The following is a 226,496-nucleotide window of genomic DNA, read 5'->3' as shown; positions in this document are numbered from 1 at the left end:
TCAAGGAGATGGGTGTCGAAGCCTACCGGTTCTCGATTGCCTGGCCGCGCATTATCCCGGACGGCACGGGTCCGGTGAACGAGGCCGGCCTCGATTTCTACGACCGGCTGGTCGACGGCTGCAAGGCGCGCGGTATCAAGACCTTCGCGACGCTCTACCACTGGGATCTGCCTCTGTTGCTCGCCGGCGAGGGCGGGTGGACCGCGCGCTCGACCGCCTATGCGTTTCAGCGCTATGCCAAGACGGTGATGAACCGCCTTGGCGATCGCCTCGACCGGGTCGCGACCTTCAACGAACCCTGGTGCATCGTCTGGCTCAGCCACCTCTACGGCATCCATGCTCCGGGCGAGCGCAACATGCAGGCTGCCCTTCACGCCATGCATTACATGAACCTTGCCCACGGCCTCGGCGTCGAGGCGATCCGCTCGGAAGCGCCCAATGTGCCGGTCGGCCTCGTGCTCAATGCCGCCTCGATCATTCCCGGCTCCGACAGCCCGGCCGACCTTGCCGCGGGCGAGCGGGCGCATCAGTTCCACAACGGCGCTTTCTTCGATCCCGTCTTCAAGGGTGAATATCCGAAGGAATTCGTCGCGGCGCTCGGCGACCGCATGCCTGTCATCGAGGATGGCGACCTGAAGCTCATCAGCCAGAAACTCGATTGGTGGGGCCTGAACTATTATAAGCCCGAACGCGTCACCGACGATGCCGAACGCAAAGGCGATTTCCCCTGGACGGTGGAGGCGCCGCCGGCAAGCGACGTCAAGACCGATATCGGCTGGGAAATCTATGCGCCGGGCCTGAAGCTCTCGATCGAGGATCTCTACCGCCGCTACGAACTGCCGGAATGCTACATCACCGAGAACGGCGCCTGCGACAACACCGATGTCATCGACGGCGAGGTCGACGATACGATGCGCCTCGACTATGTCGGAGATCACCTCGAAATCGTTGCCGGCCTCATCAAGGACGGCTATCCCCTACGCGGCTATTTCGCCTGGAGCCTGATGGATAATTTCGAATGGGCGGAAGGCTACCGCATGCGCTTCGGCCTGGTCCATGTCGATTATGAAACCCAGCTGCGCACGGTGAAGAAGAGCGGCAAGTGGTATCGCCAACTCGCGGCGCAATTCCCGAAGGGCAATCACAAGGCGGTTTAGCGCAGTTGCCTCGCGGGCACTTGAGAGAGGCACCTGTCTGACGCTTATCGCGAGCATCTGGGGGCGCGGACTTCCGGCCGGCATGGCAAGCTGACGTTGCTTGCCAGCATTTTCGCGACGACCGGAGGCAGGCAGAAAAATAGATCGCGAGAGGCCTGCAACAGGCGGTTGCTTAAACGTTTTTGAACCCTTGACTGGCAAAGTCCAACGGTCAGGGAGTCGTAATGCAGACAGCCGGAAAGTCGCAGAGCAAGGGATCGGGAATAGGCCGTCACATCACCGTCACCGGCGTGCTTTTCTCCTTCGCAGTCATCGTCGCCGTCGTCACCATCATGGTGCTGACGGCGCTGGAACGCGTGGCCGAAAATTCCAATGTTCTCGATGACGAGCGCTCGCGCGAAACGACGGTCGGTGCATTGAAGACCTTCGAGGATCAGCTCGGCGCGACGCTCGACGATTACGCCGCCTGGGATGACGCTGCCGTCAACGTCTACGCGGCCGACGGTATGGCCTGGACGGTGAGCAACTACGGCGAGATGTCGGTCAACAGCTCGCTGTTCGACATGGCGATCGTCATCGATGGCGAGAAGAAGGCGATCATGGCCTATCGCGACGGCAAACCGATGGAGGAGCCGCTCACAGATTTCTTCGCGCCTTCGCTCTGGACCCTCTTCGACACGGTAAAGGCGGCCGGCCCGGCCGATCGTCCTCAGGCGATCGGTTTCGTCACCACCAAGCGGGGCATTGCCGCCGTCGGTGTGGCATTGGTGCGGAAAAAGTCCGGTGCGCTGGATGTGCCCGCCGGCCAGCAGCGCTATCTCGTTTTCGCCCGCCATCTCGATGACGACAGGGTGACCGCTCTCGGCCAGACCTATGTCATCGGCGGGCTGAGGCTGGCGCCGCCGAGTTTTGCGGCCGACTATCTTGTGCCGATCGTCGATCCGACGGGGGCAACGCTCGGCAAGCTGGTTTGGATCTCGCGTTCACCCGGCGATATCGGCTATGCACAGGTGCGGCCGATGGTCATCCAGGCGCTCGGCCTCGTCGGGTTGTTCTTCGTCGTGCTGCTGGTCATCGGCTGGCTTGCCGGCCGCCGCCTGAAGGCGGAGGAAAACAGCGCTCGCGAGGAGGCGCTGCGCGACAGGCTGAGCGGGCTTTCCAATCGTGATGGCCTCGGGCTGGCCGTCGATCGTTTTGTCGTCGAGGCACGCCAGACCAAGCGCAACGTGCTCCTCCTCTATCTCGACCTCGATGGCTTCAAGGAAGTCAATGACAGCTATGGCCATGGCACCGGCGACCAGTTGATCCGTGCGGTCGCGGCCGGGCTCGCTGTGCTCATTCCGCAGGGTGCCGTTCTCGCCCGCATCGGCGGCGATGAATTTGCCATCGCCTTTCTCTCCGACAGTGAGAATGCCGCCGCACTACAGCTTGCCGAGCAGATTCTCGATTTTCTTGTCGAGCCGCTGGAGATCGGTCGCCGTGTCGTTGTCGTCGGGGCAAGCATCGGCATTGCCATGTCGCCTTCCGGGACGATCGGGCGTGAGGAGCTGGTGCGCCGTTCCGACCTTGCCATGTACAAGGCGAAGGAAGCCGGCCGCGCGCGCATGACCCTCTACGATCCGTCGATGGACACCGATCGAGAGCAGCGCAACGCGCTGGAGCTCGATCTCCGGATCGCCATCGAAAGCGGCGACCTGACGCTGGCCTACCAGCCGCTGATCGATGCGGCGACGCATGCGATGACCGGCGTCGAAGCACTGGTGCGCTGGAACCGTCCGGGCCATGGCCCTGTTTCGCCCGAGCTGTTCATCCCGATCGCCGAGACCAGCGGCCTCATCGAATCGCTCGGTCTGTTCGTACTGCGCAAGGCCTGTGAGACGGCCAAACAATGGCCGGAACTCAACGTCTCGGTTAACGTCTCGCCCGGCCAGTTCCGCAATCCTGCCTTTACCGACTATGTGCGCTACGTACTGAAACAGACGGAGATCGAGGCCGGCCGCATCACGCTTGAGATCACCGAAGGCTACATGATTCAGAATCCGCAGCGCACCCGCCAGTCGATCGAACGGCTGAAGGGGCTGGGGGTCAAGGTGGCGCTCGACGATTTCGGTTCCGGCTTCTCGTCGATCGGTTATCTCAGGCAGTTCGGCTTCGACCGCATCAAGATCGACCGCTCGCTGGTCATGGGCGTCAACGACAAACGCCAGCGCGAGATGCTGCAGGCGACGGTGGCGCTCGCCCGCTCGCTCGACATTCCGGTGACGGCCGAAGGCATCGAGACCGAGGAGCAGGCGATAGCCATGCGCCTCTTCGGCTGCGACTGCCTGCAGGGCTATTTGTTCGGCAAGCCCGTGATATCAGAGCTTATCACCGAGATGCTGCACGAGCGACGTGAAGCGGAGCCGGCAGCCCGGCGTCGCATCGACGCAGCCTGATCTACAGAAAGCAAAGTTGATCCACACAGAAATCTGGCTCAGCTACCGATATGTCGTTGGCCGCGCCTTCTTGCGAGCGCGATCTGGTGCTGACGCTGACGGTAACGCAGCCGGTCTTCTTCCGTGCGGGTGTGGTAGCAGTGGCTGCAGGAAACGCCTTCCTCGTAGAGCGGCGAGATCATTTCCTCGGCGGTGATCGGGTTGCGGCAAGCGTGGCAGAGCCGGTGTTCGCCTTGCTTCAGCCCGTGCTCGACGGATACACGCTCGTCGAAGACGAAGCAGGCGCCATCCCAGAGACTCTCCTCCTGCGGCACTTCCTCCAGATATTTCAGGATGCCGCCCTTCAGATGATAGACCTCGTCGAAGCCCTCAGCCTTCATGAAGGCGGTGGCCTTCTCGCAGCGTATGCCGCCGGTGCAGTACATGGCGACCTTCGGCTTGTTGTGCAGACCGGGATTTGCGCGCACCCAATCGGGAAATTCGCGGAACGTCTTGGTCTTTGGGTCGAGCGCGCCGCGAAAAGTGCCGATTGCTGTCTCGTAGTCATTGCGGGTGTCGATGACGATCGTATCGGGATCGGAAATCAGCGCGTTCCAGTCCTTGGCCGCCACATAGGTGCCGACCACCTTGTTGGGGTCGATATCTTCGACGCCCATGGTGACGATTTCCTTCTTCAGCTTCACCTTCATGCGCAGGAAGGGCATTTTCGAGGCGTGGCTTTCCTTGTGCTCGAGGCCCGAAAATTCCGGCTGGGCGCGCAGGAAGGCAAGCACGGCGTGAATGCCGGCATCCGGGCCCGCGATCGTGCCGTTGATGCCTTCATGCGCCAGAAGCAGCGTTCCCTTGACGCCGTTCTCCTCGCAAAGCGTCTGCAACGGCGCCTGCAGGTCGGCAAAGCGCGGCACAGAAACGAAATGATAGAGTGCGGCCACGAGGAACGGGCTGGTGTGTGTCGGGCTGTCGGTCATGGGGCGGAAATACAGAAAATCGGCGGGCCGCGCAATTGCCTTCGCCGGCGGCGGCCTTCTCTCAGTTTCCGGCCATCAGCCAGAGAAGCTCGATGCGCTGGGCTTCCTCGTCGGCATCATCGGCGAAGACGGCTTCGGCTTTGATCAGCGCTTGCCGCCGGTCCTCCTGCTGGCGGAAGATGATGATGTCGAGCAGATGCGCCAGGTCGTCATTGCGGGTGAAGAGCTGTGGTTCGGCCTCGACCAGTTCGGAGAGTACGGTCAGATCGTGAATGTGGCCGAGATCCTCGACGAGTTCCTTGGCCGCATCGCGCTTGGCCTTCATCGCGCCCGGCCAGACGTCGCGCAGAAGGGCATGGTAGAGCCGATAGTCGTAGGTGCGTTTGCGCAGATCGTGGAAATCGTCGGCCGATGCCCCGCCGTGGCAGGCCGCAAGCGCCGCCTTGGCCTTCCGTGCGGTGCGGCGCCAGCTTTTTGCCAGCATGCGGGCATTCTTGCGGTGTCCGCCATCAAAGGAGACGGCGTCCAAGGCGGCGATCGCCTGCTTCAGAACGCCGGAGGTTTCCGCCAGCCGCTGTTCCAGGCCGCTTTCGGCTTCCGCCATCCAGTCACGGCGCCCTTCGAGAATGGTGACGATGCGGCCGAGCGCCTCGCTCTCCTCGTTCTCGCGGGCTGCATGCTGCAGATATTGGGCGGTGCCGATAAGGGCGGCAGCGTCGCGGATCGCCGAAAGCGAGCGTGCGGCATCGCGCAGCCTTGCGTTTTCGCGGCGCTGGAAATCCGGCACGTCGCGGGCCACGAGACGGTAGAGCGAGCGTAGTCGTTTCAGATTCTTGCGGAATGAATGGATCGCCTCATGCGCGCCATCCGGGCGTTCATCGAGGATGGTGACGGCGTGTTCCAGCTGCTTGGTCGCGACGCTACGGAACGCCTCGGTGAAATCGGCGTCAGGCCGAATGCGATAGGCCATGCCTGTCGTGCCCGTATTCTGTGGCAAGGGCCTGGTTAGAGTAACGGAAATCTCCGGTCACTTCGCGTCCGAGCCAGGTGGGCAGGGCGGGATCATCGGTTTCCGACGTCATTTCCACCTCGGCGATCACCAGTCCCCGATGCTCGCCGGTAAACACGTCGACTTCCCAAACGAAGTCCTCATGCGGAACGCGGTAGCGCGTTTTCTCGATGACGACGCCGATCGCGTTGCGCAACAGCTCTTCGGCATCGGCGATCGGGATGTCGTATTCGAATTCGTCACGGGTGATGGTGCTGCGGCCGATCTTGATCGTCAGTCTCGCCTTCCTGCCGTCGAGTATGCGCACTCGCACGGAACGGTCGTCCATCGAGGCGATGTAACCCTGCCGGAGGACGGACTTCGTCTCGACAGCGGCACGCCATCCATCGCTGCGTACAAGGAACTTCCGCTCGATCTCTTTCGCCATACCAGTGAACCTTTTGTGACGATTGCGGCACGGTAGCCCAATTTCCACCCATTTCATACCCTTCTCGGCATGTGGTCCGGTTTTATCTCGACAAGGTTCCGCGAGGGCGTTATTCGGGGTCCGAATTCAATCGTTTTAAGGAGGTCGCGCGACCATGGGCGAGAAAACAGAGAAGCTCCTTTCCATCCTGAAACTCCAGCCTGTCGTTCCGGTCTTGATCGTCGACGATGCGAAATCGGCGGTTCTGCTGGCCCGGGCGCTCGTCGCGGGCGGCCTGAAGGCGATCGAGATCACCATGCGCACGCCGGCGGCACTCGAGGCCGTGCGTGCCGTCGCCGCCGAGGTCGAAGGAGCCGAAGTCGGCGCCGGCACGATCCTCAATGTCGCCCATTGGGAAGCCGCCGTCGAGGCTGGGTCGAAGTTCATCGTCAGCCCGGGCACGACGCAGGAACTGCTCGATGCCGCCGCCGATTCCGACGTGCCGCTGCTTCCGGGGGCCGCGACCGCCAGTGAAGTCATGGCGTTGCGCGAGGAAGGCTACCAGGTGCTGAAATTCTTCCCGGCGGAGCAGGCCGGCGGCGCCGCTTATCTCAAGGCGCTGTCCTCGCCGCTTGCTGGCACCTTGTTCTGCCCGACCGGCGGCATCTCGCTGAAGAACGCCAATGATTATCTCTCGCTGCCGAACGTCATCTGCGTCGGCGGTTCGTGGGTGGCGCCGAAGGAACTGGTCGCGGCCGGCGACTGGGCTGGCATCACCAGGCTCGCGGCAGAGGCTGCCGCATTGAAGGCCTGAGTTTCGGCAGGGGCGGGTGAGCCTGACGGCTCAATCCCGCTCCCCATATTTGTATTTCAGCCGTCGCAAACCTATGTTCCCTCCAGCTTCAACAGGGAGATGACGAGGAATGTTCGACGCAAAAAAGCTTCTCGACCAGTTCTTGGGTTCGCAGGTGCCAGGTCTCGGCGGTTCGGTCCGCGACAGGGCGGGCGATGCCGTGCAGACGGCCAGGAATAATCCGATGAAGACCGGCGCGATTGCCGCCGCGCTGCTCGGCACCAAGACCGGTCGTGGTATTGCCGGTAATGCACTGGCGATCGGCGGTCTTGCCGCGATTGCCGGCCTCGGCTACCAGGCCTACAAGAATTATCAGGCCGGGCAGGCGCCCGCTGCCCCTTCCGATGCACCGTCCGCCAATAATCCGGTGCTCCTGCCGCCGCCCGTCGAATCCGGTTTCGGACCAGCGTCGCCCGCCGGCAGCAATGAATTCGTGCTGGTGCTGATCCGCGCGATGATCGCCGCCGCCAAGGCCGACGGCCACATCGACGATGCCGAACGCGCCCTCATCATGGATAAGGTCAAGGCCGCCGATGTCAGCGGCGAGGCCGCGGCCTTCATCGAGCATGAACTCGCTTCGCCGACGGATATCGATGCGTTCGTTGCCGCCGCGACGACGGAAGAACAACGCGTCGAGCTTTACACCGCCTCGCGGCTCACCATCGACCCGGATTCGCGCGCCGAGCGCGGTTATCTCGATCTGCTTGCCGGCCGCCTCGGCCTTGCCGACCAGCTGGTCGACCATATCGAGGCGACGGTGTCCTCCGCCAAGGTGACCTTGTCACAGTGACATCTAAAGCATGTCGCGCAAAAGTGTGCAGCGGTTTTGCGACAACGACATGCGTGGAAATAAGGGCCTAAAGCGCGATGCGCTTTAGGCCGGTTGCCTTTGTCGGGCGGCTGGCCTATCCACTCTTCCGAAAAGGGGAGTGACCATGCGCGATCTTGCAAATTTCAAGGGCTGCCCGGCGCCGAAGCCGGTCACGCTGAAGGGCCGTTTCGTTACCGTAGAGCCCTATCGGCGCGCCGAACATCTCGAGGCGCTGTGGGACGGGCTCGGCGGCATGGGCATCAATCCCCTGCTTCTCTATTTCGCCCAGGACGATTTCTCCGGTATCGACGATTTCGCCAACTGGCTGGAAACCGTCTACACCAAGTCCGGCTGGCTTACCCACATCTTTCGCGACAACGCCACCGGCAAGATTGTCGGCATGGCGAATTACATGCGCGCCGACCCGGCAAACGGCGTCGTCGAGATCGGCGGGGTGGCGCACGGGGCCGAGATGAAGCGGTCGCCGCTGTCGACCGAGGTGCACTACCTGATGGCCAAGCATGTCTTCGAGGATCTCGGCTACCGCCGCTACGAATGGAAATGCGACAATAACAACGAGGCAAGCAAGACGACGGCTGCGCGTTACGGCTTCAGCTTCGAAGGGGTCTTCCGCCAGCACATGATCTCCAAGCATCGCAACCGCGATACCGCCTGGTTCTCGATGATCGATGCCGAATGGCCGATGATCAACGATGCCTTCGAAGCCTGGCTTTCGCCGGAGAATTTCGACGCCGAGGGCAACCAGATCCGCCGCCTGCAGGACATCCGCACCGATCTTGAAAAGGAAAGACTCGCGTGAGCCCGGAAAGCCGCTCGCAGGCGACCGCCGCCGGCATCATCCTGCTTAGCGCCGCCCTCGTCATCTATTTCCTGCCGACCATCGTGCTGTGGATCGGCAATTTCTCGCCGACGCTGGCGATTGTCGTCGGCGTCTGCCTGATCATGGCGTTTTTCGCAGTCTTCTGGCTGCGGGCGCGCTACCAGCGCCGCCGGGGAAAATAATTTTATCCCTGCAGCGAGGCCCCGAGCAGCAGGGCGCCCATCAGCATGACGAGCACGGCGCCGAGGATTTCGATGGCGTTGCCGACCCAGATCGAGGTGGTCGAGCCGCGTCCGGAGAGGCGGACGGCCGCGCTCTTGGCAGTAACGGCAAGTGTGGCAAGCAGGGAAACGGTGATCGCCGTGCCGAGCGACATGGCGGCGACCGAAAGCACGCCGCCGAGATAGAGCCCGTTCAGCAGTGAGAAGGTCATGACCAGCAATGCGCCGGAACAGGGGCGCAGACCGACGGCTACGATCGCCGACCAGGCCTCGCTGGCGCTGAACCTGTCGCCGCCGAGCAAGGCCGGATCGGGCACATGGGCATTGCCGCAGGTCTCGCAGACCATGCCGGGAACGAAGGTATGGCCGGCTTCGACAGGCTGCGCCTTGCCGTTGAAGGCATAGGCTTGGCGTTCGGCCGCATTGTCCTTCCAGTCGAGCATCATGCTGACCGGACCGGCAGGCGTCGCCATCAGCCGGCGGCGCGGCATGTTGCCCACCAGCGAGCGCAGTTTGCGGAACAGCAGCCAGCCGCCGAAAAGGATGACCATGACGAAGCTTGCGATCTCCATTGCGTGGGTCGCCGCCGTCAGCGTAATGCCGGTGCCGCGCAGCACCAGCCAGGCGCCGCCGACCAGCGCCACCGCCACCACGCCCTGAACGAAGGCAGAAATGAAGGAAATCACCACGCCGCGCTTCAGCTCGACCTCGTTGGCGATCATGTAGGAGGAGATGACCGCCTTGCCGTGTCCGGGGCCGGCGGCATGGAAGACGCCATAGGCGAAGGAGAGGCCGATCAGCGAAGCCAGCTGCCAGGGGTCTTGGCGCATCGCCTTCAAGGCGCCGGTCAGCGCCCGATAGAAAGCCTGCTGCTCGTAATTGACGTAGAGAAATAGCGGCGCAAACGGCCCGCCGGTCGGCTGGAAGCTTGGTTCCGCCGTGCCGATGCCGAGCGGCGATTGCGCATGGGCGAGGCTTGCCGCCGTCACCAGCGCGAGGACGGCGGCGGAAAAGATGAGGGGAAGGCGTTTCGTCAGCATGTGACCTCCAGCCGGGTGGCGAAGAGTTTGGACATGTTGGTGCCGGTGGGATCGTTGAAGAAGGCGTCCGTCAGCGACTGTTTGTTTTGCGAGATCACCTCGTCGGCATCCGGCCGCACCACCTGATGTTTGCAGGCCTTGAAGCCGTCTCCGACGATCGCCAGCTCGTTGTCGGTGGGAAAATCGATCGAGGTGTAGAGCGTCGGGTCGTAGACGCCGAAGGTGAGCCTGCCCTTCAGCGGCATCTTCTCCACCGGCTTCACCGCGAAGAACATCAGCAGCTGGCCATCCTTGTAGTCGACATGGATGATGTCGGGCTTCTGGACGGTGATGTTCTTCCCGTTGATCGTCAGGTTCATGTAGTAGTCGTAGTCAGCAAGAGACTTCTTGACCGTGTTGCCGACGTCGGTCAGCTCGTTCGGTTCCAGCTTCAGGTCGGTGTTCTTGTCGAAATCCATGACCACGGAGGAGGAAAAGACCTCGTCGAAGCGCCAGACATTGCGCAGTTCCTCGACACTGCCGTCCTTGCCGGCCACGACTTCGAGGCGGGCCTCGATGAAGATGTGCGGATGGGCAAAGGCGGCGGCCGGCGCCAGCGAAAGAAGCGCGGCCATCAGTATCGTTGAATGTTTCATCTATCCCGCTGCCCTGTTCGCTGCCCCAGACTTCTTGCCAGAAATTGGGACGGAATTGGGACCGGACTCCGTATCGGATTCGTGGGGCCACACGTTGAAGCGGGGCGGAATGTCGCATCGCTGCGCAGGTGCGCCGCCCTACGGATGCTTCTTGAACCAGTTGTGCAGGTAATCGACGAAGATCCTTACCTTGGCCGGCAGGTAGCGCCGGTGCGGGTAGACGGCATAGATGCCGCGGTCGGTCGGGGTGTAATCGTTGAACAGGGTCACCAGTTCGCCGCTCTCGATCGGCTTGCGGGCGATGAAATCCGGGATGAAGGCTACGCCGATGCCGGCAAGTGCCGCGCGTAATGTCGCATGCGGGCTGTTGACCTCTATCGGTCCGGAAACGGCGACGGCAAACGAGGTGTTGTCGGGATTGTGGAAGCGGATGCTCGCCTGGGTGCGCGCATTGGTATCGACGATGAAGGGGACGCTGGAAAGGGCCGTTGGGTGATCGAGATCGGGATAACGCTCGAGAAATTCAGGGGTGGCGCAGATATGGATGCGGAAATCCGAGATCTTGCGGGCGATCATGCCGGAATCTTCGAGCTTGGTGATGCGGATCGCCACGTCGAAACCTTCTTCGATCAGGTCGACGAACCGGTCGTCGGCGGCGATCTCCAGCGAAAGGTCCGGGTTCTCCTTGGCGAAATCGATCAGCGACTGGCCGACATCGGCATCGACGAAGGTGCGCGGCACGGAAATGCGAAGCCGTCCTTTGAGCTGTGCATTGTTCTCACGCACGAGATCGGCGAGGTTGTCGATCTCCTTCAGGATATCGGAGGCGGTGCGGTAATAGGTGTGGCCGGCTTCGGTCATGGAGAACTGCCGGGTGGTGCGGTTGAGCAGCAGCGCGCCGAGCTCATCCTCCAGTTCACGCACATATTTAGAGAGCAGCGCCTTTGAGCGGCCGGTGCGCCGTGCCGCGGCGGAGAAGCCTTCGGCCTCGACGACATCGATGAAGGCGCGTATGCGGGTCAAGGTATCCATGGCACCCCTCAGCTGTTTCGGAATATTGAACAAATTGCTTCCTATTGTTCAATTATTTTTTTGGCCCGAGATCAAAAAATCGCTTGATTATGAAGGCGAATATTCTTATTTCCCACTCAGCCCAAAGTCGCACGTGCCCATGGGTGTCCGCCGAACCCTCGAATTGGTGAGGAAATCGGTAAGGTACCTGGAATTAACCCCTCCAGTCGCTATTCCGGCCAACCGGAAAATGCGAGGACGCCTGAAGCAACGACGGTGCGGGCCTTTTTGTTCTCTCCCTGCTTTCCATCAGCGGGGGTTACTGAAGAGGCACACCATCATTGCCGGAAGTGCGGTTGGGATTCTCCCTCCAATCCATGGCAGACAAAGCCGAACTTACACCGCACCGCGGCGTTGGTTCACGATCTGCGCATCGAGCGCTTGCTATGGTTCCGGGGTCTCCACCGGCTGGTTCCAATGCGAGCTATCGTATGCCCTTTGTCCTCCGGTTCAAACCGGAGCTCTGGAATTGGAAGAGGGAATCGATATGACCACCCAGCGCATCCGCGACTTTCTCGCAACCCGACGTCCCGATGGTCCCTGCCTCGTGGTTGACCTCGACGTCGTTCGCGACAATTTCCACGCCTTCCGTCACGCCATGCCGGACAGCGCCATCTACTACGCCGTCAAGGCCAACCCGGCCCCGGAAGTGCTGAAGCTGCTTGCAGGCCTCGGCTCCAATTTCGATTGCGCGTCCGTTGCCGAAATCGAAATGGCGCTCGAAGCCGGTGCAACCGCCGCCCGCATCTCCTACGGCAACACGATCAAGAAGGAACGTGACGTTGCCCGCGCGCATGCGCTCGGCGTCAGCCTCTTTGCGGTCGACAGCCACGAGGAAGTCGAGAAGATCTCGCGCGCCGCTCCCGGCGCCCGTGTCTTCTGCCGCGTGCTGACCGATGGTGAAGGCGCTGAATGGCCGCTGTCGCGCAAGTTCGGCTGCGTTCCCCAGATGGCTGTCGACGTTCTCGTCTACGCCCATCAGCTTGGCCTGCAGTCCTATGGCGTCTCGTTCCATGTCGGTTCGCAGATGACCAAGGTCGATGCCTGGGATTCGGCACTCGCCGATGCCAAGCGCGTCTTCGTATCGCTTGCCAAGCAGGGCATCCACCTGCAGATGGTCAACATGGGCGGCGGCTTCCCGACCAAGTACCTGCGTGACGTTCCGTCCGCAGAAGCTTACGGCAAGTCGATCTACCAGGCGCTGCGCACGCATTTCGGCAACCAGATCCCGCAGACGATCATCGAGCCGGGCCGCGGCATGGTCGGCAATGCCGGTGTCATCAAGGCGGAAGTCGTTCTGATTTCGAAGAAGTCGGACAATGACGATGCCCGCTGGGTCTTCCTCGACATCGGCAAGTTCGGCGGTCTCGCCGAGACGATGGACGAAGCCATCCGCTATCCGATCCGCACGGAACACGATGGTGACGAGATGGAGCCCTGCGTCATTGCCGGTCCGACCTGCGATTCGGCCGACGTGCTCTACGAGAAGAACCTCTATCCGCTGCCGATCTCCCTTTCGATCGGCGACGAGGTCCTGATCGAAGGCACCGGCGCCTATACGACGACCTATTCGGCGGTCGCTTTCAACGGTTTCGACCCGTTGAAGGCCTACGTCATCTAAGGTCGTTTCCGCCGGCCCCGTAACCAGCCGGGGCGGCAACTTCACAATTTTCCTTCATCGCCGCTGATAACGGTATTGGGTACGGGAGGCCAAGATGGCCGCTGTTCTTGATTCTGTCCGCGCATTCTTTGCGCCTACCACTTTCGCCATCGACGCCGAAAATCCTTCGGATGTCGTTGCGCGTGAAAACCTGCTCGACCGCGTCATGGGACCAGATCGCCGCAAGAAGTCGTCGGAGAAGATCCGCCGCAGCCGCGTTCCGGCCGAGGGCCTTGCGCTCGTCGCGCGCGATCGCGACGGCCATGTCATCGGCACGGTGCGGCTTTGGAACATCGAGGCCGGCGTCAATGACGAAGGCACGCCGATCAATGCGCTGCTGCTCGGACCGCTCGCCATTGCGCCGCATCACGGCGGCAAGGGCATCGGCTCGGCGCTGATGCGCGCGGCGATCCTCGAAGCGAAGAAGCGTAGGCACGGTGCCGTCCTGCTCGTCGGCGATGCTGCCTATTACGAGCGCTTCGGCTTCTTTGCCGAAAAGGCTCGCCATCTTGTCATGCCGGGTCCGTTCGAACGCTCGCGCTTTCTGGCGCTCGAATTGACGGAAGGCTGGCTCGACGGCGCGGCCGGCATGATCGTCGCCTCGGGACGCATGCTGGCCGGTGCCCCGGTTCGCCGCGCAGCCTAGCGCATCGATTCTGAAAGAAGCGCGGCGCTGTAAGGCTGCGCCGACCGGCCGGCCAGGTTGGGAACTTTTCCCCCGGCTGGTAATATCCGCACCGTTTGACCACCCAGGCAGGCGGGCTTGGTGTGGTTGCGGCGCGGATTGTATTTCTGGCATCAAGTTTCGAGAAGGCGCCGGCGCACGCGGAAACACAATCGCGTGAAAAGTGGCGCCGGCATGCGAACATATCGCGGCGATATCCTATCTTGCGCCACATGATCCGCATTCTCTCCCTTCTGCTTCTCCTCTGCCTGCCGCTTGACGCAACGGGGCCGGCTGCTGCCCAGAGCACGGCTTCCGCCGTCGGCGGGCTTGGTCCGCGTCTCGATCGCGTGGCGAGCGACCCCGCGATGCGGCCTTTGAAGACGGTCATTGTCGCTCGCGACGGACGCGTGCTCAGCGAACGTGGGTTTCGTGGTCATTCGCCCTCGGAATCGACCAATATCAAATCCGCTTCGAAGTCGATCATCTCGGCGCTGGTCGGTATCGCTATCGACAAAGGCCTGCTCATTGGGCCGGATCAGAAGATCGCGCCGATCCTGAAGGCCGATCTCCCTGTAACGCCCGACCCGCGCATCAACGACATCACCATCGGCAATCTTCTCTCGATGCAGGCTGGGCTCGATCGCATGTCGGGGCCGAACTACGGCCGCTGGGTCTCCTCGCGCAACTGGGTGCGCTTTGCGCTGTCGCAGCCTTTCGTCGATCAGCCCGGTGGTGAGATGCTCTATTCCACCGCATCCACGCATCTGCTGTCTGCCATTCTCACCAAGGTCGGCCGGCGGCCGACGCTGGTGTTGGCGCGCGAATGGCTGGGTCCTGTCGACGGTTTCCGCATTGGCGCATGGGAGCGCGATCCGCAGGGCATCTATCTCGGCGGCAATCAGATGGCGATGAGCGCCCGGTCGCTGCTTGCTTTCGGCGAACTCTACCGTAGCGGCGGCAAGACCGCCGACGGCCGCCAGATCGTCCCCGCCGACTGGATCGCCCAGTCGTGGCAGCAGCGCACCAACTCGCGCTTCTCAGGCGATGAATATGGCTATGGCTGGTTCACGCGGCAGATCGGCGGCGAGCAGGTGCATTTCGCCTGGGGTTATGGCGGGCAGATGCTCTACATCGTGCCGTCGCTCGATCTCACCGTCGTCATGACCTCGGAAGAGAGCGGTCCGTCTGCCCGAAACGGCTACAGGGACTTGCTGCACGGTCTGTTGGCGGACATCATCGGCTCGGTGCGGGCCGCTTGACGACAGCGCCGCGCGTCTTTGAGTTGCGCAAAGGGTCTGTCGCATTTTGAACTATGCAGCAGGGAAAAACCGGCGATCGTTAAATTCTTAGCGAAGGCTCCAATCAAACCGCAAAACGCTTCCTGTAAGTTCCGCGAGAATTTCGGGAAAGCGCCATGCTGCTGGATCTCAGGACAATCTATTTCATTGTTGCCGTGAGCTGTTTCGTGCTGGGCATTCTCCAGCTTGCAGCCTATGCGACCGGTCGCTTCGAGAGGTGGCCGCTCTGGTGGGGCTTGAGCAACCTTCTTGTCGGCGTCGGTTCGTTTCTCGTCGCGCTACGCAATCTCGTTCCCACCTCTGTCTCGATCGACGGCGGCAATATCGTCACCATCGCCGGCTACATGCTGATGTTCTTTGCCATACGGGTGTTTTCGGGACGAGCGCTCGACCAGCGCACTTTCTGGCTTGCCATCTTCGTCGTCAGCGTTCCTGTCGCGCTTATTGTCCGCGATCCCTCGGCAGTCTCGGCGAGGCTCCTCTACGTCTCCGTCATCTGCTGCCTCTGCGATCTTGCCGTCGCAAGGGAGGCAATCATCATTGCCCGGTGCGAGAAGCTGTATTCGGCAGCGCTGCTTGTCGGCCTCTACGCCTGCACTGCCGCGATTTTTGCGGTTCGCAGCATTCTCGCGGCGACCGGTGAGATTGGCGGGCCGGATCCTTTCGGCGGCAGTGCAGTTCACAGCTGGATGGCGGTATCGGCGGTCGCGTTCATCATGCTGCGCAGCATGGCGATGGTGCTGATGGCCGCCGAGCGCAGCCGAAATCAGCTGACGGAACTCGCTCACCACGATCCGCTGACCGGCGCCCTCAATCGCGGCGGCCTTGCCCAGCATCTGCCGGCGCTCGGCTTCCAGCCGGTATCGCTGCTGATCATCGATATCGACCATTTCAAGCAGCTGAACGACAGGCATGGCCATGCCGCCGGCGACGATATCCTGCGGCTTTTCGCCAGTGTTTCGAGAAGCATCATGCGCTCCGACGACCTGCTCGCCCGTCAAGGTGGGGATGAGTTCCTGGCGGTGCTGAAAAATGCTTCCCGGCAGGATGCGGTGATTATTGCCGAACGCATCCGTCTCGCCTTCGCCGCTGCCGTCCTGCAGCGACCGGATCTGGCGATCTTTCCGACGCTGAGCATCGGCGTTGCCGCGCGCGCGGAAAGCGGCGGAGATTTCGAACGGCTGATGCAGAAGGCGGACGAGGCGCTCTATCGTTCGAAGCGTGAAGGCCGCAACCGCGTCGAGGCCTTCAGCGAAAATCAGCAAGCCGCCTAGGATCGGGCGAATTCCCTATTCAGGACAGCTCTAGATATTCTGATCCATCGTCTCGGCCGGGATTTCGTCGACGCGGTGGACGCGCACGAGCGTCGCCGGCACGCCGGCGACCGTGCAATGCGTGGGAACCGACTTGAGCACGACGCTGCCGGCGGCGACTTTGCTGAAGGCGCCGATTTCGATATTGCCGAGGATCTTGGCGCCCGCGCCGATCATCACGCCGTGGCGGATCTTCGGGTGGCGGTCGCCGGTCTCCTTGCCGGTGCCGCCGAGCGTGACGTTCTGCAGGATCGACACTTCATCCTCGATGACCGCTGTTTCGCCGATGACGATGCCCGAACCGTGGTCGAGCATGATGGACGCGCCGATCCGCGCCGCCGGATGGATATCCGGGCCAAAGACCAGCGAAACGAGATTGGCGAGCCAACTGGCGATCTCCGGACGGCCGGCGGTCCAGAGCGCATGGGCGATGCGATGCGTCTGCAGCGCATGAAAGCCCTTGAGATTGAGAAGCGCGTGCAGAAATGTCGTGCAGGCCGGATCGCGCTCGCGCACGGCGATGAGATCGGCCTCGACCTTTCGCATGATATCGCCATCAAGTGTGGACAGGATGAGATCGAACAGATCACCCGTTTCCACCTGCGCCACGGAGAGCCGCGCGGCCAGCACGCGGGCGATGATCTCATCGTTGCCAGCGGTGTCCGTTACCTGAGCGGCAAGCAGCCGCCGCAATATCGGCTCGCGTGCGGCAAGCTCAACGGCCTCGGCGCGGATCACGGTCCAGACGGATGCGTCGCCCAAAGCCTGCGGCTGTTGTTCGGTCAAACCGAGGCCGGTCGATTTCGACATTCTCGTTTCCTCTATCAGCCAAGGTGGCGCGCAAAGCGCTTCCTGCTCGTGCTTCATGTTTCGCCCGGGCAAGGCGTTTGGCAAGCCCCGATATCCTATGGCCTTGGGTCCGATAGCATATTCTAGCCGGATGGCTGCAGGCGAGCAGTCAGCTCCGGAAGCAGGCGCCAATGATAGAGTACATCAGGCTCCCGTTCTTCGTTGTCGGCGCCATCGGTCTCCTCCTCGGCGATAAAACCGTGCCGTTCGTAGAAAGCGCGAGCGCCCGCATTGCGCTGAAACGTCCAGAGCCTGATCTCGTTCATCTCCTCCTTGGCGCAGCCAAGGAGGGAGGAGCCGATGCCCATGCCCTGGAACCCGGGGAGAACGTAAAGCTGCTCTATCCAGTTGTCGCCATAGGCGATGACACCTACGAGCCGGTTGCCCATGGCAGCGCCGAGGATCGAGCAATTCGGTAGCAGATGCATGCGCCAATACTGCTCCTCTTCCTCGGGCGTATGGACATCCGGCAGCCAGGGCAGCCGCTGCCACAGGGCGACACGTCTGATTTCGGCCGCGGCTTGCATGTGATTGGCCGTGAGCGCCACGATTTCGGATTCCGTCAAGGCGTCGTCCATCGCCGGCAACGGGCCTCAAGCCGAAATATCGACGACGCCGCAGTCGCCGGCTTCGGAGCCGAAGGCGAGCAGCTTGCCGTTTTTGCTCCAACTCATCGCCGTGATCGCGCCCTTGCCGGGTCGGCGCAGGAGCGCTTCCTTGCTGTCGGTGATGCGCACAGCCAGGATCATGCCGTCGATGAAGCCGATGGCGAGGATGTCTTCGAGCGGATGGAACTTCACCGCGGTCGCCATGATATTGGCGCGGGTGCCGAGCTCCATCGGCGCCTTGCCCATCGGCCCGTCCTTGCCCTGGAAGGGCCAGACGATTGCCGCAGGCGCGCCTGAAGACGCGAGCCACTTGCCCTTGACCGACCAGGAGAGCGATTTCACCTTGGCGGGGTAGCCGGTCATGCGCATGTGGCGAGCTTCGGTACCGGGCTTGATGTCGAGCTTCCAGCCGTGCAGTGCGTTTTCCTGCATCGAGGTGACGAGGAAATTGCCATCAGGCGAGAAGGTGACGCCGGTATGCGCACCCTTCCATTCCAGGTCGACCGGCTTGGCGTTCATACCGATCCAGTGCAGCGACACACCGTTGTAGCGCGCCGCCGCGATGCGTAGGCCCTTCGGCGCAAAGGCAAGGCCTTCGACCGTGCGCTCTTCGGCGAATTCCTTGGTCGTGCCGTCGGCAAGGCGCACCAGTGAACTCTTGCCGTAGGAATAGGCAACGGCACCCTGCGGGCCGGCTGCGACCTGCGAAATCCACTTGCGCGGCGCGGTCGCGATCTCGCTGACGCTGCCGTCGGCGGCAATGCGCAGCACCTTGCCGTCCTCGCCGCCCGAGATCAGGCTCTCGCTATAGGGATCGCGGATCGCGGTGAGCATGCCCTGGTGGGCTTCGGAAACCCTGTCGCCGCCGTCCAGCCGGTGGAATGTACCGTTTGCGCTTGCGAAGAAGGGAACATCACCTAAAAATTCGACGGCCAGAACGTGGCCGTCGAGATCAAGCGGTGCAACTGTCGGCATCAGGCGGCTGCCTCGCAGGCCTTGAAGGAGGCTTCGAGCTTCTCGCGGTCAAGTTCGCGGCCGATGAAGACGAGACGGCTCTCGTGCTTTTCGCCTTCCTTCCACGGCCGCTGGTGGTCGCCCTCGATGATCATGTGCACGCCCTGAACGACGTAACGCTCGGGATCGTCTTTGAAGGCGATGATGCCCTTAAGACGCAGGATATTTGGCCCCTGCGTCTGGGTGACCTTCTGGATCCAGGGGAAGAAGCGCTCCGGGTTCATCTCTGCGCCGCGCAGCGACACCGACTGCACCGTCACATCGTGGATCGCCGACATCGCGCCATGTTGATGGGCGCCATGGTGATGATGGTCGTGGCCGTGGTCACCATGCTGATGATCATGGTCATGATGGTGGTGGTCGTGATCGCAATCGGGGCCGCAGACATGGTCGTCATGGCCGTGCTCGAGGAAATGCGGATCGTTTTCGAGCGCGCGCTCCAGGTTGAAGGCGCCCTGATCGAGCACGCGGGCGAGGTCGACGCCGGAGCGGCTGGTCTTGTAAACTCGGGCGGCCGGGTTGATGGCGCGGACGATATCCTCGATCACATCAAGTTCTTCCGGGGTCACCAGGTCGCTCTTGTTGATGATGACGACGTCGGCGAAGGCGATCTGGTCCTCGGCCTCGCGGCTGTCCTTCAGGCGCAGCCGCAGGTGCTTGGCATCGACGAGGGCGACGACGGCGTCGAGCTCGGTCTTGGCGCGCACATCGTCATCCATGAAGAAGGTCTGGGCGACTGGCACCGGATCGGCAAGGCCCGTCGTCTCGACGATGATGCCGTCGAAGCGGCCTGGGCGGCGCATCAGGCCTTCGACAACGCGGATCAAGTCGCCGCGCACCGTGCAGCAGACACAGCCATTGTTCATCTCGTAGATTTCTTCGTCCGACTCGACGATCAGGTCGTTGTCGATGCCGATTTCGCCGAATTCATTGACGATGACCGCATATTTCTTGCCGTGATTTTCGGAGAGAATGCGGTTGAGCAATGTCGTCTTGCCGGCGCCGAGATAACCGGTGAGCACGGTAACGGGAATGGGCTTCAGGGTGGAGATCGCGTCGGTCATGAGAACCTCTAGGATTTAGGCGTGCGGCCGAGCGGCTTGGGATCGGCTGCTTGAACGGTTGGTCTCATATAATGGCTTGAGCGTGGCAGTTCAAAGGGTTTTATAATGTTATAAGATCACGTCGTCTGGCCGGTGCAGATGCCCCCATAGTCACCGCAGTTGCGCGACATCGAATGCATCGACGTCACTCAGCAATTCCACCAGTCCTTTTACCGCATGGGCAATCAGCGCCTCGCCTTTCTCTACTGTGGCGGCGGCGGCGTTTCCCGCCACGCCTTCAGCATTGAGGTCCGACATCTTCCAGCCGAAGGCGTGCGGCCCGTAGGCGCGCAGATGCTTGAAACGCTCGGCGAATTCCGTCTGCCGCGAGGAAAAGTTCGCCGCCTTCGCCATATTAACCTTGTCGGGATGAAGCGCCAGCATCACCGATGTCTCGATATCGCCGCCATGGATGCCGATCGCCTTTTCCTCCGGCGTGACCACGCCATCCGGCAGGCCGAAACGGGTCCAGCTCGTTGCCACGGCCAGCATGGCGAAGCGGAGCCGCGCCTCGGTCGCGACAATGGTCACGATGGGCGAATTGCCGCCATGGGCGTTCAGCATCACCAATTTGCGGATGCCCTGCTTTGCCAGCCCCTCGGCGATGCCGAGCCAGCGGTTTACCGCTTCGTCGAAGGCAAGCGTCTTCGTTCCTTCAACATCCATATGCTCTATGGAATAGCCGACAGATTCGGCGGGCAGGAAGGTGACCGGCAGGCCGGCAGGCAAGGCTATCTTCAATCGTCCGGCGATGCCTTCGGCAATCAGGGTGTCGGTTTCGAAGGGCAGGTGAGGGCCGTGCTGTTCATGGGCGCCGAGCGGCAGCACGGCGATCAGATGGCGCCCGTCAGGTGTAGAGGCCGGGTTGCTGTCCTCGAAGCGCGGCGAAGGTGTCATCATCCGGTCGTTGCCTCTTGTTTATGACGAGATCCTGAGCAATGTCATATCGCAGCGGCGCCGGGGCTTAAAGATCAAAGGGATGGCTATGGGAAAGAAGCACAAGGACGGCAAAAAGAACAAGTCCAAGAAGAAGGATCAGACCGAGTATACGCTCGTCGATCTCTCTCCGGCTCTGACCCAGGCGGCACGTTCCATGCGGACAGTGCTCTCGCGCAACCTGCTCGAAAGCGGCCTCTATGCCGGCCAGGATGGCGTCATCCTCTCGCTTGCCGAGAGCGACGGCATGACGGCCGGCGGCCTTGCCCAGAAGCTCGGCGTCAAAGCGCCGACGATGACGCGCACCATCGGCCGCATGGAAGCGCAGGGCTTTCTCGAGCGTAAGCCCGATGCGGAGGATGCGCGCCTCACCAAGGTCTATCTCACCGAACTCGGCCGCGGCAGCGTGCAAGGGATCGAGATGGCGGCCTCGGCCTGCGACAAGTTGGCGACGCAGGAGTTCTCCGAGAAGGAAATTCGCAATCTCGTCCGATTGCTGAAGGCGATCGATGCCAATCTGCAGGCCGAAGCCATTCATATCGAAGAACCGGACGAAGACTGAAATTTCCCCGAAAGACGAATTGCTTCCATCGATTAAATCTTTTAATTAAACATTTTAAGGGCCGCGCCGGTTTGACGGCGGGGTCTTGACTGCCTTGCGTGCTGCCTGGAGGAGGACACGTGGTTCAGAAGATCAAGCTTTCGACAATCGCCGAAACGCTCGGCATTTCTACGGCGACCGTATCGCTTGCCTTACGCGACAGTCCGCTCGTCGCCGGCAATACCCGGGAGAAGATCAAGGAACAGGCGCGCGCGCTCGGCTATATCTACAATCGCCGTGCCGCCAGCCTTCGGACCTCGCGCTCCGGCATCATCGGCGTCGTCGTGCACGACATCATGAACCCGTTCTATGGCGAGATCCTGAAGGCGATCGAAAGCGAGCTTGATCGCAGCCGCCACACCTTCATCCTTTCCAACCATTACGACAATGTCGAGAAGCAGCGCACCTTCATCGAGACGCTGCTGCAGCTCGGTGGCGACGGCGTCATCATGTCGCCGGCGATCGGTACTCCGCCTGAAGACGTGCAGCTGGCAGAAGACAACGGCATGCCGGCGATCCTCGTCGCCCGCTCGATGGAAGGGCAGGACCTGCCGACCTATCGCGGTGACGACAGCTACGGCATCTCGCTTGCCACCAACCACCTGATCGGCCTTGGTCATCGCTCGATCGCCATGATCGGCGGCACGGACCAGACATCCACCGGCCGCGACCGTTACCAGGGCTATGTCAATTCGCTGCGCAAGGCCGGCATCGAGGTCGATCCGAACTTGCGCATTCCCGGTCCGCGCTCGAAACAGGGCGGTTTCGAGGCGGCCGTGCATTTCCTTTCGCTGCCGCAGAAGCCGACCGCGGCCGTCTGCTGGAACGATCTCGTAGCGATCGGCCTGATGAACGGCATTGCGCGCGCGGGCCTGGTGCCGGGACGCGATATTTCCGTCACCGGCTACGACGATCTCGAGGAGGCCTCGATCGCTACGCCTGCGCTAACGACCGTCTGGAACGGTCAGGCCGAGGTCGGGCGCCTGGCCGCTCGGGCGCTGCTCGATCGCCTTGCCGGCAGCCATGAGGCTGATGGCATGCATCTGATCAAACCGGAAATGCGCATTCGCCAGTCCACCAGTCCCCATCGGCCGCGCGCCTGAACCGACCGCCATATCCAAGAGGAAAAGCCATGTCCCGCATCGCCATTCTCGTTCCTGGGAAGATACACGAGCGTGTTCTCGAAAGGTTGAAGGATCGGTTTGAGATTATCGCCGTCCCACGCGAGGAGAAGCTTGCGCTGGACGGCGAGACTGCCGGCCGTATCCGCGGCGTCGCCGTGTCCGGCTCCTTCCCAGGCGCCTGGATAGACCAGCTGCCGCATGCCGAAGTGATCGCCAATTTCGGTGTCGGTTATGACGGCGTCGATGTGAAACATGCCGCCGAAAAAGGCATTGTCGTCACCAATACGCCTGATGTGCTGAACGACGAGGTCGCCGATACGGCGATCGGCCTGCTGCTGAACACGGTTCGCGAGTTGCCGCGGGCCGAAGCGTGGCTGCGTGCCGGCAACTGGAAGCCGGGAACGGCCTATCCGCTGTCGCGCTTCTCGCTCAAGGGCCGCCATATCGGGCTTTACGGCCTTGGCCGCATCGGGCTCGAAATCGCCAAGCGGCTGGAGCCGTTCAAGGTGAAGATCAGTTATCACACACGTTCGCGCCACGCCGATGTGTCCTACGATTATCACCCGACGTTGAAGGGGCTGGCGGAAGCGGTGGATACGCTGATCGCCATCGTTCCGAAGACGCCGCAGACACACAAGACGATCGATGCGGATATTCTGGCAGCACTCGGCCCAAACGGCATTCTCGTCAACGTCGGCCGTGGCTGGACGGTGGACGAGGCGGCGCTGAGTGCCGCTCTTACCTCCGGCGCGCTCGGTGCTGCCGGCCTCGACGTTTTCTATGAAGAGCCGACCGTGCCGGCCGACCTGCTGGGGCCGACCAACGCCGTGCTGCTGCCGCACGTCGCCTCCGCGTCCGTGCCGACACGCAATGCAATGGCCGATCTCGTTGCCGACAATCTCATCGCCTGGTTCGATAAGGGTGCGGCGCTGACGCCGGTGCCGGAGACGCCGCAGAAGGCCTAGGCGCGTCGGATAGAATTCTGCGCCTGGCTCAACCACGAACGCGACGACGATCACCGTTGATTGATGTTTCCACGCCCGGTGGGTCTGGTGGTCACGCGATCGCCTGCGCCGGGATGACCGGCCGCTTGGCGGCGGCATAGGCGCGGACGGCGTCGCCGAAAGCAGCGAACAGCTGGTTCGAAGACTTGTCGGTTTCAGCCCAATATTCCGGATGCCATTGCACGCCGACGGCGAAAGCCTTGGCGTCGATAACGGAAACGGCCTCCACCGTGCCGTCCTCGGCGATCGCTTCCACCTGCAGGCGTGGGGCGGTTCTGGCGATTGCCTGGCGATGCAGGGAATTCACGCGGATCTCGCCCGGACCGAGAATGCCTGCGATGCAGGAACCTTCCTTGACGTGGACGGTCTGGCGAATGGCGTACATGCCGTCCTGGTCGACGCCTTCTGGCCGGCGATGGTCCCAGATGCCGGGCTGCTCCTGAATCTCGCTTGCCAGCGAGCCGCCGAGGGCGACATTCAGCTCCTGGATGCCGCGGCAGATGGCAAGTAGCGGGATGGCGCGGTCGATGGCGCGGCGGATGAGCGGCAGGCTGGTGGCGTCGCGGGCGGGGTCGAAGGGGCCGTCCTTGTCATTCGTCTCGGCACCGTAGAGCGAGGGATGAACATTGCTGGCCGAACCGGAGACCAGCAGACCATCGACACGGTCGAGGATCGCATCGGTATCGTAGCCCTCCTCGAAAGCGGGGATGATGAAGGCCATGACACCGGATGCGTTCAATGCGGCGCGCAGATATTGATGCTGCACTGCATGCCAGGTCGCGCCGTCGAAGCTGCGGATATCGGCAGGAATGGCAATGATCGGTTTCGTCATATCAGCCCCGGTGAAATCTTTGTGCTCGCCGTTTCTGCCGCCAGAACGGCCGTCGAGTCAACGCTTGGCTGCACCGGGTGGCCAAATTGCGGCGGAAGCGGCGCCCTGTACCGCTAAGCCGCTGATTCTGATGGATACGTGCGGGCTGCCTTATTGCCGTCTTGATGCCAAAGGCTAATAGACTAAAGCTTGAATCGCGGCCCCCGCCATGCTTAGGTTTGCCCTTGCTGCGGGTGGGGGTGAAGATCGCCGCGCAGTACCATCTATACGGGAGGTTTTTGATGGATCGTCGTTCGTTTTTCAAGAAGGCGGGAACCGCCGGCGCCGGTGCGGTTGCCGCAACGGCATTGGCTGCGCCTGCGATCGCGCAGGAGAATCCGAAGATCGCGTGGCGCATGACGTCGTCGTTTCCGAAGAGCTTGGATACGATCTATGGCGGCGCCGAGGATATCGCCAAGCATGTTGCCGCGGCGACGGATGGCAATTTCACGATCCAGCCCTTTGCGGCCGGTGAAATCGTGCCGGGCCTGCAGGCCGTCGATGCCGTTGCCGCCGGCACGGTCGAGGCAGCCCATACCACCTCCTATTATTTCGTCGGCAAGGACCCGACCTATGCCATCGGGACGGCCATTCCGTTCGGGCTGAACAGCCGTCTGACCAATGCCTGGTACTATGAAGGCAACGGCAACAAGCTGATGAACGAGTTTTATGCCACACAGGGAATGTATGCGCTGCCGGCCGGCAATACCGGTGCGCAGATGGGCGGCTGGTTCCGCAAGGAAATCAACACGCTCGATGACCTTAAGGGCGTCAAGATGCGCATTGCCGGCCTTGCCGGTCGCGTCATGGAGAAGGTCGGCGTCATCCCGCAGCAGATCGCCGGCGGCGATATCTATCCGGCGTTGGAAAAAGGCACGATCGATGCGGCGGAATTCGTCGGCCCCTATGACGACCTGAAGCTCGGCTTCCACAAGGTGGCGAAGTACTACTATTATCCGGGCTGGTGGGAAGGTGGCCCGACGGTGCATGGGTTCTTCAATCTCGAAAAATGGAGCAGCCTGCCCAAGCATTATCAGGCAGCGCTGACCGACGCCTGCGCCTTCGCCAATACCAACATGCTGGCGAAGTACGACACGAAGAACCCGACGGCGCTGAAGCAGCTCGTGGCGGAAGGCGCGACGCTGCGCCCGTTCAGCCAGGAGATCATGGAAGCCTGCTTCCAGGCGGCGACGGGCATCTACAGCGAAATTTCGGGCACGAACCAGTATTTCAAGAAGATCTATGACGACCAGACCGCCTTCAAGCGGGATGCCTATCTGTGGATGCAGCTGTCGGAATACACCTTCGATACGTTCATGATGATTCAGCAGCGGGCCGGAAAGCTTTAAGCTTTCCGCCGTCGACGCTTCAGACGAGCGCAATAACAAAACCCCGGATCTCCATCCGGGGTTTTGCTTTTTGCTGGACTAGAGCCTTTCCGGGTTAGATTGCAGCATTCTGTTGGCTCAAACGGAGTCGGCCGGTCGATCAGCCGGCCCGTTTCAGCCAACCCCCCGCAGATTTGCCTCGCAAATGGGCCGGGCATCTTTCCGCCAGGGCAAAGGCGATCAGCTCGGACGTACCTTGGGGTATGCCCGTCGCCAATCGCCTTTGCCCTGACGAAAACCTGCTCCGGCAGAATGCTGCAATCTAATCCGGAAAGGCTCTATTTGGCCGGTGGCGGCGGTGCTCCCGGCAGGCCGTTCAGTGGCGGCAGGGTCAGGCCGGGGATCTGCGGTGAGCCATTGCCGCCGCCGCCCAGCGGTGGCAGGCCGAGCTGGCCGCCGAAGCCCGGGACTTCGATCTTGATCGAGTTCGGGTCGACCTTCGGGCCGTGATCCAGCCAATAGGTTACCGATTGCGGCCAGAAGATCACGATCGCCACCAGGATCAGCTGCATGCCGACCCAGGGGAGCGCGCCCATGTAGATATCCGAGGTCTTGACGTCCTTGCTGGCGATTGAGCGCAGATAGAAGAGCGCGAAGCCGAAGGGCGGATGCATGAAGCTCGTCTGCATGTTGACGCAGATCAGGACGCCGAACCAGATCAGGTCGATGCCGAGACTGGAGGCGACGGGTGCGAGCATCGGGATGACGATGAAGGCGATCTCGAAGAAATCGAGGAAGAAGGCGAGCACGAAGATGAAGATGTTGACGAAGATCAGGAAACCGACCGGCCCGCCGGGAATGCCCGACAGCATGTGCTCGATCCAGCGCGAGCCGTCCATGCCCTGGAAGACCAGGCTGAAACAGGTGGAGCCGATCAGGATCATCACCACCATGGATGTAATGTGTGTGGTCGATGCCATTGCTTCGCGGATCAGCGGCCAGGTGAGGCGGCGATTCATGGCGGCAAGCACAATGGCGCCGACGACGCCGAGCGCGCCTGCTTCCGTCGGCGTTGCAAGACCCATGAAGATCGTGCCGAGCACGAGGAAGATCAGCACGATCGAGGGCACCATGCCCATCAGCACCTTCACGAGCAGAGCCCAATTGAAATCGCCGCGCACCTCTTTCGGCAGCGGCGGCATCGATTTCGGCCGAATAATCGACATCACCAGGATGAAGAGCACGAAGATCGTCACCTGCAGGATCGAGGGGCCGATCGCGCCGAGATACATGTCGCCGACCGACCTGCCGAGCTGATCGGCGAGAACGACGAGCACGAGCGAGGGCGGGATGACCTGGGTGATCGTGCCCGAGGCGGCGATGACGCCGGTGGCAAGGCGCGGATTGTAGCCATAGCGCAGCATGATCGGCAGCGAGATCATCCCCATGGTGATCACGGAAGCGGCCACCGTGCCGGTGATCGCTCCGAGCACGGCGCCGACGAGGATGACGGCATAGGCAAGCCCGCCGGGTATACCACCGAAGAGTTTGCCGGTGCCCTCGAGCAGGTCCTCGGCCAACCCGCAGCGCTCCAGCACCGCACCCATGAAGGTGAAGAAGGGAATGGCGAGCAGAAGGTCGTTGGAAAGGATGCCGAAGAAGCGCAGCGGCAGAGCCTGCAGAAAGACCTCGCCGAAATGGCCGGTGACGATGCCGATGATGGCGAAAAACAAGCCGACGGCGGCGAGCGAAAAGGCGACCGGAAAGCCGTAGAGCATGAAGATGATCATGCCCAGGAACATGGCCGGCGGGATGATGCCGAAATCAAACAAGTCCGTTTCTCCCAGCCCGCGTTACTGCAGCGGCTTTTCGTATTTCGTATCGATGCTGATATGGCCGGTGAGGGCTGCGATCCGCTTGACCAGCTCGGAAACGCCCTGAAGGGAAAGCAGTGCGAAGCCGGCGACGAGGATCAGCTTGACGGGCCAACGGATCAGTCCGCCGGCGTTGCCCGATATTTCCCCCTGATGGTAGGAGAGCGTGAAGAAAGGCCAGCACAGCCAGGTGAGATAGAGGCATGCGGGAAGGAGGAAGACAATGAGGCCGACGATGTCGATCCAGATCTTCGCCCTGTCGGAAACCGAACCATAGATCAGGTCGACGCGGACATGCTCATTGTTGCGCAGCGCATGCGAGGCGCCGAGCATGACGACGAAGGCGAAGAGATACCACTGAATCTCCAGCCAGCCGTTCGAACTGTAGTTGAAGGCGTAGCGGACGATGGCGTTTCCGGCGCTGATCAGGCAGCAGAACAGCACCATATATTCGGAAAGTTTGCCCATGAACTGACTGATCGAGTCAATCAGCCGGCTTGCGGCCAGAAGTACCGACATTCGCCTCCCCTTGTTCTTGTCCCACCGGTTTTCCGGCAGTTTTTCCTCTTGCAATCGATGTAGACCACGGCCTTTGAAATTGGAAGGATAAATGCCTCGCGTTGGAGTATAGTCTTAGACGCATCGGCCCCGCCGTAGGGCCGTCAAATATTTCAACAACCCAGGCGTGGATAAATTATTTCGGTAATCTCGCCGGTAGGCTGCATTAACTCGCGTAAGCTGTGCGGTTCACCCTGTGGTTTTAGAAAATTTGACCAAATGTTTGATTCCATTGAAATCAATTTTTAAAAGGTTGGGCCTAGAATTCCCGCGCACAGGGAAAGTGTGGATGAAGCCAGATAACCCGAACAGGGTCCCTATAGATGTGTATCTGTCGTTTGTGAGTTCCCTTTCCGGGAACCGCATGACGCTGCTTGCTGGCGTGATCGTGCATGTCGCGACATGCCTTGCCGTTGCTGCCAAGACCCAGTCCTTCGTCTATATCCTGCTGGCGGCCGCCTTCCTCCTGGTCTTCTGCGTTCGCATGGTCATCTTCCGGCAGTTCGACCGCGTTGACAAGGAGAGCCTGTCGCACGCCGGAATCGAGCGTTGGGAGCGGATCCTGGTTGCCGGTGCTGCCTGCACCACCACCCTGCTTGGCATCGCCAGCGGCTACGCCATCTTCGTCGTCCATGATTCCTTTGCGGAACTTGCCTGCATTGCGGTTACCATGGCGACCATGGTTTCCGTTGTCGGCCGCAATTATGGTTCGCGCCTGGCGGTTGACCTCCAGACCTTTTCCTGCTGTCTGCCGATGATTGTCTGCAGCCTGTTGGCGCTCGATTTTTATCGTGGCTTGTTGTCGATCTTCCTCATTCCCTTCTGGCTGACGACGCGTGCCATGGCGAACGGCGTGCGCGAGTTCCTCTATGAGAATGTCATCGCGCGCCGGGAAATCACCATCATCGCCGACCGCTTCGATACGGCGCTCAACAACATGCCGCATGGCCTAGTCATGGTCGATGCCGAAAACCGCATCCAGGTCGTCAATCGCAAGGCCTGCGAGCTTTTGAAGATCGGTGCGCCGGATCGGTTGAAGGACCGCGATCTCGGCGCCGTGCTACGCTACGGCGCGCGCTACAGCTTCATGGACGCCTCGCAGCCGGAGCTCATCCTGCGCCAGCTCACCCAAGTCGCCGAAGGCAACCTGTCGCGCACGCTCATCCATTTCCCCGAGGGCCTGTCGCTCGAATTCTCCGCCAGCCGCAGGGCCGACGGCGGCGCCGTGCTGATCTTCGAGGACGTGTCGAGCCGGGTGAAGGCGGAGCAGAAGATCATGCACATGGTCCGCTTCGATGCGCTGACCGGCCTGCCGAACCGAGAATATTTCGGGCAGCTGGTGCAGGATTATCTCGCCAAACATCAAAGGAAGTCCGGGCCACTCGGCTTCATGGTTCTCGATATCGACGAGTTCAAACATGTCAACGACATGCGCGGCCACGTTACAGGCGACCACCTGCTTTGCGCCATCGCCGCCCGCATCAAGCAGGCGTCCGGCAACGCCATCCTCGGCCGGTTGATGGGAGACCAGTTCATCCTGTTCTTCCCGCATGCGAAGGAACAGGCCTCGCTCGACGTCGAGATCCGCCGCGTGCACGCCGCAATCCAGGGCAACTACGCAGTCGACGAGCTGACCTTCCTGGTTTCGCTCAGCGCCGGCTACGCGATCCTCGAGAGTGCTGCGTTTGCGATGGACGAATGGAGCGTCAAGGCGGATCTGGCGCTGTTCGAAAGCAAGTCGCGCTTCAAGGGCGGCATTTCCGGCTTCGAGCGGGAGATGGATGGCCGCTATATCGAGCAGCAGAAGCTGAAAGCGGATTTGCGCGACGCGGTCTCGGCGCAGGCGCTGCATCTTGCCTTCCAGCCGATGTTCCGGTCCGACGGCTCGCGGATCGAATGCGCCGAAGCGTTGGCGCGCTGGGTGCATCCGGAGAAGGGCTCGATCCCGCCCGACGTCTTCATCCGGCTCGCCGAAGATATGGGCATCATCTCCGACATCACCCGTTTCGTGTTGTTCAAGGCGTGCAGCGAATGCATGAACTGGCCGGAACATATCGCCGTCTCGGTGAACCTTTCGGCGCGGGATCTGCGCGATGCCGATATTCTCGCGGTGGTCGCCGAAGCGCTTGCCCATTCCGGTCTCGACGCGGCGCGGCTGCATCTCGAAGTCACCGAAAGCTGCCTGATCGACGAGCCGGCGGCTGTGCGCGCCATCCTGGCCGAGCTCAGGGCTCGCGGCATCACCATCGCCATCGACGATTTCGGTACCGGCTTCTCCAGCCTCAGCTACCTCGACACACTGCCGCTCGATATCGTCAAGATCGATCGCTCCTTCGTGCGCAACATCGTCGAAGATAACCGCCGCTTGAAGCTGCTGCGCGGCACGGTCCATCTCGCCCGTGAACTGGGCCTGAAGATCGTCATTGAAGGTGTCGAAACCGAGGAGCAGCTCGCACTGCTCAACAAGCACCGCAGCGCCGATCTTGTTCAGGGTTACGTTTTCTCGCCGCCGGTGCCTTCCCAGAATATCCCGCTGTTGCAGCAGGGCATCGGCCGCCGCGTCGTACAACGCCGCCGCAACAAGGTCGCCTGAGCGGTCTCAACAGACAGTTTCCCCCGTGAAAAGCGCGTGCCGCGTTAACCTTAACGATTTAAAAACAAGGGAAATTATCGGATTTCCTTGCCTAAATTTCGCTGGCGTATGATTAATGATCCGTTAACGAGCGGATCGAGAAATGTCAGAGACACTGTTCAAGCGTAGCGATTTCAGCACAAAAATTTTGGAAGTTTTGGATCATGTCGAGTATCGCCGCGTCGAAAGCAGCGAAGACATGGAGCAGGTGGAACGGTTGCGCTACAAGGCCTACAAGGCCCATGACGTGCTGGCGCTTGCCCCGAAAGGGCTGCTTGATGACAGCGATTTCGACAGCCACGCCTATATCTTCGGTCTGTATTATTATGGGGAACTGGTCAGTACGATCCGGGTTCATTATGTGACACCGGAACATCGCCTCAGTCAGTCCGGTGGCGCCTTTCCCGAGGCGATGGATGACCTTCTGGATGCGGGGCTGACCCTGATCGATCCGGCGCGTTTCGCGGCCGACCCCGAGCTCACCGCCGATCTGCCGTGGGTTCCCTATCTGACGCTGAGGCCGACCATCGTGGCGGCGGCGTATTTCCGTGCGGACCGCGTTCTTCAATTCGTTCGGCCGCCGCATGCGGCCTTCTACAAGCGGGTCTTCTATGCCGATACGGTCGTGCCCGGCCGGCTGGCGAAGAATTACGGGATCGACATGACGCTGATGGCGACGAATGTGATCGAGGTCGGGCGAAAGCTGTTGACGCGCTATCCCTTCTTCATCTCGAGCGCCAGCGAGCAGCGCATGATGTTTTCGCGCAATCCCAACGACACCCTGCCGCCGCTCACCATCATTCCGACGGCGCGTTTCGTGCCGCAAGGCGAACTCGGCACCGACCTGCCGCTGTAATTTACCCTGTTCCCGACGGAGAGACGATCTCCGCCGGGCAGAGGAGGGCGATGGACGGCAGGCGATATCAGCCGTCCTTCAGGTCCGTCCAGGCCTCTGACATCGCGGTTGCCACGCGCGCCTGCGGCATTCTCATGCATTGCGCTTTCGCCTGTCATTGTGTAATCCCTGCAAGAAGGGATTTCCCTCGCTCAGGCTAGGGAATCGAGCAGCGCAGAGGCATTTCAGGGAGACGATATTTATGGCCGAACATCATACCGGACCGGTCGAGACCGGCGCGCCGATGGATTATAAAGAACATGAAAAGACCTACGACATGTTCATCGCCAGCGCGAAATACGGCTCGATGCTGCTCATCGTCCTCCTGCTTGCGATGACCGCTGGTTTCTTCGGCGGCGCCGGCCTTCTCGGTGGCCTCTTCGTCTTCATCATTCTTCTCGCAGCCGGCATCTTCCTGTTCCGCTGATCGCGTAGATTCAGAGGGTCAGAGCGGTCCTTTGTGCGTCCGAAAGGACGCACGGCACTCTGAGGGAAGGAGAGCTTCTCCGAAGCTTTTTGAATGAGGTGCTTGGCCTGCGCAGGGAAACCTGCGGCGGTCTGGCTGACCCGGAGGAGGGGGCAGTTGGGCAATATCGTTTTCGTTGCAAGGGAAGTCACGGGCGAGGAGACACGCGTCGCCGCCTCCGCCGAGACCGTGAAGAAGATGAAGAGTTTCGGCTTCGACGTCGTCGTTGAAGCCGGTGCCGGTGCGGCTTCGCGGATTCCGGATGGGGATTTCGAGGCCGCCGGTGCCAGGATCGGCAGTTTTGCGGATGCAGCCTTGGCCGATGTCGTGCTGAAGGTGCGTCGGCCCAGCGGATCGGAAATCTCCGGCTATAAAAGCGGTGCCGTGATCATTGCCATCATGGACCCCTACGGCAATGACGAAGCGATCGCGGCACTGGCAAGTGCCGGGCTTTCGGCTTTCGCGATGGAGTTGATGCCGCGCATTACCCGCGCCCAGTCCATGGACGTGCTGTCGTCCCAGGCCAATCTTGCCGGTTACCAGGCCGTCATCGAGGCGGCGGCGGTTTATGACCGCGCCATGCCGATGATGATGACGGCGGCTGGCACCGTCCCGGCCGCCAAAGTCTTCGTCATGGGCGCCGGCGTCGCCGGTCTTCAGGCGATCGCGACCGCGCGCCGTCTCGGCGCCGCGGTCTCGGCCACCGACGTTCGCCCCGCTGCCAAGGAGCAGGTCGCCTCGCTCGGCGCCAAGTTCATCGCCGTCGAGGACGAAGAGTTCAAGGCGGCGGAAACGGCCGGCGGCTATGCCAAGGAAATGTCTGCCGACTATCAGGCGAAACAGGCGGCTCTGGTTGCCGAACACATCGCCAAGCAGGATATCGTCATCACCACCGCGCTGATCCCCGGTCGTGCGGCGCCGCGGCTCGTTTCGCGCGCCATGCTTGCCTCGATGAAGTCGGGTGCGGTCGCCGTCGACCTCGCGGTCGAGCGCGGCGGCAATATCGAGGGCGTCGTCCCCGGCGAGGTCGCCGATGTCGAAGGCGTCAGCGTGATCGGTTTCGCCAACATGCCGGGCCGGGTTGCGGCCAGCGCCTCGGCGCTCTACGCCAAGAACCTCGTGACCTTCCTCGAGACCATGGTCAACAAGGAAACGCGGAGCGTCGTCGTCAATCTTGACGACGAACTCGTCAAGGCGACGATGCTGACCTATGCCGGGGACGTGGTTCATCCCGCCTTCGGCGGCGCGAAGAAGGGAGACATCTGATGGCCAGTGAAGCAATGGACAGGGCGCTGGAGCAGCTCGACCATGCGGTGACCGCCGTGATCACGGCGGCTGCCCAGGCACCGGAAGCGGCAAGTGCTGCGACTGGCGGGGCGATCGATCCCTTCGTCTTCCAGCTCGCCATCTTCGTCTTGTCGATCTTCGTCGGTTATTACGTCGTATGGTCGGTGACGCCGGCGCTGCATACGCCGCTGATGGCCGTCACCAATGCGATCTCCTCCGTCATCGTCGTCGGCGCGCTTCTGGCGGTCGGCATCTCGACCAGCGGCCTTGCGACCGGTTTCGGTTTCGTCGCCCTGGTGCTCGTCTCGGTGAACATCTTCGGCGGTTTCCTCGTCACGCAGCGGATGCTTTCGATGTACCGCAAGAAGGATCGGTGAGGGACTGATGACCAATATCGCAGCCTTCCTCTACCTCGTCTCCGGCGTGCTCTTCATCCTGGCGCTGCGCGGCCTGTCGCATCCGGCTACCAGCCGCAAGGGCAATCTCTACGGCATGATCGGCATGGGCATCGCGATCCTGACGACGCTGGTGCTGGCGACGCCTGACTTCGGCGGCTTCGTGCTGATCATCCTTGGGCTTGCCATCGGTGGCAGTGTCGGCGCCTATGTCGCCCGCACCATACCCATGACCTCGATGCCGCAGCTCGTCGCGGGTTTCCATTCGCTGGTCGGCCTTGCCGCGGTGCTGGTCGCGGCCTCCGCGCTCTACACGCCGGCTTCCTTCGGCATCGGTGAGATCGGTCACATCCACACCGAGGCGCGCGTCGAGATGGCGCTCGGCGTGGCGATCGGCGCGCTGACTTTCACCGGTTCGATCATTGCCTTTCTGAAGCTCGACGGGCGCATGTCCGGTAAGCCGATTCTGTTGCCCTACCGGCATGTGATCAATGCGAGCCTGCTGCTGCTGATCGTGCTCTTCATCATCGGGCTGGCCGCCACCGAGAGCCATTTCGACTTCTGGGCCGTCGTCGCGCTGTCGCTGGCGCTCGGCGTTCTGCTGATCGTGCCGATCGGCGGGGCCGATATGCCGGTCGTCGTGTCGATGCTGAACTCTTATTCAGGCTGGGCGGCGGCCGGCATCGGCTTCACGCTCGGAAATCTGGCGCTGATCATCACGGGCGCGCTCGTCGGCTCGTCCGGCGCGATCCTCTCCTACATCATGTGCAAGGGTATGAACCGTTCCTTCGTCTCCGTCATCCTCGGCGGTTTCGGCGGTGAGACGGCGTCCGGCGGACCAGACACGTCAGACAGGACGGTCAAGCTCGGCTCGGCCGAGGATGCGGCCTATCTGATGGCCAATGCATCGAAGGTTATCATCGTGCCGGGATATGGCATGGCGGTCGCCCAGGCCCAGCATGCGCTGCGCGAGCTCGCGGACAATCTCAAGAAGAACGGCGTCGAGGTAAAATATGCGATCCACCCGGTCGCAGGACGTATGCCTGGGCACATGAACGTGTTGCTCGCCGAAGCGAATGTTCCCTATGACGAGGTTTTCGAGCTCGAGGACATCAATTCGGAATTCGCCCAGGCCGACGTTGCCTATGTCATCGGTGCCAATGACGTGACCAATCCGGCGGCGCGCGACGACAAGACCTCGCCGATCTACGGCATGCCGATTCTCGACGTCGACCGGGCAAAGACCTGCCTCTTCGCCAAGCGCTCGCTCGGCTCGGGTTATGCCGGCATCGACAATACGCTGTTCTATAAGGACGGCACGATGATGCTGCTCGGTGATGCGAAGAAGATGACCGAGGATATCAACAAGGCGCTCGCGCACTGATCGCTGCAGCCGCCCTTCGGGCGGCTGTTTGATTCACGTAAGCAGGCAACTGCTGTCTACCTTGGCTGACGTGGCTGCTGTCGTCAGGTCTCGCCCGGCACGAGCGTCATCTTCTCGACGCCGATCGCCAGGTTCAAACCTTCCTGCGCCTGGACGTTCAACGGCTGCAGCATGAAGGCCTTGTCGGTGCCGCCGGCGATGACCTTGGCGCCGGCGCCCGCACCGATGCTCGCATCGGCGCCGATCCCGTAATATTCGCCGGCAAGGGCGAATTGCGGGATATCCGTGCCGGTCTTTGCCAGCACCTGCCAGATCATGACGCTCTTGCCGGTCTGGCCGATATCAAGGCCGAATTTCTCGATTTTGCCGGCATAGACTGCCTTGGCGCCGCCGGCCGCCGACGTATAAGTGCAGATGAGGCTCTTCTGCGAGGTGACGATCAGACCTTGGCCGCCATCCGATCCGCAGACCAGCCGGCCAAGCGTGACATAGTTTTCCGCGCCCGCCGGGCTCGCCCAGGCAACGGCCGTCAGTGCCGCGGCTGCGATCATCGTTTGCTTGAACATGGTCTTTCTCCTTTGGAACGACCTGTCCGAAACGGGTGGAGATAGCGATTGTTCCGGGCGCAGTTTCAAAGTGATAGAGCGTCCTTAGCGCGTCTTAAGAGACGCGCCGCGCTCTATTCCCGCTCCAGCGTGGCGCGCTGCGCCGTCAGTACCCATAACAGGCCTTCGGGCCGGAAATCGATCTCAACCGTGCCGCGGAAGGCGGAGGCGGCATGAGCCTTGATAACGGTCGTGCCGAAGCCCGAGCGCGATGGCTGGGTGACAGGCGGGCCGCCGCGTTCCTCCCAGGTGAAGCGGAGCAGGGCATCCGGTTTGTCTTCCTCGCTGACGTCGCGCCACTCGAAGCGGACACGGCCTTGCGGTACGGAGAGCGCCCCGTATTTCACCGAATTGGTGGCGAGTTCATGCAAGGCGAGGCCGAGATTCTGCACTGCATCCGGCTTCAGCACGAAGTTTTTGCCGCTGATGTCGATCTGTTCGCGCGATTGCGGGAATGCGTGCAAATGGATGTCGACGACCCGCCGCAGCGATACGCCTCCCCATTGTTCGCTGGTCAGGAGCTCGATCGAGCGCACCAACCCCTCAAGGCGGTCGGCGACGGCGGCGCGGAAGGTCTCGACGCTGTCCGACTGCTTGGCCAGCTGGCGCATCATTGCCTGAGCAAGCGTCAGAAGATTCTTGGTGCGGTGGACGAGCTCGTGCATGACGAAACGCAGCCGGTCTTCGGTCTGGCTGCGGTCGAAAGAGGCATTCGAAAGGGCAATCGCCACCTGGTTCGCCTCGATGACGCTGGTCTCGACCGGTGAGACGATATGACCTTCGCCCATGCGGTTTGCCATGTCGGCGATATCGCGGATGGTGGTGCGCACCTGTCTTGCGACGGCATAGGCGCCCAGCACGGCGACCAGCACCAGTGCCACGCCGCCGATGATGAGGAAACGCCAGGTGCTGAGGATCGAAGCCTGGGCAATCGGTCCCCAGATCACTGTCTTCCACGACCAACCGGGAATCTGGGCATAACCGAGGAGCATGTGCGGCAGGATCGTCTCGTCCTCGAAGACGCCGCGGGACACGGTGAGCGCCGGCAGAATGCGCGGATCGAAGGGCGTACCGGGTTCAAGATTAGCGGGGCCGCTGGCTGCGACGACGTGGCCGCTCTCGTCGATGACGGCGGCCGACCAGCCAGAGGCAAGACCTTCGGTGGTCACGAGCTTGCCCAGATCCTTCGCGTTTTGCGTGATGATAAGGGCTGCGACCGGATCATTCTTCCGTGGCAGGGTGACGTTATAGACCCATTCGCCGCTGGTCCGGCCGCGAAAGACGTCGGAGGCCTCGATGCGACCGGAAGCCATGACCGCTTCGAGGGCAGGGATGTTCGCCGTCTTGCCAAGCGGCGTGCCGAATGCCCGACGCGTGTTCAGTAGTTGCTGGCCGCTGCTGTCGACGGCGATGACGAAAAGCGTATTGTCTCTGAGGGCCGTTTCCGTGCGCTCATGGAAGGAAGCGAGATTGCCGTTTTCAAGCTCCGGCGAACTCGAAAGCAGCCGCAGTGTCGTCGCCATGTCCTGAAGCTGGCGGTCGATGATCCGTGAAAGGGCAAGCGCATCCTGGGCCGTCTCGCGCTTCAGCGTCGAACGCTGATTGTCCTCCAGCTGCAGCAGAAGCAGCGCCACGAAGGCGAAGATCGGCAGTGCGATCGCCACGGCCATGGCGACGAGGTAGGTGCCGATCGAAGCCTTGGGAAAGAACAGCGTGACGATTTTCATCTGCTACGCCACATCGGATAATTCCTTAAATCGGAATCGATTTAAGGATAAAGTCATGCAGCAACTCAAAGGGCTATAGCGTTCTTTGCGCGTCTGAAAGGACGCGCGGCGCTGCAATGCGCGTGGCCCGCAACGGTTTTCGCCTGCGGCCAGGAAAGCAAAGATCCGCATCTTTCGCAAACCGCCCTCAACACGTGTTCGAACATCCGATAGCGGACTATCGAAGCAGGTCCATGTTAGGGGGAGCAAGAGCAGGTTGCAACACACTATGACAGGCCATCGACGATGATGGACGCTTTTTCGGCTTCTCTTTGCAAGGCGGTGCGGTCGGCTTTGCGGCAGCGTCGCTTCCTCCGCCCAGGTTAGCACGCTATCACCTCGATAATATCGGGCGGCCGGAAGATTCGCTTGAATCATCAATGCTTTGGCCGACATCTCCGATGGGCGGCGCGACCGGCAAGAGGCCGTTGCGGGCCGCCCGATGATGTCCTTAGCCGGCTGGGGCGACGCCGACGCGAGCAAGGCCGTCACGGGCCGGCTGGTACTTCGGATCGAGGCCGATCGCGTGACGATAGGAGCGGGCAGCCTTCGCCTTGTCGCCGCGGCGTTCGTAGACGAGCGCCTGGTTGGCCCAGGATTCGGCGATGTTGCCGTTAAGCTCGATCGCATGGTTGAAATCGGCAAAGGCGTTGTCGTCGTCGTTCAGCGCGATATAGGAAATGCCGCGGCCATTATAGGGCTCGGCCGAATTCGGGGCGAGCGAGATCGCTTTCGAGAAATCGTCGATCGCCTTGTCCTGCTGATTGCGCTTCTGATAGATCAGGCCACGATTGTGATAGGCGCGGCCATCGGTAGTGCCGAGTTGGATCGCCTTGTCGAAATCGTTGAAAGCCTGATCATCCTGGCCGGCCATGCGATAGACATTGCCGCGGCCGATATAGGCGACGTCGTAGCTCGGATTGATCTGCAGGGCGGCATTGTAATCGGAAATCGCCTGGGCCTGCTGGCCCATGTTGCGATAAACGAGAGCGCGGTTGGCGTAAGCCTGGAAAAACCGCGGATTGATCTGTAATGCCGTGTTGAAATCGTTCAGCGCCGGGCGGAACTGGCCGGCGCGGCCATAGGCGGAACCACGGACGTTGTAACCTTCGGGATCCCTCGGATTGGCGTTGATGACCGCCGTCAGCGACGCGATGTTCTCTTCCGAGCCCTGCGCCTTGTCGATGCGGATCACGGCATCCGTGGTATTGGTCGTCTCACAGCCGGCGAGGCCGAACATTGCCGCCAGCGCCAGAGCGGGCAGGAATGCCGTTTTCTGCAAACGCAGAGCGCGGGACGGATTAAAGGTATTGACAGCCATTCGGGCTCGCTTTCCCCATACGGCATATCCGGTGCGCGGATATGCGATCTCTCAGCGGCAAACTAAAAAAGGCGGCGGCGAACCGATCGCCCCCGCCACAATGCATCTGAAAACGTCGAAATAACGACGGAAACGCTCAGCGTGCTGCGACCACACCTTCGCGTTGGGCGCGCTTGCGGGCCAGCTTGCGAACGCGACGAACAGCCTCGGCCTTTTCGCGAGCACGCTTCTGCGACGGCTTCTCGTAATAGTCGCGCATCTTCATTTCGCGGAAAATGCCTTCGCGCTGCATCTTTTTCTTGAGAGCGCGGAGAGCCTGATCAACATTGTTATCGCGGACAAGTACCTGCACGAGAATCACGTTCCTTTGGTTGGTTGATGCCGGAGGCGGCGCAGCGGCCTGAGGCAAAATAATTACGTTCGCGCGGCAGGAGCCTTGCGATTGGTGACGCGAAATAGCAGATTGGGTAGGGGAAGTCCAGATGGGGATGGGAGGCGGGCGGAAAAATCATGCTTCGCCTAATCCAGTCATGATCCGGCCGGTTCGGGCGCAGCTTCGTCCAGCGCGGCGATTGCCTCCTTGAGAGCCGTCCTGACCCTTGGGCGATCGGCGTGCTCCGGCGTCGACGATTTCGTTCACTAGCGCATAGGTTTCGTAGCTCAGGATGCTGAAAAGACAGCGCCCGGGATGCATCTGCGAATGGCGTTTGGACCGAAAGCGGCGTAGCCTGTCTGCCAGCAGGTGCGGGCCGTTCTGTCGGCCGTCGGAGGGACAGCCGGTGAGATCATGACGCGCGTGCAGCAAATCGGTGTCGTTATCGGCCTGGCGATCGTGGCTATGCTGACGCTCCTCCGGGCAGGCGATCCTGGGATTTTCAAGCTGATCCGCGGCGTGACGTTCGACGAGTATCAGCGACTGGTTCCCAGGACCTTCGAGCCGATGCCGGTCCGCGTGATCGACATCGACGAGACGTCGTTGCGCGAATTCGGCCAGTGGCCGTGGCCGCGGGACCGGATGGCTCTGCTGGTAGACCGGCTTTCGGAGATGGGTGCCTCGGCCATCGCCTTCGATGTTCTCTTCGCCGAGCCGGACCGGCTGTCGCCGCGCAATGTTGTGCGCGACGTTGCCGGTGTGGATCCGTCCTTGGCCGAGAAGCTGCCCGACAATGACGAGATATTCGCCCGTTCAATTGCCGGAAAACCCGTCGTGCTCGGCTTCGGTCTTTCCAACGAGGGCAACTATCGGCCGCCGGTCAAGGCGGGCTTCGCCTTCACCGGCGAAAGCCCCGTCTCGGCTCCGCCCTATCTCGGCGCCTCGACGCCGCTCAGACCGCAATTGGAGGCCAATGCGGCGGGGCTCGGCCATATCAGCCTCAATCCCGGCAACCCCTCGCCGGTGGTGCGGGCGGTGCCACTGTTCCTGACAGACGGCGAGCAGCTCTATCCTAATCTCGCAATCGAGGCCCTGCGCGTCGCACAGGGGGCATCGACCTATGTGCTATCGGGAGCGCCCGATCGCGTCGGCATCATGACATCGGCAAAGATCGGCGATTTCGTCGTGCCGCTGACGGCAGCAGGCGAACTCTGGCTCTATGTCAGCCCCGACCGAGCGGAACGTTATATATCCGCCCGTCAGGTGCTCGCGGCCGAAGGGGCCTCTCCCGAGGTCGCGGCCGCCATCGACGGCAGCATCGTCTTCGTCGGCACATCGGCAGCCGGCCTGCAGGACATCCGCGTCACTGCGCTTGGCGAGAACGTTCCCGGCGTTTCGCTGCATGCGCAGGCCGTCGAGCAGATCCTCTCCGGCCATTTCCTGTCGCGGCCCGACTGGGCCGACGGGCTGGAAATCCTGACGATCGCGGTGGTCGGATGCCTGCTCGTCGTGGTGACGACCTTCGTCAGCCCCGCCGTCGCTCTAATCTGTGGCCTGCTGATCACGGCCATGGCGCTGGTGGCGTCCTGGCTGTCGTTTCTTTATGCAGGACTTCTCTTCGATCCGCTGGCTCCGATCGTCAGCGGATCGATCATTCATTTTGCCGCGACCTCGTTCCGGATCCTGGTGATCGACAGGGAGCGGCGCGCGGTGCGGCGCGCCTTCGGGCATTATCTTTCTCCATCGCTGCTCCACCGCATCGAGCATACCCCCGATGCTTTGCGCCTCGGCGGCGACGATCGCGAACTGACGGTGATGTTTGTCGACGTCAGGAGCTTTACGGAGATCAGCGAGCGGCTGGCGCCGACAGATGTCGTCGCGTTCCTGAACACGTTGCTCGATGCGCTGAGCCGCCATGTGGTGGCCCATGAAGGCACGCTCGACAAGTTCATCGGCGATTCGATCATGGCGTTCTGGAATGCGCCTGTCGATGTGGCCGATCATGAAACCAAGGCCGTTCGCGCAGCACTTGCCATGCGCGAAACGCTGGCCGAATTGAACGCCGGCGACGCCTTCGGCTTCGGGCCAGGACAAGAGGTCGGGATCGGCATCGGCATCCATACCGGCCTTGCCTGCGTCGGCAATATGGGCGCCAAGACGCGCTTCAACTATTCGGCGGTTGGTGATGCCGTCAACGTCGCGGCGCGGCTGGAATCATGCTGCAAAGAGGTCGGCTTCGATATTCTGATATCCGACAGCACGGCAAGGTCGGTGCGGGGAATGGCGCTGATCGAGGCCGGTGCCATCCCGCTCAAGGGCAAGAGCAGCCGAACGCAGATCCTCGCCGTCGTCGGCGCCGAGCGCGTTGCAGCATCTGCCGAGTTTGCAGCGCTTGTTGTCGTTCACCAGCAACTGATGCAGGCCCTGCTTTCGCATTCAAAGAACACCCGCAAGCTTATCGGCACGGCAAAGCTCCGGGCGGCGCAGGTGATCGGCGGTTTGGCGGAATTCTATCAGCGGATCTCCGGCAGGACCGATCATTTTCGCGAGGTGGCTGATCGCTTCGAGAAGAGCGCGGCCGACTGAAGGCGTCAGCGGTTCCGATTGAAACTCCGGCCCTTGTCGTGGTTGCGATCCCTGCCGTGATCTCGATCACGATCCTTATCGTGATCACGATCTCCGCCATGGTCGCGGTCGTGTCCTCGATGATCCCGGTCATTCCCGTGATTCTGGCTGTGATTTCCCGGCCTGTCGTTTCCATCATGCTTGTCGGGCCTATCCGGCCTGTCGTGATGTGGCCTATCATGGTGCGGTTTGTCGTGATGCGGCTTATCGGGCTTGTGTGGCCGTTCCTTTTGCGGCTCGGCCTGTTTCGGCGGCGGATCTTGTTTCTGTGGATCGGGCGAAGCCGGAGGCGGGGGCCGGTTCCTGTCCCTTCTTTCCGGCGCGGCTGACGCCATATTGCAGCCGCCGAGCATGCCGATGCCGCCTGCAAGCCGCTGATTGCCGGAGAGGAAGGGCAGGGCGTGCTGATTTCCGAGTGTCGCGAGGATGCTGGGATCGACCCGGCGTGCCGCCGACATATCGCCGTTCGGCTTGGCCACCACACAATCGCAGCGCTGCTGCAATTGCCGGCAGCCGCCCGGGCCGCAGAAACGGGCAGCGCCATTCAACAGCACGACGGCGGTCGTGCCATCCGGGCCGACGTAGAAATCGAAAGCGGTGCCGCGCACGCCGATCGTGCCGGCCGGCGTCAGGATCTGGTAGGCCGAGGAGTTGGAATTGCCGCTGACCCAGCGGAATGTGCCCTTTGCTGCCCTGATCGTCAGTTTCTTGACCGATTGGGAATCATCGAAGACATATTTGTCGATCACGACCGACGAACCCCAGCCCACCGCGAGCTTCGTGCCGTCACGAAACACGAATTGGCCAAGCCCCGACGGTGATGTCTTGATGCGCTCGTTGCGATGGACGCTGGTGTCGACCTCGATCGGCCCGCTCTGTCCCGTCACCTGCGTCTTGATGACGACGGCCTGGCCAACCGGCTCGGCGGCGAGCGCCGGCCATGCGCCGCTTAACGCGATGCAAAGCATCGCGATTGATACTGAGCGCCAACCCCACATGATACACGTACCCCGGGAACGTGCGATTGTTAACATTTTAGCAATTGCTTGTCTTCTCACCCTCTTGGGTTAGGGGCGGTCCGGCGGCTCAGCGGAAATGCAGACGCTTGCGTCATCCGCCTGGAACGGCATTCTCGTCAGCGTGTCGAAAGCAAAGCTCTCGCGCGTCGCAAAAGAACCGTTGTGCCGCATTTGGATTTGCGATTTGTATGAGCGCGGAGAACAAGCCCTTTCCCGAAGGAGAAGAAGGCGGATGCGGAAATATTCGGTTTTTGCCGTGGCACGGGAGGCCCTTCGCGGCCACAAGGGCTGGGAGAAGCAGTGGACTTCGCCTGAGCCGCGCGCCGAATACGACGTCGTCATCATTGGCGGCGGCGGCCACGGGCTGGGCGCTGCCTACTATCTCGCCAAGGAGCACGGCATCACCAATGTGGCGGTGATCGAGAAGGGCTGGCTCGGCGGCGGCAATACCGGGCGCAACACCACCATCATCCGCTCGAACTATCTCTACGAAGAGAGCATGCACATTTACGAGCATTCGATGAAGCTCTGGGAAGGGCTTTCCCAGGAGCTCAACTACAATGTGATGTATTCGCCGCGCGGCGTGATGATGCTTTCGCACAATATTCACGACCAGCAGTCCTTCAAGCGGCATATCCATGCCAACCGGCTCTACGGCATCGACAATGAATGGCTGACGCCGGAGCAGGCGAGGGCCTATTGTCCGCCGCTCGATATCTCGGCCAGCGCGCGCTACCCGATCAACGGCGCAGCACTGCAGCGGCGCGGCGGCACGGCCAGGCACGACGCGGTCGCCTGGGGTTATGCGCGGGCGGCCTCAGACCGCGGGGTGCACATCATCCAGAATTGTGAAGTGACCGGCATCCGGCGCGGTCCGGACGGACAGGTGACCGGGGTCGAGACCTCGCGTGGCTTCATCGGCGCCAGAAAGATCGCCGTCTCGGCGGCCGGCCATACGACAACAATCATGCAGATGGCTGGTGTGCGCGTGCCGCTGCAATCGAGCCCTCTGCAGGCGCTGGTCTCCGAGCCGCTGAAGCCGATCTTTCCCTGCGTCGTCATGTCGAACACGGTGCATGCCTATATCTCCCAGTCCGACAAGGGAGAGCTGGTCATCGGCGCCGGCACCGACCAGTATAATTCCTATTCCCAGACCGGCGGGCTGCAGATCATCACGCACACGCTCGACGCTATCTGCGAGCTCTTCCCGATGTTCCGGCGCGTCAAGATGATGCGGCAATGGGGCGGCATCGTCGACAATACGCCGGATCGTTCGGCGATCCAGTCGAAGACGCCGGTTCCCGGGCTTTACGTCAATTGCGGCTGGGGCACCGGCGGCTTCAAGGCGACGCCGGGCTCGGCCAATCTCTTCGCGCATCTGATTGCCCGCGACGAGCCGCACAAATTCAATGCCGGGCTGACGCTGGATCGTTTCCGCAGTGGCCGGCTGATCGACGAGGCGGCGGCGGCGGCGGTGGCACACTGATGTGGACGGCGGCTCTCCTGACGATCGGGATCAGTGGCGCGGCAATGCCGGCCGGTGACGTCTTTCCCGGCGTCGGAGATTTCCGCCTGCAGAAGATCCACAGGGTTGCCGGCGAAAGCGAATGGCCCTTCGTTGCCGAGAGCGGCACGCTGCTTTGCGCGATGATCCTGCGCCAACCAGCCGTTTATTTCGTGCCTGAGGTCGGCGGAACGCCGGGACGTGCCTTCGTGATCGACAACGATATCGCCAAGATGGCTTTTGCGAATATCGGCATGACCGATGTGCTGGAGCCCTATGACAATTTCGAACAGCTTCTCAAGCGCCTCATTCCCTATGTGACGATGGGAAAGCGTCTCTGCAATCAACCTCCGGGAACCAATGTTTCCGGGTCGGAACTCTAAGACGGGTAACACATGCTGCTGATCTATTGCCCCTACTGTCAGGAAGAGCGCTCCGAGCTCGAATTCCGTGGCGCAGGTGACGCGCATATCGCGCGGCCCGCCGATATCGCCTCGATTTCGGACGAGGAATTCGAGTCTTATTTCTTTATCCGCGACAATCCGAAGGGGCTGATCTTCGAGCGCTGGCGGCATATTCACGGCTGCGGGCGCTTCTTCAACGCGGCGCGCGATACGGTGAGCGACAAGTTCATCATGACCTACAAGGCGGGGGAGCCAAAGCCTGAGATCGGTGCGGCGGCCAAGCAGCATGGGCCTGTCGAGACATATGAAGCCGTGGAAGGAGAGGCGCAATGAGCGGCGTGAACCGTATCGCAGGCAAGGGGCGCCTGACACCGGCCAGGACCGCGCGCTTCAGCTTCGACGGCAAGAGTTATACGGCGCTCGAAGGTGATACCGTCGCCTCGGCGCTGATCGCCAACGGCGTGCATCTCATCGGCCGTTCGTTCAAATATCACCGGGCCCGCGGTATTCTGTCGGCAGGGGCCGAAGAGCCGAACGCGCTGATCGACGTTTCCCGCGATACGGCGCGCAAGCAGCCGAACGTGCGCGCCACCGTGCAGGAAGTCTTCGACGGCATGATCGTCAGCTCGCAAAACCGCTGGCCCTCGCTTGCCTTCGACGTCGGTGCGGTCAACAACCTGATGTCGCCGTTCTTTGCCGCTGGTTTCTACTACAAGACCTTCATGTGGCCGCGCGCCGCCTGGAAACACGTCTACGAACCGCTCATCCGTCGTGCCGCCGGCCTCGGCGTCGCACCGACGGAGGAGGATCCGGACCATTATGCCAGCCGCTATGCCCATTGCGACGTGCTGGTGGTCGGCGCCGGTGTTGCCGGGCTTTCGGCGGCGCTGGCTGCGGCCGAGACCGGCGCCCGCGTGATCCTTTGCGACGAGCAGGCGGAAGCGGGCGGGGCATTGCGCTACGATGCCGGCGTGAGGATCGACGGACAGGACGGCAATAGCTGGGCACAGAAGGCCGTGGCGCGACTGAAGGCGATGGATAATGTCGAAGTGCTCACCCGCACGACCGCCTTCGGCTACTACAACCACAATTTCGTCGGTCTTGCCGAGCGCGTCACCGATCATATTGCCAAGCCTTCCCGCGATCTGCCGCGCGAGCGGCTTTGGCAGGTCCGGGCCAAGCGGGTGATCCTTGCCACCGGCGCGATCGAGCGGCACATGGTGTTTCCGAACAACGACCGGCCGGGCATCATGCTCGCCTCGGCGGGGCGGATGTATCTCAATCATTACGGCGTTGCGGTCGGGGCCAAAGTCGGCATCTACACGGCGCACGACTCGGCCTATGAGGCGGCTTTCGACCTGAAACGATCCGGTGTTTCGATCGCCGCCATCGTCGATTGCAGGCAGACGCCGGGAGCGGCGGTGCTGGAGGAGGCGCGTACGCTCGGCATCGATGTTCTGGCCGGCCAATCGGTCGTCAACACCTCGGGACGGCTGCGCATCTCGTCGATGACGGTGGCGCGCAACGGCGGCGGTTCGCCGCGCAAGATCGCGGTCGATGCGCTGCTGGTTTCGGCCGGCTGGACGCCGTCCGTCCATCTGTTCTCGCAGTCGCGCGGCAAAGTGGCCTTCGATGCCGAAAGCCAGCGTTTCCTGCCCGGCTCCTATGCGCAGGACTGCCTCTCGGTCGGCGCGTGCAACGGCACCGACGACCTGCAGCGGACGATCGAGGAGTCGCTTGCCGCCGGCGAACTGATGGCGCAGGCCACCGGCAGAAGCAGTGGCGAGAAGATCGCAATTTCGGCCGAACAGGCCTATGACTGGACGGGCGGCATGATTGGTGCTGCCGAAGGCGCCGGGCCGAAGACCAACGCCAAGGCCTTTATCGATTTCCAGCATGACGTCTGCGCCAAGGATATCCGCCTTGCCGTGCGCGAGGGCATGCATTCGATCGAGCATATCAAGCGCTTCACGACCAACGGCATGGCCTCGGACCAGGGCAAGCTCTCCAACATGCATGGCCTGGCGATTGCCGCTGAAATGCTCGGCAAGGAAATCCCGCAGGTCGGCCTCACCACCTTCCGTGCGCCCTATACGCCGGTTACCTACGGTACGCTGATCGGTCATTCGCGCGGAGAGCTGTTCGATCCGACGCGCAAGACGCCGCTGCATGCCTGGGAAGAAGCCCATGGCGCGGTCTTCGAGGATGTCGGCAACTGGAAGCGTGCCTGGTTCTATCCGCAGGCCGGCGAGACCATGCATCAGGCGGTGGCTCGCGAATGCCGGACGGCACGCGAGGCGGCCGGTATCTTCGACGCCTCGACGCTCGGCAAGATCGAGGTGGTGGGGCCGGATGCGGCGGAATTTCTCAACCTCATCTACACCAATGCCTGGGACACGCTGAAGCCCGGCAAGGCCCGCTACGGTATCATGACCCGCGAGGACGGTTTCGTTTATGACGACGGCGTTGTCGGACGCCTGGCGGACGACCGTTTCCATGTGACGACGACCACCGGCGGCGCGCCGCGTGTTCTCCATCACATGGAAGATTACCTGCAGACGGAATTCCCGCATCTGAAGGTATGGCTGACTTCGGTGACCGAACAATGGGCTGTCATCGCCGTGCAGGGACCGAAGGCGCGCGAGATCGTCGCGCCGCTGGTCGAAGGGCTCGATCTTTCGAACGAGGCCTTCCCGCATATGAGCGTTGCCGAGTGCACGGTTTGCGGCGTGCCGGCGCGGCTCTTCCGCGTCTCTTTCACCGGTGAAACCGGCTTCGAAATCAATGTGCCGGCCGATTACGGCCAGTCGGTTCTCGAAGCGGTCTGGGCCAATGCTGAGCCGCTCGGCGCCTGCGTCTACGGCACGGAGACGATGCACGTTCTTCGCGCCGAGAAGGGTTACATCATCGTCGGGCAGGATACCGATGGGACGGTGACCCCCGATGACGCCGGACTTTCCTGGGCGGTTTCGAAGAAAAAGACGGATTTCGTCGGCATCCGCGGGTTGAAGCGGCCGGATCTCGTCAAGGACGGGCGCAAACAGCTCGTCGGCCTCGTCACCAAGGACCCGAAGCTGGTGCTCGAAGAAGGCGCGCAGATCGTCGCGAGCCCGAACGAGCCGAAGCCGATGACCATGCTCGGCCACGTCACATCAGCCTATTGGTCGGACAATTGCGGCAGGTCGATTGCCTTCGCGCTCGTCGCCGGCGGCCGGGCGCGGATGGGCGAAACGCTCTATGTGCCGATGCCGGACCGGACGATCGCCGTAGACGTGACGGATCTGGTATTCTTTGACAAGGAAGGGGGGCGCATCCATGGCTGATGTCGCAATTCGCAAACCGGCGCTGGCCGGACGTCTCGGCGGCTCCGCAGCGGTGCGGTTGACGACCGCACCCACGGCCAGCCGGGTGGCGCTACGCGCGCCGGCGGAATCGCTCTCGGCACTTTCTTCTGCTCTCGGCCTGACGCTGCCGGATGCTCCGAAGACATCCGGCCGGGCCGGCGCCCGATCGGCGCTCTGGATTGGCCCGGACGAGTGGCTGGTGATCGATGAGGCCGGCGCCGGTCTGATGGCTGCACTTTCCGCCGCCGGTACGCTGCATTCGGCGACCGACGTTTCCCACCGCAATGTCGCGATCATCGTTTCGGGACCGGGTGCCGAGGCGACGCTTTCGGGCGGCTGCCCACAGGATCTGTCGCTTTCTTCCTTTCCGGTCGGCGCCGCATCGCGCACGGTCTTCGGCAAGGCGGAAATCGTGCTTTTCCGTACGGAAGAAGACACGTTCCGGGTGGAGTGCTGGCGGTCGTTTTCGGATTATGTCTTCGGGCTGCTGAACGAGGCGGCTGAAGACGCTGGGCACTGAGTCTCAGCAAATCGCGGGCGTGCGCTCATTCAAGGGGTAAGCGAATGCTGCACCATGTCTCCCTCGGTGTTTCCGATATCGAGCGGTCGGCGGCATTTTACGATGCCGCCCTTGCCGCGCTCGGCTATATCAGGGTCTGGGACGATATCAGGCCAGGGCAAACAGGGGAGGCAATCGGCTACGGCCTTCCCGGCGGCGGGGACAAGCTGGCGATCAAGCATCGCCCGGACGGCCAGCGTGCGCCCGGCCCGGGTTTTCATCTGGCGTTTGCCGCGCCGAACCGCCAGGCAGTCGATCAGTTTTATGCGGCGGCAATCGCGCATGGCGGCAGCGACAATGGCCGTCCCGGCCTGCGGTCTCATTACGGTGAGCACTATTATGCGGCGTTCGTCATGGATCCCGACGGACATGCTCTCGAAGCCGTGTTCAATTCGGCCGAATAACAAAGCGATTTTGCTCAGATGTCCGCGGGACGGTCCTTCGGGTCGAATTGGATGATGGTGATCCATTTTGCCGTCAGTGCCGGCTTCTTCTCGTTTTCGATCTCGATCGTAACGTCATAGGTGGTCATCAGCATGCCGGCGCCGCGGAAGCGGGCTTCGGAAAGCAGGAAGCGACCGCGAACGCGGGCGCCGCTTTTCACCGGCGTCATGAAGCGGACGCGATCGAAGCCGTAATTGATGCCAAGAGTCTGCTCGCGCACTTTCGGCAGGCAGTTGTAGTTCATCGTCGACAGCAGAGACAGGGTCAGGAAGCCATGGGCGATGGTGCCGCCGAAGGGGCTTTCGGCCGCCGCGCGTGCGGGATCAACGTGGATGAACTGATGGTCGTCAGTCGCCGACGCGAAGGCGTCGATCATCGTCTGGTCGACGGTGACCCAATCCGAAAGGCCCGTTTCCATGCCGATCAATCCCCGCACGTCGGAGAGTGAAATTTCCGTGACCATGAATTCCTCGTGAAATAAGCCGCCGCGGCAAAGCCTTATCGTGCATTTGTGACGATTGCGACAAGGATTTGCGTGCGGGACGGGAGGCGGTCAATTTTCTACGAAAAAGGCAATCGAGCGTGGCTCGACGGTTGCACGGCCACCGGTTTTCTTCGCTCCATCCGGGGTCAACTGGCGCCAGCCCGGTTCGCTCTGAGAAGGCAGCGTGAAAAATTGGCGGCTCCCCGAGCGATTGAAAAGCACACCAAGCCTGGTCTGCCTGCCGCGAGAGGAGCGGTCACCGGTCGATAACAGCATGCCGAGGGTGGAGAGCGACGGCGTCTCCCATTCGGCAACGCTCATCGGTTCGCCGGAAAGCGAAATCCATTCGACATCGCCATTTCCCGCCAGGAAGCCCGTTTCGGAGAAAACGGTGAAACGGCGACGTAACCCTGCAACGAAGGCGGTATGGGCGATGAGACCCTCGTCCAACGCCTTCCAGTCCAGCCAGGTGATCTCGTTGTCCTGGCAATAGGCGTTGTTGTTGCCGTGCTGGCTGCGGCCGCCCTCGTCGCCCGCCGTCAGCATGATGCTGCCGCGGGTGGCAAAAAGCGTTGAGATCAGCGCCATCACATCGTCCCGGCGACGCTTGCGGATCGTCGGATAGACGGTTTCCCCCTCGACGCCGTTGTTCCAGGAATGATTCTCGTTATGGCCGTCGCGATTGTGTTCGCCGTTGGCGTCGTTGTGCTTTGCGGCATAGGAGACGAGATCGATCAGCGTGAAGCCGTCATGGGCGGCGAGAAAATTGACGCTGCGCGTCTCGTTGCCGTCGTTGCGGGAGAAGATGTCGGAGGAGCCGGCAAGTGCGGTTGCCAGCGCGCCGGTCTTCCAATCGTCGCCGCGCCAGTAGCAGCGCAGATCATCGCGAACCCGGTCGTTCCATTCAAGGAAGGGCGGCGGGAAATTGCCGAGCTGGTAACCGCCCGGGCCGATATCCCAGGGTTCGGCGATCATGATCCGGTCGGCAAGCACATCGTCGGAGAGGATCGAGGCCAGTGTTCCGTCGCGTTCGAAGCCCGTCGCGGTGCGGCCGAGTACCGGGGCGAGATCGAAGCGAAAACCGTCGACGCCGGCGTTGAGCACGAAATGGCGTAGGCTGTCGATGACGAGGCGGCGAACCTCAGGATGATCGCAGGCGAGCGTGTTGCCGGTGCCTGTGTCGTTGACGAGTTCGCCCGGGCAATTCTGGGCGTGGCGATAATAATGCAGGTTGTCGAGGCCGCGCAGCGACAGCGTCGCGCCGTAACGGTCGCTCTCGCCGGTATGGTTGAAGACGAGGTCGAGGATGACGGCGATGCCTTCGGCATGGAGGGCCGCGACCGTCTGGCGCAACTCGGTCATGCCGCCAGGCACGAGCCGCGGGTCGAGCGCCATGAAGGCGACGGGATTGTAGCCCCAGCCGTTGGTGAGGCCGAGCGGCGGAAGGTGGCGTTCGTCGATCCAGGCGGTGATCGGCATCAGTTCGACGGCATCGACACCGATCCGCTTCAGATGTGCGACGACGGAGGGATGGGCAAGCGCTGCGACCGTGCCGCGCTCAGCCTCCGGCACGTCGGGATGGAGAATGGTGAAGGGCCGTACCGCCACCTCATAGATAAAGCCGCCCGGTTTGAAGAGCGGCTTGCTGATCGCGGCTCGGGTATCGGTGGTGACAATCGCCTTCGGCATCAGATCCTGGCTGTCCTCGCCATAGATGCCGAGGCGGGGATCGTAGCGGAACGGCCTATCGATCTCCTTGGCGTAGGGATCGATCAGCAGTTTGGAGGGATCGAACCAGAGGCCGTTATCGGGCGCATAAATACCGTCGGCGCGATAGCCGTAGCGCGCGCCCGCCTTCAATCCGTCGACAAACAGTCGATGGATGTGGTTGCTGTCGCGCGCCATCGGCAGGCGCGCGAATTCCCTGTTGCCGTCATCCTCGAAGAGGCAGAGTTCGATCTGTGCGGCATGATGCGACCATACGGCAAATTCGACGCCGGTCTCGAAGACGATCGCGCCGGCTTGCGCCGAACTGTTCCCCCGCATGTTCCCCCCGGATCAGGTGATCACGGTTGGCGCATCGCGTCCCGTGCGTTCACGAATGCTGGCTATGCTTTCGGCGGCGGCGATCAGATCGGCGAGCGCTTCTTGCGTTTCGATGTTGTGACGAGTCGAATCCGGCTCGTAGCGCTCGATATAGACGCGCAAGGTTGCGCCAGACGTGCCGGTGCCGGACAGGCGGAAGACGACGCGGGAGCCGCCTTCGAAGAGCACGCGGATGCCTTGATGCTCGCTCACCGATTTGTCGATCGGATCGTGATAGGCGAAGTCGTCGGCCTTCTCGACCTTCAGGTTGCCGAAGCTCTTGCCGGGCAGGGTGGGAAGCTGGCTGCGCAGATTGTCCACCAAGCCGTTCGCCGCATCGGTGTCGAGGCCTTCATAATCATGGCGCGAATAATAGTTGCGGCCGTAGGTCTGCCAATGCTGGGTGACGATATCGGCGACGCTCTCGCCGCGCACTGCAAGAATGTTCAGCCACAGCAGCACGGCCCAGAGGCCATCCTTTTCGCGGACGTGGCTGGAGCCGGTGCCGGAGCTTTCCTCACCACAGATCGTCGCCATGCCGGCGTCGAGTAGGTTGCCGAAGAACTTCCAGCCGGTCGGCGTTTCGTACATGCCGATGCCGCGCTTTTCGGCGACGCGGTCGGCAGCACCCGATGTCGGCATCGAGCGGGCGATGCCGGCGAGCCCGCCGGAATAGCCGGGGGCGAGATTGGCGTTGGCGGCAAGGATCGCCAGGCTGTCGGACGGCGTGACGAAGATGCCGCGGCCGATGATCAGATTGCGGTCGCCGTCGCCGTCGGAAGCTGCGCCGAAATCGGGCGCGTCATCGCCCATCATTTCATCGAAGAGTTCCTTGCAGTGCACCGGGTTCGGGTCCGGATGATGGCCGCCGAAATCCGGCAGCGGCATGAAGTTGCGCACCGAGCCCGAGGGAGCGCCGAGACGATTTTCGAAGATTTCCTTGGCATAGGGGCCAGTGACGGCGCTCATCCCATCGAAGGCAATGCGGAAGCCGAGGCTGATCAGATTGCGGATGGCGCCGAAATCGAACAGCTCTTCCATCAGCGCGGCATAGTCCTCGACCGGATCGATAATCGAGAGGATCGTGCCGCCGGGAAGCTCGTCCTTGCCGATGCGGTCGAGATTGACGTCGGCGAAATCGGCGATCTTGTAGCTGTCGATCGTCTTGGAGCGCGCATAGATAGCGTCGGTGATCTTTTCCGGCGCCGGGCCGCCATTGTTGATGTTGTATTTGATGCCGAAGTCTTCGGTCGGGCCGCCGGGGTTGTGGCTTGCGGAGAGGATGATGCCACCGAAAGCCTTGTATTTGCGGATGATGTGGGAAGCGGCCGGCGTCGACAGGATGCCGCCCTTGCCGACCATGACCTTGCCGAAGCCATTGGCCGCGGCCATCTTGACCGCCTTCTGGATGACCTCGCGATTGTAGTAGCGTCCGTCGCCGCCGATGACGAGGCACTTGCCCTGATAGCCTTCCAGCGAATCGAAGATCGACTGGATGAAGTTCTCTGCATAGTTCGGCTGCTGGAAGACCGGAACCTTCTTGCGCAGGCCCGACGTGCCGGGTTTCTGGTCCAGATAGGGCGTGGTGGAGACGGACTTGATCATTTTAGGTCACATGCCTTTCGAGACGAGGCTTGAATAGAGGGCAGCGTAGCGTTCGGCGCTCTTCTCCCAGGAGACATCCGATTTCATGCCCTGCTTTTGCAATTGGGTCCAGAGTTTTCGGTCCTGATAAAAATGCATCGCACGGCGGATTGCCTGTAGCATGCCTGTTTCTGTCACGGGGGCAAATTGTATGCCGGTTGCGACTTTCGCTGCAAGTGCGGCGTGATTGGCGTCGATCACGGTGTCATTCAACCCGCCGGTGCGGGCCACGATCGGCACGCAGCCGTAACGCAGGCCGTAAAGCTGGGTCAGGCCGCAGGGTTCGAATCGCGAGGGGATGACGATCGCATCGCAGCCGGCCTGCATCAGGTGCGACATCGGCTCGTTGTAGCCGATCGAAACGCCGATGCGGCCGGGATGGCGGCTGGCGGAGGCGAGCAGAGCGCCTTCAAGGGCGGCTTCGCCGGAGCCGAGCACGACGAGCTTGCCGCCCATGGCGACGATCTCATCGGCGATGTTGGCGACGACATCCATGCCCTTCTGCCAGGTGAGACGGCTGATGACGCAGAAGATCGGGGCGTCGTCATTGTCGAGGTGGAAGAATTCGGCGATCGAGCGACGGTTCTCCTCGCGGTTCTTCAGCGTCGTCGAGCCGTAGTGGGTGTGGACGACAGGATCGGTCGCCGGGTTCCAGATATCGGTGTCGATGCCGTTGACGATGCCGTGCAGATCGTCGATGCGGCTGGCGATGACGCCCTCGAGCCCCATGCCGAATTCCGACGTCAGAATCTCATCGGCATAGGTCGGGCTGACTGTCGTGATCGCATGGGCGGTCTTAAGGCCGCCCTTGAGAAAGCCGATAGTGCCGTAATATTCGATGCTTTCGGTGGCGAAGGCATGGGCAGGCAGGCGCAGGCCGGCAAAGATCTCGGAACCGAACTGGCCCTGGAAGGCGATGTTGTGGATGGTCAGAACGCTCGGCAGTTCCGGCGTCGGATAATAACGCATATAGACGGACGTCAGCGCCGCCTGCCAGTCGTGAGTGTGGACGAGATCCGGCTTCCAGCCGGGCAGCAGACCGGCGGCGATCTCGGAGGCGGCGAGCGACAGGGCGGCAAAACGACGCCAGTTGTCGGGATAGTCCTTGCCGAGCGGATCGAGATAGGGTCCGCCCGGCCTGTCGTAATAGGCCGGGGCATCGAGGATGAGCAGATCGAGGCCCTCGTGCTGGACCTCGAGTACGGTCGCCCGTTCACCGAGCAGGTCGGGGAATTCGAGCCTGACGACCGCGTCGCGAATGACCTTCATGACGGCGGGATAGCCGGGTAGAAGGGTCTTGGTCTCGACCCCGAAGGCTTTCAGAGCAATCGGCAGGGCGCCGGACACATCGGCCAGACCCCCTGTCTTGATCAAAGGGAAGACTTCGGACGAAACCGAAAGAACTTTCATAAGTCAGATATCCAGCTTGTCGATCATCGGTTGCGTGATCAGGCAGATGCCGCTTTCCGTCCGCCGGAAGCGCTTGGCATCGAGCTCGGGATCCTCGCCGACGACCAGACCTTCCGGAATGACGACACCATGGTCGATCACCACATTCTTGAGCTGCGCGCGCCGTCCGACCTTCACGTTCGGCAGGACGACCGCTCCTTCCAACTTGGAGAAGGAGTTGGCCCTGACGCCCGTGAAGAGCAGGCTGTTGTTGAGCATGGCGCCTGAAATGATGCAATCGCCTGACACAACTGAGGAGGTGGCCGAGCCGCGGCGATCCTCGTCGTCATGGACGAATTTCGCCGGCGGGGTAATCTCGGCATAGGTCCAGATCGGCCAGGACTTGTCGTAGATATCGAGCTCCGGAACGATCGCTGTCAGGTCGATATTGGCCTGCCAATAGGCGTCGATCGTGCCGACGTCGCGCCAGTAGGGCTCGTGCTCGAAATCCGAACGGACGCAGGACTTGGCGAAGCGGTGGGCGACCGCCTTACCGTTCTTGACGATATAGGGGATGATGTCCTTGCCGAAGTCGCGGCTCGAGGTCGGATCGGCGGCGTCGCGGCGCAGCGCATCGAGCAGGAACTTGGTGTGGAAGACGTAGATGCCCATCGAGGCGAGGGCGAAATCCGGCTTGTCGGGAATGGGCGGCGGATCGGCCGGTTTCTCGACGAAGGCGATGATCTCGTCCTTCTCGTTGACATGCATGACGCCGAAGCCGACCGCTTCCATGCGCGGCACTTCCAAGCAGCCGATGGTGACGTCGGCGCCGGAATCGACGTGCTGCTGCAGCATCCATTCATAGTCCATCTTATAGACGTGGTCGCCGGCAAGAATGACCATGTATTCGACGCCGTAATCCTGGATGATGTCGATGTTCTGATAGACGGCATCGGCCGTGCCTTCATACCATTGCGTCTCGGAGACGCGCTGGCTGGCCGGCAGGATATCGAAGCTTTCGTTGCGCTCGGGGCGGAAGAAGTTCCAGCCGCGTTGCATGTGGCGGATCAGCGAATGCGCCTTGTATTGCGTGGCAACGCCGATACGGCGAATGCCGGAATTCAGGGCATTCGACAGGGCGAAATCGATGATGCGGGCCTTGCCGCCGAAATAGACGGCCGGCTTGGCACGCCGGTCGGTGAGTTCCTTGAGACGGCTTCCTCTACCGCCCGCCAGAACATAAGCCATTGCATCGCGGGCAAGTGGCTGAACGCGCTTTTCTACCATTTTCTCCTCCCACCAGTCACTAATTTTCAGGTTCAAGCATGATTGTCGCCAAGGGCGGCAAGGTAATCGAGCAGGTGATGTTGCCGCCGGCATCGACGGCCTGCACGCGCCCGCCATTGCCCTTGCCGCTGCCGCCGTAGATGTCGGCATCGGTGTTCAGGATTTCCCGCCAGCGACCTGCGGACGGCAGGCGGATCGAGTAATTCTCGCGATAGACAGGGGTGAAATTGGTGATGACGGCGACCGGCTTCTGGCCCGGCGCCTTGCGCAGCCAGGCAAAGACGGAATTCTGGTGGTCGTCGGCGACCAGCCATTCGAAACCTTCGCCCTCGCAGTCACGCTCATGCAGCGCCGGCTTGCTGCGATAGGTGAAATTGAGGTCACGCACCAGGCGCCGGATGCCCTCGTGCATGCGATACTGAAGCAGGTTCCAGTCGAGTGCCTTCTCTTCGCTCCACTCGCTCCACTGGGCGAATTCCTGGCCCATGAACAGCAGCTTCTTGCCGGGATAGCCCCACATATAGGCGTAGTAGGCACGCAGATTGGCGAATTTCTGCCAGTCGTCGCCCGGCATCTTGGCGATCAGCGAGCCTTTTCCATGGACAACCTCGTCATGCGAGAGCGGCAGGACGAAATTTTCCGAATAGGCGTAGAGCAGGCCGAAGGTGAGTTCGTTGTGATGGTGGCCGCGATAGATAGGATCGCGGCTCATGTAGCTCAGCGTGTCGTGCATGAAGCCCATGTTCCACTTGAAGCCAAAACCGAGGCCGCCTTCATGCACGGGCTGCGAGACTTTCGGCCAGGAGGTCGATTCCTCGGCGATGGTCATGACGTTGGAATTTTTGCCATAGATGCGGATGTTGAGATCCTGCAGAAAACGGACCGCTTCGAGGTTCTCGTTGCCGCCATATTCGTTCGGGATCCACTCGCCGTGCTTGCGCGAATAATCGAGGTAGAGCATCGAAGCGACGGCATCGACACGCAGACCGTCGAGGTGGAATTTTTCGGCCCAGTAGAGCGCGTTGTTAACGAGATAGGAAACGACCTCGGTGCGGCCGAAATTGTAGATCGCCGTGCTCCAGTCCGGGTGGAAGCCCTTGCGCGGATCTTCGTGCTCGTAGAGCGCCGTGCCGTCGAACCAGCCGAGACCGTGTTCGTCGGTCGGAAAATGCGCCGGCACCCAGTCGAGGATGACGCCGATGCCGACCTTGTGGCAGCCGTTGACGAAACGGGCAAAACCCTCCGGCTCGCCGAAACGAGCGGTCGGCGCATAGAGGCCGGTCGTCTGGTAACCCCAAGAGGGGTCGTAGGGATACTCGGTGATCGGCAGGAATTCGATATGGGTGAAGCCCATGTCGGCGCAATAGGGGATGAGGCTGGAGGCGAGCTCGTCCCAGGACAGCATCGTGCCGTCCTGCCGGCGTTGCCAGGAGGCGGCATGCACCTCGTAGATCGAGATCGGCTGGCGGCGCTTGTCGGTCTCGCGCCAGTGCTTCAGATGGGCCTCGTCTTCCCACTCCTGCTCCAGCTCGGCGGCGGTGATCGAGGCGGTCTTCGGTCGGAGCTCGCTGCGCCGCGCAAAGGGATCTGCCTTTAGCGGCAGCAATACGCCGTCCTGGCCGCGGATCTCGAACTTGTAGGCAACGCCGATCGGTACGTCAGGGGCAAAGATTTCCCAGATGCCGCTGTCGGCACGGAAGCGCATCACGTGGCGGCGGCCGTCCCAATTGTTGAAATCACCGACGACGGAGACGCGCTGTGCGTTCGGCGCCCAGACGGCAAAATGGATGCCCTGGGCGCCGTCGTGCTTGATGAGGTGGGCGCCCATCTTGTCGAACAGGCGCAGATGCGAACCCTGGCGGGCGAAATAATCGTCCATCGGTCCGAGCACCGGACCGAAGCTGTAGGGATCGGTGACTGCCCATTCGGCATCGCCGCGCCGGGCGCGGTAACGCACCGGCTGGAGCTTTGTGAGGGAAACCGGGCCGGCAAAGACGCCGTCGGCATGGAGCTGCTTCAGTTCGCCGATGACGCCGCCATCGAGCGTCATGGCGGTCACCTCTTCGGCGCCCTGGATGAAGCACCGGGCGACGAAGGTGTCGCCGGCCTGGTGCAAACCGAGGACGGCAAACGGATTGGAATGCGAGCCGGCAAGGATTGCCGTGATTTCATCTGCCGAAATTTCCCAGGAAAGCTTTACTTCAGGGACGGTCTTCGGCGTTTTCATCCGGCTCTCCAGATTTCGTCTGCATATTGCCTGATGGTACGGTCGGAAGAGAACCAGCCCATCCGCGCCGTATTGTTGATCGTCTTGGTGTACCAGGCGGACTGGTTGGTCCAGATCTGGTCGACCTCGCGCTGGGCCTGGGCGTAGGCGTCGAAATCGGCTGCGACCATGAACCAATCGTGCGAATAGATGCCATCGATCAGCGATGTATAGCGATTGCGGTCATCGGGCGAGAAGACGCCGGAGCCGATGGCGGCAAGCGCCTGGGCGAGTTCGCGCGATCCCTCGATGATGGCGCGCGGATTGTGGCCATCGCTGCGGACTTTCGACACCTCGTCGGCCTTGAGACCGAAGATGACGATGTTGTCCTCGCCAACATTGTCGCGCATCTCGACATTGGCGCCATCGAGCGTGCCGATCGTCAGCGCGCCATTGAGGCCGAATTTCATGTTGCCGGTGCCGGATGCTTCCATGCCGGCGGTCGAGATCTGCTCCGAGAGGTCGGCGGCCGGAACCATGACTTCGGCAAGCGAGACATTGTAGTTCGGGACGAAGACGATCTTCAGCAGGCCGCGCACCGACGGGTCGTTGTTGATCGTGCGGGAGACGTCGTTGATCAGCTTGATGATGAGCTTGGCATTGTAATAACTCGGCGCCGCCTTGCCGGCGAAGAGTTTCACGCGCGGCACCCAGTCGAGCTCGGGATGCGAGCGGATCTGGTCGTAGAGCGCGACGGCCTCGATGATATTAAGCAGCTGGCGCTTGTATTCATGGATGCGCTTGATCTGGATGTCGAACATCGCCGACGGATCGAGCTTCACGCCCATGCGGCTGGCGACGAGGTTGGAGAGTGCCACCTTGTTGGCGCGCTTTACCGCTGCAAACTTCTGCTGGAAAGCCGGATCGGAAGAATGCACGTCGAGCGCACGCAGCTTTTCGGCATCATCGAGGAATTCGTCGCCGATGGCCTCGCGGATCAGGCCGGTGAGACCGGGATTGCACTGCTGCAGCCAGCGGCGCGGCGTGATGCCGTTGGTCTTGTTGTTGATGCGGTTAGGATAGAGCTTGTGCAGGTCGGCGAAGACCGTGACCTTCATCAGGTCGGTGTGCAGGGCCGAAACGCCGTTGATCGAATGCGAGCCGACGAAAGCGAGGTTGCCCATGCGCACGCGGCGGTCGCCGCTTTCATCGATCAGCGAGATCGAGCGGATTTCCCCATCGGAGAAGTTCTTGCCCTTGCGGGCGTCGATCAGGATCTTGGCATTGATCGCATAGATGATCTGCATGTGGCGCGGCAGCAGACGCTCGAACAGTGGCACCGCCCAGCTTTCCAACGCTTCGGGCAGAAGCGTGTGGTTGGTGTAGGAGAAGGTTTGGCGGGTAATTTCCCAGGCCTGGTCGAAATCCATCCCGTGTACGTCACAGAGTAGACGCACGAGTTCGGCGACCGAGACGGCGGGGTGAGTGTCGTTCAGCTGGATCGCCACCTTGTCCGGCAGCGAGGTGAAATCGTCGTATTGCTGCAGATGGCGGCGCAGGATGTCCTGCAGCGAGGCCGACGAGAAGAAGAATTCCTGGCGCAGACGCAGTTCCTGGCCGGCCGGGGTGGCGTCGGCAGGATAGAGAACCCGGGTCAGGCTTTCGGCCTTGTTGCTTTCGCGCAGAGCGCCGATGTGGTCGCCGGCGTTGAAGGCATCGAGCAGGATCGGATCGATCGGTTGCGCCGACCAGAGGCGCAGCGTGTTGACGCGCTTGCCGCGCCAGCCGACGGCCGGCGTGTCGAAGGCGGCGGCGATGACGCGCTCGGCCGGTTTCCAGACGTAGCGCGGCTGGTCGTCATGGGTGGTGATGAATTCGACGGCGCCGCCGAAGCCGATTTCATAGGCGCTTTCGCGGCGTTCGAATTCCCAAGGATTGCCGTGGGCGAGCCAGTTTTCCGGCAGTTCCACCTGCCAGCCGTCGGCCAACTGCTGGCGGAAGAGGCCGTGGACATAGCGGATGCCGTAGCCGTAGGCCGGGACGTCGACCGTTGCCATGCTCTCCATGAAACAGGCAGCCAGACGGCCGAGGCCGCCGTTACCGAGTGCGGCGTCCGGCTCCAGGCCGGCGATGACGTTGACGTCGACGCCGAGCGAGGCGAGTGCATCGCGCACCTCCTCCATCAGGCCGAGGTTCGAAACGGCGTCGCGCATCAGCCGGCCGATCAGGAATTCGAGAGAAAGATAATAGACGCGCTTAGCGCCGGTCGCATAAACCTCGCGGGTGGAAGCCATCCACCTGTCGATGATGCGGTCGCGCACCACCAGGATCGTCGCGGTCAGCCAGTCATGCGGCTTTGCCACCTTGGCATCCTTGCCGATGCGGTAGGTCAGACGTTCGATAATTTCTTCAGCGAGAATTTCCGGCCTTGAACTGCGAGGGGCGGGGGAGGGGATGATCGGCTTGGAAACAGTGTTCATCGTCAGGTCTCGCCAATTTTAATTTTGTTTCAGGATGTTATGCCTGATTCAATCAATTTGTCGCTTGCGCAGCCGACAGTTTATGCATCGTTACTAAGCACTTGCAACAAAGGATTTGGACAAACGAAAAATTTGCGAAACCTTCATATTCACGCGGGTCGAGGGGCTTGATTTCAATCGCTTTTCCCGATCTGATGCGCCGAACGAGCACAACGAAAAGCCGCACCGGTTTGTTCCGGCGCGGCTTTTCGTTTCCCATTTCTCTGGGCGTTGTATCAGTTCGTCAGACGCGTGACCTGATTGGATGCTTTCATGCCGATTTCCTTGAATGCCTTCAGGAGCGCCGTCATGTCGCCAGCGGGAAAATAGTTGCCCGGCGCTGTCGCGCAATAGCTCAGCAGAGCCTGGCCACGCGCCGGCGCCATAAAGGCAATCGTATAGACCTGCATCTTGGCGTCGCGCGCCTTGTCGCACCACGTCTTCGTTTCGGTGTCGGCGGAGGTATAGTTGTTGTCTCCGTCCGTCATGAAGACGATGTATTTTGTCGGAACCTGTCCCGTCTTGTCCACGTGCGCCTTGTCTTCGGCCGCGTCGGCAAGCTTATTATAGGCCGTCTTGAATGCCTCGCCAGAGTCCGTACCGTCGGTCGTCGTCAGCTTGTTGACATATTTGGTGACGTGGGCCGTTCCCCAATCCAGCGCTTTCGCTTTCTGCATCTCGATATTGTAGGAAACGGCACCCGTGCGGACATATTCCTTTTCGGGATCGACTGCGTCGAGTTCGCCCGTCAGCGAGCCGACGGCAAGCTTTAGGGCTTCGATTTTGGTGTAGTAGTGAGGACGCGTATCGGTGCAGGTCTTCTTCTTGGTTACGTTGCCGTATCTGTCTTTTTCGCTGCAGTCGTAATTGTATTCTTCCGTAGGATCTGACGCGTTGACCGTCGCGGTATCCTCGCCCATTGAGCCGGATCTGTCGAGGACGAGGAACATCGAGACGGAGCCTTGGGTTTGCGAATTGCCGCTGGTCGTCGTGCTCGACGTTGAAATGTTCTGCGTCGTGAACCCGATCGTCTGCATCAGCGGATTGACCGCGATGTTGTAGTCGGGCGAAACCGTCACTTGATAGGATGTCGACTTGCCCGATGTCGTTGTCCGGACATCGACGCCCGTCGTGCTCTTGATATCGATGCCGCTCTGCAGGTAATTCGCCATTTGTCCGGCGACGAAATCCCGCGCGAAGGCCTCGGCCTGCGAGGTTTGGATCGTGCCGTTTGCCAGGGCGGTCGCGGTTGCCAGCGCGGCAGAATCGGCGGCTTCCTGCAATTGCTGTTTCGAGAGCAATAGGTCGCCCACCTGGATCGCCATGCCGGCAGCACCAAAGAGGACGGGCAATACGATCGCCGTCATTATACCGAAATTACCGCCACGGTCGCCAAGCATGCGACGCAGGCAGGGATGCAAAAAGGAGGTGCTCATCATGTTCACCCGTGTAGGAGGCCCTGTGCGGTGATATTAGGCACGCTCCTCCTTTCCGCTGTCCTTACGGCGTCAATACAATTTTAACGAATCGTCGGATTTTTCCAGTTTTGGGATTATTTCAGTGGGATCACGTCGACCGCCTGGACGGCGCGTTGGCCGCCATAACTTTTCAATACGCCGATGACGGGAACGACGTCGGAATAGTCCCGGCCATAGGCGACCACGATGTGGTCTGTGCCGGCGGGGATGTCGTTGGTCGGGTCGAGCTCGATCCAGCCGTTCGTCTCGCCGCACCAGATCCTGACCCAGGCATGCATGGCGTCCGCCCCTTCCAGCCGTTCCTTGCCGGGCGGCGGGATGGTGCGCAGGAAGCCGGAGACGTAGCCGGCCGGAATGCCGAGGCTTCTAAGCGCCAGGATCATGATGTGGGTGAAATCCTGGCAGACGCCGCGCTTCAATCTGAACGCCTCGAGCGGCGTCGTGTCCACCGTTGTCGCGTCAGGATCGTAGGTGAAATCCTTGTTGATCCGGCTACAGAGCGCATGGGCGATCTGCATCGCCGTCAGATCAGGCACGGCCCAGCTTTGCGCATAGTCGGCGATCTCGCGGGCTTGGGTCAGGCGCGGGCTGTCGCCAAGGAAATGGTGCGGCGAATCCGGCGCCAGCGACCAGATTCCGGCGACCTCCTCCGGCAGGTCGGCAAGCAGCGGCGAGAAATCGGCGGCGATCGGCTGGCTTTCCACCTGCACGCGGGCCTGCATGCGAATGTCGAGCGTCTCGTGCGGCGCGCGCAGCATGAAGGAGGTGGTGGGATGATGGAAGAAATCGACGAAATGCGACTGCTCGTCCGGCGTCGGCGAGATGGTGATCGAGCCGGCGACCAGGCGCTGTCGATTGGTCAGCGACAGCGGCATCAGGCGCATGACGTGGCGAGCGCCGGAGGCCGGCACGTCGTAGATGTAACCCATGCGGAGGGAGAGATCGTAGAGCATCGCCGTCACCCGAGATAGGTTTGGGCGAGCAGATCGGAAAGCTGCTCCAATTCGCGTTCTAGCCGTTGATAGACCTCGGCCCCCATACCCTCCGGCGTCATCACCGCCAGGCCGGAATGGAGCCGCATCGCTTCGCGGTAGAAGGGCGACATCTGGCCGTTGATCAGGGCATTCGGCAACTGCTCGACTTCATGGTGGATCTCGTTCACCTGGAAAAGGACCGAGCGGGGATTGAGAGGGTCGAGCGCCAGCAGGTCGGTGACGGTCAGCCGCGCCGTGTTGACGTTGTAGCGGCGGCGATGGGTCATGACGCTGTCGCCGATTTCGAGCAGCATGTCGAGCGCGCCGTCGGGCGCTTCCGGGCCGGACATGTGGCCGAGCAGGCGCGTCATGTGCAGGCCGCGCTCGATATAGCGGCCGAGCGAGAGGAAGCGCCAGCCGGTGAAGCGGTACATGTTCTCGTGCACGAGACCGGCGAAGCCCGCGAGCTTGCGCAGAAGGATCGTCATCGCATGGCTGGCGTCGTCGCCGGCAGCGACGGTGACGTGAAAGCGGCGGGCGGTTTTGGCGAGATCGTTGAGTGCCAGCCAGCCGTCCGGGGAGAAACGGTCGCGGATGTTGCTCGCCGAATAAACGGCGCTGTCGATGTTGCGCAAGAGCGTTTCCGGCACGGGTTCGGCGGTATCGATATCGACGGCCGTGAGATACTCGGAGACATCGGCGAGCAGCGGCTGGCTCGGATCGGCAGCTTCGGCGTAACGCGCATGCCAGGCGCGCAGGATGCGCAGCGCCCCTTCGGCACGTTCGATGTAACGGCCGAGCCAGAACAAATTGTCGGCTGCCCGGCTTGGCAGGCTGCCCGGCATGTTGCGGGTAAAGCTGCCCTCGGCCGGCAGCAGCGTGTGGCGCTCGACCGGCTTGTCGCTGACGATCCAGACGTCGGCGGCCGCTCCGCCCGACTGCATGGCGATCGCCGCGACATCGGCGCCGGAGCCGATACGGGCAAAGCCGCCGGGCATGATCTGCCAGCCGTTTGCCGTGCGGGCGGCAAAGACGCGCAGCGACATCGGCCGCGGCACGAGCTTGCCGTCCACCCAGGCGGGCGTCGTCGACAGCGTGACGACCTCCTGGCCGACCAGTTTCGGGCCGTCCGAACTCAGCCAGTCGGTGATGGAATCCTTGGCGGTCGCACGCAGCGACGAGCCGAGCACGGACTCGCCGTTGTCGTCGAAGAAGGGTGCTCGGGAATAGGCCGGGCCGATCACCATCTTCTCGATGTTCTTTGCGACGTGCTCGCGCTCTTCCTTCTGGCCACACCACCAGGTAGCGATCGAGGGCAATTGCAGATCTTCCCCCAGCAGACGGTGGCAGATGGTCGGCATGAAGGCCAGAAGCGCCCGGGTTTCGAGAACGCCGGTGCCGAGCGCATTGACGATGGTGAGGCTTTCGGCGCGCAGCGCTTCCACCAGGCCGGGCGTGCCGATATGCGAATTCTGGTTCAGCTCCAGCGGGTCGGCAAAGGCCGAATCGAGACGGCGCCAGAGCACCCCGATCGGCTTCAGGCCGGCAACGGTGCGCACCATGACGCGGCCCTTCACGACAGTGAGGTCCTCGCCTTCGAGCAGCATGAGACCGAGATAGCGGGCGATGTAGGCGTGCTCGTAATAGGTCTCGTTGGCCGGGCCGGGCGTCAGCACGGCGATGCGGTCGTCGCCCGAATGTTTCATACCCTGTAGTGCGTCGCGGAAGGCGCCGAAGAAGGAGGCGAGGCGGTGGACCGGGGTTTCGGCGTAGATATCCGAGAAGGCCCGGGTCGTCGCGACGCGGCTTTCCAGCGCGAAACCGGCGCCAGACGGTGCCTGCGTCCTGTCGGCCAGCACCCACCAGTTGCCGTCAGGTCCGCGGCCGATCTCGAAGGCGCAGAAATGCAGATAATGGCCGGAGCCCGGCCGGATACCGGCGAGCGGGCGCTGGAATTCGGGATTGGCGGCCATCAGCGCCGGCGGCAGGACCCCTTCCTCCACCAGCCGGTTGTCGCCGTAAATATCGGCAACGATCGCCTCCAGCAGGTCGGCGCGCTGGACGAGCCCCGCCGACAGCGTCTTCCATTCGCGCTCGTCGATCAGCACCGGGATATGCGAAATCGGCCAGGCGCGTTCGCCGGTGCCCTTGCTGCCATAGGCGCGGTAGAAGACGCCGGCATCGCGCAGGTAGCGGTCGGCGCGGGCAAAACGCTCGGCGAGATCCTTTTCCGGCATTGCGCTCAGATGCGAGAGGAAATTCTGCCAGACGGGGCGGACTGCGCCTTTGTTGTCGACCATCTCGTCAGCGGTGCCAGGAAGCGACGCATAGCCGAAGGCCGCACCCTTGGCGATGCGGACCTCTGCCTCTCCCCTGCGCTCCGCTGCCGGCCTCTTACCCATCAAAACTGAACCCCAACCCCCGGCCCTAACCCTCGGCCTTAAATTCCGGCGGGCCGCCTCAGATCCAGCGTCAGCGGGAATTCAAGCGAACCCGTCTCGGCGTGCGGGATATAACCGCCCGCCGTATGTCCCCACGGCTCGAAGCGGGCGAGCCGCCTTGCTTCCGCTTCGTTGCCGTTGACCGGGAAGGTGTCATAGGTCCGGCCGCCCGGATGGGCAACATGATAGATGCAGCCGCCGATCGAACGCTTCGACCATGTATCATAAATGTCAAACGTCAAAGGCGTGTTGATCGGCAGGACAGGATGCAGACCGGAGGATGGCTGCCACGCCTTGTAACGGACGCCGGCGACCGACACGCCAGCGGTGCCGGTCGGCGTCAGCGGCAGGGTGCGGCCATTGCAGGTGACGGTATAACGCGCGGTATTGCTGGTTTCGAGCCGCACCTGAAGGCGTTCGACGGAGCTGTCGACGTATCGGACGGTGCCGCCCGGCGCGCCTTCCTCGCCCATGACATGCCAAGGCTCCAGCGCCTGGCGCAGTTCGAGCTTCGAGCCCTCGTATTCGACTTCGCCGCAGAAGGGGAAGCGGAATTCGAGCTGGGCCTTGAACCATTCCGGGCTGACGTCGAAGCCGTTTTGGCGAAGGTCGGCGAGCACGTCGAGGAAATCGGTCCAGACGAAATGCGGCAGCATGAAACGGTCGTGCAGGGTCGTGCCCCAGCGGACGAAGTTGCCGTCGACCGGGTTGACCCAAAAACGAGCGATCAGCGCGCGCACCAGCAATTGCTGGGCAAGCGACATGCGCGCATTCGGCGGCATCTCGAAGCCGCGGAACTCGATGAGGCCGAGCCGTCCGGTCGGGCCGTCGGGCGAGAACAGCTTATCGATGCAGATCTCGGCACGGTGGGTATTGCCGGTGACGTCGGTCAAAAGGTTACGGAACAGGCGGTCAACGAGCCAGGGCAGCGGTTGCTGGCCGCTGCCGGGGGCAGCGATCTGCGCCATGGCGATCTCCAGCTCATAGAGGCTGTCGTGACGAGCCTCGTCGATGCGCGGCGCCTGGCTGGTCGGGCCGATGAACATGCCGGAGAAGAGATAGGAGAGAGAGGGATGACGCTGCCAGTGGAGGACGACGCTCTTCAACAGATCGGGACGGCGCAGGAAGGGGCTGTTGTTCGGATTGGCCGCGCCTACGACGACATGGTTGCCGCCGCCGGTGCCGGTGTGGCGACCGTCGATCATGAACTTGTCGGCGCCGAGCCGGGTGGCGCGCGCTTCCTCGTAGATCGCGGTCGTAATGTCGACGCAGTCCTTCCAGTTCGAGGCCGGATGAATGTTGACCTCAATGACGCCGGGATCCGGGGCGACGCGGATGACGTTGATGCGCTCGTCCTGCGGCGGCGGATAACCTTCGATATGGACGGGAAGCTTGAGTTCGGCTGCGGCGTTTTCGGCTGCGGCGATCAGCTCGAGATAATCCTCGATGCGCTCGACCGGCGGCATGAAGATGCAGAGCCTGCCGTCGCGCGGCTCGACCGACATGGCGGTGCGCACGGCACCGCGGAGTTCGCCGAGCGTCTGTTCGACACGGCCGCGATTGCTCTCATCGGCATGGAAAGAGGCTTCCGGCATGGCGCGGCCGGCCGGTACAAAGACATCAGGCAGCGGTTCGCGCGGGATCGTCGGATCGGCGGGGTGGATATAGGGGTAACGCGCCGGGGCAACATAGGGCAACGTGCCGAGCGGCAGGCGGTAACCGATCGGACTGTCGCCCGGGACGAGGAAGATCTTGCCGCGGCGGGTGCGCCATTTCTCGCTGACCCAGACTCGGCTTTCCGCTGCCTTGGCGTTCCATGCCTGGACCGGAAGAATGTAGCCGGTCGCGACGGTCAGGCCGCGGGCGAAGACGCGGGCGATGCGGTTGCGTTCCTCAGGATCCTTCAGCTTCGAATTCGCCGGATCGACATTTTCGGGAAGGTTGCCTTCCTTGATGATCCAGTCGGCCGGATCTTCATAGGCCGGCTGCACCATGTCAGGCTTGATCGCCAGCTCCTTGGCGATCGCCGTCAGGAGCTTTTCGGCATCCTCGGCGGTAACGCCGGTATCCTTGCCTTCGGCGGCGACCAGATCGAGGTTCTGCCAGACCGGCTTGCCGTCGCGGCGCCAGTAGAGCGAGAAGGTCCAGCGCGGCAGGCTTTCGCCCGGATACCATTTGCCCTGGCCGTAATGCAGGAAACCACCGGGGGCGAAGCGTTCTTGCAGCTTGCGGATCAGGACGTCGGCCTTTTCGCGCTTGGTCGGGCCGACGGCGGCGGTGTTCCACTCCTCGGACTGGAAATCGTCGATCGAAACGAAGGTCGGTTCGCCGCCCATCGTCAGATGCACGTCCTCGGCTTCGAGGACACGATCGACCTTCTCGCCGAGTTCGTTGAGTTCGTCCCAGCTCTCATCGGAGAAGGGCTTGGTGATGCGCGGGTGCTCGGCGACGCGCGATACCTTCATGTCGAAGGCGAATTCGGTTTCGGCCTCGCCGAAATAACCGCCGGAAATCGGAGCGGCATTTCGGAAATGCGGTGTGGCGGCAAGCGGGATGTGGCTTTCCCCGGTCAGCAGGCCGGAGGTCGGATCGAGACCGACCCAGCCGGCACCAGGCAGATAGACCTCAGCCCAGGCATGCAGGTCGGTGAAATCGACTTCGGTGCCGGAGGGTCCGTCAAGCGCCTTCAGGTCCGGCGTCAGCTGGATGAGGTAGCCGGAGACGAAGCGGGCGGCGAGGCCGAGATGGCGAAGGATCTGGACGAGCAGCCAGCTGGTGTCGCGGCAGGAACCCTTGGCGCTTTCCAGCGTCTCCTCCGGCGTCTGCACGCCGGTTTCCATGCGGATGACATAGCCGATCTGCCGCTGCAGGCGGGCATTCAGGCCGACGACCATGTCCACCGTCGGCTGGTCGGGCGACCAGTCGAGCGTCGGCAGCAGCGCCTTGAGGCGCGGACCGGCCGGCTCCGGCGTCATGTAGATCGACAGATCCTCCTGGATCGTTTCGGGGTATCCGAACGGCCACTTGGTTGCCTCTTCCTCGACGAAGAAGTCGAACGGATTGTAGACCGTCATGTCGGCGACGAGATCGACCTCGATCTTGAACTCGGTCACCGGATCCGGAAAGACGTAGCGGGCAAGGTAGTTGCCGTAGGGGTCCTGCTGCAGATTGACGAAATGGTTGGAAGGCGTGACCTTCAGCGAGTGGCTGAGCACCCGTGTCTTCGAATGCGAGGCAGGTTTCAGTCTGATGATCTGTGGGCCGAGGCGAACCGGCTTGTCATAGATGTAATGCGTCAGATGATAGATGCTGGCTTTGATCGACATATTTCTCTTTTTATCCGGCTCGCATCGTCGTGCGGCTTGCTGTTCCCGAGATCAGTGTGTGCAATGCAGCGAAAGAAAGCAAGGCGGAAAGGTCTACAGCGCCGCGCGTCGTTTTAGACGCGCAAAGGACGCAGTCGCATTTTGAATTGCCAAAGGCTTTTACGCTGCCTTGGCAAAGGTAACCGCCGCCTTCAGGCCCTTACCGCCTGTGCCCGGCTCCAGCGTCAGCGCGGCATTGAAAAGATTGGCGATTTCTTCGACGATCGGCAGGCCGAGGCCAGCACCGGGCGCACCGGACTCATTGCCGCGCGAAAAACGCCGGCGCACTGCTTCCAGCTTCTCGCGCGGAATACCGGGGCCATTGTCCTCGACTTCGAGGCGGACCGTCTCTGACGCGGCGATGATGCGGACGGTGACCTCAGCTCCCTTACCGGCATAGGCGATGGCATTGCCGGCAAGATTGCGCAGCATTTCGCCGATCAGCAGCGGCTCGGCGCGGACCATCGCCGGGCTCTCGCCCTCGAAGCCGAGATCGATGCCGGCAACAGCGGCCGTCGGGATCTGTTCGCCGGTGATCTCCTGGGCAATGGCGGCGAGATCGATGGCGGAGGCGGTGAGCGCCTCCTTGGCGGTGGCGGCGTCAATCTTGGCCATCAGGAGAAGCTGGGCGATGATGCGTTCGGCATGTGCCACCGCCTGGTCGCCCTTCAGTGCCGCCGCTTGGGCCTCGTCGAGCGAGCCGGCACGGGCGGAAAGGGCGAGCTGAGTGCGGATGATCGCCAGCGGGGTGCGCAGCTGATGGCTGGCATTGCCGGTGAAATGGCGGAGCGCATCGAGCGCCGATTGCAGGCGGACCATGAAGGAGTTCACCGTATCGACGAGCGGTTCGACCTCGCTCGGCACGGTCTGCTCAATCGGATGCAGGTCATCGGGGCTGCGTTCGCCGATGGCGTCGCCGAGCTTGTAGAGCGGGCGCAGAGCCACCGTGACCGAGATCCAGACGATGACGGCAGCGCCCGCGATCATGAAGGCGAGACGGAGTGCGGAGCGGACGAGGATCGCCTGCGCCAGCTGCCGGCGAGCGATGGTGGTTTCGGCGACCGTCACCACGAAGGGCACAGAGCGGATGCCTGTCGAGGCGGAGCGTTCGAGTGTGGCGATGCGGATCGGCTCGCCGCGGAAGCTATCGTCGGCGAAGGCGGCGGCATCGCCCGGCGTCTTCTTGAGGACCGGCAGGGACTGGTAGCCGGTGATGAATTGGCCCGGCGGGCCGTCGACGCGGTAGAAGACGCGATCCTGCGCGGCCGAGGTCAGCATCTCCAGTGCGACATAGGGGATATCGACCTGCAGCGTGCCGTCCTCGGCGACGACGACGCGCTCGGCGATCGCCAGCGCGGAACCGGCGAGCACGCGGTCGGAGACGATATTGGAGGTCTGGACCGCCTCGCGATAGGTATCGGCAAGTGCCAGCGTACCGATGACGGCTGTCGAGACGAGCAGCCAGAAGAGCAGCCGGCGCCGGAGGGAATAGGCGGCTTTCATGAGGCCTCGGGCAGCTTGTCGAGATAATAGCCGATGCCGCGCGCGGTCTTGACGGTCAGGCCGTGCGGCGACAGGCGCTTACGCAGGCGGCTGACATATTGCTCGATGGCGTTTGCGGAAATGTCGTCGTCGAAGGCGGTCAGCGATTGAATGATCGCTTCCTTGGCGACGACCTTGCCGGCCCGCATGAAGAGGATTTCGAGCAGACCGAGCTCGCGAGCAGGAATATCGAGCGGAGTGGCGCCTGCTGAAAAGGTGCGGGAATTGAGATCGAAGGAGATGCCGCCGAAGCTGACCGTCGCCGAGCGCAGCCCGGCCTGGCGGCGCAGCAGCACGCGCACCCGGGCCTCGAATTCGGCAATGTCGAAGGGCTTGATCAGATAATCGTCGGCGCCGAGATCGAGCCCCTTCACCCGCTCTTCCGGCGTGCCGCGCGCGGTCAGGATGAGAACGGCGGCCTGATTCTGCCGGGCGCGCATGGCGCGCAGCACGTCGAGACCGTCCATCTCCGGCAGGTTGAGGTCGAGGATCACCAGATCGAAATTTTCCGCGGCGATGACCGCATTGGCAGACGCACCATCATGCACGACATCAACGGCATGGCCCGTGCCGCGCAAGATCGCCGACAGGCCGTCGGCCAGCGCGATATTGTCTTCGGTGAGCAGGATGCGCACAGATGTCCCCCTGTTTTCATAGGAGATTACAGAGGTGCTGTAGCGATGTCACAGCGATTTTGAAGATTGGGTGAACGCCGGGAAAGACCGGCGTTAGCTTCCGGTCCTTTCGATCCGTTCGCGCTGCATCATTGCGGCGGTGAGCAACTTCCGGAAGCGGGGATCGTCGCGGATGTTGTCGAGATCGGAATCATTGTCGAACCATTTGATATGGTAGACGGAGCTGTTCGGCAGCAGCTTCTCCAGCAGATCGATCGCCTGGTCGACGTCGCCGAGAACGGAATAGACGCAGGCGAGATTATACTGCGCGACGATGTCGTCGGGATCGATGGCGATCGCACGCGCCGCCCAGTCGCGTGCCCTTGTCGCATCGCCCATATGGGCAAGCGCCAGCGCGCCGCGATGGGCGGGGCCGGAATTTTCCGGATTGAGGTTCAGGGCGCGTTCGGCGCGCAGCAGGCCGAGGCGCGCCCAGTTTTCCGTGTCCAACACCCGGCCGAGCGAGCGGTAGGCCGACATCAGGTGGATCGGCGAGACGTAGTCGTCCGGACGGATTGCGGCGGCGCGGGTGAAATATTGCACCGATTCGGCAAAGTTGCCGTGCATGAAGAAGAACCGGGCATAATGGAAATTCGCCTCGAAGAGGTTCGGGTCGAGCGCCAGGGCACGTTCGAAGGCCGCCGCCGCCCTATCGTCATAGCCGCTCTGATGCAAAGCGAGACCATGAGAGGCGTGGGCTTCGGGAAGGTCGGGATCAAGCGCCAGGGCACGGGCGCTCATCTCGAGGATGCGCCTCAGCGGCACGTCGTCAGGTGCCCAGTCGCGGATCGCCGCGTCGCAATCGGCGATGCCGGCATAGGCGCGGGCATAATCCGGATCGAGCTCGACCGCCTTGCAGAACATGCGCCTTGCGAGCTGGAGATAGGATTTGGTCCAGGTGTGGGAGAGCTGGCGGCCCCTGAGATAGTAGGTATAGGCCTCGACATTGGCGGTCGGCTCAGTCGCGATCGCCTTCTTCTCTTCCGGTAGCAGGCGCACCTTCAACTGGCCGACGATCGCATGGGTGATCTCGTCCTGGATGGCAAAGATGTCAGTCATATCGCGGTCGTAACGCTCGGCCCAGAGATGGTCGCCATTGGCGGTATCGATCAGCTGACCGGAAATGCGCACGCGATTGCCGACGATGCGTACACTTCCCTCGAGCACGTAGCGCACGCCAAGCTCCTGGGCGAGCCGCTTCACCTTCACCGATATGCCCTTATAGGTGAAGATGGTATTGCGCGGCACGACGTGCAGGCTGGAGATCTTGGAAAGATCGGTGATGATATCTTCGGTAATGCCGTCGGAGAAATAATCCTGATCGGCATCGCCGCTCATATTGGTGAAGGGCAGCACCGCGATGAAGCAGGTATTGCGATTCTGCGCGACCAATCTGGCGGAGGAAGGCGGCGCCAAGCTGACGGTATAGACCTGAACAGGCTGCCTGATGTTCTTCAGTATATGTTCGCCGATGAATTCGAAGCCAAGATTGAGGCGCGAGCCGACTTGGTCACGCACCGAGGCCGACACGGCGATGCCGCCCGGCGCTGCGATACGCTCAAGCCTGGCGGCGAGATTGACCCCATCTCCGAATATGTCGCCGTTCTCGACCACGACGTCGCCGAGATTGATGCCGATGCGGAATTCGACGCGCTCGTCCTTGGGCACGTTCTCGTTACGGGCGGCCATGCTGCGCTGGATCTCGGCGGCACAGGCCACCGCATTCACCACGCTCTGGAATTCGGCAAGGATGCCATCGCCGGTGAGTTTAACGATCCGGCCCTTGTAGTCTGAAATACGAATGTCGACCAGCTCGCAGCGATGGCGGTTCAGCGCCTGCAACGTGCCGGATTCATCGATGCCCATCAGCCGGCTGTAGCCGACGACGTCTGCAGCGAGAATAGCGCTCAGTCGTCGTTCCATGACCCCTCCCATGGATCTTCCCAGTTTAGTCTAACTTTTTATAGAGTTTTTGTCGCATAGAGTCGTCCCCCGAAATAAGAAATTCGGGCGGTCTCGACGTTTTAACGCGGCAGCGCGACCATATAACGTCGTCGATCTTCATCAATACTCTAAATGGGTGAAGGATGGAGCCAGTCACTAATCCTTTGTGATGAAAAGGCAATTTGCTTCGGAGAAAAACCCAGTGTTCTGCCTTGGCCGATACTTCCCGTGTCGGCATCATAAAACCGATCGCCGAACGATTTAAGGCTTGAGCCGGACCCAGGGGCATGGCTTGGAAGACGAATCGCCAGGGTATCCAACGCGGTATGCAATGTGATTCGCGGTTGCTTCGGCGATTGTCGTGAGGCCAGCGAAAGGTATTGTGGTGACGTGTCATGGCTGACGGAGATTTTGGATGACGGATTTGGCCCGGAATTTTCTGGAGTTTCACGACATTCCGGAGGCCGGGCTGCGGTCGATCATCGGTCGCGCCGGTGAGCTTGCCAAAGCCTGGGATGAGCGCACGATGCCGCAGAGCCTTGCGGGCAAACGCGTCGCGCTGATTGTCGATGACGGCGGCTGGCGCAATACGACCGCCTTCGATCTCGGCATCCAGGCGATGGGCGGTATTTGCGTGCATGTGCCGATCGGCTTCAATGCCAGGGAGGAAACCGGCGATCTCTCGGGTTATCTCGGCAACTGGTTCGACATGCTGGTGATCCGCACGAAGGAGTTTGCGACATTGAAGGCGGTGGCGGCAGCCTCGCCGGTCCCTGTCATCAACGCGCGCACACGCTCCAACCATCCCTGCGAGACGCTCGGCGACCTTGCCTATATCAACAGCCGGCGCGGCTTGATCGATGGGTTGAAGGTCGTTGGCGTGGCGGCGGACGCAAATATCCTCCGCTCCTGGGCCGAAGCGTCGATCGCATTGCCGATCGAGGTGGTGCAGGTCTATCCCGAACACTGGCACATCAGCGACGCCGCGTTGCTCAATGGACGCTTCCGCGTGAGCACCGATATGGGCGAGCTATCGAATGCCGACGTCGTCACCACCGATTCATGGCCGGGCGATGCCGCCTCGGACGCGCTCGCCGGCTACCGGATCGGGGCCGATGTGCTCGATCGTTTGCGGGAGGATGCGATCTTTCTGCCGTGCCCGCCGGTTCGGCGCGGCCAGGAGGTGACGGCGGAGGCGATGGCGCATCCGCTCTGCCAAAGCCGCGTCGCCAAGGCCTTTCTGTTGCATGCGCAAAATGCGCTGATGGAGTGGGTCGCGACCTAGAGCGATTCAGCTTTTAACGGAAGCGCAGAACCGCTCTATCCTTTTGTCTTTACGCAATTCCCGGCAAAAGCGCTTCGCGCTTTGCCTGGGAAAACCGCTACACACTTTTCCTGCCTCGTTGAGCGATGGCGTTGGATATGATTTTGCCATCTTGGCTCTTGCGTGCTGTGTTGAGAACATCCATCGGATGCGATGGCCCTTTCGGTGCGGCGTCGCAGCCAGGTCCGGACCTCGGTTTCAAGGCTGTCGCGACTGGCGATGCGGCGGTCAAGACATTGGCGGCACAGGAAGCGGATCTCGATCTCGACCATATTGAGCCAATTGGCGTGCTTGGGCGTGTAGTGGAACTCCAGACGTCGCAAAATCCGGCGCTCCTCGGCGGCTGGGAAGGTCTGATAGACGGCGGAGGTCGTGTGGGTTGATAGGTTATCCATCATGACACGAACCTTGTCGGCGCCGGGATAGTCGACGTCGACAAGGCGCGCATGCAGATGGCCAAGTCCTCATTGGCGCGGCGGCACCGCCGTCTTCTGGAGCCCATCGGCAACATTCCACCAGCCGAAGCTGAAGAACGATACTACGTCATGCTGGACGCGCCAGCCATGGCCGCATAACTTAAACCAAACGGTCTCCGGCAAACCCGGGCGGTTCCCCTTGAACGAGAGAACACACAATGCTTGGTTTCCTACGACGCAAAGCAGAGCCGGACCCATCACCCAAAATTCTGCGGGTTCCGTCGAAAAAGTTCAACGCCGCTGTGGGTGCTGCTATGGCGGCCATTCATGAGTTAGAGGAGATCACGACACGCGCAAAGTCTCGGATGAGCGATCAAAAGAGACCAATCGGGCAAGGAGACCTTGAGGAAGTCCTACGAATGCTGTCCGATGCAAAGCGGCGAATTGATAGTGAAATGGAAGATGAAATAGCAAAATCTGACGATCAAGGTGACACTGAATGGAACAAGGACGGATATGATCTACTTGTGGCTCCAACTTTTCGAATGGCCAACTCACCCCAGGAAATAATTGATCTTACGTTGAGAGCTTCAGACGGTGGCGCTAAGAGTGCCCGATTGGTGTATCAACTGGTAATTGCAGAGATGGATGTTGCTGTTGCGCGTTATTATGTGACGCTAAACACAGGCATCAAAACTGAATAGGAGCAAACCAGCTCAAATGTGGTTTGGATGCATAGGGGACACCTAGGTCGCGAAGTTGGGTCGCCTGGTAGTAAAGTGCTCCCCGACCCCAAATGCCACTCAGCCCGCCCGCGTTCGCCCAGAGAATGGCTTCCTCCGTCGGCCCAATCCCGCTCCTTGAGCTCCCGGATGGCGATGGACGCCTTGTCGGCCAATGCAGTGAGTTTGTCGATCAGGGTATCTGCTCGATCGTTTGTCGGAGGGTGCGATCTCCCTGCCGTGCCCGCCGGTTCGGCGCGGCGAGGAGGTAACGGCGGGGGCGATGGAACATCCGCTCTGCCGAAGCCGTATCGCCAAGGCTTTTCTGCTGCATGCGCAGAATGCGCTGATGGAGTGGGTCGCTGCCTAGTCCGGCGCCCTTGCTCCTCTGGGCGCGCTCAGGCATTGTTGCGGCATGAGGAGAGTTTTCATCTTGCTGCTGGCGTTCTGGCCGGGCTTCGCGCTCGCCGATCAGGCCTTCTATCCGGCGAAGTCGGGCAATGCCGATGCGCCGGTGCTGACGGTTTATTCCTCGCTCGACGAGCCCCTGGCGCAGCCGATGATCCGGGGTTTCCTGGACGCCAATCCCGATATCGCAGTCAAATATGAGGACATGCTGACCGGCGACATCTACGACCGGATCGTCAGGGAGACGGATGCCGGCAAGAAGACGGCGGATTTCGCCTTCTCCTCGGCGATGGACCTGCAGGTGAAGCTTTCCAATGACGGATATGCTCAGGTCAGCAACCTGCCGATGAGCGGTGCATGGCCGAAATGGGCGAACTGGCGCAACACCGCCTATGCGCTCACCTTCGAGCCGGCGGTGTTCGTCTATCACAAGCCGAGCTTTGCGCATGAGCCGGTGCCGAGCTCGCGGGCTGAATTCGTCGATTATCTGAAACGCAAGGGCAACGACGTCTATGGGCGGATTGGCACCTACGATATCGAGCGCTCGGGCGTCGGCTTTCTTTTCATGGCGCGCGACCAGGAGCAGTTCGGCGACATCTGGTCGGTGATCGGGGCGATGGGGGCTGCCGGCGTCAAGCTTTATTCGACGAGTTCGGCGATCCTCGAACGCGTTGCCGACGGGCGCTTCGTGCTCGGCTACAATATTCTCGGCTCCTATGCGGCCGACTGGGCGTCGCGCTATCCCGATGTCGGCATCGTGCTGCCGAAGGATTATACCGTGGTGATGTCGCGGATCGGGCTGGTGCCGCAGGCCGCCGCCGATCCGGAACTCGGTCGGCGTTACCTTACCTTCTTCATGTCGAGGGAAGGGCAGACGATCCTGGCGCGCGAGCTGCAGATCCCGGCGGTCAGCCCCGAGGTGGCAGGCGAGAATACCGCCAATACGCTGCAGGAACTGCTCGGCGCCCAACTGCGGCCGGTGCCGGTCAGCCCCGGATTGATGGTCTATCTCGACCAGGTGAAGCGGGCGCGGCTGATCGCGCATTGGAACGAGGTTCTGCGGATGCAGTGAAGGCGCTTTCGGTGGGCTTTGCCCTCCTTATAGAGCTTTGGATCGCTCCGCCTGTAGCTCTCGCCAGATGAGGCTCGCGGCCATACTTCGCGGCGACTAGAAGTACTGGCCATGCGGCAGCGAAGAACCGGGATTTAGACCGGCAACTGCCAATTACGGCAAAAAAGTGTCGTGTCCTTCTGGATATCTCACCGATGTCAGCTAAATGACAGGTTGTTGTGGTCGCTTTGGCTACTTCTTCTCCGTGGAGGCGGAGAGCTGAAGCCTTGGGAGGTATTCCGCTCGTCATTCAGGACGCTTGCGTCCGCTGGCAGCCATTCCTCCTGATTCCCTTGAGAATAACAGGCGGTCTGCTCAGCCGCCGACGGAGGACACATCGTGAAGCATACGTTCATTGCAACCCTTCTTGCAGCGACTATCGCGCTGCCGGCCTATGCGGCCGATTACACCATCATCGCGCCGGCCGCTCCCGGCGGCGGCTGGGACCAGACGGCCCGTTCGCTGCAGACCGCGCTGCAGCAGGAGAAGATCTCCGGCAACGTGCAGGTCCAGAACGTTCCGGGCGCCGGCGGCACCATCGGCCTTGCGCAGTTCAGCAGCCAGGCTGCCGGCAACCCGAATTCGCTGATTGTCGGCGGCTATGTCATGGTCGGCGCGATCCTCACTAACAAGTCGCCGGTGACGCTCAAGGATGTCACGCCGATCGCTCGTCTGACCGGCGAGTATGAGGCCGTCGTCGTTCCTGCCGCGTCCGAGATCAAAACCATGGCCGACCTGGTCGCGGCGCTGAAGAAGGATCCGGGTGCGGTTTCCTGGGGCGGCGGCTCTGCCGGCGGCACCGACCACATCGCCGTCGGCCTGATCGCCAAGGCTTCCGGCGTCGACCCGACCAAGATCAACTATGTCGCCTTTTCCGGCGGCGGTGAAGCGCTCGCCGCCATTCTCGGCGGCCAGGTCACGGCTGGCGTCTCGAGCTATAGCGAATTCGAATCGCAGGTGAAGTCGGGCACGCTCCGTCTTCTCGCCGTATCCAGCGACAAGCGTATCGACGGCGTCGATGCGCCGACGCTGAAGGAAGCCGGCACCGACGTCACCATTCAGAACTGGCGCATGGTTGCCGCTGCTCCCGGCCTGTCGGCAGAGCAGGTGGCAAGCGTCACCGCCGATTTCGAGAAACTGCACAGCTCCGCCACCTGGCAGGAAACCCTGAAGACCAAGGGCTGGGCCGACACCTATCTGTCCGGCGACGCCTTCAAGGCGCAGCTCGAAAAGGATGTCTCGGCCACTGAAGGCATTCTCAAAGATATCGGACTTGTTCAATGAGCGAGGATAGCCCCTCCTCGGCAACCGAACGCCGCCCTGATTGGGCGGCGTTCATCATTGCCGTTTTCCTCTTCGTCGTCGCCGGCGTGATGGCCTGGGATGCCTTGCATCTGAAAACGATTGCGCAGTACGACCGCATCGGTCCGGCGACTGTGCCTCAAGTGGTGGCACTCGGCCTCTTCTGTCTCGGGATCTGGACCGCCTTCGAAGCCTGGCGCGGCGATTTTCCCGAACGCGACCGGCAGGAAGTCGCACCCGTCATCTGGATCGTCGCCGGTCTTGCCGGCCAGATGCTGCTTTTGCGCGTCGCCGGCTTCTCGATCGCGACCGGCATCCTCTTCGCGCTGACGGCACGCGGCTTCGGCAAGCGTAAGCTCTGGATCTCGCTGCCGCTTGGCATCGTCCTCAGCTTTGTCGTCTGGGCGATCTTCTCGCAGCTGCTGCAACTGACGCTGCCGGCCGGCCCGCTCGAACATCTGTTCTTCTGACCGCGCGGACGCGCTGTCAGCTCTTTTGATTTTGCGCGGCGCCTGACCCCGAAATCGGATGGTCGGGAAGGCCGCTTGGGACACCAAGATGAGCACATTCGAATTCCTATGGCAGGGTATCCTGGTTGCGATGCAGCCGATGAACCTGGTTTATGCGCTGGTCGGCGTGACGCTGGGCACCGCCGTCGGCGTGCTTCCCGGCATCGGCCCGGCACTCACCGTGGCGCTGCTGTTGCCCGTCACCTACAAACTCGATCCCGGCGGCTCGCTGATCATGTTCGCCGGCATTTATTACGGCGGCATGTATGGCGGTTCGACGACCTCGATCCTGCTCAACACGCCGGGTGAAAGCGCCTCGATCGTCACCGCGCTCGAGGGCAACAAGATGGCGCGCGCCGGGCGCGGCGGACCGGCGCTGGCGACGGCGGCGATCGGCTCCTTCGTCGCCGGCCTGATCGCGACGCTCGGGCTTGCCTTCATCGCGCCTTACATCGTCAAGCTGGCGCTGGTCTTCGGGCCGCGCGAATATTTCGCGCTGATGGTGCTTGCCTTCGTTACCGTCTCCTCGGCTTTCGGCGATTCGGCGCTCAGGGGCCTGACCTCGCTGTTTATCGGCTTTGCGCTCGCCATGGTCGGCATCGACCAGCAGACGGGGCAGGCCAGGCTTTCCTTCGGCATTCCCGACCTGCTCGATGGTGTCGAGGTGACGACGCTTGCCGTGGCGATGTTTGCGATCGGCGAGACGCTTTATATCGCCGCGCAGGGCAACCGGATCGCGGAGAAGGTCGAGGCGGTCAAGGGTTCGCTCTGGATGACCGCTGAGGACTGGTCGCGTTCGTGGAAGCCGTGGCTGCGCGGCACGCTGATCGGTTTCCCGATCGGCGCGATGCCGGCGGGCGGCGCCGAAATCGGCACTTTCCTCTCCTATGCGACCGAAAAGCGGCTGGCGAAAAACCCGGAAGAGTTCGGCCATGGCGCGATCGAAGGGGTGGCCGGTCCCGAGGCAGCAAACAACGCATCGGCCGCCGGCACCCTGGTGCCGCTTCTGACGCTCGGCCTGCCGACGACGGCGACAGCGGCGATCATGCTTGCCGGCTTCCAGCAGTACGGCTTGCAGCCGGGGCCGCTGCTGTTTGCCACCAATCCGCAGCTTGTCTGGGGACTGATCGCCAGCCTGCTCATCGCCAATGCGATGCTTTTGGTGCTGAACCTGCCGATGATCGGGCTCTGGGTAAAGCTGCTGACAATCCCGAAGCCATGGCTCTATGCCGGTATCCTGCTGTTTGCGACGCTTGGGACAATCGGTGCCAATCCATCCGTGTTCGAGCTCGGCATGCTGCTCACTTTTGGCCTGCTCGGCTATGTGATGCGGCTGTTCGGCTATCCGATCGCGCCTACCGTCGTCGGCCTGATCCTCGGCCCGCTTGCCGAACAGCAGCTGCGCCGAGCGCTGGCGATCAGCCAGGGCGACGTCACGACGCTTGTGATGTCGCCGATCGCGGCAGGCTTGCTCATCGTTGCAGCCGCCGCCTTCCTCATCCCGCTGATCCTGCGGCTGCGCGGCAGAGGTCAGGTGCTGTCGCAACTTGCGGCAAACGAAGACTAAAATAAGAAGACGATCCACCCCTCCCTCGAGGCCGGCCATGGAGACATGTGCCGGCCTGCTGTTTATGCATGGCTGAGGTGATTTTCTGAGCATTGTGGAGGTCTATGCGTGACGCCATCTATGGACAGTCAATCATAGAGCAAGAGGAAAAGGACAATGTCCGCACTTCGCAATTCAATCCGTACTGGCTTCTTTGGCCGCACATTCGCCGTCCTTGGGGCTGCAAACGCTGTCAGCGCCGCTGTCGAAGCAGGCCGTCGCCCGCGCGCCAATGATCTCGCGAAGCTCGGCATCGACCCGGCCTCCTTCGGTCAGGTCTCCCGCTAACACGTTCAAGCCATGCATGAATGAATTAGCCCGCAACCGGATGGTCGCGGGCTTTATCTTTATCCCTACGGATGCAGCAGCGCGGCGCGCTGTGACACCCGATGTCAGGCGTGAAGCTCCTCCTGCCTGATGCCATGATCCTCCACCTTTTCGCGCCTGTTGTGGCGGATGGATGACCAGAGGGACAGGCCGATCAAGGCCGCGCCGCCGAGGCCGGTGATGACTTCGGGGATGTGCACCATGGTCTGCGCATACATGATCACCGAGAGGATCAGGATGGCATAGAAGGCGCCATGTTCGAGATAGCGGTATTCGGCAAGTGTTCCCTTCTCCACCAGCATGATCGTCATCGAGCGCACATACATGGCGCCGATGCCGAGGCCGATGGCGATGACGAAGAGGTTCTGCGTCAGCGCAAAGGCGCCGATGACGCCGTCGAAGGAGAAGCTGGCGTCCAGCACTTCTAGATAGATGAAGGCGCCGAGGCCACCCTTGGCGGCAGCGCTCATCGTCTGCTGCGAGGCATCGAGCAGCCCGCCGACCACCTCGACCGCGAGGAAGGTGAGCAGGCCGTAGATGGCGCAATGGACGAAGACAGTGGCTTCCTCGCCGCCGATCAGCCAGGAGAAAACCAGCATCAGCGCCAGCACGAAGGCGATCTCGATACCCTTGATGGTGGCGGAACGCGCCATCATCTTTTCAAGGCCGCCGATCCAGTGCACCTGCTTCTCGTGATTGAAGAAATAGTTGAGGCCGACCATCATCAGGAAGGTGCCGCCGAAGGCTGCGATCGGCAGGTGCGCGTCGTTCATGATGCGGGCATATTCGGCAGGCTCGCGAGCGGCAAGCACCAGAGCATCCCAGGGGCCGATCTGTGCCGCGATCGCGACGATCGCCAGCGGGAAGACGATGCGCATGCCGAAGACGGCGATGATGATGCCCCAGGTGAGGAAGCGCTTCTGCCAGACCGGCGTCATCTCCTTCAACTTGTTGGCGTTGACGATGGCATTGTCGAAGGAGAGGGAGATCTCCAGCACGGCAAGCACCGTGCAGATGAAGAAGACGGTCGCCATGCCGCCGATCGTGCCGGTCGTCTGCCAGCCGAGCACGGCGCCGAGAACGAGGCCGAGGGCAGTGACGATGAAAGCCCAGCGGAAATAGCTGAGCGAGGATTTAGAGGTCACAGTCTGGTTCATGGCCGCACCTCGCGGCCGCAAATCGTGTCGAAGAGGGTGGAAAAATTGGAAAGACGCCGCACGCCACAACGGGCACGCGGGTCAGGCATGGTGAGCTTGTTCATCGATGAAAAATCCGCCGGCTAAGCTGCAGGCGGTACCGACATCACGAGAGCGCCGTAAAACTCTCGCCAGAGGGGCCCGGCACCAAAGTTCCCCCGTCAGCCGATGTCTGGAAGGCTGCAGGATAGGCTCTAGGTAATGAACTTCGCGGGCCAGTCAAGGCCGACAGGTACACCGAGATTGGGCATTTTTTTTTGGAACCATCCTGATGCCCGCCCGTTAGGCCCTGGTTGAGCTTAAAAAAGGAGGCCGATGATGCACACTTCGACCCATCTTCCCGACAAACGCACGGAGGCGTCCGACCGCATGAAGCGGTCGAAGCCGAACCGCATGCAGAAGGCGCAGGTGCTGCCGCCGCATCATGTCGACTTGACGCTTACGCCCGGCGTCTACCACGACATTCACGTGCCGGCCCATGTTACCGGCGCCGATCTTTCCAAGGGTGGCCCCGACATCAAGGGCAATGCAGAGACCAAGAAATAACGGCTATTCCGGAAGCCCTTGGGCGATGACAGTAGATTTGAAACAGGGTGAGAAACATATGACGATCAACTTTGTGCCCCGCGAAATCTTCATCCGGCACGAAAATGAATGGAAGGCCGTACGCGAGGCGGCGGACGAACGCATCAATATCGGCAAACGCCAGAAGCCGCTCTCCGCCATCGGCGGCACCGTGTCGGTTGGTAAAAGCGATCCTTCGGCTACACGCGCTGAATGGCCAACAGCCGAGTGACCCACAGAAGGGCACGCCGACAACACGAGCGCCCGGCATGATGCCGGGCGCTTTGCTTTTCTATTTCTGTTCATCGCGATCGACACGCTGTCCGGAATTAAAGCCGAACCGCTGTTCGAGTTTGCCGAAGGCGAAGAGTACGCAGATGGCGACGATCGTCGTGAAGAAGGCGAGCGGCCAATAGCCGAAGCCCATGGCGAGGCCGATCGCGCCGGAGAGCCACATGCCGGCGCCCGTCGTCAGCCCGTGCACCCGACCTCTTGCAAAGACGATCATGCCGGCGGCAAGGAAGGCGACGCCGGCGGTCACTGCTTCGATGACGCGCAGCGGATCGATGCGCACCTGCTCGTCATCGGTAAAACCCGGCATGTGCACGGCCTCGATCGAGATGATGGCGAAGAGGGCAGCGGCAAGACTAATCAGAATATGGGTGCGGAAGCCCGCCGGGCGGTCGCGTGCCTCGCGTTCGAAGCCGATCAGCCCGCCGAAGACGATGGCGCCGAAGAGGCGGGCGAAGATGACGGGATAGTGGATACGCGACGCCGGTATTATGTCGGCGATGATGAGATCCATGGATTTTTCCCCAGAATAGATGGAATTTTTCGCTGGCTAACGTCTGAGCGCGGAATTTGTTCAGCTTTTTTCCCTCATGCGTTTCGGCAGTCCCGTTGGTCTCTCCGGTCCGCGCCGGCGCTTGCATGTCATTGGAGGGAAAGTTCGGCGCACCAGGCATCATCCTGTCGCCGCGCCAACCTTTCGGAAAGGATTGGGCAGCGATAATCCCGGCCTCACGGGAATCGGACAGATGGCCAAGACAGCGACACGCGGCCGCCGCAAGGCGCCGTCCAGAGGAAAGAGCAAAGCGCGCAGCAGCGGTGGCGGATTGCTGCCCTGGGCGGTGATCGGCATTGCCGCGATCGGCGGCATCGTCGCCCACGACCATTGGAAGAGCATCCAGCCGATGCTTGCAAGGCAATCGACATCGATCACGCGGGAAACGGCGGAGCCGAGGCCCGTCGTCAGGAAGGACGTGCCGCCGAAGCAGGTGGCGCTTGCCGCAACCACGCCGAAAGTCGCAGTGCCGCTGCGACAGTCGCAATCGCTGCCGCCGGCCACGATCCCGACGCCGATGATCCAGCCGATAAAGGCAGTGCCGTCACCGGCCTCTCCGGCCGTTTCGGAAACCGGGACGGTTGCCTTCGGCTATTGCGGGCAGGGCGCCCATATCAATTGCGTCAGCGACGGCGGCGTCTTCTGGTACAAGGGCGAAAAGATCGTGATTGCCGACATGGCAAGCCCGGTGGTCGACCAAGCGCGCTGTGACGGCGAGCGCCGAGTGGCCTTTGCCGCCAAGTCGCGGCTGCTGGCGCTTCTGAACGCCGGACCCTTCACCATGAATGCCGCGGGCAAGAGCGAGCCCTCTGGCGCGCCGCGCGTCATCTCGCGCGACGGGCGCTCTTTCGGCGCGCAGCTGATCAACGAGGGACTGGCACGCAAGCCAGGGGCCGCCGGCGGCGCCTGGTGCGCCTGACAGCAATTCAAAATGCTACAGCGTCCTTTGCGCGTCTGAAAAGACGCGCGGCGCTGTAGAGCATTTCCATTCTCGAATGCATGGAAAAGCTCTCTTTGTTTTCACGCGATTCCGGACGAAAAACCGCTGCGCAGTTTTGCAGGGATTGCTCTGGCTACTTACCCTTCTTCACCAGCTTGCCGCCGGTGCGGAAGCTGCCGGTAAACGAGGAATCTTTGCTTTCGGCGGTGCATTCGATCGCGATCGGCTTGCCGGCATAGGGATTGCCGAAGGTGCAGAAGCCGGCGACCTTGACCTCTCCGGTCATCTTGTTGCCGACACCCGTGGTGACGAGGCTGAGCGGCAGGCGGGCATTACCGTTGGAGGCAGGCTTGATGCCGCTGCCGTCGCCTTGGAAGCCGAGCGCCTTGCCGTCCGAGGTGAAGATGAAGGTCACCAAGCCATTGGCCAGCGTGACGCTGGCAAGTTCGTTCTTGCAGCCCTTGGTGGCGTCGAATTTGGCAACGACCAGCTTGGCGCATTTGCCGGAAAGGGTAATGACGCCGGGCGCACCGGGAAAGGTCTCGACGGGCGCGGCCGGCGCGGCAGAGGCCGGCAAGGCAAGGGCGGCGGAAAAAATTGCGGCGGCTGCCGATGCGAAAAGTCTCATTCTCTGTCTCAACCCCATCTGTCTGCGACGGCGAATCGGCCGTGCACTGGATAGCCAGGCATTGGCACTCTTCTGTGACTTATTTTGGTCCTACCCGGCGGATGCTCGACATCAAACAAGGCGTTAGGGACTTTTGAAGTCGTCCCAGAGGATCGCTGCCCCAGCCGCAAATATCGTGATCGGGATCAGCCAAAGCTTAATGCTGATGGGCTCGACGACATGAAACTGCATATAACCGAAACCGAGGAGGCCAGCCCCAACCAGGGCGACGCCGAGGATGATGGATATCGCTTTCCGTGTCCGCGTCCTTTGCGTCATACGTCCCTCAATTTGCCACGTGTGGGGCTATCCCACAGCCAATTGAATCCGGCCCGGATCATGGCCCGGGCCAATCATGTGCAAACCCTCGCTCCGCAAAGTGCCGGATCTGGAGCGCGGGCCAGCCTCAAGAATTAGAAAATCCCCAAGGCGGGGATTTCTCAACAATGTCAGGGGGATCGGATGGTGGGCGTGACAGGGATTGAACCTGTGACCCCTACGATGTCAACGTAGTGCTCTCCCGCTGAGCTACACGCCCATCCGATGGCGGCGCATAGATCACAAAACCTTCGGAGCCGTCAATAGGCTTTTTTCAGTTTTGTGACGCGCCGCCTGACAAGCCTTACGCGGCAAGCATCTTGTTGACCTCGTCGACGAGATCGCGAAGGTGAAAAGGCTTGGAAAGCACCTTGGCATCCTTCGGCGCCTTCGAATCAGGGTTCAGCGCCACAGCGGCAAAACCGGTGATGAACATCACTTTCAGGTCGGGGTCGAGCTCGGTGGCGCGGCGCGCCAGCTCGATGCCGTCCATCTCGGGCATGACGATATCGGTGAGCAGCAAGGAAAACGGCTCCTCGCGCAGCCGGTCATAGGCGCTGGCGCCATTGTCATAGGAAAGGACCTTGTAGCCGGCCTTTTCGAGCGCCTTCACCAGGAAGCGGCGCATGTCGTTGTCGTCTTCGGCGAGAAGTATCTTCTGAGTCATCAATCCAGACCGCGATCCATAGGTTTTTGGTGGGCTGCCAGCCGTTTACACTAGTCTTTATCCGGTAAACAACCGGTGAATTGCCTGTGCGTGACCGCCATCCCTCCTACATAGTATGGACTTGCGGCCGGGCAACTGGCAACATAGGCCAAGCAGTCAGTTCATGACATGGTAAAGAGGCCGAAAGTGCCGGAAATACGCGAATACGAGCTTTTTGAGGTTCATGAGCCCGTGTCGCAGACCATTCCCTTCGTCTACAACTCCCCCCATAGCGGCCGCATTTATCCACCGGAATTTATTGCCCAGTCCAGGCTCGAGGGCATAGCCATCCGCCGTTCCGAGGATCACTATGTCGACGAACTCTTCGGCTCGGCCGTAGCACTCGGCGCGCCGCTGCTGGCAGCCAACTTTCCGCGCGCCTATCTCGACGTCAATCGCGAGCCCTACGAGCTCGATCCGCGGATGTTCGACGGGCTGCTGCCGCCCTATGCCAACGTCAATTCGCTCAGGGTCGCCGGCGGGCTCGGTACCATTCCGCGCATCGTCGCCGAGAACATGGAGATCTATGCGCGGCGCCTGCCGGTGCAGGAGGGGCTCGACCGCGTCGAAGCGGTCTACAAGCCCTATCATTCGGCGCTTCGCCGGCTGATCGCGCGAACGCATGTGCAGTTCGGCTTCGGCGTGCTGATCGACTGCCACTCGATGCCCGGCAATGTGCGCGTTGCCGGCAGCACGGCGCGACCCGATTTCATCATCGGTGATCGCTACGGCACCAGCGCTTCGGCTGAACTCTCGCGCGCGGCCATCGCCATCCTCGAGGAAATGGGCTTTGCGGCGATCCGCAACAAGCCCTATGCCGGCGGCTTCATCACCGAACATTACGGCCGACCTTCGCGCGGACTGCACGCGCTGCAGATCGAGGTGAACCGGGCGATCTATGTCGACGAGCTGACTCTGGAGAAGCGCGAGGATTTCGCCGCAGTGGCTGATGCCGTCACGGACTTCATGCAGCAAATGGCGGAATATGTCGAGAAATTTGCCGGCGAGCGGGCGCTGGCCGCCGAATAGCTCTCTTTTTCGATACCGCTGACCTTCGTCTTCCCGGCCAAAAAAAACCGCGCTTGTGAGCGCGGCTAAGTCTAGGGAGGAAACACCCAAGGAGGGTATTTACAGTCAGAAGACTGTACTGAGGACGGTACTATTGCATTGCACAAATGTCAAGCAATATATTGCGCTGCGATATCTTTGGGCAGTTAGATCCAGATTGCCTACTGCGTTTGCATTCCCGTTGCTTTTCGCTATGAAAAGCGCCATTCCCGCCAGCCAAACGGATAAATCATGCTTCCTGACCGTTCGTTCTTCAACCGCCTGGCGGAGGCCGCCCGAGCCGAGACGCTGCCGCGCTTCCGTTCCGGCCTCGATGTCACGAACAAGCTTTCCTCCGGTTTCGACCCGGTGACGGAGGGCGACCGGGCGGCCGAGCTCGCCATCCGGGCGCTGATCGAGGAGAGTTTCCCCGGTCACGGCATTCTCGGCGAGGAGCACGGCAATGTCGGGCTCGACCGCGAATATGTCTGGGTGATCGATCCGATCGACGGCACGCGCGCCTTCATCTCCGGCGTGCCGGTATGGGGAACGCTGATCGGCCTGCAGCAGGCGGGCCGGGCGATCATGGGCATGATCGAGCAACCCTTTACCGGCGAGCGTTATTTCGCCGACCAGAACGGCTCGATCTATACCGGGCCGGAGGGCGAGCGGCGGCTGGCGACGCGCCAGTGCGACACGCTTTCGAACGCCATCCTGTTCACTACCTCGCCGCATCTCTTTGCCGGCGAGGAGATGGAGAAATACCGCGAGATTGAGAGCCAGGTACGGCTCTTTCGCTACGGTTGCGACTGCTATGCCTATGCGCTGCTTGCCGCCGGCCATATCGATCTGGTCGTCGAAAACAGCCTGAAACCCTATGACGTCGGCGGCATCATTCCCGTCATCGAGGGGGCGGGCGGCATCATCACCACCTGGGACGGCGGACGGCCGGAAAACGGCGGCTCGATCATCGCTGCCGGCAGCCGCGCAGTCTACGAACAGGCTATCGCCATCCTGCAGCGCTGATCCCAGGGTCAGCAGCGCTGATCCCCCGGTCGGCAAAGCCGATCCGGCTCACGTGCCGAGGGCGGCGACGTCCTGGTTTTCTTCGGCATCGCTGCCGGGAATGAATGCGTGGAAGGCGGCAAGGGCGGCGGCACGGTAGATATCCCGTTCCTGGAAGATCTCGTGCCGGGCGCCGTTGATCGGCACCAGTTGGCCGGCGCGGAAATAACGTGAAAGCCGCTCCTGCGCCGTGTAGGGCACGACCCCGTCGCGCGTCGGCGCGATGACGATGGTCGGGATGGTGATCGAGAAGAGATGATAGGGGGAGGTGACCCGGTCCATCGTGCGGAAAGCCTCGATCAGCCACCGGGCCGTCGGCGGCCCGAGCGTCAATTCCGGATGAGCCTTCATCATTGCGACATTGCGCTCGAAGCGGTGTTCGTCCGAGGTCAGCGGGTTGTCGCTGAAGTTCGGCTCCTTCGGTTTCGAGGTCAGCGGCAGGAAGCCGAGGCCGACGGCAGCCAGCGTGCCGGCCAGAGCGCGGATGACACGCGGCGAGGCCGACTGGCCGGTCAGGCCGATGAAGGGCGCCGACAGCACCATGCGATCGATACGGGTGGTGAGATAGGGCGCAGCCGACAGCGCGATCAGGCCGCCTGTGGAATGCGCGAGCAGATAGAAGGGCAGGCGGGTATCCGGAAGCACCACCTTTTCGAGGAAGGTGTCGAGATCACGCTCGTAATCGGCAAAGCGGCGGATGTGGCCATGGTTGCGGCTCTTCAGGAGCCGGGGCGAGCCGCCCTGGCCGCGCATATCGAAGGTCGCGACCCAGAGTCCTTTGGCCGTCAGATCGCGGATCGTCTCGAAATATTTCTCGATATATTCGTTTCGGCCGTGCAGGATGACGACGGTGCCCTTGGCAATCTGGCCGCTCGAGCGGAAGACGGCGTATCGCAGCTGCTGGCCGTCATGGGTTTCGAAGAACCCTTCCGTGCGGTTTTCCGGGGCGGGATTATCGGGCGTCGAATAGAGAACCTGATCCATGACTTTGCCAATGCGCCGCTGCTGACTGCTTCGCATCAGGGATAGCGCATGGCATCCGGCTTGGAAAGCGGTGGGGGAAAAGGGCCGGCAGGAGCATGAGGGTGCTCGCGGCCGGCCGAAGTTGAGGCTGAAGAAGAAGGGACGATGCACTTCAGCCATCGGGACCAGATTTCACCCGACGCCTAAATTCCTAAGTGAATGCGCCTGAACGTGCTCCGAACCTGTCGTTCATGCGGGGTTCACGGGCCGATCAAGGCGATTGCAAAAAGGTCTTGAACTCCTCGAATCCCATCACCATCTCCTTTCTGCGGGTGCCGAACAGGGCCTGCGCAACCGTCCCAAGGCCGCCAAAGATGGGGTCTCAGGGGCATTTCATCGCAACACGTCGCTTCCACAGGAGGACATCATGCGTCACGTAGACTTCTCTCCCCTTTATCGTTCGACCGTCGGTTTCGACCGGCTCTTCACCATGCTCGACAGCCTTGCCCAGCCGGAGCAGGCGCAGACCTATCCGCCCTATAATATCGAGCGCACCGGTGAAAACACCTATCGCATCACCATGGCCGTTGCCGGTTTCGACGAGACCGAACTTTCGATCGAAGCCCATGCCCTTGTGCTGTCCGTGAAGGGTGAAAAGAACGAGGAACCTGCCGAAAGCGGCGAGTTCCTCTACCGCGGCATTGCCAAGCGCGCCTTCGAGCGCCGCTTCCAGCTTGCCGATCATGTCGAGGTGACCGCCGCTTCGCTGAAGAACGGCCTGCTTCACATCGACCTTCTGCGCAATATTCCCGAGGCCATGAAGCCCCGCAAGATCGCAATTGCTGCAGAACCGGTCGAGGCTCCGAAGGCCATCGAGGCGCAGATCATCAACGGCTAATCAGATCCTTATCGGATAAAACGAACGGCGCTCCATCGGGGCGCCGTTTTCTATTTCGGCTTAAAGCGCGTCGCGATCTTTCAGATTCGCTTCTCGCGCTTTCGCACTTTATTTACGCATGTCGTTATCGCAAAACCGCTGAACAGTTTTGCGCGACATGCTTCATGCCGGGCTGGTTGCCTCGTCGATTTCCTTGTCCGTTGCACGGCGGGCCGCGGCGGCGGCGTATTTCTGGGCGATGACGGCGCAGACCATCAGCTGGATCTGGTGGAACAGCATCAGCGGCAGCACGATCGCGCCGATCGACTGGCCGGCGAAGATGACGTTCGCCATCGGCACGCCGCTTGCGAGGCTCTTCTTCGAGCCGCAGAAGGTGATGGTGATCTGGTCGGCCTTGTTGAAGCCCAGCCAGCGGCTGCCGAACATCGTCAGCACCAGGACAATCGCCAGCAGGACCATGTCGGCGACGATGACGACTGCGATATCGGCAATCGAGAAGGTGTGCCACAGGCCCTCGACCACCGCCGTGCTGAAGGCGAGATAGACGACCATCAGGATCGAGCCGCGGTCGACAGGCATCAGGATCTTCTTCTTGGCGCGGATCCAGTCGCCGATCCAGGGCTGCAGGATCTGGCCGAGGATGAAGGGGGCAAGCAGCTGCAGCAGGATCTGCTGCAATGCGTCGAAGGAGAAGCCGCCATGGCCGCCGACGGAAAACAGCAGGCCGACGAGCAGTGGCGTCAGGAACATGCCGAAGATGTTGGATGCCGAGGCCGAGCAGATGGCGGCAGGCACGTTGCCGCCGGCCATCGAGGTAAAGGCGATCGACGACTGCACCGTCGATGGCAGCACGCAGAGGAAGAGGATGCCGAGATAGAGTGGCTGCGGCAGGATCGTGTCGGGGATCAGCCCGAGTGCCATGCCGAGCAACGGGAAGATGCCGAAGGTGGTCAGCAGGATGACGATATGCAGGCGCCAGTGCAGCAAGCCTGCGATGACCACGTCGCGCGACAGGCGGGCGCCATGCAGGAAGAACAGCAGCGCGATGGCAAGATCGGTGGCGATGCCGAAATAATCCGCGAATGTGCCGCTTGCCGGCAACACCGAGGCGAGGATGACGGTGCAGACGAGCAGGATGGTGAATGTATCGGGCAGAAAGCGGCGCATGACGATCTCGCGGCTTGATAAAACAGTCATTGTTCTGTCGTCCATTATGATCCAGGATGCAAGAAATAACAGTTATCGAGAAGCTGGATCATGTTAGACCTTTCGCAATTGCGCAGTTTCGTCGCCGTCGAGCAGATGGGCAGTTTCACGCTCGCCGCAGAAAGGCTCGGCCTTGGGCAGTCGACGGTCAGTCAGCACATCCAGCGGCTGGAGGCAGCACTCGGGCGCAGGCTGCTGGCGCGCGACACCCATAAGGTGATGTTGACCGGCGATGGCGAGGCGCTGCTGTCGCATGCGCGCGCCATGCTTTCGATCGAGGGACAGGTGCAGTCGCTGTTTAAGAATAACAGCCTGCGTGGCAGTCTGCGGCTCGGCGTGTCGGAGGATTTCGTCACTAGCCAGTTGCCGGCGGTGCTGGAGGATTTCGTTCGTTCGCACCCCTCGGTCGACCTGGAACTGACGGTGGCGCTGTCCGGTGTTCTTTACGAGATGCAGGACAATGGCGAGATCGATCTGGTGCTTGCCAAGCGCCGGCTCGGCGATGCGCGCGGAAAACTCGTCTATCGCGAGCCACTCGTCTGGCTGGCGCGTGATCCCGAGCGTGTGCTTGCCTCCGGCCCCCTGCCGCTGATCGCCTTTCCGCCGCCGAGCGTCACACGGGTGATCGCGCTCGAAGCACTCGGGCGAAACGCGGTGCCGTGGCGGATCGTCTGTACCTGCGGCAGCCTGAGCGGGTTGACGGCGGCGGCGCGGGCCGGGATGGGCGTGCTGGTGCAGCCGCGCAGCATGGCGCCGTCCGGTCTGAAGGAGATTGCGGTGGGAAAACTGCCGGTGCTGGAGGATGTGGAATTCGTGCTGGTGCCGCGCAAGGGCGCGGACCAGGCACTGGTCTCGGCACTGTCCGAGGATATTCTGCAAAAGGTGAGGGGATTGCGGTCGGCGTGAATCCTTGCCCGTTACCGAAAGGCCTGCCGGCCCGGCAACCCTTTCCGGCAGGCGATCAGGCGGCCAGGCACTTCAAGAAGCCATCGACATCCGCTTCGGTGGTCGCGAAGCTGGTGACGAGGCGGATCAGGGTTTCGCTTTCGGAAACGAGCTCGGGCGTTGCCGCCGGGACCGGCCATTCGTAAAACTTCGCGCCCTTTTCCTCCGCAATTTTCACGGCACTCTTGCTGACGACGGCAAAGACTTCGTTGGATGCGGTCGGCCAGGCGAGGCGGGCGGAGTTGCTCGTGCCGATGCCGGCGCGCAGCCGGTCGGCCATGCCGTTCGAATGGCGGGCGAGATCGAGCCAGAGGCCATCTTCGAAATAGGCATCGAACTGGGCGGCGATGAAACGCGACTTGGAGAAGAGCTGGGCAGCGCGTTTGCGGATGAAGGGCATTTCCCGGGCTCGATCCGGATTGAAGAAGACGATCGCTTCGGCACACCAGCAGCCGTTCTTGGTGCCGCCGAAGGACAGCATGTCGACGCCGCGCTTCCAGGTCATTTCGGCCGGGGTGGCGCCGAGTGCGACCAGGGCGTTGGCAAAGCGGGCACCATCCATGTGGAGCGGCAGATTGCGCTTCCTTGATATGGCGGCGATCTCGCCGATCTCCGGCAAGGAATAGACGGTGCCGATCTCGGTCGCCTGGGTGATGGTCACCGCGCTGGCGCGGCCATGATGGACGGCGTCCTCGGGAAAGCTTGCGATCTTCGCCGAAAGCTTCGCCGGATCGATCTTGCCGGCTTCGCCGTCAATGGCAACGAGACGGGCAGCGCCGGAGAAAAATTCCGGCGCGCCGCATTCATCCTCGATCACATGGGCCTCCGAATGGCAGAAGGTGATGCCGCCGGGCCGCTGGACGCTTGCCAGCGACAGGGAGTTGGCGGCCGTGCCGGTGGCGACGAAGAAAACCGAAACCTCGCGCTCGAAGATCTCGGAAAAACGGGCCTCGACCTTCCTGTCGAGATCGCCGGCGCCATAGGCGGCGGCAAAGCCGGTCGATTCCGTCAGCAGACGTTCGGCAATGGATTTGTGGGCGCCGGCCCAATTATCGGAAGCAAAGAACATGGGGGAAACCGTTGGAAAGGAAGGGGTTGGCAAAGTCCGCAGCGGACATTACGCCAAAGCTTCACAGGATCAAGGTTGTCGCCTGCGACACATCACGGAAATTGAACTACGCAATCAATAAACAAAATAACACGTCTCAGCGTAATTTTATTGCGCGATCGCCGCTACCCAGGCAATCTTCCGTCGAAAATTGACGTTTTTTAACGGAGCGCTCTTGCAGAGCCGAATGCTTTCTGGCATAGAACTGATGAATTAGGACAGTGTTGCTGTCCTATTTTGGCCTTTGTGACCGAAGAGACGCCGAAAGCCCTGGAACAGACCGGCTTTCACGCTATAGTTCTTCCGAGCGTCAAGCCTCAAGGGGCGCCGCGCGGAGGCGAATGGCAGGCGCGGAACGCGACGGTTTGCTTTCCTTAAAAGCAGATGTCTGCGGCCGATCTTCACAATGCAACAGCGCTGTCATGCGTCGAACCTATCTTCGGGTTGCGGCGCTGGACGAAAAGCCGCCCGCGGCTCCGCGGGCTTCGACAGGAGGAAAGATGATGACGAAGACGCCATCCATGGAAGTTGACCGGTTTGCTGCTGCTAATCTGCGCGCGACGGCCAATATGTCCAAATCCGCCTCCGGCCTGCCGAAGAAGCAGGGCCTCTACGATCCGCGCAACGAACATGATGCCTGCGGCGTCGGCTTCGTCGCCCATATGAAGGGCCAGAAGTCACACCAGATCGTCAAGGATGGCCTGTTCATCCTCGAGAACCTGACGCATCGCGGCGCCGTCGGCGCCGATCCGCTGATGGGTGACGGGGCCGGCATCCTGGTGCAGATCCCCGACCGTTTCTTCCGCGAGGAGATGGCCGAGCAGGGCATCACCCTGCCGCCGGTCGGCGAATATGGTGTCGGCCATATCTTCATGCCGCGCGATGAAAAGCAGATCGAGCACTTCAAGAAGGTGATCAAGGACGTCATCACCGAGGAAGGTCAGGTCTTCATCGGCTTCCGCGACGTGCCGGTCGACAATTCCTCGCTCTCCAAGGCGCCGGCCATTGCCGCAACCGAGCCGCATCATGTGCAGGTCTTCATCGGCGCCGGCGAGGATGCCGAAAACAACGACGAGTTCGAGCGCCGGCTGTTCACGCTGCGCAAGGTAATCTCCAACCGCATCTATGACGAGTTCGACGGCGAGGAGAGCAATTTCTATCCGGTGTCGCTGTCGTCGGCGACGGTGGTCTACAAGGGCATGTTCCTGGCCTATCAGGTCGGCGTCTATTACAAGGACCTGTCGGATCCGCGTTTCGAAAGCGCGGTCGCTCTGGTGCATCAGCGCTTCTCGACCAACACCTTCCCGTCGTGGAAGCTCGCACATCCCTACCGCATGGTTGCCCATAACGGCGAGATCAACACGCTGCGCGGCAACGTCAACTGGATGGCGGCGCGCCAGGCGTCGGTCTCCTCGCCGCTGTTTGGCGAGGACATCTCCAAGCTCTGGCCGATCTCCTACGAGGGACAGTCGGACACGGCCTGCTTCGACAATGCGCTCGAATTCCTGGTGCGCGGCGGTTATTCGATGGCGCATGCGGTAATGATGCTGATCCCGGAAGCCTGGGCCGGCAACCAGTCGATGGCCGCCGAACGCAAGGCTTTCTACGAATATCATGCGGCGCTGATGGAGCCGTGGGACGGGCCGGCCGCGGTCGCCTTCACCGACGGCAAGCAGATCGGCGCGACGCTCGACCGCAACGGACTGCGGCCGGCGCGCTACCTCGTCACCAATGACGATCGCGTCATCATGGCGTCCGAAGCCGGCGTGCTGCCGGTTCCGGAAGAGATCATCATCCAGAAGTGGCGCCTGCAGCCGGGCAAGATGCTGCTGATCGACATGGAAGAAGGCCGTATCATCTCAGACGACGAGGTGAAGTCGCAACTGGCGACGGCCCATCCCTATCGCAGCTGGCTCAACCGCACGCAGCTCATCCTCGAAGACTTGAAGCCGGTGGAACCGCGGGCGCTGCGCCGCGACGTGTCGCTGCTCGACCGCCAGCAGGCCTTCGGCTACACGCTCGAGGATACCCGCATCCTGATGTCGCCGATGGCGACGACGGGCCAGGAGGCGATCGGTTCGATGGGCACGGATACGCCGATCTCGGCCATGTCGGAAAAGTCGAAGCTGCTCTACACCTATTTCAAGCAGAACTTCGCGCAGGTCACCAACCCGCCGATCGACCCGATCCGCGAGGAACTGGTGATGAGCCTGGTTTCCTTCATCGGGCCGCGGCCGAACATTCTCGACCATGAGGGCGCGGCCAACGCCAAGCGGCTCGAAGTGCGCCAGCCGATCCTGACCAATGGCGATCTCGAAAAGATCCGCTCGATCGGCCATACGGAAGACCGTTTCGACACCAAGACGCTCGATTTCACCTATGATATCGAGCGCGGCGCCGAAGGCATGCCCGAGATGCTCGACCGGCTCTGCGAGCGCGCGGAAGCGGCCGTCAAGGGCGGCTATAACATCATCGTGCTCTCCGACCGCCAGATCGGGCCGGACCGGATCGCGATTCCCGCATTGCTCGCTACAGCTGCCGTGCATCACCACCTGATCCGCAAGGGGCTTCGTACCTCGGTCGGTCTCGTCGTCGAGACCGGCGAACCGCGCGAGGTCCATCATTTCTGCCTACTCGCCGGCTACGGCGCCGAGGCGATCAACCCGTATCTCGCCTTCGACACGCTGCTCGACATGCATGCCAAGGGCGAATTCCCGAAGGAAGTGGATGCCACCGAAATCGTCTACCGCTACATCAAGGCGGTCGGCAAAGGCATCCTCAAGGTAATGTCGAAGATGGGTATCTCGACCTATCAGTCCTATTGCGGCGCACAGATCTTCGATGCGATCGGCCTGCAGTCGGAGTTCATCGACAAGTATTTCTTCGGAACCGCGACCATGATCGAAGGCGTTGGCCTCGAGGCAATCGCCGCTGAGACCGTCGCCCGCCACACCGCGGCCTTCGGCGCCGACCCGATCCTGGCGACGACGCTCGATATCGGCGGCGAGTATGCCTATCGCATGCGCGGCGAAAGCCATGCCTGGACGCCCGATGCGGTCGCCGCCCTTCAGCATGCCGTGCGCGGCAATGCCGAGGACCGTTACCAGGAATTCGCCGAGATGGTGAACAACTCGGCGCTGCGCATGAACACGATCCGCGGGCTCTTCAAGATGAAGAGCGCCGAGACACTCGGCCGCACACCAGTATCGATCGACGAGGTCGAGCCGGCGGTCGATATCGTCAAGCGTTTCTCGACGGGGGCGATGTCCTTCGGCTCGATTTCCAGGGAGGCGCATACGACCCTGGCGATCGCCATGAACCGGATCGGCGGCAAGTCGAACACCGGTGAGGGCGGCGAGGAATCCGACCGCTATATGCCGCTGGCCGATGGTTCGATGAACCCGGAACGTTCGGCGATCAAGCAGATCGCCTCGGGCCGCTTCGGCGTCACCACCGAATATCTCGTCAATGCCGACGTGCTGCAGATCAAGGTCGCGCAAGGCGCCAAGCCTGGTGAAGGCGGCCAGCTGCCGGGTCACAAGGTTGACGCGACGGTTGCCAAGACCCGCCATTCGACACCGGGTGTCGGCCTCATTTCGCCGCCGCCGCATCACGACATCTATTCGATCGAAGATCTGGCGCAGCTGATCTACGATCTGAAGAACGTCAACCCGACCGCGGATGTCTCGGTCAAGCTGGTCTCGGAAGTCGGCGTCGGCACGGTCGCCGCCGGCGTCGCCAAGGCGCGCGCCGACCATATCACGGTCGCCGGCTTCGACGGCGGTACGGGTGCGTCGCCGCTGACGTCGCTCAAACATGCCGGCAGCCCTTGGGAAATCGGCCTTGCCGAGACTCAGCAGACGCTGGTGCTGAACGGCTTGCGTTCGCGCGTCGCCCTGCAGGTGGACGGCGGGCTGAAGACAGGCCGCGACGTCATCATCGGGGCGCTGCTTGGAGCCGACGAGTTCGGCTTTGCCACCGCGCCGCTGATTGCCGCCGGCTGCATCATGATGCGCAAGTGCCATCTCAACACCTGTCCTGTTGGTGTGGCGACCCAGGATCCGGTGCTGCGCAAGCGCTTCAAAGGCGCGCCGGAGCATGTCATCAACTATTTCTTCTTCGTCGCGAACGAGGTGCGCGAAATCCTCGCCTCGCTCGGCTTCACCCGCCTTGACGAGATCATCGGCGCCTCGGAGCTGCTGGAGAAGGACGAGATGCTGTCGCACTGGAAGGCGAAGGGCCTCGACTTCAGCCGCATCTTCCACAAGGTTGACGCTCCCAAGGAAGAGACCTTCTGGACGAGCCGGCAGAAGCACCCGATCGACGACATTCTCGACCGCGTGCTGATCGAACAGGCGCAGCCGGCACTGACGGCCAAGACACCCGTCGCCTTCGAGGTCGGCATCAAGAACGTCGACCGTTCGGTGGGCGCGATGCTTTCTGGCGAGGTCGCCAAGCGTTATCGCCATCGCGGTCTGAAGGAAGACACGATCAACGTGACACTTCGCGGCACCGCAGGTCAGAGCTTCGGCGCCTTCCTGGCGCGCGGCGTCACCTTCAACCTGATCGGCGACGGCAACGACTATGTCGGCAAGGGGCTTTCAGGCGGCAAGATCATCATCCGGCCGCCGGAGAATTCAAGGATCGTGGCCGAGGACTCCATCATCGTCGGCAACACCGTGCTTTATGGTGCGACCGAGGGCGAGTGCTATTTCCGCGGTGTGGCGGGCGAACGTTTCGCCGTGCGCAATTCGGGCGCGATCGCCATCGTCGAGGGTGTCGGCGACCATGGCTGCGAATACATGACCGGCGGCGTCGTCGTCGTGCTCGGCGCCACGGGCCGCAACTTTGCAGCCGGCATGTCCGGCGGTGTCGCCTACGTGCTCGATGAAACCGGTGATTTCGCCAGCCGCTGCAACATGGCAATGGTCGAGCTCGAGCCGGTGCCTGAGGAGGACGACATGCTGGAAAAGCTGCATCATCACGGCGGTGATCTCATGCACAAGGGACGCGTCGACGTCTCTGGCGACATGACGCGCCATGACGAGGAGCGCCTTTACCAGCTGATCTCCAACCATCTGCATTATACGGGCTCAGCCCGCGCCACTGAGATCCTCGACAACTGGGCCGACTACCGCCCGAAATTCCGCAAGGTCATGCCGGTTGAATACCGGCGTGCGCTCGAGGAAATGGAGCGCAGCCGGATGGGCATCGCGGCGGAATGAATTGCACCGGGACATCCGTCACCAGCTGACTGCAGGTGACGGGTGACGAAAATATCTCGATGACTTGTGACGATTACGCCGACGGCGAAAGCTGTTCAGATCGCCGGATGTCTTCCAGGGGATATGGTCCAATGACGGTCAAGACAAGCAACTTGCCCCGGGTACCGGGACTGACGATAGACAGATTGGCTGCGGTGAGGCGGTCATGAGGGTAAGGGACGAAGATATGGGTAAGGTAACAGGGTTTCTGGAAATCGACCGGCAGGTGGCGAAGTACCAGCCGGCGTCGGATCGTATCCGTCATTTCCGTGAGTTCACGATCCCGATGTCGGACCCGGAAGTGCAGAAACAGGCAGCCCGCTGCATGGACTGTGGCATCCCCTATTGCCACGGCCCGACCGGCTGTCCTGTTCACAACCAGATTCCCGATTGGAACGACCTCGTCTACAACAACAACTGGGAAGCGGCGATCCAGAACCTACACTCGACCAACAACTTTCCTGAGTTCACCGGTCGTGTCTGCCCGGCGCCCTGCGAGGAAGCCTGCACGTTGAATCTCGAGGATGCGCCGGTCGCCATCAAGACGGTCGAACAGGCAATTGCCGACAAGGCCTATGAACTCGGCTTCATCCGGCCGCAGCCGGCCACGGTCCATACCGGCAAGAAGGTTGCCGTCATCGGCTCCGGCCCCGCCGGCATGGCGGCCGCCCAGCAGCTCGGCCGCGCCGGCCACGAGGTGCATCTCTACGAGCGCGAGACCAAGCCGGGCGGACTGCTGCGTTACGGCATTCCCGATTTCAAGATGGAGAAGAACTTCATCGACCGCCGCGTCGAGCAGATGAAGGGTGAGGGCGTCACCTTCCATTGCGGCGTCAATATCGGCGTCGACGTCAAGGTCGAGCAGTTGCTCGCCGATCACGACGCCGTGCTTTACTGCGGCGGCTCCGAGACGCCGCGCGAGGCGGGCATTCCGGGCACCGACCTTGTGGGCGTGCATGATGCGATGCCCTATCTGGTGCAGCAGAACCGCCGGGTCGGGCGTGAAAACATCGACAGCGTCGGCTGGCCGTCGGATCCGATCCTTGCCGGCGCCAAACATATCGTCGTCGTCGGCGGCGGCGATACGGCTTCGGACTGCGTCGGCACGGCGTTCCGCCAGGGGGCCGTCAGGGTCACCCAGCTCGACATCCGGCCGCAGCCGCCGGAAAAGGAAGACAAACTTGCCGTCTGGCCCTTCTGGGCGACGAAGATGCGCACCTCCTCCTCGCAGGCCGAGGGCGCGGTGCGTGAATTCCAGGTGGCCACTCTTGAATTCGTCGGCGAAGACGGCGTGCTGACCGGCGTCAAGTGCTGTGAGGTCGACGAGCGCCGGCGGCCGGTTCCGGGCACGGAATTCGTCATCCGGGCCGATCTCGCCTTCATCGCCATCGGTTTCCGTGGCCCGTTCACCGGCAGCGTGCTGAAGGAACTCGACGGCAAGCTGACGCTCAACACCGACAAGCGCGGCTCGACCAACGTCGTCGCCAACGACCGCGACTACAAGACTTCGATCGACAAGTTCTGGACGGCGGGTGACGTGCGCCGCGGCCAGTCGCTGGTGGTCTGGGCGATCCGTGAAGGCCGGCAGGCAGCGCGCGCCATCGACGAGGATCTAATGGGCTCGACCGTCCTGCCGAACTGACCGTCGGCTGCACACCCTCTCGAAGACACGAAACTCCGCCCCTCCGGCGGAGTTTTTTCTTGGCGCGCCGCGCTGTGGTGCGACCGCTTGACGCGGAGGCCTTGCGCCGCAAGCCTCAGGCAATGTCGGGAAGCGAGATTTTCGCCGGACGCGGGCTGAGAAGCAGCCAGCGGCGACCGAAGCGGAGGTGCCCCGCCGTTTTGGCGACAGCGCATTTCACCGTCGGCCGCGACGCAAGGCCGCGAATGATCGACAAGGATTTTCAAATGGTTTCCGCACTTGACAGCACGCGGCTGGTTTCGGCCCAATATGCCCTGAAAAACCTTCGCGGCTCCGACGACAGCGCGCAGGATATGCAGAGTTCGTCGGCCGCCAGCATTCTGAGCAGCTACGGGCTCGATCCGAGCTCTTCCTCGCTTCTTTCCAACCAGGCCCTTTCCGGGCTGCTCGATACGCTTTCGGCCCAAAGCGACACGTCTGATGAGTCCGACACAACGGGTGACGGCGCCGACGTCACCAGCGCCTCCTTCATGTCTATGCTGAAGCAGCAGCTGCAGGATGCGGCCGCGGCCGAGGGCGAGAGCGGCAAGGCCCATGACATGCTGGCCGCCCTCGAAGCGGGCACGCTGACCATCACCGATCCGACACAGGGCGTATCGATCAACGCCTGGGATGTCGCCGATGCCGACGAGGCGGACACGGAGAGCAAGGCCGGCCAGGATATCGATGTCAGCGGCTGGAGCGACTTCCTCGATGCGCATCTGGAGCGTGGCGCCAACGGCGCCTTCGTCAAGGAAAACGGCAGCTACGTCGACCAGACGAACGACAGCCATGCTTTTTTTGGCTTGATCGGCGCGAACTACTATTATCTGAGCTGGCCGCAGGCGACGGCGAAGTAAACGGGACGAAGTGGAGGGCAGCCTCGCGCAACCTTTATTTGACCGAGACTTCGGCCGGCGCCTTTACGGCAGGCAGGCGGTAATCGTCAACGCGGCCGGGAGGTGCTGGCGTCATTTCGCCCTGCTCGACCAGCAGGTCGCGCGGCGACCGTGTCAAAGCCACAGGCGGCGGCCTGGCGCCGAGAAGCTCGGCGCCGCCGTCGAGATTGGGATCGGAGAGGCTGATCGGCACGGTATGTTCGACCGGATTGGCGGGAAGGCCGAGGCCGGGCAGATTGCTGGAGTCGAGGCGGACCAGATCCGGGCTCGCCTGGGTGCCGAGAAGACGCCGGGCCGGTTTTTCCACATAGAAGGCAAGCTTGCGCCGGCCAGCCTGGGTAAGGTTGATGCCATCGGAGGTGCGCAGGCGCACCTGCTGGCCGTTCACATCCGAACCGGTGACGATGAAGTTGCCGTTTTCGTCGACGAAACCATCCCAGATATCGACGAATTCACCGCCGACGCTTTCGACCTGGTTGCGGTAGAGCTGGTTCATCTGAACGGCATCGGCCGTCATCGAATCGGATTCGAAGGCAGGAAGACCGACCCAGAGCAGCGGGATCTTGCGGTCAGTGACCTCCTTGCCGAAGGAAAGCACGCGACGGCGGTATTCGGTGAACCAGCCATCGGTGCGGAATTTTTCCTTGGCGGTGTCGGTCACCATCTGCTGGCGGTCGTTGGCACCGATCATGACGACGACCATTGCCGGCTTCAGCTCGTCGATCATCTTCGGCAGCTGTTCCGGCCAGTCATAATAATCGTCGCGGACAAGACCCGATGAGACGTTGCCGCGGGCTTCGACGACGACACCCGGCGAGGTCTCGAAGGCGGCCGTGAGGCCGTCGCCGAGGCCGCTGGCCAGAAAATCGCCGACGATCAGGATCTTTCGGGCGTCGCCAAGTTTCTGTACGGCCGGCTCCTCCTCGACGGGAGCGCGGACCGGCGGCGCAGTGCGGGTATTGACGATGGCTTTCTGCGCTGGCGGGCGTTTGCGCTGCTGGCGTCGCGGCTGCTGGACGTCAGGGGCCTGCGGGCCGTCGTCGAGATAGCGCCGGCCAAGGAAGAAATCGAAGATCGACCGGCGCTGATAGCGCTGCTCCTGGGCTTCGGCGACATGCACCGGCGCAGACACGCCAAGGCATAGCGAAGCCGCCGCCAAGGCGAGCACGAGCCAACGGATTTTACGGGTCCGATCAATTTTCTTCGTCATGGGCAGTTCCGCATCTGCCGGCATCTTGCACGCAGGGCAGGCCAGCGTCCACTCCCACTAATATCTAGGTCACGGTTCTGCCGCTTCCAATGCTGGTTCGCCAAAACCGTGCGCCAGGACGGGGCGACCTGCATGAGACAAAGACTTGAAGCGCCCTGCATGATTCCCGAACCGACGCAAACTCTAGAGCATGATGCCGAAAAGTGTGCGCGGTTTTCGGACGACATCATGCTCTACTTCTTTGATTTAGATCAGGATTCAGATTTTAGGCCGATCGGGCCTAAAATCATCCTGATCTAGCGGCGCAGTGCGTTCAGAAGCGGCAGCGAGGGCTCGCCGTCCGGCTGCATGCCGATGCGAGACTGCACGGCTGATATCGCCGCCTTCGAACCCGAGCCGAAATTGCCGTCGACCTCGCCACTGTAATAGCCGAGCGTCTTCAAACGGGTCTGCAGCTCGAATTTCTCGGTGATATCGAGTGCGCCGTCCGGGCGCGGCCAGCGCTGCTGCATCCCGCCGTAGCCGGCGATCTGGTCGGCCAGCAGGCCGACAGCAAGCGCGTAGCTGTCCGAGGCATTGTAGTTCTTGATGGTGAAGAAGTTGGCGGTCATCAGGAAGCCTGGGCCGCCAGCTCCGGCCGGCATCTTCAGCATGGCTTTGGTGGCGCTCTCGCGGAAGGCCTTGCCGTTCGGGCGGGTCAGGCCGAGTGCCGCCCATTGGGCCAGTGTATGGGTCTTGCCGGCCTGCTTGGCGACTGCAGCGGGAACGACGACCTCGTAACCCCAGGTCTTGCCGGTGTCCCAGCCGTTCTTCATCAGGAGATTGGCCGAGGTCGCCAGCGCGTCGGGGATCGAGTTCCAGATATCGCGATGGCCGTTGCCGTCGGCATCGACGGCATAAAGCAGGTAGCTTGTCGGGATGAACTGGGTGTGGCCCATGGCGCCGGCCCAGGAGCCGGTCATCTCGCGTGCCGGCACATCGCCGTTCTGCAGGATCTTTAGCGCGGCGACCAACTGCTTCTTGGCGAATTTGGCGCGGCTCGGATCGGCATAGGCAAGCGTGGCCAGGGCGCGCGGCACGTAGTGCAGCCGGTCGTCCTTGTCGAGAACCGCGCCGTAATTCGATTCCATCGACCAGATGGCCAGCAAAATGGTCTTGTCGACGCCGAAACGCTGCTCGATCGCAGCGAGCGTCCTTGCGTGTTTGGCGGCCATCTCGCGGCCGATTTTGACCGTATAGGGGTTGACGCGGGAATCGACATAGTCCCAGATCTTCGAGGTGAATTCCGGCTGGTAGGCCGCCTTTTCGAGCACGGTCGGATCGGGCTCGCTCACCCCGGAAAAGGCCTTTTGATAGGTTGCCTTACTGATGCCACTCTGAGCGGCAGTCTGGTAAAAATCCGCGATCCATTTCTGGAAGCGGGAATCAGCTTTCGCGTTGTCGGGGACCAGTGCCACCTGGGCAGCGACAATGAGGGCGAGAGCAAGACCACGAAGGGAGTTTTTGTGATTCTGGGTCATCGACAGTCGTATCCGTCATCTTCAGTTTCTGGTGCAGCGGGGCATCATTTCCGCCCAGACCCGAGACTACAGGAACGGAGTCAACAAATTCTTTACCATGGCGATCCGCTGCGGTCACCATTTGCAAAACAGTAGCAATTCTATACTAGTTAAAGCTAAAAAACTCCATTTCCAATGCGATATGATCGAAGCAGGAGGCCGGGTGTGGCTCAACACAACAAAGTTCGTAAAGCAGTATTTCCGGTTGCCGGGTTGGGAACGCGATTCCTGCCGGCGACAAAGGCTGTTCCGAAGGAAATGTTGACCGTCGTCGACAAGCCAATCATTCAATATGTCGTCGATGAGGCGATCGAAGCCGGGATTGAACATCTCGTCTTCGTCACCGGACGCAACAAGCACGTCATCGAAGATTATTTCGACATTCATTTCGAGCTGGAGCAGACGCTGCGCGAGCGCGCCAAGAAGGCGGAAATTACGCTTCTCGCCCAGCAATTGCCGAAGGCAGGCACGGTGAGCTTCACCCGCCAGCAGGAGCCGCTCGGCCTCGGCCATGCCGTGTGGTGCGCCCGTGAGATCGTCGGCGACGAGCCCTTCGCACTGCTGCTTCCCGATATGATCATGAAGGGCGACAAGGGCTGCATGAAGGGCATGATCGACCTCTATGCCCAGAGCGGCGGCAATATCATCGCCGTCGAGGAATGCGCGCCGGACCAGGCGCATAAATACGGCATCGTCGGCGTCGGCGAGGCGATCGGCGACGGCTTCCGCATCACCGGCATGGTGGAAAAGCCTGCCAAGGGGACGGCGCCTTCCAACTTCTTCATCAACGGCCGCTATATCCTGCAGCCTGAGATCTTCAAGATCCTCGAAACCCAGGAGCGCGGCGCCGGCAACGAGATCCAGCTCACCGACGGCATGCTGAAGCTGCTGAAGGAACAGGATTTCGCCGGTTACCACTTCCGCGGCGCGACTTACGATTGCGGCGCCAAGGACGGCTTCATCCTGGCAAACGTCGCCTTCGCCCTCGAACGCGCCGATATCCGCCCCTCCGTCGAAGGCGGCTTCAGGGAATTGCTTGCGGGCCTGAAATAAGTCGTAGATTCAATGTGATAGAGCGCCGCGTGTCCTAAGGGATACGCGGCGCTCTATTTTCCGACATTCTTAGCGTTTCAGCTTGAGACCGACGCCGGCTCGCCATTGCTGCGAGTCGCTGCCTTCCTTGCGCGTCGTCAACTCGTAGCCGAGCGTGCTGGTCAGATCGAGATAGCGGTTGATGTTCCAGGTCAGGCCGGTCGCGGCGGTATAGACGAGCTCGTCGTTGATGGTGCTGTCCGTGGGATAATCGCGCCATATCACCCCGCCGATCATCGTCCCGACCAGGTTGTCGCGCAGCTGGTGGGTGACCGTCGTCGTCAGCGCGTGTGAGACGTAGCCGCTTTCGCCTGCCGTGGTCGAGGGTTGGATGCTCGTCTGCAGGTCGAGATTGACATCGGTGCCGCGGATCGGCGACCAGAGCAGGCTCGCATCGAGCGTGGCGGTATCGATCGAGGACAGGCGGCTGTCTTCGAAATCTGCCATCTCGTAGCCGACGCCGACTTCACCCTTCAGCTTTTCACCGAGATCGACCTCGACGCCTGCCTTGGCGCCATAGCTATGGCCGGAGCGCTCGTAACCGGCGGAGTCGCGGGTTTCGTCATAGACCGAACGGCCGATCGTCGCCTCGATGAAGGGGATGAGCGCGGGAGACAGTTCGTAGCCGACGCGGCCGCGCAGTGTGCCCGTCGTCTGGTTACGGTCGCTGAGGGCGACGGTGGTGCCGTTCGCAAGCTTGGCATCCGAATAGATCGAGCGGGTCAGCGCCAGTGCCGTCGTGCCGCGCAGGATGCCGAAATCGCGTTGGACGGAGGCGCCGGCCGAAAATTCCTGCACGTCCGACTGCTGTGCGGCGTCGGCGATGGCGTCGGGATCGTCCGTATCTTCACGGTAGAAATTATAGCCAGCGGTCAGGTGCGCGGTCGTCTCGTCGGGAAGATCCAGCCTAAGATCGCTGTTGATTTTAAAGGAAGGCTGCTCCTCGCCCTCGCCGCTGATATTCCTCTGCCAGGCGCCTTCGGAGGTGACGGTCAGCTGGTGCCGGCCCCAGTCGGAAGTCAGGGTCGCTGCCGCATCCGTTTCGAGAAAGGCGCGCCGCTGCCTGGTATTGCCGTCCTTGGTGGTTTCGGTGTTGATGCTCTGGGTGACGCTCGGGCGGAGCACAAACGTGCCGATCGGGATTCCCGGCGTCTCCTCTGTCGAGGCGCTTTCGGCAACCCTGCGGCGTGGCAGTGTCTCGTCGAGCGGCGCTTCACGGGTGTTCAGCCGGCGTATGTCCTCGTCGAGGATGGAACCGGTAATGTCGTCGCCGGCTTGTGCATCCGGTATGGCCGGCCGCTGCTGGCTATCATCCGCGTTCTCAGTCGCGTCGTTTGCCGCAGGAGTGGCGCTATCGCCGGTCTCGTCATCGAAGCCGGCGGCGGATGCGGCGTTGTTGGTGGCGCGGTTATCCTGGGAGGCGGCGGAGCGACCGTTTGCCGGCTGCGGCAAGGCGGACTGCGCGAAGGCTGCTGTCTGGCTGAGAAGCAGGCCACCCAGCACGGTAAAGGAGACGGCACGGCTCATGGCGCGGAGCGGCGTCACACTGCTCGTCTGTTTTGGCTGGCCCATGCAATTCGCGCCTGACATGCTTTCGGTTCTTACCCAAAGGTAAAGCCTTGTGGTTAACCATTCGTTGCCGGCGGCGGGCGCTGTTCACAATTCGGAAAGAGTGCGGGTCGGAAAGACTGCGGGTCGGAAAGAGTGCGGGGTGGACTTGGAAAGTGAAAAGGTCTAACGCAATTTCATGAACAGAAGAGCGATCAACCTCGTTGAAAACAGCGTGCTCGAATCGGCAAAACGCACGATAGAGACCGAAAGACGCGGTCTTGAAGCGCTCGAACAGGCTTTTGACAATGGCTTGGCCGGTCCTTTCACACGGGCGGTCGAAGTGATCGGCGACATCTCCGGGCGCGTCATCGTCACCGGCGTCGGCAAGAGCGGGCATATCGGCGCCAAGCTCGCGGCGACATTCGCTTCGACCGGAACGCCTGCCTTTTTCGTGCATGCGGCGGAGGCCAATCACGGCGATCTCGGCATGATCGCGCGCGACGACGTCGTGCTGGCGATTTCCAAAGGTGGCGAAAGCGCCGAGCTCAAGAGCATCATTTCCTTCACGCGGCGCTTCTCCATTCCGCTGATCGCGATCACCTGCAGCGAAGGCTCCTCGCTCGCCGCCGCCGCCGATATCGTCCTTCTGATGCCGAATGAACAGGAGGCCTGCCCCAATGGGCTGGCGCCGACGACCTCGACGCTGATGCAGCTTGCCATCGGCGACGCGCTGGCGGTGGCGCTCCTGGAGGCGCGCGGCTTTACCGCCACGGATTTCCACGTCTTCCATCCGGGCGGCAAGCTGGGCGCGAGCCTGATGCATGTCGCCGATGTCATGCATACCGGCGAGCGGCTGCCGCTCGTTGCCAAGGGTACACCGATGCCGGAGGCGATCACGGTGCTGTCGCGCAAGCACTTCGGCTGCGTCGGCGTGCTTGATGAGGATGGGCGGCTCTGCGGCATCGTCACCGAAGGCGACATGGCGCGCAACCTGACGCGCAATCTTGCCGAGCTTACCGTCGACGACATCATGACGCGGACGCCGAAGACGGTGAAGCCGACGGTGCTGGCGACCGCGGCCCTGGCGCTGCTCAACCAGCATCATATCGGCGCGCTGATCGTCATCGACGACGACCGCCGGCCGGTCGGGCTGGTGCATTTCCACGACCTGCTGCGGATCGGCGTCGCCTGATCAGGTTCGTTTGTTCAGAGTTATTTGATCAGACCGGCTCGACCATCAGGTCGCGGCCGTTGCTCGAAACCACTTTCACCTGTGTTCCGACGGGCAGGTCGGGTCCCATCACCTGCCATAGCGTATCGTCGAGACGGATGCGGCCGCGGCCTTCGCGGATCGGTTCGTGCAGTGTTGCGGTGCGGCCGACGAGGCTGGCGCCGCGCTGATTGAGAAAGGGCTCGTCGGTGGTGGCATTGCGCAGTGTCAGCCGGCGGCCGGCGAAGGTCGCGGCAACGGCGAAAAGCGCAAAAAGGATTGCCTGCAACTCCCAGACCCAGAAGGCGCTGTCCCAGAAAAGCAGCGACAGCGCGCCGACGATCAAGGCGGCAAGGCCAATCCAAACCAGGAAGAAGCCGGGAACGATCATTTCCGCGGCGAGCAGCACGAGGCCCGCGACCCACCAGCTCCACGGACCGAGTTCGGCGACGATCTTCGCCAGCATGGCTTAACGCTCCTGCTCGGGATTGAAGGGATTGGGGGTCGATGGATTGATCGGCGGTGTCGAGCGCGCCGGTGCGGGACGTGGACGCGGCGGCACAGGCAGCGGCGTTGACGGGCCGTTACCGGCATCGCCGAAGACTTCGCGGGCAATGGCGCCGATACCACCGAGCGAGCTCAGGATGGAAGAGGCTTCCATTGGCATCATCACGATCTTGGAATTGGGCGCCGAACCGATCGAGGTGAGCGCCTCGGTATATTTCTGAGCGACGAAATAGTTGATCGCCTGAATATCGCCGGCGGCGATCGCTTCCGAAACCATCTTCGTCGCCTTGGCTTCGGCCTCGGCCAGGCGTTCGCGGGCTTCGGCGTTGCGGAAGGCAGCCTCGCGCTGGCCTTCGGCCTGCAGGATGGCGGATTGCTTTGCGCCTTCGGCCCTCAGAATCTGCGCATTGCGCGAGCCTTCGGCCTCCAGTACCTGGGCGCGCTTCTCGCGCTCGGCCTTCATCTGGCGGGCCATCGCATCGACGAGGTCGCGCGGCGGCTGAATGTCCTTGATCTCGACGCGGGTGACCTTGATGCCCCAGGGATGCACGGCTTCGTCGACGACGCGCAACAGCCGGTCGTTGATCGCATCGCGGTTGGAGAGCAGTTCGTCGAGATCCATCGAACCCATGACCGAGCGGATGTTGGTCATGGTGAGATTGAGGATGGCGTTTTCGAGGTTGGAGACCTGATAGGCAGCCTGGGCGGCGTTTAGCACCTGATAGAAGGAGACCGCATCGGCCGAAACCGAGGCATTATCCTTGGTGATCACCTCCTGGGTCGGCACGTTCAGCACCTGCTCCATCACATTCAACTTGGCGCCGACGCGCTCGATGAAGGGTGTGATGAGGTTGAGGCCTGGCTCCAGCGTGCGGGTATAACGCCCGAAGCGCTCGATCGTATAGCGGTAGCCCTGCGGCACGGTCTTGATCCCGGCAAAGAGCACCAGGATGACGAAGATGACCAGCACGATCACGACGATGTCGAAGCCGCCGAACAGCATGAAAAATTCCTCCTATCGGCGCATTCGCGCCCACCTACACCACTGATGTGGTGAGTTAGCATGTTCTTTGCGAGGAGGAAATGACGCACGCCTGCCGCACCTTCCAAGCGAAAGGAGGGTAAGGTCCGTCGGGTCGTCGCCGACTATCCGTGCGGCGTAATTTTCTGAAGATGGTTTCCTAGATCCAGCCCTGCAATTCGCGGCGGACGACCTTTTCCAGCACCTTCATGCCGTCCTCGCCATCGTTGAGGCAGGGGATATGCGCGAACTTCTCGCCGCCGTTTTCGTGGAAGGAGTGGGCGGCCTGTTCGGCGATCTCCTCCAGCGTCTCCAGACAGTCGGAGACGAAGCCGGGATTGATGACGGCGATGCGTTTGACGCCGTCCTTGGCGAGCTTCTCCACCGTCTTGTCGGTGTAAGGCTGCAGCCATTCCTCCGGCCCGAAGCGGGACTGGAAGGTCACCATGAAGTTTTCTTTGGTGAGCCCGAGCCGCTCGCGCAGCAGCCGGCCGGTCTTCTGGCATTGACAGTAGTAGGGATCGCCCTGCTTGAAATAGGACATCGGTATGCCGTGGAAGGAGGCGAGCAGCATCTCGGGCTTCCAGTCGAGGGTCGAAAGATGCCTCTCGACGGATGTGGCGAGCGCTTCGATATAAGTCTCGTCGTCATGATAGGCGGGAACGGTGCGTAGCGCCGGCTGCCAGCGCATCGAGAGCAGCTTCTGGAAGGCCTTGTCGTTGACGGTGGCGGTCGTCGCCGCCGCATATTGCGGATAGAGCGGGAAGAGCACAATCCGGTCGCAGCCTTCTTCTTTCAGCGCGTCGATGCGCGAGGCGATCGACGGCGTGCCGTAGCGCATCGCCCAGTCTACCTTGACGTTATCAAGATCCTTCAGGCGCTCGGCTATCAGTTCCGACTGGTTGCGGGTGTAGGTGCGCAGATAACTTTCGTTCTTCTCCTTGTTCCAGATCAGCTCATAGGCCTTACCGACCTTCTGCGGGCGGGTGTTGAGCACGATGCCGAACAGGATCGGATACCACTTCCAGGGCGACCATTCGATGACGCGGCGATCGGTCAGGAATTCCCTGAGATAGCGGCGCATCGAGGTATAATCAGTGCCGTCAGGCGTGCCGAGATTGACCAGCAGCACACCGACCTTACCAAATTTGACGGCCGGATGATCGGCCGGGCGGAGTGAAATATCTGCTGTCATTCTGGCCCCAACGTTCATTTGTCCCGTCGGCTCATACGCAGCCTGGAGATCGTGGTTCACCCTATAGAAAGAAAAGCCGGCCCGGGAAACCCCGGACCGGCCAGTGGCATCGAGACAAATCGTCTTACTTGGCGGGGACTTCGATCTCCTTGCCGACCGTCAAGTGCCGCGGGTTCGGCTTGCCATTGGCATCCGAAAGCTTCCGCCACAGCGTGCCGTCGCCATAGAAGGTCACGGCGAGATCCCAGAAGGTGTCGCCCGCGGCGATGACGTGGGTGGAAGGCGTCGTCGCGGCAGGTGTGGAGGCTGCCGGTGCGGGTGCCGGTTCCGCAGTGGGTGCAGGAGCCGGTGCTGTTGGGGCCGGGGCAGCAGGTGCGGGAGCCGGCTCGGTGGATGGAGCAGGAGCAGCCGGTGCAGGGCTGGGTTCGGTAGAGGGGGTCGGAGCAGCAGGTGCGGCAGGCGCCGACTCGGAAGCGGAGGGTGCAGGCGCTGCCTGCGCCAGTTCCGTGACGCGGCCATCCGTGTAGGGCTTGTAGGGTGAATGCGCGGCGACGTATTCGGCCGTCACGTCGGCAAGATCCGGGCCGAAATCATAGGCGTTCTGGCCTTCCTTGAAGATCGTATAGCCGTCGCCGCCGCCCCGCATGAAGTTGTTGGTGGCGACCTTGTAGGTCTTAGCCGGGTCGATCGGAGCGAAATTGTCGCCGTCCTTCACCTGAACGTCGCTGACACGGCTGTCGACAGGCTTCGATTGGTCGAAGGAGAACTTCAGGCCGGCGACCTGCGGGAAGCGGCCGGCGCCCTGGTCGATCTGGCTGACGCCGTTTTCGAGCGCCTTGACGACGTTTGCGCCGGTCAGCTCAAACGTAGCGAGCGTGTTCTGGAAAGGCAGGACGGTGATGACCTCGCCCTGGGTGATCTCGCCGCCGTCGATCGACGCACGCAGGCCGCCGCCGTTCTGAACGGCAATGGTGACGCCATGGTTTTTAGTGCGATCGAGCATGGCGTCTGCCACCAGATTGCCCATCGAGCATTCCTTGACGCGGCAGACCTTGCGGTCACCTTCGATCGGGCTTTCGGAAGAGCCGATCACCTTTTTGCGCAGGTCCTCGATCGGTTTTGCCAGTTCGGCGATACGGGTGAGGACGGCCGGATCGGGCGTGAAGGTGGAATCGATCAGGATCGGATCGCCCTTGGCATCCTTGACGACGCCGCTATCGTCGAAATTGACGACGAGATCGCCGAGATACTTGCTGTAGGAGGCAGCCTGGACGACCGGCACCTTGTAGCCGCCGGGATTGTCGACCATCGTCGGATACGGACCTTCAGCCTTCGGGTCGGTGTTGGAGAGCAGGCTGTGGGAGTGGCCTCCGACGACGACATCGACATCCGGGATCTTGGCGATCAGGGCGAGATCGCGGGGGTAGCCGACATGGGTGAGCGCGATGATCTTGTTGACGCCCTGACCCTTCAGATCCTGAACGGCTGAAGTAATGCTCTGGACGTCATCGGCGATCGTGACGTTCGGGCCGGGAGAGGAAAGCTCTGCCGTATCATTGGTGACGGCGCCGACGATGCCGATCTTCTGGCCGCCGACATCGAGCACCAGAAAGGGCTTGATGCGGTCGCCGAGCTTGGAGGCGGCTGTCGCCTTGACGTTCGCCGTCACGACAGGGAACTGTACCTTGTCGAGGAAGGTCGCGAGCCCGTCCTCGCTGTCGTCGAATTCATGGTTGCCGACGGTCATGGCGTCGAACTTCATCAGGTTCAGGAATTCGGCTTCGGCTGCCCCCTTGTAGGTCGTGTAGAAGAGCGAGCCCTGGAAATTGTCGCCGGCATTGAGGAGGAGGACGTTCTTGCCGGATAGCGCCTGACGGCGCTGGTCGATCGCGGTCTTCAGGCGGGCCGCACCACCGAAGCATTCCTTCTTGCCTTCCTCCTCGGCCGAGCAGGTGGAGTCGAATTTGTTGATCGATTCGATGCGCGAATGGAAATCGTTGATATGAAGAATATTGAGTTCGTAATCCGCAAAGGCGGCGCCCGCGCTCAGCGCTAGCATGGACGCGGTCAAAAGACCGAAGCTGAAAGACTTCGTCATCCCTGTTCTCCTGATTGAGGCGAAAGATCCCCCTGATCCTCGCCGATCCCTTTTATCGTGCGCCGGGGCGGTTTCCCGGCCTGCGGATGTTCCATCAGACGATGCACGACCGCAAGAGAAAGCTGGGCCAGGCGAGGCGCTTTCCAAGGGGGCAGGGGAAAAAAGCCGAGTTCCTATCCCAGGCATTCGCCGTCGGCGGCGTTTCGATAAAGTTCGTGCACGGCCTCGGCAATATTCGGAACCGTGGCGAGCGCGATGATCAAGCAGAGAACGGAAACGAGGCGATGAAAGCGCCGGCCGGCCCGATAGGCAAGGAGCGCGCCTGCGCCATAGATCAGGACGGCAGGCACGGCGAAGATCAGCACCTGCAGCGGCCCGTCGCAATCGGGAGCGGCGATGCCCTGGGCACGATAGACATTGGCCGGCGAAACGACCGCAAGTGCCGCAAGCGGCATGGCGAGCAGCAGGACGAGATAAGAGGCGAGGGCCCGCATGGTGTGCTTAGTCTAGCCTATCGCCGCATCTTTCAGCCGCGGCGGGAAAGCGTGAACTGTGCGCCGGAATCGGAGGTGCAATTGAGCTGGCTCGGGTTGACGAGGGCGCAATTGACCTTGGACTGGGTCTTGCGCACCAGCGAGGTCATGTTGATCTCGACCAGGGTCGGTGAGGTATTGATATAGGTGCCCGAGGCAAGAAGCTGGTTGCTATCGGTGGTGCGGGTGGTGAAGCTACCGCCCTGGAAGGTGGAAACGATGCCGTTCGGATCGCTCCAGTTGCCTTCGACGCCAGTGGCGGCGGGCGCGGTTGCAACCGGCAAGCGACGCGGCTCTGATGAAACGCAGGCGGCAAGAGCGGCCGCTGCACCGACAAGAACGAGACCAGTTCTGATTTTCATAAGGCTTCTCCCGGCGAATCGGCGCGGCGGACAGCCGCCAAGTTCGGGCAAAACATGGCGCGCGCCCGGCGTGAAGGCAAGCCTTGGTGGGGCGGCGAGCGGCATTTAGACAGCCGGCGTTACAAAAATGCCCGCCTTGCGGCGGGCATTGTCAAAGCCGTGCAGACAATCTCAGCGAACGAGAATGTTCCTGAACTGCCACGGATCCTTGGTGTCGATATCCTCGGGGAAGAGGCCCGGGCGGCCGTCCAGCGGAGTCCAATCGGTATAGTGGCCCTCGACCGGGCCGAGATAGGGCATCTGCACTTCGAGGCAGCGCTTGTAATCGATCTCGTCGGCTTCGACGATGCCGGCATTCGGGTTTTCCAGCGCCCAGACCATGCCGGCGAGAACGGCGGAGGTCACCTGCAGGCCGGTGGCGTTCTGATAGGGCGCGATGCTGCGGGTTTCTTCCAGCGACAGGCGCGAGCCATACCAGTAGGCATTCCTCTCGTGGCCGTAGAGCAGGACGCCGAGTTCGTCGATGCCATCTTCTAATTCGTCCTCGTCGAGAACGTGATGGACCGGCTGCGGCGTACCGCCATTGCCGAACATCTCGTGCAGCGAGAGCACGGCGTCGTTGGCCGGATGGTAGGCATAGTGGCAGGTCGGGCGGAAGGTCACTTCGCCGTCCTTGTCGCGGACCGTGAAAAAGTCGGCGATCGAGATCGACTCGTTGTGGGTGACGAGGAAGCCATATTGCGGGCCGGGCGTCGGGCACCAGGTGCGCACGCGGGTGTTGGCGCCCGGCTGCTCCAGGTAGATCGCCGCCTTGTTGCCCTTCTTGTGCTTCTTGGCGTTTTTCGGCATCCACTCTTCATGCGTGCCCCAGCCGAGTTCAGCCGGCTGCAGGCCTTCAGAGATGAAGCCTTCGACAGACCAGGTGTTCCAGAAGACGTTGAGCGGCTTCGGATGCTTGGTGCGCTGGGTGTCGCGCTCGGCGATGTGAATGCCCTTGACGCCGACCTTCTTCATCAGCTTTGCCCAGCCTTCGCGATCATGCTGGTCCGGCTCCTCGAACTTGAGGCCGATGTCGTTGGCGAGGTTGACGAGCGCCTGCTTGACGAACCAGGAGACCATGCCCGGATTGGCGCCGCAGGTGGAGACGGCGGTGGCGCCGCCCGGGTTCTTCGCCTTTTCCTTGCGCATGGTTTCGCGCAGCGCATAGTTGGTGCGGTCGGCATTGCTCATGCCCTTGTCGAAATAGAAGCCGAGCCAGGGCTCGACGACGGTGTCGACATAGGGAACGTCGAGTTTACGGCAGAGCTTGATGATGTCGAGCGAGGAGGTGTCGACCGAGAGGTTGACGCAGAAACCCTGACCTTCGCCTTCCGTCAGCAGCGGCTTCAGCAGTTCCTTGTAATTGTCCTTGGTGACATATTCCTTGATATGGCGAACGCCGTGCTTCTTCAGGATCTCCATGTCGGAGGGCTCTTCACGAGGGTCGATGACGACCATCCGGCTCTTGTCGAATTTGAAATGGCGCTCGATCAGGGGCAGGGTGCCGCGGCCGATGGAGCCAAAGCCGATCATTACGATCGGACCGGTAATTTCGGCATATACCGGATAATTCTGTTCCGTCATTCTTTTCTCCTGTGGAAGGCGACGAAGGCGTTCAGCCCGAAGAATTGTTTTGAAATTGCCGCAGAGAGTGCGAGGTGACCGGCTCTAACCATAAAACGACGTCACAATAAAGAGCATTGACGGGGAAAGGCCAAATATCGAGCGGCGATAGGGCCGGCGAGGCTGCCCTGGGATCGGCAGCCCGCATCGATTGGCTTAACCAATGACGGTGCCCTGGTGGAAGAGCATGCGCCAGTGCCCCTCCTCTTCCAGCCGCCAGATGGAACTGCGCAGCGTCCGCATTTTGCTTCCGTCGGTGTCTGTGTAAATGGCGCGGTAGGTGACGAGCGCGATGTGCTCCGCAAGTCTTTGGGTTTCGAAATGCTCGCCGCGGGACGTTCCCGTCCGTTGCTCGGCCAAAAGACTGGGCACAATGACGTCGAAGGTATAGAGCCGTCCGGAACTGCCGATTTCACGGAAATCGCGCGAGAGCAGCGTAGTCAGCATCTCCCGCGAGGCGCGAACCGATGGCTCGAAGAGTTTTTCCTCGAGCTCTTTCAGATGGGCGGCGAGATCATTCATGATCGGCTCCTGTCAATTCAGCGCTTCAGGGTTTCCAGCCCTTCGACCGCGGTCGTTACGGCAAGCTCGGTGATGTCGTATTCGGCGACGCCGTGGATGGTGAAGGGATCGGCGGCGACATAGGTCTCGATCGCAGCGCGATCGCCGATTGCGAGGATCACGCCGCCGGTGCGCGGCACCTTGCGGCCGGAAGCGAGGAACCAGCCCTTGGCAAACCCTCCTTCACCCAGGCCATGTGCGGTTCCATGTGCCTGTCGGCTTCATCGTTGGGTTTCACATAGGTGAGCGAGAGAATGAACATGGTCAGCTCCTGATGAGGTTTGCGCGGATCAGGCCGCGCAGCGAATTGCCGATATAGAGCGTGCCGGCATTGAGATCGGCAGGCGTGATGCGGCCGACGCGGGCCTTGCGGTTGCAGATCAATTCGGTGCGCAGCACACCGGCGAGCAGGCCGCAGGAGATCGGCGGAGTGCGCAGAACGCCGGTTCCGTCGTCCAGGAAGATCGAGGTGATGGTGCCATCGCAGACTTCATTGCGTTCATTCAAAAGGATGACTTCATCGGCCTCATCAGGCCTATATTCGGCCCGTGCGGCCTCGTAGACGGCACGGCGCGTGGTCTTGACGCGCAGCAGCCTGTCGGCGGAATTCAGACGGGTTTCGGCGAGGCGGACGGTCCAGGTGGTATCGGGCGCCAGGGGCACGAAAGCGGCGCTCGTCACCTCGATGCGGCCTTGCGCGTCGAAGGTCAGGCGGACGCGCAGCGGACCGGCAGCACCCGCAACGGCTTCGTCGAGCCTTGCTACCGCCTCGACCGGTTGCGGGAAGCCAAGGCGACGGGCGGAGCGGGAAAGCCGGGCGAGATGCAGACGCAGTCGGATGAAACCCTCGCCGGGCTGCCAGCGCAGCGTCTCGATCAACGAAAAATCGATCATCGCGCAATCCATTGGTCGCCGACAGCGAAGCGGGCTTTGAGCAGGCATTCCTCATATTCGGCCTCGGCGGTCGAATCGAAGACGATGCCGCCGCCGACATTGAAGACGGCCCTGCCGCCCTGAAAAAGCGTGATCGTGCGGATGGCGACGGAAAAACGCATGGCGCCGGTGGGTGAGATCATGCCGATCGCGCCGCAATAGGCGTCGCGCGGGACATCCTCGAGCGCATGGAGGATTTCCATTGCCCGCATCTTTGGCGCGCCGGTGATCGAACCACAGGGGAAGAGCGCGGAGAAGATGTCGCAGATCGAAAGATCGGGACGGAGCCTTGCCTGGACATGGCTCACCATCTGGTGGACGGTCGGATAGGTCTCGATGTCGAAGAGCTTCGGGACGTCGAGTGTGCCGACCTCGGTGATGCGGGAGATATCGTTGCGCAGGAGATCGACGATCATACGGTTTTCCGCTTGCGTCTTGATATCGCTGCGCATGGCCTCGATGATTTCGGCATCCTCGGCGGCAGTGGTGCCGCGTTTTGCCGTGCCCTTCATCGGATGGGTCTCGATCCAGCCCTCTTCATCGGTGCGGAAGAAAAGTTCGGGCGACCGCGAAAGGATGACCGGGCCGCCGAGATCGACCAGCGCGCCGTATTTGACCGGCTGGCGTTCGATCAGCGACCAAAAGGCGGCACGAGGGTCGCCGTTCCAGTGAGCCTCGACCGGCATGGTGAGGTTCGCCTGATAGGCGTCGCCGAGCCGCAGGTGCTGGTGGAGGCGGTCGAAGCGCTCTTTATATATAGGGAAATCCCAGGCAGCTTTCGGGGCGGTGAGGAATTCCTCGTTTTCGAGGCGCTGTTTTGGCTGGGCAAGCGGATGCGTATCGGCCTGCGGAGCGTCGAAGACGCCGAAACAGATGAGCGGGGTCTCGCGATGTTCCCCGGCGAAGGGAGCAAGTTTTTCCTCGAAGAGGTATCCGGCCTCATAGGCCATGTAACCGGCAAGCCATTTGCCTGCGGCCTTGGCCTCTTCCATCCGGGCAAGGCCTGCAAAGAACTCGGCGCGCGTCCTGGCAACGATGATCTCAGCCGGCTCTGCGAAAAGCATCACCTGTCCGGTCGCGTCGTCGCGGAAGAGAATATAGGGGTCAGACATGGTCGCGCCGCATCTTGCCTGGTTATCCGATGCTTGCGCCGGTTTTGTTCTCTGCGGTGCCGGGTGATGCGAAACTCGTGTTCTCGCGGCGGCAAGCCGAGACCTCGGCAATATCCGCATCCCTCATTCCTGTGCTTGTCAGAGGAATCCAGCCACGGCGCGTACGCGCCGTGAATAACTCATTTCCGACCGATAAACAGTCCCCGGCGCCCAAGGACTTGGGCGCGCTGGACTCCTGTGACAAGCACAGGAATGAGGGAGAGGGGGCTGCCGTCATGGTTCCTCATGGACGTTGCAGAATGCGGTTGGTAGATCAAACGTTACAATGCCGATCATGCCCCCCGCTTGTTTCAAGTCTTGGCCGGGGCGTCAGCCCCTATCCAACGCTTCCAACTCATCGATCAGCCCTTCGATCATCGACAGGCCCTGGCTCCAGAACGACGGATCGGTGGCGTCGAGGCCAAAAGGCTTCAGCAGTTCCGAGTGATGCTTGGTGCCGCCGGCCCTCAGCAGTTCGAAATACTTCTCCTGAAAGCCCTTCTCGGCTTTCTGGTAGACGGCATAGAGCGAATTTACCAGGCAATCGCCAAAGGCATAGGCGTAGACATAGAAGGGCGAGTGGATGAAATGGGGGATATAGGCCCAATAGGTCTCGTACCCTTCAGAAATGCTGATCGCCGGCCCGAGGCTTTCCGACTGGACGGAGAGCCAGAGTTCGCCGATGTCGTCAGCTGTGAGTTCGCCAGCTTTACGAGCGGTGTGGAGCTTGCGCTCGAATTCGTAGAAGGCGATCTGGCGCACGACCGTGTTGATCATATCCTCGACCTTCTGGGCGAGCATCGCCTTGCGCTCGCGCGTATCGGTGGTCTTTTGCAGAAGCGCGCGGAAGGTCAGCATCTCGCCGAAGACGGAAGCGGTTTCGGCAAGCGTCAGCGGCGTCTGGCACATCAGCGCTCCCTGCGCGCCGGCGAGAACCTGATGCACGCCGTGCCCGAGTTCATGGGCAAGCGTCATTACATCGCGCGGCTTGCCCATATAATTGACGAGCACATAGGGATGGGCCGAGGGAACCGTCGGATGCGCGAAGGCGCCGGGCGCCTTGCCGGCACGAACCGGAGCATCGATCCACTGTTCGTCGAAGAACCGCCTGGCGATATCAGCCATCTCGGGGGAAAAATTGCCATAGGCCGATAGCACGGTGTCCTTCGCCTCCGGCCACGAGATGATGGCGCTGGAGGTTTCCGGAAGCGGCGCGTTGCGGTCCCAGAAATTCATCTGCTCCATGCCAAGCCATTTCGCCTTCATCTTGTAATAGCGATGCGAAAGGCGGGGATAGGCTTCGCGGACGGCTGCGGCCAGCGCATCGACGACCTCGCGCTCGACGCGGTTTGCCAGGTGTCGGCTGTCGGCGATGTCCTCGAAGCCGCGCCAGCGGTCGGCGATCTCCTTATCCTTGGCAAGCGTGTTGGTGATCAGCGTAAAGGTGCGGATATTCGCCTTGAAGGTTTCGGCGAGCGCCATGGCTGCCTTGCGGCGCACTTCCGGATCCTTTTCCTGCAGCTTGTTCAGCGCCACTTCGAGCGGCACTTTCTCGCCATCGATCTCGTAGCGAAGTTCCGCCATGGTTTCGTCGAAGAGGCGGTTGAAGGCTGCGGCTGATGTCATCGACTTCTCAAGGAAGAGCTGTTCCAGCCTATCGTCGAGCTGGTAGGGCTTGTCCTTCCTGAGGTCGAGCAGCCAAGGGCGATAATGTCCGGCGGCGGGATCATTCGCCATGCAGGCGTCGATCACCGCGTCGTCGATGCGGTTGAGTTCCAGCGCGAAGAACAGGAGATGACCGGAAAATTCGGTGATCTTGGCCTGTACGTCGCCGTAGAGCTTGCCGTTTGTCGGGTTGGTGGTATCGGAGAAATAAGTGAGGCCGGCAAAGGAGCCGAGGCGGCCGATGATGTCGTCCAGCGCCTCATATTCCTTCAGGGCCGCGCCGATGCCCTCGGCGCCGGTCTTCGCCGTCGCCTCCGTGAGTGTGCCCTTCCACTTTTCTTCAAAGGCGATCGCGGCCTTGCCGGCTTTTTCCATGTCGGCGACGAAGGCGGTGGAGGTGGCGGAGGGATAAAGATCCTGCAGCTTCCAGACCGGCAGAACGCCGAGCGCCGGATCGGCGGCCCCAGCTGGCGCTGCTGCCGATAGAAGAAGGCCGGCGTGCGGGAGCTTGATTTTCATGGGCGCATTCCTCTCCACATTCATAACAGACTGCTTGTCTAAGCGCGCTAAGGCCCGGCATCAAGGGGCTTTCGGCGCATGAAAGGCCTCGCTTCGGCACGAAATCGACCCGTTGCAATCGTTAAAATGCAATTATTTCTCAAAACTGGATGTTCAAGCCTTGCTGTCAGAGTGCGCTTTATGGTTTCGCATGAAGTGAGGCGACAATGACCGGTTACAATGAGCTCAAGGGAGCAGGGCAAATCCTCGTGGTCGAGGACGACCCCGTGCAGCGCCGCCTGCTCAAGAACGCAATCGAGCGTCACGGCCATGTCGTGCACCAGGCGGAAAATGGCCGTATCGGCCTGGAAATGGTCAAACGCGACAGCGGCCTTTTCAACGTCATCGTGCTCGACCTGATGATGCCGGAGATGACCGGCCTCGAATTCCTCGATGCGCTTCACGAATTCGGCACGCAGATCCCTGTCATCGTGCAGACGGGGCAGGGCGGCATCGAAACGGTGGTGCAGGCCATGCGCGCCGGCGCCTTCGATTTCGTCGTCAAGCCGGTCTCGCCCGAACGCATCGCCACTTCGATCTCGAACGCGATGAAGCTCGACCAGCGCGAAGTCAAGGCGCGCGCCGGACGCCGGTCGCGCTCAGGTTCGGTTGGCTTCGACGATATCGTCTCGGCAAGCCCGGCGATGCTCCGCGTCATCGATCTCGCCCAGCGGGCGGCTCAGTCCAACATTCCCGTCGTGCTCGAAGGCGAATCCGGCGTCGGCAAGGAGCTGGTGGCGCGCGCCATCCAATCGGGCGGCGACCGCTCGAACAAGCCCTTCGTCACCGTCAATTGCGGGGCGATCCCGCATAATCTGGTCGAGAGCATTCTCTTCGGTCACGAGAAGGGCGCGTTTACCGGCGCGACCGAGCGCCACATCGGCAAATTCATGGAAGCCGACGGCGGCACCATCTTCCTTGACGAGATCGGCGACCTGCCGCTCGAAGTGCAGGTGAAACTCTTGCGCGCCGTCCAGCAGGGCGAGATTGAGACCGTCGGTGCGCGCACCGCGCACAAGGTCAATGTCCGGCTGATCTCGGCGACCAACAAGGATCTGATCGAGGAGGTCAAGAACGGCCATTTCCGCGAGGATCTCTACTATCGCCTCAACGTCTTCCCGATCACCATTCCGGCGTTGCGCAAACGCAAGGAAGATATTCCGCATCTGGTGCGCGTCTTTGCCGACCGCTTCTCCAGCGAGCAGAAGAACGGCCGCCGCATGACGGTGAATGCCGGCACGCTGGCTTTGCTGACCGCCTATGACTGGCCGGGCAATATCCGCCAGCTCGAAAACGCGATCTTCCGCGCAGTCGTCCTGGCCGAAGGGCCGGAGCTGACCGAGGCTGATTTCCCGCAGATCGCCGCCCAGCTTCCGGAATATGACGTGGTGGATCACCTGGCCCTCGTTGCCGACAATACCGGCCTCGATCCCGACAACGGCTATGGCGAGGACTTCAGGGCGTCGATGTCGGGGGAGGTACACCACCACCGCCTGTCCGAGGCCTCGGAAAACGCGATTGCCAGCGTCAATCCTGCCGGAGACGTGCGCAAACTTGCCGATGTCGAGGAGGAACTCATCCGATTCGCACTCAAATTCTATCGCGGGCAGATGAGTCAAGTAGCGCGCAAGCTCGGTATCGGCCGATCCACACTTTATCGCAAGCTCAAGGACTACGGCATAGACCCTGACAATCCCCAGAAAGATGCGGCTTAAGCGCTTTTCATTAAGATTAAGGCAACCACGTTTTGTTACTAGTCATAAACCACTTGTTAGTGGCGCGTTCACTATGTAAAGAAAAGGTTGATCATGTGTGGCATTTTTGCCATCGTGTGACCGCATTTGACAGTCATCTGAGACAGTACGGGACATTGTCTGTCTGACGGGGATCGAGTTGCCGAATCTGAATGGGAATTCCAAGCCTTCGCGCTTGAGCTGGCGTTTGTTGTGCGCCGACATTTGCGGAAAGGCAATAAGGACGGTAGCGGCCGCCCTTCTTGCGCTCGCGGTTTCCTCACCGGTATTCGTTGGTACGCCTTCGCAGGCAGCGGGCGACACCCGCAGCCTCAAGCTCTATTTCATTCATACCGGCGAAAAAGCCGTCATCACCTATAAGCGTAACGGCAAGTTCGACCCCAAGGGTCTAGAGCAGCTGAACCGCTTCCTGCGCGACTGGCGCAAGAACCAGCCGACGAAGATGGACCCGCGCCTGTTCGACCTGATCTGGGAAGTCTATCGCCAGAGCGGTTCGAGGGACTACATCAACGTTGTCTGCGGTTTCCGTTCGCCAGGAACCAACGAGCTGCTGCGCGGCCGCTCGCGCAATTCCGGCGTCGCCGAAAAGAGCCAGCATATGCTTGGCAAGGCGATGGACTTCTTCATTCCCGACGTTAAGCTGGCGACGTTGCGCGGCATCGGCATGAAGATGCAGGTCGGCGGCGTCGGCTTCTATCCGAAATCGGGCTCGCCCTTCGTGCATATGGATGTCGGTGGCGTTCGCGCCTGGCCGCGCATGAGCCGCGACGAGCTTGTCCGGCTCTTCCCGAACGGTAATACCATCCATATTCCGGCCGATGGCAAGCCGCTACCGGGCTACCAGCAGGCGATGGCCGACTATAAGCGCCGCGCCAGCGGCACGCAGATCCAGATCGCCAGCGCTTCCGAATCGGCGCCAAAGCACAAGACGTTGTTTGCCGCGCTCTTTGGCGGCGGAGCGGACGAGCAAGAAGACGAGTCGGATGATTCCACCCCTGTTGCCGTCGCCAAGGCGACGCCGCCGAAGGCCGAGCCTGCTCCCGCCGAGCCGCAACAGACCGAAGTCGCCGATCTGAACGCGCCGGTGCCGCAGGTTCGCCCCGCATTCAGCAACCAGCCGGCGGCCAGCGAAGTGGCGAGTGCACTCGTCGCGCCGCCTTCGGGTAATGCCGCACAGCAGGCTCTTGCGGCGGCCCTTCCGGCCGATCAGGCCCAGCCGCAGCAGTTCGCCGATCTCAGCGCCTACAGCATTCCGGTTCCCTCGCTTCTCGGCCAGCGCCGCGCGCCTGGCGACGCCGAGGTTGCAGCGACCGATCCCGTGCTGACGGGTGCGAATGGACTGCCGGTTCCGACGCCGATCGAACGCCCTTCCGTTGCCGAGAACCTTCTTGCCGCGGCCGATGCCGATCCGGAAGCAGAGGCCGACGAAGCCGATCAGGACGCGCTGTCTCCTGCCGTTGCCGATGCGCTCGACCAGCAGCGGAACGAGGGGGAAAGCCAGATCGCGTCGAAGGCTCCGCCGCAGACGGTCGAGCAGGCGATCAACGCCGCGATGACGCAAAAGGCGCCTGCCGCAACAAAGCCGCCGCTCGAACTCGCGGCATTGGCGCCGATGACCAAATCGGCAAGCTTTGGCGACGGCTTCGACGAACCGGCTGTCGAAAGCGCCGTGGCGCAGGGGCTTCCCGCCAAGGGTGGTCGCCCGACGCATAAGGAAGCCGCGGCAGCGGATGCCAGCCGCACGACGGTGCGCACCGAGCCGAAGCTGACGGAAAAGATGATCTCGCAGTGGGCGCTCACCAATGCGCGCCTCGAAATGGCCTCCAAGCTGGTCAAGGCGCCGCGGTTCGTCAGCCAGACGATGCGCGCCCAGCCGACCGCCGTCTATGCCGAGGGCTTCAACGTCAAAACCGCTTCGGTCGACCCGGCCCGCTTCAGCGGCACGGCTGTGAACTTCATGGAAGTGCGCAAGTTCAACACGAACTGAGCCTGCCAATCGAGGAAATGTCGAAAACCGCGGGAGGGAGCGATCCGGCGGTTTTTCTTTTTTATTTCGATCCGGCAAGCTGGCTGTTTAGGCAGTTGTTTTCACCGCAAAAGAAAAGCCGCCGGGAGGCCGGCGGCTTGTCGACATCGGTAATGCCGGAAGGATCAGCCTTCCGGCGGCGACTCGATCATGCCGAGCGCGAGCAGGTAGGTGTCGAGGATTGCTTCCTCTTCCATGCGCTCCTGCTCGTCCTTCTTGCGCAGCGCCACGACCTTCTTCAGGATCTTGGTATCGAAGCCCATTCCCTTGGCTTCGCCATAGACGTCCTTGATGTCGTCGGCGATGGTCTTCTTTTCTTCTTCCAGCCGTTCAATGCGCTCGATGAAAGCGCGAAGCTGATCGCGGGCGACGCCATGAGCATCAGACATCGTGTTCTCCTGGTTTTTTGGTGATCAATTTTGGATGCCAGTGACTGCCGCGAAGCGGCGTCACGGTCAAGCCTGTTCGGGGCCAGCCAAGCTATTTGTGTGGGTTGTTCAGTTCAAAAGCAGCCTTTTGCACAGGCGAGGCTTCGTTCTGGTGAAGATTCTTCCAATCCTCATAGGACATGCCATAGACCATTTCGCGCGATTCGTCCCTGGTAACCGGGACACCTTCGGCCTCTGCGGCTTCGCGATACCAGTTCGACAGGCAGTTGCGGCAGAACCCGGCCAGATTCATCAGATCGATGTTCTGAACGTCGCTGCGTTCGCGAAGATGTGCGACGAGGCGGCGGAAGGCGGCAGCTTCGAATTCGGTCTGTTGTTCCTTGCTGAGCGCGGTCATCTTGCTTCCTTTCTTTCAATAGGGGCCGGTGCGTGACAGATGAACGTCGTATCCGTGCAAGGCGGGATCGGCATTCATCGCCGCAAAGATCGGCGCCAGGCGTTCGGCCCATGCTGATATGCCGGTCTCGTCTCCGATCAGGTCTTGGCGCACCTCGAGCAGCGCATGCGGAATGCCTGTGATCATGCAATGGCGGTACATGGTATCGCCCTTCAGTGCGCCGTCATAGGGTTCGTTGTCGCCGACGGCGAGATCGGGGTCGGCGCGCAGCATGTCGAGCAGCGGGCCGACGGCGCGATGGTCGCTGTCCCAGAGCACGGCGGCGTGCCAGGGACGGGGAATGCCTTTCCAGGCCGGCGTGAAGGAATGCAGCGACAGCACCAGCGGCGCTCTGCCGGTGGCATTCGCCACGCTGTCGATCGTTGCGGCCACAGCGTCGTGATAGGGGCGATGGAAGGTTTCGATGCGGTAGTCCCATTCCTGCGGCGTGATCGGATGATTGCCTGATATGACGGCGCCGTCGGAGATCTTCATGATCAGCGTCGGATCGTCTTCGCCGCGATTCGGATCGATCAGCAGACGCGAAAAGCTGCCGAGCACGGCTGGAACGCCGAGTTTCGCCGAAAGCTGTCGCGTCAGGCCCTCGATGCCGATGTCATAGGCGATGTGGCGGTCGAAGGCCGCGTCGGGCAGTCCGAGCCGGCCATATCGCGCGGGAAGGCGGTTCATCGCGTGATCTGCGAGGATCACCATGCCTTTGTCATGTTTGCCGGATAGGATTTCGAAGGATTGGAAGTCGTCCATCAGGGAATTGCCGTTTGTCATTGCGCCGTTGGGCGCAGTGATCGCATGCACCTGCGGCAGGTTCAAGCGCGGCAGGGTGGGGAGAGGTTGAGTCGGACCCTCGACGGTGGTTATGAAAGGAAATATAATCGATTAGCATTGCGTTGACTTTCGCTTGACGGCGGCGCAAGAAGACACGGATACGAATAACCGTGGAGCTATTTGGGAGCCGTGTTGATCCAAGCCGCGCCAAGTTTCCTCACGCGGTCCGGACCGCTGGTCCGTCTCGCTCTGTTCGCTCTTGCAGCCGCCATGCCGTTTTTCATCGCAGATGCCGCACGCGCCGATTTTCGCGTCTGCAATGGAACACAAAATCTCGTCGGCGTCGCGATCGGATACCGGGCCAAGGATGGCTGGGTGACGGAGGGCTGGTGGCAGGTGCCGGCAACGACCTGCGCTACGCTGATCGAGGGAGAATTGCAGTCGCGTTATTATTACCTCTACGCAGAGGACGCCGCCCGGGGAGGACGATGGACGGGTGACGTGCAGATGTGCGTGGCGGAAAATGAATTCAAGATCTCGGGTGTGCAGGATTGTTATGCCCGCGGTTACCAGAAGATGGGATTCAAGGAATATGATACGGGCCGCCAGGGTAGCTGGATGGTTCAACTCTCCGACACCCCAGGGACGCAAGAAAGCCAGAATTGATGAAGCGTAATCGCAAAGTTAAAATCCTCGCCACCCTCGGGCCAGCCTCCTCCGAGGAATCGATGATCGAGAAGCTGCACCAGGCTGGTGCCGATGTCTTCCGCATCAACATGAGCCATGCGAGCCACGACATGATGCGTATGCTCATCCAGCGCATCCGCTCGGTCGAGGCGCGCTCCGGCCGGCCGATCGGCATTCTCGCCGACCTGCAGGGACCGAAACTGCGTGTCGGCAAGTTCGTCGACGGCAAGGTGGATCTGAAGCCCGGCCAGACCTTCACGCTCGACAACAACGAAGCCCTCGGCGACCAGAACCGCGTCTATCTGCCGCACCCCGAGATCCTAGAGTCGGTACAGCCCGGCCACCGCCTACTGATCGATGACGGCAAGCTCGCCCTGCGCGCAGAAAAATGCGACGGCAAGAGCATCGTCACGACTGTTATTTCGGGCACGCGCATCTCCGACCGCAAGGGCGTCAGCCTTCCCGACACGCTGCTCGGCGTCGGCGCGCTGACGGACAAGGACCGCGCCGATCTCGACGCAGTGCTTGCCACCGACGATGTCGACTGGGTGGCGCTTTCCTTCGTCCAGCGTCCCGACGACCTTGCCGAAGTGCGCAAGATCGCCCGCGGCCGCGTCGGCCTGATGTCGAAGATCGAAAAGCCGCAAGCTCTTGAGCGCATCGAGGAAATCATCGAGCTTTCCGATGCATTGATGGTCGCGCGCGGTGATCTCGGCGTCGAAATGCCGCTCGAATCGGTTCCTGGCATCCAGAAGCAGCTGATCCGTGCCTGCCGCCGTTCGGGCAAGCCGGTGGTCGTTGCCACGCAGATGCTGGAATCGATGATTTCAGCGCCGGTGCCGACACGCGCCGAAGTTTCCGACGTCGCGACCGCCGTTTTTGAAGGTGCGGATGCCGTCATGCTCTCGGCCGAATCGGCCTCGGGCGACTATCCCGTCGAAGCTGTGACGACGATGGCGTCGATTGCCACCGCCATCGAGCGCGAGCCGCATTATCCCGGCATCATCTATGCCCAGCGTGCCCAGCCGGAAGCGACCGGCGCCGATGCGATCTCGCTGGCCGCCCGTCAGATCGCCGAAACGCTGAAGCTGTCGGCGATCGTCTGTTACACCTCGTCGGGCACGACAGGCCTTCGTGCCTCGCGCGAGCGTCCGCAGGTGCCGATCCTGGCGCTGTCGCCGATCATCAAGACGGCGCGCCGTCTTGCCGTTGTCTGGGGCCTGCATTGCGTCGTCACCCATGACGCGACCGATCTCGACGATATGGTCAACCGCGCCTGCCGGATCGTCGCGGACGAAGGCTTCGGCAAGCCGGGCGATCGCATCATCATCTCGGCCGGTGTGCCGCTCGGCACGCCCGGCGCCACCAACATGATCCGCATCGCCTATATCGGCTCCGACGGCCAGAGCGGCGTCTGATCCAATCGCATGCCTTCGAAAGTCCGCTGCCCGAAGAGGCGGCGGGCTTTTTCGTTGACGGACTGGCATTGCCAAGCTTGGCGACGCATGCAAGTTTCGCTCCCTGGAGCTGGACATGCTCCGGGTTCGGAGGAGCATCATGGATATCGTCACGCTTCTGGCTTTTGCAGCCGTTTCTTTTGTCGGCATCGCGACGCCCGGGCCAACGGTGCTGTTGGCGCTGACCAACGGTTCTCGGCATGGCCTGCGCCGGGCAGTTGCCGGCATGATCGGCGCGGTGCTGTCCGATTTCGTGCTGATCGGCGCCGTCGCGATCGGGCTCGGTGCGCTGCTCGCTGCATCGGAATTCTGGTTCTCGATGCTGAAATGGGCGGGTGCCGCCTATCTCGCTTTTCTCGGCATCATGCTGCTGCGTTCGAAGGGCACGATCGATGCGGCTTTGAAGTCCGGAGCGCCTGCGGGCGCGACTTCGCCCTTCTCGATCGGGCTGAAGAGCTTCATGGTCGCGGCGACCAATCCGAAGGGCTACCTGTTCTTCTCGGCCTTTCTGCCGCAGTTCATCGACCCGACCCTGCCGCAGGCAACGCAATACACGTTGCTCGCGCTGGTCTTTGCCGCGCTCGATTTCCTCATCATGTTCGGCTACGCCTTCTTCGGTTCGCAGGCCGTGCGTTTCCTCAAAACCTCCAGCGCCATGTGGCTGGAGCGGGCCTGCGGTGGCGCGCTGCTGGCGCTTGCCGGCTCGCTTGCATTCTATCGCCGGGCAACCGCTTGAGGTCAGGGTCGAGCCAGGGATAGATGGCCGACGCGATAGGCCTGCGTCTGCTCGCCGATCTCGGGAATTTCTCGCCACAGTCTGAAGCGTACCCGCGTCCAGGTCGTCGGTTCGAAGCCGGAGACGGAGGCGAGTGCCCTGCCCGTCGCAACGTCGGCTCCAGCCTCCGCGCTTTCGGCCTGGCGGATGTCGGCGAGCGGCGCATAAGGCTCTGTCTGCAGGACATCGCGTGTGGCGAACTTGGCTGAGGCGATATCAGGCGAGATTTCTGCCTGCCAGACGATCCAGGTCCTCACCTGTGGCCAGCCGAAGGCGCTGGTGAGAGCCTCGAAACCTGGGCCGCAGAGGAATTCGCTTGCTCCTTCCGGCCTCTGCCAGAGATAGAAGGGCGCATAGAGATTGTCGCGGTTGCCGAACTCCCCCTTGCGGGCGCTGAGATAGGCTTTGAAGCCGAGATCGGGGAAGCCGTCGAGCAGCGGACCCTTGTCGCGGATGCGGCGGTCGATGATCGACATGTCGTAGTCCGCGGGCAGGGGGAAGCTGTACTGCATGGTCATCATGACCGTGTCTCCACCGGTTGCAGCCATTCGACGACGCTGCCGTTTTCCTTCGGCTGGATACTGATATAGCTGAAGGGGCTGTCATCGGCCGCGCCATGCCAGTGACGCTCGCCCAGCGCAAACCAGACGGCATCGCCGGGACGCAATGCTTCGATCGGGCCGCCCTCGGTCTGCGCCAACCCATGGCCCGAAAGCACATAGAGCAACTGGCCTCTGGGATGGGTGTGCCAACGGGTGATGGTGCCGGGTTCGAGCGTGGCGCGCATTGCGGTGTTCTCACCATCGGCGCTGCCTTCGAGCAGCATCTCGACCCAGAAAGGCGAGGTTGCGACGCCCTCCGGCGAGCGGACCGCCCTGCCAGGGCGTCTGATGGTCATGGTCTTCGGGTTCGAAGCGATCATTGCCGGCCTCCAGCCACACGAAGCCGCCAGTCTGGGTCTGTCATCTGGGCAATGCCATTGCCGAAGGACCAGTCTTCCGGTGTGCTGGTGCTGATGACGATCATTACGTCCTCCGGCCGGAGGCCCGGCGATTGCGCCAGGAGATCGGCGAGCCGCCGATAGAGCGCTGCCTTCATCTTGCCGGTGCGAGGCCTGCCGATCGTGATCGAGATGTAGACGAAGTCGTCCGAGCGCGGGCCGGCAAGATAGCTGCGATCGAAGATCAACTCGCGCTCGTCATGCTGGTGGATGGCCTGGAAGCGGTCGTTTTCGGGCACGTCGAAGGTCTCGACCAGGGCGTGCTGGATGTTGTCGGCCAGTGCCATGAGGTAGTCCGGCGACTTGCCTTTACGAAGGGAAATGCGAACGAAGGGCATCGGAATCTCCATGGTTCAGGCCGTCGGTCGGCCTTGACAGCAGAACCATCGCACGGCACGATGATGCTGAAAATCAGAATTTTATGGATGAATGATCCTGAAAAATAGGACTATTTAATGCGACGGACGATCTTCGATCTCGAAGTGCTTCGAACCTTTTCGACCGGCATGGAACTCGGCAATTTCGCCAAGGCGGCCGAGCGGCTCGGGCGTTCGACCTCTGCAGTGAGTGCGCAGCTGAAGAAGCTCGAGGAGCAGGCGGGCACGCCGATCTTCCGCAAGGCGGGGCGCGGGCTGGCGCTGACCGATGCCGGCGAGACGATGCTCGGTTATGCCAGGCGGCTGCTGGAGCTCAACGACGAGGCGGCTGCCGCCGTTAACAGCGTCGAGCTGGAAGGCTGGGTGCGGCTCGGCCTGCAGGAGGATTTCGGCGAAACCCTGCTGCCTGATGTGCTCGGCCGCTTTGCGCGTGCCCACCCGAAGGTTCGGATCGAAGCGCGGGTGGTACGCAATGCCGAACTGCTGGAGCGCGTCACATCGGGCAAGCTCGATCTGGCGCTTGCCTGGAGCGACGGCACGCTGACGGCGCATTGCGAGCGGATCGGCGAAGTGCCGATGCGCTGGATCGGACCTGCCGAGGGGCAGCCGGCCTGGCAAGCCGCAAGCGGCGAGCCGATGCCGCTCGCTTCGCTGGAGGCGCCATGCCTGCTGCGCAGTGCAGCGACCAAGGCACTTGATGAGGCGGGCATTTCCTGGCGGCTCGCCTTCGTCAGTCCCAGTCTCGGCGGTCTTTGGGCTGCGACGGCGGCTGGCCTCGGTCTCACCATCCGCACGCCGGTTGGCCTGCCGGCGAAGGTCCGGCCGCTGGCGCCGGGGGCGATCGGCTTGCCGGATTTGCCGAAGCTCGGCCTGGTCCTGCATCGGGCGGAAGCCGAACCGCAGCCGGCTGCGGCCCGGCTTGCCGAACTCGTGCTGCAGTCGGTGCATGGCGCGTTGCGCGGGGTGGTGGCCTGACATCTCCGCATTGACCCGTCGGACGCGTGGCTGTAGCTTTGGGCCGCTATGAAGACGTTCACCCTCAATATCGCTTCGGTCTTCTTCTTGAGCCGCTGAGGCTCTGCCTTCGGGCATCAGAAGATGGGGCCGCTGACCAGCCTTTGCGGCTGGCGCGTTGCCGTGAAACGTAACCACCCTGCGTCTGGCCAAGGAAAGAGCCGGCAGGATTGGCGATAGAGAGAGATTTCATGACATCAGATGTTTATCCGGCGGCACTGAGTGCTGCGCAGATCGAGCAATTCATCGACGACGGTTTCGTCAGGATCGACGACGCTTTTCCCCTCGCATTGGCCAAGGAAGCTCGAGCCATCATGTGGCGCGACATTCCCTTCGATGCGGATGATCCAAGGACGTGGACGCAGCCAGTCGTGCGGCTTGCCGGCTATGGCGGCGGGCCATTCGAGAAAGCCGTCAATACGCCGGTGTTGCATTCGGCCTTCGACCAGCTCGTCGGCAAGGGTCGCTGGGAGCCGCGCAGCGGGCTTGGCAGTTTCCCGGTCCGCTTTCCCCATCCCGATGATCCCGGCGATGCCGGTTGGCATGTCGATCTGAGCTTTGCCGGCGAGGATTCCAATCGGGATGAGCAGCGGGACTTTTCCGCCTGGCGGGTGAATATCACCTCGCGCGGGCGGGCGTTGCTGATGCTCTTCCTGTTCTCGGATGTCGGGGAACAGGATGCGCCGACCCGCATCCGCGTCGGTTCGCACAAGGATATTGCCCGCCTTCTTGAGCCAGCGGGCGAGTCGGGAATGGCCTATCTTAGGTTGGAGCACGTCGGGGAAGACCGGCCGCTGGCCTTGGCGACAGGGCGGGCGGGTACCGTCTATCTATGCCATCCGTTTCTCATCCACGCAGCGCAGATGCATCGCGGCAAGCAGCCGCGTTTCATGGCGCAGCCCGGCCTTGCACCTTCCGAACCCATTCGGCTCGAACGGGAGGACGGTGCCTATTCAGCGGTCGAGACGGCAATACGCCGGGCGCTTCAGGAGCGGTAACGAGAACAGGATGCATCCTGCCGCCTACAGCGCTGCGCGTCTTTTCAGACGCGCAAAGGACGCTGTAGCACTTTGAATTGCTGCATAATTTTACCCTTAAATCGATTCCGATTTAAGGAATTATGCAGCAGGCCGGGTGCATCACATCTGCAGTTCCTGCAGGGCGGCGCGCCGAATTGCCTGCGGCGGCTGACCGAAAGCGCGAAGGAAGGCGCGGCGCATGCGCTCGCGATCGGCAAAGCCGGTTTCGCGGGCAACGACATCGATCGGGTGGCGGCCCTGCTCCATCATCAGCCGGGCCGCTTCCAGCCTCAGGTTCTCGACGGCCTTCGCCGGCGACTGCCCGGTTTCGTCGCGGAAGGCGCGGCTGAACTGACGGGGGCTGAGATGGGCGACTTCCGCCAACTCCTCCACCGAAAGCGCCGATTTCAGATTGCTGCGGGCGTGGGCGAGCGCCTTTTGGATCCGGTCCGATTTTGGCTCCAGTTCCAGAAGGGCTGAGAATTGCGACTGGCCGCCGGCGCGGCGATGATAGACGACGAGCTTGCGGGAAACGGCGCGCGCCACCTCGAAACCATGATCCTTCTCGACCATCGCCAAAGCCAGGTCGAGACCGGCCGTCATGCCTGCCGAGGTCCAGATGGAACCGTCGATGATGAAGATCCGGTCCTCTTCCATCTTTATCTTGGGATAGCGGCTTTGCAGCTCGCGAGAGACATACCAGTGCGTCGTCGCGCGGCGGCCGTCGAGGATGCCGGCTTCGGCAAGAAAGAAGGCGCCGGTGCAGATCGACGCCAAGCGACGTGTGGCGGGCAGGGCGGCACGAATGAAGTCGGCTTCTGCGGCATTCGGCAGCCTGATATCGGGCGCGCCCGCCACGATCAGGGTGTCGAGGGCCGGGGTGCCGAAGGCCTCCGTCTCCATCATCATGCCAAGCGAGTTGGCAACCGGCCCGCCATTTTCGGAGAGGTAGCGGATCTCGTAAACCTTTTCCTCGAGTTCGAGATTGGCGAATTCGAAGGCGGAGACGGCCGCCAGGCTCATTATCTGAAAGCCGGGATAGAGCAGAAAGCCGATTTGCTGCATGATCGTCGCGTCCTGAAAAGGAATGTCCTGAAAGGTGGTATATATGGCATTCAGGACGCGCACAATCGCGCGTAAGACTCTCCTCAAGCGCAAGGCATTGGGCCGGCGCGCACGCAAGGAGACGGATCATGACACAGGACCATAAGGGTACGGCACTGGTAACAGGCGCATCCTCGGGCATCGGCGCAGTCTATGCCCACAGGCTGGCGAAGCAGGGCTACAATCTCATTCTCGTTGCCCGCAACGGCGAACGGTTGAAGACGCTGGCAAGCCGGCTGACCGATGAGACCGGCCGGACGGTCGAGACTGTCGTTGCCGATCTCGGCAACCGGGCCGATCTCGGCCGCATCGAAGGGGTGTTGAAGGAAGACCGGAGCATCACGCTGCTGGTCAACAATGCCGGTGTCGGTGGAACGGCGCCGCTGCTTTCCGCCGATGTCGACAAGATGCAGGAGATGATCGAGCTCAACGTCACGGCGCTGACGCGGCTGACCTATGCCGCCGTGCCGGGTTTCGCTACACGCGGCGGCGGCACGATCATCAATATTGCGTCCATCGTCGCGATCGCGCCGGAGCTGCTGAACGGTGTTTACGGCGGTACGAAGGCCTTCGTGCTCGCCTTCAGCCAGTCGCTGAAGCACGAATTGGCGGAGAAGAACATTCGCGTGCAGGCCGTGCTGCCCGGCGCCACCGCCACGGAATTCTGGGACATCGCCGGCACGCCGGTTGAACATTTGCCGAATGAGATCGTAATGTCGGCAGAAAATATGGTCGATGCGTCGCTCGCAGGTCTTGAGCAGGGCGAATTTGCAACGATCCCCTCGCTTGAGGATGCAGGCCTGCTTGCCGCCTACGAGCAGGCGCGTCAGGCATTGATGCCGAATCTCTCGCGCACCGCGCCGGCGAAACGCTACAAGGTCGCGTAATTGTAAAAGATAGAAACCATCCGCGGCTGCTGCTGCGGATGGTCGACGGCGTTCACTTGCACGATGTTCAGCCGAAACGTTCCAGAGCCATGGCGAAGATATCGGGATCGACATTGCCGCCGGAGGTGACCACGACGGCTGTGTCGCTTTCCAGGGCATCGCCATGGAAGAGGGCGGCGGCGAGCGCCACGGCGCCGCCGGGCTCGACGACGATCTTCAATCGCGAGAAGGCAAGCGCCATGGCCCGCAGCGCCTCCTCGTCGGTGACGACGATGCCGGCGCCGGCGAGGCGCTTGAGGATCGGGAAGGTGATGTTGCCCGGCTGCGGCGTGACGATCGCATCGCAGATCGAGCCCGATACCGCCGCGTTGCGTTCGATCTTGCCGGAGGCGAGCGAGCGGGTCGTGTCGTCGAAATCCCTGGGCTCGCAGGGACGGACGCGAAAGCCGGGGGAGCTGGCTTCGAGGGCCAGCGCAATGCCGGAGGTCAATCCGCCGCCGCCGCAGGGAACGAGGACTTCGGCGGATGTCACGCCTTCCTCCCCAGCCTGCTCGGAGATTTCGAGACCGGTCGTGCCCTGACCGGCGATGACGAGCGGTTCGTCGAAGGGCTTGATCAGCGTCAGGCCGCGCTCGGCCGAAAGTCTCGCGCCGATCTCGTCGCGATCCTCGTTGACGCGGTCGTAGAGCACCACTTCAGCGCCGAAGGCGCGGGTGTTGGCGATCTTCAGCTTCGGCGCATCGCTCGGCATGATGATGACGGAGGGCACGCCGTGCAGCTTGGCCGCAAGCGCAACGCCCTGGGCGTGGTTGCCGGAGGAAAAGGCGATGACGCCCTTCGAGCGTACCGCAGCATCGAGGCCGGAGACGGCCGACCAGCCGCCGCGAAACTTGAACGAGCCGGAATGCTGCAGGCATTCCGCTTTCACGAACAGACGCCGGCCGGCAATCTCATTCAAAAAAGGAGAGGAGAGAAGCGGCGTGCGCCTTGCATGACCGCGCAGACGGGCGCGAGCTGCGACAATCATTTCAATGCTAGCCATCCGGGAATCTTTCTGCTTGCGGGTTCGCCCATGCATAGGGCGCGGCAAGCCAATTGTGAACGGCGACTTTGTCACGGTGACATGAATGGTGCCACCGCTGCTTCTTGAGCCGCGTTGCGCTTTCCGCCGACTGTTTGATCAGGCGATCTCGAAGCGTCAGTAGCCGCTTGCCGACCCTTCCGCTGCGCGGCTATCCATGGCGCCATTGTAGCGGGCGCCGCCGCCCTTTTCGATTGCCGCAAGGCTTTTGCCGCCGACGAGGATGCCTGCGGCCTGGCCCCATTGCGGCGCGTCATTGCCGCCATCGAAGCTGTAGCCCATGGCGGCAAGCGTCTTTTCGGTATCGGGCGAGAGTGCATAGGGTTCGAGAAAGACCTTGTCGGGCTGCCATTGGTGGTGGACACGCGGGGCGTTGACCGCCTGACTGATATCCATGCCGAAATCGACGACATTGAGGATCGCTTCCAATGTGATGGTGATGATGCGCGAGCCGCCGGGGCTGCCGATCACCATGAATGGTTTGCCGTCCCGGGTGACGATCGTCGGGCTCATCGAGGAAAGCGGCGTCTTCTTCGGGGCGATGGCATTGGCTTCGCCCTGCACCAATCCGTAGAGGTTCGGCACACCGGGCTTGGAGGTGAAATCGTCCATCTCGTTGTTGAGTAGGACACCCGTGCCGGGCGCGACGACCGCGGCGCCGAAGGAGCCGTTCAGCGTATAGGTGACGGCGACCGCATTGCCCTCGTCGTCGACGATCGAATAATGCGTCGTCTCGGTGCTTTCCTTGCCGCCGAGCGGTTTCAGGTTCGCCGAGGCGCCGGCCCTGTAGGGATCGATCTTGGCGGCAATTTCCGAGGCATATTTCTTGTCGAGCAGTTTCTCGACCGGGTTCTCGACGAAATCAGGATCGCCGAGCGCTGCATTGCGGTCGACATAGGCGTAGCGCATGGCCTCGACCATGATGTGCACGGTTTCGGCCGAGTTATAGCCGAGATAGGAGAGCGGATAACCTTCGAGAACGTTGAGGATCTCGCAGATGATGACGCCGCCGGAAGACGGCGGTGGCGAGGAAATGATGTCGTAGCCGCGGTAATTGCACTCGATCGGCTTCAATTCCCGCACGGCATATTGCTCGAAATCCTCCTTGGCGAGGATGCCGCCCTTGGCCTGGCTCGCCTTGACGATCGCCTCGGCGGGGGCGGCCTTGTAGAAGGCGTCGGGGCCTTTTTCGGAAATGCCTGCCAGGACTGCGGCAAGGTCCGGCTGCTGGAGTTTTTCGCCGGATGCATAGGGTTTACCATCAGGTTTCAGGAAGATCTTCGCCGCCGCCTCATCCTTGGCGAGGCGCTTGGCGTTGCCGGCGAAACTTGCGGCGTCGCCCTGTTCCAGCGTGAAACCTTCCTTGGCGAAGCGAAGTGCCGGCGCGATCAGTTCTTCGCGCGACTTGCTGCCGTATTTCTCGCGCGCGGTCTCGAAGCCCATGACGGAGCCCGGCACGCCAACGGCAAGATAGCCGTCGAGGCTGGCGCGCGGCACGATATCGCCCTTGGCATCGAGATACATAGTCTTCGTTGCGGCAAGCGGCGCGCGTTCGCGAAAATCGAGGAAGGTCTTCGTGCCGTCCTTCAGGCGGATGGTCATGAAGCCGCCACCGCCGAGATTGCCGGCCGAGGGATAGACCACCGCCAGCGCATAACCGACGGCGACCGCCGCATCGACGGCGTTACCGCCGCTTTTCAGCACGTCGACGCCGACATCGGTCGCCAGATGCTGGGCGGTGACGACCATGCCGTGCTCGGCTTCGACGGGCGCAGGCGAGGCGGCGAAAGCCGAGGTCAGGCTCAGCGACAAAGCTGATATGACGGAGATCGTCCCGATATGCAGGCGGCCCATGATTTCCCCTCCTATGGACAATGATGGAAAAACATATGGGACTGCGGCAGCCCGAGGCAATGCAAGGGGTTGGCTTTTATGTGAGGAGCTCGGCGAGTTTCCGGTTGGTGTCGTCATCATCGAGCGGCGTATAGACGATGAGTTTCATTTCCGGCCGGCTGGTCAGTGTTAGGCCGGTATGTTCGAAGGACATGCGGCCCTTGACGGGATGGTTGATGCGCTTGATGCCGGATAGCGGACTGACGACCTCATGGCGCTGCCACCAATCACGAAATTCAGGGCTTGACTGTTTCAGCAGCGTGATCAGCCGATCGAAATCCGGATCGCCGGCATAACGCGCACTGTCGGCGCGAAACATCGCCAGCGAGACGCGGGCAACTGCTTCCCAGTCGACGAGCAGCTTGCGATGCGCGGGGTCGGCAAAGAGGCGATGCATGGTATTGCGCTCGTCGCGGTCGAGCGTGTCGTAACCGCCGAACAGCACCTCGGCGGCACGGTTCCAGGCGAGCACGTCCCACCGGCGGCCGAGCACATAGGCCGGCTGGTGTGTCAGGTTGGCGAGCATGCGCTGCAGCGGCTCGTCGACACATTCGGGTGCGGACGAGATTGCCTGAGGCACTTGCCGATTGTTGAGGATGAAGAGATGCCGGCGCTCGGCCTCGTCGAGGCGCAGCGCATCGGCAAGGGCGTTGAGCACCTGAATGGAGGGCCGGATGTCGCGGCCCTGTTCCAGCCAGGTGTACCAGGTGGTGCCGACGCCGGCGAGCATGGCGAGCTCCTCGCGGCGGAGACCCGGCGTGCGTCGGCGAAACCCCTCCGGCAGGCCAACTTCGGAGGGCGTCAGCCGCTCGCGACGGGAACGCAGAAAGGCTGCGAATTCACGGCGGCGGGCATCGAATGTATCGGGTCTCTGGTCCATGGGAGCGATTATATCAGTATCAATACCAGGATAAAACTGGAACTGTTTGCCGTTTCCAGGCCGCGCATGATGCCGGTGCCGCGGGTGATTGAAACGCCCGCGGCTCGATCAATTCAAGGAGCAGCATCATGTCTTCGCAGCATGTGGTCGTCATCGGCGGTTCTTCCGGCATCGGCCTTGCCACGGCGAAATTGCTGTTGAAACAGGGGTATACCGTTACCATTGCGGGCCGCGACGGCGAAAAGCTTGCCGCGGCGACGGCATCGCTCGCGGGCGAACTGCGCAGCCTCGTGCTCGATGCGGCGGAGCTCTCCGGTCTCGGGGAGGCTTTTTCCCAGATCGGCGCATTCGGTCATCTCGTGCTGGCGATGGGCAGCGGTCACGGTGCCGGACCCTTCGTGACGCTCGACATGGCGGATCTGCTTGCCGGGTTTCAGACCAAGCTCATCCCGCATGCCGCGGCAGCCCAGGCGGCACTGCCGCTGCTGCAGCCGGGCGGCAGCATCACCTTCGTTTCGGCGGTCAGCGCGCAAGCTGCGATGCCTGGCACGGCTGGACTTGCGGCCGTCAATGCCGGCATCGAGGCGATGGTGCCGGTGCTTGCCGCCGAATTGAAGCCGCTGCGCGTCAACGGCGTTTCCCCCGGGGTCGTCGATACGCCGTGGTGGAATTTCCTGCCGCCCGAGCAGCGCGACAGCGTCTTTGCGGATTTCGCCGGCCGCACGCCGGTCGGCCGTGTCGGCAGGCCGGAGGATATCGCGGAGGCGATTGCCTTCCTGATCGGAAACGGATTTATGAGTGGCCATGTCATCACCTGCGATGGTGGCGTCAGTCTCGGCGCCTGAGGCAGGTTTCGGACGATGCTGACAAAATTATGCAGCATTCAAAGTGCTACGGCGTCCTCGGCGCCTCTGAAAAGACGTGGGGTCCTGTCGGCCCCAACGATGGTACGGCTGCGGCCGTCCGATCGCGTGAGGCCGCGGCAAGCCTCTCTTCGGCCCTGCGGGCGATCGCCTGCAGGTCGCGCGGCTTGCCTGATATCTTCTCCATGGCGGCGATGGCGACATCGGTTGCGAGGTAATCCGGCTTGTGGCCGACGCCGCGAACGGTGATGAGTTCGGAGCCTGATATATCGCGGGCAAGGCCGCGCGAGTGCAGGTGTTCCCAGACGATCTCGTCGCTGTCGCCTGTTATGATGACGGTCGGAGCGGTGATCTGCGAATAGAGCAGCGACTGCTCCTTCACATAGGCAAGCAGTCGTTTGAAATCGTCGGCATTGTTCTGGAACGCGCTGGGACGCAGTACCAGCGACGGACCGGTTTTTTCGATGTAGTCGGCCGGGCGCGGATTGGGGCGGAATACATTCAGCGTGCCCCGCTCCAGCCGGCTGAGCCCAAGCGGCACGACGATTGCGTGGTTGAAGAGCCAGCCGACGATCGGCACGGTTGCCAGGTGATAGTACCAGTCGATGCCGCCTGGCCATGGATGAGTGGCGGGCGCGAGGAAGAGCAGGCCGGCGGTTTTGTCAGGATGGCGCAGGCCGAAGGCGGCGGTGATCGCGCCGCCGAAGGAATGGCCGACGATGATCGCCTTTTCGATGCCGCGCTTCTCCATCAGTCTGGCGATTGCATCGGCCTGGCCGGAGGGGACGGCGTTCTCAGGACCGCCGCGTTCGGAATAGCCATGACCGGGGCGATCGACGAACAGCATTTCCGCCCGGCCTTCGAGTGCGGCGCGGAAGGCCACGACCTGGTCGAGCAGATTGCCGCTGGCGCCGTGAATGAAGACCAGAGCCGGCAGATCCGAATTTTCTGGCGGCGGGACGTGGACCGCATTCATGCGGTAGCCGCCGATATCGGTCAGTTCGCCGATATTCGGATAGGCGTGTTCAAATTGCCGCGCCTTATAAGTGGAGTAACCGATGGCGGCGGCGAGCGGGGCGAGAAGAGCGGAAACTTCTGCAAGCATGATCTCAACAAGCGGTAATTGCGGGATGACCTGCGAGCGGGCACCGCATCGTTCCCGCTCTATTCTAAAATTGCGCGGCACGATCCGACGTCAAGGCCGCCGTCCGGAATCAGGTGCGGTTGCCGGCGAGTTTTTCCGCAAGTGTGTTGGCCTGTTCTTGCGCGGTGCGTTCGGCGGGATAGATATCGAGAAAACGCTCCCACGCCTTCAAGGTCAGCTGATCGTTACCGGAATTGCTGAGGATCGCCGCCATGCCGGAGAGCGCGCCGAAATGACGCGGCTCGAGATCGAGTACACGTTCGATGTCGGACATCGACTTGCGATAATTTCCCATGACGAAATTCAGCGTGGCGCGGCGGTTCCAGCTTTCGGCATAATCGGGCTTCAGCGCGATCGCCTCGTCGAGGAAATCGAGGGCGGCGGGGTTGCGCTTTTCCTCGATCGCCTTGTCGGCCCACTGCATCAGCAGATTGACGGTGGCACTGCCCGAATCGTTCCATTCCATGCGGATTTCATTGGCGATGCCACTGGCTTTTTCGGGATCGCGTTCACGCTTCAGCTGGCTGAAGAGCTGGTCGAGGTGCTGCTTCGGCGAATTGTTGGCATCCGCCTGCTCGACGATGACGTCCTTTTTCGCGACGGCAGCCGACTTTTCCGCGGCGGCGGCCGGAAAGGAGGGGGTAAGGAGAATGAGGGCGAGCGGCAGCGCCGCTGATGTCAAAGCAAAAAAGCGCATGGCGGACATATTAGCCCGCCAGCGCCGAAGATCAAACAAATTTGACGTGATCACCGCAGCGACCCACCGGATATATCTGCCGGCGCAAGCGCACGCGGCAGGGCGATCCGGACGCGCGAAATCAGCCCTGACGAGCCTTGAAGCGCGGGTTCAGCTTGTTGATGATGTACATGCGGCCCTTGCGGCGAACCAGACGGTTGTCACGGTGACGAGCCTTGAGCGACTTGAGCGAATTCTTAATCTTCATTTTTTTGATCCGCGATCTCTATGGGGAATTCACATTCGCCCGTATCTTTAACAATCAAAAGCGCGCCATCGGGCGCGCTGTTTAGGTGGGGGAGCAGATACCCCGTCACCTTTTCCGTGTCAACCACATGAAGGTGTTTTTCCCAAGGCGCAGAGGTGTTTTCTCAGGTCCAAACCGGCGATTTCGGCGTCACGGTGGTGACATGACCCATCTTGCGGCCGGGGCGCCACTCGGTCTTGCCGTAGAGATGAACCAGCGTGTCGGGGCGCCGCAGCCAGTCGGGAACGGCAAGGATATCGTCGCCGATCAGGTTCTGCATGACGCAGTCGGAATGTCGCTCGGCATTGCCAAGCGGCAGGCCGGTGACGGCGCGGATATGCTGCTCGAACTGGCTGACGACGCAGGCGGCTTCCGTCCAGTGACCGGAGTTGTGGACGCGCGGCGCCATCTCGTTGGCGATCAGACCGCCATCGGCAAGCACAAAGAATTCGATGCCGATGACGCCGACATAGTTCAATGCGGCAAGGATTTTCTCGGCCGATTTCCGCGCGGCGTCCGCCGTCGGCGCCGAGATCGCGGCGGGAACCGTCGAGGTGTGGAGGATGCCGTTGCGGTGGACATTCTCGGCGGGATCGAAGCAGACGACCGTACCGTCGGTGGCGCGGGCGGCGATGATCGAGACTTCACGCTCGAAGGCGACGAAGCTTTCGAGAATGAGCGGCACGCCGCCAAGTGCTGCATAGGTGCCATCCGGGCTGTCGGCCGCCGAGCGGAAAACCTTCTGGCCCTTGCCGTCATAACCGAGACGGCGGGTCTTCAGCACGCCCTGGCCGCCGAAATCCTTCAGCGCCGTTTCGAGATCGGCCTGGCTGTGGATCGCATGGAAGCGTGCAGTGGTTATGCCGCAGCCGTTGAGAAAGCGTTTTTCGACGAGACGGTCCTGGGCGGCTTCCAGCGCCTTCGGCGGCGGATAGACCGACACGCTCGCCGAGAGCTTTTCGGCGGCTGCGACAGGCACGTTTTCGAATTCGTAGGTGACGACATCGCAGATATCGGCGAGTTCGGCGAGTGCCGCCGGATCGTCATAGGCAGCGGTAATCTGCCGGTTGGCGAGCTGGGCGGCCGGGCAGTCCGCCTGCGGCTCGAGGATGACCGTGCGAAAATTCAACCTGGCGGCGGCAATCGCCAGCATGCGGCCGAGCTGGCCGCCGCCGATAATGCCGATCGTTGTTGCCGTCATAGGTCGTCCATCGGGTATTCGGCGACGGCAGCACTCTGGCGCTCGCGCCATTCGTCGAGCCGGTCGGCAATTTCTTCGTCGGAAAGGGCAAGTACGGCGGCAGCGAGAAGGGCGGCGTTGACCGCACCAGCCTTGCCGATGGCGAGCGTGCCGACCGGAATACCGGCCGGCATCTGTACGATGGAAAGGAGGCTGTCCTGGCCGGACAGGGCTTTCGACTGGACCGGCACGCCGAAAACTGGCAGCGGTGTCAGCGAGGCGGTCATGCCCGGCAGATGGGCAGCGCCGCCGGCGCCGGCGATGATGACCTTGAAGCCCTCCGCGCGTGCGCCCTTGGCGAAATTGACCAGCCGGTCGACTGTACGGTGCGCCGAAATGATGCGCGCGTCATAGGGAATTTCCAGCGCCTCCAGCGTGTCGGCGGCGTTTTTCATGGTCTCCCAGTCGGACTGGCTGCCCATGATGATGGCGACGGGTGGTCTGTCTGTCATCGTTGCTGCTATTCCCTCTCAGGCGATGATGTCAGGGATGATCTGATCTTCCAGCCTGGAGAGCCTGTCCTTGATGACGAGCTTCTTCTTTTTCATGCGCTGGATCCGCAGAGCGTCGCATCCGGTCTGGATCATGGCGTTGATCGCGGCGTCGAAATCCTCGTGCTCCTGGCGCAAGCGCGCCACTATGAGCCTGATTTCCGCCTGTTCCTGATCGGCCATATACATTCCCCGTTATCGTCCCTGGACCTTGTCCGATCTGCCGATGATTTCCGCAAGCTCCTATCATCAAATACAGGTAACGGCTAGTTAGTCTTGATCATGAAATTGCCATCCAGTCTTCATCTTTTGGCCTTCGACAAGCCTTCAAAAATGTGTCACAGTCCCGCCCGTTGACACCTTGATCCCCGACGATGTTGGCCGGGGAGGGTAAGAGGAAGGAAGGGTCATATGACTGTTCAAGCTCATCTTGAGTCACTCCAGAAAAAGCATGTCGCTCTCGAGGAGGAGTTGCACGCGCTCAGAACATCTCCCTCTATTTCCGATACGGCACTTGCCGATTGCAAGCGTCGCAAGTTGCGCATCAAGGACGAGATTCAGCGTCTTAAGTCATCCGTCCACTAATCTTCCCAAGGATCGCCGGACGATCATCTTGCGCAACAAGGTAAATCCATCCATTCCACCAAAAATCAGCAAGAACCGGTGATTTGACACCAGATTTGCGCCAGCCCGATGCATCCGGCATCGTGGCTGGCGCTTTTGGGTCCGCCACGTCTCACATCGCGTTCTTATGATTCACATCGTATTCCCAGATCGCATGGGAACATGCATCAGGCCCAGAACTGATCCAGCCACAAATTGAGCTTGTCGAAGCCGCGGTTGTTGACCGCGTAGATACGTTTGGTGCCTTCCGAGGTCACGGAGACGAGATTGCTGTCGAGAAGCGCCTTCAGGTGCTGCGAAACAGCAGGACGGCTGATCGGCAGGCCTTCGGCGAGCTCATTGACGGTCCGGGGCGCGCGACGCAATTCCTCCAGCAGAAACCGCCGGTTCGGATCGGCAATCGCAGAGAAGGGGTCCGTGTTCGACATGGCGGGAACGCTACGTCAAACCGGCCGCGCCAGCAAGGAAATTGTGCATTGCAGCGTGTCACTGCATAATTCCTAAAATCGGAGTCGATTTCAGGAATTATGCAGCCGTTCAAAGTGCCACAGCGTCCTTTGCGCCTCTCGAAAGATGTGCGGCGCTGTATGACTTCTACCAGCCAAGGCCCTCGCCTACGATCAGGAAGGCGGCGATCAGCGCCATCGCATACATGAAGGGATAGAAGATCTGTGGCCTCATCCGGCGCACGCACCAGGCGCCGGCGATGGTGGCGAGCGGGGCGAAGGGCAGAAGCGTCGCGGAGGTCGCAAGGTTCTGGGTGTCGAGCTGGCCGAGCGCGAAATAGGGGATCAGCTTGATGGCGTTGAGGATTGCGAAGAAGCGCACGCTGGTGCCGGTATATTCGCGCGGCTGCAATTTGAGCGGCAGGGCATAGATCTGGAAGGGCGCACCGCCGGCATGAGCGACGAAGCTGCCGTAACCGGAAAATGTCCCCCAGAGGCCGGCGGCCACCGGCCGCTGGCCGCGCGGCGGGATCACCTTGCCGGCGCCCGGGCCGAAACTGTTCCAGAAATAGCGCAGGCAGAAGAGGATGGTCACCGCGCCGATGACGATGCGCAGCATGTTGCCCGGAACCAGCGCCGAGGTCGCCCAGCCCAGCGCGATACCGAAGATCGCGCCCGGCAGCATGATTTTCAGCGTCGCCCAGTCGCCATGTTTGCGCCAGATGACGAGCGAGATCATGTCCATGAAGACCAGGATCGGCAGCAGGATGGCCGCTGCCTCGACGGGCGAGACGACGAGGGCGAGAAAGGGCAGGCCGATCAGCGACAAAGCGTCGCCCATGCCGCCCTTTGCGAGGCCCACCAGCAGAACGGCGGGCACGGCGGCGTAGTAGAATGACAGATCCTGCGGCATGCTTTCGACGTCCTCCTCTTGCCAGCCTCGTCTAACGGAACTACTCACACAAAACGAGTGCGGATCCCTCATTTCGAAGGGGAATTCGCAGGAAACGGAAAGACCCCATGACCGAACCGGAAAACCGCTGCCGCCTTGTGCTCATCGTGCCCGATATCGCCGATGCAGATGAACAGGCAAAGATCGTCGCCGACGCGCTGAAGGGCGGCGATGTCGCCTCGGTGATCGTGCCGCAATACGGGCTCGACGACGGCACCTTCCAGAAACATGCGGAAAAGCTGGTGCCATTGATCCAGGATGCTGGAGCAGCCGCGCTGATATCAGGCGACAGCCGTGTCGCAGGCCGGGCAAAGGCCGATGGCCTGCACCTTTCCAGCAATGCAGAGGCGCTTTCGGAAGCGATCGACAAACATGCGCCGAAGCTGATCGTCGGCGGCGGCAACGCGGCCGACCGGCACCATGCGCTGGAGATCGGCGAAGTCAGGCCGGACTATATCTTCTTCGGCAAGCTCGACGGCGATATCAAGCCGGAGGCGCATCCGAAGAACCTTGCGCTCGGCGAATGGTGGGCCTCGATGATCGAGATTCCCTGCATCGTCATGGGCGGCACCGATCCGGCCTCGGCGCTCGCCGTCGCCGAAACCGGAGCGGAGTTTGTGGCGCTGCGGCTGGCGGTCTTCGCCGAGCCTGCCCGGGCGCCGTCTGTCGTTGCCGAAATCAATGCGTTGCTTGACGAAAAAGCGCCACGGTTTGAGGATTGAAATCGCGCTCATGCCGATCCCGCCCGCCCGCCTTTTGAAATATATCCTTGCCAGCATGGCCGCCCTCGTTGCGGCCGGGCCGAATGTTGCCTTGGCGCAGGCGCCGGACAGCGTCATCAGCCAGCCGGGCACGGGGCCGGCTACGACCTTCCGCACCGACCGGCCTTCCAGGCCGGGTGTGCAACCCTCCGATGGTGTCGGCGTATTCGACCGCATGGGCGCGAACCTGCCGGATCTGCCGCCGGAGAAGGATTACAAGGGGCCGATCGACGAGGCCTATGGCGCCTTCCAGCGCGGTTATTACCTGACGGCGATGGACAAGGCGCTGCCGCGCGCCCAGCTCGGCGATCCGGCGGCGCAGACGCTGATCGGCGAAATCCTCTCGCAGGGCCTCGGCGTCAAGAAGGACGTCAAGAACGCCGCCTTCTGGTACGGCAAGGCGGCCGAAGGCGGCGACGGGGCGGCGATGTTCAAATATGCACTGATCCTGATGGAAGGCGAGGGCGTGCCGCGTGACAAGGTCAAGGCCGACGACTACATGCACAAGGCGGCCGAGGCCGGCAATCCTTCGGCGGAATTCAACTGGGCGCAGCTTCTCATCGCCGACAATCCCGGCGAGAAGGGACTGAAGCTCGCGCTGCCGTTCTACGAGAAATCGGCCGAGCAGGGCATTGCCGATTCGCAATATGCCGTGGCGCAGATCTATGCGACGCTGAAGGACCTGCCGGAAGAAAAGACGAAGCTCGCCCGCGAGTGGATGGCGCGCGCGGCGCGCGCCGGTTTCGACACGGCCCAGCTCGATCTCGGCATCTGGCTCGTCAACGGCGTCGGCGGGCCGAAGGATTACGTCAAGGGCTTCGAATGGCTGAAACTTGCCGCCAATGGCGGCAATGTCGCCGCGCAGAACAAGCTCGCCCATCTCTATATCAACGCGATCGGCACGGCGCCCAATCCGATCGAGGCGGCGAAGTGGTACGTGCTGTCGCGCCGGGCCGGGCTCGCCGATCCGGCGCTCGAGGATTTCTATCTCGGCATCGAGGACAATCAGCAAAAGGCGGCGATCGATGCCGCCAACAAATTCCGACGGCGATAGCGGCCGTATTCTAATTTAGAAAAGCGCGTCGGCGAAGAGGTCTTCATCGTTTTCGGCTTTGACGTTTTCGGCGGGAGCGGAGGTGCTGTCCTCGCTTGCCGGAATGATGCCGCGATGAATGCTGCGCTCCTGGACCATCGTATAGTGCTTGAAGATCTTGCGGTCGAGCGGCGCGATCGTCTCAGCGAGATCGGAGATATCGGCGACATCGGTGCCGGCGACGCCTTCGAGCAGATCGGCGCAGCCGGCAAGGACTTCGCCCAGATTATGCTGGAAATCGAGCTTGCCGATCAGCAGGCTGATCTTGGTGGCGACCTCGCGACCGTTCTCGGCGAGCACCTTCAACTCGTTTTCCATCACGTTGGCTGCAGAGCGGATGTTGCCGACGGCCGAGGTCAGGCTTTCTCCGAGATTTCCGGCTCCGGCATCGGTGGCGGGGGCGACGCGCCCGGCCGCGGCTTCGAGCGCCGGCAGGCCGTTGACGATGGCGTCGGCGGAATCGTCGAGCTTGCCGGCGAAGATGCGCAGCTCGGCGGTGACGACGTTGATCGACTTGCCTTCCTCGCCGAGCCGGCTGCAGCGCAGGTTGGTATTCAAAGCCATATAGTGAATGTCGGTCTTGACGGCGCGGATGTTGCCGATCGCTTCGGAGAGCTTGGCCGCCGTGCCGATCGTGGACTGGCTCACCTGATCGGCCTGGCGGCTTGCCGTATCGACCTGCTTGACGATTTCATGGGCGGCCGAAACGCTGGATTCCAGCGCGCGCATGAAGTTGCCGCCGGCCTCGCCGCTCTGACCGCTCATCTGATCGCGCAGCTTGAGAATCTCCCGCATGTCGTGATCGAAACTTGCGATCGTCTTGACGACGTTCTCGGAATCCCGCTGGAAATTTGCACACATGTCGCTCATCTGCGCCGCCGTCAGATGGTGAATGACGTTCTGGAGGCGCTGGCGCGCGCCGGCGTCGAGTCTGGCGCCATCCTCACCGGCAAAGAAATCTTCAAGCAGCGAAAAAGTAGCCTGCACATGCTCGATGCGCTGGCGAGTGATATCGCCGATCTGCAGGGCAGACAGGGTCGAGGCGACCTTGCTCTGGACGGCGCGGGCAATCGCGCCGACCTCGCGGGCGATGACGCCGAGATCCTTGCGATGGCCGGCGATCTTGGCGGCATCATCGCGCAGGGCTCCGGCGACGGCAGGAACGGTATCGGCATAGCCCTTCGAAACGCTGGCGCCAAAGGAGGCGGCGAGCTTGACCTCCTTGTCGAGACTGTCGAGATGCGTGGCAAAACGGTTGACCTCATCGGTACCGGAATAGATGCGCTCTAGGATCTCCTGGGCGAAGCCGGCGAATTCGGCAAGGCCGGCACCGGTAATCTTCACGGTCACCGCGAAGGTTCTGAGATAACGCATCGTCTCCTGCATGTCGGCGACGTGCTTGCGCAGTTCCCTGCCGGTATGCGCCAGCGAGACGAGCGCCTGCTGCCGGTTTTCCTCGGTGACGGGCAGCGCCATCAGGCTCTCCACCGTGGCGCGGAGATCGGCGCTGGTGTCGCTCGCCTCCTTGTTGTCGAGCGTCGTGGTGACGCTCTCGAGCGAGTTCAACAGACGGTTGAGCACATCCATCACCGAGAGCAGCACGGTGCCGCCTTCGAGGAAACGTTCCTCGACCTGGCTACGAGCAGATTCCAGGGTCTGGCTTATGTCCCGTCCTGATGAGTAGGCTGCAGCGTTCGGCGATACCAGAGCGTGTGCCACTTTTATACCTTTTCTTAAAATCCAGGCAATTCGAACTCTATTTTTACGGGCAGGATGGAAACGTCCGGTAAACGCGCCGGACTCGCCAGCGTTGTGATTAACGAAAGATGTTGATGGCCTGTCGGGGAAAGCCTAACGCTCGGATTGATGATTCAACTTATTGTTTTTATTTTACTTATTTCTAAATTTTGAGAAAAAAATACAACTTATCCCGGATGAGAATTGGGAGTCTGGGAATGCGCTATACGGCAGTTTCCTACAACCGCTGTTTACCCCGCATTAACGCTGCCGTGAGAGTCCTTTTAGGGTCGTCAAGTATTTTCTGGCCCAGGAGGCTGCATTGGATACTCAGAAACAATATTACGAATCTATAAATTTGCCGGACGTGCTCAGCATTCGCAACGTGTCCGAACTATATTCCAAGTTTACCGATGAATTTCATAGCAATGATACAATCATCATCAGCATTCCCGAGGGCGCAGAAGCGGATCTTAGTTTTGTTCAACTCATCGAATCCTCGCGCCGCCAAGCAAAGGCCAAGGGAAAGACCTTCAAGCTTTCTTCGCCGGCCAGTGGCTCGGTCCTGAAGGTACTTGAGCGTGCAGGTTTCATCGAATCCTTCGATCACGAAGACGCAAATTTCTGGTTGCATAAAGAGGTGACGTTATGAGTGCAAAGATCCTGACTGTCGACGATTCCGCCAGCATTCGTCTGACCACCAAGGTCACGCTGACCAATGCTGGCTATAGCGTCACCGAGGCGGTCAACGGGGCAGAGGGCCTCGCGACAGCCAAGGGCAGCAGCTTCGATCTGATCGTGACCGATCTCAACATGCCTGTCATGGATGGTCTGACGATGATCGAGGAACTGCGCAAGCTGCCGGCGCAGGCCGGCGTTCCGATCATCTTCCTGACGACGGAATCGGACGCCGATCTCAAGGCGCGCGCCAAGGCCGCCGGCGCGACGGGCTGGTTGACCAAGCCGTTCGACCCGGAAAGCCTGGTGAAGATCGTGAAGAAGGTTCTCGGACGATGAGTACGCTCGATCCGGTCGCCGTCTTCCGCACGGAAGCTGCCGAATGCCTCGAAGCGATCGAGGCTGGTCTTCTCGACCTGACCCACCAGCTCGACAACAAGGATCTCGTCGATGCCGTGTTCCGCGGCCTCCACACGCTCAAGGGCTCCGGTGCGATGTTCGGTTTCGAGGCGCTCGCCGCCTTCACCCATCATTGCGAAACAGCCTTCGATCGCGTCCGCAAGGGCGAGGTCGCGGCGACCAGCGAACTCGTCGCCGCCGTTCTCGCCGCCCAGGACCATATGCGAGCCCTGGTCGATCAGCCGGACGCCGATCACGGCGATACCGGGCATAAGCTTCTGGCACAGTTGCAAGCTGCCGTCGGCGGCAAGGAAGCAGTGCCGGCCGCTGTTGCCGCACCCGCGGCCGTGCGCGAGACCCCGGCGAAGAAGAAGAGCAGCTGGCGCATCCGCTTCAGCCTGCCTGCCAATTCGATGGCCAACGGCACCAACCCGCTCGGCCTGCTGGACGAGCTGCGCGATCTCGGCGAATGCACCGTGCGCGCCAACTCCTCGGCCATTCCGCCCCTCGACGCGCTGGCTCCGACGGAACTCCACATTTCCTGGGACGTGACGCTGACCAGCGAGCAAGACCGCTCAGCGATCGACGACGTCTTCATCTTCGTGCTTGATGATATGGAACTCAGCGTCGAGGAGATCGGCGGTACGGCAGCGGCAACCGCCGCTCCGGTTGAGGAAAAGGCCGCAACTGCCCCTGTCGCCGCGGTATCGGCGGCTTCGCCGACCAGCGTCCCGGAATTCCGTCCTGTCGAGGCGGTTCCGGCCAAGCGCGAGGCGCCCGCCGCCATCAGCCAGGCGAAGGCGGCCGAGAATGTCCGCGTTCCGGCCGAACGTCTCGATGAGCTGATGGACCGTGTCGGCGAGCTCGTCATCGCGCAATCGCGCCTCAGCCAGCTGGCCAGTGCCAGCGCCGATATCGCGCTGCGCTCCGTCTCGGAAGAAATCGAACGCCTCTCCGGCGAATTGCGCGACACGATGATGGTGCTGCGCATGGTGCCGGTCGCCACCCTGTTCTCCCGTTTTCGCCGCCTCATTCACGATCTCGCCCGCGAAACCGGCAAGGTGATCGAACTGGTGACGGAGGGCGAGAGCACCGAAGTCGACAAAACCGTCATCGAGCGTCTGGCCGATCCGCTTGTGCATCTGGTGCGCAACTCGATCGATCACGGCCTCGAAACGCCCGCCGACCGCCTTGCCTCCGGCAAGACCGAAGCCGGCACGGTGACGCTTTCGGCCCGCCAGGCCGGCGGCGAGGTGATCATCTCGATCAAGGATGACGGCCGCGGCATCAATCGTGAACGCGTTCGCGCCAAAGCGGAATCCTCCGGTCTCATCCAGCCCGGTCAGCCGCTTTCCGACTCCGAGCTGCTGCAACTAATCTTCGCCCCCGGCTTCTCGACGGCCGCGGCAATCACCAATCTCTCCGGCCGCGGGGTCGGCATGGACGTGGTGAAGAAGACGGTCGAAGCGCTCCGCGGCGCGATCGATATCGTCAGCCTGCCGGGACAAGGTTCGGAAGTGTCGCTGCGCATTCCGCTGACGCTCGCCATCATCGACGGCCTGCTGGTGCGGGTCGGCTCCGGCCGCTACGTCATCCCGCTCTCGGCAGTCGAGGAATGCCTCGAACTGTCGCTCGAGGAAGATCTCCGCTCGCGCGGCCGCAGCTTCATCTCGCTGCGCGACAGCCTGGTGCCGTTCCTGCGCCTGCGCGACCTCTTCCGCACCGGCACTAAGCCCGACGTGCATCAGAAGGTCGTCGTCATCTCGACCGGCACGGAGCGCGTCGGCCTCGTCGTCGACCAGATCATCGGCGACCACCAGACGGTCATCAAGTCGATGTCGAAACTGCACAATAACGTCGCGACCTTTTCGGGCGCCACCATTCTCGGCGACGGCAGCGTCGCTCTCATTCTCGACGTTGGGCACCTGGTTGCCGCGGGTCAGCAACAGGAGGCGCAATTGCGTGTAGCAGGATGAGTGCAACAGCAGCAGCCGAACGGTTCGACAAGCACTGGAGCTATGCCGAGGAAGTCGAGGTCCTGACCTTCGATCTCAACGGCGAAACCTTCGCGCTGGAAGCGGTTATCGTCCAGGAAATCCTGGACCTGCTTCCTGAGACCGCGGTGCCGGGCAGTCAGCCCTTCGTCGCCAGCGTCATCAACTTCCGCGGTAAGGTCATTCCGCTCGCCGATCTGCGTCTCGCCTTCGGGATGGAAGCAGCAGAGGCGACGATCGACAGCCGCTTCATCGTCATCGAGATCGACCTACAGGGCGAGCAGACGCTCGTCGGCCTCAGAACCGACAAGGTGAACGAGGTGACGACACTTGCAAAGTCCGCGAGCGAAGCCCCGCCCAGCATCGGCATGCGTTGGCGCGCCGACTACATCAACTGCCTGGTGAAGAGGGGCGGAGAATTCATCATTCTCCCCAATCTGCAGGCGATCTTTTCATCGAGGCACGATGCGGCGGGAGCCGTCAATTGACGCTGGATGAATTCAACGAGGGGTTTGGACGATGCGACTGACAATAAAGACGAAACTGGTGACCGCGTTCACCTTCATCATTCTGATGCTCGTAGGCACCGCCGCTTACGGTATCTTCAGCCTTGGATCGCTGAACGACACGATCGATAAGCTTCTTGCCGGCCCGGCAGCCCGCCTCGATCTCGCGCAGCAGATCAACATTGCCCAGCTCGAGGCCATCCGCCAGCAGAAGAACCTGCTCACCGCCCGCAGCGCAGACGAGACGGCCGGCGCGGTCGCGAAGGGCAATCAGGCCCGCAAGGAGTTCACCGACGCCTTCAACCAGGTGCTGGCGCTGGCGACGGAAGAAGGCAAGGCGCGCTGGGCGCGCATCGCCGAACTTTCCAAGACCTTCAATGCGGCCGACGATCAGATCCGTGACTATGTGAAGGCCGGTAATGCCGAAGGCGCAAATACCGTCTCTGTTACGACGGCGCGGGCCGCTGCCAACGATATCGACGCGACGCTCAGCGAAATCCTGGCACTTGAAAAGCAGCGCATGAAGGCTGCCGACGACGGCGCCGAAGCGCAGTACACGACGACACGCACAATGATGGTTGCGGTCGCAGCCGTCGCCCTGCTGATTGCCGCCCTCACCGCCTTCTGGATCGCCAGCACGATCAGCAAGGGCCTCGGCCGTGCCAACACCGTGGTGCGCGAAGTGTCGGAAGGCGATCTGACCAAGATGGCCGACATCACCAGCCATGACGAAATCGGCGAACTTCTGGGCAACGTCAATATCATGATCGAACGTCTGCGCGGCGTCGTTGCCGACGCACTGTCGGCCGCCGACAACGTCTCTTCCGGAAGCCAGCAACTTTCGGCGAGTTCGGAACAGGTATCGCAGGGCGCCACCGAACAGGCGGCGTCGGCCGAAGAGGCTTCCGCCTCGATGGAGCAGATGGCCGCCAACATCAAGCAGAACGCCGATAACGCCGCCCAGACCGAAAAGATCGCCCGCCAGTCCGCCAAGGACGCGGAGATGAGCGGTGAAGCGGTGACGCGTGCTGTCGACGCCATGCGCACGATCGCCCAGAAGATCGGCATCGTCCAGGAAATCGCCCGCCAGACCGATCTCTTGGCTCTCAACGCTGCCGTGGAAGCGGCTCGTGCGGGAGAACACGGCAAGGGCTTTGCGGTGGTCGCTTCGGAAGTGCGCAAGCTTGCCGAACGCAGCCAGTCGGCGGCTGCCGAAATCAGCTCGATGTCGAGCGACACGGTCAAAGCTGCCGCCGATGCCGGCGATATGCTCGGCCGGCTGGTGCCCGATATCCGCAAGACGGCGGAACTGGTCTCCGAGATCAGTGCGGCCTGCCGCGAACAGGATATCGGCGCCTCGCAGATCAATGAAGCGATCCAGCAGCTCGACAAGGTGACGCAACAGAATGCCGGCGCTTCCGAGCAGATGTCGGCAACCTCCGAGGAGCTCGCCTCCCAGGCAGAGGAACTGCAGACGTCAATCGCCTTCTTCAAGGTCGATACGGCAGGCAACGGACGGTCCGGCGCCCACAAAGCGCAGCCAAAGGCTTCGGCCAAGGCGCTCAAGGCCCCGGCCGCTGGCCGCAAGCCCGGCCTGCAGGCTCACAGCCAAGGCCGCGGCCAGACGGTTTCGGCTCAACAGCAGCGCCTCAAGGGCTTTGCTCTCGATATGTCGATGGGCGGTCCAGACGCCAGCGACGACGACTTTAGGGAGAGCGCATAAGCGCTCCCCCGGGGAAAGCGCGTGAGCGCTTCGCCTCAATGTGATCCCTCGGGCTGCTCCGGCGGCCTGAGGCGAGAACATCCCCCAACGCATGTAGGCGTTGGCGCTGCGATGGATAGATGTCCGGCTGCCGGGAAGTGAATTTAGTCGCTTTTCCCCGTTTCAGCACATCACTTTCCAAGCTTGACGTCCCGCCAAGGGGACATGTCTCTCCATTCGTTTTGACCGCAAATCGGGGGTATCACATGCGTTTCACCATTAAACTCAAACTGGGTCTTGCCTTTGGCATCATGACGCTGCTGCTGATCGGCATCGCGGTTTATGGAAGCCTGAGCCTCGGCACCTTGAACGAGGCGAGCGGCAAGATGATCGACGGCTCTGTGCGCCGCCTGGAACTGGCGCTGAACGCCAATATTGCCGAAGTCAACGCCATCCGCGCTCAGAAGAACGCTCTGCTTTCCACCGATCCTGACGCGGCTGCCGGCTTCTACAAGGAAGCCGACCAGAATTTGCAGGTCATGTTCGATGCCGTCGATGCCGGCCTTGCGATCGCCTTGCCGGAAGGCAAACCCCATTGGGAGAAGCTGCGGACGGTCGGCGGGAAATTCCGTGAAAAATCCGCCGAGCTGCAGCAGCTTGACGCCAAGGGCGACAAGGCCGGCGCGCTGGCGCTTTCACTCGGCGACCTCCGGGCGATGACCGGCGACATGGGCGATGCGATCTCCGCCCTTACCGAGATCCAGCGCAAGGGCATGCAGGCGACCAACCAATCGAACACCAATCTCTACACCTCAACGAAGCTGATCCTCACCACTGCTTCCGGCATCGCAGTGCTCATCGCGCTCGGTGCTGCGCTCTGGATCACGCTTGGAATCAACAATGGCTTGAGGAAGATCACGACCGTCGTAAACGCCGTCGCAATCGGCGATCTCAACCAGAAGGTCGATGTCAAGACCAATGACGAGATCAAGGATCTCATCAATACGGTCAATGCCATGACTGCCAATCTGCGTGCCACGGCAGCACTTGCCGACCAGATCGCCATGGGTGACCTCAGCACCGATGCCAAGCCGCTTTCGGACAAGGATGCGCTCGGCATCGCGATGCAGAGCATGATCTCCAACCTGCGGACCACCGCCGGCATCGCCGATCAGATCGCAAACGGTGACCTGACGGTGTCTCCAAAGCCGCTCTCCGACAAGGATGCGCTGGGCATCGCGCTCGAACAGATGGTCGAACGCCTGCGCGGCGTCGTTGCCGATGCGATATCGGCCGCCGAGAACGTCTCTTCCGGCAGCCAGGAACTTTCGGCAAGCTCCGAGCAGGTGTCGCAGGGCGCCACGGAGCAGGCGGCTTCCGCCGAAGAGGCTTCCGCCTCGATGGAAGAGATGGCCTCCAACATCAAGCAGAACGCCGACAATGCCGCCCAGACCGAAAAGATCGCCCGTCAGTCGGCGAAGGATGCGGAAGCCAGCGGCGAGGCTGTCTCCCGCGCTGTCGACGCGATGCGCACGATTGCCCAGAAGATCGGCATCGTCCAGGAAATCGCCCGCCAGACCGATCTTCTCGCCCTCAACGCTGCCGTGGAAGCGGCTCGTGCGGGTGAGCACGGCAAGGGTTTCGCAGTCGTTGCATCCGAAGTGCGCAAGCTTGCTGAACGCAGCCAGTCGGCTGCCGCCGAGATCAGCTCGATGTCGAGCGATACGGTGACGGCGGCCCAGGAAGCGGGCGAAATGCTCGGCCGGCTGGTGCCCGATATCCGCAAGACGGCCGAGCTGGTTTCCGAGATCAGTGCCGCCTGCCGCGAACAGGATATCGGGGCGGCCCAGATCAACGAGGCGATCCAGCAGCTCGACAAGGTGACGCAGCAGAATGCCGGCGCCTCCGAGCAGATGTCGGCAACCTCGGAGGAACTCGCCTCCCAGGCTGAAGAGCTGCAGACGTCGATTGCCTTCTTCAGGGTCGACATGGCAGGCGGTCGCCGCGAGCGTGCGCCGGCTGCAAAACTCACCGTCCGCAACCGGCCTCCCGCCGCACCTCGCAAACCGGCTGGCAAGGCGCCGGCCAATACGGTGGCCGGCCAGCAGGCCCGCGTGAAGGGTTTTGCCCTCGACATGTCGATGGGCGGTCCCGACACGGTCGACGAGGAATTCCGGGAGAGCGCATAGCGCTCCCCTGGGGAAAGCGCTTAAGCGCTATCGCGTCGCACTCGTCGCGGGCCAGCTAATGCGCCCGCGAGGCATGCTTCCGGCGCCTGCGGTTGTCGGCACGGAGATCCGTGGGCAGTCTTCGTCCGCCGGAAGGTTTTGCTGCATGACGCAGCGCCAAGGAATAGCCGGTTCACACTTATTACGTCGCTCTCACAAAGGATATTGAGATGCGTATCACGATCAAGCTTAAGCTCGCGGCCGCGTTCGGCTTCGTCATTTTGTTGCTGGTGGGCAGCGCGGTGTATGGGATCATCAGCCTCAGCACACTGAACGACGCCGTCGGCGACCTTGTCGCGGGTCCTGCAAAAAGCCTGGAACTGGCCCTGGAAGCAAAAGCTGCGGAGCTCAGTGCCATTCGCTGGCAGAAGAATGCCCTTCTGGAAATGGATCCCGAAGTGGCCAGGAAGAACTACCAGAACTCGGCGAAGAGCATGGACGAAATGCTGGCCTATGCGGTGAGTGGCCAACAGCTTGCAACTGTCGACGGCAAGCCCACGTGGGATAGGCTGATCGAACTGGCCAAGCGTTTCACCGAGGGCTCCCACAAAGTCGCCTCCATCCAGGAAAGTGGTGACAGGGCAGGGGCCAATGCCCTGTCGTCGGGAGAGGTTCGCGCCCTCGTTACGGAACTGGAAGACGTCTTCGCGGCGCTCGTTGCGCAGCAGCAGAAGTCAATGGCGCAGGCCGATGACGATACCGAAACCCTTTATGGTTCCACCAGGAACCTGCTGATCGGCATCGCCGTCGGCGCCTCCGTCATCGCTTTTGCCGCCGCATTGTGGATCGCCCTCGGCATCAACAGCGGCCTGCGTAAGATCATGAACGTCGCCAACGCCGTCGCCACCGGCGACCTGAACCAGAAGGCCGAGATCAACAGCAACGACGAGATCAAGGACCTGGTGAACACGATCAACGTCATGACGGATAATCTTCGCAGCACTGCTGGTATCGCCAGCCAGATCTCGAACGGCGACTTGACCGTGTCGCCGAAGCCGCTTTCTGACAAGGACATGCTGGGCATTGCGCTCGAGCAGATGGTCGAGCGTCTGCGCGGTGTCGTCTCTGATGCGGCGGCTGCCGCAGAAAATGTTTCGGCCGGCAGCCAGGAACTGTCCTCGAGCTCCGAGCAGGTATCGCAGGGCGCCACCGAACAGGCGGCTTCGGCCGAAGAGGCTTCCGCCTCGATGGAAGAGATGGCCGCCAACATCAAGCAGAACGCCGATAACGCCGCCCAGACCGAAAAGATCGCCCGCCAGTCGGCCAAGGATGCTGAAGCCAGCGGGGACGCGGTGACGCGCGCCGTACAGGCGATGCGGACCATTGCCGAGAAGATCGGTATCGTCCAGGAAATCGCCCGCCAAACCGATCTCTTGGCTCTCAATGCCGCCGTCGAAGCTGCTCGTGCAGGCGAACACGGCAAGGGCTTTGCGGTGGTGGCTTCGGAAGTGCGCAAGCTTGCCGAACGCAGCCAGTCGGCTGCTGCCGAAATCAGCTCGATGTCGGGCGATACCGTCAAGGCCGCTCAGGAAGCGGGCGACATGCTTGGCCGGCTGGTGCCGGATATCCGCAAGACGGCGGAACTGGTCTCCGAGATCAGCGCCGCCTGCCGCGAACAGGATGTCGGCGCTTCGCAGATCAACGAAGCGATCCAGCAGCTCGACAAGGTGACGCAGCAGAATGCCGGCGCCTCCGAGCAGATGTCCGCAACCTCGGAAGAGCTCGCGACTCAAGCGGAAGAATTGCAGGCCTCGATCGCCTTCTTCAAGGTCGATACTGCAGGCAACCGCCAGTCCCGCACGCCGGCCGCCAGGATGACGGTTCGCAGCCCGGCTCCGGCCGCCGGCCGCAAGCCTGCACCCAAGAAGCCGGCCGCCAACAGCGTCGCCGGCCAGCAGGCGCGGGCGAAAGGCTTCGCTCTCGATCTCTCCATGGGCGGTCCCGATGACGGAGACGCCGAATTCAAGGAAAGCGCATGATCATGGCCACGACATCTTTGGAAGCGCAATTCGTGACCTTCAGCCTCGGCGAGGAGATTTTCGCCGTGCCGGTTGAGGTGGTACGGGAAATCCTCGACTATGCGGAAGCTTTCAAGATTCCGAATGGTCCCGACTATCTGCTCGGCCTGCGCGACGTGCGCGGGCAGGGCGTGCCGACGATCGATCTTCGCTTGAAGCTCGGCATGACGAAGACCGTGCCGACGCCGCACACGCGGGTGCTCGTCCTCGACGTGCCGATGGAAAACCGGCTGCTGACGCTTGGCCTCGTCGCCGATCGCGTCTTCGAAGTCACGCCATTCCGGCACGAGCAGATCGAGGCGGCGCCTGATATCGGCGTGCGCTGGCGCTCGGACTATATCGCCGGCGTCGTTCGCCGTGAAAACGGCTTCGTCGTCATCATCGACCTTGCACGGTTGCTGTCGCGCGAGGACGCCTCGGTACTGCAATCGGCGGCCTGACCCGCGCATCAACTCGGAGTACTGCATTCTATGAGTATGGCAGCAGCGGTGGAAACCCAATTGCCGGGCGACCGGATCAGCAAGCGCAATTTCGATAAGCTTGCCCGGTTCATCTACGATTATAGCGGCATCAAGATGCCGCCGACCAAGCTGACGATGCTCGAAGGGCGGTTGAGGCGCCGCCTTCGCGCAACCAACCATGCGACCTTCGACGATTATTGCGATTTCCTGTTCAATCATGACGGCCTCGACCAGGAAACCGTCTACCTGATCGACGTGGTGACGACGAATAAGACCGACTTCTTCCGCGAAGCCAAGCATTTCGACTATCTGCAGACGGTAGCGCTGCCAATGATTGTCAATAGCGGCGTTCGGACCATCCGCACCTGGAGTTCGGCCTGCTCGACGGGAGCGGAACCCTACACGATGGCGATGGTGCTGGCGGAATTCGCCGAAGGCCGCAACGACGTCTCCTACAGCGTTCTGGCGACCGACCTTTCCACTGATGTGCTGCAGACGGCGCGCCGGGGCATCTACCCGGAAGATTTGATCGCGCCTGTGCCGCGCGATCTGCAGCGCAAATACGTGCTGACAGCCAAGCAGCCGGGTCGGCGGGAGGTGCGTATCACGCCGAAACTGCGCAGCAAGATCGGTTTTGCCCGCATGAATCTGATGGACGAGAAATACGCGATCGGCGAGTTGATGAACGTCATCTTCTGCCGCAACGTGCTAATCTACTTTGACAAGCAGACTCAGGCCGGTGTTCTCAACCGCCTCTGTGCCTGCCTGGCGAAGGGCGGCTACATGTTCATCGGCCATTCTGAATCAATCACCGGCTTCGATCTGCCGTTGAAGCAGGTCTCGAATACGGTGTTTCAGCGTATCTAAAGCGCATTGCGTCATCCCAAAACCGCTGCGCACTTCTGGACGGCATGCATTAGGGGCATTCATGGCTAAGAAAATCCGCGTTCTCATCATCGACGATTCCGCCAGTATCCGCCAAACGCTGACCCATGTGCTGGAGCAGGATCCCGATATCGAGATCATGGCGGTGGCATCCGACCCCTTCATGGCGGCGCGGAAACTGCAGGAGGAGATCCCCGATGTCATCACGCTCGATGTGGAGATGCCGCGCATGGACGGCATCACCTTCCTGCGCAAGCTGATGTCGCAGCGGCCGATCCCCGTCGTGATGTGCTCGTCGCTGACGGAGGCGGGATCGGAAACGCTGCTCCAGGCGCTGGAGGCCGGCGCCGTCGACGTCATCCTGAAATCGAAGATCGGGGCTGCCGACAGCCTTTCCGACGATGCGATGCGTATTCGCGAAGTCGTCAAGAGCGCCTCGCATGCACGGCTTTCCAACGTGCGCCGCGCCGCCGGAACCATTCGCTCGGCTTCGGCGGAAGGGCCGGCCAAGAAGCTGACGGCGGATGTGATGCTGCCGCCACCGACGGGGCGGGCCATGGCGAAGACAACGGAGATGGTCGTCTGCGTCGGCGCCTCCACCGGTGGCACCGAAGCGCTGCGCGAGTTCCTGGAGGAACTGCCGGCCAACGCGCCTGGCATGGTGATCGTCCAGCATATGCCGGAGAAATTCACCGCCGCCTTCGCCAAGCGGCTGAACGGGCTTTGCGAAGTCGAGGTCAAGGAAGCCGTCGATGGCGATCCGGTGCTGCGCGGCCATGTGCTGATCGCACCAGGCGACAAGCACATGCTGCTCGAGCGCCAGGGTGCGCGCTACTATGTCAGCGTCAAGACCGGGCCGCTGGTGTCGCGACACCGGCCTTCCGTCGACGTGCTCTTCCGCTCGGCGGCGCGCTCGGCCGGCTCGAACGCCATGGGTATCATCATGACCGGCATGGGCGACGACGGCGCGCGCGGCATGCTGGAAATGCATCAGGCCGGCGCCTACACGGTGGCGCAGGACGAGGCGAGTTCAGTCGTTTTCGGCATGCCGAAGGAGGCGATCGCCAAAGGCGGCGTCGACCGTATCCTGCCGCTCGATCAGATCGCTCGCGAAGTTTTGATAACGCAGCAGAAGTTTTAAGTCGGTTTCAACGGAACCGGCTGAAGCCGGCGGTATCGCAGGATGCCGCCGGTTTTTGGTTACAGCCCTGCAAATTCCCTATTCAGGCGAGATAACCGCCGTCGATCGTCAGGCTGGCGCCGGTGACGAAAGCGGCCTCGGCACTGGCGAGATAGGCGGCGAGGCCGGCGATCTCGCGGTCCTCACCCAGGCGGCCAAGTGCCATCAGCGGCTTGAGGCGCTGATGATCGTCCTCATTGGGGTTCATGTCGGTCGCCGTCGGGCCGGGCTGGATGTTGTTGACGGTGATGCCGCGTGGGCCGAGATCGCGGGCGAGGCCGCGGGTCATCGAGGCGATTGCGCCCTTCGTCATGCTGTAGACTGCGGAGGTTGGAAAGCCGCTGCGATCGGCGGTGACGCTGCCGATGGTGATGACGCGGCCGCCTTCCTTCATGTGTCTTGCCGCTGCCTGGATGCCGACGAAGGCAGCGCGGACGTTGACGGCGAACATCCGGTCGAAATCTTCGAGCGAATAGTCGTCGAGCGGGTTGAGGATGAGAATGCCGGCATTGCTGACGAGAATGTCGAGACCGCCAAAATGCCCGGCTGTCAACGCGACGGCATCCTGTACGGCCTTCGCATCGGCACTGTCGGCCCGGATCGCCAGCGCCCTGCCGCCAGCAGCCTCCAGCTCGGCGACGATCGCCTTCGCCTTGTGCTCCGAGCTGGAATAGGTGAAGGCGACGGCGGCGCCATCAGCGGCGAGCCTTCGGACGATAGCGGCACCGATGCCGCGCGAGCCGCCGGTGACGAGGGCGATCTTGGTGGAAAGGGGTTGAGACATGCAGGTTTCCTTTGTTTCTGGATTGATCAGTCTAGAATTGCTCATGGAAAGGTCAGTTCGGAGTTGTCCGTTCGTCAGCGGAGGCTTCTGATTGCCATGTGTGCGATACCGCGGAGCGTCTCGGATTGGGCGCCGTTTCGGGCGCTGACTTTCATGCCCGACAGCGTAGCGCCGAGAAACGGAATGGCGTCGGCGATATCGATCTCTGTTGCGAGTTCTCCGCTCCTGCGAGCCTCAGCGAGAAGGCTTTCGATCGCCGCGTGAAGCGCGCGGCCGGCGCTGTCCGTAAGAGCTGCGACCTCGGCATCGGAGCGGCCGAATTCACAGATGGCGCTGACACCGAGGCAGCCGCGCCGGGCCTCGGCAGCGGGACGCGAGGCGAAAGCGACAAGAGCACCTTCCAGCGCCTCGATCGGCCGACCGTCGTGGCGAAGATCGGCGATGATCTTATCGATGCTCTCCACATTGTAGCGCTTCAGCGCTTCCAGATAGAGACCGCGCTTGTCGCCGAAGGTGTCGTACATGCTTTGGCGGCTGATCTTCATCGCCGTCAGCAATTCCTCGGTTGAGGTGCCTTCATAGCCATGCTCGGTAAATACGCCGATGGCGGCATGAAGGGCGGTGTCGCGATCGAATTCCTTGTGTCGTGCCATGACCAGGCTTCTACTCTTATTGGACTGGTCTGTCCAGAATAAAATGAATAGTTTCCGACGCCGCAGGGCAGCCATGCGTGCGTCCCCTTGAAATTTCCCTGATTTTGTGGTCTTGAGGCCGCCAATCTTCGCAGCGCTGCCTGTCATGCATGGTCAGGGACACTTCCCGCCCCTGGCAGCGCGCGCGCCCCGTATCAGTCCCAAGGAAAAATGCGCCGATGGCCCGTTCAGCTCTTCTCAATGTCATGGTTCAGGCTGCCCTCAAGGCAGGAAAGTCGCTGGGGCGTGATTTCGGCGAAGTGCAGAACCTGCAGGTTTCCGTGAAAGGACCGGGCGACTTCGTTTCCACCGCCGACCGCAAGGCCGAAAAGATCGTCAGGGAAGAGCTGCTCAAGGCGCGTCCGACCTATGGCTTCCTCGGCGAGGAAAGCGAGGAAATCAAGGGCACCGACGGCGCGCATCGCTGGATCGTCGACCCGCTCGACGGCACGACGAACTTTTTGCACGGCATCCCGGCCTTCGCTGTCTCGATCGCGCTCGAACGCAATGGCGAGATCGTCGCCGCCGTCGTCTTCAATCCGGCGACCGACGAACTCTATACCGCCGAGCGCGGCGGCGGCGCCTTCCTCAATGACCGGCGCCTGCGCGTCGCTGCGCGCCGGGCGCTGTCGGATTGCGTCATCGGCTGTGGCGTGCCGGCGCTTGGCAAGCGCAATCACGGCAAGTTCCTGGTCGAGCTTCGTCACGTGATGGGCGAAGTGGCAGGCATCCGCCGCCTGGGTTCGCCGACGCTTGATCTCGCCTATGTCGCGGCCGGGCGTTTCGACGGTTTCTGGGAAGCGGAACTGGCGCCCTGGGACGTGGCGGCCGGCATCCTGCTCATCCGTGAAGCCGGCGGTTTCGCGACCGACTGGGAGGGTGGCGCGACGATGCTGGAGAGCGGCACAATCGTCGCCGGCAACGAGATCATCCACAAGGCGCTGATCGAAGTCGTCAAGCGGCCGGTTCCCGCCAAGTGACCGAACGAAAATCTGGCTGTTGTAAAGTCACGGTTTTCTCCCCGGCATACTTCAATTCGGCACAATGTTGTTCTAGTCTCCGCCAGCAGGGAATCCGGAGGCTGCGTAACCTATGGAAAATGTGAATGTGGCGGAGATCGGCTCCACCGAAAAGACGACGGGCATTTATGCCAACAGGCTTTCGAGCCCCATGCCCTTCCTCTGGACGATGCTGCTTTTCCTCGTGATCGTCGGTTTTATCGCCGCTATCCTCTTCCGCCAGACGCAGACCGCCTTCATGCACAATCCGGGCCTCAACGGCCTGATCGTCGGCGTTCTCGCGGTCGGAATCATCCTTGTTTTCAACCATGTACTGGCGCTTCGCCCCGAGGTGCGTTGGTTTAATTCCTTCCGCGCCGCCGGCAGCGTCGACAAGGTCAACCGCAATCCGCGGCTGCTTGCGCCCATGCGGGCGCTGCTCGGCAGCCGCAAGTCCTCAGCGTCGCTGTCGACGACGGCGCTGCGCTCGATCCTCGATTCGATTGCCAGCCGCCTCGACGAATCGCGCGACGTTTCACGCTACCTGATCGGCCTCTTGGTCTTCCTCGGCCTGCTCGGCACCTTCTGGGGCCTCATCGGCACGATTGGTTCGATCAGCATTGTCATCCAGTCGCTCGATGCCGGCTCGAACGGCACGGGGGACGTGCTCTCGGCGCTGAAGGAAGGGCTTTCCACGCCGCTTTCGGGCATGGGCCAGGCCTTCTCCTCCTCGCTGCTCGGCCTTTCCGGTTCGCTCATTCTCGGCTTCCTCGACCTGCAGGCCGGCCGCGCGCAAAACCGCTTCTATATGGAGCTGGAAAACTGGCTCTCCTCGGTCACGGATGTCGGCTCCGATCATCTTGCCCCGGCTCTCGACGCCGTTGCCGGCGCTTCGTCGGACGACATGCGCGCGCTCTCCGATTATCTGCGCAAGGTCTCGGAAGAGGGTGGTGCCGGCAGCCAGCGCTCCGTCGCCGCCATGGCGAGCCTTGCCGAAGGCATTCAAGGCCTCGTCAAGAACATGCGCAACGAGCAGCAGATGCTGCGCGACTGGATCGAGGCACAGCAGGACGAGGCGAAGGCGATGCGCCGCACGCTCGACCGGCTTGCCGAACGCATCGGCGTGCAGGAGCGCGCAGGCGAGAGGGGCGAGCGTTTGCGCGACCGCGCCAGCCAGGCAGAAAAGAGCGAGGGCAAGTAAGCCATGGCTCTAGCCCGCAACCGGCGCCGCGAACGCACGGTCGATTATTGGCCGGGCTTCGTCGACGCGCTGTCGACGCTGCTCATCTCCATCATGTTCCTGCTGACGGTCTTCGTCGTCGGGCAGTTCATACTCAGCCGTGAGATCACCGGACGCGATGAGGTGCTCAATCGTCTTAACAGCCAGATCAACGAGCTGACGCAGCTTCTTGCGCTGGAAAAGGGCAGCAACCAGGATCTCCAGGATTCGGTCGCCAATCTGCAGGCCTCGCTTGCCAGCGCCGAAGGCGACCGGTCGCGGCTGCAAGCGCTGCTGAGTGCCGGTTCGGGCGGTCAGGATGCGGCGCAGAAGCGGATCGGCTCGATGACGCAGGAGCTCGACGAGCAGAAGCAGGTGAGCGAACGAGCGCTCAGCCAGGTCGAACTGCTAAACCAGCAGATCGCAGCGCTTCGCAGCCAGATTGCCGCCGTCGAAGCAGCCCTTCAGGCGTCGGAGGATAAAGACCGGGTCTCGCAGACCAAGATCGCCGACCTCGGCAGCCGCCTCAACGTGGCGCTTGCCGCCCGTGTCCAGGAGCTGAACCGTTACCGTTCCGACTTCTTCGGCCGTCTGCGGGAGATCCTCTCGGACCGCGAAAATATCCGCATCGTCGGCGACCGGTTCGTCTTCCAGTCGGAAGTGCTGTTTCCCTCGGGCGGCGCCGATCTCAACCCGGAAGGGCAGACCGAGATGGCGAAGCTTGCTAGCGCCCTTCTCGATCTCGCCAAGGAAATTCCGCCCGAGATCAACTGGGTGCTGCGCGTCGATGGCCATACCGACAATGTGCCGCTTGGCGGAACGGGCCGCTATCGCGACAATTGGGAACTCTCCTCGGCGCGCGCGATTTCGGTCGTCAAATTCCTGATTGCACAGGGCGTACCGGCCGACCGGCTGGTTGCCGCAGGCTTCGGCGAGTTCCAACCAATCGCGCCTGGCGATACGCCGGATGCGCGCTCTACCAACCGCCGCATCGAGCTGAAGCTGACCGAGAAGTGATTAACTTGATATCGCCTGCCGCGCGTCCCTTAGCCGGACGGCGAGAAAATCGCGCACGGCGGCGCTGTCGCTGAGGCCGATCGCCGTCATATAGCTATCGGCTGCCGCGGTATGATCACCGGCCTGAGCCAGGAGAAAGGCACGCACCGCCCAGTAGGGCTGGTAGCTTGCGATGTCTCGCGGATCGAGCTTGTCGAGCCGCTCCAGGCCGGCAGTGGCGCTGAACGCCCTGCCGATCACCGCAGCCTGGCTGACATGCGCACCCAGCGTCGGCTTCATCATCACCAGCGCCGCGTAGAGTGTCGTCAGCGCCTGCCAGTCGGTCGTTCCCGACAGCCGGCGCGCCGCATGCACGGATTGGATCGCTGCCTGGCACTGGAAGGGACCGAAACGGTCGAAGCTGCCGGCCTTGCGCAGCAGCGCATCCGCCTCGGCAATCATGATCGCGTTCCACGCGGTCGTATCCTGCTCGTCCAGCGGCACATATCGGCCGCTATCGTCGCGCCGGGCGCTGCGGCGGGCTTCGCAGTGAAGCATCAGCGAGAGCAGGCCGATCGCTTCCGGTTCGTCCGGCAGCACTGCCAGAAGCGCACGGCCGAGCCAGATCGCCTCGCCGGCGAGCGAATGGCGTTCGTTCTCTCCGTCAAGACCGTCCCAGCCGAGACCGTAAGCCGCGTAGATCGCCGAAAGCACCGCGGCCAGCCGCCCGGGTAAGGCGGGGCGAGGCGGGACGGCGAAGGGAATGCCGGCATCGCGGATCTTCACCTTGGCCCGCACCAGCCGCTGGCTCATCGTTTCTGGCGAAACGACGAAGGTCCGTGCGATGGTTCTCGCCTCGATGCCGAGAACGGTCTGCAGCATCAGCGCCGTATGCACGGAGCTGTCGATGGCTGGGTGAGTGCAGGCAAAGAGCAGCTTCAGCCGCTCATCGGGAAAGACGGCGTTGCCGGCCGCGTTCATGCGTTCCTCCGCCTCCTCGAAGGCGACCGATATCGTCGTTTGCGCATTGGCCTCGACGGTGCGGTGGCGGGCAGCCTGCATGAGGTTGCGGCGGGCAGCCACCAACAGCCAGGCTTCCGGATTGCCGGGAACGCCGCGCTCCGGCCAGACGCGAAGCGCCGAAGCCAGCGCTTCCGACAATGCGTCTTCTGCCGCCGGCACGTCGCGCGAGCGGGCGGCGAGAAAGGCGATCAGCTTGCCGTAGGACTGACGCGCCACCTTTTCGGCAGCGCGTCTGGCATCGGGCGGCATGACTGCCTCACATCTGCAGGCGCGGGCGCACCTCGACCGACCCCTTGTCGGAGATCGGAACGCGGATTGCCCATTCGAGCGCGGTGTCCATGTCGGGGACGTCGATCAGATAGAAGCCGCCGAGCTGTTCCTTGCCGTCCGGATATGGCCCGTCCTGCACATCATGGTCCTCGCCTTTGCGGCGCACGATCGTGCCGGTCTCCGGGCCTGTCAGCCCGGCGCCGCCAGTCATGATCCCTGCCTGGGCGAGTGCCTGGCTGTAGGCGACCCAGCCGTCGCGATAGGCGGGATCGCTACGGCGGGCGAAATCCTCGGCGGCTTCGCGAATGATGAGAGCATATTGCATGGAAAACTCCTGATCTCGTTGCTGACGTTGATCCGGGCATCCCGATGTCGGGGATCGAGATCCCGAAAGCCATGAAGCCCGGCGGAGCGGCGCGGCCGTTCCGAAACAATGAGGCGCGGCCACCGGTCGTTTCGACATGGCTTTCGAAAAAAAATGCTAAAAAGAAAAATGGCGCCCGAAATCGCAAGCAAGCGAGCCGAGCTCAAGGGCGCCGGCGCTGCTTACGGGCGCGAAAGGGCAGGGCGGCAATCACGCCGCCGCTGCCGGTCTGCTCAGGATTCGGCCTTCGTCTGATCGACGATTTCGGCACTTGGCGTGTTCTTCTTGATGGATTCGATTGCACTCATGGCGGACGCCTTCGCCTTGTAGCCCTCTGACGAGAACATAGCTTCCCCGTTCGATGCTTTGAAGCGGAAGCGGAACTCGCCGGCCTTATCCTTATAGACTTCGAATTTATACATAGATGTCTCCCGAAATCCCAAAACGCTGAATTGCAACCATCAGCTTAGCGGAGGCTAGATCAAAATGGCGAGCTTTTCCACTGCCTTAATCAGGATTGGGTTGCTTAGCGTCCAATTGTCACCGTTTCCATTGGACGCAAGCGAATGAGGGGGCGCCAGCGCCTATGCCGAGAACAGGATGATTTCAGCCCGGGTCGGCCTAAAATCTGAATCCTGTTCTCATTTAAAGAATAGAGCATGATGTCATCCGAAAGCCGCTCACACTTTTCGGCATCATGCTCGGCATCACTCCATCTGGATGTTGGCGCCCTTGACGACCGGTCCCCATTTGGCGAGTTCGGCCTTCACATGGGCGGCGAGTTCTTCCGGCGTCGAGCCGACGATGGTGGCGCTGAATTCCTTCATGCGTTCAGCGACAGCTGGGTCGGCGAGAGCCTTTTTAGCCGAGGCGTTGAGGCGCATCACCACTTCGTTCGGCGTCTTGGCCGGGGCGAAAAGCGCGTTCCAGGTATAGGTCTCGTAACCTGGAATGCCTGACTCGGCGACGGTCGGCACGTCGGGGAAGGACGGCGCACGCTCGGCCGTGGTCACCGCCAGCGCCCGCAGAGTACCGGCCTTGATGTGGCTCGACGAGGAGGGCAGGTTGTCGAACATGATCGACACCTGGTTGCCGATGACGTCGTTCAATGCCGGACCGGCGCCCTTATAGGGGATGTGCTGCATGCTGACGCCGGCCATGGACTTGAAGAGTTCACCGGAAAGATGCAACGGCGTGCCGTTGCCCGATGAGGCGTAGCTGTATTTGTCTGGCTCGGCCTTCAGCAGCGCGACCAGCTCCTGCACGGTCTTTGCCGGCAGTTCCGGATTGACGACCAGCACATTCGGCACGACGACGAGCAGCGAGATCGGTGCGAAATCCTTTTCTGCATCATATGGCGTCGATTTCAGGATCAGCGGATTGAGGGCGTGGGTCGCGACTGTGCCCATCAGGATGGTGTAACCGTCCGGTTCTGCGCGGGCGACGTTACCGGCGCCGAGATTGCCGCCGGCGCCGGCGACGTTCTGGACGATCACTTGTTGGCCGAGATCCTCCGACATCTTCTGCGCGACGATGCGGGCGACGACATCGGTCGAGCCGCCGGCCGCGAAGGGGACGACCATGGTGATCGTACGATCGGGAAAATCCGCAGCGGTGGCAGACGCGCCGACGGCAAGGGCCGCAAGCACACCGAAACCGAGCGCAAGGCCCGCACGTCGCGTCATATCGGAAAGCGCCATTCCTATCTCCTCCCAAGGATTTCAGCAGCAATATCCCCACCCCGGGGAATGAAGAGGTTAGGGCAGGACGCGCGAAAGACAACCGCAGAGAGGCGCGGCGGGTTCAGACTTTAGTCGCTGTTGGCTGGAGAAGTGCGCCCTGGCTATTTCGCGGCGGCGAGCACGTCCTCATTGGCGGCGTCGAATTGCAGCCGCGCCAGCCGCGCATAGATGCCGCCATGGCGGATCAGGCTCTGATGCGTGCCCTCTTCGACGACCCGGCCCTGATCCATGACGAGAATGCGGTCGGCCTTCAGCACGGTTGCCAGGCGATGAGCGATGACGAGCGTCGTGCGGCCGTCCACCAGGCCGTCGAGCGCCTTCTGCACCAGGGTCTCGCTTTCGGCGTCAAGCGCCGAGGTCGCCTCGTCGAGCAGCAGCACCGGCGCGTTCTTCAGGATGGCGCGGGCGATGGCGATGCGCTGGCGCTGGCCGCCTGACAGAGTGATGCCGCGTTCGCCGACCTCGGTCTCGTAGCCCTGGTCCAGCCGGGCGATGAATTCGTCGGCCTGCGCGGCAAGGGCTGCGGCGCGGACTTCGTCACGCGAGGCACCGGGACGGCCGAAGGCGATGTTGTCATGGATCGAGGCGGCAAAGATGGTGACGTCCTGCGGCACGATGGCGATGCGCTGGCGCAGTTCGTCGGGCGTCGTCAGCTGGGCATCGACACCATCGATCTTCACGCTGCCCTGCTGCGGATCGTAGAAGCGCAGCAGCAGTGAAAAGACGGTGCTTTTACCGGCACCGGAAGGGCCGACGATGGCGACGGTCTCACCCGGCGTGATCGCGAAGCTTAAGGCATGCAGCGCCGATTTTCCGGGGCGCGAGGGATAGGCAAAATGCACGCCTGAGAATTCGACGCGGCCGCGGCTGGGCGAAGGAAGCGGCTCAGGGCTGGCGGGGGCGGTGATCGGCGAGACCTCGTCGAGAAGCTCGGTCAGCCGGTCGGCAGCGCCGGCTGCCTGCGAGAGTTCACCCCAGACCTCCGACAGCGCGCCCAGCGAACCGGCGGAGATGACGGCATAGAGCAGGAATTGGCCGAGCGTGCCGGCCGAGAGCGTGCCGGCAAGCACGCTGTGGGCGCCCACCCAGAGAACGGCGACGACGCTGCCGAAGATCAGCGTGATGGCGATCCCCGTCAGCAGCGCGCGCGAGCGGATGGCGGCGCGGGCGGCCTCATAGGCGGATTCGACGGCGGTGCCGTAACGCGTTGCTGCGGCGTCTTCGCCGTTGAAGGCCTGGACGGTGCGGGTCGCGGCGATCGTCTCGTTGGCGAAGGCGGAGGCCTCGGCGAGCGTGTCCTGGGCTGCGCGTGAGCGTTTGCGCACCGAGCGGCCGAAGGCGACCAGCGGGAAGACGATCAGCGGGATCGCTCCGATGACGAGGCTCGAAAGCTTCGGCGAGGTGACGATCATCATGCCCATGGCGCCGATACAGAGGATGAGGTTCCTCAGCGCCACCGAGGCGGTGGCGCCGACGGCGGACTTGATCTGCGTCGTATCGGCGGTCAGCCGCGAGACGATCTCGCCGGACTGGTTGACGTCGAAGAAGGAGGGCGACAGCCGCGTCACATGGGCAAAGACGTCGCGGCGAAGATCGGCGACGATGCGCTCGCCGATGGTGATGACGAAATAATAGCGCAGCGCGCTGGCGACCGCGAGTACGATGGCCATGACCATCAGCATGGCGAAGTAGCTGTTGATGAAGCGGCCGTCCGACTGGGTGAAGCCGTGGTCGATCATGCGGCGCACGGCGAGCGGCAGCGCCAGCGAGGTGATGGCGGCAAGCGCCAGCGACATCAGCGCACCAGCCACCAGGCCGCGGTAACGCATGACATAGGGTGTCAGCCTGCCGAGCGGTCGCAGCGATCGCTTCTTGTTTACCTCAGCCCGTGCCTGCTCTGCCAAATCGTCTCCGATCGCCCGCAGGACCCGCGCAATGCGGCCTGTTGGCTCTTGTTATCTAGGCGTCCTTCATGTATAGGCACCGCATCCTAATGGGAAGCCGTAGCCATCCGACTGCGGCTTCATTTATTCAATCGGTTCGTTGGCCGCAACTGCATGCGGCAAATTGAACTCCGGTATCGCAGGAAGATTGTTATGAAGGCAGGCATCCATCCCGAATATCACATGATCAAGGTGGTCATGACCGATGGCACTGAGTACGAAACCCGCTCGACCTGGGGTTCGGAAGGCGCTGTCATGAACCTCGAAATCGATTCCAAGTCGCATCCGGCCTGGACCGGCGGCAACCAGCAGCTCATGGACCGCGGTGGCCGCGTTTCCAAGTTCAACAAGCGTTTCGGCGGCCTCGGCCTCTAATCGCTTCTGCTCGACGGAATTCGAAGACAGCCCGGTTTTGCCGGGCTTTTTTGCGTTGGCAATGGCTTACAGTGCCGCGCGTCTTTTCGTACGCGCAAAGGACGTTTCAGCAATGCCGATGTTCAGCGGCAAACAAAAAACCGGCCGCGTAAGACGCAGCCGGTTCATATCGAATTCTTGCAGATCTGGTCAGTTGTTGCCGAAGGCGGTCTGCAGCAGGGACAGCTGGGCCTGGACGCTGTTCTGATTATCATGAACGATCACTGCTTCGGACGGGCGGTAGATCTCGCGGTCAAGCAGGGCAATGCGGTTCTGCAGACGCAACGAGCGTTCGACCAAGTCGCGGAAGGATTCCGGCAGATCACCCCAGCCGGGTGCGGCGCGGTCGACGTTAAAGCCGTCGAGGCGAACCTTGTTCTTTTCGGCCAGCACCTGGTCACGGGACATTTCGCCATTGTTGACGGCGCGCTGCAACAGCAGCCAGGAAGCCATCTGCATCAGGCGGGTGGTGAGACGCATCGATTCCGCGGCGTAGAGAACCGAGGCCATCCGCGGCAGAACCTTGGAGGCGGCGCGGCCCTGGCCGTCGAGATAGGCGGCAGTCTCTTCGACCAGCGACATGCCTTCCGCGTAAAGTGCCTTGAACTGCGAGGATGCAGCGGCGCGGCCTGCAAAACTGATCGTGTTCAATCCAACTTCCGACATCGCAATAGTCCCTGTTCGCACGCAGCTACATATATTCAGGTAACGCCGGCACCGACGGAAAAGTTTCCAGGCCCGGTCTTTATGACTTTAAGATGGTATCATTAGCCCAAATGCGCAAGCCGTTTCTTAAGAAAGGGTTAATCTCCACAGTTTCGTGGAAGTGCGCCGGCCATAGGAAAAAGAAGAGCCGCAAACGCGGCTCTCAAGGTAAAACAGGGAGAAAAATCAGACCAATTCACCGCTTGGAAAACTGTCTGAGATCCAGAGGAAATCCGGATAAATATAGTAATACCTTATAAAGCTTAATATTTTATTAACATTGTGCTGAATTAAGACTTGGGGCTAGCTGTTTTATCCGCCCATAGCCTTGTTTTTCGGAGTTTTTAGCGGATCACGAGCGGAAGAAGCTTTCCGCTGCCTGCCGCCCGGAGGCCTTGCGACCGGCCTCGGCCTCGAGGCGTGCGATCTCCGTCTTCAGCAATTCCACCCGCCCCTTCAATTCGTCGACCGAAAGCATGGAGAGATCCGCGCCGATCTCATGGGCGACTTTCTTCTGCGGCCGCTCGTCATCGATGAAGCTCATGGTTCGTCCTCCGTTCGCTGCGCACTTTTGCTGGAATTGTTCTAGCCGAACTTTACAGCAGGATCGCCGCTTTCGGGAGACTTTTCCGTTTCGGGAGGTTTGCCGGCGCCGCGATCGGCAAGCGACATGCTTTGCGGTGTCAGCATCTGCGAGGTGCCGGTCGGGATCGTCGTGTAGGCGTCGCGGTCGCTGGCCGGCACGGCGGCGCGGATGCGGCTCCTGATGATGGCGTAAACGGTGATCAGCACATGGGCGATGGCGGTGACGAGGAAAAGCGCATGCGGGGTGATCGCCGACATGACGGGACCGCTGAGCGTCGGGCCGATCATCGTGCCGATGCCGTAAAGCAGCAGCAAGCCGCCGGAGACCTTGACGAAATCCTCCGAGGCCGCGAAGTCGTTCGCGTGGGCGACGGCGATCGGATAGAGCGTATTCGCCACCGCGCCGTAGAGGACCACAAGCCCGATCAGCAAGGCGGGGGACGTCGGGTGGAGCAGAAAGATCAGCAAGCCGGCAAGGGCGGCGATGCCCGACATGGCGGCGAGCACGTAGCGCCGGTCGATGCGGTCGGAAAGCCGGCCGGCCGGCAGCTGCATCACCGCCCCGGCGAAGATGGTGGCGCTCATCATGACGGCGATGTTGGTGTCGGACAGGCCGGCGCCGGCGCCGAAGACGGCGCCGAGCGTGCCGTAGGCGCCGTTGGCGATGCCGACGAGCAGGATGCCGAGGCAGGAGACCGGCGAGTTGCGATAGAGCGCCGGCAGGTCGAGGCGCACCGCCTTCAGCGGCTGCGGCGAAGCAGCGGTCGACAGCGTCGTCGGCAGCATGGCGATGCAATAGAAGATGCCGCAGATCATGAACAGAACCGGCGTGCGCACATCCTCGAGCGGGATCATCATCTGGCCGCCGACGACGCCAAGTAGTGTGATGCCGATATAGAGCGAGAAGATCATGCCGCGGCTCTCGTTGCTGGCGCGCTCGTTCAGCCAGCTTTCGATGATCATCGACGTACCGGCAGTGGAGAAGCCGGTGACGGCGCGCAGGACCACCCACCAGACCGGATCGATGATGATACCGCTGACCAGCGCGATGATGGCGATGATCGAGATGAAGCCCGAAAAGGCACGCACATGGCCGACGCGGCGCACGATCTTCGGCGCAACCAGGCAACCGATGACGAAGCCCCCGGCCCATGAGGTGCCGAGCAGGCCGAGCGTCGTCGTTGCGTAGCCTTCGAGATTGCCGCGGACGGGGAGCAGGATGCCCTGCAGGCCGTTGCCCATGAAAAGGAAGAGCGTGCCAAAGAGCAACGCGGCGACGGACAGCAGATTTCTCTTCATTTCCCCAGACTCGGTCTTAGCGATTTGCAATGGACATAAGGCAAGACCTGCCTCAGCCCAGCCTCAAGATGATTGATTGTGCCCCGGAATATCTTTACGGCGTGTCGAGATCCTCTTGTTCGCGCGGAAAAATGTCCGTCCTGTGACATTCCGAAAAACGGAAAAAATAAAGCATGACAAAGCTGATAGCCTTGCTGCTCATCCTTGCCATGGCGATACAGGTGATCAAGCCGCTCGGGCTTCCCGGCCTCAGGCGGCGGATGGATTTCTGGAAGCTCGCGCTGATCGCTTTCGCGGTCTGGGCAGTGGCTCTGCTTTCGCGCGATTTCCTGATGTAATCCTTGGATTATATGTAACCCGGGGATTACGGCCGACCTGCGACCGTCAGTCCTGCAAACTGATTTCTCCGCGCATGACGGAAACGCAGCCTCCCGAGATGACCACATCGGTGACGATGCCGTCGGATTTCGCGACATCAAGAGTGATGACGCTGCGGCGGCCCATTTCGACGCCCTGTTCAATGGTGATGCGGGCGTTCATGTCGGCCTCCGGCGCAAGCGAGACGAGATAGGCGCCAAGCGCAGCTGACGCGCTGCCCGTTGCCGGATCTTCGGGCACGTTATCGAGTGGCGCGAACATGCGGGCGCGAATACTCCATGGATTTTCGGCTGTCCTCACGTAGACGAAGAGCGAGAAGTCGTGGCCGCTGGTCGTCTGGCGGCCGGCAGCTGCCTGAAACCCGGCAAGGTTGGGGCGGGCGGCGGCCAGCGCTCCAAGCCCGTTCAACTCGGCGACGGCGAAGTTCAGCCCGACCGAGACAAAGACCGGTGCATGGGTGGTGTTGACGATGGCGCCGGGGTCGAGCGAGACACAGCCGGCGACGGTTTCCGCGGCTATGGTGTCGCCGATCGTCAGCGGCTGCGGCGCGCGGATGGCGGCAGCAGCAACCCTTCCGCCCTCGCGTTTCAGGCTGACTTCGACGATGCCGGCCTTTTCCTCGAAACGCAGCGTATCGCCGACTGGCTTGCCGAAGATCTCCGCCTGTTGGCCGATCACATAGGCTGTGCCGACATTCGGATGGCCGGCAAAGGGTATTTCCATCGTCGGGGTGAAGATGCGCACGCGGGCGGAATTTTGCGGGTCTTCCGGCGGCAGGACGAAGGTGACTTCGGAATAATTGAACTCGGTGGCGATCTTTTGCATCGCCGCGTCGCTCAGACCGCGCGCATCGGAAATGACGGCAAGCGGATTGCCCTCGAAGCGGGTGGAGGTGAAGACATCGACGGTGACGTAGGAGAGGGTGTTCATGGCGGCTCCTGTTGTGACAGGGCGCTATGAGTAGTCACGGTTTTCGAGGGAACGAAGCGGTTTCTTGTCGCCGTGACAATCGGAGGAAAAGAAACGGCGGAGAGGGCAGGAAGCTGCGTTCGCCGCTCCCTGCCCAACGTTCAAGGCTCCAAAAACTCAGGCGGCCTTTTCCAGGTCCTTCTTCCAGTTGCCCTTGGCGGCGAGGCTGTTCATCTCGGCGCGGTGGGTGAATTCGCGCTGGCCGGCAGCGACGTTTTCCTGCTTGCCGTTCCAGGCCTTGAGCGCGCTGTCCTGCAGGGCGCGGCCGTAGGAGAAGGTGACGAACCAGGGCAGGTCGCCGCTGGCATTGATCGCCGAAAGATGGGCTGTCGCTTCTTCGGTCGTCTGGCCGCCGGATAGGAAGGCGATGCCCGGAACAGCGGGCGGAACGGTCGCCTTCAGCACCTTGACGGTGCGCTCGGCAACTTCCGCGACCGAGGCCTTGCGGGCGTTCTTGCCGTCGATCACCATGTTCGGCTTCAGGATCATGCCTTCGAGGTTGACGCGGGCATCGGCCAGTTCTTCGAAGACGATGCGCAGCGTGGATTCGGTCACTTCGGCGCAGCGGTCGATATTGTGGTCGCCCGGTTTGCCGTCCATCAGGCATTCCGGCTCGACGATCGGAACGATCCCGGCCTCTTGGCAAAGTGCGGCATAACGAGCAAGCGCCTGAGCGTTGGCGCGGACGGAGCCGCGGGTCGGCAAGGTTGACGAGATGGCGATGACGCCGCGCCACTTGGCGAAGCGGGCGCCGGCTTCATAATATCTGGCAAGGCGCTCGCCGAGACCGTCGAGGCCCTCAGTGATGGTTTCAGCCGGATATTTGGCCATCGGCTTGGCGCCGGTATCGACCTTGATGCCGGGAATGGCGCCGGCGGCGCGGATGATATCGACGAAGGGCGTACCGTCCGCCGCCTTCTGGAACAGCGTCTCCTCGAAGAGGATGACGCCGGAGATATATTTCTTCATCGCCTCGTCGGAGCGGAAGAGCATTTCGCGATAGTCGCGCCGGCTGGTTTCGGTCGATTCGAGATTGATCGCGTCGAAACGCTTCTTGATGGTGGAGGTCGATTCATCGGCGGCGAGCAGCCCCCGGCCGCCCGTAACCATCTGCACTGCAATGTCTTCCAGTCGTTCGCTCATTTCGTTCTCTCCACAACAATAAATATCGGCACTTCAGGAATATAGAACGCGGATAACAGAAGTTTATAGGGAGGAAAATGGAAGGCTAAGTCATTGAAACGATTGAATTCAATTCAATCGTTTGAAAGTTGGGATTTTTTTCGTCCTCTGAGCAAAAGACCGCGGAAGCTGTTTTTTCTTCCACGGTCTATCCACATGTAAAATCTGCGAAATCAATCTTGGCAACTATCTAGCAGCGTTGAGGACGGCGACACCGGGAAGCTCTTTGCCTTCCATCCATTCGAGGAAGGCGCCGCCGGCGGTCGAGACGTAGGTGAAATCGTCGGCAACGCCGGCATGGTTGAGCGCCGAGACGGTGTCGCCACCGCCGGCAACGGAGGTGAGCTTGCCGGCTACCGTGCGCCCAGCGGCGTATTTCGCAGCAGCGACCGTTGCGGCATCGAAGGGTTCGATCTCGAAGGCGCCGAGCGGGCCGTTCCAGACCAGGGTTGCGGCACGCTCGATCCAGGCGTTGATGGCCTCGATGGATTTCGGGCCGACATCGAGCACCATGGCATCGGCGGGAATGGCGTTGATATCGACAGTCTCGTTGGCGGCGCCCGCCTTGAACTCGCGGGCAATCACGCCATCCTCGGGCAGGATGATGGCGCAGCCGGCGGTGGCGGCCTCGATCATGATCTGCTTGGCGGTTTCGGCGAGATCATGTTCGCAGAGCGACTTGCCGACATTGGTGCCGCGGGCGGCGATGAAGGTATTGGCCATGCCACCACCGATAACGAGCGCATCGACCTTCTTCACGAGGTTCATCAACAGGTCGATCTTGGTGGAGACCTTGGCGCCGCCGACGATCGCAACAACAGGGCGAGCCGGTTCGCCGAGGCCCTTTTCCAGCGCCTCCAGCTCGGCCTGCATGGTGCGGCCGGCATAGGCCGGCAGGTGGTGGGCAAGGCCTTCGGTCGAGGCATGGGCGCGGTGGGCGGCCGAAAAGGCGTCGTTGACGTAGATATCGCCGTTGGCGGCAAGCGTCTTGGTGAAGTTGGAGTCGTTGTTTTCCTCGCCCTTGTGGAAGCGGGTGTTTTCCAAAAGCAGAATATCGCCGTCATTCATCGCGGCAACGGCGGAGGCGGCGGCTTCGCCGATGCAGTCGGAGGCCGTCAGCACGGCATGATCAAGCACTTCCTCGACGGAAGGGGCGATCAGCGACAGCGACAGATCCGGCGACGGGCCATCCTTCGGCCGGCCGAAATGGGCCAACAGGATCACCTTGGCACCCTTTTCGGACAATTCGAGGATGGTCGGCGCCACACGTTCGATGCGCGTCACATCGGTGACCTTGCCGTCTTTCACCGGGACGTTGAGGTCGACGCGGACGAGAACGCGCTTGCCGCGGATGTCGGAGAGATCGTCGAGGGTCTTGAAAGAAGGCATGGGGAGGATCCTGTCGTGGTTGGCGAAAGTTGCGCCGAACATAGCAAGGATCATTCGAGACGCAAGGCGTTCAGCGGCCGTTTTCGCGTGTGCCTTCGTCGCGTCCGGCCGGTGGTTTCGGGGGGCTTTCGGAGGCTGCGGTTTCCCGGTTCCGGCGTCCATTCAGCCGGTCGCGGATGCGCTGGGTAATGTCCTTGAGATTGAGGAAGATCGGCAGCGTAATTGCCGGTTCGACTGCTTCGAGCGACATGCCGACGGAGGTGATGTGATCGTGCTCGTCGAGATCGCGGACGATGAGGATGATCGAGCCGAGGCGGACGCGGTCGGCATAGTCGGCCTTGCCGCCGAGGCGCTGCCGCATCAATTCGGCGATCGTCAGGCCCCTTTCGGATTCGTTGAGCAGGCCGGGGCCATAGGCAGCATCGAGATCGGCGGCGGGGCGGGCGGGGGAGAGCGCGAAGGCCCCGAAGAATTCGGCATCGTCGTCATCGACAGGCGCCCGGCTGGCGAAGAGCCGGTCAAGCAGGCGGGAATAGCTCGGCACGATGAAGAGATAGACGAGATCGTGCTCGCGCAGCCGCCCGGCATATTGGTAGCGCATGGACTTGCCGTCGCGGATGACGAGCGACGGGGTCGCCCAGCGCGGAATGCGCTCGCCGCGCAGTACCGGGCTATCCTTGATGACGCGGTAGGAGAGCAGTTCGTGGTTGGCCGCGCCCGGCAGGTCGACCTCGACCTTGTCGACGGCGCCGATGCGCGGCGGAATGATGAGGCCGAGCTTCTTGGCGACGGGCTTGATTGTCCAGCCCTGGAGGAGCAGCGAGACCAGCACGATGATGAAGGCGGTATTGAAATAGATCTGGCCGTTCTCAAGCCCGCCGAGGATCGGCATGATGGCAAGCAGGATGGAGACGGCGCCGCGCAGGCCGACCCAGGCAACGAAGCCGATTTCCTGCTGCGTGTAATCGAAGGGAAGCAGCGACAGCCAGATCGCCAACGGCCGGGCGACGAAGATCAGGAAGAGGGCGAGCAGGATGGCCGGCACGATGATGACAGGAAATTGCGATGGCGTGGCGAGCAGGCCGAGCACCAGGAACATGATGATCTGCGCCAGCCAGGTCATGCCGTCCTGGAAGCGCTTGATGGTGCCGATCGCCTGCATCTTGCGGTTTCCGGCGTAGATGCCGGCGACATAGACGGCGAGGAAGCCGCTGCCGCCAACCGCGCCGGTGAAGGAAAAGACGAGAAGAGCGAGCGCCAGCACAAAGATCGGTGTCAGGCCGCGATCGGTATCGAGCCTGCTGACGATCAGCACGATCATCATGCCGCCGAGCAGGCCGAGAATGACGCCGAGGCCCATCTGCTGCACGAACATGGCGAGCATGCCGATATTGATGCCGGCATAACGCTCGCCGCTCGCCAGCACCTCGACGAGGGCGATGGTGAGGAAGATCGCCATCGGGTCGTTGGTGCCGGATTCGACCTCCAGCGTCGAGCGCACCTTGTCGCGGATGTTGATGCCGCCGATGCGCAGCAGGAAGAAGACGGCGGCGGCATCGGTCGATGCGACGATCGAGCCGAGCAACAGGCCTTCCAGCCAGGTGAAATTCAAAAGCCACATGGCGGCGAAGGCAAAGAGCGAGGCGGTGATCAGCACGCCGACCGAGGCGAGCGCCAGAGAGGGCACGGCCGCGAGCCGAAAGGCCTGCATCGGCGTGCCGAAGCCGGAATCGAAGAGGATCACGGCCAGCGCAATGGAGCCGAGAATATAGGCGAGATAATTATTGCTGAACTCGATGCCGAGACCATCGACGCCGGCAGCAAGGCCGATCATCAGGAAGAGCAGCAGCAGGGGGGCGCCGAAGCGGAAGGCGAGCAGGCTCGAAAAAGCGGCAAGAAGCACGAGCGCCGTCGAAACCAGCACCACGATATAGAACGCTTCCATGCCCACCCCTTTCAATCGACTGCTTCGCGAACACAGCCACCCCCGGCCGATCCGCCTTTATTCAACCCCTCCATCAGGCGCTGCGATCCGTCAGTAAACGGCAAAACGTCAGAGAAGGGTAGGCCTTGCGGCTTAACCTCGTCGCGATGCTGCTTCATGCTGCTGAACGGCTGCCGGACGGCCAACCGACACGGAATGCTACGGGAGAAATTCTCTATAAAGAATGTATAGGAAAATCAGGCGAGAGCAGGGCAAAAGAGACAGGCACGGATTTTTCCTGCCCGTATCTGCGAATGGCAACAGAATAAGACACCCTCCTCCCTTCATGCGGCCCGTTTGCCTTGTCCAATGACGGGAAGAATGGATTGCAGGCGCCTATGCGAAGAGCGTGGAAATGAACGCTGAGATTTTTCGATATCGGGTGGAAATGCCGGCCGCCTAGCGAGAGCAGCCGGCTGTAGTTTTGTGCCAGAAGCGGCCGGCCCTTGCTCTGCTATCCCAACACTGCCTGAAATATGACGATGGCGAGAAACGAGAGGCCAATGAGGGCGGCGACCCAGATGACCAGACGATTGGCCTTCGCCAACACGGCAGGTCTGACGTCCCGCTTGGGGTGAAACCGTTGCCGCCGTTTGAGGGTGGTGTGGGACAAGCGTTTTTGTGCCTCTGCCATTTATCACCTCCACTTGGCTCACTTTGGCCATTGTGCAGCGCTGCGTATTTGCTCAATCTAGCACGCTTGGCCAGCGGATTACCAATCCGTGCAGAGACGCCGATCGAATTCGAACCCCGAGGCAGCCTCAACTGCACCGCCATCCTGTCCTGAGAACGGCGCCATATCGAACCCGGTGCGGATCGTTAGTCAGTCTTCTGTGTCCTCGCCCTCGTCGGTCAGATCCGCGACCGGGACCAGGAAAACGACGAACTCGTCCTCGATGGTCCGTTCGGGATCGTCGTCGAATTCATAGGCATGCTCGACTTCGCTTGCTTCCTCGGTGGTCGCCTTGCGCAGGCTCAGGGCCGCTTTGCGGTCCCAGAGAGGCTTGCCTTCGGATTCCAGGACGGTCAGATCGTCGCGAAAGTCTTCCGCCTCGAAGAAATGCGTCGCTTCCTCGTGATTTTCCGAGCGGAAACTGGCAACGGCGCGGCCGGCGATTTCAACAGTAAAGTAATCCATCCATCTCTCTCATTTTCATGCGGGCGTCAGTGCTGCCGCACGGTATTGGCGTGGCCGCGCCTGGCCGGTGGCCAATGCGCGAGGAAACTGGGCATTTCGAATGTCCAGGGTGACGTATTCTAGCAGATCTCATCCGGGCAATGGACGAAAAGATGCCAGAGTGGGGAAAGCTGGTTTCGTTCGGAAGGCACGGCAACAAAAAGCGGCCCGGTTTCCCGGGCCGCTAGCATGTCGATGCCTCAAGAGCGCTCAGATGAGCTTGGCGAAAGCGACTGCCGTGTCGGACATGCGGCTGGAGAAGCCCCACTCGTTGTCGTACCAGGACAGGACGCGCACGAAGTTGCCTTCCATGACCTTGGTCTGATCGGTCGCGAGGATCGAGGAGTGGCTGTCGTGGTTGAAGTCACGGGAGACGAGCGGCTCGTCGGTGTAGCCGAGGATGCCCTTCAGCTTGCCGTTGGCAGCAGCCATGATGGCTTCGTTGATTTCACCAACGCTGGTCGCCTTCTTGGCGACGAACTTGAAGTCGACGACGGAAACGTTCGGAGTCGGAACGCGGATCGAGGTGCCGTCGAGTTTACCCTTCAGATGCGGCAGAACGAGGCCGACTGCCTTGGCTGCACCCGTCGAGGTCGGGATCATGGAAAGGGCGGCCGCGCGGGCGCGATACAAGTCCTTGTGCATCGTGTCGAGCGTCGGCTGGTCGCCGGTGTAGGAGTGGATGGTCGTCATGAAGCCGTGGTCAATGCCGACGGCGTCGTCGAGAACCTTCACAACCGGCACCAGGCAGTTGGTGGTGCAGGACGCGTTGGAGATGACCAAGTGCTCCTTGGTGAGCTGATCATGGTTGACGCCGAAGACGACCGTCAGGTCAGCGCCGTCGGCGGGCGCCGAGACGATGACGCGCTTGGCGCCGGCCGTCAGGTGAGCGGCAGCCTTGTCGCGGGCGGTGAAGATGCCGGTGCATTCCATCGCGATGTCGACGCCGAGTTCGCGGTGCGGGAGGGTGGCCGGATCCTTGATCGCCGTGACCTTGATCGGCTTGCCGTTGCCGACGATGATCGAGTCACCCTCGACCTTCACCGTTGCCGGGAACCGGCCGTGGATCGAGTCATAGCGCAGCAGGTGGGCGTTGGTTTCAACCGGGCCGAGATCGTTGATGGCGACGACTTCGATGTCGGTGCGGCCGGATTCGACGATGGCGCGAAGGACGTTGCGGCCGATGCGGCCGAAACCGTTGATGGCAACCTTGACTGTCATGTTCATTCACTCCCGATAGAGTAGGGCCCGATAGTGAGGGCCTGGAATTGAGGAGATGGAGAGCGCCTCATGGCGCCCTCATTAAAGCTTTGCTTCCGCGGCTGCAACGACGGCGTCGGCGGTGATGCCGAAATGCTTATAAACTTCCTTGACCGGGCCGGAAGCGCCGAAGCTCTTCATGCCGATGAAGGTGCCTTCCGGTCCGATGAACGCATCCCAGCCTTCGCGAACGGCGGCTTCGACGGCGATCTTGACTGGCGAGTTGCCGAGGATTTCCTTGCGATAGGCTTCCGGCTGCTCGAAGAACAGTTCGGTGCAGGGAACCGATACGACGCGGACGGTGACGCCCTTGGCTTCGAGTGCCGTACGGGCTGCAACGGCGATTTCGACTTCGGAGCCGGAGGCGAAGATCGTCACCTTGGCGTCGGCATTGCCGGCGAGCACATAGGCACCCTGTTCGCACAGGTTCTTTTCGCTGTATTCGGTACGGGCTGCGAGCAGGTTCTGGCGCGTCAGAGCAAGGCCCGAAGGACGGTTGTGCGTCTTGATGGCGATCTGCCAGCATTCCGCCGTTTCCGTGGCGTCGGCCGGACGGAAGACCATCAGGTTCGGGATGGCGCGCAGGCCGGCGAGCTGTTCGACCGGCTGGTGCGTCGGGCCATCTTCGCCGACGCCGATCGAGTCATGCGTCAGGACGTGAATGACGCGGATGCCCATCAGCGAGGCGAGACGGATCGGCGGGCGGCAATAATCCGAGAAGATCAGGAAGCCGCCGCTGTAGGGGATGAGGCCGCCATGCAGCGCAATGCCGTTCATGGCAGACGCCATGCCATGCTCGCGAATGCCCCAATGCATGTAACGACCGGCGAAATCCGTCGGGGTGATCGAATGCATCTGGCTGGTCTTGGTGTTGTTCGACGGCGTCAGGTCGGCGGAGCCCCCGAGCGTTTCCGGTAGGAAGCCGTTGATGACCTCGAGCGCGTCTTCCGAGGCCTTGCGGGTCGCAACCGTCGGCTTGGTCTCGGCGAGCTTCTTCTTATATGCGCTGATCGCGGCGTCGAAGCCTTCCGGCAGCCCGCCTGCCATGCGGCGGGTGAACTCGGCCCTGGCCGGAGCCTTGGCGAGGCCGTCTTCCCAGCTCTTGACGAGGTCGACGGAGCGGGCGCCGGCAGCACGCCAGCTATCAAGCACGTCCGACGGGATGACGAAGGCTTCGGCTTCCCAGTTCAGCGCCTTGCGGGTGGCTGCGATTTCTTCGGCGCCGAGCGGGTTGCCGTGGACCTTGTGGGTGCCCTGCTTGTTCGGGGCGCCGAAGCCGATGATCGTCTTGCAGGCGATGAAGGTCGGGCGGTCGGACTTGTGAGCAGCTTCGATCGCGTCGGCGATCGCGGCCTGATCGTGACCGTCGATCTCGATCGTGTTCCAGTGTACGGCCTTGAAGCGGGCGATCTGATCGGTGGAATCCGACAGCGACACGGCGCCGTCGATGGTGATCGAGTTGTTGTCCCAAAACAGAACGAGCTTGTTGAGCTTCAGGTGGCCGGCGAGCGCGACGGCTTCGTGGCTGATGCCCTCCATCAGGCAGCCGTCGCCGCAGATAGCATAGGTATAGTGATCCTGGAGATCGGAGCCGAACTCCTCGCGCAGCTTGCGTTCGGCAATCGCCATGCCGACGGAATTGGCAATGCCCTGGCCGAGCGGACCGGTCGTCGTTTCGATGCCGGTGGCATGACCGTATTCCGGGTGGCCGGCGGTCTTCGAACCGAGCTGGCGGAACTGCTTCAGATCTTCGATCGTCATGTCAGGATAGCCGGTCAGATACAGCACCGAATAGAGCAGCATCGAGCCATGGCCGGCCGACAGCACGAAGCGATCGCGGTTCGGCCAGTGCGGCTTCTTCGGATCGAACTTCAGATATTTGGTGAACAGGACCGTTGCCACGTCGGCCATGCCCATCGGCATGCCCGGGTGGCCGGAGTTCGCCTTTTCAACGGCGTCCATGGCAAGAAAACGGATCGCATTCGCCATCCGGTCGTGTTGTTCGGGAGAGGTCATGGCTTTTCCGCAAGTTCCGGGTGTCGGGGGATGGCCTCGAGCCTCCAAGACCATCGAGTGAAAGCGGCAGAGACATAGCAGTTGGGACGGGCAAGTCAATAAATGGCAGGTCAAATCCGGGCGGGAAGCGGCGATTTTTGACATTTGATCACGCGATTGTACAAATGACGAAATCGATGTGTAAAACGCTCATCCACAGGATAGGCCGGTGGGCAAGTGACAGGATTTATTGACGGGCCGTTAGCGAGCTGCATATCCTTTTGAAATCGCAGGATCGGCGCGGCGTGCCGATTCGCGGATCCTGCGCGGGAATCGGAAAGACATGATGCCCACAGGCAAAACCATGGAAGCAGCGCTCAACGAATTGAGACAGGCGATATCGAGCCTCGAAAACGCCGTCGACATGCGCGTCGAACGGCAGCGCGAGCAGGGCGAGATCGAGGGCGAGGTGCGGCGTGTGCACGCCGACCGCTCGCGCCTGGCGCAGGAGCTCGACCAGGCCGAATTCCGCGCCAACCGGCTGGAAGAGGTTAATCGCGAGGTATCGCGGCGGCTGGTGACGGCCATGGAAACGATCCGCGCAGTTCTGGATCGCTGATAGGAAGAGTTTGGCATGGCGCAGGTGACGGTAACGATCGACGGCAAGGCCTATCGCATGGCCTGCGAGGAAGGGCAGGAGGATCACCTGACCGATCTCGCCACCCGTTTCGACCGCTATGTCGGCCATCTCAAGGATCAGTTCGGCGAAATCGGCGATCTGAGGATCACCGTCATGGCCGGCATCATGATCACGGACGAGATTGCCGAGTTGACGCGCCGCGTCGCCGGATTGGAGTCCGAGCTCGAGACGCTGCGCGGCAATCGCGATACGGTGCTTGCAGCCACCGCCCGGACCGAGGAAAATCTTGCCGCAGCGCTGAGCGAAGTGTCGAGCCGCATCCGCGGCATCACCGACAAGCTGAATGGCCGGTCCGCCCCCGAACTCAATTGATCCTAGAGCCTTTCCTGGTCAGATTGAAGCATTCTGTTGGCTCAAACGGAGTCGGATGGTCGACCGGCCGGCGCGTGTCGTAGCCCGGCTCTACGGCCAAGCCGGCCGGTCGATCAGCCGGCCCGTTTCAGCCAACCCGAAGGGCCGGGCATCTTTCCGCCAGGCCAAAGGCGATCGGCTCGGACGTACCAAGAGGTATGCCCTTCGCCAATCGCCTCTGCCCTGACGAAAACCTGCTCCGGCAGAATGCTTCAATCTGACCAGGAAAGGCTCTAATTAAATAGGGGCGGCCTTCCGTCGCCACTGGCGCGGCAGCGCAAACAACCTTATATATCGCCATGCGGTCTGCGCCTCTCGACAGGAACCACAATCCCTGGGGCCATACTCGATCCAAAGGGAGCTGTCCCTGGCCAGGCCCGTGGGCCTGGACACACGGCGCCCACCTACGTTTGTAGGCACCCAGGATCGTAAACATCCATCGGTGGTCGTGGATCGCACCCTTTCCTTCCATTTTCAGCGAAGACGCCGGATATGGCGGGCGAACGCGGGTTGCCCGTTCGCCCTTCTTCAGCGCGTCCGTTACTTCTTCAGACCTGGAAGGGTGACCTGGAAGACCTGGAACATTGTGTCGACGTCGGCACCGCCGTCGGCCTTGTAGGCGGCACCCACCTGGAAACCATCCTGCGTCAAAAAGTCGTTGTCATTGGCGACGAACAGGAAGTAGTCGTCCGGCAGGTTCGGGTTGAGAACGCTCGCCAGACCCATGGCTTCCCATTTTTCCGACAGATTGTTCTTGTCGTTCGGCGCGCCGTTGTGCAGGCCGAAGCGGGCGAGGTCGACCTTGTCGTTGAGGTCGATGAAGGGTATCAGCGTCGCCGGCGTCAGCGAGGGATCGATGACGCCCTTCGGCGCGATCGGCTTGCCGTCATCGAAATTGCTGCCGGCAATGTCGGTCGCGGCGGAAACGTCGACGATGTCGACCTTGCGGTAGAGCGAGGTGTCGCCCTTCAGGCCCTGGCCGTTGCCGCTGTCACGGGCGAGCATCAGGAAGGTCTTGTCGGACAGGGCGACGATTTCGCTCTCGGCGGCGATCATCGTCTTGTCCTTGGCGTCCTTGAAGACCGGCAGCGGCACGACATATTCGTGCATCAGTTTCAGGTGATCGGGATCGGCGGCGTCATAGATCAGCGCGCGGGTATTCTGCCGGGTCGAGCCGGAATCGCCGCCGTCCTGGCGGGCAGCCGATTGCAGCACAGCGATGATGAACTTACCATCAGGCGTCATCGCCATGCCTTCGAGACCCTGGTTGTTCTGGCGGCCGGTCTCCGGATCTTTCGGGTCCGGAGCGGAGGCGCCGGGGCCGGGATTGTTGGAGGCAAAGCTCAACGCGCCCTTGCGCATCGGCAAAAGCGCCTTCGGCGGCTGGGTGGCGGAGAGCAGGTGGCCGTCAGCGGAGAAGTGATAGATATAAGGACCATATTCGTCGCTGACGAACATGCTGCCGTCGGCCATGCGGATGATGGCTTCATTGTCGAGCGCGATCTTGCCGTTCGTCGCCTGCGGCAGCGGCGGAAAATCACCGGCAGCGGGGCGGACGCCGGATTCCGGGTCGAGACCGGTCATGTCGCCGCCCCTGTCGTCGACGAAGAGTGTGGAATCGACGAGCCTTGCGTCGACGCCCGACTGTTCCTTGCCAACCTCGGGTGCCGCACCCGGAGCGGTCGGCGTCAGGCCGATCGAGATGGTGTTCAGACGTGGCCGGTAATCAACGGTGCCGACGGCGTTGTAACCGCGGTCGGGCAACAGGTAGAGCGTGCCCTTGTAGCCGGCGCCGTCGCGGCTCCAGGCGGCGGGATCGATCGCCATGCCCGAGCCGGAACCGAAGGTCTCGCCGAATTTGTCACGCTGGTTGGCCGGAATGCGGCCGATGCCCACCAGGCCCTTGTTGACGAAGGTGAGGCCGCCGACGGTGGCGGAATTCTCGGCCATTGCGACGACTGGCACGGCGGCGGATGCCGCGAGAACCGCGGCGAAAAGCCGCGCTGTGTAAGGTCTGACATTCTTCATGGAAATACCCTCTCGGTCAAAAGCGCTCTCGAAACGGCTTCCGCCCGCAGGCTGGACACCGCTTCAAATGACACCCCGGCCTGGATTCGATTTCCCGATGGCGCAACACGCCCTGGATTTCGTCGCCCATATCCCCGGCAGACGGTCTATGACGGGATCGTGATATCTGGATGACACTTCTCAGCGAAAGCGTCATGCTGGAGAGGAAGTCGGGCTTTCGCGTGTCCGCATTGCAGCTCGCTGCTCTATCCGACCGGGTAAGGCCCTTCGGCGAAGACCTCATCGTGGTAGCCCTTGGAGCCGACATTCAGCGCCAAAGGGCTTCGCCACTCCCTGTTGTCGCGCAGGCAATCGAGCACGAAACGGAAATCATATCGCGGCTGCCAGCCGAGTTCCCGCCTTGCGCGTTCGTTGACATAGACACGGTCGAGCGAAGGAAACATCTTCCAGCCGCGTGATGCGTAAAGGGCGCCTGCACCCTGGAACAGTCGTTCGACGACGTGAGGCGCGTCGCGCCGGATCGCGGCGAGATCATTTGCCGAAAACGGCGTCGTGGCGGAGATGATGTAGCGGCCAAAGCCGATCGCCGGCGCCTTTTCGAGCGCCAGCAGATGGGCGCCGACCACGTCGCTGATATCGACGCGGCGGTGAAGAAGCTCATTGGCCTGGGCGTTCTCTGCCAAATAGCCGTTGCGAATGTCAGGATCGTCGTCATTTTCGGGAAAGAAACGCGAAGTCCTGAGAATGGCGACCGGCAGGCCGGATTTGCGGGCGAAGAGTTCGCACAGACCTTCGGCGGCGAGTTTCGTCACGCCGTAGATGTTTTTCGCGACGGGAAGCACGTCCTCGGTCACCCATGCCGCCGGTTCGCCGGCAGCCGGCGTCAATGCCGCACCGAAGGTGCTGGTGGTGCTGGTGAAGACGAAGCTTGCGACGCCTGCGGTGGTCGCCTCTTCGAGCAGGTGCAGAGTGCCGGCGATATTGGTGTCGAGGAAATCATAATTGCCGTGGGTCGCCACATGCGGTTTGTGCAGCGTCGCGGCATGGATGACGTGGCTGATGCCCGACATCACCTGGCGGACGAAGGCGCGATCACTGATCGAGCCGACCATGTCGGTAAAAGCCGAGGGCTTGATATCGATGCCGCGCACCCAGCGGCTTTCCGCCCTCAAGGTCTGCATCAGCGCCTCGCCGAGATGGCCGGCACTTCCCGTCACCAGTATCGTCATCACATCGTCTCCTGACCGTTCGGCGGCGGACGCTATAAAGACTAAGGTTTTCAGGCAACGCATAAATTATGCATGGGCGTGCAGGAAAGCTTGAGGCTCAGCCGATGGTCGTGACGAGGCGGCCGGCGCTGCCATCGGAAAGCATGATCCTTTCCCAGGTCATGCGGCCGGCGGCGATCGGCAGCAGCGCATTGCCGTTGGCGCCGGTATCAAGCGTCAGCGACGAGAGCCTGCCCGCATGCCAGCCGCGCTCCTCCAGCGACTGCTCGGCGGCGGCGATCTCGGCGGAGGCGTAGGAGAATAGAGAGCGGCCGAGAAAGGCGCCGAGCGGCGCCCGCCACTCCGCGTGCCGCGGGCGAGAGGTGGCGAGCAGCCGGTGGGTGCGGTCGCAGATCAGATGCACCGGCCGGACGGAATCCTCGACCAGCCGCTTCAGCGCCGCATCGACTGCTGCATGTGGCGGCGAGGCGAAAATCCGTTCCAGCTTGATAGCCTGTTCGGGCGAAAGGGCGAGCTTATCGCGCTCCCAGCGTGAGATCGTCGCCTGGTTGACGCCGAGGAGTTCGGCGAGATGTTCCTGCTTCATGCTCCGCAGCAGCCGCATGCGGCGTATGCCGGCTCCGGATATCGTCATCCGTCTGATCCCGTGTCGTTTTTTGCAGCATAGGGCTTCGGCGGGGCGGGCGGCAAGGCGGTTTGACGCCGGGTCATTATTCGGGCTGACCTTCCAGGTCGCCTTTCAGCCGGTCGAGGATAGAGAGCGCATGGCCGGCATAGGCGCTGATCCAGCGGTCATAGATGTGCTTGATCGGCAGGCTGTTCAGATGGTTCCAGCGCTCGCGGCCTTCCTTCCTGGCGATGACCAGATCGGCCTCTTCCAGTACCTTCAGATGCAGCATCACCGTGCAGCGATCCATCTCCGGAAACATCTCGCAAAGGGTCCCTGTGGTTCGGGGGCCATCCTTGAGCAGATCGAGGATTTCGCGGCGGCGATGATGCGCCAGCGCCTTGAAGACTGGGTCGTCGGTTGATTCGCTTGACATGTTATGTTTTTATAACATAATGACGCCAAGTACAACGGAACAGGCACAATGGAGAAGAGGAGAAGTGTCATGTCTCTCGGAATCCGCGTTTCCGGCCGCATCGGCCGTCCCGTCGCAGAGGTGTTCGATGCCGTCGTCAATCCGAAGAAGCTCAGCAGCTATTTCACCACGATCGGCGGAGCGAGCGCGCCGCTCGTGAAGGGCACGACGGTGACCTGGTGGAAGGATGCGCCGGTCGAGGTCGTCGAACTGGTGCCGGAAAGCCGCATCGTGCTGCGCTGGGATGGCGGCACTGGCGAAGACGAGGCGAAGTACAAGACGCTGGTCGAGATGAACTTCAAGCCGCTGGAAGACGGCGGCACGCTGGTGACGATCGCCGAGACCGGCTGGCGCGAAGACGATTCCGGCCGGCGCGGCACCTATCTCAACTGCGAAGGCTGGACGCAGATGCTTTGCTGCATGAAGGCTTTCGTCGAATACGGCATCAATCTGCGCGAGGGCATGTTCCTCAGCGAGATGAAGGGTGAGCCGGCCAGCGCGCCTGATATTTAACGATACGTCGATCTCGGGGAGGTCGGCGGTGCAATCGTCGCATTCGCCGAAATCACCGAGACTTTGCTTGCCTGTCACACTGCGGGTGCTAATTTCCGGATTCGATACTTCATTTCGGTTTCCAGGAGATTCATTATGCAGCTTGGCATGGTTGGTTTGGGCCGCATGGGCAATTATATGGTCCAGCGCCTGATGCGGGGCGGTCACGAATGCGTCGTTTACGACGCCAGGCCGGAAAGCGTTGCCGAGCTCGCGGGCCTCGGTGCGACCGGCAGCGCTTCGCTCGCGGAATTCGTCTCGAAGCTCACCCATCCACGCGCGATCTGGCTGATGCTGCCGGCGGCGATCGTCGACAAGGTGCTGGCGAGCCTAGTGCCGCTGCTTGAGAATGGCGATATCATCATCGACGGCGGAAACTCCTATTACCATGACGACATCCGCCGCGGCGCCGACCTCATCACCAAGGGCATCCACTATGTCGATGTCGGCACAAGCGGCGGCGTCTTCGGCCTCGAGCGCGGTTATTGCCTGATGATCGGCGGCGAGAAGGGCATCGTCGAACACCTTTCCCCGATCTTCGCGACGCTGGCGCCCGGCGTCGGCAAGACGGAAGCCTCGCCCAACCGGAGCGTCGAAGCGGCTGCGGCCAGCACCGCCGAGCAGGGTTACCTGCATTGCGGCCCGCATGGCGCCGGGCATTTCGTCAAGATGGTGCATAACGGCATCGAATACGGCCTGATGGCCGCCTATGCCGAAGGTATCAATATTCTGAAACATGCCAATATCGGCGCCGCCTCGCACGAGGCCGATGCGGAAACCGCACCGCTCGCCCATCCGGAACATTTCCAATATGATTTCAACCTGCAGGATGTCGCCGAAGTCTGGCGCCGCGGCAGTGTCATCACCTCCTGGCTGCTCGATCTTACGGCCGATGCGCTACATGCCGATCCCGCACTTTCGAAATATGCAGGCCGCGTCTCGGACAGCGGCGAAGGCCGCTGGACGATCATGGCGGCAATCGACGAAAGCGTGCCGACGCCGGTGCTGAGCGCTGCGCTCTACGGTCGCTTCTCCTCGCGCGACAATGACGAATTCGCCAACAAGGTGCTGTCGGCGATGCGCGCGGGCTTCGGCGGCCACGTGGAAAAACCGGCCGTGAAATCCTGAAGGCGAGCGACTTCACTCACCGTTCCGACAAAGCCATCATTCTGAAATCGAGCGCGGCGTTTCGTTTCGAAGAGGCGGCGACGTTGACCTTTCCTAGCCATCAGTATGGTTTTCCTACTGCTTGCTGGCGGCAACGGTCGCGAGTATCCATTGCAAAATGTCGGCGCTGCTCTGCACAAGCGACCGACATTTCATTGGAGGCGGTCATGGAGCGTGGCATGGCAAGGGGCTTGAAGGCCGTCATATTCGGCATGCTGACATTGCTCGCGCTTTTTTCGGCGGTTTCGCCTGGCTTTGCCCAGACGTCGCCGGCGCAGGTGTCGGCCGCGGCCGCCCCGCCGGCCGAGGTGCGTCAGATGATGGAGCTGATGCAGACTCCTCAGGTCAAACAATGGATGTCGACGCAAATGGCGGCAGCACCCGCGAGCGATTCGGCGGCCGGCGACCAGATGTCGGTGCTGTCAGGTCTGCTCCAGCATGCCCGTCGGCACGTCTCGATGGTCTCCGATGCAGCGATGACACTGCCCTCGCAGGTCGGCCATGCTTCTTCGCTGTTTTTCGGCGAGATCGCCGCCATCGGCTGGCCACGCATGATAGCGCAGTTTCTGGCGATTTTCCTGCTCGGCACCATCGTCGAGCGCATTGCCCGCTATGCCTTCCGCCGCCGTCGCCAGGCGGCGCAGATGGCGGGCATGCATCTCGCCCCGCGCGTCATTCCGGCGCTGATCTTTGCGATGGCGACGGCACTTGCTCTTCTCAGCGTCAGCTGGCCGCCGGTCAGCCAGAGCATCGCGATCGTTTGCGTTGTCGCGCTCGTGGTCCAGCGCTTCACCATCTGCCTTGGTGGCGTGCTGGTCGATCTCATCGGGCTGGCGCGAGCCGAGGAAGAACGACAGGAGATCACCGCTCCGATCATGCCGGCGCGTGACGTCGCATTCTTCTGGTATCGGCGCTGTGCAACCTTCGTCATCTATTTCATTTTCGGCTGGGCGGTGATCCAGTCGATGGAGCCGCTCGGCTATTCTGCGAGCGTGCGGCTCCTCGTCGGCTATATCCTTGGCATCGGCCTATTGTTGATTGCGATCGAGGCGGTCTGGTCGCGGCCGCATAAGGACGAGAAGCGTGGTCACGGGACCTCCTGGGCGCTCACCGTCTATTTCCTGTTGCTCTGGAGCCTCTGGGTCGCAGGCTTCAACTGGCTGCTCTGGCTCGGCATTTACGTGTTGCTGCTGCCGCGCGTGCTTGCCGTCTCGACGATTGCGGTAAAATCGCTGCAGCAGACCGAAGCGAGCTTCCTTGCCACGCGGCCCATTGCAGCCGTGCTGCTCGACCGTGGCGTGCGGGCGCTGATCATTGCCGTTGCCGCCATCTGGCTTGGGCATATGCTCGGCGTCGGTGCCGATACGATGGCGGCCGGCGAAACGATGATCGACAAGATCGCGCGCGGCGTGATCGGCGGCATCGTCATCCTGCTTGCCGCCGATCTGCTCTGGCATGTCGTCAAGGCCTATATCGACGGCAAGCTGCTTGAATCATCCGTGGATGGCGGAGCAACGGATGAGGAGAAGGCCAAACGCGCGCGGATACAGACGCTGTTGCCGATCTTCCGCAATATCCTTGCCGTCGTCATTGCCGTCATCGCCGTTCTGATGGTGCTCTCCGGCCTCGGTATCGAAATCGGGCCGCTGATTGCCGGCGCCGGTGTCGTCGGCGTTGCGGTCGGTTTCGGCGCGCAGACGATCGTCAAGGACGTCATCAGCGGCATGTTCTATCTCTGGGACGATGCCTTCCGCATCGGCGAATATATCGAAAGCGGCAGCCACAAGGGCGTGGTCGAGGCCTTCAGCCTGCGTTCGGTGAAGCTCAGACATCATCGCGGGCCGCTGACGACGGTGCCGTTCGGTGAACTCGGCGCAGTGAAGAACCTCAATCGCGACTGGACGATCGACAAGATCAGCCTCAACGTCAAATACGACACCGATCTCGTCAAGGCGAAGAAGGTGATCAAGCAGATCGGCCAGACGCTGCTCGAAAATCCGGAATTCGGCCCTCATATCATCGAGACTCTGAAGATGAAGGGTGTCGAGCAGTTCGGCGAATTCGCCATCGAAATCCGGCTGTCGATGATGACGAAGCCCGGCGAGCAATTCGTCATCCGCCGCAATGCGCTGGCGATGATTCGTAATGCCTTCCAGGAAAACGGTATCGAATTCGCCGTGCCGACGGTGCAGGTGGCGGGCGACCGCGACGCGGAGGTGGATGCTGCCGTCGCACGATACGCCGCGCATGCGCGGGCGGGCGCCGAACCGGCGGCATGAACCGCTTCACATCGCGCCGGCTGCTGCTATCAGCAGGCCGCCGATGATCGCCAGGTTGGTTTTCCAGGTATTGATCGCGCTGTCGCGCGCCGTTCCCTGCATGTCCCAGAAATTCAGCAGCATGACGGTGGCCGCCAGCGTGAAGACGATGAGACCGAATGCCGCTGCCGCGACAAAAAGGCCGAGCATCAGCAGGATGCCGGCGACGATCTGGAACATGCTGCCCAAGACCAGCACCCATTTCGCAAAAGGGAGGCCGCGGGCTTCGATCGCCTCGGTCAGCGGCACGATGACGAAAAAATGATGAACGCCGCCAGCGACATAGAGGCCGCCGAGCAGCAGGCGGCCGAGAGCAAGCATCACCAAGGCCGAACCATCCTGCATATCGAACCTTTCTCTCGCGTCTCAACTCTCCATCGAGCGCAAGGCTCTGCCGAAGCTTACGAAAATGCAATGTGCTGCGCCGCTCGCCTGCGCAAATTCGCCCCAATTGAGGATGATTGAGGCGCAGGCGGCGGGGCTGGGGTAGCAGCGGCATAGCTTCATAGAGCTTATATGCCTTTCATGTTACGTCATCTGAAATGATTCCCGCCAAGCTGGCAGTTGCAGCAGGGTACGAGAATGTCGGGGCACGGCAATTTGGAAGAGATTGAAGAAGCGGACGGGTTTTCTTTTGGCGGTCTATTCAGACGGTACAGAACGCCGCTGCTGGCAGCCGCATCACTGGTGGTCTTCTGCCTCGTCGGTTACGCCATCATGCAGCTCACCAACGAGGTGCGCTATGACGACGTCGTCGGTGCGCTCGCCGCCACCAGGCCGAGCTCGATCCTGCTTGCGTTGTTCTTCACGGCGCTCAGTTTCCTCGCACTGATCTTCTACGATCTCAACGCCATCGAATATATCGGCAAGAAGCTGCCCTTTCCGCATGTCGCGCTGACGGCGTTCAGTGCCTATGCCGTCGGCAATACCGCCGGTTTCGGCGCCCTGTCTGGGGGGGCGATTCGCTACCGCGCCTATACGCGCCTCGGGCTCTCGCCGGAGGATATCGGACGCATCATCGCCTTCGTCACGCTGTCCTTCGGATTGGGGCTTGCGGGCGTCGCGGCAATCGCCCTCATCGTCATCGCCGACGAGATCGGCCCGCTCGTCGGCATCAGCCCCTTCCTTCTTCGGCTGATCGCCGGTTCGATCGTCGCCATTCTGGGCGCGGTGATGATCATCGGCCGTGACGGGCGCGTGCTCGATCTTGGCCCTGTGGCAATCCGCCTGCCGGATTCGCGTACCTGGTCGCGGCAGTTCCTCGTCACAGCCTTCGATATCGCCGCCTCGGCGTCGGTGCTCTATGTGCTGCTGCCGCAGACAGCCATCGGCTGGCCGGTCTTCCTCGCCGTCTATGCGATCGCCGTCGGTCTCGGCGTGCTCAGCCATGTTCCGGCCGGGCTCGGCGTGTTCGAGACCGTGATCATCGCCTCGCTCGGCAGCGCGGTGAACATCGATGCCGTGCTCGGATCGCTGGTGCTCTACCGGCTGGTCTACCATGTGCTGCCGCTGCTGATCGCCGTGCTCGCGGTCTCGGCGGCGGAGCTGCGTCGTTTCGTCGACCATCCGGCGGCCTCCAGCATGCGGCGCATCGGCGGACGGCTGATGCCGCAGCTGCTGTCGGCTCTCGCGCTGCTGCTCGGCGTCATGCTGGTGTTTTCGAGCGTCACGCCGACGCCGGACCAGAACCTCGAATTCCTCTCCAACTATCTGCCACTGCCGATGGTCGAAGGGGCGCATTTCCTCTCCAGCCTGTTGGGGCTGGCACTCGTCGTCGCCGCGCGCGGCCTCGGCCAGCGGCTCGACGGCGCCTGGTGGGTCGCCGTGTTCTCGGCGCTTGCCGCGCTGACCTTGTCGCTGCTGAAGGCGATCGCGCTTGTCGAAGCGGCTTTTCTTGCCTTCCTCATCTTCGGGCTCTTCGTCAGCCGCCGGCTCTTTACCCGCCAGGCCTCGCTGCTCAACCAGGCGCTGACGGCGTCCTGGCTGATGGCGATCGCCGTGATCGTCGTCGGGGCTGTCGTCATCCTGCTCTTCGTCTATCGCGACGTCGAATACAGCAACCAGCTCTGGTGGCAGTTCGAATTCACCGCCGAGGCGCCGCGCGGGCTGCGCGCCGTGCTCGGCATCACCATCATTTCGTCGGCGATCGCCGTCTTCAGCCTGCTCCGACCGGCGAGCTTCCGGCCGGAGCAGGCGACGGACGAGGCGCTGGCGCGTGCCGTCGAGATCGTCATGAAGCAGGGCAATGCCGATGCCAATCTTGTGCGCATGGGCGACAAGAGCATCATGTTCTCGGAAAACGGCGATGCCTTCATCATGTATGGCCGGCAGGGCCGCTCCTGGATCGCGCTGTTCGATCCGGTCGGCGACCATCGCGCCGTGCAGGAACTCGTCTGGCGTTTCGTCGAAGCGGCGCGCGCCGCCGGCTGCCGGGCCGTGTTCTATCAGATATCGCCGGCGCTGCTGTCCCATTGCGCCGATGCCGGCCTGCGCGCCTTCAAGCTCGGCGAACTGGCGGTGGCCGATCTCAGGACCTTCGAGATGAAGGGCGGCAAATGGGCAAACCTTCGCCAGACGGCAAGCCGCGCCCAGCGCGACGGGCTGGAATTCGCCGTCGTCGAACCGCAGGACTTGTCTTCGGTCATCGATGATCTTGCCGCGGTTTCGACGGCCTGGCTCGAGCATCACAATGCCAAGGAAAAGGGCTTCTCGCTCGGCGCGTTCGATTTCGATTATGTCTCCTCGCAGCCGGTCGGCATCCTGAAAAAGGACGGCAGGATCGTCGCCTTCGCCAATATCCTCGTGACCGAATCCAGACAGGAGGGCACGATCGATCTCATGCGCTTCTCGCCGGACGCGCCGAAGGGCTCGATGGACTTTCTCTTCGTGCAGATCATGGAATATCTGCGAGGGCAGGGTTTCACCCACTTCAATCTCGGCATGGCGCCTCTCTCCGGCATGTCGAAACGCGAGGCGGCGCCCGTCTGGGACCGCATCGGCAGCACCGTCTTCGAACACGGCGAGCGCTTCTATAACTTCAAAGGCCTTCGGGCATTCAAATCCAAGTTTCATCCGCACTGGCAACCGCGCTATCTTGCGGTCTCAGGAGGGGGCAATCCGATGATCGCGTTGATGGACGCGACATTTCTGATTGGGGGCGGATTGAAAGGGGTAGTGAGAAAATGATCAGAACAATCCTTCTTGCCACGGCATGCGCCTGCATGCTCGCGGCCGCACCGGCTGACGCCGCCGAAGAGACCACGCAGAGTTTCGAAACCGGGCTCATCCCGTCGCCGCACATCTTCCTGCCGGAAGGGGAGGTGAAGGGCACGGTGATGCTGATCTCGGATGCCGCCGGCTGGGGCGATTATGAGAAGGGCGAAGCCGACAGGTTGGTCGCCGAAGGCGCCGTTGTCATCGGCGTCGACTTTCCATCCTATATCCAGGCGCTCGGCCAGTACGACGTCAGCCTCAACGACGGCTGTGTCTACATGGTGTCGGACATCGAATCGCTGAGCCAGCAGGTGCAGCGCGCGACCGGCAACAACGCCTATCACCTGCCGATCGTCGCCGGTATCGGCGAGGGCGGGGCCTTGGCGCTGGCGATCGCCGCGCAAACGCCGGATGCGACGATCGGCCAGACACTTGCCGTTAATCCGGCCGCCGGCATTCCGCTTGCCAAGGAGCTTTGCACGCCGGCGTCCAAGCAGGTGGTCGGCGAACGCACGGTCTATGGCCTCAGCGACGGCATCCTGCCGGACCCGATCGTTACCGTCTTCACGCCTGAGGCCAACAAGGATGGTCGGGCGCATGCCGAGGCGCTGAAGAAGGCCCATGACGCGATCGAGATCCGCGATTCCACCGACGATGCGCAGACGGCGTTTGCCGATACGCTCGACGATCTCGTCACCGCCTCCGGCGCCTTCGGCAACCCGCTCGGCCTGCCGCTGGCGGTGCTCGAGGCAACGCCGGCCTTCGATACGATGGCGGTGATCTATTCCGGCGACGGCGGCTGGCGCGACATCGACAAGGAGGTCGGCGGCACGCTGCAGAAGGAAGGTATTCCGGTCGTCGGCGTCGATTCGCTCCACTATTTCTGGAAGGAGCGCAAGCCGGAGGAGACAGCTGCCGATCTTTCGAAGATCATCGATTTCTACCGCAAGCAGTGGAAGGTGAAGCATGTCCTGCTCGTCGGTTATTCCTTCGGCGCCGATGTCGTGCCCGCCACCTACCAGCTCCTCAAGCCAGCCGAAAAGTCGGCGGTGGCGCAATTGTCGCTGCTGTCGCTTTCGCACCAAGTCGACTACGTCATCTCTGTTCTCGGCTGGCTCGGCCAGAAGACGGAAGGGGCGGGAGGCGATCCTGTCGGCGATCTGAAGAACATCGATCCGAAGCTCGTGCAATGCATCTACGGCAAGGACGACGATGACGATGTTGCCTGTCCGGCGCTGAAGGATAGCGGCGCCGAGGTCATCGAACTGCCCGGCGATCATCACTTCGACGAGAATTACGATCTTCTCACCAAGACAATCATCGACGGGCTGAAGAAGCGGCTGCAGAATTAATGCATGTCGCCCAAAACTGTGCAGCGGTTTTGGGACCACGACAGGCATCAAATAGAGACTTAAAACACTCGCGGCCCGCAGGACGCGCTAACGCATCAGCGTTTCTTCGCTCCAGCCGAGCGTGGCGAGTTCGCCGCCACGGAACCGGGCATCGTCGGCAACGATGAATTCGTCGAGTTGCGGCGGAGCGACGCTGGTGCCGGAGAGCATCGCATGCACCTGCCCGCGATGATGGGTCTGATGCTGGAAGAGGTGGCCGAGCACGTCCTCCATCCGCTCTTCTTGAATGCGGTCGCCGCGATGGAGGCTGATGGTCGAGATGAGTCTCTCCGGCGTCAGGGCCTCGCAAAGTGCCGTCAGGCGCTGATCGACCTTCGCCTGCGCCTCTGTCAGCGAGGAAACGTCATCGAACGGTTCGTCGACCTCGAAGGCCTTGAGCCCGAGCGTGCCGCCTTCCAGGCCGTCGACATAGAACCAGTCGACCGTGATGATATGGTTCAAGGTTTCCTTGATCGAGGGGAAGAAACTGGTGCGCGGCGCTTCGAATTCGCTGGGCTTCAGTGTCGCGCAGGCCTGAAGCAGCCGGCGGTTGGCAAGGGCGTTGTTGTAGGCAAGTTTGCGAAATGGCCTGACAGGATCGAAGGTCGGCATCGGCGCATCTCCTCTTTAAAGGCTTTTGGCGACAGCACCGCCACCTTTTAAGGCGCGCAAAGGGCGCTGTAACACCTTGAATTGCCTGCGTCAGTCTTTGCCGTCGAGATCGCCGTCCCGCCAGACGAGATGACGCGGCACAACGGGAAGGGTTTCGATTTCATCGGCGATGAAATAGGGCGGGATGTCGAGTGCGGACAGGGCATTACGCGTTGCCGGCACCCATTTGAACTCGAGATGGTTGTCGCCGTCCTCGACCCGATGGATGATCTCGCCGGACAAGAAGGGGAATTCTGGCGGAATCTCCATCAGATAATAGAGGCCGAGTTCATGCCAGTCGCGCTGTTCGTAGCGGAAAAAATTCTCGACGATCCAGAGCAGGCGATGGACGGTCACCTCTACGCCCAGTTCCTCCACTATCTCCCGTTTCAGCGTTTGCTCCGACGTCTCGCCGATTTCCGCCCTGCCGCCCGGAAAGGTCCAGAAGGGCTCATGCACGGCGCGATGGACGAGCACGTGGCCGTCACGAAAGCCGAGGCCGGCGATGCGATAGTTGAAACGCTCAGCGCCCGCATTCAGGCGGATGAGAGTGCGCTTGGCCATGCCATTCTATCCAAGATCGATCACGACAATTTCCGGCGGCACGCCGAAGCGCACCGGCGCGATGGAGCAGCCGAGGCCACCGGAGACGATGATATTACGCCCCTCCTCGATCATATGACCATAGGCGTAGCGGTTGCCGTAGCGCGAGGGCACGATAGGCGAACGGCCGAGCAAACGGATCTGTCCGCCATGCGTGTGACCCGATAGCGTCAGCGACACACGCTCCGGCACGCGCGGAAAGATATCGGGTTCATGGGCAAGCAGGATGACCGGCGCATCGTCCGTCACCTGAGCCATCGTTCCCTCGAGATCGTCGAGGCCGAGCATCTGCGTGCGGCCCCACTTCCGGCCCGGCAGAAGCGCTAGCTGATCTTCGAGGCCTGCGAGCCAAAAGCCGCTGCCATCCTTTTCGAGCCGGACGGCGCGGTTGCCATAGACCGGGATGCCGACGTCGGCGAAGGCTCGGTGTCCGAATGTTTCCATCCCGCCGTTCTTCTGGGCGGTCCTGTCCTCCCACCAATCGTGGTTGCCCATGACCGCATGGACGCCGAGAGGGGCCTGCAAGGTGGCGAGCGCCTTCGACCATTGGCTCGAATGCACGTACTGCGTCACCATGTTCATGCCGGCGGCGTAATCGCCGAGCAGGACGGTGACGTCGCCTTCGAGTTCATTCGCCGTGTGGCAGATCGCGGCAATGCGGCTTGCCGACATCCAGGGTTCGCAGGCATGGAGATCGGCGAGCGCGACGACGCGTAGCTTGAGCCCTGGCGTCCATCCCGGCGGCGTCAGCTGGTAGCGGGTGATGGCGAGCCGCGCGAGCGGTTCATAAGCAAAGGCATAACCACCGAGCGACATGACGCCGGCGAAACCGCCGCCGAGAACCTTCAAAAATCCGCGGCGGGTGATCACTCAGTTGTCCTCCTGGAACAGCCGGAACTGCGCAGCCTCCATATCCTTTGGCGGTTGCATTCCCAGATGTTTCCACGCGATTGCGGTCAGAACACGGCCGCGTGGCGTGCGCTGAATGAAACCCTGCTGGATCATGTAGGGCTCGATGATGTCCTCGATCGCGTCGCGCGGCTCGGAAAGGCCGGCGGCAATGGTTTCGATGCCGACCGGGCCGCCGCCGAAATTGACCGCGATCATGTTGAGGTAACGTTTGTCGAGCTGGTCGAAGCCGACATTGTCGACCAGCAGGCGGGTCAGCGCCTCGTCGGCGATCTCGCGGGTGACGGCTTCTGCCCTTGCCACCTCGGCAAAGTCGCGCACGCGCCGCAACAGCCGGCCGGCGATGCGCGGAGTGCCACGGGCGCGTCTTGCGATCTCGCGGGCGCCCTCCTCGGTGATCGGCAGGTTCATCAGCCGCGCGCCGCGGCGCACGATCAGCTCCAGCTCCTCGACGGTATAGAAACTCAGGCGCACCGGAATGCCAAAGCGGTCGCGCAGCGGCGTCGTCAACAGGCCGAGGCGGGTTGTGGCCGCCACCAGCGTGAATTTCGACAGGTCGATCTTCACCGAGCGAGCGGCAGGGCCTTCCCCGATGATGAGGTCGAGCTGGAAATCTTCCATGGCCGGATAGAGGATTTCCTCGACGGCGGGATTGAGGCGATGGATTTCGTCGATGAAGAGCACGTCGCGCTCCTCGAGATTGGTGAGCAGGGCAGCGAGATCGCCGGCCTTGGCGATCACCGGGCCCGACGTCGAGCGAAAGTTGACGCCGAGCTCTTTGGCCATAATCTGCGCCAGCGTCGTCTTGCCGAGGCCGGGCGGACCGACGAAGAGCACATGGTCCAGCGCTTCGCCGCGGTTTTTCGCCGCCTCGATGAAGACCTTGAGATTGGCGCGCGCCTCCGCCTGGCCGGTGAACTCGTCCAGCGATTGCGGGCGCAACGTGATATCAAGGTCTTCGCCCCGCTTTTCCGGCGATATCAGGCGGGCGGGTTCGCTCATGCTCTCATTCCGTTTTGAATCCTGTCACACCAATACACCAAAAAACGGCTGCCTCGACATCCCATCATCGGTTTTGCGGCTTTTCACCGCGCCAGTTCCTTCAATCCCAGCCTGATCAGCTTGGCGCTGTCGGCGTTATCACCCGCCGTCTTCATTGCCGCGGCAACCGCATTGGCGGCCTGGTCGCGGGAATAGCCGAGGTTGGTCAATGCGGACACCGCATCGGCGACCGGTGCTGCCGCGACGCCTTCACCGAGTTCCTGCTTGAGAGCGATATTGATTGCTTCCCCGGCAAAGGCAGGCGCCCGGTTCTTGAGCTCGGTGACGAGGCGCATCGCCACTTTCGGACCGACGCCCGGCGCGCGGGAGACGGCAGTGCGGTCCTGCAGGGCGATCGCATTAGCCAGTTCGCCTGGGGTCAACGTCGAGAGCACGGCGAGCGCCACCTTGGCGCCGACGCCCTGGACGCTTTGGAGCAGGTTGAACCATTCCCGCTCTAGCGCGGTCATGAAGCCAAAGAGCTTCAACTGATCCTCGCGCACATAGGTCTCGATGAACAGCACGCAGGCCTCGCCAGCCGAGCCAAGCTTCGACAGGGTGCGGGCCGAGCAATGGGCGACGTAGCAGACGCCGTGCACATCGACGAGCACATAGTCTTCGCCGATCTCGTCTATGGTGCCTTTCAGCTTGCCGATCATGGGTCGCGGTCTCTCAAGGATGCGTTTCGGGAGAAATGATGTCCAACTCAGGGAAATAGGAGCGGTAGCGCGCGCCATCGCGCGTCAGAAGGCGGTGCGATCGAACGAGGGCGTGCGCCCCGATGAAAAAATCCGGCAGGGTGCGATCGCGCAGGCCGCCGTTTCTCCGGTACTGCGCGTGGGCCATGCCGGCCCAGTACGCGGCGGGAAACGGCAGGGCCTCGCGGATCAGGTTCAGCCGCGACAGGAGAAATGCAAGGGTTTCCTCGCGCGGGGTCATGCTTGCCAACTCCGCCCAGACGACCGGTGTCATGATGAATTGCGAATCCGGACGCAGTATGCTCAACGCCCGTGCGGACCATTCCCTGAAAGGATTATCCGGCCCGAAAATATCGATGAAGATGTTCGTATCAACGAGGACTGAGGTCATCACGTGGTCCCCTCAACCATTCCATGAATTCATCGGTCGTCATGCCGCTGGTGTCGAGGGTCCCGCTCATACTGCCGAGCCAGGATTCAAAATCGTCCTGTGATGGCTCTATCCTGCTGGATAGGACAACGAGGCGGGCACCCTTTTCATCGGCAACGAAATCCACCTCGGATCCCGGGCCGATCTTCAAACGGTCTCGGATGTCCTTGGGAATGGTCACCTGGCCTTTTTCCGTCACGCGCATGGTAATACCTCCGAGGTATTACTTATCATCGAATGGGAACAAGTCAAGAACAGATTAGCCAGCCAGCGCCTGCCGCATCCGGTTGCTGCCGCGATTATGCGCATGGCAGATGGCGATCGCCAGGGCGTCGGCGGCGTCGTTGCCCTTGAATTCGACCTTCGGCATCAGGATCTTCAACATCATGTGGATCTGCTGCTTTTCGCCATGGCCGACGCCGATGACGGCCTTCTTCACGGCGTTCGGGGCATATTCGGAGACCGGCAACCCGGCGCGCGCCGGCACCAGCATGGCGATGCCGCGGGCCTGGCCAAGCTTCAGGGTCGCCACCGCATCCTTGTTGACGAAGGTTTGCTCGACGGCGGCCTCATCCGGCTTATAGCTGTGGACGATCTCCGCCAGGCCGTCGTGCAATTGGCAAAGGCGGGAGGCAAGGTCCATGTCTCCATCGGAGGTCACGGTTCCGGATGCCACAAACCGCAGGGAATTGCCTGATGTCTCGATGATTCCCCAGCCGGTGCGGCGAAGACCGGGATCGATGCCGACGATGCGAATCGTATTTTGCATGGTTCAACCTATAGCGATTGCGAAATAACTGCCATCGATATGTGAACAAAACAAAAACATTCCTGGATTTCGGCCCCGCCATTTACCGCGAATTAAAACAGATGCCTGAATTCTAGTCACCGAATACGAGAGAGGCTGCTTTTCGCGAAGATTTAAGCCTCCGATGTTCTGTTTATAGGTCAGTTGATCAGGCATGCGCTGCGTGCCCGCGCTTGGCAGGCGCGTTCAGAAGGGGTTCGTCGTACATGGCTCGGAGATTTCAATCCCTTTCCTTTAAGGTCATCGCCACATTCATTCTGCTGACCGTGCTGTCGATCGCGGTCATCGATGTGCTTGCCTATTTCGCCAGCAGCCGCATTTCCGACGAGCAGGCGCTGAAGGCCAAGGAAAGCGTGCTGATCTTTCGCGGCGACATGCTGCAGGACCAGCTGACGCAGCTTGAAAACCAGGCCAACTCCATCGCGCGCATCGAGGCGCTGCAGATGTCGATCACCAACCTGAAGAGCGGCTGGAAGACCATCGAGAAGACCGCGGGCGATGCCCGTGCCGAGCTGAAGAAGGTTTTCATAGTAGGCAACCCCAACCCCGCCGACCAACGCGAGAAGCTCATCAAGCCGGAAGGGCCGAGCGGCTTTTATTATTCGAGCCACGAGAAGACGCAGGGTGAAGTTGCCCGCGACCTCGAGGATACCGCCTTCAGCGATCTGCTGATCGTCGATCTCGAAGGTACCGTGCTCTATTCCTATAAGAAGGAAGACGATTTCGCCGAAAACCTGAAGTCGGACGCCTGGAAGGCGACCGGTGCCGGCATCGCTTTCGCCAAGGCGATCGAGAATACCGCCAGGGCGACCGATGACGCCGCGCCGACAGGCTTTTCCGGCCTTCGCGTCGATGCCGGCAGCGGCAAGTCGGCGATCTTCTATGCCGTGCCGATCGTCAAGCTTGGAGCGGCCAAGGGCATCATTCTCTTCAAGGTGCGGGACGAGATCGTCACCGGCATCCTTGCCAAGGGCATCGTCCAGGGCAGCACGGCACGGGCGGCGATCGTCTCCGGCGATGGCTCCGCCGTCGGCCTCGACGCGAGCGGCAAGCTTGCAACGCTCGATGCGACACCCTTCACCTTCATCAAGAGCGCGCTTGCCAGTTCGGCGATGACGGTGGCCGACTTCGGCCGGACGGACGGCGCGGCCCGCGCCTATGTCCGCGGCATCGACTATCGCGGCGATCGCTTCCTCGTGGTCGAAAGCGTGCTTCTGAGCGAGCTTAATGCCGGCTCGATCGAGATCGCCACTCTGCTGACGATGATCGGCATCGGTGTGCTCGTCGTCATGGCGATCGCGACCGGCCTCATCACCAATTTCTTGTTTTCGCCGCTTGCACGGCTTGCCGGCGTCACCCGCGATGTCGCCGACGGCAAGCTCGACAGCGAGATCGGCAGCCTGAACCGCAAGGACGAGATCGGCACGATGGCCAACGCGCTCGACCGCTTCCGCCACTCGCTGATCGAAAGCCGCGAGCTCGAAGCCGCGAGCGAAGAGACGCGCCTGCAGGCCGAGCACGACCGCCAGCAGAATCTGGCCGAGCGTGAGGCCGAGGCGAAGACGCTGCAGCAGGTGGTCGAGGCGCTCGACGAGGGTCTGCATCATCTGGCGAATGGCGATCTCGCCTATCAGATCGATACCCGCTTCCCGAACGAGCTTGAAAGCCTGCGCGTCAATTTCAACGAGGCGCTGGCGACGCTCAGCGAAACCATGACGGCGATCGGCGGTAACTCGATGGCGGTGCGCGCCGGCTCCGAGGAGATGCGCACCGGTGCCGACGAACTTGCCGGGCGCACCGAGCGCCAGGCCGGCTCGATCACCGAGACCGCGAATGCGATCAGCGCCATCACCCAGTCGGTCCGCCAGCAGATCGCGCGGGCCGAACAGGCCGAGCGCATCGCCCGCGACGCCAAGAAGGAGACGACCGGCTCCGGCCAGATCATGCGCGAGACGATCGCGGCGATGGAGGCGATCCAGGCCTCCTCGCGCCAGATCAACACGATCATCTCGGTCATCGACGACATCGCCTTCCAGACCAACCTCCTGGCACTTAATGCAGGCGTCGAGGCGGCGCGCGCCGGTGAATCCGGCAAGGGCTTCGCCGTCGTCGCCATGGAAGTGCGCGAGCTGGCCCAGCGTTCGTCGAGTGCCGCAAAGGAAATCTCCAGCCTGCTGCAGAAATCGACGCATGAGGTCGAAAGCGGCGTTACGCTTGTGGAAAAAGCGGGCGTTGCGCTGACGGGCATCGGTGCCCATGTCGAGGCGATCAACGGGCAGATCAACGAGATCATGAGTGCGACCCGCGAGGAGGCCAATACGCTGCGCGAGATCAATAGCGCCGTTGCCGAACTCGACGCGATGACGCAGCAGAACGCCTCGATGGTCGAAGAGACGACGGCGGCGATCCACCGGCTGGCGACGGAAGCCCTGGAAATGGACCGCCAGCTCGGCAATTTCACGCTGCCGCCCGGCCACCACCAGCCGATCGCCGAGGTGCATGTGCTGCGCCGTCACCGATAAATTATCGCTTGTGACATTGCAGAAGGGTCGCGCTCGCGCGACCTTTTTGTTTGCGCGGATGGTTTGGAATGGCGCGGGCGCGAACCTACATAGACGGCATCGTTCAACTGCCCGGCAGGTTTCCCATGGTTCCCTTCTCCATACTCGACCTTTCCCCCGTTGCCGAAGGCAGCACCGTGCGCCAGTCCCTCGAGGCCTCGGCGCGGATGGCTCTAAAGGCCGAGGAATTTGGTTACAAGCGCTTCTGGCTTGCCGAACATCACGGCATGCCGGGGATCGCCAGTGCTGCCACATCAGTCGTCATCGGCCATGTCGGAGCTGCGACGAAGCGCATCCGCATCGGCTCCGGCGGCATCATGCTGCCCAATCATTCGCCACTGGTCATCGCCGAGCAGTTCGGCACGCTGGAGGCGCTCTTCCCCGGCCGCATCGATCTCGGCCTCGGGCGCGCGCCGGGAACGGATATGCGTACGGCACAGGCGCTGCGGCGTAATCTCGAGGCCGGTGCAAACAGCTTCCCGAACGACGTGGTGGAACTGCAGCAACTCCTCGATACGCCGGTCGAGAACCAGGCGATCCTCGCGGTTCCCGGCAATGGCTCGCATATCCCGATCTGGCTACTCGGCTCCAGTCTCTACAGCGCTCAGCTCGCCGGCATGCTGGGACTTCCCTATGCCTTCGCCTCGCATTTCGCGCCCGACATGCTGCTCGATGCGATCGCGATCTACCGCGACCGCTTCCAGCCCTCGGCGACGCTCGCCAAGCCGCATGTGATGGTCGGCGTGATGGGCGCGGTGGCGGCGACGGACGAGGAGGCACGCTATCATTTCACCTCTGCCCAGCAGCAGTTCGTCAATCTGCGCCGCAATGTCCGCGGGCCGTTCCCGCGTCCGGTGGCCGATATGGGGGACTTCTGGTCGCCGATGGAGAAGATGAATGTCGAACACACGCTGCGTTATGCCGTGGTAGGGTCGCCGAAGACGGCGGAGGCGAAACTGACGGAGTTTCTACAGGAAACGCAGGCCGACGAGGTGATCATCTCGATGCCGATCCACGACATCGAGGCGCGGCTGACATCGGTGGAACTTTTCGCGGGGCTGGGAAATTTCATGCGAGCCGCCGCGTAAGGCGTCACTCTGACGCGCCACCTTTCCGGCAAGAAAAAACCCGGCGCTGCCGCCGGGTTTTTATTGGACACCTACCTGCGGAGATCAGGCCGAGAGCTTTGCCAGCACTTCTTCCGAGACCTCGAAGTTGGAATAGACGTTCTGAACGTCGTCATCATCTTCCAAGCTGTCGATAAGTTTCAGCAGCGACTGAGCTTTTTCCTCGTCTACCGGCACGTTGTTCTGGGCGCGCCAGACGGCCTTGACGGTTTCGGCTTCGCCGAGGCTCGATTCCAGCGCTTTCGCCACTTCGCCGAGGGCTTCGAAGCCGCAGGTGATGTAGTGGCCGTCTTCGTCGGTCTCGACGTCATCGGCGCCGGCTTCGATCGCGGCTTCCATCACCTTGTCGGCATCGCCGACGGAAAGCTTGTAGGTGATTTCGCCGACATGGTCGAAGGAGAAGGAAACAGAACCGGTTTCGCCGAGAGCGCCGCCGGCCTTGGTGAAGCTCGAGCGGACGTTGGAGGCGGTGCGGTTGCGATTGTCGGTCAGGGCCTCGACGATGATCGCCGTGCCGCCGGGGCCGTAGCCTTCGTAACGGACTTCGTCGTAGTTCTCGCCGTCGGCGCCGGCTGCCTTCTTGATGGCGCGGTCGATATTGTCCTTCGGCATGGACTGGGCCTTGGCGTTCTGGATCGCCAGGCGAAGGCGGGCGTTCATCGTCGGGTCGGGCAGGCCGGCCTTGGCGGCAACGGTGATTTCGCGCGCAAGCTTGGAGAACATTTTCGACCGCACGGCATCCTGACGGCCTTTGCGGTGCATGATGTTTTTAAACTGTGAATGGCCAGCCATGGCACCCCTGTTCACGTCTCATTGTTCGGAATGGGCCGCCTTATAAGAGCGAAACGGCACCCGTTCAAGGAAAAAGCAGTTCGGAACAAAGGCGAGGGGATGACGTTTCAACCGAACTCCATCCAACGGAAAGGAACGATCATGGCAAGTCTCAGCGAGGCGCAGGAACATCCAGCACGTCAGCTCTGGGATCAGGTCAACGATGTTCATGCCGGCATGCTCGGAATTTCCGGACTGGACATGCACATGCAGCCGATGGCGCCGCATGCCGATCCCACCACCAACACCATCTGGTTCTACACCAAGACCGACGCCGACATCGTGCGCGCCATCAAGCCCGGCAGCCGCGCGCATTTCTGCGTTATCGGCAAGGATCACGACTATCACGCCTGCCTCGCCGGTGTGATCGAGGTGCATCCTGACCCCTCCAAGATCGAGGAATATTGGAGTTCGATCGTCGCGGCCTGGTATGACGGCGGCAAGAAGGACCCCAAGCTCACCATGCTGTCCCTCCATGTCGACGATGCCGAGATCTGGGTTTCCACAGGCAACAAGCTGAAATTCGGCTGGGAGATCGCCAAAGCCAATCTCGACGACGACAAGATGCCGGATGTCGGCATCAAGCGTCACCTGCAGTTCGCTTGACGTGCAGTGCCCCTGCATAATTCGTTAAATCGGAATCGATTTAAGGATAAAATTATGCAGCAATTCAAAGTGCTACAGCGTCCTTTGCGCGCCTGAAAAGACGCGCGGCGCTGTAGAAGGAAAACCTCCGGGCCTTTTTACCGCAAACCCTTCATCACATAGATCAGCGGTTTTTTCGGCAGCGTGCGCATCGAGACGGTGATACTGTCATCGGGCGCATTGGCGACGTCGAAATCCTTGCCGAACATCGAGACGAAGGCTTCGACTGGCGGGCCGCGCCGGTGCATTGGTAGGATCAACGACGAGCGTAGCCGCTTGATGACGCGGCTCATGCTGTCGGCGCCCATCGTCAGGCCACCATCGACGGGGACCATGACAACGTCGAGGCGGCCGATCTCGGTATAATGGGCGTCCGTCAGCTCGTAATGCAGGTGGCCGAGATGGCCGATGCAGAGGCCGGCGATCTCGAAGATGAAGATGGAATTGCCGTTCTCATGCGCGCCGCCGAGGCCATAGCTGAAGCGGATATCCGTGGGGACGTTGCGGATATAAGCATCGCCGACGACGAGATTGATGTTGGCCTTCTCTCCCGAAACATCGCTCCACCCATGCAGCACGTGCTTGATGCCGGGATCGGGGGTCAGGGTGTAGTGGGTCGTGTGCGCCTTGTTCATGGTCACGACATCGGGCGGCGTCGCCGGCCGGTACCAGCCATTATAGTCGGTTGCGATAACGATGCCGCCGGGCGTATCGATCTCGAAGGTGGAGTGGCCGAGGAAGGTGAGTTTGACGTCCTCGCCCTCGGAGACGGCAGGCATCAGCGGCGGAGCGCCGGAAAAGCTTGCGAAGGTCACCTTGGGGATGGTTTGCGCGATCGCCTGGCACTGGCTGACCGGTGGCCGCTGCTCTTGTGCCCCGGCAAGATTCGGCGCGGCGAAGGTCGCAAGGCATGCGATAGCGAGGACAAGATATCGCGGCTTCATGCCACCCCTCCGGCGCTCTATCACTTTTAACCCTGAAATCGATCCGATTTCAGGGTTATGCGCGTGTGGCCGGAGGATGCGGCATGAGGTCGCATCGGTCCAGACGGATGATGCTCACAATTGCGTGTTGGTGGGGTGGGCTACCGCCAAAACTCCGGCACGGTCTCAGCCAGCCGCGGTCCGAGCCGGAGCGGTGCGATCTTTTCTGCAAGTCCTGTCGTATCCGAGATCTCCACGCCGACACCACAGATCGTCGCCGGTCCGTTCGCGGCTTCCATACGGCCCTTCGGCATCTTGGAGATGAAGCGGTTCAGCGGCTCCTCCTTGTCCATGCCGAGAGAGGAGTCGTAGTCGCCGCACATGCCGGCATCCGACATATAGGCGGTGCCGCCGTTCAGGATCTGTGCGTCGGCCGTCGGCACATGCGTGTGGGTGCCGACGACGAAGCTGGCGCGGCCGTCGACGAAATGGCCGAAACATTGCTTCTCGCTGGTCGCCTCCGCATGAAAATCGAAGATGATCGCATCGGCCTGTTCCTTCAGCGGGCAGGCGGCGAGGATGACCTCTGCCGATTTGAAGGGGTCGTCGAGTTCGGGATGCATGAAAACCCGGCCCATGACGTTGGCGACGAGCACGCGCGCACCATTCCTGGCATAGAAAAGACCGGATCCGCGGCCGGGCGTGCCTTGCGGATAGTTGGCGGGACGCAGGAACTGATCGTGCCGGCCGGCAAAAGCGACGGCTTCCTTCTGGTCCCAGACGTGATTGCCTGTCGTCACCACATCGGCGCCGGCATTGATCGTTTCCAGAAAAATGTCCTCGGTGATGCCGAAGCCGCCGGCGGCATTCTCGCCGTTGACGATGACGAAATCCAGCTTGAGGTCTGAAACCAGGCCGGGAAGACGGTCCCAGACCGCCGTGCGTCCCGTCTTGCCGACCATGTCACCCAGAAAAAGCAGCCGCATTCCCTATCCAATCCAAGAGGCAAAAAAGCGAAGGCCGCTTTCTGTCAGGATGGCATCCAGGCTTATGTCGTGCGGCTCAGCGGGCACATGTGCCACTTCCTGGCAGTCGAATGCAATGCCGATCAGCTTCGGATGCAGGCCTTTTTGCCTTAGCCGGCTGATGGCACGGTCGTAGTGGCCGGCGCCGTAGCCGATGCGGTGGCCGCGGGCATCGAAGGCCGAAAGCGGCACCAGCATGATCTCGGGGTCAAGAATGGCGGCATCGGCGCCGGGGCCGACCGTCCCGAAGCCGGTATCGACCAGCGGCGCACCTTCCGCCAGCTCGCGAAAGACGATGGTCTGCCGATCGAGGATCGCCGGCACGCAGAGCCGCGCCCCGCGCACGGCAAAGCGCGCCATCAGCGGCCTGAGATCGGCTTCCGAACGGATCGGCAGAAAGCCGGAGATGATCGTACCCAGTGCAAAACCGACGGCCTCGCCGGCATGTTCGGCCATTGCGAGACTTTTGGAGGCGCGTTTCTCGGCGGGGATGGCGTCGCGTGCGGACAGCCGTTCGTTGCGCAACTGCGCTTTCAATTCTCTAGAGGTCATTCGATCTGCCGGTTCTGAGATATTTACCCGAGCATAGACGGCTGGATGTCCGATGCAAATGCCGGATGCGACGGTATCACGCGCGTTTGACGCCTCGGCCGCCGGCGGCTGCGAGCGTCAGACGACGATGCTTGTCGGTATTGTCGCCGTGGCGATGGAGAAGCCTGCCATATCAGGAATGGCATTGGCTCCGGGCTGCCGGTCCTGCTGCCGCAACTCGCGCATCGCCTTGTCGAGCACTTGCTTGAGTTCGCGCACCACCGCCTTGAACTCTTCCATCGTTTCGCGATCATCGGCCGAAATGCCCGAGAATTTCGGGGCATCCTCGGCGACGCTCGCATAGGCGTTGCGGGCGTTGGTGGCGGCGTCCGGTTCCTGCGAGCCGGTCTCGCCGGCCGCAGTTTCTCCTGCGGTATCCGTCAGCGCCGCATCGGCCCCGCTGATTGCGACGGCCGCTGCACCCGTGGTTGCATCCATCGAAACCGCTGTTGCCGGGCTGCCGGTCGCGACTGATGATGCGAATTCGGAGGCGGCGGTGCCGACCTTGCGCGCCAGTTCGGCGGCCAGACGGGCGACCACCTCAGGAGCCATGTTGGAGCTGCGCAGCATCTCCAACTGCTGCTTTGCCTCTTCGAGCTTGCGTTGCGCCTTCGCCTTGGCCTCGTCTCCCGAGTTCGCCAAGGTCTGGCGCATCTGCTGCAGCGCCTGGGTGGCGCGTTGCAGCTTCAGCACGCCTTGATCGGTCTCGCTTCCGGCGGCTGAAATGGCTGCCGTCGAAGACGTGCCGCGCAAGATGATGGAGGCAGACGTGGTTGCGACCTGCATGGACAATCCCCCGATTTTTGATTCGGGCCCCCGATTGCAATTCGGGGCATTCTGCAACGTCAGGCTTGCGTGGACCTGTGTCTTGGGGATTTAGGCAGCGCAGCGGCCAGCTGCTGCATCGTCTCCTCGAATAGAGGCGCTCCGCCGGGTGCCCAGCCGAGCGTGCGGATTTTAGCAGTGCTCATGGGATTGAGTGCGGCCCTGTCGGGAGGGGGCGGCAGCGCGTGCCGACAGCCCGTCTCGCGACGGATGGGTGAAAGGATATCGCGCGTGTCGACCGAGATGTCCGAGACGTTGAAGACCTCGCCGGAGATGCGGGTGCTTTCCGTTTCCAGCATCAGCCTCACCGCCCGACCGAGGTCGCGGCCGTGAACTTCCGTTCCCCGACGGGCAACAACCGGCCGGCCGGCGAGGTAATCGGCGATGAGGCCGTCCCATTTGTTCGGCGAGAGATCGCCATAGACGCCGGTTGCCCTCAGGCTGACGCCGGCAAAACCCGGCGTGGAGAGGTGGTCAAGCGCGCGTTCGGCATCGAGCTTGACCTGGCCGTAAAGTGTTTCGGGCTTGGCCAGCATCGTCTCCGTCAGTTCGGTTCCCTCGGGATGTTCGCCATAGGCGGCGCGGCTGGACAGAAAGACGCAGCGGCGTGTGCCGGCGCGTTTGGCAGCTTCGAAAAGCCGGACGGTGCCGTCGAGGTTCAACCTGTGGAAGGTCTTCGGATCGTCGCCCTCGCCGCCACGATATTTGCCCGGAACATGGCTGAAGGCGGCGTGGACGAAGAAATAGGCGTCGTCGAAGACGTCGATCTGATCCTTGTCGGGGTCGAGCGAAAGCGCTGCGAACTCGACCGGGCGGGAGAAGAGGCGCGGCAGCGGCGCGCGGCGCCCGCCGACGATCACCTGATATCCGGCGGCCAGCAGTTCCTCGACGACATACCGGCCGACGAGACCCGTTCCACCCGATACCAGTACCTTCATGCTGTCCCTTCCGGATTGTCCAGCGCCGTGATCTCAGGCACATCGCCGCCATCGTGGAAACGGTGCCACAGATCGATCAAAGGTTGTAGTCGCGCTGCCTTGGGATGATCCTTTTCCCACGGTTTTTCATACTGGTAATGCAGGATCGAAATGCTCTTCCAGTCCCAAAGGTCCGGCATGGTGAACCATACATATTGCAGCATGTTGAAATAAACCGGCAGGCCGTGCCAATCCGGGAAGAACGTCTCGAGAAAGGTCTGATCGGTGCGCCGCCAGAAGGCGTCCGGCCTGTCGAGCCTTTCGAGCATGTGCCGGAATGTGTCATGCGAGGGCGTGGCGACGAAGACGCCGGAATTCATGCGGCGGAAGTCGGCGAGGCTTTCGTAGACATTGGGGGCGGCGGAAAATTCCGGATAGAGGAAGAGCCTGTCGACGTTCTTCAGCACGAGGGCGTCGGCATCGATGAAGACGCAGCGCTGGTATTCGACGAGCTGCCAGAGCCTGAGTTTGCAGAAATTGTCGAGCGGCGAATGGAAATCCGGCTTGCGGCCCTTGGTGAAAGGGGCTGCCGAATGGAGCTGGCCACGCGCATGGCGTTCGTTGAAGGCCGCAGACAGCGGCAGGTGCTCGACCTCGATCAGGCGGCAGTCGAGCGCCTTCAGGGGCACGAGTGCGGCTGCATCGACGCCGCCGGTGTGGAGAATGATGATGTCAGCCCCGGTGCCGGTTCGGCGCAGGGAGCGGGCAAGTGCAGTCGCGCCCATGGCATAGTCGGCATTGGTGACAAGGGTGACGTAGGCGAAGCGATGAGGCGGTTGCGTGGTTACGTTCGCCATTGCCGCACTTCCTTGTTCCTGTCCTTGGTCAGGCCCAAGGACAGGGCAGAGGGGGGCTCACACTGTATGCCCTCTCCTTCCCACATAAACTGACTTGGTAAGGGAGTCTCTATGGAGCCTTCCATTATGAACACGCCCGCGCTCACGAGACGGATTTCAGCCGCTTGCCTTCCGGATCGTGATTGATCGTCGCGGCGATGTCCTTAGTCCAGGCGGAGACGGCCGGAACGCGCGCGCGGTCGACGCGATAGGCGAATTTCTTGGCGACGTCGACGATTTCGCCGAGCAGGCCTGCTTCCAGCGTGATCGGCTCGAGGCCGAGATCGCGGAACTTTTCGTTCCGGACGATCAGCTCGTTCTCGGCGGCTTCCTTGCGCGGGTTGGGCAGCCAGGCAATCTTGGCGCCGCTCATCCTGGCGATCATCTCGGCGAGGTCGCGCACCCGGTGGGTTTCGGTCATCTGGTTGAAGATCTCGACGCGGGCGCCGCGGGCCGGCGGGTTTTTCAGCGCCAGCTCGATGCAGCGCACCGAATCCTGGATGTGGATGAAGGCGCGGGTCTGGCCGCCGGTACCGTGCACCGTCAACGGATAGCCGATCGCCGCCTGGATGAGAAAGCGGTTGAGCACCGTGCCGTAGTCGCCGTCATAGTCGAAACGGTTGATCAGCTGCGCATGGCGGCGCGTCTGCTCGGTATGCGTGCCCCAGACGATGCCCTGGTGCAGGTCGGTGACCCTCAGGCCGTCATTCCTAGCATAGAACTGGAAGAGAAGCTGATCCAGGCACTTGGTCATGTGATAGATCGAGCCGGGATTGGAGGGGTAGAGGATCTCCTGGTTGACCGTCTCGCCGCCTGCGGTTTCGATGCCGACCGGCAGGTAACCTTCGGGAATCGCGGCGCCGACCGTCGAATAGCCGTAGACGCCCATGGTGCCGAGATGGATGAGATGGGCATCGAGATTGAGTTCCGTCAGCGCGTTCAGCAGGTTGTGCGTGGCGCTGACATTGTTGTTGACGGTGTAGTTCTTGTGGCGGTCGCTCTTCATCGAATAGGGCGCGGCCCGCTGCTCGGCGAAATGGATGACGGCATCCGGGCGATGTTCGGAAAGCCAGTTCTTCAGGAGTTCGTAATCCTTGGCGAGATCGATCAGATTGAAGTGGATGCGGCGTCCGGTTTCGGCATGCCAGATGCGGGTGCGCTCCTGGATCGAATCCATCGGAGTCAGCGACTGAACGCCGAGTTCGGTGTCGATCCAGCGGCGCGAGAGATTGTCGAGGATATGGATGTCGTGCCCGGCATCGGAGAGATGCAGCGACGTTGGCCAGCCAATGAAACCGTCTCCGCCCATAACCGCAATCTTCATCGCATCGTCTCCTGATTGGTCGCTCGTTGTCGGGAATAGTTAGGAATTGTGACAGTTATTCAATGCTTGCCTGCCGGGCATTCAATGCTTGCCTGCCGGGAAGCGTTGCGCCAAAGAGGGCACCTCAGTTTGGAGAAAATTATGACGGAACGCCCTTTTTCCATTTCGGGAGAGCTGACGGAGGCCGGACACCGGCTCGTGCAGCGGGTCTATTATGAAGATACGGACTTTTCCGGCCTGGTCTATCACGCCCGCTACCTGCATTTCCTGGAGCGTGGCCGTACCGATTATCTGCGCTGCCTCGGCGTTGAGCAGCGCGAGCTCGTCAGCGCCGACGAGGAGGGGCTGGTTTTCGTCGTCCACCGCATGGAGATCGACTTCAAGAGCCCGGCGCGCATGGACGATGTGCTGACGATCCTGACGCATACGGAAAAAGCCGGCGGCGCCAAGATGGTGCTCAATCAGCAGATCCGCTCGGGCGAGACGCTGCTGATCGCCGCCAAGGTGATCATCGCCGTCATCAACGCCCGGGGGCGACCGAGGCGGCTACCGGAAACATTGGCGGTGAAATTCCTGGAGGGCAGCACGCCGTTGTAGTCAGAATCGCCTGAAATTCAGGTCTTGTCAGAACTTGAGTTTTATGTGAAGGAATTCTCGCGCCGCAGGATGAGCGCTCTTTCGGCAGCCGGACCTTGCTCCGGTCAAGTAATCCATGGAACGAAATCTTCCAAACACAGGCTTACTGTCACAGTCCGGCACTAACGATCTATTAACCATAATAGTGTCTTACTGGGAAAGTCAGAGTTTGTGCGGTGCACGCCTTCCTTTGACCAAATTTGACGGCAAGAAGGCGGAAGATGAGCTTGGAAGTTTGACCAGGGCTTTGGGCGGCGGCCGCCGGACACTTCTTGCGAGATCAGTTTGTGCCGCCCGGTCTAGCGCCGGGCGTTTGGATTCGGGGATTTTGGACCAATGGAACAAGTAGGATTGGCAGCAGCAACGACGGACGTCAGCCTCTGGTCGCTTTTCATGCAGGCCGGCATTGTCGTCAAGCTCGTCATGCTCGGGCTCATCGCAGCCTCGGTATGGACGTGGGCGATCGTCATCGACAAATACCTTGCCTATGGCCGCGCGCGGCGCCAGTTCGACAAGTTCGAGCAGGTGTTCTGGTCGGGCCAGTCGCTGGAAGAACTCTATCGCTCGCTGTCGGAACGCAGCAATACCGGGCTGGCGGCAATCTTCGTGGCCGCGATGCGCGAGTGGAAGAAATCCTTCGAACGCGGCGCCCGCTCGCCGATCGGCCTGCAGATGCGTATCGATCGTGCGATGGACGTGACGCTCGCCCGTGAAACCGAATTTCTCGGCGCCCGCCTTGGATCGCTCGCGACCATCGGCTCGGCCGGGCCGTTCATCGGTCTCTTCGGCACGGTCGTCGGCATCATGACTTCGTTCCAGGCGATCGCCGGTTCGAAGTCGACCAACCTTGCGGTGGTTGCGCCCGGTATCGCCGAAGCGCTGCTTGCCACCGCGATCGGCCTCGTCGCCGCTATCCCGGCAGTTATCGCCTATAACAAGTTCTCTGCCGATGCCGGCAAGCTTTCGGGCCGCATGGAAGGTTTCGCGGATGAATTCTCCGCCATACTTTCGCGCCAGATCGACGAGAAACTGCAGCCGCGCGCTGCCGCTCAGTAACCAACGGAGTATTCTGACATGGGTATGGCTGTTGGAGGCAATGGCGGCGGGGGCGGCGGACGCCGCCGTCGTGGCGGTCGGAACAGGGCCGTAATTTCCGAAATCAACGTGACGCCGCTCGTCGACGTCATGCTGGTGCTTTTGATCATCTTCATGGTCGCGGCACCGATGATGACCGTCGGCGTGCCGATCGACCTGCCGGAAACGCAGGCCAAGGCGCTGAATTCCGAGACACAGCCGATCACCATTTCCGTCAAGAATGACGGCGAGGTGTTCCTGCAGGAAACGCCGATCCCGGCCGCGGAGATCGCCGCCAAGCTCGAGGCGATCGCCACGACCGGCTATAACGAACGTATCTTCGTGCGCGGCGATGCGACCGCGCCTTATGGCGTCATCGCCGATGTCATGGCCCGTATTCAGGGCGCAGGCTTCAAGAATATCGGCCTCGTGACGCAGCAGAAGAAGGACCAATAGCGCGCAAAATGAAGGCCAGTGTCATCACATCTGCTGTTTTGCACGGCCTGGTGCTCACCTGGGCGATGGTATCGCTCGGCGCTCCGGAATCCTTCAAGGTAGAGGATTTCGAGGCGATGCCGGTCGATCTGGTGCCGGTGGAATCCATTACCCAGATGCAGCAAGGCGACAAGAAGGCTCCGAAGAAGGAGATTTCCGCGCCCGTGCCGACGACGCGGCCGCCGATCGCGCAACCGGCGGAGAACGCCGGAGACAACAATGTCGACCTGAAGACGCCGCCGGTGCCGAACGCCAAGCCGAGCAATAGCGAAGCTGCCGCGGCGAATTCGAGCGAAAAGCCGATGCCGAAGACCGATCCGAAGCCGAATGATGTCAAGGACATCGTCAAGGAGGAAACGGAAGTCGAGCAGCCGAAAGAAGTGGCTTCCATTCCGCCGCCGAAGCCCGTCGAAGTGACGCCGCCGAAGCCGGAGGAAAAACCGCCGGAAGAGCAGGCCAAGCCGGAGGAACCGCCGAAGCCCGACGCCGAGGCGTTGCCGGACAATGTGCCGACCCCAGTCGCCAAGCCACAGGTAAAGCCGCCGGAACCGCAGAAGCCCGCCGAAAAGCCTCCGGAAAAGACCCCGGACCAGCCGAAGACCGCCGACGTGCCGACCGACAAGAAGAAGGCGGACAAGAAGCAGGAAACGGCGAAATCTGCTTCGGCGATGAAGAGCGACTTCAATGCCGACGAGGTTGCGGCGTTGCTGAACAAGACCGACCCTTCCGCTGGCGGCGCCAAGCGTTCGACGCAGGAGGCATCGCTCGGTGCGAAGAAGAGCAACGGTGGTTCCAAGCTCAGCCAGAGCGAAGAAGATGCGGTGCGCGGCTTGATCGAGGGCAATTGGCTTGTCACCCCGGGGATGGAAGGCCTTTCCGGCATGGTCATCAAGGTGCACATGAAACTCGACAAGGATGGTAATATTATTGGTCAGCCAGAAGTCGAATCATCGGGCGGCAGTAGCAGCGATGCCACACGCCGTGCGTTGGAAGGCGGGGCCTATAGAGCTGTCATGAAGTCCGCCCCTTTCTCGATGCTTCCGAAGGACAAGTATGAGGCTTGGAATGAGTTCGACCTGAATTTCGATCCGAGTTCTATGGGAATCTAGATGCTGACGGATCTGTCCCATGGCAACAAGTCTTTTGCAGCCGCCAGCATGCTTGGAGCGATTCTGGCTTGTGCGCCTGAGGCGTTAGCACAGTCGGTCGACGCGGCGACCTACAAGAAGTCAGCCATGGATTTACAGCACGCAATTGCTTCCTCCTTCAATGTTCCTCCCGGGCAGGCGAGGGGCGGCAGAGTTGTGATCACCGTCCATCTGCGGCTCGACAAGAATGGGGCGATCGTTGGTTCACCCGAGGTAACAGCCTCGGGCGGCAAAGAAGCTGCTCGAGAAGGCCTGTCGGCTGCGGCTCTCCGGGCGGTACAGCGCTCGTCGCCATTCCCGATGCCCCCGAAAGAAAAATACGAATCCTGGAACGAGGTCGTCCTGCACTTTGAATCCGGCGATCCGACTCCATAGATGCTGAAAGGCTGTTTGGTATGACAAAGTGTTCCTTTTTCCGCGCCATTTTGGTTGCAGTGGGTCTGATGACCGCTGCCGTCTTTGCAACGCCGGCCAACGCGCTGGTCACCCTCGACATCCGAAAAGGCAATGTCCAGCCGATGCCGATTGCGGTGACTGACTTCCAGGGCGACATGGGGGCGCAGGTCTCGCAAGTCATCGCCGCCGACTTGCAGCGGTCCGGTCTCTTCGCACCCATCAACAAAACCGCCTTCATCGAGAAGATTTCTAATCCCGACGCTTCGCCGCGCTTCGAGGACTGGAAGGTCATCAACGCACAGGCGCTGGTTACCGGCCGGGTTACCAAGGAAGCGGATGGCCGTCTTCGCGCCGAATTCCGGCTGTGGGACCCGTTCGCCGGGCAGCAGATGACCGGTCAGCAGTTCTATACGCAGCCGGAGAACTGGCGCCGTGTGGCTCACATCATCGCCGATGCGATCTACAAGCAGATCACTGGTGAGGAAGGTTATTTCGACACCCGTGTCGTCTTCGTCTCCGAATCCGGCACCAAGCAGCAGCGCAAGCGCCAGCTGGCGATCATGGATCAGGATGGCTTCAACGTGCGGATGCTGACGGATGGCAGCGATCTCGTGCTGACGCCGCGCTTCTCGCCGAGCCGGCAGGAAGTCACTTACATGTCCTTTGCCAACCAGCAGCCGCGGGTCTATCTGCTTCAGCTGGAAACCGGGCAGCGCGAGGTCGTCGGCAATTTCCCCGGCATGACATTCTCGCCGCGCTTTTCGCCTGATGGTCAAAAGGTGATCATGAGCCTGCAGCAGGATGCCAATTCCAACATCTATACGATGGACCTGCGCTCGCGCACGACGACGCGGTTGACCTCGACGGCGGCGATCGACACGTCGCCCTCCTATTCGCCTGACGGCGCACGCGTCAGCTTCGAAAGCGACCGCGGCGGAAAGCCGCAGATCTACGTGATGAATGCCGATGGCTCGGGCCAGACCCGTATTTCCTTCGGCGACGGCTCTTATTCGACGCCGGTCTGGTCGCCGCGCGGCGATCTCATCGCCTTCACCAAACAGGCTGGCGGCAAGTTCTCGATCGGCGTAATGAAGCCGGATGGGTCCGGCGAGCGCATCCTGACGACCGGCTTCCATAATGAGGGCCCGACCTGGGCGCCGAACGGCCGTGTGCTGATGTTCTTCCGCCAGGCGGCGGGGTCGGGCGGTCCGCAGCTCTATTCGATCGATCTGACCGGTTACAACGAGCAGCTCGTGAAGACGCCGACCTACGGCTCCGACCCCGCCTGGTCGCCGCTTATGGAGTAGGCGATGCGCTGCTGCCTTCTTGTCGCCCCAAAGTCATGGAACCGAGCGGCCAAGGGACAAAGTAGCAAATTGTTAACCATAATCTTTGAGGGGCGGTTAACCGAGTGCGGTTACTGTCCGGAAACCCTGATGAAATCGCAAGGAGACCGGCCATGAGCCGAATTCATACCCCGGCAATGAGCCGCATGCAGAATTTCGCCCGCAACCCCGTCATGATCGCGCTTATCGCCGGCCTCGCGCTCGCAAGCTGCGCCAAGAAGCCGCCGAACAGCGCCGGCGACCTCGGCCTCGGCAGCGGTGCTGGCGGCGCTGCAACGCCGGGCTCGGCCCAGGACTTCACGGTCAATGTCGGCGACCGCATCTTCTTCGATACCGACTCCTCGTCGATCCGCGCCGATGCCTCGCAGACGCTCGACCGTCAGGCCCAGTGGCTCGGCCGCTACCCGAATTACCAGATCACCGTCGAAGGCCATGCCGACGAACGCGGCACGCGCGAATACAATCTCGCGCTCGGCGCCCGCCGTGCGGCTGCCGCCAAGGACTATCTCGCTTCGCGCGGCGTCCCGGCGCAGCGCCTGAAGACGATTTCCTACGGCAAGGAACGTCCGGTCGCCGTCTGCGACGATATTTCCTGCTGGTCGCAGAACCGCCGCGCGGTTACCGTGCTTGGCGGCGCCGGCATGTAATTGCCGAGCAACAATTCGCTTTTTCGAAAGGCGGTCCCGCGTGGGGCCGCCTTTTCTTTTTGACCACACTTTGGCCAGACTCCGTTGCTTTTTGAAAGCAATTGGAAAAATCTCCTGTTCGTGCCATCGAGGTGCGAAGAATCACTGGGACAGGACGATACATATGAAGAAATTTGTCGTGGCAGGCATGCTCTGCCTCGCGGCTGTGACCGGAAGCGAACGGGTGGCCTATTCGGCCTCCTTCTTCGGGCTACATCTCGGCGGCCGATCCGCGGAAAACCAGGCGGCGGCGCCCGTCATCAAGGTGCAGAGCGGCGATGCAGAGGTCCGCGTGCAGCAGCTCGAAGAGCAGTTGCGGCAGCTGAACGGCCGGATCGAAGAGATGAGCTTTCAGCTTCTGCAGATGCAGGAGACGATCCGCAAGCAGCAGGAAGACAATGAATTCCGCTTCCAGCAGCTCGAAAAGACCGGTGCCGGCGGCGGCGCCAAGGCCCCTGTCAAGAAGAGCGAGACCGATGCCGCTCCGGCAGCCTCCGGCGGCGACGATATCGCCAAGGTGATCCAAGCACCGCAGGGAGCCGAAACGGCTCCCTCCACCAGCGTGCCTGAGAATAGCGGTCTTGGCCAGCCGCCGAAGGAGCTCGGCTCGATCGATTTCGATCAGAACGGCAATCCGATCGGCGGAAGTGTCGACGAAAATGCCACGATCGGTTCCGGGCCGATCCCCGATGCCAACACCAAAACGCCGCAGCAGACCGCCTCGCTCGGCAGCGAGGCCGACCAGTACAAGGCCGCTTATGGCCACGTGCTATCCGGTGATTACAGCACGGCCGAGCAGGAATTCACGCAGTACATCACCCACTACCCGAGCAGCGCGCGGGCAGCGGACGCCAATTTCTGGCTCGGCGAAGCGCTCTATTCGCAGGGCAAGTACAATGAGGCGGCCAAGACCTTCCTCAATGCGCATCAGAAATACGGCACATCGGAAAAGGCGCCGGAAATGCTGTTGAAGCTCGGCATGTCGCTTGCCGCCCTCGACAATACCGAGACGGCCTGCGCGACGCTGCGCGAAGTGTCGAAGCGTTATCCGAAGGCCTCTCGCGCCGTCATAAGCAAGGTTGCGAGCGAACAGAAGCGCCTCGCCTGCTAAGGTCTTCCGGAATGTCTCCGGAAGCCGCATCGCCTCAACTGGCGATCCTCCAGTTTCTCACGTCGCTTCAAAGCCCCGCGCGCATTCTCGTCGCGATATCAGGCGGCAGCGATTCCACCGGCCTGCTTCTCCTCCTCGATGAAGCCGTGAAGGCCGCGCCCCATCTCAAGATTTCCCTTTACGCTGCAACCGTCGATCATGCGTTGCGCGCCGGTTCCGCAGACGAGGCGCGCGAAGTCGCAGCCCTCTGTGCATCGCTCGGTATTGCCCACACCATCATGATCTGGCAGGGCGACAAGCCGAAAACCGGCATCATGGCTGCGGCCCGCGAGGCACGTTATGGCTTGCTTGCCACCGCCGCCAAAGAGTTCAAAGCCGATCTCATCGTCACGGGGCATACGTTCGACGATCAGCGCGAAACGCTGCAGATGCGTGGGATGCGAACAGAGCAGGTTTCGACCGGTATTGCGGATGCGGTGCTCTTTGACCGGAGTTTCTGGATTTTACGGCCGCTTCTTTTTTCCACCCGGGCAGATATCCGCGCTTTCCTGAAAGAGCGGGGCGTGCCGTGGATCGACGATCCCAGCAACGAGGATACGACGTACGAGCGCGTGCGGATGCGCCGGCAGCTTTCGGTCGATGCAGGTGTCGAGAGGACTATCCAAGCGGCCTGCGAAGAGCGACCGGCTCTATCGTCAAAAGGAGCCGAATGGCTGGATCGTCATTTCCGGCTTCACGGCGGCCTGCTCGGGCAGGTGATGCCTGACGGGTTGAGGCAGGATCGGGCAGTTCTCAATTATGCACTCGGCCGTCTGGCAGCTGTTTTCGGTGGGCAGCCGTTTGCGCCGGGGAGGGTGCAAATGGAGCGTGTCCTCGCATTTGTCACCGGCAGTGAGCCCGGACGGATGACCGCTGGCAGGGTGGTGTTCGATCTCAGGCGTGACGGGCTTTATCTGGCGCGCGAGAGCCGGGGGATATTGCCTTTGCTATTGCAGCCGGGAGAGGCTGGGGTTTGGGACGGAAGGTTTTATGCGCGCAATGGTTTGTCCACATCGATAGCGGTCGAGGCCGCCACTCTATACGCCCCCTCATTCCTGTCCTCGGACTTGACCCGAGAGTTGTCAGAGGAATCCAGCGCGCCCAAGTCCTTGGGCGCGAACGACACTTCACGTTTTATTGAGTCAATCACCGCGCAGACGCGCGGTGGCTGGATTCCTGTGACAAGCACAGGAATGAGAGGGCGTATGCATCACCTTCCCAAGGCGGCATGGAAGCGCGCCGTCGCCTCCGCGCCAGTTTTATCTGCCGAAGGAAACCTTTTAACTGAGGAATGCGCCCGCATGGTCGAACTAACACCCTATTTCGCACCCTTCGACCGCTTTTTGACACGATTTGACTTCATCTTTGCCAACAGGCTTTCGGCGGTTTTCGCGACGGCGCCCTATGCGAGGCTGCCTTTAAGAAGTATTGACGGAAAAACCATCTGACCTGGGGTGTTGCCTTGGCAATCGCACGGCGCAACCCTATGTTAGATACGAATAAGACGGTCGCCATGAGGCGGCCGTTCCATGCTGGGGAGTTCAATGAACCCTAACTTACGTAATTTCGCCTTGTGGGCGATCATAGCGCTTCTGCTGATCGCCCTTTTCAGTATGTTTCAGACGGCGCCGGCGCAGACGGGCTCCCGCGAAATCCCTTATTCGCAGTTTCTGCGTGAGGTCGATGCGGGCCGCGTGAAGGATGTCGTGGTCACGGGCAACCGTCTCTCCGGAAGCTATGTTGAAAATGGCACCACCTTTCAGACCTATTCGCCTGTGATCGACGACAGTCTGCTCGATCGCCTGCAGTCGAAGAACGTCCTGGTTTCCGCCCGTCCTGAAACGGACGGCTCTTCGGGTTTCCTCAGCTATCTCGGCACGCTTTTGCCGATGCTTCTGATTCTCGGCGTCTGGCTGTTCTTCATGCGGCAGATGCAGGGCGGCTCACGCGGGGCGATGGGCTTCGGCAAGTCCAAGGCCAAGCTGCTCACCGAAGCGCATGGCCGCGTGACTTTCGAAGACGTTGCCGGTGTCGACGAGGCCAAGCAGGATCTCGAGGAAATCGTCGAATTCCTGCGTGATCCGCAGAAGTTCCAGCGTCTCGGTGGCAAGATCCCGCGCGGCGTGCTGCTCGTCGGTCCTCCGGGCACCGGCAAGACGCTGCTCGCCCGCTCGGTCGCCGGCGAAGCCAACGTGCCCTTCTTCACCATTTCGGGCTCCGACTTTGTCGAAATGTTCGTCGGCGTCGGCGCAAGCCGGGTGCGCGATATGTTCGAGCAGGCGAAGAAGAACGCGCCCTGCATCATCTTCATCGACGAAATCGATGCCGTCGGCCGCCATCGCGGCGCCGGTCTCGGCGGCGGCAATGACGAACGCGAGCAGACGCTGAACCAGTTGCTGGTCGAAATGGACGGCTTCGAGGCGAATGAAGGCGTGATCCTGATCGCCGCTACCAACCGTCCCGACGTTCTCGACCCGGCGCTGCTGCGTCCCGGCCGTTTCGACCGTCAGGTCGTGGTGCCGAACCCCGACATCGTCGGCCGCGAACGCATTCTCAAGGTGCATGCCCGCAACGTTCCGCTGGCGCCGAATGTCGATCTCAAGATCCTCGCCCGCGGTACGCCCGGTTTCTCCGGCGCCGACCTGATGAACCTCGTCAACGAAGCCGCCCTCATGGCGGCCCGCCGCAACAAGCGCGTCGTCACCATGCAGGAATTCGAGGACGCCAAGGACAAGATCATGATGGGCGCCGAGCGCCGTTCCTCGGCGATGACCGAGGCGGAAAAGAAGCTGACCGCTTACCATGAGGCCGGACACGCCATGACCGCGCTCAATGTGGCCGTCGCCGATCCGCTGCACAAGGCGACGATCATTCCGCGCGGCCGTGCGCTCGGCATGGTCATGCAGCTTCCCGAGGGCGACCGCTACTCGATGAGCTACAAGTGGATGGTCTCACGCCTCTGCATCATGATGGGCGGCCGCGTTGCCGAAGAGCTCACCTTCGGCAAGGAAAACATCACTTCGGGTGCCTCTTCCGACATCGAACAGGCCACGAAGCTTGCCCGCGCCATGGTCACGCAGTGGGGCTTTTCCGATCAGCTCGGTCAGGTCGCCTATGGCGAGAACCAGCAGGAAGTCTTCCTCGGCCACTCGGTTTCGCAGTCGAAGAATGTTTCGGAAGCAACCGCGCAGAAGATCGACAATGAAGTGCGCCGCCTGATCGACGAAGCCTATACGCAGGCCCGCACGATCCTGACGGAAAAGCACGACGAATTCGTCGCGCTTGCCGAAGGTCTGCTCGAATACGAGACACTGACCGGCGAAGAGATCAAGGCGCTGATCCGCGGCGAAAAGCCTTCCCGCGATCTCGGTGATGATTCGCCGCCAAGCCGCGGCTCAGCCGTTCCGAAGGCCGGCGCACGGCCTGCCACCAAGGGTGACGAGCCCGAAGGCGGCCTCGAACCGCAGCCGCATTGAACAGCGGCACTACCTTGAACAAGGCCGGATTTCCGAAGTGGGAGATCCGGCCTTTTCCATTGGTAACGGGATATAATCATTTTTCTTGCTAATTTACGTGCCGTTCGCCGCATTTTGTGGCATTCCGCTGAATTGAGGCAAGCATGAATCACGCTGCTGGATTGACGACATTCCACTGAAGCCGGATTCGCTTGGAACGGTGCGCTGCCTTGAATGGCGCGCGGAAAGCACAGGAGTGCAGATGAAAAGACGCTATTTCGGTACGGACGGCATTCGCGGCCAATCCAACGTCTTCCCGATGACGCCGGATCTCGCCATGCGGGTCGGCATTGCCGCCGGCACGATCTTCCGCCGCGGCAACCACCGCCACCGCGTCGTCATCGGCAAGGATACGCGCCTTTCCGGCTATATGCTGGAGAACGCCATGGTCGCCGGCTTCACGGCCGCAGGCCTCGATGCCTTTATTCTCGGCCCGATCCCGACACCAGCTGTTGCCATGCTGACACGCTCGCTGCGTGCCGATCTCGGCGTGATGATCTCCGCTTCGCACAATCCTTACGAGGATAACGGCATCAAGCTCTTCGGCCCTGACGGCTACAAGCTTTCAGACGACATCGAGGCCGAGATCGAGGATCTGCTCGAAAAGGACCTGAACGCGCAGCTTGCCAAATCCGACGATATCGGCCGCGCCAAGCGCGTCGACGGCGTGCATGACCGCTATATAGAACATGCCAAGCGCACGCTGCCGCGCGACGTGACGCTGCAGGGCCTGAGGATCGCCATCGATTGCGCCAATGGGGCTGCCTACAAGGTGGCACCGGCCGTGCTCTGGGAGCTCGGCGCCGAGGTCGTCACCATCGGCAACGAGCCGAACGGCACCAACATCAATCTCAATTGCGGTTCCACCAGCCCCGTCGCGTTGCAGAAGAAGGTCGACGAGGTGCGCGCCGATATCGGCATCGCCCTCGATGGCGATGCGGACCGCGTCATCATCGTCGACGAGAACGGCTCGATCGTCGACGGCGACCAGCTGATGGCCGTCATCGCCGAGAGCTGGGCCGAGAGCCAGCAGCTGCGCGGCAATGGTATCGTTGCGACCGTCATGTCCAATCTCGGCCTCGAGCGTTTCCTCGATGACAAGGGTCTCGGCCTTGCCCGGACTAAGGTCGGTGACCGCTACGTCGTCGAGCATATGCGCCAGCACAACTACAATGTCGGCGGCGAGCAGTCCGGCCACATCGTGCTTTCGGATTACGGCACGACCGGCGACGGTCTTGTCGCGGCGCTGCAGATCCTGGCCGCGGTCAAGCGCACCGGAAGAACTGTCAGCGAGGTCTGCCGCCGCTTCGAGCCGGTGCCGCAGCTGCTGCGCAATGTCCGCATCAGCGGTGGAAAGCCGCTGGAGGATATCCAGGTGCAGAAGGCGATCGCCGACGCCGAAGCTGAACTCGCCAGGAACGGCCGCCTCGTCATCCGCCCCTCGGGCACCGAGCCGCTGATCCGCGTCATGGCCGAGGGTGACGACCGAGCCCAGATCGAGCGCATCGTCAACGAACTGATCGGCACGATCTCGAACGTCCGGACCGCCGCCTGATTTTTTCGGGACGAAACGTCAAAAGCCGGTACGCAAGTGCCGGCTTTTCGTTATTGGCGCCTTCGGTTAGAAGATCCACTCCGGATCGACTTCCCGCCGGAACCGTTTCCGCCGTTTCGAAGACAAG

Annotated in this window: 208 protein-coding genes, 1 tRNA gene, 1 other RNA gene and 2 pseudogenes (1 of these 212 running past the window's edge); 96 read left to right on the top strand and 116 right to left on the bottom strand. The window is 61.8% G+C overall.

Going from position 1 to position 226,496, the window contains the following annotated elements; all coding sequences use genetic code 11:
- Both AC25BC_RS18730 and AC25BC_RS18725 read left to right on the top strand, forming a co-directional pair.
- A protein-coding gene (locus AC25BC_RS18730; RefSeq protein ID WP_012759026.1) for a GH1 family beta-glucosidase crosses the window boundary here: on the top strand, positions 1-1,157 show its 3' portion. 217 nt of this gene lie to the left of the window's left edge; only the last 1,157 of its 1,374 coding nucleotides appear in the window; its start codon lies beyond the left edge, outside the window; its stop codon occupies positions 1,155-1,157.
- Between the two features lie 224 nt (positions 1,158-1,381).
- Positions 1,382-3,592 (top strand): putative bifunctional diguanylate cyclase/phosphodiesterase, encoded by a 2,211-nt coding sequence (locus AC25BC_RS18725; protein WP_012759025.1) that lies wholly within the window; start codon positions 1,382-1,384, stop codon positions 3,590-3,592.
- 38 nt (positions 3,593-3,630) lie between these two features.
- On the opposite strand, the gene trhO is transcribed toward AC25BC_RS18725, so the two are convergent.
- From trhO to AC25BC_RS18710, 3 genes are all read right to left on the bottom strand, one after another.
- Positions 3,631-4,560 (bottom strand): oxygen-dependent tRNA uridine(34) hydroxylase TrhO, encoded by a 930-nt coding sequence (gene trhO / locus AC25BC_RS18720; protein WP_012759024.1) that lies wholly within the window; start codon positions 4,558-4,560, stop codon positions 3,631-3,633.
- A gap of 61 nt (positions 4,561-4,621) precedes the next feature.
- Positions 4,622-5,530: a CHAD domain-containing protein gene (locus tag AC25BC_RS18715; RefSeq protein ID WP_012759023.1), complete on the bottom strand. Its 909-nt coding sequence runs from the start codon at positions 5,528-5,530 to the stop codon at positions 4,622-4,624.
- A complete protein-coding gene (locus AC25BC_RS18710; RefSeq protein ID WP_012759022.1) occupies positions 5,508-5,996 on the bottom strand; it encodes a CYTH domain-containing protein in 489 nt (162 codons plus the stop codon). The genes AC25BC_RS18715 and AC25BC_RS18710 overlap by 23 nt, the downstream gene beginning before the upstream one ends.
- 154 nt (positions 5,997-6,150) lie before the next feature.
- Here AC25BC_RS18710 and AC25BC_RS18705 point away from each other — a divergent pair, with 154 nt between their 5' ends.
- The 4 genes from AC25BC_RS18705 (at position 6,151) to AC25BC_RS18690 (ending at position 8,662) form a co-directional block, all read left to right on the top strand.
- A complete protein-coding gene (locus tag AC25BC_RS18705) occupies positions 6,151-6,789 on the top strand; it encodes a 2-dehydro-3-deoxy-phosphogluconate aldolase (RefSeq protein WP_012759021.1) in 639 nt (212 codons plus the stop codon).
- Positions 6,790-6,898: 109 nt separating this feature from the next.
- Complete coding sequence (locus AC25BC_RS18700; RefSeq protein WP_012759020.1) at positions 6,899-7,618, top strand: tellurite resistance TerB family protein; 720 nt, start codon at positions 6,899-6,901, stop codon at positions 7,616-7,618.
- Between the two features lie 145 nt (positions 7,619-7,763).
- Entirely contained in the window at positions 7,764-8,459 is a 696-nt protein-coding gene (locus AC25BC_RS18695; protein WP_012759019.1) for a GNAT family N-acetyltransferase, read from the top strand.
- Entirely contained in the window at positions 8,456-8,662 is a 207-nt protein-coding gene (locus AC25BC_RS18690) for a hypothetical protein (RefSeq protein ID WP_012759018.1), read from the top strand. The genes AC25BC_RS18695 and AC25BC_RS18690 overlap by 4 nt, the downstream gene beginning before the upstream one ends.
- A 2-nt stretch (positions 8,663-8,664) precedes the next feature.
- Here the strand turns inward: AC25BC_RS18690 and AC25BC_RS18685 are convergent, their stop codons facing one another.
- From AC25BC_RS18685 to AC25BC_RS18675, 3 genes are all read right to left on the bottom strand, one after another.
- Positions 8,665-9,741, bottom strand: coding sequence for a nickel/cobalt transporter (locus tag AC25BC_RS18685; RefSeq protein ID WP_017995206.1), 1,077 nt, complete (start codon positions 9,739-9,741; stop codon positions 8,665-8,667).
- A complete protein-coding gene (locus AC25BC_RS18680) occupies positions 9,735-10,376 on the bottom strand; it encodes a DUF1007 family protein (protein WP_012759016.1) in 642 nt (213 codons plus the stop codon). Before AC25BC_RS18680 ends, AC25BC_RS18685 begins: the two co-directional genes overlap by 7 nt.
- Before the next feature lie 138 nt (positions 10,377-10,514).
- On the bottom strand, positions 10,515-11,408 hold the full coding sequence (locus AC25BC_RS18675) for a LysR family transcriptional regulator (protein WP_003542994.1): 894 nt from the start codon (positions 11,406-11,408) through the stop codon (positions 10,515-10,517).
- 526 nt (positions 11,409-11,934) lie between these two features.
- Between AC25BC_RS18675 and odc2 the strand changes: the two genes are divergently transcribed.
- From odc2 to AC25BC_RS18655, 4 genes are all read left to right on the top strand, one after another.
- The gene (gene odc2, locus AC25BC_RS18670; protein WP_003542992.1) at positions 11,935-13,068 is read left to right on the top strand and encodes an ornithine/lysine decarboxylase; all 1,134 of its coding nucleotides are present in this window, start codon (positions 11,935-11,937) and stop codon (positions 13,066-13,068) included.
- A 94-nt stretch (positions 13,069-13,162) separates the two neighbouring features.
- Positions 13,163-13,753: a GNAT family N-acetyltransferase gene (locus AC25BC_RS18665; RefSeq protein ID WP_012759015.1), complete on the top strand. Its 591-nt coding sequence runs from the start codon at positions 13,163-13,165 to the stop codon at positions 13,751-13,753.
- 251 nt (positions 13,754-14,004) lie between these two features.
- The gene (locus AC25BC_RS18660) at positions 14,005-15,033 is read left to right on the top strand and encodes a serine hydrolase domain-containing protein (RefSeq protein WP_012759014.1); all 1,029 of its coding nucleotides are present in this window, start codon (positions 14,005-14,007) and stop codon (positions 15,031-15,033) included.
- A 155-nt stretch (positions 15,034-15,188) separates the two neighbouring features.
- On the top strand, positions 15,189-16,346 hold the full coding sequence (locus tag AC25BC_RS18655; RefSeq protein ID WP_012759013.1) for a GGDEF domain-containing protein: 1,158 nt from the start codon (positions 15,189-15,191) through the stop codon (positions 16,344-16,346).
- Between the two features lie 30 nt (positions 16,347-16,376).
- Here AC25BC_RS18655 and cysE read toward each other — a convergent pair whose 3' ends face one another.
- The 5 genes from cysE to AC25BC_RS18630 form a co-directional block, all read right to left on the bottom strand.
- A complete protein-coding gene (gene cysE, locus AC25BC_RS18650; protein WP_012759012.1) occupies positions 16,377-17,195 on the bottom strand; it encodes a serine O-acetyltransferase in 819 nt (272 codons plus the stop codon).
- A gap of 122 nt (positions 17,196-17,317) precedes the next feature.
- A complete protein-coding gene (locus AC25BC_RS18645) occupies positions 17,318-17,812 on the bottom strand; it encodes a GNAT family N-acetyltransferase (protein WP_012759011.1) in 495 nt (164 codons plus the stop codon).
- Between the two features lie 15 nt (positions 17,813-17,827).
- Positions 17,828-18,817, bottom strand: a complete 990-nt coding sequence (locus AC25BC_RS18640; RefSeq protein WP_012759010.1) for a WD40 repeat domain-containing protein — start codon at positions 18,815-18,817, stop codon at positions 17,828-17,830.
- Positions 18,817-19,920, bottom strand: a complete 1,104-nt coding sequence (locus tag AC25BC_RS18635; protein ID WP_128438546.1) for a CobW family GTP-binding protein — start codon at positions 19,918-19,920, stop codon at positions 18,817-18,819. Before AC25BC_RS18635 ends, AC25BC_RS18640 begins: the two co-directional genes overlap by 1 nt.
- A gap of 150 nt (positions 19,921-20,070) precedes the next feature.
- Positions 20,071-20,859, bottom strand: a complete 789-nt coding sequence (locus AC25BC_RS18630) for a creatininase family protein (protein ID WP_113546985.1) — start codon at positions 20,857-20,859, stop codon at positions 20,071-20,073.
- A gap of 85 nt (positions 20,860-20,944) precedes the next feature.
- Here AC25BC_RS18630 and AC25BC_RS18625 point away from each other — a divergent pair, with 85 nt between their 5' ends.
- The 3 genes from AC25BC_RS18625 to AC25BC_RS18615 all read left to right on the top strand — a co-directional run bounded on the left by AC25BC_RS18625 (position 20,945) and on the right by AC25BC_RS18615 (position 23,585).
- Positions 20,945-21,457 (top strand): MarR family winged helix-turn-helix transcriptional regulator, encoded by a 513-nt coding sequence (locus tag AC25BC_RS18625; RefSeq protein ID WP_012759007.1) that lies wholly within the window; start codon positions 20,945-20,947, stop codon positions 21,455-21,457.
- A gap of 119 nt (positions 21,458-21,576) precedes the next feature.
- Positions 21,577-22,599: a LacI family DNA-binding transcriptional regulator gene (locus AC25BC_RS18620; RefSeq protein WP_128438545.1), complete on the top strand. Its 1,023-nt coding sequence runs from the start codon at positions 21,577-21,579 to the stop codon at positions 22,597-22,599.
- Positions 22,600-22,628: 29 nt separating this feature from the next.
- A complete protein-coding gene (locus AC25BC_RS18615; protein WP_113546986.1) occupies positions 22,629-23,585 on the top strand; it encodes a 2-hydroxyacid dehydrogenase in 957 nt (318 codons plus the stop codon).
- Between the two features lie 91 nt (positions 23,586-23,676).
- Here the strand turns inward: AC25BC_RS18615 and AC25BC_RS18610 are convergent, their stop codons facing one another.
- Positions 23,677-24,456 (bottom strand): gamma-glutamyl-gamma-aminobutyrate hydrolase family protein, encoded by a 780-nt coding sequence (locus tag AC25BC_RS18610; protein WP_128438544.1) that lies wholly within the window; start codon positions 24,454-24,456, stop codon positions 23,677-23,679.
- A gap of 281 nt (positions 24,457-24,737) precedes the next feature.
- Between AC25BC_RS18610 and AC25BC_RS18605 the strand changes: the two genes are divergently transcribed.
- Positions 24,738-25,844: a TRAP transporter substrate-binding protein gene (locus tag AC25BC_RS18605; RefSeq protein ID WP_003552852.1), complete on the top strand. Its 1,107-nt coding sequence runs from the start codon at positions 24,738-24,740 to the stop codon at positions 25,842-25,844.
- 317 nt (positions 25,845-26,161) lie between these two features.
- Here the strand turns inward: AC25BC_RS18605 and AC25BC_RS18600 are convergent, their stop codons facing one another.
- Both AC25BC_RS18600 and AC25BC_RS18595 read right to left on the bottom strand, forming a co-directional pair.
- Positions 26,162-27,655: a TRAP transporter large permease gene (locus AC25BC_RS18600; RefSeq protein ID WP_017995199.1), complete on the bottom strand. Its 1,494-nt coding sequence runs from the start codon at positions 27,653-27,655 to the stop codon at positions 26,162-26,164.
- A gap of 21 nt (positions 27,656-27,676) precedes the next feature.
- Entirely contained in the window at positions 27,677-28,216 is a 540-nt protein-coding gene (locus AC25BC_RS18595; RefSeq protein ID WP_012759003.1) for a TRAP transporter small permease subunit, read from the bottom strand.
- 328 nt (positions 28,217-28,544) lie between these two features.
- Between AC25BC_RS18595 and AC25BC_RS18590 the strand changes: the two genes are divergently transcribed.
- The 6 genes from AC25BC_RS18590 (at position 28,545) to AC25BC_RS18565 (ending at position 35,314) form a co-directional block, all read left to right on the top strand.
- A complete protein-coding gene (locus AC25BC_RS18590) occupies positions 28,545-30,848 on the top strand; it encodes a putative bifunctional diguanylate cyclase/phosphodiesterase (RefSeq protein WP_012759002.1) in 2,304 nt (767 codons plus the stop codon).
- Between the two features lie 142 nt (positions 30,849-30,990).
- The gene (locus AC25BC_RS18585; RefSeq protein WP_012759001.1) at positions 30,991-31,743 is read left to right on the top strand and encodes an N-acyl amino acid synthase FeeM domain-containing protein; all 753 of its coding nucleotides are present in this window, start codon (positions 30,991-30,993) and stop codon (positions 31,741-31,743) included.
- A gap of 241 nt (positions 31,744-31,984) precedes the next feature.
- A complete protein-coding gene (locus tag AC25BC_RS18580; RefSeq protein ID WP_003552834.1) occupies positions 31,985-32,209 on the top strand; it encodes an aa3-type cytochrome c oxidase subunit IV in 225 nt (74 codons plus the stop codon).
- A 156-nt stretch (positions 32,210-32,365) separates the two neighbouring features.
- The gene (locus AC25BC_RS18575) at positions 32,366-33,514 is read left to right on the top strand and encodes a Re/Si-specific NAD(P)(+) transhydrogenase subunit alpha (RefSeq protein ID WP_012758999.1); all 1,149 of its coding nucleotides are present in this window, start codon (positions 32,366-32,368) and stop codon (positions 33,512-33,514) included.
- Entirely contained in the window at positions 33,514-33,912 is a 399-nt protein-coding gene (locus AC25BC_RS18570; protein WP_003552830.1) for a proton-translocating transhydrogenase family protein, read from the top strand. The genes AC25BC_RS18575 and AC25BC_RS18570 overlap by 1 nt, the downstream gene beginning before the upstream one ends.
- 7 nt (positions 33,913-33,919) lie before the next feature.
- The gene (locus tag AC25BC_RS18565; protein ID WP_128438543.1) at positions 33,920-35,314 is read left to right on the top strand and encodes an NAD(P)(+) transhydrogenase (Re/Si-specific) subunit beta; all 1,395 of its coding nucleotides are present in this window, start codon (positions 33,920-33,922) and stop codon (positions 35,312-35,314) included.
- 83 nt (positions 35,315-35,397) lie between these two features.
- Here AC25BC_RS18565 and AC25BC_RS18560 read toward each other — a convergent pair whose 3' ends face one another.
- From AC25BC_RS18560 to rpsU, 4 genes are all read right to left on the bottom strand, one after another.
- A complete protein-coding gene (locus AC25BC_RS18560) occupies positions 35,398-35,880 on the bottom strand; it encodes a DUF992 domain-containing protein (protein ID WP_012758997.1) in 483 nt (160 codons plus the stop codon).
- A 113-nt stretch (positions 35,881-35,993) separates the two neighbouring features.
- A complete protein-coding gene (locus tag AC25BC_RS18555; protein WP_012758996.1) occupies positions 35,994-37,646 on the bottom strand; it encodes a sensor histidine kinase in 1,653 nt (550 codons plus the stop codon).
- Positions 37,647-38,136: 490 nt separating this feature from the next.
- Positions 38,137-39,006 (bottom strand): tetratricopeptide repeat protein, encoded by an 870-nt coding sequence (locus AC25BC_RS18550; RefSeq protein ID WP_012758995.1) that lies wholly within the window; start codon positions 39,004-39,006, stop codon positions 38,137-38,139.
- Between the two features lie 136 nt (positions 39,007-39,142).
- Positions 39,143-39,358 carry a 30S ribosomal protein S21 gene (gene rpsU / locus AC25BC_RS18545; protein ID WP_012758994.1) on the bottom strand — a complete coding sequence of 72 codons (216 nt, stop codon included), beginning with the start codon at positions 39,356-39,358 and terminating at the stop codon, positions 39,143-39,145.
- Positions 39,359-39,793: 435 nt separating this feature from the next.
- On the opposite strand from rpsU, the gene AC25BC_RS18540 reads away from it, so the two are divergent.
- Positions 39,794-41,965, top strand: coding sequence for a CHASE2 domain-containing protein (locus AC25BC_RS18540; RefSeq protein ID WP_026157478.1), 2,172 nt, complete (start codon positions 39,794-39,796; stop codon positions 41,963-41,965).
- A gap of 5 nt (positions 41,966-41,970) precedes the next feature.
- On the opposite strand, the gene AC25BC_RS18535 is transcribed toward AC25BC_RS18540, so the two are convergent.
- Entirely contained in the window at positions 41,971-43,002 is a 1,032-nt protein-coding gene (locus AC25BC_RS18535; RefSeq protein ID WP_026157477.1) for a FecR family protein, read from the bottom strand.
- 253 nt (positions 43,003-43,255) lie between these two features.
- Between AC25BC_RS18535 and AC25BC_RS18530 the strand changes: the two genes are divergently transcribed.
- From AC25BC_RS18530 to AC25BC_RS18505, 6 genes are read left to right on the top strand one after another with little or no spacing between them, the layout of a single operon-like run.
- On the top strand, positions 43,256-44,509 hold the full coding sequence (locus AC25BC_RS18530; protein ID WP_012758991.1) for a sarcosine oxidase subunit beta family protein: 1,254 nt from the start codon (positions 43,256-43,258) through the stop codon (positions 44,507-44,509).
- Complete coding sequence (locus AC25BC_RS18525) at positions 44,509-44,910, top strand: hypothetical protein (protein ID WP_012758990.1); 402 nt, start codon at positions 44,509-44,511, stop codon at positions 44,908-44,910. Before AC25BC_RS18530 ends, AC25BC_RS18525 begins: the two co-directional genes overlap by 1 nt.
- A 12-nt stretch (positions 44,911-44,922) precedes the next feature.
- Positions 44,923-45,264 (top strand): sarcosine oxidase subunit delta, encoded by a 342-nt coding sequence (locus tag AC25BC_RS18520; RefSeq protein WP_012758989.1) that lies wholly within the window; start codon positions 44,923-44,925, stop codon positions 45,262-45,264.
- On the top strand, positions 45,261-48,254 hold the full coding sequence (locus AC25BC_RS18515) for a sarcosine oxidase subunit alpha (RefSeq protein WP_012758988.1): 2,994 nt from the start codon (positions 45,261-45,263) through the stop codon (positions 48,252-48,254). Before AC25BC_RS18520 ends, AC25BC_RS18515 begins: the two co-directional genes overlap by 4 nt.
- On the top strand, positions 48,247-48,795 hold the full coding sequence (locus AC25BC_RS18510; RefSeq protein WP_012758987.1) for a sarcosine oxidase subunit gamma: 549 nt from the start codon (positions 48,247-48,249) through the stop codon (positions 48,793-48,795). The genes AC25BC_RS18515 and AC25BC_RS18510 overlap by 8 nt, the downstream gene beginning before the upstream one ends.
- 44 nt (positions 48,796-48,839) lie before the next feature.
- On the top strand, positions 48,840-49,238 hold the full coding sequence (locus tag AC25BC_RS18505; protein WP_012758986.1) for a VOC family protein: 399 nt from the start codon (positions 48,840-48,842) through the stop codon (positions 49,236-49,238).
- A gap of 14 nt (positions 49,239-49,252) precedes the next feature.
- Here the strand turns inward: AC25BC_RS18505 and AC25BC_RS18500 are convergent, their stop codons facing one another.
- From AC25BC_RS18500 to AC25BC_RS18435, 14 genes are all read right to left on the bottom strand, one after another.
- Positions 49,253-49,741: a MaoC family dehydratase gene (locus tag AC25BC_RS18500; protein ID WP_012758985.1), complete on the bottom strand. Its 489-nt coding sequence runs from the start codon at positions 49,739-49,741 to the stop codon at positions 49,253-49,255.
- Positions 49,742-49,831: 90 nt separating this feature from the next.
- Entirely contained in the window at positions 49,832-51,808 is a 1,977-nt protein-coding gene (gene glgX, locus AC25BC_RS18495; protein ID WP_012758984.1) for a glycogen debranching protein GlgX, read from the bottom strand.
- 12 nt (positions 51,809-51,820) lie between these two features.
- On the bottom strand, positions 51,821-53,452 hold the full coding sequence (locus AC25BC_RS18490; RefSeq protein WP_128438542.1) for an alpha-D-glucose phosphate-specific phosphoglucomutase: 1,632 nt from the start codon (positions 53,450-53,452) through the stop codon (positions 51,821-51,823).
- A 6-nt stretch (positions 53,453-53,458) separates the two neighbouring features.
- Positions 53,459-54,901 (bottom strand): glycogen synthase GlgA, encoded by a 1,443-nt coding sequence (gene glgA, locus AC25BC_RS18485; protein WP_012758983.1) that lies wholly within the window; start codon positions 54,899-54,901, stop codon positions 53,459-53,461.
- A 3-nt stretch (positions 54,902-54,904) separates the two neighbouring features.
- Positions 54,905-56,167 carry a glucose-1-phosphate adenylyltransferase gene (gene glgC / locus AC25BC_RS18480; protein WP_012758982.1) on the bottom strand — a complete coding sequence of 421 codons (1,263 nt, stop codon included), beginning with the start codon at positions 56,165-56,167 and terminating at the stop codon, positions 54,905-54,907.
- A 19-nt stretch (positions 56,168-56,186) separates the two neighbouring features.
- Positions 56,187-58,394 (bottom strand): 1,4-alpha-glucan branching protein GlgB, encoded by a 2,208-nt coding sequence (gene glgB / locus AC25BC_RS18475; RefSeq protein ID WP_012758981.1) that lies wholly within the window; start codon positions 58,392-58,394, stop codon positions 56,187-56,189.
- The gene (locus tag AC25BC_RS18470) at positions 58,391-60,853 is read right to left on the bottom strand and encodes a glycogen/starch/alpha-glucan phosphorylase (protein ID WP_012758980.1); all 2,463 of its coding nucleotides are present in this window, start codon (positions 60,851-60,853) and stop codon (positions 58,391-58,393) included. Before AC25BC_RS18470 ends, glgB begins: the two co-directional genes overlap by 4 nt.
- 275 nt (positions 60,854-61,128) lie before the next feature.
- A complete protein-coding gene (locus AC25BC_RS18465) occupies positions 61,129-62,328 on the bottom strand; it encodes a pilus assembly protein (RefSeq protein WP_128438541.1) in 1,200 nt (399 codons plus the stop codon).
- Between the two features lie 116 nt (positions 62,329-62,444).
- The gene (locus AC25BC_RS18460) at positions 62,445-63,323 is read right to left on the bottom strand and encodes a transglutaminase family protein (RefSeq protein WP_012758978.1); all 879 of its coding nucleotides are present in this window, start codon (positions 63,321-63,323) and stop codon (positions 62,445-62,447) included.
- A 5-nt stretch (positions 63,324-63,328) separates the two neighbouring features.
- Complete coding sequence (locus AC25BC_RS18455) at positions 63,329-65,746, bottom strand: circularly permuted type 2 ATP-grasp protein (RefSeq protein WP_012758977.1); 2,418 nt, start codon at positions 65,744-65,746, stop codon at positions 63,329-63,331.
- A gap of 38 nt (positions 65,747-65,784) precedes the next feature.
- A complete protein-coding gene (locus tag AC25BC_RS18450) occupies positions 65,785-69,111 on the bottom strand; it encodes a transglutaminase family protein (RefSeq protein WP_017995183.1) in 3,327 nt (1,108 codons plus the stop codon).
- A gap of 159 nt (positions 69,112-69,270) precedes the next feature.
- Positions 69,271-70,653 carry a sensor histidine kinase gene (locus AC25BC_RS18445; RefSeq protein ID WP_012758975.1) on the bottom strand — a complete coding sequence of 461 codons (1,383 nt, stop codon included), beginning with the start codon at positions 70,651-70,653 and terminating at the stop codon, positions 69,271-69,273.
- Entirely contained in the window at positions 70,650-71,327 is a 678-nt protein-coding gene (locus AC25BC_RS18440; protein WP_012758974.1) for a response regulator, read from the bottom strand. Before AC25BC_RS18440 ends, AC25BC_RS18445 begins: the two co-directional genes overlap by 4 nt.
- Before the next feature lie 93 nt (positions 71,328-71,420).
- Positions 71,421-73,289 (bottom strand): adenylate/guanylate cyclase domain-containing protein, encoded by a 1,869-nt coding sequence (locus AC25BC_RS18435; protein WP_012758973.1) that lies wholly within the window; start codon positions 73,287-73,289, stop codon positions 71,421-71,423.
- A gap of 436 nt (positions 73,290-73,725) precedes the next feature.
- On the opposite strand from AC25BC_RS18435, the gene AC25BC_RS18430 reads away from it, so the two are divergent.
- Positions 73,726-74,595 carry an ornithine carbamoyltransferase gene (locus AC25BC_RS18430; RefSeq protein ID WP_012758972.1) on the top strand — a complete coding sequence of 290 codons (870 nt, stop codon included), beginning with the start codon at positions 73,726-73,728 and terminating at the stop codon, positions 74,593-74,595.
- A gap of 35 nt (positions 74,596-74,630) precedes the next feature.
- Here the strand turns inward: AC25BC_RS18430 and AC25BC_RS18425 are convergent, their stop codons facing one another.
- The gene (locus AC25BC_RS18425; RefSeq protein ID WP_409565988.1) at positions 74,631-75,029 is read right to left on the bottom strand and encodes a transposase; all 399 of its coding nucleotides are present in this window, start codon (positions 75,027-75,029) and stop codon (positions 74,631-74,633) included.
- A gap of 239 nt (positions 75,030-75,268) precedes the next feature.
- Between AC25BC_RS18425 and AC25BC_RS18420 the strand changes: the two genes are divergently transcribed.
- From AC25BC_RS18420 to AC25BC_RS18390, 7 genes and pseudogenes are all read left to right on the top strand, one after another.
- Positions 75,269-75,754 carry a hypothetical protein gene (locus AC25BC_RS18420; RefSeq protein WP_020487030.1) on the top strand — a complete coding sequence of 162 codons (486 nt, stop codon included), beginning with the start codon at positions 75,269-75,271 and terminating at the stop codon, positions 75,752-75,754.
- 220 nt (positions 75,755-75,974) lie between these two features.
- A pseudogene (locus AC25BC_RS18415) lies at positions 75,975-76,142 on the top strand (ornithine carbamoyltransferase); the annotation flags it as partial.
- Positions 76,143-76,205: 63 nt separating this feature from the next.
- On the top strand, positions 76,206-77,252 hold the full coding sequence (locus AC25BC_RS18410; protein WP_012758970.1) for an ABC transporter substrate-binding protein: 1,047 nt from the start codon (positions 76,206-76,208) through the stop codon (positions 77,250-77,252).
- Positions 77,253-77,630: 378 nt separating this feature from the next.
- The gene (locus AC25BC_RS18405) at positions 77,631-78,575 is read left to right on the top strand and encodes a Bug family tripartite tricarboxylate transporter substrate binding protein (protein ID WP_012758969.1); all 945 of its coding nucleotides are present in this window, start codon (positions 77,631-77,633) and stop codon (positions 78,573-78,575) included.
- On the top strand, positions 78,572-79,063 hold the full coding sequence (locus AC25BC_RS18400; protein WP_017995177.1) for a tripartite tricarboxylate transporter TctB family protein: 492 nt from the start codon (positions 78,572-78,574) through the stop codon (positions 79,061-79,063). The genes AC25BC_RS18405 and AC25BC_RS18400 overlap by 4 nt, the downstream gene beginning before the upstream one ends.
- Positions 79,064-79,151: 88 nt before the next feature.
- The gene (locus tag AC25BC_RS18395; protein WP_128438540.1) at positions 79,152-80,669 is read left to right on the top strand and encodes a tripartite tricarboxylate transporter permease; all 1,518 of its coding nucleotides are present in this window, start codon (positions 79,152-79,154) and stop codon (positions 80,667-80,669) included.
- Between the two features lie 156 nt (positions 80,670-80,825).
- Positions 80,826-80,996: a hypothetical protein gene (locus AC25BC_RS18390; RefSeq protein WP_164902987.1), complete on the top strand. Its 171-nt coding sequence runs from the start codon at positions 80,826-80,828 to the stop codon at positions 80,994-80,996.
- Between the two features lie 104 nt (positions 80,997-81,100).
- Here the strand turns inward: AC25BC_RS18390 and AC25BC_RS18385 are convergent, their stop codons facing one another.
- The gene (locus AC25BC_RS18385; RefSeq protein ID WP_128438539.1) at positions 81,101-82,192 is read right to left on the bottom strand and encodes a DUF475 domain-containing protein; all 1,092 of its coding nucleotides are present in this window, start codon (positions 82,190-82,192) and stop codon (positions 81,101-81,103) included.
- 354 nt (positions 82,193-82,546) lie between these two features.
- Between AC25BC_RS18385 and AC25BC_RS18380 the strand changes: the two genes are divergently transcribed.
- Together AC25BC_RS18380 and AC25BC_RS18375 are read left to right on the top strand one after the other, a co-directional pair.
- Positions 82,547-82,777, top strand: a complete 231-nt coding sequence (locus tag AC25BC_RS18380; RefSeq protein WP_017995173.1) for a hypothetical protein — start codon at positions 82,547-82,549, stop codon at positions 82,775-82,777.
- A gap of 58 nt (positions 82,778-82,835) precedes the next feature.
- Positions 82,836-83,027 carry a hypothetical protein gene (locus AC25BC_RS18375; RefSeq protein ID WP_017995172.1) on the top strand — a complete coding sequence of 64 codons (192 nt, stop codon included), beginning with the start codon at positions 82,836-82,838 and terminating at the stop codon, positions 83,025-83,027.
- A gap of 60 nt (positions 83,028-83,087) precedes the next feature.
- On the opposite strand, the gene AC25BC_RS18370 is transcribed toward AC25BC_RS18375, so the two are convergent.
- Positions 83,088-83,600: an MgtC/SapB family protein gene (locus tag AC25BC_RS18370; RefSeq protein ID WP_012758961.1), complete on the bottom strand. Its 513-nt coding sequence runs from the start codon at positions 83,598-83,600 to the stop codon at positions 83,088-83,090.
- Positions 83,601-83,832: 232 nt separating this feature from the next.
- On the opposite strand from AC25BC_RS18370, the gene AC25BC_RS18365 reads away from it, so the two are divergent.
- The gene (locus AC25BC_RS18365) at positions 83,833-84,558 is read left to right on the top strand and encodes a hypothetical protein (protein ID WP_128438538.1); all 726 of its coding nucleotides are present in this window, start codon (positions 83,833-83,835) and stop codon (positions 84,556-84,558) included.
- 154 nt (positions 84,559-84,712) lie between these two features.
- Here the strand turns inward: AC25BC_RS18365 and AC25BC_RS18360 are convergent, their stop codons facing one another.
- From AC25BC_RS18360 to cpdR1, 4 genes are all read right to left on the bottom strand, one after another.
- On the bottom strand, positions 84,713-85,207 hold the full coding sequence (locus AC25BC_RS18360) for a hypothetical protein (protein ID WP_012758959.1): 495 nt from the start codon (positions 85,205-85,207) through the stop codon (positions 84,713-84,715).
- A 123-nt stretch (positions 85,208-85,330) separates the two neighbouring features.
- Positions 85,331-85,525, bottom strand: a complete 195-nt coding sequence (locus AC25BC_RS18355; protein ID WP_012758958.1) for a hypothetical protein — start codon at positions 85,523-85,525, stop codon at positions 85,331-85,333.
- Between the two features lie 184 nt (positions 85,526-85,709).
- Positions 85,710-85,784, bottom strand: a tRNA-Val gene (locus tag AC25BC_RS18350).
- A gap of 84 nt (positions 85,785-85,868) precedes the next feature.
- On the bottom strand, positions 85,869-86,231 hold the full coding sequence (gene cpdR1, locus AC25BC_RS18345; RefSeq protein WP_003542883.1) for a response regulator CpdR1: 363 nt from the start codon (positions 86,229-86,231) through the stop codon (positions 85,869-85,871).
- Between the two features lie 186 nt (positions 86,232-86,417).
- On the opposite strand from cpdR1, the gene AC25BC_RS18340 reads away from it, so the two are divergent.
- Together AC25BC_RS18340 and hisN are read left to right on the top strand one after the other, a co-directional pair.
- Complete coding sequence (locus tag AC25BC_RS18340; RefSeq protein ID WP_012758957.1) at positions 86,418-87,299, top strand: N-formylglutamate amidohydrolase; 882 nt, start codon at positions 86,418-86,420, stop codon at positions 87,297-87,299.
- A gap of 270 nt (positions 87,300-87,569) precedes the next feature.
- Entirely contained in the window at positions 87,570-88,343 is a 774-nt protein-coding gene (gene hisN, locus AC25BC_RS18335) for a histidinol-phosphatase (RefSeq protein WP_012758956.1), read from the top strand.
- A gap of 48 nt (positions 88,344-88,391) precedes the next feature.
- On the opposite strand, the gene AC25BC_RS18330 is transcribed toward hisN, so the two are convergent.
- On the bottom strand, positions 88,392-89,366 hold the full coding sequence (locus tag AC25BC_RS18330; protein ID WP_012758955.1) for an alpha/beta fold hydrolase: 975 nt from the start codon (positions 89,364-89,366) through the stop codon (positions 88,392-88,394).
- A gap of 406 nt (positions 89,367-89,772) precedes the next feature.
- Here AC25BC_RS18330 and AC25BC_RS18325 point away from each other — a divergent pair, with 406 nt between their 5' ends.
- Positions 89,773-90,243, top strand: coding sequence for an Hsp20 family protein (locus AC25BC_RS18325; protein WP_012758954.1), 471 nt, complete (start codon positions 89,773-89,775; stop codon positions 90,241-90,243).
- A 162-nt stretch (positions 90,244-90,405) separates the two neighbouring features.
- Here the strand turns inward: AC25BC_RS18325 and AC25BC_RS18320 are convergent, their stop codons facing one another.
- Positions 90,406-91,455 carry a bile acid:sodium symporter family protein gene (locus AC25BC_RS18320; RefSeq protein ID WP_128438537.1) on the bottom strand — a complete coding sequence of 350 codons (1,050 nt, stop codon included), beginning with the start codon at positions 91,453-91,455 and terminating at the stop codon, positions 90,406-90,408.
- Positions 91,456-91,500: 45 nt separating this feature from the next.
- Here AC25BC_RS18320 and AC25BC_RS18315 point away from each other — a divergent pair, with 45 nt between their 5' ends.
- Positions 91,501-92,355 carry a LysR family transcriptional regulator gene (locus AC25BC_RS18315; protein ID WP_128438536.1) on the top strand — a complete coding sequence of 285 codons (855 nt, stop codon included), beginning with the start codon at positions 91,501-91,503 and terminating at the stop codon, positions 92,353-92,355.
- A 55-nt stretch (positions 92,356-92,410) separates the two neighbouring features.
- On the opposite strand, the gene AC25BC_RS18310 is transcribed toward AC25BC_RS18315, so the two are convergent.
- Positions 92,411-93,463, bottom strand: coding sequence for a threonine aldolase family protein (locus AC25BC_RS18310; protein ID WP_012758951.1), 1,053 nt, complete (start codon positions 93,461-93,463; stop codon positions 92,411-92,413).
- A 539-nt stretch (positions 93,464-94,002) separates the two neighbouring features.
- Here AC25BC_RS18310 and gltB point away from each other — a divergent pair.
- From gltB to AC25BC_RS18295, 3 genes are all read left to right on the top strand, one after another.
- Entirely contained in the window at positions 94,003-98,727 is a 4,725-nt protein-coding gene (gltB, locus tag AC25BC_RS18305; protein WP_206642365.1) for a glutamate synthase large subunit, read from the top strand.
- A 226-nt stretch (positions 98,728-98,953) separates the two neighbouring features.
- Positions 98,954-100,408 (top strand): glutamate synthase subunit beta, encoded by a 1,455-nt coding sequence (locus AC25BC_RS18300; protein WP_128438535.1) that lies wholly within the window; start codon positions 98,954-98,956, stop codon positions 100,406-100,408.
- Between the two features lie 266 nt (positions 100,409-100,674).
- Positions 100,675-101,307: a hypothetical protein gene (locus AC25BC_RS18295; RefSeq protein WP_113547291.1), complete on the top strand. Its 633-nt coding sequence runs from the start codon at positions 100,675-100,677 to the stop codon at positions 101,305-101,307.
- Positions 101,308-101,341: 34 nt separating this feature from the next.
- Here the strand turns inward: AC25BC_RS18295 and AC25BC_RS18290 are convergent, their stop codons facing one another.
- Both AC25BC_RS18290 and AC25BC_RS18285 read right to left on the bottom strand, forming a co-directional pair.
- Positions 101,342-102,580 (bottom strand): SGNH/GDSL hydrolase family protein, encoded by a 1,239-nt coding sequence (locus AC25BC_RS18290; RefSeq protein ID WP_206642364.1) that lies wholly within the window; start codon positions 102,578-102,580, stop codon positions 101,342-101,344.
- Between the two features lie 272 nt (positions 102,581-102,852).
- Complete coding sequence (locus AC25BC_RS18285; RefSeq protein ID WP_128438533.1) at positions 102,853-104,076, bottom strand: lytic murein transglycosylase; 1,224 nt, start codon at positions 104,074-104,076, stop codon at positions 102,853-102,855.
- A gap of 204 nt (positions 104,077-104,280) precedes the next feature.
- Here AC25BC_RS18285 and galU point away from each other — a divergent pair, with 204 nt between their 5' ends.
- Complete coding sequence (gene galU, locus AC25BC_RS18280; RefSeq protein ID WP_003542870.1) at positions 104,281-105,168, top strand: UTP--glucose-1-phosphate uridylyltransferase GalU; 888 nt, start codon at positions 104,281-104,283, stop codon at positions 105,166-105,168.
- A 69-nt stretch (positions 105,169-105,237) separates the two neighbouring features.
- Here the strand turns inward: galU and AC25BC_RS18275 are convergent, their stop codons facing one another.
- A complete protein-coding gene (locus AC25BC_RS18275) occupies positions 105,238-106,779 on the bottom strand; it encodes an outer membrane beta-barrel protein (protein WP_128438532.1) in 1,542 nt (513 codons plus the stop codon).
- A gap of 175 nt (positions 106,780-106,954) precedes the next feature.
- Between AC25BC_RS18275 and AC25BC_RS18270 the strand changes: the two genes are divergently transcribed.
- A complete protein-coding gene (locus AC25BC_RS18270) occupies positions 106,955-107,950 on the top strand; it encodes a KpsF/GutQ family sugar-phosphate isomerase (RefSeq protein ID WP_017995155.1) in 996 nt (331 codons plus the stop codon).
- Positions 107,951-107,978: 28 nt separating this feature from the next.
- Here AC25BC_RS18270 and AC25BC_RS18265 read toward each other — a convergent pair whose 3' ends face one another.
- From AC25BC_RS18265 to AC25BC_RS18210, 12 genes and pseudogenes are all read right to left on the bottom strand, one after another.
- Entirely contained in the window at positions 107,979-108,434 is a 456-nt protein-coding gene (locus AC25BC_RS18265; protein WP_017995154.1) for an NfeD family protein, read from the bottom strand.
- 3 nt (positions 108,435-108,437) lie between these two features.
- Positions 108,438-109,478, bottom strand: coding sequence for an SPFH domain-containing protein (locus AC25BC_RS18260; protein ID WP_012758941.1), 1,041 nt, complete (start codon positions 109,476-109,478; stop codon positions 108,438-108,440).
- Between the two features lie 178 nt (positions 109,479-109,656).
- Positions 109,657-110,691, bottom strand: a complete 1,035-nt coding sequence (hemH, locus tag AC25BC_RS18255; protein ID WP_041935574.1) for a ferrochelatase — start codon at positions 110,689-110,691, stop codon at positions 109,657-109,659.
- A 124-nt stretch (positions 110,692-110,815) separates the two neighbouring features.
- Positions 110,816-112,789: a bifunctional metallophosphatase/5'-nucleotidase gene (locus AC25BC_RS18250; RefSeq protein WP_128438531.1), complete on the bottom strand. Its 1,974-nt coding sequence runs from the start codon at positions 112,787-112,789 to the stop codon at positions 110,816-110,818.
- A gap of 173 nt (positions 112,790-112,962) precedes the next feature.
- Entirely contained in the window at positions 112,963-113,283 is a 321-nt protein-coding gene (locus AC25BC_RS18245; protein ID WP_012758938.1) for a hypothetical protein, read from the bottom strand.
- A gap of 32 nt (positions 113,284-113,315) precedes the next feature.
- On the bottom strand, positions 113,316-113,684 hold the full coding sequence (gene omp10 / locus AC25BC_RS18240) for an outer membrane lipoprotein Omp10 (RefSeq protein WP_012758937.1): 369 nt from the start codon (positions 113,682-113,684) through the stop codon (positions 113,316-113,318).
- A gap of 171 nt (positions 113,685-113,855) precedes the next feature.
- On the bottom strand, positions 113,856-115,307 hold the full coding sequence (locus tag AC25BC_RS18235; protein ID WP_012758936.1) for a homospermidine synthase: 1,452 nt from the start codon (positions 115,305-115,307) through the stop codon (positions 113,856-113,858).
- 195 nt (positions 115,308-115,502) lie between these two features.
- Positions 115,503-115,868 (bottom strand): nuclear transport factor 2 family protein, encoded by a 366-nt coding sequence (locus AC25BC_RS18230; RefSeq protein ID WP_128438530.1) that lies wholly within the window; start codon positions 115,866-115,868, stop codon positions 115,503-115,505.
- A gap of 17 nt (positions 115,869-115,885) precedes the next feature.
- Positions 115,886-116,169 (bottom strand): annotated as a pseudogene (locus tag AC25BC_RS18225) (YciI family protein).
- A gap of 2 nt (positions 116,170-116,171) precedes the next feature.
- Positions 116,172-116,801, bottom strand: a complete 630-nt coding sequence (locus tag AC25BC_RS18220; protein WP_012758934.1) for an aminotransferase class IV family protein — start codon at positions 116,799-116,801, stop codon at positions 116,172-116,174.
- Entirely contained in the window at positions 116,798-117,952 is a 1,155-nt protein-coding gene (locus AC25BC_RS18215) for an aminodeoxychorismate synthase component I (protein ID WP_012758933.1), read from the bottom strand. Before AC25BC_RS18215 ends, AC25BC_RS18220 begins: the two co-directional genes overlap by 4 nt.
- 369 nt (positions 117,953-118,321) lie before the next feature.
- Positions 118,322-120,175, bottom strand: coding sequence for a M3 family oligoendopeptidase (locus AC25BC_RS18210; RefSeq protein WP_012758932.1), 1,854 nt, complete (start codon positions 120,173-120,175; stop codon positions 118,322-118,324).
- 206 nt (positions 120,176-120,381) lie between these two features.
- On the opposite strand from AC25BC_RS18210, the gene AC25BC_RS18205 reads away from it, so the two are divergent.
- Positions 120,382-121,929, top strand: coding sequence for a sigma-54-dependent transcriptional regulator (locus AC25BC_RS18205; protein ID WP_012758931.1), 1,548 nt, complete (start codon positions 120,382-120,384; stop codon positions 121,927-121,929).
- 178 nt (positions 121,930-122,107) lie between these two features.
- Entirely contained in the window at positions 122,108-123,955 is a 1,848-nt protein-coding gene (locus tag AC25BC_RS18200; protein ID WP_041935573.1) for a peptidoglycan L,D-endopeptidase MepK, read from the top strand.
- Between the two features lie 164 nt (positions 123,956-124,119).
- Here AC25BC_RS18200 and AC25BC_RS18195 read toward each other — a convergent pair whose 3' ends face one another.
- From AC25BC_RS18195 to AC25BC_RS18185, 3 genes are all read right to left on the bottom strand, one after another.
- Positions 124,120-124,383 carry a DUF2312 domain-containing protein gene (locus AC25BC_RS18195; protein WP_003542853.1) on the bottom strand — a complete coding sequence of 88 codons (264 nt, stop codon included), beginning with the start codon at positions 124,381-124,383 and terminating at the stop codon, positions 124,120-124,122.
- A 91-nt stretch (positions 124,384-124,474) separates the two neighbouring features.
- Positions 124,475-124,780, bottom strand: a complete 306-nt coding sequence (locus tag AC25BC_RS18190; RefSeq protein WP_003542852.1) for a DUF1244 domain-containing protein — start codon at positions 124,778-124,780, stop codon at positions 124,475-124,477.
- A gap of 15 nt (positions 124,781-124,795) precedes the next feature.
- Entirely contained in the window at positions 124,796-125,584 is a 789-nt protein-coding gene (locus tag AC25BC_RS18185) for an N-formylglutamate amidohydrolase (RefSeq protein WP_041935694.1), read from the bottom strand.
- Positions 125,585-125,785: 201 nt separating this feature from the next.
- Between AC25BC_RS18185 and AC25BC_RS18180 the strand changes: the two genes are divergently transcribed.
- The 3 genes from AC25BC_RS18180 (at position 125,786) to AC25BC_RS18170 (ending at position 128,485) form a co-directional block, all read left to right on the top strand.
- A complete protein-coding gene (locus AC25BC_RS18180) occupies positions 125,786-126,271 on the top strand; it encodes a DUF1036 domain-containing protein (RefSeq protein ID WP_011653476.1) in 486 nt (161 codons plus the stop codon).
- Positions 126,271-127,710, top strand: coding sequence for a pyruvate kinase (gene pyk, locus AC25BC_RS18175; RefSeq protein WP_003542849.1), 1,440 nt, complete (start codon positions 126,271-126,273; stop codon positions 127,708-127,710). Before AC25BC_RS18180 ends, pyk begins: the two co-directional genes overlap by 1 nt.
- 139 nt (positions 127,711-127,849) lie before the next feature.
- Positions 127,850-128,485 (top strand): LysE family translocator, encoded by a 636-nt coding sequence (locus tag AC25BC_RS18170; protein WP_012758927.1) that lies wholly within the window; start codon positions 127,850-127,852, stop codon positions 128,483-128,485.
- Between the two features lie 2 nt (positions 128,486-128,487).
- On the opposite strand, the gene AC25BC_RS18165 is transcribed toward AC25BC_RS18170, so the two are convergent.
- The 3 genes from AC25BC_RS18165 to AC25BC_RS18155 are packed head-to-tail and all read right to left on the bottom strand — an operon-like array spanning position 128,488 to position 129,862.
- On the bottom strand, positions 128,488-129,045 hold the full coding sequence (locus AC25BC_RS18165) for a DUF4865 family protein (RefSeq protein WP_012758926.1): 558 nt from the start codon (positions 129,043-129,045) through the stop codon (positions 128,488-128,490).
- Complete coding sequence (locus AC25BC_RS18160) at positions 129,042-129,446, bottom strand: cupin domain-containing protein (protein ID WP_012758925.1); 405 nt, start codon at positions 129,444-129,446, stop codon at positions 129,042-129,044. The genes AC25BC_RS18165 and AC25BC_RS18160 overlap by 4 nt, the downstream gene beginning before the upstream one ends.
- A complete protein-coding gene (locus AC25BC_RS18155; protein WP_128438529.1) occupies positions 129,443-129,862 on the bottom strand; it encodes a tautomerase family protein in 420 nt (139 codons plus the stop codon). The genes AC25BC_RS18160 and AC25BC_RS18155 overlap by 4 nt, the downstream gene beginning before the upstream one ends.
- A gap of 117 nt (positions 129,863-129,979) precedes the next feature.
- Between AC25BC_RS18155 and AC25BC_RS18150 the strand changes: the two genes are divergently transcribed.
- Positions 129,980-130,876 (top strand): LysR substrate-binding domain-containing protein, encoded by an 897-nt coding sequence (locus AC25BC_RS18150; protein ID WP_012758923.1) that lies wholly within the window; start codon positions 129,980-129,982, stop codon positions 130,874-130,876.
- 230 nt (positions 130,877-131,106) lie between these two features.
- A complete protein-coding gene (locus AC25BC_RS18145) occupies positions 131,107-131,913 on the top strand; it encodes a phytanoyl-CoA dioxygenase family protein (protein WP_012758922.1) in 807 nt (268 codons plus the stop codon).
- A 141-nt stretch (positions 131,914-132,054) separates the two neighbouring features.
- On the opposite strand, the gene AC25BC_RS18140 is transcribed toward AC25BC_RS18145, so the two are convergent.
- The gene (locus AC25BC_RS18140) at positions 132,055-132,999 is read right to left on the bottom strand and encodes a GlxA family transcriptional regulator (protein ID WP_012758921.1); all 945 of its coding nucleotides are present in this window, start codon (positions 132,997-132,999) and stop codon (positions 132,055-132,057) included.
- Between the two features lie 128 nt (positions 133,000-133,127).
- Here AC25BC_RS18140 and AC25BC_RS18135 point away from each other — a divergent pair, with 128 nt between their 5' ends.
- Positions 133,128-133,925 (top strand): SDR family NAD(P)-dependent oxidoreductase, encoded by a 798-nt coding sequence (locus AC25BC_RS18135; protein ID WP_012758920.1) that lies wholly within the window; start codon positions 133,128-133,130, stop codon positions 133,923-133,925.
- 67 nt (positions 133,926-133,992) lie between these two features.
- On the opposite strand, the gene AC25BC_RS18130 is transcribed toward AC25BC_RS18135, so the two are convergent.
- From AC25BC_RS18130 to AC25BC_RS18120, 3 genes are all read right to left on the bottom strand, one after another.
- Complete coding sequence (locus AC25BC_RS18130) at positions 133,993-134,967, bottom strand: threonine ammonia-lyase (protein WP_041935572.1); 975 nt, start codon at positions 134,965-134,967, stop codon at positions 133,993-133,995.
- 156 nt (positions 134,968-135,123) lie between these two features.
- A complete protein-coding gene (gene ggt / locus AC25BC_RS18125) occupies positions 135,124-136,860 on the bottom strand; it encodes a gamma-glutamyltransferase (RefSeq protein WP_012758918.1) in 1,737 nt (578 codons plus the stop codon).
- 76 nt (positions 136,861-136,936) lie between these two features.
- Positions 136,937-137,791: a helix-turn-helix transcriptional regulator gene (locus AC25BC_RS18120; protein WP_113548009.1), complete on the bottom strand. Its 855-nt coding sequence runs from the start codon at positions 137,789-137,791 to the stop codon at positions 136,937-136,939.
- A gap of 116 nt (positions 137,792-137,907) precedes the next feature.
- On the opposite strand from AC25BC_RS18120, the gene AC25BC_RS18115 reads away from it, so the two are divergent.
- A complete protein-coding gene (locus AC25BC_RS18115; protein WP_012758916.1) occupies positions 137,908-138,624 on the top strand; it encodes an SDR family oxidoreductase in 717 nt (238 codons plus the stop codon).
- 46 nt (positions 138,625-138,670) lie between these two features.
- On the opposite strand, the gene AC25BC_RS18110 is transcribed toward AC25BC_RS18115, so the two are convergent.
- The 6 genes from AC25BC_RS18110 to AC25BC_RS18085 all read right to left on the bottom strand — a co-directional run bounded on the left by AC25BC_RS18110 (position 138,671) and on the right by AC25BC_RS18085 (position 142,683).
- On the bottom strand, positions 138,671-139,747 hold the full coding sequence (locus AC25BC_RS18110; RefSeq protein ID WP_012758915.1) for an alpha/beta fold hydrolase: 1,077 nt from the start codon (positions 139,745-139,747) through the stop codon (positions 138,671-138,673).
- A gap of 109 nt (positions 139,748-139,856) precedes the next feature.
- Complete coding sequence (locus AC25BC_RS18105) at positions 139,857-140,492, bottom strand: tetratricopeptide repeat protein (protein WP_012758914.1); 636 nt, start codon at positions 140,490-140,492, stop codon at positions 139,857-139,859.
- A gap of 112 nt (positions 140,493-140,604) precedes the next feature.
- Positions 140,605-140,730 (bottom strand): type B 50S ribosomal protein L36, encoded by a 126-nt coding sequence (ykgO, locus tag AC25BC_RS18100; protein WP_003542835.1) that lies wholly within the window; start codon positions 140,728-140,730, stop codon positions 140,605-140,607.
- A 163-nt stretch (positions 140,731-140,893) separates the two neighbouring features.
- Positions 140,894-141,970, bottom strand: a complete 1,077-nt coding sequence (locus AC25BC_RS18095; protein WP_012758913.1) for a 5-(carboxyamino)imidazole ribonucleotide synthase — start codon at positions 141,968-141,970, stop codon at positions 140,894-140,896.
- Positions 141,967-142,461, bottom strand: a complete 495-nt coding sequence (purE, locus tag AC25BC_RS18090) for a 5-(carboxyamino)imidazole ribonucleotide mutase (RefSeq protein ID WP_003552651.1) — start codon at positions 142,459-142,461, stop codon at positions 141,967-141,969. Before purE ends, AC25BC_RS18095 begins: the two co-directional genes overlap by 4 nt.
- An 18-nt stretch (positions 142,462-142,479) precedes the next feature.
- Positions 142,480-142,683, bottom strand: coding sequence for a YdcH family protein (locus AC25BC_RS18085; RefSeq protein WP_003552650.1), 204 nt, complete (start codon positions 142,681-142,683; stop codon positions 142,480-142,482).
- A 228-nt stretch (positions 142,684-142,911) separates the two neighbouring features.
- On the opposite strand from AC25BC_RS18085, the gene AC25BC_RS18080 reads away from it, so the two are divergent.
- Entirely contained in the window at positions 142,912-143,085 is a 174-nt protein-coding gene (locus AC25BC_RS18080; RefSeq protein WP_003552648.1) for a YdcH family protein, read from the top strand.
- Positions 143,086-143,291: 206 nt separating this feature from the next.
- Here AC25BC_RS18080 and AC25BC_RS18075 read toward each other — a convergent pair whose 3' ends face one another.
- Both AC25BC_RS18075 and AC25BC_RS18070 read right to left on the bottom strand, forming a co-directional pair.
- Positions 143,292-143,552, bottom strand: a complete 261-nt coding sequence (locus tag AC25BC_RS18075) for an ArsR/SmtB family transcription factor (RefSeq protein ID WP_003552646.1) — start codon at positions 143,550-143,552, stop codon at positions 143,292-143,294.
- Positions 143,553-143,718: 166 nt separating this feature from the next.
- On the bottom strand, positions 143,719-144,483 hold the full coding sequence (locus tag AC25BC_RS18070) for a sulfite exporter TauE/SafE family protein (RefSeq protein WP_012758912.1): 765 nt from the start codon (positions 144,481-144,483) through the stop codon (positions 143,719-143,721).
- A 107-nt stretch (positions 144,484-144,590) separates the two neighbouring features.
- Between AC25BC_RS18070 and AC25BC_RS18065 the strand changes: the two genes are divergently transcribed.
- Positions 144,591-145,244 carry a thiamine phosphate synthase gene (locus AC25BC_RS18065; RefSeq protein ID WP_012758911.1) on the top strand — a complete coding sequence of 218 codons (654 nt, stop codon included), beginning with the start codon at positions 144,591-144,593 and terminating at the stop codon, positions 145,242-145,244.
- Between the two features lie 10 nt (positions 145,245-145,254).
- A complete protein-coding gene (locus AC25BC_RS18060; RefSeq protein WP_012758910.1) occupies positions 145,255-146,337 on the top strand; it encodes a tetratricopeptide repeat protein in 1,083 nt (360 codons plus the stop codon).
- A gap of 15 nt (positions 146,338-146,352) precedes the next feature.
- Here AC25BC_RS18060 and AC25BC_RS18055 read toward each other — a convergent pair whose 3' ends face one another.
- Positions 146,353-148,095 (bottom strand): hypothetical protein, encoded by a 1,743-nt coding sequence (locus AC25BC_RS18055; RefSeq protein ID WP_012758909.1) that lies wholly within the window; start codon positions 148,093-148,095, stop codon positions 146,353-146,355.
- A gap of 340 nt (positions 148,096-148,435) precedes the next feature.
- Between AC25BC_RS18055 and AC25BC_RS18050 the strand changes: the two genes are divergently transcribed.
- From AC25BC_RS18050 to AC25BC_RS18005, 10 genes are all read left to right on the top strand, one after another.
- On the top strand, positions 148,436-148,765 hold the full coding sequence (locus AC25BC_RS18050) for an STAS domain-containing protein (protein ID WP_012758908.1): 330 nt from the start codon (positions 148,436-148,438) through the stop codon (positions 148,763-148,765).
- Positions 148,762-149,130 (top strand): response regulator, encoded by a 369-nt coding sequence (locus AC25BC_RS18045; RefSeq protein ID WP_012758907.1) that lies wholly within the window; start codon positions 148,762-148,764, stop codon positions 149,128-149,130. Before AC25BC_RS18050 ends, AC25BC_RS18045 begins: the two co-directional genes overlap by 4 nt.
- Positions 149,127-151,166: a chemotaxis protein CheA gene (locus AC25BC_RS18040; protein ID WP_012758906.1), complete on the top strand. Its 2,040-nt coding sequence runs from the start codon at positions 149,127-149,129 to the stop codon at positions 151,164-151,166. Before AC25BC_RS18045 ends, AC25BC_RS18040 begins: the two co-directional genes overlap by 4 nt.
- Complete coding sequence (locus AC25BC_RS18035; RefSeq protein ID WP_012758905.1) at positions 151,163-151,672, top strand: chemotaxis protein CheW; 510 nt, start codon at positions 151,163-151,165, stop codon at positions 151,670-151,672. The genes AC25BC_RS18040 and AC25BC_RS18035 overlap by 4 nt, the downstream gene beginning before the upstream one ends.
- 31 nt (positions 151,673-151,703) lie before the next feature.
- Positions 151,704-153,413, top strand: coding sequence for a methyl-accepting chemotaxis protein (locus tag AC25BC_RS18030; RefSeq protein WP_012758904.1), 1,710 nt, complete (start codon positions 151,704-151,706; stop codon positions 153,411-153,413).
- 245 nt (positions 153,414-153,658) lie between these two features.
- Complete coding sequence (locus tag AC25BC_RS18025; protein ID WP_012758903.1) at positions 153,659-155,581, top strand: HAMP domain-containing methyl-accepting chemotaxis protein; 1,923 nt, start codon at positions 153,659-153,661, stop codon at positions 155,579-155,581.
- A gap of 209 nt (positions 155,582-155,790) precedes the next feature.
- Complete coding sequence (locus tag AC25BC_RS18020; protein WP_128438528.1) at positions 155,791-157,599, top strand: methyl-accepting chemotaxis protein; 1,809 nt, start codon at positions 155,791-155,793, stop codon at positions 157,597-157,599.
- Entirely contained in the window at positions 157,596-158,078 is a 483-nt protein-coding gene (locus tag AC25BC_RS18015) for a chemotaxis protein CheW (protein WP_012758901.1), read from the top strand. Before AC25BC_RS18020 ends, AC25BC_RS18015 begins: the two co-directional genes overlap by 4 nt.
- 30 nt (positions 158,079-158,108) lie before the next feature.
- Entirely contained in the window at positions 158,109-158,966 is an 858-nt protein-coding gene (locus AC25BC_RS18010) for a CheR family methyltransferase (RefSeq protein WP_012758900.1), read from the top strand.
- A gap of 61 nt (positions 158,967-159,027) precedes the next feature.
- Positions 159,028-160,125 carry a protein-glutamate methylesterase/protein-glutamine glutaminase gene (locus AC25BC_RS18005; RefSeq protein ID WP_012758899.1) on the top strand — a complete coding sequence of 366 codons (1,098 nt, stop codon included), beginning with the start codon at positions 159,028-159,030 and terminating at the stop codon, positions 160,123-160,125.
- Between the two features lie 82 nt (positions 160,126-160,207).
- On the opposite strand, the gene AC25BC_RS18000 is transcribed toward AC25BC_RS18005, so the two are convergent.
- Both AC25BC_RS18000 and AC25BC_RS17995 read right to left on the bottom strand, forming a co-directional pair.
- Positions 160,208-160,948, bottom strand: coding sequence for a 3-oxoacyl-ACP reductase family protein (locus AC25BC_RS18000; protein WP_012758898.1), 741 nt, complete (start codon positions 160,946-160,948; stop codon positions 160,208-160,210).
- Positions 160,949-161,022: 74 nt separating this feature from the next.
- Positions 161,023-161,601, bottom strand: a complete 579-nt coding sequence (locus AC25BC_RS17995) for a TetR/AcrR family transcriptional regulator (protein WP_041935571.1) — start codon at positions 161,599-161,601, stop codon at positions 161,023-161,025.
- Between the two features lie 218 nt (positions 161,602-161,819).
- Between AC25BC_RS17995 and AC25BC_RS17990 the strand changes: the two genes are divergently transcribed.
- The 3 genes from AC25BC_RS17990 (at position 161,820) to AC25BC_RS17980 (ending at position 164,874) form a co-directional block, all read left to right on the top strand.
- Positions 161,820-162,620 (top strand): inositol monophosphatase family protein, encoded by an 801-nt coding sequence (locus tag AC25BC_RS17990; protein WP_012758896.1) that lies wholly within the window; start codon positions 161,820-161,822, stop codon positions 162,618-162,620.
- 112 nt (positions 162,621-162,732) lie between these two features.
- The gene (locus AC25BC_RS17985) at positions 162,733-163,839 is read left to right on the top strand and encodes a MotA/TolQ/ExbB proton channel family protein (protein WP_012758895.1); all 1,107 of its coding nucleotides are present in this window, start codon (positions 162,733-162,735) and stop codon (positions 163,837-163,839) included.
- A gap of 3 nt (positions 163,840-163,842) precedes the next feature.
- Positions 163,843-164,874: a peptidoglycan -binding protein gene (locus AC25BC_RS17980; RefSeq protein ID WP_012758894.1), complete on the top strand. Its 1,032-nt coding sequence runs from the start codon at positions 163,843-163,845 to the stop codon at positions 164,872-164,874.
- Here the strand turns inward: AC25BC_RS17980 and AC25BC_RS17975 are convergent, their stop codons facing one another.
- The 5 genes from AC25BC_RS17975 to AC25BC_RS17955 all read right to left on the bottom strand — a co-directional run bounded on the left by AC25BC_RS17975 (position 164,875) and on the right by AC25BC_RS17955 (position 170,156).
- A complete protein-coding gene (locus AC25BC_RS17975; RefSeq protein ID WP_012758893.1) occupies positions 164,875-166,125 on the bottom strand; it encodes an RNA polymerase sigma factor in 1,251 nt (416 codons plus the stop codon).
- A gap of 7 nt (positions 166,126-166,132) precedes the next feature.
- Positions 166,133-166,471, bottom strand: a complete 339-nt coding sequence (locus AC25BC_RS17970; RefSeq protein ID WP_012758892.1) for a YciI family protein — start codon at positions 166,469-166,471, stop codon at positions 166,133-166,135.
- A gap of 272 nt (positions 166,472-166,743) precedes the next feature.
- Positions 166,744-166,932: a YegP family protein gene (locus AC25BC_RS17965; RefSeq protein ID WP_003552601.1), complete on the bottom strand. Its 189-nt coding sequence runs from the start codon at positions 166,930-166,932 to the stop codon at positions 166,744-166,746.
- 285 nt (positions 166,933-167,217) lie between these two features.
- Positions 167,218-168,210: a Bug family tripartite tricarboxylate transporter substrate binding protein gene (locus tag AC25BC_RS17960; protein WP_012758891.1), complete on the bottom strand. Its 993-nt coding sequence runs from the start codon at positions 168,208-168,210 to the stop codon at positions 167,218-167,220.
- Between the two features lie 143 nt (positions 168,211-168,353).
- The gene (locus AC25BC_RS17955) at positions 168,354-170,156 is read right to left on the bottom strand and encodes an ABC transporter transmembrane domain-containing protein (protein ID WP_012758890.1); all 1,803 of its coding nucleotides are present in this window, start codon (positions 170,154-170,156) and stop codon (positions 168,354-168,356) included.
- Positions 170,157-170,348: 192 nt separating this feature from the next.
- On the opposite strand from AC25BC_RS17955, the gene rpmE reads away from it, so the two are divergent.
- Positions 170,349-170,570: a 50S ribosomal protein L31 gene (gene rpmE / locus AC25BC_RS17950; RefSeq protein ID WP_003542805.1), complete on the top strand. Its 222-nt coding sequence runs from the start codon at positions 170,349-170,351 to the stop codon at positions 170,568-170,570.
- 189 nt (positions 170,571-170,759) lie between these two features.
- On the opposite strand, the gene rcdA is transcribed toward rpmE, so the two are convergent.
- From rcdA to AC25BC_RS17935, 3 genes are all read right to left on the bottom strand, one after another.
- On the bottom strand, positions 170,760-171,275 hold the full coding sequence (rcdA, locus tag AC25BC_RS17945) for a protease adaptor protein RcdA (protein ID WP_003542804.1): 516 nt from the start codon (positions 171,273-171,275) through the stop codon (positions 170,760-170,762).
- 391 nt (positions 171,276-171,666) lie between these two features.
- Positions 171,667-171,858 (bottom strand): DUF1192 domain-containing protein, encoded by a 192-nt coding sequence (locus AC25BC_RS17940; RefSeq protein WP_012758889.1) that lies wholly within the window; start codon positions 171,856-171,858, stop codon positions 171,667-171,669.
- A 41-nt stretch (positions 171,859-171,899) separates the two neighbouring features.
- A complete protein-coding gene (locus AC25BC_RS17935) occupies positions 171,900-173,198 on the bottom strand; it encodes an MFS transporter (protein ID WP_012758888.1) in 1,299 nt (432 codons plus the stop codon).
- A gap of 173 nt (positions 173,199-173,371) precedes the next feature.
- On the opposite strand from AC25BC_RS17935, the gene AC25BC_RS17930 reads away from it, so the two are divergent.
- Positions 173,372-173,536, top strand: a complete 165-nt coding sequence (locus AC25BC_RS17930) for a hypothetical protein (RefSeq protein WP_003542801.1) — start codon at positions 173,372-173,374, stop codon at positions 173,534-173,536.
- 46 nt (positions 173,537-173,582) lie between these two features.
- Here the strand turns inward: AC25BC_RS17930 and AC25BC_RS17925 are convergent, their stop codons facing one another.
- From AC25BC_RS17925 to tkt, 8 genes are all read right to left on the bottom strand, one after another.
- Positions 173,583-174,506, bottom strand: coding sequence for a PhzF family phenazine biosynthesis protein (locus AC25BC_RS17925; RefSeq protein WP_012758887.1), 924 nt, complete (start codon positions 174,504-174,506; stop codon positions 173,583-173,585).
- Between the two features lie 156 nt (positions 174,507-174,662).
- On the bottom strand, positions 174,663-175,688 hold the full coding sequence (locus AC25BC_RS17920) for a class I fructose-bisphosphate aldolase (RefSeq protein ID WP_012758886.1): 1,026 nt from the start codon (positions 175,686-175,688) through the stop codon (positions 174,663-174,665).
- Between the two features lie 225 nt (positions 175,689-175,913).
- Positions 175,914-177,116 (bottom strand): phosphoglycerate kinase, encoded by a 1,203-nt coding sequence (locus AC25BC_RS17915; RefSeq protein WP_012758885.1) that lies wholly within the window; start codon positions 177,114-177,116, stop codon positions 175,914-175,916.
- Between the two features lie 70 nt (positions 177,117-177,186).
- Complete coding sequence (locus AC25BC_RS17910) at positions 177,187-179,061, bottom strand: potassium/proton antiporter (protein ID WP_012758884.1); 1,875 nt, start codon at positions 179,059-179,061, stop codon at positions 177,187-177,189.
- Positions 179,062-179,554: 493 nt separating this feature from the next.
- The gene (locus AC25BC_RS17905) at positions 179,555-179,734 is read right to left on the bottom strand and encodes a hypothetical protein (RefSeq protein ID WP_012758883.1); all 180 of its coding nucleotides are present in this window, start codon (positions 179,732-179,734) and stop codon (positions 179,555-179,557) included.
- A 189-nt stretch (positions 179,735-179,923) separates the two neighbouring features.
- Positions 179,924-180,238 carry a hypothetical protein gene (locus AC25BC_RS17900; protein ID WP_003552580.1) on the bottom strand — a complete coding sequence of 105 codons (315 nt, stop codon included), beginning with the start codon at positions 180,236-180,238 and terminating at the stop codon, positions 179,924-179,926.
- Positions 180,239-180,487: 249 nt separating this feature from the next.
- Positions 180,488-181,498, bottom strand: a complete 1,011-nt coding sequence (gap, locus tag AC25BC_RS17895) for a type I glyceraldehyde-3-phosphate dehydrogenase (RefSeq protein WP_012758881.1) — start codon at positions 181,496-181,498, stop codon at positions 180,488-180,490.
- Between the two features lie 81 nt (positions 181,499-181,579).
- Positions 181,580-183,553 (bottom strand): transketolase, encoded by a 1,974-nt coding sequence (tkt, locus tag AC25BC_RS17890; protein ID WP_128438527.1) that lies wholly within the window; start codon positions 183,551-183,553, stop codon positions 181,580-181,582.
- Between the two features lie 322 nt (positions 183,554-183,875).
- On the opposite strand from tkt, the gene AC25BC_RS17885 reads away from it, so the two are divergent.
- From AC25BC_RS17885 to ssrS, 3 genes are all read left to right on the top strand, one after another.
- On the top strand, positions 183,876-184,151 hold the full coding sequence (locus AC25BC_RS17885; RefSeq protein WP_012758879.1) for a DUF4164 domain-containing protein: 276 nt from the start codon (positions 183,876-183,878) through the stop codon (positions 184,149-184,151).
- A gap of 15 nt (positions 184,152-184,166) precedes the next feature.
- Entirely contained in the window at positions 184,167-184,544 is a 378-nt protein-coding gene (locus AC25BC_RS17880) for a cell division protein ZapA (protein WP_003542783.1), read from the top strand.
- Positions 184,545-184,883: 339 nt separating this feature from the next.
- Positions 184,884-185,042, top strand: a non-coding RNA gene (gene ssrS / locus AC25BC_RS17875) — 6S RNA.
- 81 nt (positions 185,043-185,123) lie between these two features.
- On the opposite strand, the gene AC25BC_RS17870 is transcribed toward ssrS, so the two are convergent.
- The 4 genes from AC25BC_RS17870 to AC25BC_RS17855 form a co-directional block, all read right to left on the bottom strand.
- Positions 185,124-186,611, bottom strand: coding sequence for an esterase-like activity of phytase family protein (locus AC25BC_RS17870; protein ID WP_012758878.1), 1,488 nt, complete (start codon positions 186,609-186,611; stop codon positions 185,124-185,126).
- A gap of 245 nt (positions 186,612-186,856) precedes the next feature.
- A complete protein-coding gene (locus tag AC25BC_RS17865; protein ID WP_012758877.1) occupies positions 186,857-187,840 on the bottom strand; it encodes an NAD-dependent epimerase/dehydratase family protein in 984 nt (327 codons plus the stop codon).
- 97 nt (positions 187,841-187,937) lie between these two features.
- A complete protein-coding gene (locus AC25BC_RS17860; protein WP_012758876.1) occupies positions 187,938-188,474 on the bottom strand; it encodes a helix-turn-helix transcriptional regulator in 537 nt (178 codons plus the stop codon).
- Positions 188,475-188,550: 76 nt separating this feature from the next.
- Entirely contained in the window at positions 188,551-188,883 is a 333-nt protein-coding gene (locus AC25BC_RS17855) for an ArsR/SmtB family transcription factor (RefSeq protein WP_012758875.1), read from the bottom strand.
- A gap of 69 nt (positions 188,884-188,952) precedes the next feature.
- On the opposite strand from AC25BC_RS17855, the gene AC25BC_RS17850 reads away from it, so the two are divergent.
- From AC25BC_RS17850 to AC25BC_RS17840, 3 genes are all read left to right on the top strand, one after another.
- A complete protein-coding gene (locus AC25BC_RS17850) occupies positions 188,953-189,435 on the top strand; it encodes an SRPBCC domain-containing protein (RefSeq protein WP_012758874.1) in 483 nt (160 codons plus the stop codon).
- A 135-nt stretch (positions 189,436-189,570) separates the two neighbouring features.
- Entirely contained in the window at positions 189,571-190,602 is a 1,032-nt protein-coding gene (gnd, locus tag AC25BC_RS17845) for a phosphogluconate dehydrogenase (NAD(+)-dependent, decarboxylating) (RefSeq protein ID WP_012758873.1), read from the top strand.
- 206 nt (positions 190,603-190,808) lie between these two features.
- On the top strand, positions 190,809-192,920 hold the full coding sequence (locus tag AC25BC_RS17840; RefSeq protein WP_012758872.1) for a mechanosensitive ion channel family protein: 2,112 nt from the start codon (positions 190,809-190,811) through the stop codon (positions 192,918-192,920).
- A 6-nt stretch (positions 192,921-192,926) separates the two neighbouring features.
- Here AC25BC_RS17840 and AC25BC_RS17835 read toward each other — a convergent pair whose 3' ends face one another.
- Entirely contained in the window at positions 192,927-193,304 is a 378-nt protein-coding gene (locus AC25BC_RS17835) for a DoxX family protein (protein WP_012758871.1), read from the bottom strand.
- A gap of 237 nt (positions 193,305-193,541) precedes the next feature.
- On the opposite strand from AC25BC_RS17835, the gene mprF reads away from it, so the two are divergent.
- On the top strand, positions 193,542-196,145 hold the full coding sequence (gene mprF / locus AC25BC_RS17830) for a bifunctional lysylphosphatidylglycerol flippase/synthetase MprF (RefSeq protein WP_012758870.1): 2,604 nt from the start codon (positions 193,542-193,544) through the stop codon (positions 196,143-196,145).
- On the top strand, positions 196,142-197,524 hold the full coding sequence (locus tag AC25BC_RS17825) for a virulence factor family protein (protein ID WP_012758869.1): 1,383 nt from the start codon (positions 196,142-196,144) through the stop codon (positions 197,522-197,524). Before mprF ends, AC25BC_RS17825 begins: the two co-directional genes overlap by 4 nt.
- 87 nt (positions 197,525-197,611) lie before the next feature.
- Here AC25BC_RS17825 and AC25BC_RS17820 read toward each other — a convergent pair whose 3' ends face one another.
- The 8 genes from AC25BC_RS17820 to ruvC all read right to left on the bottom strand — a co-directional run bounded on the left by AC25BC_RS17820 (position 197,612) and on the right by ruvC (position 202,664).
- On the bottom strand, positions 197,612-198,175 hold the full coding sequence (locus AC25BC_RS17820) for a DinB family protein (RefSeq protein ID WP_012758868.1): 564 nt from the start codon (positions 198,173-198,175) through the stop codon (positions 197,612-197,614).
- 90 nt (positions 198,176-198,265) lie between these two features.
- The gene (locus tag AC25BC_RS17815) at positions 198,266-198,778 is read right to left on the bottom strand and encodes an NUDIX hydrolase (RefSeq protein WP_012758867.1); all 513 of its coding nucleotides are present in this window, start codon (positions 198,776-198,778) and stop codon (positions 198,266-198,268) included.
- Positions 198,779-198,784: 6 nt separating this feature from the next.
- Positions 198,785-199,687, bottom strand: a complete 903-nt coding sequence (locus AC25BC_RS17810; protein WP_012758866.1) for a metallophosphoesterase — start codon at positions 199,685-199,687, stop codon at positions 198,785-198,787.
- On the bottom strand, positions 199,688-200,728 hold the full coding sequence (gene ruvB, locus AC25BC_RS17805) for a Holliday junction branch migration DNA helicase RuvB (protein WP_003552548.1): 1,041 nt from the start codon (positions 200,726-200,728) through the stop codon (positions 199,688-199,690).
- 83 nt (positions 200,729-200,811) lie between these two features.
- Positions 200,812-201,426 carry a Holliday junction branch migration protein RuvA gene (ruvA, locus tag AC25BC_RS17800; RefSeq protein WP_012758865.1) on the bottom strand — a complete coding sequence of 205 codons (615 nt, stop codon included), beginning with the start codon at positions 201,424-201,426 and terminating at the stop codon, positions 200,812-200,814.
- A gap of 13 nt (positions 201,427-201,439) precedes the next feature.
- Entirely contained in the window at positions 201,440-201,856 is a 417-nt protein-coding gene (locus AC25BC_RS17795; RefSeq protein WP_128438526.1) for a type II toxin-antitoxin system VapC family toxin, read from the bottom strand.
- Complete coding sequence (locus AC25BC_RS17790; protein ID WP_003552542.1) at positions 201,837-202,100, bottom strand: AbrB/MazE/SpoVT family DNA-binding domain-containing protein; 264 nt, start codon at positions 202,098-202,100, stop codon at positions 201,837-201,839. Before AC25BC_RS17790 ends, AC25BC_RS17795 begins: the two co-directional genes overlap by 20 nt.
- Positions 202,101-202,154: 54 nt before the next feature.
- Complete coding sequence (ruvC, locus tag AC25BC_RS17785) at positions 202,155-202,664, bottom strand: crossover junction endodeoxyribonuclease RuvC (protein ID WP_003542749.1); 510 nt, start codon at positions 202,662-202,664, stop codon at positions 202,155-202,157.
- A 245-nt stretch (positions 202,665-202,909) separates the two neighbouring features.
- On the opposite strand from ruvC, the gene AC25BC_RS17780 reads away from it, so the two are divergent.
- Complete coding sequence (locus AC25BC_RS17780) at positions 202,910-205,225, top strand: methyl-accepting chemotaxis protein (protein WP_012758863.1); 2,316 nt, start codon at positions 202,910-202,912, stop codon at positions 205,223-205,225.
- 125 nt (positions 205,226-205,350) lie between these two features.
- A complete protein-coding gene (locus tag AC25BC_RS17775) occupies positions 205,351-206,352 on the top strand; it encodes an LLM class flavin-dependent oxidoreductase (protein ID WP_128438565.1) in 1,002 nt (333 codons plus the stop codon).
- A gap of 84 nt (positions 206,353-206,436) precedes the next feature.
- On the opposite strand, the gene AC25BC_RS17770 is transcribed toward AC25BC_RS17775, so the two are convergent.
- A complete protein-coding gene (locus tag AC25BC_RS17770; protein WP_003552534.1) occupies positions 206,437-207,183 on the bottom strand; it encodes a YebC/PmpR family DNA-binding transcriptional regulator in 747 nt (248 codons plus the stop codon).
- 141 nt (positions 207,184-207,324) lie between these two features.
- Here AC25BC_RS17770 and AC25BC_RS17765 point away from each other — a divergent pair, with 141 nt between their 5' ends.
- The gene (locus AC25BC_RS17765; protein ID WP_012758860.1) at positions 207,325-207,828 is read left to right on the top strand and encodes a pyridoxamine 5'-phosphate oxidase family protein; all 504 of its coding nucleotides are present in this window, start codon (positions 207,325-207,327) and stop codon (positions 207,826-207,828) included.
- Positions 207,829-207,965: 137 nt separating this feature from the next.
- Here the strand turns inward: AC25BC_RS17765 and AC25BC_RS17760 are convergent, their stop codons facing one another.
- The 7 genes from AC25BC_RS17760 to AC25BC_RS17730 form a co-directional block, all read right to left on the bottom strand.
- Positions 207,966-208,811: an MBL fold metallo-hydrolase gene (locus AC25BC_RS17760; protein ID WP_128438525.1), complete on the bottom strand. Its 846-nt coding sequence runs from the start codon at positions 208,809-208,811 to the stop codon at positions 207,966-207,968.
- A gap of 140 nt (positions 208,812-208,951) precedes the next feature.
- The gene (locus AC25BC_RS17755) at positions 208,952-209,776 is read right to left on the bottom strand and encodes a TIGR00282 family metallophosphoesterase (RefSeq protein WP_003552528.1); all 825 of its coding nucleotides are present in this window, start codon (positions 209,774-209,776) and stop codon (positions 208,952-208,954) included.
- Between the two features lie 3 nt (positions 209,777-209,779).
- On the bottom strand, positions 209,780-210,367 hold the full coding sequence (locus AC25BC_RS17750) for a 5-formyltetrahydrofolate cyclo-ligase (protein ID WP_012758858.1): 588 nt from the start codon (positions 210,365-210,367) through the stop codon (positions 209,780-209,782).
- Positions 210,368-210,484: 117 nt separating this feature from the next.
- Complete coding sequence (locus tag AC25BC_RS17745; protein ID WP_012758857.1) at positions 210,485-211,192, bottom strand: AAA family ATPase; 708 nt, start codon at positions 211,190-211,192, stop codon at positions 210,485-210,487.
- Positions 211,193-211,251: 59 nt separating this feature from the next.
- Positions 211,252-212,169: an NAD-dependent epimerase/dehydratase family protein gene (locus AC25BC_RS17740; protein ID WP_012758856.1), complete on the bottom strand. Its 918-nt coding sequence runs from the start codon at positions 212,167-212,169 to the stop codon at positions 211,252-211,254.
- Positions 212,166-213,005, bottom strand: coding sequence for a glycosyltransferase (locus AC25BC_RS17735; RefSeq protein WP_128438524.1), 840 nt, complete (start codon positions 213,003-213,005; stop codon positions 212,166-212,168). The genes AC25BC_RS17740 and AC25BC_RS17735 overlap by 4 nt, the downstream gene beginning before the upstream one ends.
- A 142-nt stretch (positions 213,006-213,147) precedes the next feature.
- Positions 213,148-214,368 carry an NAD-dependent epimerase/dehydratase family protein gene (locus AC25BC_RS17730; RefSeq protein ID WP_012758854.1) on the bottom strand — a complete coding sequence of 407 codons (1,221 nt, stop codon included), beginning with the start codon at positions 214,366-214,368 and terminating at the stop codon, positions 213,148-213,150.
- A 141-nt stretch (positions 214,369-214,509) separates the two neighbouring features.
- Between AC25BC_RS17730 and ybgC the strand changes: the two genes are divergently transcribed.
- The 11 genes from ybgC (at position 214,510) to glmM (ending at position 226,369) form a co-directional block, all read left to right on the top strand.
- Positions 214,510-214,965, top strand: a complete 456-nt coding sequence (gene ybgC / locus AC25BC_RS17725; RefSeq protein ID WP_012758853.1) for a tol-pal system-associated acyl-CoA thioesterase — start codon at positions 214,510-214,512, stop codon at positions 214,963-214,965.
- Positions 214,966-215,340: 375 nt separating this feature from the next.
- Positions 215,341-216,060 carry a protein TolQ gene (gene tolQ, locus AC25BC_RS17720; RefSeq protein WP_003552507.1) on the top strand — a complete coding sequence of 240 codons (720 nt, stop codon included), beginning with the start codon at positions 215,341-215,343 and terminating at the stop codon, positions 216,058-216,060.
- 18 nt (positions 216,061-216,078) lie between these two features.
- On the top strand, positions 216,079-216,534 hold the full coding sequence (tolR, locus tag AC25BC_RS17715) for a protein TolR (protein ID WP_003542730.1): 456 nt from the start codon (positions 216,079-216,081) through the stop codon (positions 216,532-216,534).
- Between the two features lie 8 nt (positions 216,535-216,542).
- Complete coding sequence (locus AC25BC_RS17710) at positions 216,543-217,682, top strand: hypothetical protein (RefSeq protein ID WP_012758852.1); 1,140 nt, start codon at positions 216,543-216,545, stop codon at positions 217,680-217,682.
- Positions 217,683-218,096, top strand: a complete 414-nt coding sequence (locus AC25BC_RS17705; protein WP_017995084.1) for a TonB C-terminal domain-containing protein — start codon at positions 217,683-217,685, stop codon at positions 218,094-218,096.
- Positions 218,097-218,116: 20 nt separating this feature from the next.
- On the top strand, positions 218,117-219,424 hold the full coding sequence (gene tolB / locus AC25BC_RS17700; protein ID WP_012758850.1) for a Tol-Pal system beta propeller repeat protein TolB: 1,308 nt from the start codon (positions 218,117-218,119) through the stop codon (positions 219,422-219,424).
- 152 nt (positions 219,425-219,576) lie between these two features.
- Positions 219,577-220,110, top strand: a complete 534-nt coding sequence (gene pal / locus AC25BC_RS17695; protein WP_012758849.1) for a peptidoglycan-associated lipoprotein Pal — start codon at positions 219,577-219,579, stop codon at positions 220,108-220,110.
- 163 nt (positions 220,111-220,273) lie between these two features.
- A complete protein-coding gene (ybgF, locus tag AC25BC_RS17690) occupies positions 220,274-221,260 on the top strand; it encodes a tol-pal system protein YbgF (protein ID WP_012758848.1) in 987 nt (328 codons plus the stop codon).
- A gap of 11 nt (positions 221,261-221,271) precedes the next feature.
- Complete coding sequence (tilS, locus tag AC25BC_RS17685) at positions 221,272-222,747, top strand: tRNA lysidine(34) synthetase TilS (protein WP_012758847.1); 1,476 nt, start codon at positions 221,272-221,274, stop codon at positions 222,745-222,747.
- Positions 222,748-222,843: 96 nt separating this feature from the next.
- Positions 222,844-224,775, top strand: coding sequence for an ATP-dependent zinc metalloprotease FtsH (gene ftsH / locus AC25BC_RS17680; protein ID WP_041935570.1), 1,932 nt, complete (start codon positions 222,844-222,846; stop codon positions 224,773-224,775).
- A 241-nt stretch (positions 224,776-225,016) separates the two neighbouring features.
- Positions 225,017-226,369, top strand: coding sequence for a phosphoglucosamine mutase (gene glmM, locus AC25BC_RS17675; protein ID WP_003542705.1), 1,353 nt, complete (start codon positions 225,017-225,019; stop codon positions 226,367-226,369).
- The last annotated feature ends 127 nt before the right edge of the window (positions 226,370-226,496 follow it).

Source organism: Rhizobium sp. WSM409, assembly GCF_057653825.1.
Note: the sequence above shows the minus strand (reverse complement) of the source record. Positions and strands in the feature narration are given on the sequence as shown.

Excerpts from the sequence above, each read along its gene's own strand:
- AC25BC_RS18725 (WP_012759025.1), top strand. The coding sequence starts at position 1,382 with ATGCAGACAGCCGGAAAGTCGCAGAGCAAGGGATCGGGAATAGGCCGT.
- trhO (WP_012759024.1), bottom strand. The coding sequence starts at position 4,560 with ATGACCGACAGCCCGACACACACCAGCCCGTTCCTCGTGGCCGCACTC.
- AC25BC_RS18715 (WP_012759023.1), bottom strand. The coding sequence starts at position 5,530 with ATGGCCTATCGCATTCGGCCTGACGCCGATTTCACCGAGGCGTTCCGT.
- AC25BC_RS18710 (WP_012759022.1), bottom strand. The coding sequence starts at position 5,996 with ATGGCGAAAGAGATCGAGCGGAAGTTCCTTGTACGCAGCGATGGATGG.
- AC25BC_RS18705 (WP_012759021.1), top strand. The coding sequence starts at position 6,151 with ATGGGCGAGAAAACAGAGAAGCTCCTTTCCATCCTGAAACTCCAGCCT.
- AC25BC_RS18700 (WP_012759020.1), top strand. The coding sequence starts at position 6,899 with ATGTTCGACGCAAAAAAGCTTCTCGACCAGTTCTTGGGTTCGCAGGTG.
- AC25BC_RS18695 (WP_012759019.1), top strand. The coding sequence starts at position 7,764 with ATGCGCGATCTTGCAAATTTCAAGGGCTGCCCGGCGCCGAAGCCGGTC.
- AC25BC_RS18685 (WP_017995206.1), bottom strand. The coding sequence starts at position 9,741 with ATGCTGACGAAACGCCTTCCCCTCATCTTTTCCGCCGCCGTCCTCGCG.
- AC25BC_RS18680 (WP_012759016.1), bottom strand. The coding sequence starts at position 10,376 with ATGAAACATTCAACGATACTGATGGCCGCGCTTCTTTCGCTGGCGCCG.
- AC25BC_RS18675 (WP_003542994.1), bottom strand. The coding sequence starts at position 11,408 with ATGGATACCTTGACCCGCATACGCGCCTTCATCGATGTCGTCGAGGCC.
- odc2 (WP_003542992.1), top strand. The coding sequence starts at position 11,935 with ATGACCACCCAGCGCATCCGCGACTTTCTCGCAACCCGACGTCCCGAT.
- AC25BC_RS18665 (WP_012759015.1), top strand. The coding sequence starts at position 13,163 with ATGGCCGCTGTTCTTGATTCTGTCCGCGCATTCTTTGCGCCTACCACT.
- AC25BC_RS18660 (WP_012759014.1), top strand. The coding sequence starts at position 14,005 with ATGATCCGCATTCTCTCCCTTCTGCTTCTCCTCTGCCTGCCGCTTGAC.
- AC25BC_RS18655 (WP_012759013.1), top strand. The coding sequence starts at position 15,189 with ATGCTGCTGGATCTCAGGACAATCTATTTCATTGTTGCCGTGAGCTGT.
- cysE (WP_012759012.1), bottom strand. The coding sequence starts at position 17,195 with ATGTCGAAATCGACCGGCCTCGGTTTGACCGAACAACAGCCGCAGGCT.
- AC25BC_RS18645 (WP_012759011.1), bottom strand. The coding sequence starts at position 17,812 with ATGGACGACGCCTTGACGGAATCCGAAATCGTGGCGCTCACGGCCAAT.
- AC25BC_RS18640 (WP_012759010.1), bottom strand. The coding sequence starts at position 18,817 with ATGCCGACAGTTGCACCGCTTGATCTCGACGGCCACGTTCTGGCCGTC.
- AC25BC_RS18635 (WP_128438546.1), bottom strand. The coding sequence starts at position 19,920 with ATGACCGACGCGATCTCCACCCTGAAGCCCATTCCCGTTACCGTGCTC.
- AC25BC_RS18630 (WP_113546985.1), bottom strand. The coding sequence starts at position 20,859 with ATGATGACACCTTCGCCGCGCTTCGAGGACAGCAACCCGGCCTCTACA.
- AC25BC_RS18625 (WP_012759007.1), top strand. The coding sequence starts at position 20,945 with ATGGGAAAGAAGCACAAGGACGGCAAAAAGAACAAGTCCAAGAAGAAG.
- AC25BC_RS18615 (WP_113546986.1), top strand. The coding sequence starts at position 22,629 with ATGTCCCGCATCGCCATTCTCGTTCCTGGGAAGATACACGAGCGTGTT.
- AC25BC_RS18610 (WP_128438544.1), bottom strand. The coding sequence starts at position 24,456 with ATGACGAAACCGATCATTGCCATTCCTGCCGATATCCGCAGCTTCGAC.
- AC25BC_RS18605 (WP_003552852.1), top strand. The coding sequence starts at position 24,738 with ATGGATCGTCGTTCGTTTTTCAAGAAGGCGGGAACCGCCGGCGCCGGT.
- AC25BC_RS18595 (WP_012759003.1), bottom strand. The coding sequence starts at position 28,216 with ATGTCGGTACTTCTGGCCGCAAGCCGGCTGATTGACTCGATCAGTCAG.
- AC25BC_RS18590 (WP_012759002.1), top strand. The coding sequence starts at position 28,545 with ATGAAGCCAGATAACCCGAACAGGGTCCCTATAGATGTGTATCTGTCG.
- AC25BC_RS18585 (WP_012759001.1), top strand. The coding sequence starts at position 30,991 with ATGTCAGAGACACTGTTCAAGCGTAGCGATTTCAGCACAAAAATTTTG.
- AC25BC_RS18580 (WP_003552834.1), top strand. The coding sequence starts at position 31,985 with ATGGCCGAACATCATACCGGACCGGTCGAGACCGGCGCGCCGATGGAT.
- AC25BC_RS18570 (WP_003552830.1), top strand. The coding sequence starts at position 33,514 with ATGGCCAGTGAAGCAATGGACAGGGCGCTGGAGCAGCTCGACCATGCG.
- AC25BC_RS18565 (WP_128438543.1), top strand. The coding sequence starts at position 33,920 with ATGACCAATATCGCAGCCTTCCTCTACCTCGTCTCCGGCGTGCTCTTC.
- AC25BC_RS18560 (WP_012758997.1), bottom strand. The coding sequence starts at position 35,880 with ATGTTCAAGCAAACGATGATCGCAGCCGCGGCACTGACGGCCGTTGCC.
- AC25BC_RS18555 (WP_012758996.1), bottom strand. The coding sequence starts at position 37,646 with ATGAAAATCGTCACGCTGTTCTTTCCCAAGGCTTCGATCGGCACCTAC.
- AC25BC_RS18550 (WP_012758995.1), bottom strand. The coding sequence starts at position 39,006 with ATGGCTGTCAATACCTTTAATCCGTCCCGCGCTCTGCGTTTGCAGAAA.
- AC25BC_RS18540 (WP_026157478.1), top strand. The coding sequence starts at position 39,794 with ATGACGCGCGTGCAGCAAATCGGTGTCGTTATCGGCCTGGCGATCGTG.
- AC25BC_RS18535 (WP_026157477.1), bottom strand. The coding sequence starts at position 43,002 with ATGTGGGGTTGGCGCTCAGTATCAATCGCGATGCTTTGCATCGCGTTA.
- AC25BC_RS18530 (WP_012758991.1), top strand. The coding sequence starts at position 43,256 with ATGCGGAAATATTCGGTTTTTGCCGTGGCACGGGAGGCCCTTCGCGGC.
- AC25BC_RS18525 (WP_012758990.1), top strand. The coding sequence starts at position 44,509 with ATGTGGACGGCGGCTCTCCTGACGATCGGGATCAGTGGCGCGGCAATG.
- AC25BC_RS18520 (WP_012758989.1), top strand. The coding sequence starts at position 44,923 with ATGCTGCTGATCTATTGCCCCTACTGTCAGGAAGAGCGCTCCGAGCTC.
- AC25BC_RS18515 (WP_012758988.1), top strand. The coding sequence starts at position 45,261 with ATGAGCGGCGTGAACCGTATCGCAGGCAAGGGGCGCCTGACACCGGCC.
- AC25BC_RS18510 (WP_012758987.1), top strand. The coding sequence starts at position 48,247 with ATGGCTGATGTCGCAATTCGCAAACCGGCGCTGGCCGGACGTCTCGGC.
- AC25BC_RS18505 (WP_012758986.1), top strand. The coding sequence starts at position 48,840 with ATGCTGCACCATGTCTCCCTCGGTGTTTCCGATATCGAGCGGTCGGCG.
- AC25BC_RS18500 (WP_012758985.1), bottom strand. The coding sequence starts at position 49,741 with ATGGTCACGGAAATTTCACTCTCCGACGTGCGGGGATTGATCGGCATG.
- glgX (WP_012758984.1), bottom strand. The coding sequence starts at position 51,808 with ATGCGGGGGAACAGTTCGGCGCAAGCCGGCGCGATCGTCTTCGAGACC.
- AC25BC_RS18490 (WP_128438542.1), bottom strand. The coding sequence starts at position 53,452 with ATGATCAAGTCCGTCTCCACCACGCCCTATCTGGACCAGAAACCCGGC.
- glgA (WP_012758983.1), bottom strand. The coding sequence starts at position 54,901 with ATGAAAGTTCTTTCGGTTTCGTCCGAAGTCTTCCCTTTGATCAAGACA.
- glgC (WP_012758982.1), bottom strand. The coding sequence starts at position 56,167 with ATGGTAGAAAAGCGCGTTCAGCCACTTGCCCGCGATGCAATGGCTTAT.
- glgB (WP_012758981.1), bottom strand. The coding sequence starts at position 58,394 with ATGAAAACGCCGAAGACCGTCCCTGAAGTAAAGCTTTCCTGGGAAATT.
- AC25BC_RS18470 (WP_012758980.1), bottom strand. The coding sequence starts at position 60,853 with ATGAACACTGTTTCCAAGCCGATCATCCCCTCCCCCGCCCCTCGCAGT.
- AC25BC_RS18465 (WP_128438541.1), bottom strand. The coding sequence starts at position 62,328 with ATGAGCACCTCCTTTTTGCATCCCTGCCTGCGTCGCATGCTTGGCGAC.
- AC25BC_RS18460 (WP_012758978.1), bottom strand. The coding sequence starts at position 63,323 with ATGCTCTACGATCTCTCCCTCCGCATGGGTTACATCTACGACGTGCCG.
- AC25BC_RS18455 (WP_012758977.1), bottom strand. The coding sequence starts at position 65,746 with ATGGGTAAGAGGCCGGCAGCGGAGCGCAGGGGAGAGGCAGAGGTCCGC.
- AC25BC_RS18450 (WP_017995183.1), bottom strand. The coding sequence starts at position 69,111 with ATGTCGATCAAAGCCAGCATCTATCATCTGACGCATTACATCTATGAC.
- AC25BC_RS18445 (WP_012758975.1), bottom strand. The coding sequence starts at position 70,653 with ATGAAAGCCGCCTATTCCCTCCGGCGCCGGCTGCTCTTCTGGCTGCTC.
- AC25BC_RS18435 (WP_012758973.1), bottom strand. The coding sequence starts at position 73,289 with ATGGAACGACGACTGAGCGCTATTCTCGCTGCAGACGTCGTCGGCTAC.
- AC25BC_RS18430 (WP_012758972.1), top strand. The coding sequence starts at position 73,726 with ATGACGGATTTGGCCCGGAATTTTCTGGAGTTTCACGACATTCCGGAG.
- AC25BC_RS18425 (WP_409565988.1), bottom strand. The coding sequence starts at position 75,029 with ATGGATAACCTATCAACCCACACGACCTCCGCCGTCTATCAGACCTTC.
- AC25BC_RS18420 (WP_020487030.1), top strand. The coding sequence starts at position 75,269 with ATGCTTGGTTTCCTACGACGCAAAGCAGAGCCGGACCCATCACCCAAA.
- AC25BC_RS18400 (WP_017995177.1), top strand. The coding sequence starts at position 78,572 with ATGAGCGAGGATAGCCCCTCCTCGGCAACCGAACGCCGCCCTGATTGG.
- AC25BC_RS18395 (WP_128438540.1), top strand. The coding sequence starts at position 79,152 with ATGAGCACATTCGAATTCCTATGGCAGGGTATCCTGGTTGCGATGCAG.
- AC25BC_RS18390 (WP_164902987.1), top strand. The coding sequence starts at position 80,826 with ATGTCCGCACTTCGCAATTCAATCCGTACTGGCTTCTTTGGCCGCACA.
- AC25BC_RS18385 (WP_128438539.1), bottom strand. The coding sequence starts at position 82,192 with ATGAACCAGACTGTGACCTCTAAATCCTCGCTCAGCTATTTCCGCTGG.
- AC25BC_RS18380 (WP_017995173.1), top strand. The coding sequence starts at position 82,547 with ATGATGCACACTTCGACCCATCTTCCCGACAAACGCACGGAGGCGTCC.
- AC25BC_RS18375 (WP_017995172.1), top strand. The coding sequence starts at position 82,836 with ATGACGATCAACTTTGTGCCCCGCGAAATCTTCATCCGGCACGAAAAT.
- AC25BC_RS18370 (WP_012758961.1), bottom strand. The coding sequence starts at position 83,600 with ATGGATCTCATCATCGCCGACATAATACCGGCGTCGCGTATCCACTAT.
- AC25BC_RS18365 (WP_128438538.1), top strand. The coding sequence starts at position 83,833 with ATGGCCAAGACAGCGACACGCGGCCGCCGCAAGGCGCCGTCCAGAGGA.
- AC25BC_RS18360 (WP_012758959.1), bottom strand. The coding sequence starts at position 85,207 with ATGAGACTTTTCGCATCGGCAGCCGCCGCAATTTTTTCCGCCGCCCTT.
- AC25BC_RS18355 (WP_012758958.1), bottom strand. The coding sequence starts at position 85,525 with ATGACGCAAAGGACGCGGACACGGAAAGCGATATCCATCATCCTCGGC.
- cpdR1 (WP_003542883.1), bottom strand. The coding sequence starts at position 86,231 with ATGACTCAGAAGATACTTCTCGCCGAAGACGACAACGACATGCGCCGC.
- hisN (WP_012758956.1), top strand. The coding sequence starts at position 87,570 with ATGCTTCCTGACCGTTCGTTCTTCAACCGCCTGGCGGAGGCCGCCCGA.
- AC25BC_RS18330 (WP_012758955.1), bottom strand. The coding sequence starts at position 89,366 with ATGGATCAGGTTCTCTATTCGACGCCCGATAATCCCGCCCCGGAAAAC.
- AC25BC_RS18325 (WP_012758954.1), top strand. The coding sequence starts at position 89,773 with ATGCGTCACGTAGACTTCTCTCCCCTTTATCGTTCGACCGTCGGTTTC.
- AC25BC_RS18320 (WP_128438537.1), bottom strand. The coding sequence starts at position 91,455 with ATGGACGACAGAACAATGACTGTTTTATCAAGCCGCGAGATCGTCATG.
- AC25BC_RS18315 (WP_128438536.1), top strand. The coding sequence starts at position 91,501 with ATGTTAGACCTTTCGCAATTGCGCAGTTTCGTCGCCGTCGAGCAGATG.
- AC25BC_RS18310 (WP_012758951.1), bottom strand. The coding sequence starts at position 93,463 with ATGTTCTTTGCTTCCGATAATTGGGCCGGCGCCCACAAATCCATTGCC.
- gltB (WP_206642365.1), top strand. The coding sequence starts at position 94,003 with ATGATGACGAAGACGCCATCCATGGAAGTTGACCGGTTTGCTGCTGCT.
- AC25BC_RS18300 (WP_128438535.1), top strand. The coding sequence starts at position 98,954 with ATGGGTAAGGTAACAGGGTTTCTGGAAATCGACCGGCAGGTGGCGAAG.
- AC25BC_RS18295 (WP_113547291.1), top strand. The coding sequence starts at position 100,675 with ATGGTTTCCGCACTTGACAGCACGCGGCTGGTTTCGGCCCAATATGCC.
- AC25BC_RS18290 (WP_206642364.1), bottom strand. The coding sequence starts at position 102,580 with ATGCCGGCAGATGCGGAACTGCCCATGACGAAGAAAATTGATCGGACC.
- AC25BC_RS18285 (WP_128438533.1), bottom strand. The coding sequence starts at position 104,076 with ATGACCCAGAATCACAAAAACTCCCTTCGTGGTCTTGCTCTCGCCCTC.
- AC25BC_RS18275 (WP_128438532.1), bottom strand. The coding sequence starts at position 106,779 with ATGGGCCAGCCAAAACAGACGAGCAGTGTGACGCCGCTCCGCGCCATG.
- AC25BC_RS18270 (WP_017995155.1), top strand. The coding sequence starts at position 106,955 with ATGAACAGAAGAGCGATCAACCTCGTTGAAAACAGCGTGCTCGAATCG.
- AC25BC_RS18265 (WP_017995154.1), bottom strand. The coding sequence starts at position 108,434 with ATGCTGGCGAAGATCGTCGCCGAACTCGGTCCGTGGAGCTGGTGGGTC.
- AC25BC_RS18260 (WP_012758941.1), bottom strand. The coding sequence starts at position 109,478 with ATGCTGTTCGGCGGCTTCGACATCGTCGTGATCGTGCTGGTCATCTTC.
- hemH (WP_041935574.1), bottom strand. The coding sequence starts at position 110,691 with ATGACAGCAGATATTTCACTCCGCCCGGCCGATCATCCGGCCGTCAAA.
- AC25BC_RS18250 (WP_128438531.1), bottom strand. The coding sequence starts at position 112,789 with ATGACGAAGTCTTTCAGCTTCGGTCTTTTGACCGCGTCCATGCTAGCG.
- AC25BC_RS18245 (WP_012758938.1), bottom strand. The coding sequence starts at position 113,283 with ATGCGGGCCCTCGCCTCTTATCTCGTCCTGCTGCTCGCCATGCCGCTT.
- omp10 (WP_012758937.1), bottom strand. The coding sequence starts at position 113,684 with ATGAAAATCAGAACTGGTCTCGTTCTTGTCGGTGCAGCGGCCGCTCTT.
- AC25BC_RS18235 (WP_012758936.1), bottom strand. The coding sequence starts at position 115,307 with ATGACGGAACAGAATTATCCGGTATATGCCGAAATTACCGGTCCGATC.
- AC25BC_RS18230 (WP_128438530.1), bottom strand. The coding sequence starts at position 115,868 with ATGAATGATCTCGCCGCCCATCTGAAAGAGCTCGAGGAAAAACTCTTC.
- AC25BC_RS18220 (WP_012758934.1), bottom strand. The coding sequence starts at position 116,801 with ATGATCGATTTTTCGTTGATCGAGACGCTGCGCTGGCAGCCCGGCGAG.
- AC25BC_RS18215 (WP_012758933.1), bottom strand. The coding sequence starts at position 117,952 with ATGTCTGACCCCTATATTCTCTTCCGCGACGACGCGACCGGACAGGTG.
- AC25BC_RS18210 (WP_012758932.1), bottom strand. The coding sequence starts at position 120,175 with ATGAAAATCAAGCTCCCGCACGCCGGCCTTCTTCTATCGGCAGCAGCG.
- AC25BC_RS18205 (WP_012758931.1), top strand. The coding sequence starts at position 120,382 with ATGACCGGTTACAATGAGCTCAAGGGAGCAGGGCAAATCCTCGTGGTC.
- AC25BC_RS18195 (WP_003542853.1), bottom strand. The coding sequence starts at position 124,383 with ATGTCTGATGCTCATGGCGTCGCCCGCGATCAGCTTCGCGCTTTCATC.
- AC25BC_RS18190 (WP_003542852.1), bottom strand. The coding sequence starts at position 124,780 with ATGACCGCGCTCAGCAAGGAACAACAGACCGAATTCGAAGCTGCCGCC.
- AC25BC_RS18185 (WP_041935694.1), bottom strand. The coding sequence starts at position 125,584 with ATGGACGACTTCCAATCCTTCGAAATCCTATCCGGCAAACATGACAAA.
- pyk (WP_003542849.1), top strand. The coding sequence starts at position 126,271 with ATGAAGCGTAATCGCAAAGTTAAAATCCTCGCCACCCTCGGGCCAGCC.
- AC25BC_RS18170 (WP_012758927.1), top strand. The coding sequence starts at position 127,850 with ATGGATATCGTCACGCTTCTGGCTTTTGCAGCCGTTTCTTTTGTCGGC.
- AC25BC_RS18165 (WP_012758926.1), bottom strand. The coding sequence starts at position 129,045 with ATGATGACCATGCAGTACAGCTTCCCCCTGCCCGCGGACTACGACATG.
- AC25BC_RS18160 (WP_012758925.1), bottom strand. The coding sequence starts at position 129,446 with ATGATCGCTTCGAACCCGAAGACCATGACCATCAGACGCCCTGGCAGG.
- AC25BC_RS18155 (WP_128438529.1), bottom strand. The coding sequence starts at position 129,862 with ATGCCCTTCGTTCGCATTTCCCTTCGTAAAGGCAAGTCGCCGGACTAC.
- AC25BC_RS18150 (WP_012758923.1), top strand. The coding sequence starts at position 129,980 with ATGCGACGGACGATCTTCGATCTCGAAGTGCTTCGAACCTTTTCGACC.
- AC25BC_RS18145 (WP_012758922.1), top strand. The coding sequence starts at position 131,107 with ATGACATCAGATGTTTATCCGGCGGCACTGAGTGCTGCGCAGATCGAG.
- AC25BC_RS18140 (WP_012758921.1), bottom strand. The coding sequence starts at position 132,999 with ATGCAGCAAATCGGCTTTCTGCTCTATCCCGGCTTTCAGATAATGAGC.
- AC25BC_RS18135 (WP_012758920.1), top strand. The coding sequence starts at position 133,128 with ATGACACAGGACCATAAGGGTACGGCACTGGTAACAGGCGCATCCTCG.
- AC25BC_RS18130 (WP_041935572.1), bottom strand. The coding sequence starts at position 134,967 with ATGGCTAGCATTGAAATGATTGTCGCAGCTCGCGCCCGTCTGCGCGGT.
- ggt (WP_012758918.1), bottom strand. The coding sequence starts at position 136,860 with ATGGGCCGCCTGCATATCGGGACGATCTCCGTCATATCAGCTTTGTCG.
- AC25BC_RS18115 (WP_012758916.1), top strand. The coding sequence starts at position 137,908 with ATGTCTTCGCAGCATGTGGTCGTCATCGGCGGTTCTTCCGGCATCGGC.
- AC25BC_RS18110 (WP_012758915.1), bottom strand. The coding sequence starts at position 139,747 with ATGCTTGCAGAAGTTTCCGCTCTTCTCGCCCCGCTCGCCGCCGCCATC.
- AC25BC_RS18105 (WP_012758914.1), bottom strand. The coding sequence starts at position 140,492 with ATGTCCGCCATGCGCTTTTTTGCTTTGACATCAGCGGCGCTGCCGCTC.
- ykgO (WP_003542835.1), bottom strand. The coding sequence starts at position 140,730 with ATGAAGATTAAGAATTCGCTCAAGTCGCTCAAGGCTCGTCACCGTGAC.
- AC25BC_RS18095 (WP_012758913.1), bottom strand. The coding sequence starts at position 141,970 with ATGACGGCAACAACGATCGGCATTATCGGCGGCGGCCAGCTCGGCCGC.
- purE (WP_003552651.1), bottom strand. The coding sequence starts at position 142,461 with ATGACAGACAGACCACCCGTCGCCATCATCATGGGCAGCCAGTCCGAC.
- AC25BC_RS18085 (WP_003552650.1), bottom strand. The coding sequence starts at position 142,683 with ATGGCCGATCAGGAACAGGCGGAAATCAGGCTCATAGTGGCGCGCTTG.
- AC25BC_RS18080 (WP_003552648.1), top strand. The coding sequence starts at position 142,912 with ATGACTGTTCAAGCTCATCTTGAGTCACTCCAGAAAAAGCATGTCGCT.
- AC25BC_RS18075 (WP_003552646.1), bottom strand. The coding sequence starts at position 143,552 with ATGTCGAACACGGACCCCTTCTCTGCGATTGCCGATCCGAACCGGCGG.
- AC25BC_RS18070 (WP_012758912.1), bottom strand. The coding sequence starts at position 144,483 with ATGCCGCAGGATCTGTCATTCTACTACGCCGCCGTGCCCGCCGTTCTG.
- AC25BC_RS18065 (WP_012758911.1), top strand. The coding sequence starts at position 144,591 with ATGACCGAACCGGAAAACCGCTGCCGCCTTGTGCTCATCGTGCCCGAT.
- AC25BC_RS18060 (WP_012758910.1), top strand. The coding sequence starts at position 145,255 with ATGCCGATCCCGCCCGCCCGCCTTTTGAAATATATCCTTGCCAGCATG.
- AC25BC_RS18045 (WP_012758907.1), top strand. The coding sequence starts at position 148,762 with ATGAGTGCAAAGATCCTGACTGTCGACGATTCCGCCAGCATTCGTCTG.
- AC25BC_RS18040 (WP_012758906.1), top strand. The coding sequence starts at position 149,127 with ATGAGTACGCTCGATCCGGTCGCCGTCTTCCGCACGGAAGCTGCCGAA.
- AC25BC_RS18035 (WP_012758905.1), top strand. The coding sequence starts at position 151,163 with ATGAGTGCAACAGCAGCAGCCGAACGGTTCGACAAGCACTGGAGCTAT.
- AC25BC_RS18030 (WP_012758904.1), top strand. The coding sequence starts at position 151,704 with ATGCGACTGACAATAAAGACGAAACTGGTGACCGCGTTCACCTTCATC.
- AC25BC_RS18025 (WP_012758903.1), top strand. The coding sequence starts at position 153,659 with ATGCGTTTCACCATTAAACTCAAACTGGGTCTTGCCTTTGGCATCATG.
- AC25BC_RS18020 (WP_128438528.1), top strand. The coding sequence starts at position 155,791 with ATGCGTATCACGATCAAGCTTAAGCTCGCGGCCGCGTTCGGCTTCGTC.
- AC25BC_RS18015 (WP_012758901.1), top strand. The coding sequence starts at position 157,596 with ATGATCATGGCCACGACATCTTTGGAAGCGCAATTCGTGACCTTCAGC.
- AC25BC_RS18010 (WP_012758900.1), top strand. The coding sequence starts at position 158,109 with ATGAGTATGGCAGCAGCGGTGGAAACCCAATTGCCGGGCGACCGGATC.
- AC25BC_RS18005 (WP_012758899.1), top strand. The coding sequence starts at position 159,028 with ATGGCTAAGAAAATCCGCGTTCTCATCATCGACGATTCCGCCAGTATC.
- AC25BC_RS18000 (WP_012758898.1), bottom strand. The coding sequence starts at position 160,948 with ATGTCTCAACCCCTTTCCACCAAGATCGCCCTCGTCACCGGCGGCTCG.
- AC25BC_RS17995 (WP_041935571.1), bottom strand. The coding sequence starts at position 161,601 with ATGGCACGACACAAGGAATTCGATCGCGACACCGCCCTTCATGCCGCC.
- AC25BC_RS17990 (WP_012758896.1), top strand. The coding sequence starts at position 161,820 with ATGGCCCGTTCAGCTCTTCTCAATGTCATGGTTCAGGCTGCCCTCAAG.
- AC25BC_RS17985 (WP_012758895.1), top strand. The coding sequence starts at position 162,733 with ATGGAAAATGTGAATGTGGCGGAGATCGGCTCCACCGAAAAGACGACG.
- AC25BC_RS17980 (WP_012758894.1), top strand. The coding sequence starts at position 163,843 with ATGGCTCTAGCCCGCAACCGGCGCCGCGAACGCACGGTCGATTATTGG.
- AC25BC_RS17975 (WP_012758893.1), bottom strand. The coding sequence starts at position 166,125 with ATGCCGCCCGATGCCAGACGCGCTGCCGAAAAGGTGGCGCGTCAGTCC.
- AC25BC_RS17970 (WP_012758892.1), bottom strand. The coding sequence starts at position 166,471 with ATGCAATATGCTCTCATCATTCGCGAAGCCGCCGAGGATTTCGCCCGC.
- AC25BC_RS17965 (WP_003552601.1), bottom strand. The coding sequence starts at position 166,932 with ATGTATAAATTCGAAGTCTATAAGGATAAGGCCGGCGAGTTCCGCTTC.
- AC25BC_RS17960 (WP_012758891.1), bottom strand. The coding sequence starts at position 168,210 with ATGGCGCTTTCCGATATGACGCGACGTGCGGGCCTTGCGCTCGGTTTC.
- rpmE (WP_003542805.1), top strand. The coding sequence starts at position 170,349 with ATGAAGGCAGGCATCCATCCCGAATATCACATGATCAAGGTGGTCATG.
- rcdA (WP_003542804.1), bottom strand. The coding sequence starts at position 171,275 with ATGTCGGAAGTTGGATTGAACACGATCAGTTTTGCAGGCCGCGCCGCT.
- AC25BC_RS17940 (WP_012758889.1), bottom strand. The coding sequence starts at position 171,858 with ATGAGCTTCATCGATGACGAGCGGCCGCAGAAGAAAGTCGCCCATGAG.
- AC25BC_RS17935 (WP_012758888.1), bottom strand. The coding sequence starts at position 173,198 with ATGAAGAGAAATCTGCTGTCCGTCGCCGCGTTGCTCTTTGGCACGCTC.
- AC25BC_RS17930 (WP_003542801.1), top strand. The coding sequence starts at position 173,372 with ATGACAAAGCTGATAGCCTTGCTGCTCATCCTTGCCATGGCGATACAG.
- AC25BC_RS17925 (WP_012758887.1), bottom strand. The coding sequence starts at position 174,506 with ATGAACACCCTCTCCTACGTCACCGTCGATGTCTTCACCTCCACCCGC.
- AC25BC_RS17920 (WP_012758886.1), bottom strand. The coding sequence starts at position 175,688 with ATGAGCGAACGACTGGAAGACATTGCAGTGCAGATGGTTACGGGCGGC.
- AC25BC_RS17915 (WP_012758885.1), bottom strand. The coding sequence starts at position 177,116 with ATGCCTTCTTTCAAGACCCTCGACGATCTCTCCGACATCCGCGGCAAG.
- AC25BC_RS17910 (WP_012758884.1), bottom strand. The coding sequence starts at position 179,061 with ATGGAAGCGTTCTATATCGTGGTGCTGGTTTCGACGGCGCTCGTGCTT.
- AC25BC_RS17905 (WP_012758883.1), bottom strand. The coding sequence starts at position 179,734 with ATGGCAGAGGCACAAAAACGCTTGTCCCACACCACCCTCAAACGGCGG.
- AC25BC_RS17900 (WP_003552580.1), bottom strand. The coding sequence starts at position 180,238 with ATGGATTACTTTACTGTTGAAATCGCCGGCCGCGCCGTTGCCAGTTTC.
- gap (WP_012758881.1), bottom strand. The coding sequence starts at position 181,498 with ATGACAGTCAAGGTTGCCATCAACGGTTTCGGCCGCATCGGCCGCAAC.
- tkt (WP_128438527.1), bottom strand. The coding sequence starts at position 183,553 with ATGACCTCTCCCGAACAACACGACCGGATGGCGAATGCGATCCGTTTT.
- AC25BC_RS17885 (WP_012758879.1), top strand. The coding sequence starts at position 183,876 with ATGATGCCCACAGGCAAAACCATGGAAGCAGCGCTCAACGAATTGAGA.
- AC25BC_RS17880 (WP_003542783.1), top strand. The coding sequence starts at position 184,167 with ATGGCGCAGGTGACGGTAACGATCGACGGCAAGGCCTATCGCATGGCC.
- AC25BC_RS17870 (WP_012758878.1), bottom strand. The coding sequence starts at position 186,611 with ATGAAGAATGTCAGACCTTACACAGCGCGGCTTTTCGCCGCGGTTCTC.
- AC25BC_RS17865 (WP_012758877.1), bottom strand. The coding sequence starts at position 187,840 with ATGACGATACTGGTGACGGGAAGTGCCGGCCATCTCGGCGAGGCGCTG.
- AC25BC_RS17860 (WP_012758876.1), bottom strand. The coding sequence starts at position 188,474 with ATGACGATATCCGGAGCCGGCATACGCCGCATGCGGCTGCTGCGGAGC.
- AC25BC_RS17855 (WP_012758875.1), bottom strand. The coding sequence starts at position 188,883 with ATGTCAAGCGAATCAACCGACGACCCAGTCTTCAAGGCGCTGGCGCAT.
- AC25BC_RS17850 (WP_012758874.1), top strand. The coding sequence starts at position 188,953 with ATGTCTCTCGGAATCCGCGTTTCCGGCCGCATCGGCCGTCCCGTCGCA.
- gnd (WP_012758873.1), top strand. The coding sequence starts at position 189,571 with ATGCAGCTTGGCATGGTTGGTTTGGGCCGCATGGGCAATTATATGGTC.
- AC25BC_RS17840 (WP_012758872.1), top strand. The coding sequence starts at position 190,809 with ATGGAGCGTGGCATGGCAAGGGGCTTGAAGGCCGTCATATTCGGCATG.
- AC25BC_RS17835 (WP_012758871.1), bottom strand. The coding sequence starts at position 193,304 with ATGCAGGATGGTTCGGCCTTGGTGATGCTTGCTCTCGGCCGCCTGCTG.
- mprF (WP_012758870.1), top strand. The coding sequence starts at position 193,542 with ATGTCGGGGCACGGCAATTTGGAAGAGATTGAAGAAGCGGACGGGTTT.
- AC25BC_RS17825 (WP_012758869.1), top strand. The coding sequence starts at position 196,142 with ATGATCAGAACAATCCTTCTTGCCACGGCATGCGCCTGCATGCTCGCG.
- AC25BC_RS17820 (WP_012758868.1), bottom strand. The coding sequence starts at position 198,175 with ATGCCGACCTTCGATCCTGTCAGGCCATTTCGCAAACTTGCCTACAAC.
- AC25BC_RS17815 (WP_012758867.1), bottom strand. The coding sequence starts at position 198,778 with ATGGCCAAGCGCACTCTCATCCGCCTGAATGCGGGCGCTGAGCGTTTC.
- ruvB (WP_003552548.1), bottom strand. The coding sequence starts at position 200,728 with ATGAGCGAACCCGCCCGCCTGATATCGCCGGAAAAGCGGGGCGAAGAC.
- ruvA (WP_012758865.1), bottom strand. The coding sequence starts at position 201,426 with ATGATCGGCAAGCTGAAAGGCACCATAGACGAGATCGGCGAAGACTAT.
- AC25BC_RS17795 (WP_128438526.1), bottom strand. The coding sequence starts at position 201,856 with ATGACCTCAGTCCTCGTTGATACGAACATCTTCATCGATATTTTCGGG.
- AC25BC_RS17790 (WP_003552542.1), bottom strand. The coding sequence starts at position 202,100 with ATGCGCGTGACGGAAAAAGGCCAGGTGACCATTCCCAAGGACATCCGA.
- ruvC (WP_003542749.1), bottom strand. The coding sequence starts at position 202,664 with ATGCAAAATACGATTCGCATCGTCGGCATCGATCCCGGTCTTCGCCGC.
- AC25BC_RS17780 (WP_012758863.1), top strand. The coding sequence starts at position 202,910 with ATGGCTCGGAGATTTCAATCCCTTTCCTTTAAGGTCATCGCCACATTC.
- AC25BC_RS17775 (WP_128438565.1), top strand. The coding sequence starts at position 205,351 with ATGGTTCCCTTCTCCATACTCGACCTTTCCCCCGTTGCCGAAGGCAGC.
- AC25BC_RS17770 (WP_003552534.1), bottom strand. The coding sequence starts at position 207,183 with ATGGCTGGCCATTCACAGTTTAAAAACATCATGCACCGCAAAGGCCGT.
- AC25BC_RS17765 (WP_012758860.1), top strand. The coding sequence starts at position 207,325 with ATGGCAAGTCTCAGCGAGGCGCAGGAACATCCAGCACGTCAGCTCTGG.
- AC25BC_RS17760 (WP_128438525.1), bottom strand. The coding sequence starts at position 208,811 with ATGAAGCCGCGATATCTTGTCCTCGCTATCGCATGCCTTGCGACCTTC.
- AC25BC_RS17755 (WP_003552528.1), bottom strand. The coding sequence starts at position 209,776 with ATGCGGCTGCTTTTTCTGGGTGACATGGTCGGCAAGACGGGACGCACG.
- AC25BC_RS17750 (WP_012758858.1), bottom strand. The coding sequence starts at position 210,367 with ATGACCTCTAGAGAATTGAAAGCGCAGTTGCGCAACGAACGGCTGTCC.
- AC25BC_RS17745 (WP_012758857.1), bottom strand. The coding sequence starts at position 211,192 with ATGCAGGTCGCAACCACGTCTGCCTCCATCATCTTGCGCGGCACGTCT.
- AC25BC_RS17740 (WP_012758856.1), bottom strand. The coding sequence starts at position 212,169 with ATGAAGGTACTGGTATCGGGTGGAACGGGTCTCGTCGGCCGGTATGTC.
- AC25BC_RS17735 (WP_128438524.1), bottom strand. The coding sequence starts at position 213,005 with ATGGCGAACGTAACCACGCAACCGCCTCATCGCTTCGCCTACGTCACC.
- AC25BC_RS17730 (WP_012758854.1), bottom strand. The coding sequence starts at position 214,368 with ATGAAGATTGCGGTTATGGGCGGAGACGGTTTCATTGGCTGGCCAACG.
- ybgC (WP_012758853.1), top strand. The coding sequence starts at position 214,510 with ATGACGGAACGCCCTTTTTCCATTTCGGGAGAGCTGACGGAGGCCGGA.
- tolQ (WP_003552507.1), top strand. The coding sequence starts at position 215,341 with ATGGAACAAGTAGGATTGGCAGCAGCAACGACGGACGTCAGCCTCTGG.
- tolR (WP_003542730.1), top strand. The coding sequence starts at position 216,079 with ATGGGTATGGCTGTTGGAGGCAATGGCGGCGGGGGCGGCGGACGCCGC.
- AC25BC_RS17710 (WP_012758852.1), top strand. The coding sequence starts at position 216,543 with ATGAAGGCCAGTGTCATCACATCTGCTGTTTTGCACGGCCTGGTGCTC.
- AC25BC_RS17705 (WP_017995084.1), top strand. The coding sequence starts at position 217,683 with ATGCTGACGGATCTGTCCCATGGCAACAAGTCTTTTGCAGCCGCCAGC.
- tolB (WP_012758850.1), top strand. The coding sequence starts at position 218,117 with ATGACAAAGTGTTCCTTTTTCCGCGCCATTTTGGTTGCAGTGGGTCTG.
- pal (WP_012758849.1), top strand. The coding sequence starts at position 219,577 with ATGAGCCGAATTCATACCCCGGCAATGAGCCGCATGCAGAATTTCGCC.
- ybgF (WP_012758848.1), top strand. The coding sequence starts at position 220,274 with ATGAAGAAATTTGTCGTGGCAGGCATGCTCTGCCTCGCGGCTGTGACC.
- tilS (WP_012758847.1), top strand. The coding sequence starts at position 221,272 with ATGTCTCCGGAAGCCGCATCGCCTCAACTGGCGATCCTCCAGTTTCTC.
- ftsH (WP_041935570.1), top strand. The coding sequence starts at position 222,844 with ATGAACCCTAACTTACGTAATTTCGCCTTGTGGGCGATCATAGCGCTT.
- glmM (WP_003542705.1), top strand. The coding sequence starts at position 225,017 with ATGAAAAGACGCTATTTCGGTACGGACGGCATTCGCGGCCAATCCAAC.